The sequence below is a fragment of the Myroides phaeus genome, from assembly GCF_900099675.1.
GTDB classification, from domain to species: domain Bacteria; phylum Bacteroidota; class Bacteroidia; order Flavobacteriales; family Flavobacteriaceae; genus Flavobacterium; species Flavobacterium phaeum.
Map to the genome: position 1 here is coordinate 1 of NZ_FNDQ01000003.1, position 222,625 is coordinate 222,625.

179 protein-coding genes, 8 tRNA genes and 2 pseudogenes are annotated in these 222,625 nt (G+C 33.0%); 90 read left to right on the top strand and 99 right to left on the bottom strand.

Annotated elements, in window-relative coordinates; translation table 11 throughout:
- Nucleotides 1-225: ISAon1 family transposase N-terminal region protein (locus BLT46_RS01975; protein WP_449406504.1), on the bottom strand; the 225-nt coding region annotated here is incomplete at its 3' end.
- 493 nt (nucleotides 226-718) lie between these two features.
- Between BLT46_RS01975 and BLT46_RS01980 the strand changes: the two genes are divergently transcribed.
- The 4 genes from BLT46_RS01980 to BLT46_RS01995 all read left to right on the top strand — a co-directional run bounded on the left by BLT46_RS01980 (nucleotide 719) and on the right by BLT46_RS01995 (nucleotide 3,749).
- A tRNA-Leu gene (locus BLT46_RS01980) sits at nucleotides 719-804 on the top strand.
- 104 nt (nucleotides 805-908) lie between these two features.
- Nucleotides 909-2,648: a tetratricopeptide repeat-containing sensor histidine kinase gene (locus tag BLT46_RS01985; RefSeq protein WP_090405400.1), complete on the top strand. Its 1,740-nt coding sequence runs from the start codon at nucleotides 909-911 to the stop codon at nucleotides 2,646-2,648.
- Complete coding sequence (locus tag BLT46_RS01990) at nucleotides 2,641-3,312, top strand: response regulator (RefSeq protein WP_090405402.1); 672 nt, start codon at nucleotides 2,641-2,643, stop codon at nucleotides 3,310-3,312. The genes BLT46_RS01985 and BLT46_RS01990 overlap by 8 nt, the downstream gene beginning before the upstream one ends.
- A 98-nt stretch (nucleotides 3,313-3,410) precedes the next feature.
- On the top strand, nucleotides 3,411-3,749 hold the full coding sequence (locus BLT46_RS01995; protein WP_090405405.1) for a hypothetical protein: 339 nt from the start codon (nucleotides 3,411-3,413) through the stop codon (nucleotides 3,747-3,749).
- A 38-nt stretch (nucleotides 3,750-3,787) separates the two neighbouring features.
- Here the strand turns inward: BLT46_RS01995 and clpX are convergent, their stop codons facing one another.
- The 8 genes from clpX to BLT46_RS02035 form a co-directional block, all read right to left on the bottom strand.
- Nucleotides 3,788-5,029, bottom strand: a complete 1,242-nt coding sequence (gene clpX / locus BLT46_RS02000; protein ID WP_090405408.1) for an ATP-dependent Clp protease ATP-binding subunit ClpX — start codon at nucleotides 5,027-5,029, stop codon at nucleotides 3,788-3,790.
- 6 nt (nucleotides 5,030-5,035) lie between these two features.
- A complete protein-coding gene (gene clpP / locus BLT46_RS02005; RefSeq protein ID WP_090405413.1) occupies nucleotides 5,036-5,695 on the bottom strand; it encodes an ATP-dependent Clp endopeptidase proteolytic subunit ClpP in 660 nt (219 codons plus the stop codon).
- A 96-nt stretch (nucleotides 5,696-5,791) separates the two neighbouring features.
- Nucleotides 5,792-7,114 carry a trigger factor gene (tig, locus tag BLT46_RS02010; RefSeq protein ID WP_090405415.1) on the bottom strand — a complete coding sequence of 441 codons (1,323 nt, stop codon included), beginning with the start codon at nucleotides 7,112-7,114 and terminating at the stop codon, nucleotides 5,792-5,794.
- 96 nt (nucleotides 7,115-7,210) lie between these two features.
- Nucleotides 7,211-7,567, bottom strand: a complete 357-nt coding sequence (locus tag BLT46_RS02015; protein ID WP_090405901.1) for a phage holin family protein — start codon at nucleotides 7,565-7,567, stop codon at nucleotides 7,211-7,213.
- A 28-nt stretch (nucleotides 7,568-7,595) separates the two neighbouring features.
- Nucleotides 7,596-9,200 (bottom strand): SGNH/GDSL hydrolase family protein, encoded by a 1,605-nt coding sequence (locus tag BLT46_RS02020; RefSeq protein WP_090405418.1) that lies wholly within the window; start codon nucleotides 9,198-9,200, stop codon nucleotides 7,596-7,598.
- 18 nt (nucleotides 9,201-9,218) lie between these two features.
- On the bottom strand, nucleotides 9,219-10,469 hold the full coding sequence (locus BLT46_RS02025; RefSeq protein ID WP_090405421.1) for an OmpP1/FadL family transporter: 1,251 nt from the start codon (nucleotides 10,467-10,469) through the stop codon (nucleotides 9,219-9,221).
- A gap of 734 nt (nucleotides 10,470-11,203) precedes the next feature.
- Nucleotides 11,204-11,980: an alpha/beta fold hydrolase gene (locus tag BLT46_RS02030; protein WP_090405424.1), complete on the bottom strand. Its 777-nt coding sequence runs from the start codon at nucleotides 11,978-11,980 to the stop codon at nucleotides 11,204-11,206.
- Entirely contained in the window at nucleotides 11,980-12,693 is a 714-nt protein-coding gene (locus tag BLT46_RS02035) for a pyridoxine 5'-phosphate synthase (RefSeq protein WP_090405428.1), read from the bottom strand. The genes BLT46_RS02030 and BLT46_RS02035 overlap by 1 nt, the downstream gene beginning before the upstream one ends.
- 141 nt (nucleotides 12,694-12,834) lie before the next feature.
- Between BLT46_RS02035 and BLT46_RS02040 the strand changes: the two genes are divergently transcribed.
- The 8 genes from BLT46_RS02040 to murI all read left to right on the top strand — a co-directional run bounded on the left by BLT46_RS02040 (nucleotide 12,835) and on the right by murI (nucleotide 21,331).
- Nucleotides 12,835-13,455 (top strand): CBS domain-containing protein, encoded by a 621-nt coding sequence (locus BLT46_RS02040; RefSeq protein ID WP_245722921.1) that lies wholly within the window; start codon nucleotides 12,835-12,837, stop codon nucleotides 13,453-13,455.
- Nucleotide 13,456: 1 nt separating this feature from the next.
- On the top strand, nucleotides 13,457-14,344 hold the full coding sequence (locus tag BLT46_RS02045; protein ID WP_090405434.1) for an NAD kinase: 888 nt from the start codon (nucleotides 13,457-13,459) through the stop codon (nucleotides 14,342-14,344).
- A gap of 138 nt (nucleotides 14,345-14,482) precedes the next feature.
- Nucleotides 14,483-15,229, top strand: coding sequence for a type IX secretion system protein PorG (gene porG, locus BLT46_RS02050; protein WP_090405437.1), 747 nt, complete (start codon nucleotides 14,483-14,485; stop codon nucleotides 15,227-15,229).
- Nucleotides 15,230-15,970 (top strand): isoprenyl transferase, encoded by a 741-nt coding sequence (locus BLT46_RS02055; RefSeq protein ID WP_090405440.1) that lies wholly within the window; start codon nucleotides 15,230-15,232, stop codon nucleotides 15,968-15,970. It abuts the gene before it with no gap.
- Nucleotides 15,971-15,981: 11 nt separating this feature from the next.
- Nucleotides 15,982-18,648, top strand: coding sequence for a BamA/OMP85 family outer membrane protein (locus BLT46_RS02060; RefSeq protein ID WP_090405443.1), 2,667 nt, complete (start codon nucleotides 15,982-15,984; stop codon nucleotides 18,646-18,648).
- Nucleotides 18,649-18,676: 28 nt separating this feature from the next.
- Nucleotides 18,677-19,939, top strand: a complete 1,263-nt coding sequence (locus BLT46_RS02065; RefSeq protein ID WP_090405446.1) for an OmpH/Skp family outer membrane protein — start codon at nucleotides 18,677-18,679, stop codon at nucleotides 19,937-19,939.
- A 31-nt stretch (nucleotides 19,940-19,970) separates the two neighbouring features.
- On the top strand, nucleotides 19,971-20,486 hold the full coding sequence (locus BLT46_RS02070; RefSeq protein WP_090405449.1) for an OmpH/Skp family outer membrane protein: 516 nt from the start codon (nucleotides 19,971-19,973) through the stop codon (nucleotides 20,484-20,486).
- A gap of 65 nt (nucleotides 20,487-20,551) precedes the next feature.
- Nucleotides 20,552-21,331, top strand: coding sequence for a glutamate racemase (gene murI / locus BLT46_RS02075; RefSeq protein WP_090405452.1), 780 nt, complete (start codon nucleotides 20,552-20,554; stop codon nucleotides 21,329-21,331).
- Nucleotides 21,332-21,468: 137 nt separating this feature from the next.
- Here murI and BLT46_RS02080 read toward each other — a convergent pair whose 3' ends face one another.
- The 3 genes from BLT46_RS02080 to BLT46_RS02090 are packed head-to-tail and all read right to left on the bottom strand — an operon-like array spanning nucleotide 21,469 to nucleotide 25,622.
- Nucleotides 21,469-21,981, bottom strand: a complete 513-nt coding sequence (locus BLT46_RS02080; RefSeq protein WP_090405455.1) for a gamma carbonic anhydrase family protein — start codon at nucleotides 21,979-21,981, stop codon at nucleotides 21,469-21,471.
- A 46-nt stretch (nucleotides 21,982-22,027) separates the two neighbouring features.
- Complete coding sequence (locus tag BLT46_RS02085) at nucleotides 22,028-23,038, bottom strand: PorP/SprF family type IX secretion system membrane protein (protein WP_090405458.1); 1,011 nt, start codon at nucleotides 23,036-23,038, stop codon at nucleotides 22,028-22,030.
- A gap of 7 nt (nucleotides 23,039-23,045) precedes the next feature.
- Nucleotides 23,046-25,622, bottom strand: a complete 2,577-nt coding sequence (locus tag BLT46_RS02090; protein WP_090405460.1) for a T9SS type B sorting domain-containing protein — start codon at nucleotides 25,620-25,622, stop codon at nucleotides 23,046-23,048.
- A 113-nt stretch (nucleotides 25,623-25,735) separates the two neighbouring features.
- On the opposite strand from BLT46_RS02090, the gene BLT46_RS02095 reads away from it, so the two are divergent.
- Nucleotides 25,736-26,635 (top strand): NifU family protein, encoded by a 900-nt coding sequence (locus tag BLT46_RS02095; RefSeq protein ID WP_090405463.1) that lies wholly within the window; start codon nucleotides 25,736-25,738, stop codon nucleotides 26,633-26,635.
- A gap of 272 nt (nucleotides 26,636-26,907) precedes the next feature.
- Here BLT46_RS02095 and BLT46_RS02100 read toward each other — a convergent pair whose 3' ends face one another.
- Nucleotides 26,908-29,187: an inorganic phosphate transporter gene (locus BLT46_RS02100; protein WP_090405466.1), complete on the bottom strand. Its 2,280-nt coding sequence runs from the start codon at nucleotides 29,185-29,187 to the stop codon at nucleotides 26,908-26,910.
- Between the two features lie 150 nt (nucleotides 29,188-29,337).
- On the opposite strand from BLT46_RS02100, the gene BLT46_RS02105 reads away from it, so the two are divergent.
- Both BLT46_RS02105 and BLT46_RS02110 read left to right on the top strand, forming a co-directional pair.
- Entirely contained in the window at nucleotides 29,338-31,338 is a 2,001-nt protein-coding gene (locus tag BLT46_RS02105) for a thioredoxin domain-containing protein (protein ID WP_090405469.1), read from the top strand.
- 3 nt (nucleotides 31,339-31,341) lie between these two features.
- Nucleotides 31,342-32,109: a mechanosensitive ion channel family protein gene (locus tag BLT46_RS02110; protein WP_090405471.1), complete on the top strand. Its 768-nt coding sequence runs from the start codon at nucleotides 31,342-31,344 to the stop codon at nucleotides 32,107-32,109.
- A 388-nt stretch (nucleotides 32,110-32,497) separates the two neighbouring features.
- Here BLT46_RS02110 and tsaB read toward each other — a convergent pair whose 3' ends face one another.
- The 27 genes from tsaB to BLT46_RS02245 form a co-directional block, all read right to left on the bottom strand.
- The gene (tsaB, locus tag BLT46_RS02115; protein WP_090405474.1) at nucleotides 32,498-33,172 is read right to left on the bottom strand and encodes a tRNA (adenosine(37)-N6)-threonylcarbamoyltransferase complex dimerization subunit type 1 TsaB; all 675 of its coding nucleotides are present in this window, start codon (nucleotides 33,170-33,172) and stop codon (nucleotides 32,498-32,500) included.
- Complete coding sequence (locus BLT46_RS02120) at nucleotides 33,169-34,422, bottom strand: efflux RND transporter periplasmic adaptor subunit (protein ID WP_090405904.1); 1,254 nt, start codon at nucleotides 34,420-34,422, stop codon at nucleotides 33,169-33,171. Before BLT46_RS02120 ends, tsaB begins: the two co-directional genes overlap by 4 nt.
- A gap of 4 nt (nucleotides 34,423-34,426) precedes the next feature.
- A complete protein-coding gene (locus BLT46_RS02125) occupies nucleotides 34,427-35,863 on the bottom strand; it encodes a TolC family protein (protein ID WP_090405478.1) in 1,437 nt (478 codons plus the stop codon).
- A 95-nt stretch (nucleotides 35,864-35,958) separates the two neighbouring features.
- A complete protein-coding gene (locus BLT46_RS02130) occupies nucleotides 35,959-36,186 on the bottom strand; it encodes a hypothetical protein (protein WP_090405481.1) in 228 nt (75 codons plus the stop codon).
- 18 nt (nucleotides 36,187-36,204) lie between these two features.
- Complete coding sequence (locus tag BLT46_RS02135; RefSeq protein WP_090405484.1) at nucleotides 36,205-36,750, bottom strand: DUF420 domain-containing protein; 546 nt, start codon at nucleotides 36,748-36,750, stop codon at nucleotides 36,205-36,207.
- Between the two features lies 1 nt (nucleotide 36,751).
- Nucleotides 36,752-37,375 carry an SCO family protein gene (locus BLT46_RS02140; RefSeq protein WP_090405487.1) on the bottom strand — a complete coding sequence of 208 codons (624 nt, stop codon included), beginning with the start codon at nucleotides 37,373-37,375 and terminating at the stop codon, nucleotides 36,752-36,754.
- A 1-nt stretch (nucleotide 37,376) separates the two neighbouring features.
- Nucleotides 37,377-38,033, bottom strand: coding sequence for a hypothetical protein (locus BLT46_RS02145; RefSeq protein ID WP_245722922.1), 657 nt, complete (start codon nucleotides 38,031-38,033; stop codon nucleotides 37,377-37,379).
- A gap of 77 nt (nucleotides 38,034-38,110) precedes the next feature.
- Entirely contained in the window at nucleotides 38,111-38,467 is a 357-nt protein-coding gene (locus BLT46_RS02150) for a cytochrome C oxidase subunit IV family protein (RefSeq protein WP_090405490.1), read from the bottom strand.
- An 18-nt stretch (nucleotides 38,468-38,485) separates the two neighbouring features.
- On the bottom strand, nucleotides 38,486-39,466 hold the full coding sequence (locus BLT46_RS02155; RefSeq protein ID WP_090405493.1) for a cytochrome c oxidase subunit 3: 981 nt from the start codon (nucleotides 39,464-39,466) through the stop codon (nucleotides 38,486-38,488).
- 44 nt (nucleotides 39,467-39,510) lie between these two features.
- Nucleotides 39,511-40,092 (bottom strand): cytochrome c oxidase subunit 3, encoded by a 582-nt coding sequence (locus BLT46_RS02160; protein WP_090405496.1) that lies wholly within the window; start codon nucleotides 40,090-40,092, stop codon nucleotides 39,511-39,513.
- 8 nt (nucleotides 40,093-40,100) lie between these two features.
- Nucleotides 40,101-41,015 carry a heme o synthase gene (cyoE, locus tag BLT46_RS02165; protein ID WP_090405499.1) on the bottom strand — a complete coding sequence of 305 codons (915 nt, stop codon included), beginning with the start codon at nucleotides 41,013-41,015 and terminating at the stop codon, nucleotides 40,101-40,103.
- A gap of 92 nt (nucleotides 41,016-41,107) precedes the next feature.
- The gene (gene deoC, locus BLT46_RS02170) at nucleotides 41,108-41,854 is read right to left on the bottom strand and encodes a deoxyribose-phosphate aldolase (protein ID WP_090405500.1); all 747 of its coding nucleotides are present in this window, start codon (nucleotides 41,852-41,854) and stop codon (nucleotides 41,108-41,110) included.
- A gap of 52 nt (nucleotides 41,855-41,906) precedes the next feature.
- Nucleotides 41,907-42,188 (bottom strand): VanZ family protein, encoded by a 282-nt coding sequence (locus BLT46_RS02175; protein ID WP_245722923.1) that lies wholly within the window; start codon nucleotides 42,186-42,188, stop codon nucleotides 41,907-41,909.
- 88 nt (nucleotides 42,189-42,276) lie between these two features.
- Entirely contained in the window at nucleotides 42,277-42,657 is a 381-nt protein-coding gene (gene gcvH, locus BLT46_RS02180; protein WP_090405506.1) for a glycine cleavage system protein GcvH, read from the bottom strand.
- Between the two features lie 57 nt (nucleotides 42,658-42,714).
- Entirely contained in the window at nucleotides 42,715-50,136 is a 7,422-nt protein-coding gene (gene sov / locus BLT46_RS02185) for a T9SS outer membrane translocon Sov/SprA (RefSeq protein WP_090405509.1), read from the bottom strand.
- A gap of 3 nt (nucleotides 50,137-50,139) precedes the next feature.
- The gene (ruvA, locus tag BLT46_RS02190) at nucleotides 50,140-50,721 is read right to left on the bottom strand and encodes a Holliday junction branch migration protein RuvA (protein WP_090405512.1); all 582 of its coding nucleotides are present in this window, start codon (nucleotides 50,719-50,721) and stop codon (nucleotides 50,140-50,142) included.
- Between the two features lie 91 nt (nucleotides 50,722-50,812).
- Nucleotides 50,813-53,092: an NADP-dependent malic enzyme gene (locus BLT46_RS02195; RefSeq protein ID WP_090405518.1), complete on the bottom strand. Its 2,280-nt coding sequence runs from the start codon at nucleotides 53,090-53,092 to the stop codon at nucleotides 50,813-50,815.
- Nucleotides 53,093-53,155: 63 nt separating this feature from the next.
- Complete coding sequence (gene queG / locus BLT46_RS02200) at nucleotides 53,156-54,082, bottom strand: tRNA epoxyqueuosine(34) reductase QueG (RefSeq protein WP_090405521.1); 927 nt, start codon at nucleotides 54,080-54,082, stop codon at nucleotides 53,156-53,158.
- A gap of 9 nt (nucleotides 54,083-54,091) precedes the next feature.
- Nucleotides 54,092-55,120, bottom strand: a complete 1,029-nt coding sequence (gene ruvB, locus BLT46_RS02205; protein ID WP_090405524.1) for a Holliday junction branch migration DNA helicase RuvB — start codon at nucleotides 55,118-55,120, stop codon at nucleotides 54,092-54,094.
- Between the two features lie 93 nt (nucleotides 55,121-55,213).
- The gene (locus BLT46_RS02210) at nucleotides 55,214-57,013 is read right to left on the bottom strand and encodes a cytochrome c oxidase subunit I (RefSeq protein WP_090405527.1); all 1,800 of its coding nucleotides are present in this window, start codon (nucleotides 57,011-57,013) and stop codon (nucleotides 55,214-55,216) included.
- 27 nt (nucleotides 57,014-57,040) lie between these two features.
- Nucleotides 57,041-58,204, bottom strand: a complete 1,164-nt coding sequence (locus BLT46_RS02215; protein WP_090405531.1) for a cytochrome c oxidase subunit II — start codon at nucleotides 58,202-58,204, stop codon at nucleotides 57,041-57,043.
- A gap of 17 nt (nucleotides 58,205-58,221) precedes the next feature.
- On the bottom strand, nucleotides 58,222-59,535 hold the full coding sequence (locus tag BLT46_RS02220) for a quinol:cytochrome C oxidoreductase (RefSeq protein WP_090405534.1): 1,314 nt from the start codon (nucleotides 59,533-59,535) through the stop codon (nucleotides 58,222-58,224).
- Between the two features lie 31 nt (nucleotides 59,536-59,566).
- Nucleotides 59,567-60,115, bottom strand: a complete 549-nt coding sequence (locus tag BLT46_RS02225) for a c-type cytochrome (protein ID WP_090405537.1) — start codon at nucleotides 60,113-60,115, stop codon at nucleotides 59,567-59,569.
- Between the two features lie 7 nt (nucleotides 60,116-60,122).
- On the bottom strand, nucleotides 60,123-60,644 hold the full coding sequence (locus BLT46_RS02230) for a DUF3341 domain-containing protein (protein WP_090405540.1): 522 nt from the start codon (nucleotides 60,642-60,644) through the stop codon (nucleotides 60,123-60,125).
- A 5-nt stretch (nucleotides 60,645-60,649) separates the two neighbouring features.
- Nucleotides 60,650-62,059 (bottom strand): NrfD/PsrC family molybdoenzyme membrane anchor subunit, encoded by a 1,410-nt coding sequence (gene nrfD / locus BLT46_RS02235; protein ID WP_090405542.1) that lies wholly within the window; start codon nucleotides 62,057-62,059, stop codon nucleotides 60,650-60,652.
- Nucleotides 62,060-62,098: 39 nt separating this feature from the next.
- Nucleotides 62,099-65,149 (bottom strand): TAT-variant-translocated molybdopterin oxidoreductase, encoded by a 3,051-nt coding sequence (locus BLT46_RS02240; RefSeq protein ID WP_090405544.1) that lies wholly within the window; start codon nucleotides 65,147-65,149, stop codon nucleotides 62,099-62,101.
- Nucleotides 65,150-65,186: 37 nt separating this feature from the next.
- Complete coding sequence (locus BLT46_RS02245; protein ID WP_090405546.1) at nucleotides 65,187-66,470, bottom strand: cytochrome c3 family protein; 1,284 nt, start codon at nucleotides 66,468-66,470, stop codon at nucleotides 65,187-65,189.
- A gap of 217 nt (nucleotides 66,471-66,687) precedes the next feature.
- Between BLT46_RS02245 and BLT46_RS02250 the strand changes: the two genes are divergently transcribed.
- Entirely contained in the window at nucleotides 66,688-67,068 is a 381-nt protein-coding gene (locus BLT46_RS02250; protein WP_090405549.1) for an SPOR domain-containing protein, read from the top strand.
- Between the two features lie 428 nt (nucleotides 67,069-67,496).
- Here the strand turns inward: BLT46_RS02250 and leuS are convergent, their stop codons facing one another.
- Nucleotides 67,497-70,310, bottom strand: coding sequence for a leucine--tRNA ligase (leuS, locus tag BLT46_RS02255; protein ID WP_090405910.1), 2,814 nt, complete (start codon nucleotides 70,308-70,310; stop codon nucleotides 67,497-67,499).
- A 175-nt stretch (nucleotides 70,311-70,485) separates the two neighbouring features.
- Between leuS and BLT46_RS02260 the strand changes: the two genes are divergently transcribed.
- The 4 genes from BLT46_RS02260 to truB are packed head-to-tail and all read left to right on the top strand — an operon-like array spanning nucleotide 70,486 to nucleotide 73,150.
- Nucleotides 70,486-71,367 carry a cell division protein FtsX gene (locus BLT46_RS02260; protein WP_090405551.1) on the top strand — a complete coding sequence of 294 codons (882 nt, stop codon included), beginning with the start codon at nucleotides 70,486-70,488 and terminating at the stop codon, nucleotides 71,365-71,367.
- Nucleotides 71,368-71,369: 2 nt separating this feature from the next.
- The gene (locus tag BLT46_RS02265; RefSeq protein WP_090405554.1) at nucleotides 71,370-71,606 is read left to right on the top strand and encodes a DUF3098 domain-containing protein; all 237 of its coding nucleotides are present in this window, start codon (nucleotides 71,370-71,372) and stop codon (nucleotides 71,604-71,606) included.
- A gap of 15 nt (nucleotides 71,607-71,621) precedes the next feature.
- The gene (locus tag BLT46_RS02270) at nucleotides 71,622-72,431 is read left to right on the top strand and encodes an undecaprenyl-diphosphate phosphatase (protein ID WP_090405558.1); all 810 of its coding nucleotides are present in this window, start codon (nucleotides 71,622-71,624) and stop codon (nucleotides 72,429-72,431) included.
- A complete protein-coding gene (gene truB / locus BLT46_RS02275) occupies nucleotides 72,431-73,150 on the top strand; it encodes a tRNA pseudouridine(55) synthase TruB (RefSeq protein ID WP_090405561.1) in 720 nt (239 codons plus the stop codon). Before BLT46_RS02270 ends, truB begins: the two co-directional genes overlap by 1 nt.
- A gap of 50 nt (nucleotides 73,151-73,200) precedes the next feature.
- Here the strand turns inward: truB and BLT46_RS02280 are convergent, their stop codons facing one another.
- Nucleotides 73,201-73,512, bottom strand: a complete 312-nt coding sequence (locus BLT46_RS02280) for a hypothetical protein (RefSeq protein ID WP_090405565.1) — start codon at nucleotides 73,510-73,512, stop codon at nucleotides 73,201-73,203.
- A gap of 234 nt (nucleotides 73,513-73,746) precedes the next feature.
- On the opposite strand from BLT46_RS02280, the gene BLT46_RS02285 reads away from it, so the two are divergent.
- Nucleotides 73,747-74,370 (top strand): YiiX/YebB-like N1pC/P60 family cysteine hydrolase, encoded by a 624-nt coding sequence (locus tag BLT46_RS02285; RefSeq protein WP_090405913.1) that lies wholly within the window; start codon nucleotides 73,747-73,749, stop codon nucleotides 74,368-74,370.
- A 15-nt stretch (nucleotides 74,371-74,385) separates the two neighbouring features.
- Here the strand turns inward: BLT46_RS02285 and BLT46_RS02290 are convergent, their stop codons facing one another.
- The gene (locus BLT46_RS02290) at nucleotides 74,386-74,988 is read right to left on the bottom strand and encodes a thioredoxin family protein (protein WP_090405568.1); all 603 of its coding nucleotides are present in this window, start codon (nucleotides 74,986-74,988) and stop codon (nucleotides 74,386-74,388) included.
- 66 nt (nucleotides 74,989-75,054) lie between these two features.
- Between BLT46_RS02290 and BLT46_RS02295 the strand changes: the two genes are divergently transcribed.
- The 6 genes from BLT46_RS02295 (at nucleotide 75,055) to rpoN (ending at nucleotide 81,772) form a co-directional block, all read left to right on the top strand.
- Entirely contained in the window at nucleotides 75,055-75,849 is a 795-nt protein-coding gene (locus BLT46_RS02295; protein ID WP_090405571.1) for a patatin-like phospholipase family protein, read from the top strand.
- 47 nt (nucleotides 75,850-75,896) lie between these two features.
- Nucleotides 75,897-76,616: a UMP kinase gene (pyrH, locus tag BLT46_RS02300; RefSeq protein ID WP_090405574.1), complete on the top strand. Its 720-nt coding sequence runs from the start codon at nucleotides 75,897-75,899 to the stop codon at nucleotides 76,614-76,616.
- A 9-nt stretch (nucleotides 76,617-76,625) separates the two neighbouring features.
- Nucleotides 76,626-77,189 carry a ribosome recycling factor gene (frr, locus tag BLT46_RS02305; protein ID WP_090405577.1) on the top strand — a complete coding sequence of 188 codons (564 nt, stop codon included), beginning with the start codon at nucleotides 76,626-76,628 and terminating at the stop codon, nucleotides 77,187-77,189.
- A gap of 184 nt (nucleotides 77,190-77,373) precedes the next feature.
- A complete protein-coding gene (locus BLT46_RS02310; protein WP_090405580.1) occupies nucleotides 77,374-78,462 on the top strand; it encodes a Glu/Leu/Phe/Val dehydrogenase dimerization domain-containing protein in 1,089 nt (362 codons plus the stop codon).
- Nucleotides 78,463-78,775: 313 nt separating this feature from the next.
- A complete protein-coding gene (asnS, locus tag BLT46_RS02315; RefSeq protein WP_090405584.1) occupies nucleotides 78,776-80,209 on the top strand; it encodes an asparagine--tRNA ligase in 1,434 nt (477 codons plus the stop codon).
- A gap of 108 nt (nucleotides 80,210-80,317) precedes the next feature.
- Nucleotides 80,318-81,772, top strand: a complete 1,455-nt coding sequence (rpoN, locus tag BLT46_RS02320) for an RNA polymerase factor sigma-54 (RefSeq protein WP_090405587.1) — start codon at nucleotides 80,318-80,320, stop codon at nucleotides 81,770-81,772.
- A gap of 619 nt (nucleotides 81,773-82,391) precedes the next feature.
- Here rpoN and BLT46_RS02330 read toward each other — a convergent pair.
- The 3 genes from BLT46_RS02330 to BLT46_RS02340 are packed head-to-tail and all read right to left on the bottom strand — an operon-like array spanning nucleotide 82,392 to nucleotide 86,078.
- The gene (locus BLT46_RS02330) at nucleotides 82,392-83,087 is read right to left on the bottom strand and encodes a porin family protein (RefSeq protein WP_090405592.1); all 696 of its coding nucleotides are present in this window, start codon (nucleotides 83,085-83,087) and stop codon (nucleotides 82,392-82,394) included.
- Between the two features lie 15 nt (nucleotides 83,088-83,102).
- The gene (locus BLT46_RS02335) at nucleotides 83,103-84,308 is read right to left on the bottom strand and encodes a DUF3078 domain-containing protein (RefSeq protein WP_245722924.1); all 1,206 of its coding nucleotides are present in this window, start codon (nucleotides 84,306-84,308) and stop codon (nucleotides 83,103-83,105) included.
- A gap of 3 nt (nucleotides 84,309-84,311) precedes the next feature.
- Nucleotides 84,312-86,078, bottom strand: coding sequence for a 1-deoxy-D-xylulose-5-phosphate synthase (locus BLT46_RS02340; RefSeq protein WP_090405595.1), 1,767 nt, complete (start codon nucleotides 86,076-86,078; stop codon nucleotides 84,312-84,314).
- A gap of 72 nt (nucleotides 86,079-86,150) precedes the next feature.
- Between BLT46_RS02340 and BLT46_RS02345 the strand changes: the two genes are divergently transcribed.
- From BLT46_RS02345 to pbpC, 3 genes are read left to right on the top strand one after another with little or no spacing between them, the layout of a single operon-like run.
- The gene (locus tag BLT46_RS02345) at nucleotides 86,151-86,591 is read left to right on the top strand and encodes a nucleoside deaminase (RefSeq protein WP_090405918.1); all 441 of its coding nucleotides are present in this window, start codon (nucleotides 86,151-86,153) and stop codon (nucleotides 86,589-86,591) included.
- Nucleotides 86,592-86,602: 11 nt separating this feature from the next.
- Nucleotides 86,603-92,128: an alpha-2-macroglobulin family protein gene (locus tag BLT46_RS02350; protein WP_090405598.1), complete on the top strand. Its 5,526-nt coding sequence runs from the start codon at nucleotides 86,603-86,605 to the stop codon at nucleotides 92,126-92,128.
- Nucleotides 92,129-92,183: 55 nt separating this feature from the next.
- Nucleotides 92,184-94,562 carry a penicillin-binding protein 1C gene (gene pbpC / locus BLT46_RS02355; RefSeq protein WP_090405601.1) on the top strand — a complete coding sequence of 793 codons (2,379 nt, stop codon included), beginning with the start codon at nucleotides 92,184-92,186 and terminating at the stop codon, nucleotides 94,560-94,562.
- Between the two features lie 37 nt (nucleotides 94,563-94,599).
- On the opposite strand, the gene BLT46_RS02360 is transcribed toward pbpC, so the two are convergent.
- Together BLT46_RS02360 and BLT46_RS02365 are read right to left on the bottom strand one after the other, a co-directional pair.
- Nucleotides 94,600-96,156 (bottom strand): Rne/Rng family ribonuclease, encoded by a 1,557-nt coding sequence (locus BLT46_RS02360; RefSeq protein ID WP_090405921.1) that lies wholly within the window; start codon nucleotides 96,154-96,156, stop codon nucleotides 94,600-94,602.
- Nucleotides 96,157-96,449: 293 nt separating this feature from the next.
- The gene (locus BLT46_RS02365) at nucleotides 96,450-96,746 is read right to left on the bottom strand and encodes an HU family DNA-binding protein (protein ID WP_038986039.1); all 297 of its coding nucleotides are present in this window, start codon (nucleotides 96,744-96,746) and stop codon (nucleotides 96,450-96,452) included.
- A gap of 138 nt (nucleotides 96,747-96,884) precedes the next feature.
- On the opposite strand from BLT46_RS02365, the gene mutY reads away from it, so the two are divergent.
- The 3 genes from mutY to gldD are packed head-to-tail and all read left to right on the top strand — an operon-like array spanning nucleotide 96,885 to nucleotide 98,991.
- The gene (gene mutY, locus BLT46_RS02370) at nucleotides 96,885-97,937 is read left to right on the top strand and encodes an A/G-specific adenine glycosylase (RefSeq protein WP_090405603.1); all 1,053 of its coding nucleotides are present in this window, start codon (nucleotides 96,885-96,887) and stop codon (nucleotides 97,935-97,937) included.
- 1 nt (nucleotide 97,938) lies between these two features.
- A complete protein-coding gene (locus tag BLT46_RS02375) occupies nucleotides 97,939-98,382 on the top strand; it encodes a single-stranded DNA-binding protein (RefSeq protein WP_090405606.1) in 444 nt (147 codons plus the stop codon).
- 33 nt (nucleotides 98,383-98,415) lie between these two features.
- The gene (gene gldD / locus BLT46_RS02380; RefSeq protein WP_090405609.1) at nucleotides 98,416-98,991 is read left to right on the top strand and encodes a gliding motility lipoprotein GldD; all 576 of its coding nucleotides are present in this window, start codon (nucleotides 98,416-98,418) and stop codon (nucleotides 98,989-98,991) included.
- Nucleotides 98,992-99,343: 352 nt separating this feature from the next.
- Here the strand turns inward: gldD and BLT46_RS02385 are convergent, their stop codons facing one another.
- The 3 genes from BLT46_RS02385 to BLT46_RS02395 all read right to left on the bottom strand — a co-directional run bounded on the left by BLT46_RS02385 (nucleotide 99,344) and on the right by BLT46_RS02395 (nucleotide 103,217).
- Nucleotides 99,344-99,727 (bottom strand): heavy-metal-associated domain-containing protein, encoded by a 384-nt coding sequence (locus tag BLT46_RS02385; RefSeq protein WP_090405612.1) that lies wholly within the window; start codon nucleotides 99,725-99,727, stop codon nucleotides 99,344-99,346.
- A 100-nt stretch (nucleotides 99,728-99,827) separates the two neighbouring features.
- Complete coding sequence (locus BLT46_RS02390; protein ID WP_090405615.1) at nucleotides 99,828-101,879, bottom strand: M16 family metallopeptidase; 2,052 nt, start codon at nucleotides 101,877-101,879, stop codon at nucleotides 99,828-99,830.
- A gap of 18 nt (nucleotides 101,880-101,897) precedes the next feature.
- Nucleotides 101,898-103,217, bottom strand: coding sequence for a M16 family metallopeptidase (locus BLT46_RS02395; protein ID WP_090405617.1), 1,320 nt, complete (start codon nucleotides 103,215-103,217; stop codon nucleotides 101,898-101,900).
- Between the two features lie 354 nt (nucleotides 103,218-103,571).
- On the opposite strand from BLT46_RS02395, the pseudogene rplU reads away from it, so the two are divergent.
- The 3 genes and pseudogenes from rplU to BLT46_RS02410 form a co-directional block, all read left to right on the top strand.
- Nucleotides 103,572-103,928 (top strand): annotated as a pseudogene (gene rplU, locus BLT46_RS02400) (50S ribosomal protein L21); the annotation flags it as partial.
- 27 nt (nucleotides 103,929-103,955) lie between these two features.
- Nucleotides 103,956-104,216 (top strand): 50S ribosomal protein L27, encoded by a 261-nt coding sequence (rpmA, locus tag BLT46_RS02405; protein ID WP_090405633.1) that lies wholly within the window; start codon nucleotides 103,956-103,958, stop codon nucleotides 104,214-104,216.
- A gap of 842 nt (nucleotides 104,217-105,058) precedes the next feature.
- Nucleotides 105,059-106,381 (top strand): hypothetical protein, encoded by a 1,323-nt coding sequence (locus tag BLT46_RS02410; RefSeq protein WP_090405635.1) that lies wholly within the window; start codon nucleotides 105,059-105,061, stop codon nucleotides 106,379-106,381.
- A gap of 68 nt (nucleotides 106,382-106,449) precedes the next feature.
- Here BLT46_RS02410 and dgt read toward each other — a convergent pair whose 3' ends face one another.
- The 7 genes from dgt to BLT46_RS02445 form a co-directional block, all read right to left on the bottom strand.
- A complete protein-coding gene (gene dgt, locus BLT46_RS02415) occupies nucleotides 106,450-107,799 on the bottom strand; it encodes a dGTP triphosphohydrolase (RefSeq protein WP_090405638.1) in 1,350 nt (449 codons plus the stop codon).
- A gap of 17 nt (nucleotides 107,800-107,816) precedes the next feature.
- A complete protein-coding gene (locus BLT46_RS02420) occupies nucleotides 107,817-108,521 on the bottom strand; it encodes an AAA family ATPase (protein WP_090405641.1) in 705 nt (234 codons plus the stop codon).
- A 171-nt stretch (nucleotides 108,522-108,692) separates the two neighbouring features.
- A complete protein-coding gene (locus BLT46_RS02425; protein WP_090405644.1) occupies nucleotides 108,693-109,778 on the bottom strand; it encodes a hypothetical protein in 1,086 nt (361 codons plus the stop codon).
- Nucleotides 109,779-109,898: 120 nt separating this feature from the next.
- Nucleotides 109,899-112,292: a ribonucleoside-diphosphate reductase subunit alpha gene (locus BLT46_RS02430; protein ID WP_090405647.1), complete on the bottom strand. Its 2,394-nt coding sequence runs from the start codon at nucleotides 112,290-112,292 to the stop codon at nucleotides 109,899-109,901.
- A 27-nt stretch (nucleotides 112,293-112,319) separates the two neighbouring features.
- Nucleotides 112,320-113,297 (bottom strand): ribonucleotide-diphosphate reductase subunit beta, encoded by a 978-nt coding sequence (locus tag BLT46_RS02435; RefSeq protein ID WP_090405650.1) that lies wholly within the window; start codon nucleotides 113,295-113,297, stop codon nucleotides 112,320-112,322.
- A gap of 362 nt (nucleotides 113,298-113,659) precedes the next feature.
- On the bottom strand, nucleotides 113,660-114,880 hold the full coding sequence (odhB, locus tag BLT46_RS02440; RefSeq protein WP_090405653.1) for a 2-oxoglutarate dehydrogenase complex dihydrolipoyllysine-residue succinyltransferase: 1,221 nt from the start codon (nucleotides 114,878-114,880) through the stop codon (nucleotides 113,660-113,662).
- Nucleotides 114,881-114,927: 47 nt separating this feature from the next.
- Nucleotides 114,928-117,702 (bottom strand): 2-oxoglutarate dehydrogenase E1 component, encoded by a 2,775-nt coding sequence (locus BLT46_RS02445; protein ID WP_090405656.1) that lies wholly within the window; start codon nucleotides 117,700-117,702, stop codon nucleotides 114,928-114,930.
- A 115-nt stretch (nucleotides 117,703-117,817) separates the two neighbouring features.
- On the opposite strand from BLT46_RS02445, the gene BLT46_RS02450 reads away from it, so the two are divergent.
- Nucleotides 117,818-118,393: a hypothetical protein gene (locus BLT46_RS02450; RefSeq protein WP_090405660.1), complete on the top strand. Its 576-nt coding sequence runs from the start codon at nucleotides 117,818-117,820 to the stop codon at nucleotides 118,391-118,393.
- Here the strand turns inward: BLT46_RS02450 and BLT46_RS02455 are convergent.
- Both BLT46_RS02455 and BLT46_RS02460 read right to left on the bottom strand, forming a co-directional pair.
- A complete protein-coding gene (locus BLT46_RS02455) occupies nucleotides 118,377-118,721 on the bottom strand; it encodes a hypothetical protein (protein ID WP_245722925.1) in 345 nt (114 codons plus the stop codon). The two genes, BLT46_RS02450 and BLT46_RS02455, sit on opposite strands and share 17 nt — an antisense overlap.
- An 11-nt stretch (nucleotides 118,722-118,732) precedes the next feature.
- A complete protein-coding gene (locus tag BLT46_RS02460) occupies nucleotides 118,733-119,707 on the bottom strand; it encodes a polyprenyl synthetase family protein (RefSeq protein WP_090405666.1) in 975 nt (324 codons plus the stop codon).
- Between the two features lie 174 nt (nucleotides 119,708-119,881).
- Between BLT46_RS02460 and BLT46_RS02465 the strand changes: the two genes are divergently transcribed.
- From BLT46_RS02465 to BLT46_RS02490, 6 genes are all read left to right on the top strand, one after another.
- Complete coding sequence (locus tag BLT46_RS02465) at nucleotides 119,882-120,493, top strand: TetR/AcrR family transcriptional regulator (protein ID WP_090405669.1); 612 nt, start codon at nucleotides 119,882-119,884, stop codon at nucleotides 120,491-120,493.
- Nucleotides 120,486-121,808, top strand: coding sequence for a TolC family protein (locus BLT46_RS02470; protein ID WP_090405672.1), 1,323 nt, complete (start codon nucleotides 120,486-120,488; stop codon nucleotides 121,806-121,808). Before BLT46_RS02465 ends, BLT46_RS02470 begins: the two co-directional genes overlap by 8 nt.
- 11 nt (nucleotides 121,809-121,819) lie before the next feature.
- On the top strand, nucleotides 121,820-122,881 hold the full coding sequence (locus BLT46_RS02475) for an efflux RND transporter periplasmic adaptor subunit (RefSeq protein WP_090405675.1): 1,062 nt from the start codon (nucleotides 121,820-121,822) through the stop codon (nucleotides 122,879-122,881).
- 20 nt (nucleotides 122,882-122,901) lie between these two features.
- A complete protein-coding gene (locus tag BLT46_RS02480; protein ID WP_090405678.1) occupies nucleotides 122,902-126,087 on the top strand; it encodes an efflux RND transporter permease subunit in 3,186 nt (1,061 codons plus the stop codon).
- Between the two features lie 370 nt (nucleotides 126,088-126,457).
- Nucleotides 126,458-127,354: a helix-turn-helix domain-containing protein gene (locus BLT46_RS02485; RefSeq protein ID WP_090405681.1), complete on the top strand. Its 897-nt coding sequence runs from the start codon at nucleotides 126,458-126,460 to the stop codon at nucleotides 127,352-127,354.
- A 163-nt stretch (nucleotides 127,355-127,517) separates the two neighbouring features.
- A complete protein-coding gene (locus BLT46_RS02490; protein ID WP_090405684.1) occupies nucleotides 127,518-128,519 on the top strand; it encodes a beta-ketoacyl-ACP synthase III in 1,002 nt (333 codons plus the stop codon).
- 119 nt (nucleotides 128,520-128,638) lie between these two features.
- On the opposite strand, the gene BLT46_RS02495 is transcribed toward BLT46_RS02490, so the two are convergent.
- Nucleotides 128,639-128,923, bottom strand: a complete 285-nt coding sequence (locus tag BLT46_RS02495) for a helix-turn-helix domain-containing protein (protein ID WP_090405687.1) — start codon at nucleotides 128,921-128,923, stop codon at nucleotides 128,639-128,641.
- Nucleotides 128,924-129,327: 404 nt separating this feature from the next.
- On the opposite strand from BLT46_RS02495, the gene BLT46_RS02500 reads away from it, so the two are divergent.
- Complete coding sequence (locus BLT46_RS02500; RefSeq protein ID WP_090405690.1) at nucleotides 129,328-131,709, top strand: TonB-dependent receptor domain-containing protein; 2,382 nt, start codon at nucleotides 129,328-129,330, stop codon at nucleotides 131,707-131,709.
- 14 nt (nucleotides 131,710-131,723) lie between these two features.
- Nucleotides 131,724-134,096 carry a TonB-dependent receptor gene (locus BLT46_RS02505; RefSeq protein ID WP_090405693.1) on the top strand — a complete coding sequence of 791 codons (2,373 nt, stop codon included), beginning with the start codon at nucleotides 131,724-131,726 and terminating at the stop codon, nucleotides 134,094-134,096.
- A gap of 143 nt (nucleotides 134,097-134,239) precedes the next feature.
- On the opposite strand, the gene BLT46_RS02510 is transcribed toward BLT46_RS02505, so the two are convergent.
- Together BLT46_RS02510 and BLT46_RS02515 are read right to left on the bottom strand one after the other, a co-directional pair.
- Nucleotides 134,240-136,993: a DEAD/DEAH box helicase family protein gene (locus tag BLT46_RS02510; protein WP_090405696.1), complete on the bottom strand. Its 2,754-nt coding sequence runs from the start codon at nucleotides 136,991-136,993 to the stop codon at nucleotides 134,240-134,242.
- 285 nt (nucleotides 136,994-137,278) lie between these two features.
- Nucleotides 137,279-138,277 (bottom strand): 2-hydroxyacid dehydrogenase, encoded by a 999-nt coding sequence (locus BLT46_RS02515; RefSeq protein WP_090405699.1) that lies wholly within the window; start codon nucleotides 138,275-138,277, stop codon nucleotides 137,279-137,281.
- 368 nt (nucleotides 138,278-138,645) lie between these two features.
- Between BLT46_RS02515 and BLT46_RS02520 the strand changes: the two genes are divergently transcribed.
- Nucleotides 138,646-140,058 carry a hypothetical protein gene (locus BLT46_RS02520; RefSeq protein WP_090405703.1) on the top strand — a complete coding sequence of 471 codons (1,413 nt, stop codon included), beginning with the start codon at nucleotides 138,646-138,648 and terminating at the stop codon, nucleotides 140,056-140,058.
- A gap of 54 nt (nucleotides 140,059-140,112) precedes the next feature.
- Here the strand turns inward: BLT46_RS02520 and BLT46_RS02525 are convergent, their stop codons facing one another.
- The 7 genes from BLT46_RS02525 to rbfA all read right to left on the bottom strand — a co-directional run bounded on the left by BLT46_RS02525 (nucleotide 140,113) and on the right by rbfA (nucleotide 149,600).
- Nucleotides 140,113-141,198: a hypothetical protein gene (locus tag BLT46_RS02525; RefSeq protein WP_090405706.1), complete on the bottom strand. Its 1,086-nt coding sequence runs from the start codon at nucleotides 141,196-141,198 to the stop codon at nucleotides 140,113-140,115.
- A gap of 113 nt (nucleotides 141,199-141,311) precedes the next feature.
- Entirely contained in the window at nucleotides 141,312-142,373 is a 1,062-nt protein-coding gene (locus BLT46_RS02530) for a hypothetical protein (RefSeq protein WP_090405709.1), read from the bottom strand.
- A gap of 4 nt (nucleotides 142,374-142,377) precedes the next feature.
- Nucleotides 142,378-143,454 (bottom strand): hypothetical protein, encoded by a 1,077-nt coding sequence (locus tag BLT46_RS02535; protein WP_090405712.1) that lies wholly within the window; start codon nucleotides 143,452-143,454, stop codon nucleotides 142,378-142,380.
- Nucleotides 143,454-145,232 carry an HSP90 family protein gene (locus tag BLT46_RS02540; RefSeq protein WP_090405715.1) on the bottom strand — a complete coding sequence of 593 codons (1,779 nt, stop codon included), beginning with the start codon at nucleotides 145,230-145,232 and terminating at the stop codon, nucleotides 143,454-143,456. Before BLT46_RS02540 ends, BLT46_RS02535 begins: the two co-directional genes overlap by 1 nt.
- Complete coding sequence (locus tag BLT46_RS02545; protein ID WP_090405924.1) at nucleotides 145,232-147,754, bottom strand: tetratricopeptide repeat protein; 2,523 nt, start codon at nucleotides 147,752-147,754, stop codon at nucleotides 145,232-145,234. Before BLT46_RS02545 ends, BLT46_RS02540 begins: the two co-directional genes overlap by 1 nt.
- A 240-nt stretch (nucleotides 147,755-147,994) precedes the next feature.
- Nucleotides 147,995-149,206, bottom strand: coding sequence for an ABC transporter permease (locus tag BLT46_RS02550; RefSeq protein WP_090405718.1), 1,212 nt, complete (start codon nucleotides 149,204-149,206; stop codon nucleotides 147,995-147,997).
- 1 nt (nucleotide 149,207) lies between these two features.
- Nucleotides 149,208-149,600: a 30S ribosome-binding factor RbfA gene (gene rbfA, locus BLT46_RS02555; RefSeq protein ID WP_090405721.1), complete on the bottom strand. Its 393-nt coding sequence runs from the start codon at nucleotides 149,598-149,600 to the stop codon at nucleotides 149,208-149,210.
- Nucleotides 149,601-149,668: 68 nt separating this feature from the next.
- On the opposite strand from rbfA, the gene mce reads away from it, so the two are divergent.
- The 3 genes from mce to BLT46_RS02570 all read left to right on the top strand — a co-directional run bounded on the left by mce (nucleotide 149,669) and on the right by BLT46_RS02570 (nucleotide 150,320).
- Nucleotides 149,669-150,070, top strand: a complete 402-nt coding sequence (gene mce / locus BLT46_RS02560) for a methylmalonyl-CoA epimerase (RefSeq protein WP_090405724.1) — start codon at nucleotides 149,669-149,671, stop codon at nucleotides 150,068-150,070.
- Between the two features lie 70 nt (nucleotides 150,071-150,140).
- A tRNA-Ile gene (locus tag BLT46_RS02565) sits at nucleotides 150,141-150,214 on the top strand.
- A gap of 32 nt (nucleotides 150,215-150,246) precedes the next feature.
- A tRNA-Ile gene (locus BLT46_RS02570) sits at nucleotides 150,247-150,320 on the top strand.
- Between the two features lie 95 nt (nucleotides 150,321-150,415).
- Here the strand turns inward: BLT46_RS02570 and BLT46_RS02575 are convergent.
- Nucleotides 150,416-151,216, bottom strand: coding sequence for a hypothetical protein (locus tag BLT46_RS02575; RefSeq protein ID WP_090405727.1), 801 nt, complete (start codon nucleotides 151,214-151,216; stop codon nucleotides 150,416-150,418).
- A gap of 167 nt (nucleotides 151,217-151,383) precedes the next feature.
- On the opposite strand from BLT46_RS02575, the pseudogene BLT46_RS02580 reads away from it, so the two are divergent.
- Nucleotides 151,384-151,799: pseudogene (locus BLT46_RS02580) on the top strand (JAB domain-containing protein).
- Nucleotides 151,800-152,211: 412 nt separating this feature from the next.
- Here the strand turns inward: BLT46_RS02580 and BLT46_RS02585 are convergent.
- From BLT46_RS02585 to BLT46_RS02600, 4 genes are all read right to left on the bottom strand, one after another.
- Nucleotides 152,212-153,657, bottom strand: a complete 1,446-nt coding sequence (locus tag BLT46_RS02585; protein WP_090405730.1) for an RNA-binding domain-containing protein — start codon at nucleotides 153,655-153,657, stop codon at nucleotides 152,212-152,214.
- A gap of 463 nt (nucleotides 153,658-154,120) precedes the next feature.
- Nucleotides 154,121-154,498, bottom strand: a complete 378-nt coding sequence (locus BLT46_RS02590; protein ID WP_090405733.1) for a HEPN family nuclease — start codon at nucleotides 154,496-154,498, stop codon at nucleotides 154,121-154,123.
- A complete protein-coding gene (locus BLT46_RS02595; protein WP_143021849.1) occupies nucleotides 154,458-154,679 on the bottom strand; it encodes a hypothetical protein in 222 nt (73 codons plus the stop codon). Before BLT46_RS02595 ends, BLT46_RS02590 begins: the two co-directional genes overlap by 41 nt.
- 10 nt (nucleotides 154,680-154,689) lie before the next feature.
- The gene (locus BLT46_RS02600; protein WP_090405740.1) at nucleotides 154,690-155,457 is read right to left on the bottom strand and encodes a hypothetical protein; all 768 of its coding nucleotides are present in this window, start codon (nucleotides 155,455-155,457) and stop codon (nucleotides 154,690-154,692) included.
- A 1,486-nt stretch (nucleotides 155,458-156,943) separates the two neighbouring features.
- On the opposite strand from BLT46_RS02600, the gene BLT46_RS02605 reads away from it, so the two are divergent.
- The 3 genes from BLT46_RS02605 to BLT46_RS02615 all read left to right on the top strand — a co-directional run bounded on the left by BLT46_RS02605 (nucleotide 156,944) and on the right by BLT46_RS02615 (nucleotide 158,291).
- On the top strand, nucleotides 156,944-157,672 hold the full coding sequence (locus BLT46_RS02605; protein ID WP_090405743.1) for a hypothetical protein: 729 nt from the start codon (nucleotides 156,944-156,946) through the stop codon (nucleotides 157,670-157,672).
- 132 nt (nucleotides 157,673-157,804) lie between these two features.
- A complete protein-coding gene (locus BLT46_RS02610; protein ID WP_090405746.1) occupies nucleotides 157,805-158,173 on the top strand; it encodes a DUF983 domain-containing protein in 369 nt (122 codons plus the stop codon).
- 47 nt (nucleotides 158,174-158,220) lie between these two features.
- A tRNA-Trp gene (locus tag BLT46_RS02615) sits at nucleotides 158,221-158,291 on the top strand.
- A 42-nt stretch (nucleotides 158,292-158,333) separates the two neighbouring features.
- Here BLT46_RS02615 and BLT46_RS02620 read toward each other — a convergent pair.
- On the bottom strand, nucleotides 158,334-159,209 hold the full coding sequence (locus tag BLT46_RS02620; RefSeq protein WP_090405749.1) for an AraC family transcriptional regulator: 876 nt from the start codon (nucleotides 159,207-159,209) through the stop codon (nucleotides 158,334-158,336).
- Between the two features lie 183 nt (nucleotides 159,210-159,392).
- On the opposite strand from BLT46_RS02620, the gene BLT46_RS02625 reads away from it, so the two are divergent.
- The 7 genes from BLT46_RS02625 (at nucleotide 159,393) to BLT46_RS02655 (ending at nucleotide 165,666) form a co-directional block, all read left to right on the top strand.
- A complete protein-coding gene (locus tag BLT46_RS02625; protein WP_090405752.1) occupies nucleotides 159,393-159,680 on the top strand; it encodes a hypothetical protein in 288 nt (95 codons plus the stop codon).
- A gap of 6 nt (nucleotides 159,681-159,686) precedes the next feature.
- The gene (locus BLT46_RS02630) at nucleotides 159,687-160,064 is read left to right on the top strand and encodes a hypothetical protein (RefSeq protein WP_090405754.1); all 378 of its coding nucleotides are present in this window, start codon (nucleotides 159,687-159,689) and stop codon (nucleotides 160,062-160,064) included.
- Between the two features lie 8 nt (nucleotides 160,065-160,072).
- Nucleotides 160,073-161,215, top strand: coding sequence for a glutathionylspermidine synthase family protein (locus BLT46_RS02635; RefSeq protein ID WP_090405757.1), 1,143 nt, complete (start codon nucleotides 160,073-160,075; stop codon nucleotides 161,213-161,215).
- Between the two features lie 45 nt (nucleotides 161,216-161,260).
- Entirely contained in the window at nucleotides 161,261-161,833 is a 573-nt protein-coding gene (locus BLT46_RS02640; protein WP_090405760.1) for a pentapeptide repeat-containing protein, read from the top strand.
- 65 nt (nucleotides 161,834-161,898) lie between these two features.
- Nucleotides 161,899-164,178 carry a hypothetical protein gene (locus tag BLT46_RS02645; RefSeq protein WP_090405763.1) on the top strand — a complete coding sequence of 760 codons (2,280 nt, stop codon included), beginning with the start codon at nucleotides 161,899-161,901 and terminating at the stop codon, nucleotides 164,176-164,178.
- Nucleotides 164,179-164,202: 24 nt separating this feature from the next.
- The gene (locus BLT46_RS02650; protein WP_090405765.1) at nucleotides 164,203-164,952 is read left to right on the top strand and encodes an SDR family NAD(P)-dependent oxidoreductase; all 750 of its coding nucleotides are present in this window, start codon (nucleotides 164,203-164,205) and stop codon (nucleotides 164,950-164,952) included.
- A 63-nt stretch (nucleotides 164,953-165,015) separates the two neighbouring features.
- The gene (locus tag BLT46_RS02655) at nucleotides 165,016-165,666 is read left to right on the top strand and encodes a WG repeat-containing protein (RefSeq protein WP_090405768.1); all 651 of its coding nucleotides are present in this window, start codon (nucleotides 165,016-165,018) and stop codon (nucleotides 165,664-165,666) included.
- 200 nt (nucleotides 165,667-165,866) lie between these two features.
- Here the strand turns inward: BLT46_RS02655 and BLT46_RS02660 are convergent, their stop codons facing one another.
- The gene (locus tag BLT46_RS02660; RefSeq protein WP_090405771.1) at nucleotides 165,867-167,747 is read right to left on the bottom strand and encodes a TonB-dependent receptor plug domain-containing protein; all 1,881 of its coding nucleotides are present in this window, start codon (nucleotides 167,745-167,747) and stop codon (nucleotides 165,867-165,869) included.
- 217 nt (nucleotides 167,748-167,964) lie between these two features.
- Between BLT46_RS02660 and BLT46_RS02665 the strand changes: the two genes are divergently transcribed.
- Nucleotides 167,965-169,515, top strand: a complete 1,551-nt coding sequence (locus BLT46_RS02665) for a L,D-transpeptidase family protein (protein WP_245722926.1) — start codon at nucleotides 167,965-167,967, stop codon at nucleotides 169,513-169,515.
- A gap of 103 nt (nucleotides 169,516-169,618) precedes the next feature.
- Here BLT46_RS02665 and BLT46_RS02670 read toward each other — a convergent pair whose 3' ends face one another.
- Entirely contained in the window at nucleotides 169,619-170,353 is a 735-nt protein-coding gene (locus BLT46_RS02670; RefSeq protein WP_090405774.1) for a murein L,D-transpeptidase catalytic domain family protein, read from the bottom strand.
- Between the two features lie 190 nt (nucleotides 170,354-170,543).
- Here BLT46_RS02670 and gpmI point away from each other — a divergent pair, with 190 nt between their 5' ends.
- A complete protein-coding gene (gene gpmI / locus BLT46_RS02675; RefSeq protein WP_090405777.1) occupies nucleotides 170,544-172,061 on the top strand; it encodes a 2,3-bisphosphoglycerate-independent phosphoglycerate mutase in 1,518 nt (505 codons plus the stop codon).
- Nucleotides 172,062-172,121: 60 nt separating this feature from the next.
- On the opposite strand, the gene BLT46_RS02680 is transcribed toward gpmI, so the two are convergent.
- Entirely contained in the window at nucleotides 172,122-173,393 is a 1,272-nt protein-coding gene (locus BLT46_RS02680; protein ID WP_090405779.1) for an acetyl-CoA hydrolase/transferase family protein, read from the bottom strand.
- A 160-nt stretch (nucleotides 173,394-173,553) separates the two neighbouring features.
- Here BLT46_RS02680 and map point away from each other — a divergent pair, with 160 nt between their 5' ends.
- The 8 genes from map (at nucleotide 173,554) to BLT46_RS02720 (ending at nucleotide 182,475) form a co-directional block, all read left to right on the top strand.
- Nucleotides 173,554-174,372 carry a type I methionyl aminopeptidase gene (gene map / locus BLT46_RS02685; protein WP_090405782.1) on the top strand — a complete coding sequence of 273 codons (819 nt, stop codon included), beginning with the start codon at nucleotides 173,554-173,556 and terminating at the stop codon, nucleotides 174,370-174,372.
- Between the two features lie 14 nt (nucleotides 174,373-174,386).
- On the top strand, nucleotides 174,387-175,151 hold the full coding sequence (locus tag BLT46_RS02690; protein ID WP_090405785.1) for a class I SAM-dependent methyltransferase: 765 nt from the start codon (nucleotides 174,387-174,389) through the stop codon (nucleotides 175,149-175,151).
- A gap of 531 nt (nucleotides 175,152-175,682) precedes the next feature.
- Nucleotides 175,683-176,342, top strand: a complete 660-nt coding sequence (gene hxpB / locus BLT46_RS02695) for a hexitol phosphatase HxpB (RefSeq protein ID WP_090405788.1) — start codon at nucleotides 175,683-175,685, stop codon at nucleotides 176,340-176,342.
- Nucleotides 176,343-176,373: 31 nt separating this feature from the next.
- Nucleotides 176,374-177,624 (top strand): type IX secretion system plug protein, encoded by a 1,251-nt coding sequence (locus tag BLT46_RS02700; protein WP_090405790.1) that lies wholly within the window; start codon nucleotides 176,374-176,376, stop codon nucleotides 177,622-177,624.
- A 27-nt stretch (nucleotides 177,625-177,651) separates the two neighbouring features.
- Nucleotides 177,652-178,038, top strand: a complete 387-nt coding sequence (gene apaG / locus BLT46_RS02705) for a Co2+/Mg2+ efflux protein ApaG (RefSeq protein ID WP_090405793.1) — start codon at nucleotides 177,652-177,654, stop codon at nucleotides 178,036-178,038.
- Between the two features lie 104 nt (nucleotides 178,039-178,142).
- A complete protein-coding gene (pruA, locus tag BLT46_RS02710; RefSeq protein WP_090405797.1) occupies nucleotides 178,143-179,768 on the top strand; it encodes an L-glutamate gamma-semialdehyde dehydrogenase in 1,626 nt (541 codons plus the stop codon).
- A 241-nt stretch (nucleotides 179,769-180,009) separates the two neighbouring features.
- Complete coding sequence (locus BLT46_RS02715) at nucleotides 180,010-181,596, top strand: trimethylamine transporter TmaT (RefSeq protein WP_090405800.1); 1,587 nt, start codon at nucleotides 180,010-180,012, stop codon at nucleotides 181,594-181,596.
- 6 nt (nucleotides 181,597-181,602) lie between these two features.
- The gene (locus tag BLT46_RS02720) at nucleotides 181,603-182,475 is read left to right on the top strand and encodes a universal stress protein (protein ID WP_090405803.1); all 873 of its coding nucleotides are present in this window, start codon (nucleotides 181,603-181,605) and stop codon (nucleotides 182,473-182,475) included.
- A gap of 87 nt (nucleotides 182,476-182,562) precedes the next feature.
- On the opposite strand, the gene tyrS is transcribed toward BLT46_RS02720, so the two are convergent.
- Entirely contained in the window at nucleotides 182,563-183,855 is a 1,293-nt protein-coding gene (gene tyrS, locus BLT46_RS02725) for a tyrosine--tRNA ligase (protein WP_090405807.1), read from the bottom strand.
- A gap of 184 nt (nucleotides 183,856-184,039) precedes the next feature.
- On the opposite strand from tyrS, the gene BLT46_RS02730 reads away from it, so the two are divergent.
- Nucleotides 184,040-185,062 carry an NAD-dependent epimerase/dehydratase family protein gene (locus tag BLT46_RS02730; RefSeq protein WP_090405809.1) on the top strand — a complete coding sequence of 341 codons (1,023 nt, stop codon included), beginning with the start codon at nucleotides 184,040-184,042 and terminating at the stop codon, nucleotides 185,060-185,062.
- On the opposite strand, the gene BLT46_RS02735 is transcribed toward BLT46_RS02730, so the two are convergent.
- The 3 genes from BLT46_RS02735 to BLT46_RS02745 are packed head-to-tail and all read right to left on the bottom strand — an operon-like array spanning nucleotide 184,992 to nucleotide 187,559.
- Nucleotides 184,992-185,489 (bottom strand): DUF4296 domain-containing protein, encoded by a 498-nt coding sequence (locus tag BLT46_RS02735; protein ID WP_090405812.1) that lies wholly within the window; start codon nucleotides 185,487-185,489, stop codon nucleotides 184,992-184,994. The two genes, BLT46_RS02730 and BLT46_RS02735, sit on opposite strands and share 71 nt — an antisense overlap.
- A gap of 10 nt (nucleotides 185,490-185,499) precedes the next feature.
- The gene (locus BLT46_RS02740; RefSeq protein ID WP_090405815.1) at nucleotides 185,500-186,837 is read right to left on the bottom strand and encodes a dihydroorotase; all 1,338 of its coding nucleotides are present in this window, start codon (nucleotides 186,835-186,837) and stop codon (nucleotides 185,500-185,502) included.
- Nucleotides 186,837-187,559: a polyprenol monophosphomannose synthase gene (locus tag BLT46_RS02745; RefSeq protein ID WP_090405818.1), complete on the bottom strand. Its 723-nt coding sequence runs from the start codon at nucleotides 187,557-187,559 to the stop codon at nucleotides 186,837-186,839. The genes BLT46_RS02740 and BLT46_RS02745 overlap by 1 nt, the downstream gene beginning before the upstream one ends.
- Nucleotides 187,560-187,663: 104 nt before the next feature.
- Here BLT46_RS02745 and BLT46_RS02750 point away from each other — a divergent pair, with 104 nt between their 5' ends.
- Nucleotides 187,664-188,338 carry a DUF4271 domain-containing protein gene (locus BLT46_RS02750; protein WP_090405821.1) on the top strand — a complete coding sequence of 225 codons (675 nt, stop codon included), beginning with the start codon at nucleotides 187,664-187,666 and terminating at the stop codon, nucleotides 188,336-188,338.
- A 12-nt stretch (nucleotides 188,339-188,350) separates the two neighbouring features.
- On the top strand, nucleotides 188,351-189,094 hold the full coding sequence (locus BLT46_RS02755) for a uroporphyrinogen-III synthase (RefSeq protein ID WP_090405824.1): 744 nt from the start codon (nucleotides 188,351-188,353) through the stop codon (nucleotides 189,092-189,094).
- 102 nt (nucleotides 189,095-189,196) lie between these two features.
- Here the strand turns inward: BLT46_RS02755 and pckA are convergent, their stop codons facing one another.
- Nucleotides 189,197-190,810: a phosphoenolpyruvate carboxykinase (ATP) gene (gene pckA, locus BLT46_RS02760; protein WP_176770711.1), complete on the bottom strand. Its 1,614-nt coding sequence runs from the start codon at nucleotides 190,808-190,810 to the stop codon at nucleotides 189,197-189,199.
- Nucleotides 190,811-190,884: 74 nt separating this feature from the next.
- Nucleotides 190,885-191,280: a DUF423 domain-containing protein gene (locus tag BLT46_RS02765; RefSeq protein ID WP_090405830.1), complete on the bottom strand. Its 396-nt coding sequence runs from the start codon at nucleotides 191,278-191,280 to the stop codon at nucleotides 190,885-190,887.
- A gap of 119 nt (nucleotides 191,281-191,399) precedes the next feature.
- Between BLT46_RS02765 and BLT46_RS02770 the strand changes: the two genes are divergently transcribed.
- Together BLT46_RS02770 and BLT46_RS02775 are read left to right on the top strand one after the other, a co-directional pair.
- Entirely contained in the window at nucleotides 191,400-192,752 is a 1,353-nt protein-coding gene (locus BLT46_RS02770) for a saccharopine dehydrogenase family protein (RefSeq protein WP_090405833.1), read from the top strand.
- 49 nt (nucleotides 192,753-192,801) lie between these two features.
- A complete protein-coding gene (locus tag BLT46_RS02775; RefSeq protein WP_090405836.1) occupies nucleotides 192,802-193,449 on the top strand; it encodes a hypothetical protein in 648 nt (215 codons plus the stop codon).
- 4 nt (nucleotides 193,450-193,453) lie between these two features.
- Here BLT46_RS02775 and BLT46_RS02780 read toward each other — a convergent pair whose 3' ends face one another.
- The 4 genes from BLT46_RS02780 to BLT46_RS02795 form a co-directional block, all read right to left on the bottom strand.
- Nucleotides 193,454-195,139, bottom strand: coding sequence for an ABC transporter ATP-binding protein (locus BLT46_RS02780; protein WP_090405839.1), 1,686 nt, complete (start codon nucleotides 195,137-195,139; stop codon nucleotides 193,454-193,456).
- Between the two features lie 124 nt (nucleotides 195,140-195,263).
- Nucleotides 195,264-195,713, bottom strand: a complete 450-nt coding sequence (locus BLT46_RS02785; protein WP_090405842.1) for an OsmC family protein — start codon at nucleotides 195,711-195,713, stop codon at nucleotides 195,264-195,266.
- A gap of 461 nt (nucleotides 195,714-196,174) precedes the next feature.
- Entirely contained in the window at nucleotides 196,175-196,888 is a 714-nt protein-coding gene (locus tag BLT46_RS02790; protein WP_090405845.1) for a 3'-5' exonuclease, read from the bottom strand.
- A 3-nt stretch (nucleotides 196,889-196,891) separates the two neighbouring features.
- Entirely contained in the window at nucleotides 196,892-198,052 is a 1,161-nt protein-coding gene (locus BLT46_RS02795) for a serine hydrolase domain-containing protein (RefSeq protein ID WP_090405929.1), read from the bottom strand.
- Between the two features lie 132 nt (nucleotides 198,053-198,184).
- Between BLT46_RS02795 and BLT46_RS02800 the strand changes: the two genes are divergently transcribed.
- The gene (locus BLT46_RS02800) at nucleotides 198,185-198,826 is read left to right on the top strand and encodes an O-methyltransferase (RefSeq protein WP_090405848.1); all 642 of its coding nucleotides are present in this window, start codon (nucleotides 198,185-198,187) and stop codon (nucleotides 198,824-198,826) included.
- Nucleotides 198,827-198,871: 45 nt separating this feature from the next.
- On the opposite strand, the gene BLT46_RS02805 is transcribed toward BLT46_RS02800, so the two are convergent.
- The 3 genes from BLT46_RS02805 to BLT46_RS02815 all read right to left on the bottom strand — a co-directional run bounded on the left by BLT46_RS02805 (nucleotide 198,872) and on the right by BLT46_RS02815 (nucleotide 200,589).
- Complete coding sequence (locus BLT46_RS02805; RefSeq protein WP_090405852.1) at nucleotides 198,872-199,441, bottom strand: phosphatase PAP2 family protein; 570 nt, start codon at nucleotides 199,439-199,441, stop codon at nucleotides 198,872-198,874.
- Complete coding sequence (locus BLT46_RS02810; protein ID WP_090405855.1) at nucleotides 199,441-199,740, bottom strand: Sec-independent protein translocase subunit TatA/TatB; 300 nt, start codon at nucleotides 199,738-199,740, stop codon at nucleotides 199,441-199,443. The genes BLT46_RS02805 and BLT46_RS02810 overlap by 1 nt, the downstream gene beginning before the upstream one ends.
- An 87-nt stretch (nucleotides 199,741-199,827) precedes the next feature.
- Nucleotides 199,828-200,589, bottom strand: a complete 762-nt coding sequence (locus BLT46_RS02815; protein ID WP_245722927.1) for a hypothetical protein — start codon at nucleotides 200,587-200,589, stop codon at nucleotides 199,828-199,830.
- Nucleotides 200,590-200,840: 251 nt separating this feature from the next.
- Here BLT46_RS02815 and pepE point away from each other — a divergent pair, with 251 nt between their 5' ends.
- Nucleotides 200,841-201,548 carry a dipeptidase PepE gene (gene pepE / locus BLT46_RS02820; protein WP_090405858.1) on the top strand — a complete coding sequence of 236 codons (708 nt, stop codon included), beginning with the start codon at nucleotides 200,841-200,843 and terminating at the stop codon, nucleotides 201,546-201,548.
- 83 nt (nucleotides 201,549-201,631) lie between these two features.
- Here pepE and BLT46_RS02825 read toward each other — a convergent pair.
- The 4 genes from BLT46_RS02825 to BLT46_RS02840 all read right to left on the bottom strand — a co-directional run bounded on the left by BLT46_RS02825 (nucleotide 201,632) and on the right by BLT46_RS02840 (nucleotide 202,031).
- Nucleotides 201,632-201,704 (bottom strand) — tRNA-Gly (locus tag BLT46_RS02825).
- A gap of 33 nt (nucleotides 201,705-201,737) precedes the next feature.
- Nucleotides 201,738-201,813 (bottom strand) — tRNA-Gly (locus BLT46_RS02830).
- 33 nt (nucleotides 201,814-201,846) lie between these two features.
- Nucleotides 201,847-201,922, bottom strand: a tRNA-Gly gene (locus BLT46_RS02835).
- A gap of 33 nt (nucleotides 201,923-201,955) precedes the next feature.
- Nucleotides 201,956-202,031: transfer RNA gene (locus BLT46_RS02840), tRNA-Gly, on the bottom strand.
- 739 nt (nucleotides 202,032-202,770) lie between these two features.
- Here BLT46_RS02840 and BLT46_RS02845 point away from each other — a divergent pair.
- The 5 genes from BLT46_RS02845 to BLT46_RS02865 all read left to right on the top strand — a co-directional run bounded on the left by BLT46_RS02845 (nucleotide 202,771) and on the right by BLT46_RS02865 (nucleotide 209,659).
- Entirely contained in the window at nucleotides 202,771-203,244 is a 474-nt protein-coding gene (locus BLT46_RS02845; RefSeq protein WP_090405861.1) for a GbsR/MarR family transcriptional regulator, read from the top strand.
- A gap of 8 nt (nucleotides 203,245-203,252) precedes the next feature.
- Entirely contained in the window at nucleotides 203,253-204,407 is a 1,155-nt protein-coding gene (locus BLT46_RS02850; RefSeq protein ID WP_090405864.1) for an efflux RND transporter periplasmic adaptor subunit, read from the top strand.
- 3 nt (nucleotides 204,408-204,410) lie between these two features.
- Nucleotides 204,411-207,551 carry an efflux RND transporter permease subunit gene (locus tag BLT46_RS02855; RefSeq protein ID WP_090405867.1) on the top strand — a complete coding sequence of 1,047 codons (3,141 nt, stop codon included), beginning with the start codon at nucleotides 204,411-204,413 and terminating at the stop codon, nucleotides 207,549-207,551.
- Between the two features lies 1 nt (nucleotide 207,552).
- Nucleotides 207,553-208,962 (top strand): efflux transporter outer membrane subunit, encoded by a 1,410-nt coding sequence (locus tag BLT46_RS02860; RefSeq protein ID WP_090405933.1) that lies wholly within the window; start codon nucleotides 207,553-207,555, stop codon nucleotides 208,960-208,962.
- Nucleotides 208,963-209,035: 73 nt separating this feature from the next.
- Nucleotides 209,036-209,659 (top strand): polysaccharide deacetylase family protein, encoded by a 624-nt coding sequence (locus BLT46_RS02865; protein ID WP_090405870.1) that lies wholly within the window; start codon nucleotides 209,036-209,038, stop codon nucleotides 209,657-209,659.
- Here the strand turns inward: BLT46_RS02865 and BLT46_RS02870 are convergent.
- Nucleotides 209,654-209,947 (bottom strand): thioredoxin family protein, encoded by a 294-nt coding sequence (locus tag BLT46_RS02870; RefSeq protein ID WP_090405873.1) that lies wholly within the window; start codon nucleotides 209,945-209,947, stop codon nucleotides 209,654-209,656. The genes BLT46_RS02865 and BLT46_RS02870 overlap by 6 nt on opposite strands.
- Nucleotides 209,948-210,015: 68 nt before the next feature.
- Complete coding sequence (locus tag BLT46_RS02875) at nucleotides 210,016-211,251, bottom strand: metallophosphoesterase (protein ID WP_245722928.1); 1,236 nt, start codon at nucleotides 211,249-211,251, stop codon at nucleotides 210,016-210,018.
- Nucleotides 211,252-211,431: 180 nt separating this feature from the next.
- Here BLT46_RS02875 and polA point away from each other — a divergent pair, with 180 nt between their 5' ends.
- From polA to BLT46_RS02890, 3 genes are all read left to right on the top strand, one after another.
- Nucleotides 211,432-214,251, top strand: coding sequence for a DNA polymerase I (gene polA, locus BLT46_RS02880; protein WP_090405876.1), 2,820 nt, complete (start codon nucleotides 211,432-211,434; stop codon nucleotides 214,249-214,251).
- Between the two features lie 107 nt (nucleotides 214,252-214,358).
- On the top strand, nucleotides 214,359-216,596 hold the full coding sequence (locus BLT46_RS02885; RefSeq protein WP_090405881.1) for a TonB-dependent receptor: 2,238 nt from the start codon (nucleotides 214,359-214,361) through the stop codon (nucleotides 216,594-216,596).
- Nucleotides 216,597-216,870: 274 nt separating this feature from the next.
- Entirely contained in the window at nucleotides 216,871-217,434 is a 564-nt protein-coding gene (locus BLT46_RS02890; protein ID WP_090405882.1) for a 1-acyl-sn-glycerol-3-phosphate acyltransferase, read from the top strand.
- A 98-nt stretch (nucleotides 217,435-217,532) separates the two neighbouring features.
- Here BLT46_RS02890 and BLT46_RS02895 read toward each other — a convergent pair whose 3' ends face one another.
- Entirely contained in the window at nucleotides 217,533-218,006 is a 474-nt protein-coding gene (locus BLT46_RS02895) for an immunoglobulin-like domain-containing protein (RefSeq protein WP_090405885.1), read from the bottom strand.
- A gap of 413 nt (nucleotides 218,007-218,419) precedes the next feature.
- Between BLT46_RS02895 and rplM the strand changes: the two genes are divergently transcribed.
- The 5 genes from rplM (at nucleotide 218,420) to BLT46_RS02920 (ending at nucleotide 222,467) form a co-directional block, all read left to right on the top strand.
- Entirely contained in the window at nucleotides 218,420-218,875 is a 456-nt protein-coding gene (gene rplM, locus BLT46_RS02900; RefSeq protein WP_090405937.1) for a 50S ribosomal protein L13, read from the top strand.
- The gene (gene rpsI, locus BLT46_RS02905) at nucleotides 218,875-219,261 is read left to right on the top strand and encodes a 30S ribosomal protein S9 (protein ID WP_090405888.1); all 387 of its coding nucleotides are present in this window, start codon (nucleotides 218,875-218,877) and stop codon (nucleotides 219,259-219,261) included. The genes rplM and rpsI overlap by 1 nt, the downstream gene beginning before the upstream one ends.
- A 141-nt stretch (nucleotides 219,262-219,402) precedes the next feature.
- Nucleotides 219,403-220,143: a 30S ribosomal protein S2 gene (gene rpsB / locus BLT46_RS02910; RefSeq protein ID WP_090405891.1), complete on the top strand. Its 741-nt coding sequence runs from the start codon at nucleotides 219,403-219,405 to the stop codon at nucleotides 220,141-220,143.
- 103 nt (nucleotides 220,144-220,246) lie between these two features.
- Nucleotides 220,247-221,212 (top strand): translation elongation factor Ts, encoded by a 966-nt coding sequence (gene tsf, locus BLT46_RS02915; RefSeq protein WP_090405895.1) that lies wholly within the window; start codon nucleotides 220,247-220,249, stop codon nucleotides 221,210-221,212.
- A gap of 88 nt (nucleotides 221,213-221,300) precedes the next feature.
- Nucleotides 221,301-222,467, top strand: coding sequence for a dicarboxylate/amino acid:cation symporter (locus BLT46_RS02920; RefSeq protein ID WP_090405898.1), 1,167 nt, complete (start codon nucleotides 221,301-221,303; stop codon nucleotides 222,465-222,467).
- The last annotated feature ends 158 nt before the right edge of the window (nucleotides 222,468-222,625 follow it).

A 222,625-nucleotide genomic window follows, 5' to 3' on the forward strand; every position in this document is an offset into this window, starting at 1 on the left:
ATGCAGTTTTACTGATTTCCCACGTAATGGAAAATCTTCGATGGTAGTCATAGGATAAAATCCTTTGGAAACTAATTGTCTATCTGGAAGTTGATGACCATAATCGTTTTTTTCTTCGAAGTAAATATCTAAACGACTATTTAATTCTTCAACTTTTGTAATATTGAAATGCTCTACCAAGTACTCAGGTAGGATTAGTTTTAGTATTTCTTTGCTATCCATCATGATGCAAATATATTATTTTACAACTTCCTCCCCAACTTTTGTGCTTGATCCATAGTGATGAATATAGTGCAAAAAGCTCAGCCAATCTGTATCTGAAAAAATCACTATTTCCAACTCCTCTGAATCAGCTCTGAAAAAAGAACTAAAATAATATTTCCATAAATCAGACTACGCTCTTCATCAAAAAACTCACATTCCTTACCACCTTGTTAAACTAAATAATACAAGTTGAATACTCATATCTTAATGCCCCACCTATTCCCTTCTGTTGCAATAATATTTTATCCAATACACCATTGCAAAATAGATACTATACAGAATTAAAATAAAAAAACACTCTATTTACAAAACATAAAATACTCAATACCAGACACAAGAAATAAAATACAATAAAAACCCCAAATTTTATTGTATCTACCTATTGCAGAATACATATTTTACGCTATATTTGCACTCGCAATACGGAAGTAATTAGTGTTGCAAACCAAATGAAGCTCGGGTGGTGGAAGTGGTAGACACGCTGGACTTAAAATCCAGTGAGCAGTAATGTTCGTGCGGGTTCAAGTCCCGCTCCGAGTACAAAAGTTCTAAACTAACGTTTAGAACTTTTTTTTTGCACTATTATTAAGTTTCTTAGTCCCAAGATAAGTTAGCAATCAATAAAACTAACGTAAATTCGAAAAATGAAAAAGTCCCTATCTAATCTTCATTTTATAACATTATTACTGATAAGCATTAGTTTTATTGTACTCACCTCTTGCGCCAAAGAAAACAGCAATACACCTCCTTTTGAAGAGGATACAATTGCTAAAGATTTACAAATTAAAGCAGATTCCTTATACAACCTAAATCAACTAAAAAGCGCTTTTCATAGCTACCTGGATTCTAATCTTAGATTTAAAAAGCAAAAGGACTCCCCTAACATCACTTATAACAATTTAAAAATAGCCTCAATATACCTAATAATTGGCGATCCAAATAGTGCACAAGAAGTTGTAACCAACGAATTGAGGTACATCAGTGAAGGTCCAAATACATATCGCTTTTACGTTTATTCAATATTATCTATTTGTTATTCTGAATTAGAAGACTATGAAGCTTCCATTGCTTATAACAACCTCTCTCTTGAATTAGCTTCATCCGATTATGAAGTCAAAATGATTGAAAACAACAATGCTTTAAATTACATTAAACTACAACAATATGAGAAAGCTATCCTTTCTCTACAAGCCATTTTAGATAGTAAAGCTTTTGAAGGACATTCAGGAGAAGAAGCACGTGTATTAAACAATTTAGGACAAGCAAAGTTCCTATTAAATAACAATGAAGGACTTGAAGAACTTAAACGAGCTTTGGCTTTAAGACTACCTACAAATCTTCCAGATGACTTATTTTGGAGTTACGTCAACTTAAGTGAGTACTACCAAGCCCATGATAAAAATATAGGTAAACAATATGCTCAAAAAGCATTTGACATTGCACGTGATTTTGAAAACAAAAATCAGAAATTAATTGCTCTTGAATACCTGATCAAAAACGAAGACTATAATCCCTATAACAAATACACGAATATTGACTATATAAATCTATCAAAACAAATAACAACTGAAAATCAACAAGCAAAAAATCAATATGCTAAAGTTAGATATGACTTTGATAAACATTCACGTGAAAATGCAAAACTGAGATACGACTTACAACAAACTGAAATAACGGTTACGAAGCAATACAATGTTATCTTGCTTATTTTTCTTTTTATAATCATTAGTGCTTCTATATTTGGACTCATTTATAAACAATTAAAAAGAAGACACAAAAAAGAAAAATTAGAACAAGTTTATATCACTGAAACTACAATTGCTAAAAAAATACATGACGAACTTGCTAATGATGTGTTTAACGTACTTACACTTTCTCAAAACTTTAAACTTGATACTGAAAAAACAAAAAACCATTTAATTAATGACTTGGAACTTATCTATAAAAAAGCTCGTAATATCTCCTTACAGCATAGTTCTATTAGTACGGGTACAAAGTTTAAAGAGCATCTTACAAACCTATTTAACGAATACAATACAGCTGCTTGTAGAATTATAATTACAGGTTTAGATAAGTTTGATTTTGATCAATTAGACAAAACTCAAAAAATAACTTTGTATAGAGTTATTCAAGAACTACTTGTCAATATGAAGAAACACAGTATGGCAACCTTAGTTGTTTTCAAATTTGAAGATTTAAAAAACAAAATAACCCTCTTTTACTCTGACAACGGAATTGGCATCATTCAAAAAGAAATCATCTCTAAAAATGGTTTATCGAATATGGAAAACCGCATCAAAAATATAAACGGAACAATTACATTTGATAATGAGAATAAATTAGGTGTAAAATATTTCATACAATTACCCAAAAGTTATGATTAAAAAAATTCTTGTAGTTGAAGACTACGACAGTATAAATGTTGGAATTGTAACTGCTTTATCTGAACAAACAAATGCAGAAATTTACAGTACTAAATACTGTGATGATGCTTGGTTAAAAATACAGAGTGCAGAACACAACAATTCTCCTTTCGACTTAATTATCTCTGATTTGTCCTTTGAACAAGATCACAGAGAAACCAAACTACACGGAGGAATTGATTTAATTAGACAAGTAAAACAATGCTACCCTAAAATAAAAATTATCGTTTATTCAATTGAAAACAGATATATTGAAATCAACGACTTATTAGAACATTTACAAGTAAATGCTTTTATCAGTAAAGGAAGAAATAGTATCAAAGAATTAGTAGAAGCTATTAATTACATTCAAAAAGATACAAATGTACCTTATTTATCAGCAGAGATATTTGAAGTAAAAAACAACCCTACTTCTCTTATTTTACAAGATGAAGATTTAGCAATTCTAAAATTACTTTCAGAAGGATATTCTCAAAGTGAAATGGGCAATAAACTAAAAGAAGATGAACTCTGTATTTCCAGTAAGAGTAGTATAGAGAAACGCATAAGTAAATTGAGAATTTCTTTAAACGCTAAAAATGCAACTCACTTAGTTAGCATTGCAAAAGACATGGGAATTATTTGAAACAAAATGACATAAAGTATCAACTAATAAGGTTTCCCGTAAAGGACACTTAATGTCAATAGGTATCTTTGTAAACGGAAAAGTTACAAGTTTTTAATATGTTCAGAATGATTACCTCTCTAATCGTGTTATTAGGGATAAGTATTAGTTGTGGTAGGCATCATAACGATAAAGAATACGAAAAAACACATAATCTTGATATACCTAAAATCAATTTAGACGCCTGTTTAGAGACTTACAACGAATACGTGAACAAATACCCTGTTTTATTCCAAAAAGCCCTCTATGGTGATAAAAAAGCATTAAAAGAATACTCAGATTTAATGCTATCTATTGCTAAAATAGAAAACAAGATTAATGAGTTATCAAATGCTCACGAATTGCCTTATCGACAATTTAAAAAATATAAGGAGCTAAAAAGTAAATTAACTCCATAAAAAAAAGCAGAAGATAAATATCTTCTGCTTTTTTAGTATTAAGATGCAGCCTCAAGGCGTTGCAATAAATTCTTGTTTAAGGCGTGTTCTGTATATTCTTTATCAACATTCAGTTCTTTCACCTCATCTTTACTTGGCAACTCATACATTGCATCCGTTAAGATTGCTTCACAAAGAGATCTCAATCCACGAGCACCTAATTTATATTCTAAAGCTTTGTCTACAATATAATCTAAAGCATCTTCTGTAATAGTAAATTTAATACCATCCATTTCGAATAACTTCTCATACTGTTTAATCAAAGCATTCTTAGGCTCTGTCAGAATTGCTCTTAGCGTTTTACGATCCAATGGATCCATATGAGTCAACACAGGTAAACGTCCAATAATTTCAGGAATTAAACCATAGTCTTTAATATCTTTTGGAATAATGTACTGCATTAAATTGGTACGATCTACTTGATCAACTTCTTTAGCAGAACTATACCCTACTGCTTGGAAGTTTAAACGTTTTGAAATAATTCTCTCAATACCGTCAAATGCTCCACCTGCAACAAATAAGATATTCTTTGTATTTACTTCAATGAACTTTTGGTCAGGGTGCTTTCTTCCTCCTTTAGGCGGAACATTAACAACACTTCCTTCCAACAATTTCAATAAAGCTTGTTGCACCCCTTCACCAGACACATCACGTGTAATAGAAGGATTGTCGCTTTTACGTGCAATTTTATCGATCTCATCAATAAAAATAATACCACGTTCAGCTTTCTCAACATCGTAATCTGCAGCTTGTAAAAGTTTAGTCAAAATACCTTCAACGTCTTCTCCTACATACCCTGCTTCTGTAAGTACTGTTGCATCAACAATTGCCAATGGTACGTTCAACATACGTGCAATAGTTTTTGCCACTAATGTTTTACCTGTCCCCGTTTGACCAACCATTAAGATGTTACTCTTCTCTATTTCGATGTCTTGATCTTCGTTATTTAATTCCTGTAATAAACGTTTATAGTGATTATATACAGCAACAGCCATAACTTTTTTAGTTTGGTCTTGACCTATAACATATTCGTCTAAGAAAGCTCTAATTTCCATAGGCTTTTTCAACAATAGATCACTTGAAATAGCCTCAAGCTCTTTCGCATCATTCTCTTCTAAAATGATATCATAAGCTTGCTCTACACAACGATCACAAATATGAGCATCAATACCAGCTATAAGAATATTCGTTTCTGCTTTTGGACGACCGCAAAACGAACATCTCTTTTCATCCTTTGCCATAAATAATTATTCTCTTATTAATACCTCATCAATCATTCCGTACTCTTTAGCTTCTTGTGCTATCATCCAATAGTCACGGTCGCTATCATGGTGTACTTTTTCCATTGATTGACCAGAGTGCTTAGAAATAATTTGGTATAATTCGTCTTTCAACTTCATAATCTCTCTTGCTGTAATCTCGATATCTGAAGCTTGACCTTGCGCACCTCCAAGTGGTTGGTGAATCATAACTCTTGAGTGTGGTAATGCAGATCTTTTCCCTTCCGCACCAGCACATAACAATACAGCTCCCATAGAAGCAGCCATACCTGTACAAATAGTAGCTACATCAGGTTTAATAAACTGCATAGTATCATAAATACCTAAACCAGCGTAAACACCTCCTCCAGGAGAATTTACATAAATACTAATATCTTTTTCGTTATCAACACTTGCTAAGAATAACAACTGCGCTTGAATAATATTAGCAACATAATCATCAATCCCTGTTCCTAAAAAGATAATTCTATCCATCATCAAACGAGAAAAAACATCCATAGAAGCTACGTTCATTTGTCTCTCTTCAATGATATATGGAGTCATACTACTTACAATTTTATCGTAGTACATACTATTTATACCGTGATGCTTAGTAGCATACTTTTGAAACTCTTTACCTATATCCATATGATAATTCAATTTTTTTTGATTTCTAAATATAAAAAAAATAAGCGTCTTTCCTTAACAGAAAGACGCTCAAATATACTTATTTTTTTCCGGATATTATTCTCCGTACATTTCCTTAACGAAATCTTTGTAAGAAACTTCTTTAACCTCAGCTTTAACTTTTTCGTTGAATAAAGCTAACATTTTGTCGTTCATCAATTGCTCAGAAATACGTTTAACCTCTTCTTGGTTAGACATAACTCTTGCAACGATATCTTCAACCATTTTATCGTCTGGTTCAGCTTGTCCGAATTGAGCCATTTGATCTTTGATTAACTTAACAGTAAATGCTTTTACTTCATCAAAGTTTAATTGTAACTCATATTGAGACATTACTTTTCCTTCAACTAATTGGAAACGTAAACCTTGCTCAGACTTAGCGTACTCAGCAGCAGCTTCTTCAGCAGTCATTCTTGTTTCACCTGCAGTTTCTAACCATCTTGTTAAGAATTCAGCTGGTAAATCAAATTTAGTATTAGCTAATAAAGACTCATAAACATCGTTTACAAATTTTTGATCAGCTTGACCTGCGAATTGTTTCTCAGCGTCTTCTTTGATTTTTTCTTTTAATTGCTCAACAGATGTTACAACACCTTCTCCGAACAATTTGTCGAATAATTCTTGGTTTAATTCAGCTTTCTCAGTTTCGTTGATTTCTTGAATAGTAAATACTACGTCAATTTCTAAACCGTGAACAGCATCGTGGTCAACACCTAAGTGCTCCATAAGTTTGTGATCATCTTCAAATAATCCTTTAGTACTTACAGTAACTTGCTCACCAACTTTTTTATTTAAAAATTTCTTTTGGTTTGTTTTAGTTCTGAACGCTTCAACAGCTACTTTAGTTTCTTTGTTAATTCCAGCTTCTTCGTTAGTAAATGTACCTACTAATTCTGAAGTTTCTTCAACAGCTTCTTTAGAAACTAACTTTCCATATTGTTTTTGGATAAACTCAACTTGCTCGTCTAACATTGCGTCATCTGCAACAACTTTGAATTTAGTAACGTTTACACCTTCTAAGTCAACAGTGAACTCAGGAGCCAATCCTAATTCAAAATCAAATTTTAATACATCAGCATCCCAGTCAAAATTTTCATTGTCCACTGGTAATGGATTTCCTAAAATATCTAATTTTTCATCTACAAGATAGTTTCCTAATTTCTCTTGCAAAATTTTGTTCACTTCTTCGAACAATACTGCTTTACCGTATTGTTTAAGAATTAAACTCATTGGTACTGCACCTTTTCTAAATCCTGGAACGCTTGCGTTCTTTTTGTAGTTAGATAAAACATTATCTACATTACCTTGATAATCTTCTTTTGCAAGCTCAATAGTTACGATTGCATTAAGAGCATCTACATTATTTCTTGTAATATTCATTTTTGATGTATTTACATATAAAATTGGGTTGCAAAAATAAATTATTTTTACAACCCAACCAAGTTTTTAAGTAATTGTATTTCAACTATTAATTTTTTATCTTCTTTGCGGCTCGCCTTTTTGAAGGAAGCCATTTACTATTGATTGACAGAAAGTCAATACTACACTAAATAAAAGTGCGTACCAAAAATTATCAACAGTAAATTCTTTCACAAAATAAGCACTCAATTGAATAATCACTGCATTGATAACTAATAAAAATAATCCCATTGTTATTACTGTTGCTGGCAAGGTTAAGAAAACCAGAACTGGTCTTAAAAACATATTTAACAATCCCATAGCAACGGCTACCCATAGCGCTGTTGTCCAACCCGTAACTGCTACTCCTGGTAATAACCAGCACAAAAACATAACAATAGCAGTCGTTATTAATAATCTAACAATTAGTCCCATAATATTTTTTTTATAAAAATAAGGAAAATTATTTATTTGAAGCAACCAAAGTAGGCCCTGGATATACGGCAGGATTAACTAACGGAATAGTTGCATTATAATGCTTATTAATTACTCTTAAGATTTCAGCCGAAATAAACGCATATCCTCTTGCATTTAAATGCACCCCATCTAAAGAAAACATTACTGTATTTAAATTACCCATTCCCTTAAAGTAATCAGCTGTATAAATCTGACCATCTTCTACACGAAGACCAGCTACTGCTTTGTTTAAAACATCATTCATATCCGCTACTGCAAGTCCTTTTGTAGCCGCTACTGCTCTAATGATATTATTAAACTGTACTGTTGCTTCTTTTACTTTCTTTTGTTCAACAGGATTCAACACAAATGCATCACTTAAAGGAAAAGTTACTCCTACTTTAAGCATCTCATCCATTACTGCACTTCCTGTTGATTGCGGTAAAGAAGCTCCAATTTGAGGTTTACTTGTTAATAGTAACAAATCTTTATCTGTTGCGTGTCTCGCTTTTCCAAAAGCTTGTGCTACCAATTTAATTTGTGGATCACTTATTGGAAAAGGAAATTGTCCTGCAGCAACTACAGCTTTAATACCCCCTTCTAACAAAGCAGACATATCTGTCAGTGTTCTATCCTCAATTAACAATGGATTAGCGTGCTCTTTAGAAAACAATTGCAAACGATCTCCTTGTCCTCCTTTAGCTAATATTTGTTTCAACATACCAACCAACATATTTAATTGGTCTATTTTTTCAACACCTATTAATTCTGGTGTCAATGGGCTATATGGCACAGTTGTAAAAAACGGTATAGCTGTTACATCTGGAATTGTTGCTACAACTCCTTTTGCCCCACCTGAAACTAATGTATTTGTAATTGTTTCATAAACGTTTTTAAACACTCCTGCGTGTGTAATATCATTTGGTCCATATTGAGCAGGATCTAATCCTCCCTTTTCATTTTGATCAACACCTTCTCCACCAGAAGTTGCATAAGACAATACGTCATTTGCTCCAATCCAGTTTGTAAAGAAAGTAGGTTTTAAAGACATAGCATCTCCTAAAACAGTAGCATCATCACTTGTAGCTGTTCTTACGAAATACGGGTTAGCCTTTCCTGCTGCTAATCCAGCAATACTACCATATCCTTTAGCTAATAAATGATATGTTTTAGCTCCAGGAACTCCCGCATTATGATATGCTTTTTTCTGCTGTGCTGTAGCTTCAATCGTACTTGTACCTTTAATATTCTCAGGTCCTCCTGTAGACATATTAATCACCATTCTTGTTTTAAAGTTTGGATTTTCAACACCTCCAAACAAAAAACCACCTACATTATTAACGTCATCTGCAAAAGATGGTTGCGTAAATTCTCCTCCACCAACTGCTTTAAACTGATTAGCTAAAATATTAGGGAATGAATTTTCTTGTCCAGAACGGAAAACAGTTCCGTCCATATATCCAGCTGTCAATGAATTACCTATTGCAACATAAGAGCTAAAGTCTGCATCACCTGCAGAGTAAGTCCCACCATCAATTTTATCTTCAAAAGAAGGTTCACAAGAAGCCAATAAAGCAACTGCTGGTAATAATAATAAATATCTTTTTTTCATGTTCGTTCTTCTTTAAAATTAAAAACTATAGCTTAGACCAATACCTCCACTTGTTACAGCACTCTTATATGTTCCTCCAAAAGAAACATTTTGTCCATCTTCCATGTAGTAATCGTATGAACTATTTGTATCACTGAAATGTAAATAAGAGAATACTAAATCTACACCAATACCATTTTTAAATTTATATGTCAAACCACCTGTATAAGCTCTTGAATCGTTACGTGGTGTTTCTGGAGCAAAATAACCCTCTTGAACTGGTGTTTCGTCAAAATACCAACCTGCTCTTAATGATAATTGCTCTGTTGCCTTATACTGAACACCTAAACGGTATGTACTTGAATCTTTATAATTACGAGCATTCACTGATTTTCCAACTGCCGGATTATCTACGAAGTCAATTACTAAAGAATCATATAATTTCCAGAAAGTTCTGTTATAGTCAAAAGCAAAAAGCCATTTGTCCCATTCATAAGAAGCTCCAACTGTTAATTCAGCTGGCAAAGGCATTTGCGCTTTGATTTTTCCATCTTTAAACAATGACTGTCCAAAAGCAGGAACATCGTGGAAGTGTGCTTTTCCATCATTTGCCTTCATAATAACCTTAGATCGGTAGTTAAGACCAAATCTTAAATGATCATCAACATTAACCATATATCCTGCAGTCCACCCCCAAGCAGTTACACCTTTTGCCTCAACAGTAACATCTGTTCTGTTTCCTTGCTCATCCGTCATACTGCGAGATACGTTTCTATTAAAAGTTACCCCTCCATTTACAAAAACAGGTCCCCCTCCAAAACTGAAGTGCTTACTAACTTTCACTGCAATTGTTGGTTGAAAATAAATAGCCTTTAAATCAATATTATTTACCAAGTGAGAACCTTGCCAATCTTGATCCCAATCAACGGCACTTCCATAAGGAGAATACACAGCTAAACCAACTGTTAACCAATCTGTAGCCTTATAAGATCCATACGCATAAAAAGGAGTACCCGTATTTCTTGTCTTATTTTCCCAACCATAAGTTTTGTTTTGAAATTTTGTATCAGCTACTAAAACACTTGCTCCTGCAGAAAAGTTAAATCTATCTTCCAAATAAACAGATGCCGCGGGGTTAAAAAACATTGTTTCTGCTCCACCTACTACTGCAACCCCGGTATGTCCCATCGCAAGTTGCTTATTGCCTTGCATTGCTACTCTATACCCTCCAGCAAATGCAGAATAAGACACTAAAGTAACAAGAGACAATGATAATAATTTTCTTATCATAATTGACTGTTATTTAAAATTCGTTTATTCCAAATATATATAGTAAATAGAGTTTGACAAATTTTTAAGTCTTATTTTAACAATTAAATTTCCTTCTTTTAATTTTTATTCAGCAAAACAACAAAATAAAAGAGAAAACCAAAACAATATTAACCAAATTAAATGAAAAAATAAATTTTAAGCAACAAGCAAAATACTCCACAAAGCTCTTTTATATTAAAAAATATTCATTTCACATACACTTTCCTCTCTATGAAAGTTTTAGATCCTACAAAAAACGCTAATCAACTGATATTTATCTTAAATAAGTTATTATTCTTCAAAGTACTCAAAACGATCAAAAAAGAGAAACTTCTATTATAAAAGTCCTTGTTCTGTTTCTTTAATGACAATAAAATGCGCTATCTCCCATATTTTTCCCTACCATATTCGAAAGAAGTACCACACATATACCACACATATACCACACACTTTCGGTAAAAAGGTCGATTACCGAATGAATGTGGTACTTATCTCGAACTTGTCTCGAACAAGGTCTAACCAAACCCCTTACAGCCCCCGTATTTACAAGCACTCCAAGAATATCTAAAAAGTATTTGCAATGGTATTTAATAAGACCTGTAAAAAACACAACCGCCCTATCTACATTTTAAAATAGAGGCCAATAAAAAAAGGTAAGCAGATTACTCTACTTACCTTTTATATCTCATTTAATAATATCTAAAAAAGATTACTTATCTCTCTAGAAAATCTTTTACTATTTCATAAAACATTTGTGGATTTTCCGCATGTAACCAATGTCCTACATTTGGAATTGTTTGCACTTCAGAATTTGGAAAATGCTTTAAAATCACTTCTTCATCTGCTTGTTGAATATAATTAGATTTGCCCCCTCTTATAAACAATGTCGGATTTGAAAAATAGGCATCTTCCTCTAACGCTTCACCTACTACCTCTTCATTCGCTCTAAAAGCATCTAAATTAAAACGAAATGCCAATTGTCCTGGTTCTTTCCAATACAAACTCTTTGCAAGAAATAATCGAGTACCTTCATCTTTAATTTCATTGCGCAATAAATCATCTACATCTCCACGAGAAGGCTTTAAAGTAAAATCTACTTTACTTAAAGCATTCAAGATAATTTGATGATGTGGAGGATATTCTCTTGGTGCAATATCAGCAACAATCAATTTAGTAATGCGATCTGGATATCTATCTGCTAATTTCATTACTACTTTCCCTCCCATCGAGTGTCCTAAAGCAATTGCATTAGCTAAATTATGATTATCCATATAACGTATTACATCCTCCACCATTAAATCATACGACCAATCCATTGAATGAAAACTGCGCCCGTGATTTCTCAAGTCTAACAAATGCACTTCATATCCTTGGTCTGCCATTTGCTTTCCAAATGTCTTCCAATTGTCAGACATTCCAAAATAACCGTGAATTACAAGAAATGGAATTCCTCCTTCTCCTTCAATTTTTGAATAAAGAATTTCTGCCATTACGATAATTTTCTGATATACATATTTACTACATTCTCAATTCCTAAGTAGATAGACTCTGCGATTAAAGCATGTCCGATAGATACTTCTAAAAGATTTGGAATATTATTTTTAAAGAAAGCAATATTATCAAGACTTAAATCGTGTCCTGCATTAATACCTAAACCTAACTCTGTTGCTAATTCCGCAGCTTTCACGTAAGGTTCGATTGCCTTCTCGTTTCCTTTTCCATATTGGTAAGCAAACTCTTCTGTATAAAGTTCAATACGATCAGCGCCTACTATTTTAGCACCTTCAATCATATCTAAAACTGGATCTACAAAGATTGACGTACGAATACCTTTTAAACGGCATTCATCAATTACTTCTTTTAAAAAATCTTTATGCTTGATTGTGTTCCATCCAGCATTTGAAGTTAATGCATCAACTGCATCAGGAACAAGAGTAACCTGGGTTGGTTTACACTCATAAACTAACTTCAAGAAATTGTCCATTGGGTTACCCTCAATATTATATTCCGTATAAACAACGTCCACTAAATCTCTTGCATCTTGGTAACGAATATGTCTCTCATCCGGTCTTGGATGAACAGTCACACCTTGAGCACCAAATTTCTGAACGTCTCTTGCTACTTGTAATAAATTTGGAACGTCTCCTCCTCTTGAATTACGTAGAGTAGCAATTTTGTTGATATTAACAGATAGCTTAGTCATATTTTTAAATTTTAAACACAAAAATACAAACTATAATTAACGTCTATTGTTTTATTTTTGATTATTTTGCACTACTAAATTAGAGAGTGTATTATGTTGGCGTCAGAAAATTTACTTACCACAGATTTACCTATCTGCAAGATGAACACTTTAATCGAGGAAATACTCCCTCAGTTAGAAGATTGTTCGTTTACCCATTTTCCTATTGTTGACCAAAACAACAATTGGCTTGGTAATATTTTATTGGAAGATTTACAGAATGCTTCTCCTGCTCAGTCGGTAGAAGACATTATGTACGACATAGAAAAATTTTACTTAGTAAATCACAATGACCTCAACCCTTTTGATTTCTTTGATTTGTTTCATAAAAATGACACAAATATTATTCCTCTAATTGATGAAAACGGATTACTACTTGGTGTTTTTTCAAAAGAAACACTCTTAAATCAATGGAGTAAGACCTTGTTTTTTGAAGAGAAAGGCACATCTTTTGTTGTAGCAAAACACCTACAACACTATAGCTTTACTGAAATCACTCAAATTGTTGAAAGTAATAATGCCAAGATTTTAGGAATTCTATTACTTGAAGCGAGTAATGATATGTTCCATATTCTAATAAAAACAAATGGTATTAACACCCAAGTAATATTGGATGATTTACGCCGTTACAACTATGAAATACAGACAAATCTTTTAGATGATTCTCATTATAATGATTTAAAAGAAAGATCTGATTACTTAAATAAATATCTAAACATATAATATGAAGTTTGCGATTTATGGACAGACGTGTAAACCTATTGTACAAAATATTGTACGCAGGTTACTAAACCTATTTCAAAATTATGATAATACTGAAATTATCTTTGAAGAAGGATTTCACCGTCTATTGAAGGAACAAAATATTCTTGACAAAGAATATGAAACGTTTGGAAATTCAAATAACCTAACAAGTGATGTGAATTTTTTTATTGGAATTGGTGGAGATGGAACATTACTGAGAGCTGCTAATTTCATTAAAAACACAAATATTCCTGTTGTAGGAATTAACGCTGGGCGTCTTGGTTTCTTAGCCAATGTACAGCACGATAATTTAGAAGAACAAATTCCTTTGTTGTATAAAAATGAATTTAAAAAGTCTAAACGCTCTCTTTTAAGCTTACAATGTACTCCTGAAGAAAACAATAAATTTGATTTACAATTTGCTTTAAACGAAGTTACTGTTTCAAGAAAAAACACAACTTCAATGATTACGGTTGAAACTTATTTAGATGATGAATTTTTAGCTACTTATTGGGCAGATGGACTGATAATTTCAACACCTTCTGGATCTACAGGGTACTCTCTAAGCTGTGGTGGTCCTATTATTGAACCAGAAACAGGATGCTTTGTACTTACTCCTTTAGCACCACATAATCTAAATGTAAGACCTTTAGTAATTAGAGATAATTTGACAATTAAATTGCGTGTGAGTTCAAGAGAAAAACAGTTCTTAGTTTCTTTAGATACTACCACAGAAGCTGTGGATAATGACACGGAAATTACAATATCAAAAGCACCATTTACTATTGACCTTGTAGAATTCCCTAACCAAAGTTTTATTAAAACATTGAGAAACAAACTTCTTTGGGGAGAAGACAAAAGAAATTAATTCTAATACAACAAGCTATACTTTTTAAGTAGTTTTAGCGTTTTAAAAATCAGAAAGAACTATATATGTGAATATCCTACATAAAAAGTTACTCTTTTAAAATACGATATTACTATATTTGCAAATTATTTTAACAGAATGAACAAAATCCTAATATCTCTTTTAGTGTTATTTACAGCTACTATTGCTCAAGCACAAATCCACGAAGTTGGACTTGGAGTTGGTGGCTCTAATTATGTTGGAGATGTTGGGTCAACTAAATACATAGACCCTACAAATGTAGGTTTCAATGCTTTTTATCGTTGGAATAGAAGTCCCCGTCACTCTTATAAAGTGAGCATTTCGCAAAATAAAATATCAGGCAATGATGCCAAATCAGATATGCAAAGCCGAAAAGCAAGAGGATATAGTTTTACTAATACAATACAACAAGTTGCGGTAGGTATTGAATTCAATTTCTTTGAATTTGACTTACACGAAGAAAATTTTGGGTTAACACCTTATTTATACGTTGGAGTTGCTGGTATTCGTTATAATGATTTACACTATAGGACTTTCGAACCGATTGATTCATTTGATCCGACAGGAATTGATGATCTTGATAAATTGAATAAAAAATCTACTGATTTGGTTAGAGGTTCTAAAACAAATTCTGTTGCGATTCCTTTTGCTGGAGGTATAAAGCTTAGACTTACTTCACAATTGAATTTAAACGCAGAAGTAGCGGCGAACTATACATTTACGGATAACTTAGATGGTAGTCACCCTAAACAAGAAAATAGAAAATCCTACCGTTTTGGAAAAAATGGAAACGATTGGTTTTTCTACTCGAGCTTAACACTAAGCTACACTTTTGGTAAAAACCCTTGTTATTGTGCAGACTAAATGAATTTGAAAGAACAAATAGACGTAAACAACATCCCTCAACACATTGCTATAATTATGGATGGTAATGGTAGATGGGCAAAGAAAAAAGGATTCTTAAGAACTATAGGGCACGAAAATGGTGTGAAATCAGTACGTACTACAATTAGTGAATGTGCTGCTATGGGCATTAAATACTTAACGCTTTATGCTTTTTCTACGGAAAATTGGAATAGACCAAGATTTGAAGTACAAAAATTAATGGAGATCTTAATTAAGTCTTTAAAGAAAGAATTACCTACTTTCACTAAGAATAATATCAAATTAAATGCTATCGGTGATTTAACACTTTTACCTAAAAAAGTACAAGAAACTTTACAAGAGGTAATTGATAGTACGAAAGACAATACGCATATGACTTTGACCTTAGCATTGAGCTATGGTTCAAGAGCTGAATTAATTAATGCTGTAAAAGAAATTTCTTTTAAAGTTAAAAATAACTTAATTTCGGAAGCTGATATTGACGAATCAGTTATTAATAATCATCTTTACACTAATGACCTACCTGATGTAGATCTATTAGTTAGAACAAGTGGAGAGCAGCGTATTAGCAATTTTTTGCTTTGGCAAATAGCTTATGCTGAACTTTATTTTACTGAAGTTCTTTGGCCAGATTTTACTGAAGAAGAACTTTACAAAGCCATTCTTACCTATCAAAATAGGGAAAGAAGATTTGGAAAAACGAGTGAACAAATTAAATAAAAACGAATCTAATGTTTCAAAAAGGTACATCTCTTTTTGCACTGTTTATCGCAGGTTTAATATATACTAGTGCTCAAGCACAGGATAGTATAAACATCCCTTCTTTTGAAGCTCCTAAGCACTATGTATTAGGAGATATTGTAGTATCTGGAAAATTTAGCTTAAATCCTCAGACGATAGTTACTTTCACTGGTCTAAACAAAGGTCAGAAAATTGCAGTGCCAGGAGAAGAAATTTCTAATGCTCTAAAAAAGCTTTGGAACGTTGGTTCTTTTACTGACATTAATATTTACGAAACATCTGTAAAGAACGATACTATAAACATTGAGTTAACGCTTAATGAATTACCTCGTTTAAACAGTGTTAAAATTAAAGGTTTCAAAAAATCTAAGTCTGAAGCGCTTATCAAAGAAGCTAAATTGACTAAAGGTAAAATTGTAAACGACAACTTTTTATCTACAACAAAATATTTCTTGTTAAACAAATACAAGAAAGATGGTTTCTATAACACAAAAGTTACTTTAAATACTGTTCCTTCTGATTCTACTAATAGAAAAGTAGATTTATTAGTTGGTATTGATAGAGGTAAAAAAGTACGTATTTCAAAAATTACTTTTGATGGTAACCAACAGTTGACAGATAAGAAACTGAAAAAAGCAATGAAGGAAACAAAAGAACGTAGTCCTTTTAATCCATTGCGTATATTTAAATCTTCTAAATTTATCAAAAATAAATATGAAGAAGATTTAACTAAGATTGTAGATAAATATAAAGAAAGTGGGTACCGTGATGCTCGTATCATCGCTGATACTACAAGCTATGATCCTAAAACAAATCGCATAGCTATTAATATCGATGTTACTGAAGGAAATAAATACTACTTCGGTGATATTCGTTTTATTGGTAACACAGTTTATACAAATAGTCAGTTAAGAAATATCTTAGGTATTCAAAAAGGAGAGACTTATAATGGTATTCTTTTAGACAAACGTATTCAAGATAACACAAGACCTGATGGCTTTGATATTACTAACCAATATCAAAACAATGGTTATTTATTCTCTCGTATTACACCTGTTGAAGTAAAAACAGCAAATGATACTATTGACTTCGAAATTAGAATTGCTGAAGGACCAATTGCTAAGTTTAATAATGTAACTGTATCAGGAAACGAGCATACTCATGACCATGTAATATATAGAGATCTAAGTACTCGTCCAGGAGAAACTTGGAACAAAGCATTAGTTATGGAAACAATGCGTAAGCTTGGTTCTTTAAACATCTTTGATCCACAAGCAATTAATCCCGATATCCAAAATGCTGATCCATCTTCAGGTACTGTTGATGTTGAATGGCAAGTAGCTGAAAAAGGTTCAAGTCAAGTTGAGCTTCAAGGTGGTTACGGTGGAGGTGGTTTCATCGGTACGTTAGGTCTTTCGTTTAACAACTTCTCGTTGAGAAATATATTTAACAAAAAATCTTACCAACCTTTCCCAATGGGAGACGGACAAACAATGGCGTTGCGTTTACAAGGAAGTACATATTTCCAAACGTATAGTTTAAGTTTCTCTGAGCCTTGGTTTGGTGGACGTAAACCAATCAACTTCTTTGGTACTGTTGCTTATAGTAAACAAAACCTATATGACTACGTGAATAGACGTACAGACAGAAGTAGAGGTTTTAATATTACAACATTACAATTTGGTATTGCAAAACGTTTAAATATTCCTGATGATTATTTTGTATTATCTCATACATTGAGTTTCCAATATTATGATATGAACAATTACAACACAGGACTATTTACTTTTGGTGATGGTGCTTCGCGTAACTTGTCTTATCAAATTGAATTAAGAAGAGATAACCGTGGTATGGACCCTATCTTCCCTACTTTTGGATCTTTCTTCAGTGTTAGTGGTAAATTCACAGCTCCTTATTCTGTTTTCAACAATGTTGATTATAAAAACTTAGGAGATAAAGAGGAGTACAAAAGACGTGCTTTAGCGAATTCTATTGATCCTGTAACAGGAACATCTATTCCTGAAGGAACGTACTTAAATGAGCAAAACAGACCTGTTAATAACTGGGAAGATGCAGCAGCTGATATAGCTAAAGTTGACCAAAAAAGATTTAACTGGTTAGAATATTATAAATTGAAATTTAAAGGAGACTGGTACACTACAGTTTTTGATAAGTTAGTTCTTAGAACAACTGCTGATTTTGGTTTTATGGGAGCATATAACAATAATCGTGGGGTTGTGCCGTTTGAAAGATTCTATTTAGGTGGAGATGGTATGGCAAACTTCTCTTTGGATGGCCGTGAAGTTATCCAATTAAGAGGTTACCAAAACCAAACATTAACTCCATATAATGACAGAGGTGAACAAGTAGGTGGTACTATTTATAACAAATTCTCGTTAGAATTACGTTACCCAATTACATTGAAACCAAGTGCATCAGTTTATGTATTGTCATTTGCTGAAGCAGGAAATGCTTATGAGTCATTCAAACAATATAGTCCTTTTGAACTGAAAAGATCTGCAGGATTAGGTGTTAGAGTATTTATGCCAATGTTTGGATTGCTTGGTATTGACTTCGGATATGGATTTGATACAGTTCCTGGAACTACTCAAAAAAGTGGATGGCAAACGCACTTTATCCTTGGTCAATCGTTTTAATGTACTTGTTGCATAAAATTTGATTAAAATGAGAACGCTATTAGCCTTTATTTTTTGTATATTTAATATTACCTTTCTCCTTGCACAAGGAGGAAGTGCTCGTGTGGCTTATATTGATATGGAATACATATTAAGTCAGACACCTGAATATATAGAGGCAACAAGTCAATTAGACGAAAGAGCTGGTACTTGGAAAGCAGATATAGACAAGAAAAAAGCAGAAATTAAAAAGTTAAAAGATAATTTAGCTGCAGAAAGAATTCTACTAACTCGGGAATTAATTGAGGAAAAAGAGGAAGAAATCTCCATTTTGGAAGATGACCTTTTTCAATACCAACAAAAAAGATTCGGTACGAGTGGAGATTTAATTACACAGAAAGTTATGCTCGCTAAACCTATTCAAGACCAAGTGTTTTCAGTGGTTGAAGATATAGCTGAGGCAAGAAAATTTGACTACGTTCTTGATAAAAATAGTGAAGCTACAATGGTCTTAGCTACAAAAAGGCACGATATTAGTGACCTTGTTCTAAGAAGAATGGCTACTTCTCGTAGAAAACAGGGTATGAGCAAAAAGCAAGTACAGGCTGTAGAAGAAGAAGAAGAAATCGAAGATGCAATGTCATTAAGACAAAGTCGTCGTGAAGAACAAAAACGTAGAAAAGAAGAGGCTGAACGTATAATGCGCATTGAAGAAAAGAAACGTCAAGAAGAACTTTCTACTAATGCTGCGTATCAAAAACAACAAGAAGCTCTACGCTTAAGGGAAGAACAGATCAAAGCTCAGCAAGAAAAACAAGACAGACTTGCCAGAGAAAGACAAGAAAAAATAGACGCTCAGAAACAATTACAGCAAGAGAAAATTAAAGAAGCTGAGCAAAAAAGAGAACAGCAAGAAGAAAATAAACAGCAAGCAATCAAGGATCGTATAAAAGCCATTGAAGAACAAAAAGAAGAGGCAGACAGACGAAAAGCTGAAAGAGAGCGTTTATTAGCTGAAGAAAGAGAGCGTAGAAGATTACAAGCTCTTGAACAAGACTCTAAAAAATCAACAATTGATGTTGAAAAATTAAAAGAAGAACGTAGATTAGCTCAGGAGAAAAGAGAAGCTGAGCAAAAACGTAAAAAAGAAGAAGCTCTGAAGCGCAGACAAGAATTAATTGACGAAAATCAACGCAAACAAGAAGAAAGACGTCAACGAATTCTGAAAGATCAAGAAGAACGTAAAGAGCGAATTGAAAAACAAAAAGCGGAAGCTTTAAAACAAGCTGAAGAGGCTAAAACAAGTAAATAACGAGAAATTTATAAAATCAAAAATCGAGACAATGAGAAAAATGAAATCTTTATTAATCGCAGCTGTTATGTTCTTAGGTGTAAGTTCAACTGCTGTTATGGCTCAAACGAAAGTAGCACACGTTGATGTAAGAGCATTAATGACTGAGTTACCAGCAATGAAAAATGCAGAAGCTGAATTAAAGAAAATTGGTGAGGGATATCAGAAGAATTTTGAAACTATGATGAACGAATACCAAACTAAAATTCAAAAATACCAAGGTGAAGCTGCTACTGTAGGTGAAGCTAAAAATGAAGAAAGAGCTAAAGAAATTGATGAATTACAACAAAGAATTCAACAATTCCAAACTACTGCTCAACAAGACCTTCAAAAGAAAGAGTTAGAGTTAACTCAACCTATCTATGAAAAAGCTTTAGCTGCTATTCAAAAAGTTGGTCGTGCAAAAGGATTCCAATACATTATGGATTCTTCAATCGGACAAGGTGTTCTTTTAGCTGATGGTACAGATTTAATCACTGACGTTAAAAAAGAATTAGGAGTAAAATAATTCCTAAAAAAAGAATAAAATATTTAAACCACTCTTTATCAAGAGTGGTTTTTTTATATTTGTATATGAATAAAAACAATCCTATAGGTTTATTTGACTCCGGCATTGGCGGAACCACTATTTGGCAAGAAGTTAGTCTTTTAATGCCAAATGAAGATACTATCTTTATTGGCGATCAACGTAATGCGCCTTATGGGATAAGACCAAAACAAGAAATCGTAGATCTATCATTTAAAAACATTGATTATTTATTATCACTTGATTGTAAAATTATCGTTGTTGCGTGCAATACAGCTACTACTAACGCTGTTAAAGAAATGAGAGAGAAATACCAAGTTCCTATTATTGGAATCGAACCGGCTATCAAGCCTGCTACTATTCTAACAAAGACTTCTAAAATTGGTATTTTAGCCACAAAAGGAACCATTACAAGTGACTTTTATAGTGCTAAAGTAAAACAATACCCTCATATTGAAATAATCGAGCAAATCGGCTATAATTTAGTCAACCTCATCGAGTCTGGAAAAATACACTCTGACGAAATGAAAGAACTGTTAGCCTCTTATGTTACTCCAATGGTAGAGAAAGGAATTGATACCCTTGTTTTAGGATGTACACATTACCCCTATTTAAAGCCAATTATAGAAACTATAATACCGGAAGGAATACAAATTATTGACTCAGGTAAAGCTGTTGCTAAACAGACTAAAAAGGTATTAAGTGAGCTTGACTTACTTACTGATCGAACAACAAAAGGAACAAACTACTTTTTTACAAATCACGACTTGAATATCTTAAAAGAGTTTGCTCCATTTGATGGTATTATTGAACACAGAGAGTTTTAGTTTATAAACACCCCATATCCCCAATTAGATATAAAGTTAATTGAATTTTTTAAATAGTTGACTTTGCATATGATCTCAATAAAAAAGGTCAATACTCAATTGAGTATTGACCTTTTTGTTCTATATAATTTACTTCTTTATTCCTTGTACCAGCTTGAATACATAACATAATTATTAGCTATGCGTTCTACTTCTCCTCCAAAATCTGAAGCGTTGATATCTTTTACTTTCTTAGCAGGAACTCCTGCATAAATAGCACCTGATTCAACAACTGTGTTTTGTGTTACTACAGCACCCGCAGCAATAATTGTATTGCTATGTACCACACAATTATCCATCACTATTGCTCCCATACCAATTAATACATTGTCGTGAATAACACAACCGTGTACTAATGCATTATGTCCTATCGAAACATTATTACCAATTATTGTAGGGTGCTTTTCGTATGTACAATGAACCACTGCTCCATCTTGTACATTTACTTTATCTCCTAAAACAATTGAATTTACATCTCCTCTAATGACAGCATTAAACCAAACACTGCAATTCTTACCAAACTTTACATCTCCAACTATAGTAGCATTCTCTGCTACATAACAATCTTCTGGTATCTGAGGACTTTTGCCTCTTACTTCTTTTATAATCATAATATAGTGCAATAAAAAATCCCGATAAATATCGGGATTTTTTTAATTAGTCTTTTACTCCAGGACAATTACAATCTAAACTTATGCGCTTTGGAAATAAGTTAAACCCTACTGTAAACTGGTGGAAACCAGAATTACTAAAAGTTACATCTCCTGTTAGCTGTGAATAAGAATAAGAGAACATTACATTCTTATAATTTCCTCCTACTAATGGCGTAATATATTGTAATCTTTCTGTTTTTGTTTTACCATTTTCAATATGATCTGCACCATCAAGACTTGTTCTGTATGATACTCCAGCCCATATTCTACCAAAATCAAACTGTCTATAAACTTTCATATTTATATCCATTGTTTTCTCTTGTGTTTCTTCAGTATATTGGAACATAGCAGATGGTTCATATATCCAACCCGTACCATATTTAGTGTTTCCAAAGCTATACCCTGCTCCTAACAAATACTTGCGCAGATTGTTACTTTCTGCATCAGAATACATCTTCTGTGTACTTGATACTGCATTTTTAACTGTCAACATAGAAAAGAAGTTTCTATAGTGATAAGCAGCTCCAAAGTCTACTGAGAAATAAGAATCCTTAGCCTCTATTCCTCCTCCTATAGTTGGATCAAAACTACCTCCAAACTCAGACTCATCTAAAGTTGTACGAGCAAAACCAGCACTCATACCAAAAGACAATTGATTCAAATCATAACGAGATTCACTAAACGAAATATGGTAAGCATAAGTTGCTTTAAAACCTGTTTGTTTATGATAACCGTTTTTATCGTTAAAGGCAATAATACCAACACCTGAATTATCACTTAAACGACTACTCGCAGCTAAAGTCATCAACTTAGGAGCATCGTCTACATCATTCCATTGTTGTCTCATTGTCATCCTAACTTGAGTACTATTTTTTATACCCGCCATTGCAGGGTGTAAAAGATAATAGTTATCAGCCAAATATTCTGAGTACACAGATAAGCCTTCTTGTGCAAAACCAAATTGCGACAATAACAATGCTACAGCTAAATAACGTTTTCTAAATATCTTCTTCATAACTTAATTATCTTTTTAAAGAGAAGTGTCCTTTGTAACTTACTTTACGTCCATCTAATTCTTTATTGGCTACAAAATCAGTAGTAAACTCTACTGTAAACCAATAGTCTGTTGAAGGCAACTGTTTTCCATTAAATGTACCATCCCATCCTTCTCCTTGTGGACTCATTTGTTTTATCAATTTACCATAACGGTCATAAATATAAATTCTCGCTTCTGGGTGTCCTTGTAATCCAGGAATATTCCAAGTGTCATTATATCCATCTCCATTTGGAGTAAAGAACTTTGGATAACCAAAAACAGAGAACGTAGTAAATGCAGAACATCCTGATGCTATATCACGTACCCAAGCAGTGTGCTCTCCAATCGGAACATTGTAAAAATGACTTGACGGTTGGAATGCTCCTGTGTCAATTCTAAACTCGTACCCGCTTGTAGTACCACTTGCTAATCCTATAACAACAGCTGCTTGACCTTGTTCATTAACATCTAAAGAATTGATCATACCTGTAGAGTCTGTGTTTTCAACTTCTACAACTAATATATCTTTAACTGTCCACTCATTACTTTTTATACAAGCCTCCACAGCTGGATAAGGGTTATCTTTATACTTCACATTTACACGATATCTTCCAGGTTTAGAAATCTCCTCTTGCATTTTATCTTTTAAAGATTTTTCTAAAGGAAGCCACTTTTCACTACCGTTTTCATAATATCCTTCAAACTTATACCAAGTAGTAGAATACTCTTTTCCATCCTCTGATTTAACGCCTAAAACAACTGGAGTAATAGCACCATTATCATTCATACACAACTGAGGCTCATCTACATCTTGATCAGAGTAAAAAGAAACGTTCGGATAAATATTTGATGAAACTCTAAATTTACTAATATTATCATCTCTTTCTGCTTTACAAACAAAACCTTCTTCCATTATTACACGTGCATAAATTGTATCAGAAATTTGCCCAAGAGGTAGTTTATATTCCTGAACATCAGATTCATTCATTCTGATATCATTCTGTGCATCTGAAAATGTTTTATAATAAGCAACTGATAATTTTGCGTCTACAGGATTAATTGGAACATTCAAATTTTGTCCTTTGAAACTTGAATTAAGTCTTCTTAAATCAACAAAATCTTCTGTCTGGCAAAAATTTATAATTGAATTACCTAATTGAACTGTTTTTAGTTCACTATATCCAACAGAGACATAGAAATATGACCAATTGAAATTTGTTCCTTCTTTTTCTGATAAACGAACCCAGATTCTGTCTGCATTATTTTTTTTAATGACATATGTCTCCGGTAAAGGATTAACATTATTCTTAGCATCCTCTTCAGTAGCGTGGTAGCTCACAACATAATCATCTTTATCTTTACCCTCCTTGATTATCATTTCTAAAGCTTCGCTATTTTTTTCTGTTAAATCAACAAAGATCTCATCATCCTTATCCTTAGCAACACAAAAACCTTTATTGGTTAAAGGTATAGCAATAGAAGGTCGATTAGTGAATAGCATTTTAATATCTACATCTTTCCTTCCTTTAGGGTTTGTTTCCAATAATTTATCTGTAACCGACACATATACCTTTTCAACAACAGCTTCATCAAAAACATATTTAGTAATATCAGTAATAGCTTTTTTTACAAAATGTCCATTTGCGTCTTTAGCTACTTCAAAAAAATCAAGTCCTAAATAAATAGAGTCATCGCTAGCTCTTAACTGTTTTCTTACAACCGATAAATCAAAAGTTCCTTTATTTTTTCCATCAATATTAGTATCATCAATTTGTCCTTCCACAGTAGCAGAATACTGATCCAAAATCACTTCTTCTATATGTAAACGAAACTCACGACTTCCAAATACTTTCGCATCATCTTTACTATAAACCTTTATTTCAATAACTTCATTATTATAACCTACTATTGGAAAATCCACATCAGGTTTAGACGGTATTGCAATTTTTTCAGGGTTACTAGTTCCATTAATCCCTTTTCTATAAACTTCATATGAAGTAAATTGTCCATAATATATCATATTATACTGAGGTGCAATATTAAAAGTAGCACTGCTATCTGCTTTTCCACTTTCATACATATCGCGCAATGACACTAATTGATCATTGAAATCACAATCAGCACTATTTGATAAAGAAACACTAAAAGCAACAGGTTCTCCTCCCTTTTCATCTAGTACAGAGTAAACTCTAACCCAGAACATCTTAGGTTCTCCATCAATAGCAACATATTCAGAGGTCAAAGGCGAATTACTATTAGCTTTGTCATAAAACAAATACTTATATCCTCTAGGCAACCTATCATTTCCTTCTTCATCTTTTCCCTCTAATGCTTCACTCAACAGAATATTAAACTTCGTTGCTACATGTTTTGAAGGAACACACTTTATTAAATCTTGAGGCTTCCCAACTTTAACCTCTGGTTTTTGTTCATCTTGATCGTTATAAACCTCAGCTAATTCTGTCTTACCCAGATAATCAAAAGGGTTTGTACCTCCTACCACAGTTCCTACTGATAAGAAACTAAAAAGTACAAATAATAAAAGCCACTTTCTTTTGCCCATTTTACCGCTATATTAAATTGTTATTGCTTACTAATGTTAATTAAATGTTTAAAAATCTTATCTTCGTGACACTTAGAATTTTTCTTTGTTAATTTTGAAAAAACAAAAATAATATGTCAAAAATACAAATTCAAGATACGTCAAATCCAGCTATTATAAAATTTGTTTTACCAGATTTTATAACTAAAGGTGATAACTATGAGTTCAAAAACATTGACGAGACTGCAAACTCTCCTCTTGCGAAAGAACTTTTCTACCTTCCTTTTGTTAAAACGGTTTATATCTCAAATAATTTTATCGCCATCGAAAAATTTTCAATTGTTGAATGGGATGAAGTAAAAGAGACCGTTGCTGATCAGATTGAACTTTTCATCGCTAAAGGTAAGAAAATCCTAATAGATTCTAAAAAAGAAATAAAAAAGCAACCAATTACAATTTATGCTGAATCAACACCAAATCCTGCAGTATTAAAATTCGTTGCTAATAAATTATTAACAAAAAAAGGAGTAGAATTTAAAAATATTGATGAAGCAAGTTCATCTGCTCTTGCGAAAGAATTATTTAAATTATCTTTTGTTAAAGAAATCTTTATTGATGAGAACTACGTTTCTATTTCTAAATATGATGCTTACGACTGGAATGAATTCGTAAACTCTACAAGATCTTTTATCAAAGAGTTTTTAGAAAACGGAAACTTAGCTGTTGATGAATCATTAATTACAGATACAAAAGCAATTGAAGAGCACGAAGAACAACACTTCGATTCTTTAGATGAAAAGTCTCAACGCATCATCAATATCTTAGAAGAATATGTAAAACCTGCAGTACAAGCAGATGGTGGAAATATTGCTTTTCAAAACTATGACGAAGCTACAAATACAGTTCTTGTAATGTTACAGGGAGCTTGTAGCGGATGTCCTTCTTCTACTTTCACATTGAAAAATGGAATTGAAAATATGCTTAGACAAATGTTACACGACAATGCAATCATTGTTGAAGCATACAACGGATAATAATCCTAAACTTATAACATTAAATAGGCTATCTATATTTAGACAGCCTATTTTTTTATATCCTCTACATTGTAACCTACATCTACCTACATATAGATATCTATTCTAAGTAGTTAAAACTCACACACTCCTTTTCATTTAAAACAATACTCCTCAACTTTATTCCTTGCTTTCAAGAATAGAGAATGCAATTACATTAAGTATCATTTACTTATTGAATAAAAAAAGAGGCTACCGTATCCGATAGCCTCCCTACTTTAACTAAATATAGATTAGTTCATTCTCATGAATGACTTCCTCTTAACATCGATCTCAAAATCTTTAAACAGCTCTAATAAACCAATAGTTGATTTAATTAAATCATCTGTTTCAAATAATATTGAGAAATATAATTTACTATTCTTAGGACTCGTTTCCGTAGTTCTAATACGAATAATTTGTTTTTGAATCAATTTATCAACAGCAGATATTAACTCCTCTTTATCTTTCAAGATATCATCAATTTCACTAAACTTCTCTTCAGAGAATAAAACAACAATCTTGTCAAATAAATCTTGTAATTTTTTATCAATCAATTTTAAATCTCTAATTTGATTGAATTTTAATTTCTTGTGGTTATTATCAACGTGAGTAAAACTATGTTGCGCAATAAAGCTAATTGCTTTAATCATATCTTGAAGATACCCTAAGGTCAACACATAGAATTTACTTGCTCCAACGGATGTTTCATCTAAGTTCTTAATAAAGAAGTAAACATTACCTCTTAAATCATCTACTTCTTTTTCCAACTTCTTCAATTGCTTCTTGCTCTTCTTAAGTTGGTTAAGATCTTGAAGTGCTACACCATCAACTACAGTTGTATATAACTCATTCGCACGAGTCAATACATTAGCAATTTGTGAAGAACTCTCTGATGCTACTCCTTGAATAGTTACAATATCAACTTTATCAAGTTTTGCTTCTTTAGCTTCTTTTTCTTTTGTCTTCTTAATATGATTTTTATTACTTCTGTATAATAAAATACCTACTAAAATTAACATACCAACTACAGCATAAACCTCTCCAATTTTCAAAATATAAGCAGCGATAAAAGCAGCGATAAAAGCAACAATAGCAGTTACAAACCAACCACCAATTACATTAAACACACCTGCTACACGATATACTGCAGAATCTCTATCCCAAGCTCTATCTGCAAATGATGTACCCATTGCAACCATAAAAGTTACATAAGTAGTAGATAATGGCAACTTCATTGATGTACCAATTGAAATCAAAATACTTGCAACCATTAAGTTTACAGAAGCACGTACCATATCAAAAGCTGGCTCGTCTTTAGATGACGATTTCTTGTCTTTTTTAGGAAGCTCAAAACGACTATCCATTTTCAACTGAAGTGATTTAGGCAAGAAATAGTTAATTCCCATTCCGATTAGAACTGTAGTTCTAACAATGAATTTAGATAAACTATTTGGTGCAAACTTCTCTTCTGTTGATCCTGTATCTTGACGAGCTAAACTCATCTCTGTTTCAATTACATTCTTAGCTTTTTTAGAAGTCCACAAAGTATAAACCATGATTAATCCAGCTATTACTAAGAAGTAAAAAGGAGCAACTACATTTTCCTCTGCTAATTTACCCATCATATAAGTATCTGCTGACTGACCTGATAAGGCAAAGAATTGATAAGATTGGAAAGCTGCAATAGGCACCCCAATAAAGTTTACTAAGTCATTTCCTGCAAACGCTAATGCTAAAGCAAAAGTTCCAATTACAATAATAACTCGTAATATATTTACTTTTAAGAAACTCATTAATGCTTGTGAAAACAATGTCCAGAAAACAAAACTCACCAAAATAATTGTTAACTGATTGTTTGCAATCCACATATTAGTCTCTTTTGTCAAGAAACTTGCTCCTTTTAATCCTTTTATCAAAATGAAGAAAGTAATCGCTGTAATAGCAATCCCTCCAAATAAAGCACCAAAATATTTTAATTTCTTCTCTACTTGAAAAGTAAAAATCAAACGAGAGAAATACTGAACAATTGTACCAATTGAAAAAGATAATAATACCGATAATAAAATACCGACTACAATCTCTGTAGCTTTAGCAGTATTGATATACGCTGGTAATGTTGCCCAACTATCATCATTAGCTACAATTTTCATAATACTTAAACACACTGCAGCTCCTAATAATTCGAAAACAATAGAAACTGTTGTTGATGTTGGTAAACCTAATGAGTTAAAAACGTCTAATAATAAAACGTCAGTAATCATTACGGCGAGGAAGATAATCATCACATCGTTAAAGGTGAACATACTCGGCACAAAAATACCACTCCGAGCTATTTCCATCATTCCACTTGAAAATAACGCCCCGACTAAAATACCTAACGAGGCTACAATCATAATTGTACGGAAAGTAACAGCTTTTGAACCAATTGCAGAATTTAAAAAGTTTACTGCATCATTACTAACCCCAACAGTTAAATCTATAATTGCTAAAAGCCCTAAAGCAATAAGCATTACTATAAAAATCTGTTCCATCTAAAATCTATTTAATTAAAGTATGAAACAAATTTGACTATAATTATCCACTCCGATGTTAACTTAATGTTACCATTTCTCTTTTTTTTGTTACTAAATTTACATTCTCAAAAATCGTAACTTTCGATATTACTTATAAATAGAAAAAAAATGAACGAACTACATATTGAAAATAGTCCATACCTCTTACAGCACGCTAACAACCCTATTCATTGGAAAGCTTGGAATCAAAAGACATTAGAAACAGCTTTACAACAAGATAAACTGATTGTTGTTAGTATTGGTTACTCTACTTGTCACTGGTGCCACGTTATGGAACACGAAAGTTTTGAAAACACAGAAGTTGCCTCATTGATGAATGAGCATTATATCTCAATTAAAATAGACAGAGAAGAACATCCTGATATTGATAACTATTATATGAAAGCAGTTCAACTTATGACAAAACAAGGTGGCTGGCCTCTTAATGTTGTGTGCTTACCTGATGGTCGTCCTATTTGGGGCGGTACTTATTTTAAAAAAGATGCATGGACAGATTCTTTGGAGCAACTAAAAAATCTTTACCGCGATAGAAAAGATACTGTGATTGATTTTGCAGAAAAATTAAGTGAAGGTATTTCTATTTTAAGCTTAGCGCCACAATACAAAGAAGAAAGTAGATTTAATCTCGACATTGTACTTGACAAATGGAAAAAAAGCTTTGATCCTGAATATGGTGGATATAATAGAGCTCCTAAGTTTATGATGCCTACTAACTTGCTTTATCTTCAAAAATTAGGATTTTTAAAGAGTGATAATGATTTATTAGAACACATAGACCTAACGCTAACAAAGATGGCTTATGGAGGACTTTTTGATACGGTCGAAGGAGGGTTTTCAAGATATTCTGTTGATTTCAAATGGCACGTTCCTCATTTTGAAAAAATGCTATATGACAATGCACAATTATTAAGTGTTTATGCAGATGCTTACAAGCGAACTTCTAATCCACTATACACTGAAATAATTGATAAAACAATCAAGTTTATTTTTACAAATTGGGACAATAATCAAGGTGGTTTTTATTCTGCATTGGATGCCGATAGTTTAAATACAAATAGCAAACTTGTTGAAGGAGCATTTTACACTTGGACAAAAAAGGAATTACAAGAGCTTTTACAAGAAGACTTTGACCTATTTAGCATCGTATTTAATATCAACGAATTTGGTTATTGGGAAGAAGGACAATTTGTTTTAATACAAAACAAATCATTAGAAGAAATTGCACTCTCACAAAATATAGCGCTAACTGACTTGCACTCTAAAAAGTGTACGTGGGAAACGCTTCTTTTAGAAAAAAGAAATTTACGTGCAAAACCTCGATTAGATGATAAAACAATCACTTCTTGGAATGCTATGTTGATTACAGGATTACTTGATGCATATACTGCAACGCATAATCAAGAGTACCTAAATAGAGCAATCAAATTGGAAGATTTTATTCACACAAAATTATGGAGCGAAGACGGCGGTCTATTTAGAACTTTCAAAAATGACAAAGCTACAATTGAGGCATATTTAGATGATTACAGCTTCTATATTCAGGCACTAATCAATCTTTTTGAACACACAGCTGAGGAAAAATATATCAAACACGCTAAAAACGTAATAGACTTATCACTTGACAAGTTTTTAGACCACAAAAGCTCATTCTTTTTGTATAGTGCAAAATCAAATAAAAATATTACTCCTGCAGTAGAAATTGAAGACAATGTAATTCCTTCTTCAAATGCTATTATGGCAATGAATTTATTAAAGTTAGGCGTACTATTTGAAAACACTCATTATACTCAAATTGCAACAGATATGACTAAAGTAGTTTTGTCTCAGATTGACTATCCTTCTGCTTACTCGCATTGGCTGCTACTTGATCTATACTTCCAACACCCTATTGAATTATCATTTGTTGGAGAAAACGCACAAAAACAAGCTTTAAAAATAAGAGATAAAATGATTTCACGTGCTTTTATATTTTCTTCAACGACTGATTCTACTATTCCATACTTAGCAAAATACGGAAATAGCAATTCAACTTTACATTATATTTGTATGAATTCTTCTTGTTTAAAGCCAGAAGAAAACATTACAGCATTAGAAAAGTACACATTATAACCTATGAATAAATTAGATAATTTACTTACAAGATACATAGAGAACTTTATTGCTTTCATTCCAGAGGTAGTAACCTCTCTAATCATTTTAGGATTAGGAATGTGGGTAATCAAGTTTCTTCAAAAATTAGCACAAAAGATTTTTGTCAAAAATAAAATAGACCCGACTTTTTCGAGCTTTATTTTGGATGTATTGATTTGGGGATTGCGCATCTTACTTTTTGTAATTATTGCATCCAAACTTGGAATTCAAACAAGCTCTTTTGTTGCTATAATTGGTGCAATGAGTTTGGCTATTGGTCTTTCGTTACAAGGATCTCTTAGTAATTTTGCCGGAGGTGTTTTAATCATTTTATTTAAACCTTTTCGCATTGGAGATGTAATTGAAGCACAAGGAGAGACGGGTAAAGTTTTAGCTATTCATATTTTCTCAACACAAATTGTCAATTACCAAAATAATATTATTTATATCCCAAATGGTGTATTATCTAATGGAAAAATAAAAAATATAACTCAAAACAACTTAAGACGAGCAGAAATACTTGTACAAACAAATCTTATTAAGAGTACGAGTGATTTTATAGAACAACTAAAGGTTAAATTAGATAATCACGATATGATTATCTCTCAACCCAAACCACGTATTCTTATCAAAGAACTTTTAGATACTAAGATTACGTACAATGTGCAAGTCTGGGTAGAAAACGACAATTACAATACGGTGTGTTCTTTTGTTTTACTCAAAGCTAAAGAAATCACTGATTCCTTATAATACGTAAGAACTGCTGTCTTTGTTATGAAAGACAGCAGTTCTTATTTTACCTCACGTCTTACAAGAAAAAGTGATTAATTAGATTCTATTAATTACCCTAAAAACAGATTTATTTATAATAATCAACAAGGTTTTAAACATACATTAGTTGGAGATAACTCGTAGATAAGTCGTAGATACCTCGCATACAGGCCTTTTTTGCGAACAATCTACGATTTATCTGCAACTTATCTACGACTAACCACTGCACAAAGCCCTATAAACACAACGTTTCAAGAGTTTCAAAGTCGAAACAATTTATAAGATATTACACACGCCTTTTTAAAACAAACAAAAAAGACTCAAATATTTAAACTTGAGTCTTTCGTTATAGACCTATTAGGTTATGTTATTTCTTCTTTGTTATTAAAACAAAATCTTTCAAATAAAAAGGTTCAAAATAGGCTACATCTACAAAGTCTTTAGCTAAAAACTTACTATGAGCCATTGAACACATTTCTTTTGCGGAAGGGTAAATATTCTCAGGATAATAAATAAAGTTGCCTCCATTTAAAACCTCTTTACACTTCAATGCACCATCACCAATTAAGTGTAAAGTATTTGTTTGACTATAATCTGCAAACGAATTTTCATCAACAACAACTGCTTCAATCGGAGCAATTTTATTATATGTTGAATCAAATACAGCTGAGAAAACTTCCATTCTCCTTGCATCTAACATCGGAATAATTAATCCCTCTTCTACATTAATCTGACGCGCCAAAACTTCTAATGTGTCCAAAGCAATCATTGGGATTGACAAACCATAACAAAGTCCTTTTGCAGAAGATACACCAATACGTAATCCTGTATATGAACCTGGTCCTTGACTTATTGCAATAGCACTTAAATCTTTTAAACTTTTACCGTTATCTTTTAATACTTCTTCAACAAATACGTGTAGTTTTTCTGCGTGAGAAAAATTCTCTTCAGCTATTTCTCTACATTCAATCAATTGACCATCTACAGACAAAGAAACCGAGCAATTCTTAGTTGCTGTTTCAATACTTAAAATCGTTATCATTCTTTTTTACTTTCTACTTTAACTTTATCTCCATTTTGGAGCGTTCTACTAACAGTTGAATAAGGCCCTGTTATAATTTCATCATTCGCACTAACGCCATCTATAATTTGAATGTTAGCATCATCTTGAATACCTGTCTTTACAAACTTAAGTTTTGCTATGCCGTTGTCATTAACAAAAACTGCCTCTCGCATCAAGTCTTTAACTAACGCCTTTTTCCCTTCTTCTTTAGACAAAAGCGTATCTGTTGGACTACGCATTACTACTGCACTAATTGGCACAGCAAGAATATCTTTCTTCACATTTGTAATGATATCTACAGCAGCAGTCATTCCTGGTCTAAAAGGCGAATAGTTTTCAATACTATTATCTAACAAATCCTCATATGACTCTCTCAGTATTTTAATCTTTACCTTGAAAGTAGTTACTTGATCTGACGATAACGTTGCATTTGAAGCAGAATTTGAAATACTTGTTACTACTCCCCTAAACTCCTTTTTTAAATAAGCATCAACATTAATTCGTGTTTCATCTCCAAGCTTTACTTTTACAATATCATTTTCATTGATGTCAACTTCAACTTCCATACTATTCAAATTGGCAACACGCAATATTTCTGTCCCCGCCATTTGTTGTGTCCCTAAAACACGTTCTCCCAACTCTACATCGATTCGTGAAATTGTACCATAAGCAGGAGAATAAATTGTTGTTCTTAGCAAATTACTTTTAGATTCTGCTAAAGCTGCTTTAGCACTCTCTACATTGTAAAAAGCAGAGTTTTGTGTTGCTTTAGCCACTTCATAAGCACGAACTACCTTATCCCACTCTGAGCGAGAGATTACTCCTTTTTCAAATAATCGAGCGTTTCTATCATAATTTGACTTTGCTTCTTTCAGTTGGGCTACTGCCTGCTCTAATCCAGCTTTACTTGTAGCCAGCATAGCAACCATACGGTCTACTGCAGAAGTATATAAATCAGGATTAATCTCTACAAGTAAATCACCTCTTTTTACAACTTGACCTTCTTTCACTGGCAAATTTATGATTTCTCCAGATACTTCAGAAGAAATCTTTATCTCTATTTCAGGTTGAATCTTTCCTGTACCTGATACGGTTTCAACGATATTAGATTTTTCAAGCGTTACCACCTCTATCGTAGTTAATTCTTCTTTCTTTCCGAAAACAAAAACAGATAACAGAATAGCTATAATAACTAAAAGTATAAAAACAACAATGTATTTCTTTTTCATAATCTTAATTTTTAAATAATGGTATTCCAAAGTAATACTCTAATATCTTCGTCTTAAAAATATAATCATACTTGGATTTTAATAAATTCGATTGAGCTGTAACTAATAAGTTTTGATTTTGATTGAGTTCAAAAACATTGATTAACCCCACAGCATATCTCTCTTTTGCATACTCTAAAGATTGCGTTCTTGCTTTTAAACTTACAACACTTGCTTCATAGGTTTTCAATGCACTTTGAGTATCTGTATAAGCCTTAAATACCAATTGCTCTAAATTCAATATCACAACCTCTCTTTCATTCTCAATCTGTTTCAATCTCAACTTGCTCAACTTTACATTATTTCTAACTGAGAACCCCTGAAAAACAGGAACGGCAAGGCTTAGTCCAAAACTTGAGGTTTTATTTTTATCAAACTGACTAAAAAAGGAATTAGGTCCTCCAAACACCCCCATTGTGTTTTGTTGTAAAACACGTTGGTTTGTTCCTTCTACATATCCTATTGTACTACTTGTTCCAGTACTTTCTATACCTACTAATCTATCTTGATAATTAATATTTGTCCCTAAATTGTAAAAAGCACTTAATCGAGGTAAATAAGCTCCTCTGCTAATTTTTACATTTCGTTCAGCAATATCTACTTCAGCTTCTGCATTCTTTACAATTGTTAAAACCTCAAATGCTCTTGACTTTATTTCTTCAGGTGTATAAATCAATACAGCACTTTCTCCTACTTCATAATCTGAATCAATAACATCGAAAGCTTCGTAATCATTTATCTGTAATAACTGAGCTAAATTTAACCGAGCCATTACTAATTCATTCTGAGAAACAATTAACCTTTGTGTAGCCACAGCTACTGTTGCATTAGCCTCTAATAAATCACCTGCAGGAACGACACCTGCTTCTACAAGCTCTTCTGTTCTATTAGACTGACTTTCGTCATATTCAAGTTGTACTTTATTTGTACGTACTAACTCCTTATTAAAAATAATCTGCAAGTAAGAATTAATCACATTTAAAGCGATATCCTCCTTCATTTTTTGAAGCTTATATTGTGAGGCTAAATGTGCTAAACGCGATTTGACTAACAAATTTTGATTCTGAAGTCCATTGTATATATCCACATTTACACCAACACCAAAACTACTACTTTGTATTGTTTGACTTTCTACAACTTTTGTAACCTGATTAGGTTGATCTGCAATAGTCCACGAATGATTACCATTCATAGTAATTCCAGGCAAGAAATTACCAAAAGCGATAGCCTTATTAATTAGAGCACTTTCTTCATCAAGTTTTGACTGTTTAATCCGAATATTATTATCGATAGCATATTCAATACACTTTTCTAAGGACCAATAATTATCTTGTGCTAAAATATATTGAGGCAATAAATAAATAAAAAAACTAATTGCAATTACTCTATATTGGTTAATCATAAATCTAATTATTTTTCAGAATTGACAAAAAAACAAACATTATGTTACTGTTGTATAAAGTAATAAAAAAAACCGCTACTTATAGCGGTTTTATATTACTGTTTTATAACTTTTTTGCTTTTATAGACTTTATAACTGAAAAATAAAGCTAATCCTACCAAAAGATAAGGAAACAACATCAAGTAGACGATTCCATCATTTACTGCTTCAGCCTTTACTCCACCCTCTTCTGTTTCAAGAGATGCTCTACACATTGCACATTGTGCTTGCATATTTTGTATAGACAAAAAGCAAATAAAAAGAATCCAACCAATTTTTTTCATTGCTTATCGCTTTAGAAATTAATGTATATAGTATGGAGAAATCATTAAATAAACAATTACTCCTGTAACTGCAACGTATAACCACATAGGGTATGTAATACGTGCTAATTTTTTATGTCTTTGATATGAACCTGAAATACCTCTTACAAAAGTAAATAGTACAAAAGGAATGATAATGATAGACAGCATTATGTGCGTTATCAAAATAAAGAAATAAACATAACGAATTACTCCTTCTCCACCATAACTTGTTTCAATCGAAGTCATATGATAAGCTACATACATTGCTAAGAAAGCTAAAGAACATCCCATACAGATTTTAATCAATAGCTCGTGTAACTTCATATTACCTTTTTTAATAGCACGAACTGCTAACACAAGTAATACAGCTGTTATACCATTAATAGTTGCATAAATTGGAGGCAAAAAGGTTAATGGCTTAACATCGTACCCTAACTTCTGCAGATTTACACCAAATAATATTGCCACTACTACCGGTATTGCCACAGACAACACCCAAATCCATTTACTAAACTTTTGTTCTACGTTTGTATTATTTTCCATTTTATTCTTCTAACAATAATTTAATATCTTGTTTTAACCATTCTACCCCTTCATCAGTAGTTCCATCGTAATAAATGATTGGGTTACCGTGTTCATCAATTCTACAACGTATTTGCCCATTTTTATCTACAAGAGCAAACAAACCTGAATGTTCAAATCCACCTGGAGCATCTGGATTAACTCCTGTGTACAGATTAAACTTTTTAGCTAAATCATAAATATAAGTAGCATCTCCAGTCATCATATGCCAATAAGGATTTTTAACTCCTAATTCATCTGCGTGAACTTTCAAAGCTTCTACTGTATCACGAGTTGGGTCAATAGTGATTGATGCTATACCAAATTTCATATTCCCATAAAAAGTATCTTGAAGTTTTAGCATATTCATATTCATAATAGGACAGATAGTAGGACAATTAGCAAAGAAAAACTCAACTAAGTAAACTTTCCCTTCATAACTCACGTTATTAATTGTCTTATTATTTTGGTCTACTAATTCAAACTTAGGTGCTGTACCTACAACGTGTAAATCAGATTTTTCAAACTTTTTAATAATTTTAGGCACTGCCCATATACCAAATATTAATACAATAAATGATATCCAGATGTACGATTTATCTTTCATATTATTCACCTTTGTTTATGCGTTTATACTGTTTCAATGCTAATCTGTATTCTGCTAATACAACTTTCACATCATCCATCATATCATTATTTAACTCCGCAGCTGAAATAGTAGAATAACCTTCTTTATACTCGAAATCACCCATTTTATTAGGTCCCTTTCTACCTCTAAGATTTTTATCTTTATCTATGATATAAACATTCGAGCTTGCTAAGTCATCATCAAGTTTACCAACTAATCCAAGCGAATTATAAAACTCTTGGATTTCTTCTGGTTTTAAAAATAAGTAATTCCAATTTGACATATCTGAAATTGGGCTTAACTCATTAACTACTTTTTCCGCTTCAGCTTCACTTCCTAATGGCAATACCATTACTAATTGAAAGTCTTCAAAGTCTAAATATCTTTTATAAATTTTTTGATTAAGATTAAAAGCGTCTCCGCGATCTCTAAATAGATGTCCTCCTGGAAAACCAAGAACTGTTATCTTTCCTTCTAATTTTGGTTGTTTATTCAATGAGGTTTTTCCTATTGGTAACTCATTTACACCTTCAGTTATAACGGGAAGTCGTACAAACTGATTTACACCTGTTGCAAAAAATAAATAAGCGCAAATAGGCATAACAAATAACAGAACTAAGATAAGGTATTTTTTCATTTTAAAATGCTATTATGTAACTCACAAAAATAAAAAAAGGCGGTCAATAAACCGCCTTTTTCATATATAATATGATATTAAAATATCCACTTGTACTGTGAATTATGGAATACGTCAAAAATATAGTTTCCTTCTGTCAAAACTAAAGTAATTAAGTAAACACATAAGAAAGATAATATCCCCGCTACTGACCATCTAAAAGCTGCTTTTTCTTGCTCTAAGTGCATGAATGCCCACATAATGTAGTAAGCTTTAACAATAGTTAAAATAATGAAGATATAGTTTAATAAACTTAATCCAAAGATATGAACGTGGTGTAATGATTCAGGTTTAAAAATACCTAATACTACCTCAACTAAAGTAATCACAGACATAATTGCGAAAACTACCCAAATTCTCTTTGTATTTGAATGATGTGCTGCTTCTGCTGCCATTTTTTTCGAATTTTAAAGTTAAACCAAATAAAAGAATGTAAATACAAATACCCACACTAAGTCAACAAAGTGCCAGTATAATCCACCTTTCTCAACCATTTCATAGCTACCTCTCTTTTGGTAAGTACCCATTAAAACGTTGAAGAAAATAACCACATTAATTAAAATACCTGTGAATACGTGGAATCCGTGGAATCCTGTAATAAAGAAGAAGAAATCAGCAAATGTTTTGTGTCCGTACTCATTGCGAATTAAACTTGCTCCTTCAACCACTAAAACTGCATCATTCAAACGCTTAACAGACTCTTCTCTTGTAAGAATCTCTTTGTGTTTTTCATCTGTCGTTTTTTGTGTTCTAATTCTCACATTTGGATTTGCTTCAAATCCCGCTTTAACTTCTTCAATTGAATAAGTTGTTGCTTCAGGACCTTTCACGAACCATGTAGCGTCCGCTCTTGTCAATGTAGCTTCATTTCTGTTTGCATCTACTAATGCAAAGTCAGATAGAGCAATCTGTTTTCCGTCTTCTCCAACGAATTGTAAAATAGATCCTCCTCTTGTTTCAACAGCTCCATAAGAACCATTAATAAAATTTTTCCACTCCCAAGCTTGTGATCCTAAGAATACTAATCCTCCTACAATTGTCAAGAACATGTAAGTAGCCACTTTATTCTTTTTCATTTGATGTCCAGCATCTACGGCTAAAACCATAGTAACTGAAGAGAAAATCAAAATAAAAGTCATCAATGCCACATAATACATTGGTGCATCTACACCATGTAAAAATGGAAAGTGATTAAATACTTCGTCTGCAATAGGCCAAGTATCTTGAAATTTGTAACGAGTAAACCCGTATCCTACCAGGAATCCACAAAATGTTAATGAATCTGATAATATGAAATACCACATCATCATTTTACCATAGCTTACCTTTAGAGGCTCATTTCCTCCGCCCCATGTAGTTTCTTTAGTAGCTGCTGTAGTAACTGTCGCTCCCATAAAAAGTTGTTAGTTATAAAGTTCTCAAATTTAGTTATATTTTTCTATTTATAGAATGTAAAAAATAAAAACAAATAAATCCACAACAAATCCAAGAAATGCCAAAACCATGCACATAACTCAATTCCAATGTTTTGCTGAGAATTATACTTTTGTTTAAAATGATTATAAATTACATACAATAATGCTAATAGTCCTCCTGATAGATGGGCTATGTGTACAATTACAATTACGTATAAAAACGAAGTTGTAATTGTACTTTCACTTCCAGTAAAGAAATATCCTGCGGAAATAACTTCACCAAAACCTTTGAACTGCAAAAAAACGAATAACAATCCTAATATCAAAGTAGAAATTAGATAAGTAGTAGTTTTATTTCTATCGTCTCTCTTTATTGCCTTATATCCAAGGTGAAAAGTGATACTACTTAAGAAAATTGCTATTGTACTATATAAAAAGGCTGATGGCAACACAAAATCTGTTAACCAATCTGGACGAGACTTACTAACAACGTACGCACTTGTCAATCCTGCGAATACCATTGCTATACTTCCAATTCCAAAAAGCATCATTACTTTTAATGCTTTCCCCTTTTTTTCATACTGCTCTTGTGCTGTAATATCCATGTTTTTAATTATCTTAAAAATTTATCTAAAACATATATTATTTGAATCAACGAAATATATGTAACACTTACTAACATTAATGAACGTGCAGCTTTATCTGTACGCTTTTTGTACAATTTTACTCCTGCTGACAACATCCATAAACCTGCAATAAAAACTAATACTGCTGATACTGGAGTAAGATATAAACGTCCTGTCATTCCAAATGCTGGGAAAACTGAGGCAATCATTAGCCATATTGTGTACAAGATAATCTGTACAGATGTCTTTGTGTCTCTCTTTCCTGTTGGTAACATTGAAAAACCTCCTTTTTTATAATCGTCATATAAAAACCATCCGATTGCCCAAAAGTGAGGAAATTGCCAAAAGAACTGAATCATAAATAGTGTTCCTGCTTCTATTCCAAAGTTATCCGTCGCTGCAACCCAACCTAACATAAAAGGTATTGCACCAGGAAAAGCTCCAACAAACACAGAAAGTGGTGTTACAGTCTTTAATGGTGTATAAATACTTGTATATAAAAAGATTGAAATAGCCCCAAACATCGCTGTTTTAGGATTGATTGCATATAGAATACCAATTCCTAAAATAGTCAAAACTGTAGCTAACACAAATGCTGATGAAGGCTTTACACGTCCTGAAGCTATCGGACGATTCATTGTACGCTTCATTTTTGCATCAAGTTCCTTCTCAATTATTTGATTGTAAACATTGGAAGCACCAACCATACAATAACCACCTACCGCAAGTGCAATAAGGGTAATAAAATTAATGCTGCTTAAATCAGGAACTGCAATTAGATAACCCGCTATTGTAGAAAAGACAACACTAAAGGCTAACCCCATTTTTGTCATTTCTTTAAACTCCTTCAATAACGAATTAGAAATATTTTTTTCAGAAGATAAATTCAAAGCTGTTTTCATTTACTTTTAATGATTTGCAAATATAGTCCAATTTTTAAAACAAATCCTAAAAACAAAGAGAACAGCTTTGATTATAATATTTTTTTAAGGTTTTAGTAACTATCTACAGTTCCTGATCCCTCTACAATAGTTTTAGCCGATGATGTACCAAGTCTTTTAACACCTAATTTAATCATTTCTATTGCCGCTTCTCTATCGCGAATTCCTCCAGATGCTTTTACTGGTAGTGGTCCTGCGTTTTCAAGCATTAAAACTATCGCTGGAACAGTTGCTCCATTTGGTTTACCTCCCTCTGTTTTATAAAATCCTGTAGATGACTTTACGAATACTTTGTCATAGTCTTTCTCTGAAAATTTTGACATAACTACATTCTTGATTAATGCTGTTAACTGTACAATCTCTACATCTGTTAAAGCGGCTGTTTCAATAATCCATTTTACAAGTTTACCAGCGTTAAGTCCTAATGCAGTACATTCAGCTACTTCATTTTTAACTTTTTCTACTTCTCCTTTTTTGAAAGCTGTATAATCAACTACATAGTCTAATTCATCTACACCATCTTTCACTGCTTGATTTGCTTCAGCTAATTTAGCCTCAAGTCCACGATTACCTTCTGGAAAATCGATTACAGTACCTATTGCTACTTTTGAATTAGCTTCATCAACCATTTTACGACCTAACTTAACGTGGTCTGGTCTAATCATCGCTAATTTAAATTTCTCATCAATAGCTTCTTGAATCAATTCAGCCACTACTTTACTATTTTCTACTTCACTTAAACCAGCTTGTGTCGCAGTTTTTAAATAAGTAGAATCCATAAACTCTCTTAAATCTTGCATAATCTATTTATATTTAAAAAAAATGGCCCCTAATTGGGGCCATTTTGAAATTCTATTTCTTCTTAGTGATAAGAGTTAAACAAAGTAACAACCCAAATAAACTTCCTAAACAATTTGCAAATACATCTCCCCATTCAGCACTTCTTGTTGGAGAAAAGAAATACTGTAATATTTCTACAACTCCTCCTGTTGTACTTGCTATAGTAAAGATATAAATTGTCAACTTAATTTTCGAGTAATTTGGCTTACTTTTCACAATATAATTAAACCATACTATGGAAAATACAAAGTAAAAGGTAAAATGTGCTATTTTATCCTTATTAGGTATTTCCATACTTGGCACTTTGGATACGGTATTACCGTCTAATAAACAGCCCATAAATATTAAAACTGTCCAGATAATTCCTATCCAAAAAAATATCTTACGCTCCAATCAATTCTTTATATTGTGCATCAGATAATAATGAATCAACTTCACTCATATCTGAAATTTTTACCTTAATCATCCATCCTGCTCCGTATGCGTCAGTATTTACTAACTCTGGCTCAGTTTCTAATTCTTCATTGAACTCGATAATCTCTCCTGTCAATGGTAAAAACAAGTCTGAAACTGTTTTTACTGCTTCTACAGTTCCGAATACTTCATCTCTGTCTAAAGTTTGATCTAATGTCTCAACTTCAACATAAACGATGTCTCCTAACTCTTTTTGAGCGAAATCAGTAATTCCGATTGTAGCTACATCTCCTTCGATTGCTACCCACTCGTGATCTTTTGTGTACTTTAAATTAGCTGGTAAATTCATTTTATTTAGTTTTTAGCAAATGTATAATATTATTACATAATTAGGAACCAATCCTCATTAATTTCCGAAATTATATCTCATTGTAAATCCTGCCCTGATATTTGTTATAGGATACATAGTTGAGATTACTGCTTTTGAGAATGAGTGATCGTAGAAAAAGATTGCTGTTAAGTTTTTACTCAACATATAATCTGCCGCTACTCTTAATGACCACATATTTTGTCCTCCTCCCATTTGACTATTATTATAGTCTAAATAGCGAACAATTGTTTCTCGCTTAGTCAATGTTAAGTCTGCCTTGATATTAATATCACTTGATATTCTTCCTCCAGCGCCATTGTTTGCATACATAGAATTAAACCCTACATCTTTTACGCGATAACCTAACCCAAGTACAAAATCGTTACCTCTTGTTTCTGTCAGTAAATTGTTGTCAAAACTTAAAGACAACATACGATCTTTTCTCATTTCTAACAAAACTTTTACGGCTGATTTTGTTTCTAAATCAAAACGAACAAGTGGATTAAACTGTTCATATAACGTTGCACTATTTACTACATTTTTAGTTGGATAGTTACCATACTGATTTAAGGCATTGGAATCTTTGTAATACTCGTGATTGAAGCTATATGAGCCTAAAGTATAAGAAGCGCGATAACCGTGGTGAACAGAAAAACGTCTAAAATTATCTTTAAACCATTTCATCTTCATAAAACCAGTATACTTAATATTCCAGTTTGGCAAAGGCATATCTCTAAACAAACTTGTTGATACCTTCTCTGCATTCCCTCCTGTATAAGCTGCTAAAAACGCAGGTAAAAGAACGGCTTGACTTCCTTTTCCATATCCTATAGGAAAACCATCTTGATCTACTGCTGTTGCATTTGGATCTCTTTCTGCTGCTAAACGATTTGCAACTATCAATCTATTCTCTAACATACGATCAAATGTTGGTGACTGCATTAAATCACTTTTAGAGAATGAAGTTCCAATCATAATTGTTGAAATACTGAAATTCCCATAACTATAAGGAGCTTGTCCGTGATAAATTCCATCTTCTACTACAAACTGTTCAGAGTAATTGTCAGACTTCATACGCTCTGCAAATAAATCAATTGTTAAATCAGGCAACAAGCTTACTGATGCAGTAAGGTTTAATGATTTATTACTAATTGTTGTGTAAGGCTGATTCATCTCAGGGAATTCAGTCAAATATCCATTCTTTGCAGCCTCATATCTAATATCAGCCTGACTACCAAAAACATACCCTAAGCTTGGTTTTGATGTTCCAAAAAATCCAACGCTTGGCATAAAACCAGGCAACATAGTTCCACTATTTTCAGAGTAATTTATCTGAATATTTTTTATAGAAGTAACCACACCAATTAACGCATCAGTTATTGCCGTACCTACTCCTGGCTCATCATTGATATTCTTTTTTGCATTTTCCTTTGTTTGCACCACTTTTTGACCTGGAACAATCGCTACTTTTTTAGCTTTTGAAGGAGTAGCTTTTTTACGTTGACCGCTCTTTACCAAACCTAAATAACGATATAATGTTTCCATTCCTAAAGTTGTATTTAGTCTTTGTGTTCTTGAGTTTTGAATTGTATTCCCTATACTGTAAAACACATCGCTGTCATCGAGTTGAATATTGGAGTAAGCATCTGATGCACGTTGCCAATTAAAATTTCCTGTATAAGCATAGTTTGACCTAATAAAAGATAGCAATGGAATCTTATTTAACGGTATTTCATAGTTTAATGTAAACTGCTGAGAAAACTGATTAGGCTCTCCAATATTAAAATAATCATCCCAAATCCCATTATCGTTGTCTATTTGACCAGTCGTTACATCATAGTAATTTCTTACAATATTATTACTCCCTCCTATATAAGTTAAACGTAAAGATTTTGTCAAATCAAAATTGAAACCAAAATTATAGTTAAAGAAATAATTACGTCTGTACAATGGATCTAAACCTATTCCTTCTACATCAAGCAATCTAAATTCTTGTCTATTATACTGACGCATTACATTACTCGTAAATGAAATATTACTTGGCATATAATTGAAATTAAAATCTCTAATTAATTGCCAATAATTACCGCTTAAAAAACTTACCTTTTTAAACGGTTCTACACTTTTTGTTTCAAATGAATAAGTATAATCTAATGATGTACGTGCTTGTTGTTCTAACATTGACTCTATCTCAAAATCGTGATGTTTCACCTCATTGTATGAATGAGATAATGTTAGGTTTTCAACATCGTAAATATGTCTCTTTTTCTCTGGATTTTTTTCCTTGCTTATACCTATAAAGTTAATACTTTTTCTCTTCGTATAATCAATTGCTCTTTTCTCTGCTTCTTCTGCTTCTGCCGATGATTTAGCTCCTGATTTAATATAGCTCAATTTCAAATCTGGATTATTAGGGTCATATTCAGGAGTAATAAACTCTTCACTGATAGCGTAGTTAAATGGCAAGTTTACTCCCCAAGTTTTAGGTAGTAATTGTCCTAAATTAACATTCGTTACAACGCTATATGACTTTCTATCTTCTCTACTTCTTTGTTGTGGTCCTTGTTCTAATCCTCCAAAACCAATTGTAGATTTCATACCTGTCATTGACACAGTTGCAAAGTCAGCTAAATTAGCATCAAGAGTTGCTGTTGCTGCCCATCCTCCTTTGTTATCCATATCAGACATACGCAACTCGTCAAACCAAAACTCTCCTGAAAACTCTTTACCTGTTACAACACCTACTGCGCCATTCATCACATTTCTAACACCAAGCATCATCACCCTAACTTTTCCAAAGTTTGGATTACCTTTAATTCCTAACTTAAGCTTATTAGGTTTATCTACGACTAATCCGTGTAATTCAGACTCATCTACATAAAAAATCTTTGATGCATCATAACCAGGCTTCCCTGATTCTGCCATTTTCAGCAACTTTAATTTTGCTAATAAATCGATTTCAACTTCTAACTCATTCTCTTTTGGCCAAATCGCCTCAGGATCTGTTTCTCCTCCATTAGTAACTTTTAACGGTATTTCTATTTCATAGAAATTCTCCATCAAATCAGTACCAATACGGATAAAAGCAGCCATATCATAGTCGCCAAGTTTAGCTGATTCTTTTAAAGACTCAGCGTGTATAAACATACGCAGTTTTTTATATTGACGCATATCAACATTAAAGTTTTTATACACCCCTCTTGCGTCTCTATGTGTTAAGTTTTCAACTTTTAAAAGTAACGATTGTTCATTCTGATTTATTAATGTATTATTCATATACACCTGTTCTCTGCGCACACCAGGAGGGGACACATAAGGAATAGGCTTTTTATCGTAGTTATCTGTCAAGTTAACTGATGCAACATCAATTTTTGTGTTTTTACCCCCGCTTACATTAGTTTCTTCAATTAAACTTCTATCAAATTTTTTCCAATCTGAACGCACCAAATTTAATGTTCCAAAACGCAAGGTTACATCTTTCTCAAAATCGGTTAAGTACATACGCATAAAACGTATTGAACGCATATCGCTTATTGCTCCTATTTCTTTTTTCTTATCAGAATCTATAGGTATCTTAAATTGTAACCATCTTACTTCTGTTTCTTGTCCATCAGGCAAAGGAACAATCGTAGTCCTAACATCTGTAACATAACCTTCTCCTGGCTGTAAGTTTGGTTTTACATTAACAGTATATTCGTAATACGCATCTATTGTATTCATCGTATTATCTCCGTCAACATCTTCTGCATCTGGTTGATTATTCCCTCCTCTTCCTCCTGAAGACGGACTATTTCCTTCTAAACCATTATAATCTCTATAACGTTGTAAAATGCCTCCTGAAGCGTCTAAATAGTGTACAAAATTATCTGCAGCTGGGTCTGCAAAACTTGCAAACTCAGCAAACTTTATTCTCTCTTCTTCATCACTTAGTCCATCTAAACCTACATCTTGAAGTTTTCTATTTTCTGCGCTCGTATCAAAAGCATAAATTAATGAAGGTGCAGCTGGAACTTTCCCCCAAATAGTTTCTATGGTATGCACTAAATTTACTCCCGTGTCAGGAAGCCCATTTTCATACTGTTTGTAACCATCTCTTAAAATATCTTCAGAGATAAACCCTAAGTTCAATCGCAATTGTCCTGTATTTGTAGCTGCTACTGCTCCAGATCTACCAACATAAGGATCCATTACCCAAAATTCAACAAATTCAATATTCGCTTGTTCAAAGTTTGTAGTACTTAAGCCACGCATAATCCCTCCCCAGTTGTTTTTAGGAGTTGGAGATTTTGCATTTTTAGTATATCCGTTATAAAAGTTATATGGCCCTCTTTCTTCTGGATAATACGTTAAATCTAACGTGTTAATAACTCTACTTTCTCCGTAGGCAATATCTTTATTTGGAAATAACTCTTCACTATAAATTCTTCTTGTACGAATTGAAGACAAATCATACTCAGTTACGCCATCTGGTTTTGAACCCACGAAAAACACAGGGTCAATCATATACCAAGACAGCTTTGATCGTCTGTAACCATCTTCTAAGGAATATGCTGTAGGTGCAAACTTATCTGCATTGGTGAAATCAGTAAATCTATGAAAACCTATAGGAGTACTTGATAGCTTCCAAGCACTTGGAGCTTTTATATCAATTGTTGATTGCGTAGCTTCGAAATCATCTATATAAGATGTCGCTTCTCCATTCATTTGGTCAAGCTTTGAATTCCCAGGTTGTAAATAAGCAAACTCTCCTCTGAAAGATACACGAGATTCTACATCCGTATCAATATTAGGCAACTTGTTTACTAACCTTGTTAAAAAGGGAACTTCTGTCGAATATTGCGCATTAAAACCCCAAATAGTATTGTTTACTGCTTCTTCACCATAATTTGACTTATGTGTAAAAGGCCTTTCTGATAAACGTAAAAACGTACCTCCTACAATAAAGTCTTTATTAAATTTATGCTCAACATTTAATCCAAAGAAACGTTTGGTTTGCTGTCCAAACATTGTATTGTTTTCAACAGAAACATCAATAGGTGTATTTGACGCTAATAACCCTTGATCTAAAATCATTACGCGTCCTCTGCTGTAATCAACTGTATAATCAACCCCTTCAACAAGTACACGCCCTGCTGCTTGCACAACTACAGATCCTGGTGCAACATTCATCGCTCCAATTGGGATTCCTTCTCCCATTTGACTTGAGTACTTTCCTTTTAGTTGGAATTTATTTTTCTCACTTTGACGTCTTTCTGCATCTATTTTACTTGTGCGGTACATTTCTCTAAAAACATACTTTTTCTGGTTTTTATTGTAAGAATCAGAATTATCATAATCCGCATTGGCAACATTATCTTCAAGCTGCTTAAATAAGTGCTCTCCAAATGGCTCTACTGTTGTAAATATCAATCGCCCATTAGTAGGGTCAATGGTTATCCCCTCAAAGACATTACCACTGTACTGGTTGTTATTATTCCCATACCCATTATTGCCGTAATTATTATTATTTCCGTAGTTATTGTTATTTCCATAACCTCCACTTCCATAATTACTATTATTGGTATTACCTCCTGGATTATTTGGATCAAAAACTTCTTGCATTCCTTTATTGGGTACAAAGTCAAAGAAACCATCTCCTCCTGCTTGAGGGTCATTGGTGCTATTCAATCTATCTAAGTGAAAGACTTTCAAAAGTGGTGTACGCTCAACTCCTTCTGGTAACGGTTGATCTGTTACTGAACTAATGTAGTTTAATGGACTTGGGTCTGTATATAAAATATTGAAGCGGAACTTATCTTGAGACAAATACATCGCATTTGGAATCTGATAAATATTTTTCATCATCAACTTCCACACTGGCTGTCCTACTAACGTCAAATTACTTTTAAGCATTTTTAGAATTAATGCTTGTGATCTTGGAACATCTTCATTTCCTGGAAAATAATTAGGGTCCCCTGGTTTTAAATTACCTTCCGTTGCTGTAGTCATTCCTGAGTCTGTACCAAATTCCCCTACTTGATATACTTGATCTCCAATAGAATATTGGTAAGCAACGGCTAATACTTCATCATTTGACAAACGTTGTTGCAAAGAAATATATCCCAATTGAGGGTGAAAAGTAAACTCACTTGGATTTAATTTTCTTGCACTCTCTAAACGTACAAAGTCTTTTCCTTCTTGAACTGGAATAGTAAATGCTGAACTTCCTGAAGTATTTGTACGAATTGCAGGTGTTAAATAGTTACTTCCTATTTTACCTGGATCAAACTGGTTATTTGCGTTATTCGGAAAAGCGTTATTTTGTAAATTAACAAAGAACCCATTTTCAGGATTAGCTATACCAATTACATCCTTATCATCTTTGCCTATTTTATTACGTCCTTCCCCTAAATCTTGTAAGGCTACAATATTTCGAGAATTATTATTATTTTGATTTACACTATTATAGCGATTTGTAATCCAAACTTCTACACGTGTAATTCTTACCCTACTTCTAACGTAAGGATAATTTTGTAATGCTTCATCGTAATTATTTCGGAAGTATTGTGATAGGAAAAAGTGTTTGTCCTCATCATAATCTAATGCGTATAGTTCGAAATCTTCCAGTGTTCCACCTCCTTCTGCACGCATAGAGGTTGTCTCTGATTTTTGTTCTGAGAATACCCCAGTAATTGTTGTTCTTCCAAATTGAAGTTGTGTTTTAACTCCAAATAAACTTTGCGCACCACGTATTAATGATCCGCTAATTGGCATACTAACATTTCCAACTTCTACTGACCTAACAATATCATCTTCATCTGGCTCAAATGCCAGTTTCATCATATTTTGAAAGTCAAATGTAGCTTGTGTATCGTAATTTATATTAACTGCTAAACGAGTACCTACCATTCCTTGTAACCCCATACTTATCCTTTGATCAAAGTCAAAAGTCATATTCTTACGGTTACGTGGTGACAATATTGGATTGTCTTGTTTACTAAAACGAACTCCCATATCAAATTCTACCGAACCAGAAGGTTTAACATCAATAGTATTTGATCCAAAAATTCCTGCAAACAACTTAGAGTTCACATAATAACGTGGCAACATATCGCGTAAGGCAGGATCATCATCATCTAAACGACCGTGCATCGCATTAAAGCGTTGCTGAAAATACTTACGCATTTCAGCTCGCATAATCATCTCTTCAAATTCTTTACGCGTTAATATCAACGGATAATTCACATTAAACCCATCAAATGTTTTCGTAAAATAATACATATCTGTATAAGGATCATAGGTATATCCTTCCTTGATCATCTGAGGATCAGGAATTACTATTTTACCAACATCGTATTTTGTTTGTAGTGAATCTACAACCTGTTCAGGTAATTCTTGTCCATAGCTACTCTGCAAACCACAAAGTAGTAAGAATACCCAAAATAGGTATAGTTTAATATTAGGAATTATCCCCTTCAAGATTTATAAGTTTTTTAAAGCTTGCTTAATGATAGACTCTACTGAAGCATCTGGTGTTTGCTTAATAATTTTATCCACCACTTTTTCTGCTGACTTACGTATAAAGCCAAGTACTTCTAAAGCAGATAACGCTTCATCCTTATTTGTATTGTTAATAACCGGTAAAACTTCATCAATATTATATAATTTTAGAACTTTTTCTTGAAGATCTAAAATTACACGTTGCGCTGTTTTGGCACCAATTCCTTTTACAGATTGAATTGTCTTAACATCTGCAGATGCAATAGCTTGTAATAATTCCTTTGGGGAAACTGAAGATAGCATATTTCGAGCTGTATTACCTCCAATACCTGAAACAGATATTAAAAGCTTAAATAACTCTCTTTCAATTTTATCGCTAAAACCAAAAAGAGTGTGTCCATCTTCTTTAATTTGTAGAAAAGTATATAATTTTAAGTTTTCAGAGGAACCTATTTGTGAAAAAGTATGCAGGGAAATATGGATAAGATATCCAACTCCCCCGCAATCTATCACCACTTCTGTGGGTGTCTTTTCAACTAATCTTCCTTGAATATGTGCAATCATCTCGTCTAATTTTACTTCAAAAATAGCAAATAATTATTAACTATTCAGTAACATTCCACACGAGTGTTAAACTAATCGTAAAGACCGTTTCTTATTTCTTTTTTCTATTGTCGCGAACTTGTGCATCTACTACTGCTACAGCAGTCATATTCACCATTTCATCAACACTTGCTCCTAATTGGAATACGTGAGCTGCTTTGTCTAACCCCAAAATAATTGGTCCAATTGAAGTTGATTTATTTAGTTCTTTCAACATTTTATAAGTAATGTTTGCTGAATCTAAATTAGGGAACACAAGTGTGTTTACTGTTTTATCAACTAATTTTGAGAATGGGAATTTCGCTTTCAACATTTCTTTGTTCAATGCAAAGTCCATTTGAATTTCTCCATCAACTACCATATCAGGATGCTGTTCGTGTAAGATGCGTACTGCTTCTTTCATTTTTGCTGGTGATGCATTTGCTGCTGATCCAAAGTTAGCGTGTGATAACATTGCAATTACAGGTTCCATACCAAACATACGAACTGTCTTCTCTGTCATTACAGCAATTTTAGCTAAATCTTCTGCTGAAGGGTCTGGATTAATAGCTGTATCAGCTAAGAACATCGGTCCTCTTTTTGTCATCATCAAGTTTGTAGTAGCTACTTTAGTAACTCCTGCTGCTTTTGGTATCAACTCTAAAATTGGTTTTACAACCGTAGGGTAATTTCGTGAGAAACCTGTTAATAAAGCGTCTGCTTCTCCTTGGTTAACTAACATTGCTGCAAAGTAATTACGCTCAATCATCAACTTAGTTGCGTCATACAATGTAATCCCTTTGCGTTGTCTTGTTGACCAATAAGCTTTAGCAAATGCTTCACGTCTTTCTTTTTGTTCTTCTGATTTTGGATCAATAATTTCTAAATCAGCAGTAAACTCAATACTTTTCTTTAAATCAAGAATTGTCTCTTTATCTCCTAAAAGGATTGGAATTGCAATTCCTTCTTCATAAGCAATTTGAGCTGCTTTTAAAACATCTAAATGATCTGCTTCAGCATAAACTACGCGTTTTGGCTCTACTTTTGCACGGTTAATAAGCATTCTCACAAGCTTATTATCGCTACCCATACGAACTTCTAACTCTGATTTATACTTGTCCCAATCAGTAATAACTGCATCTGCTACACCTGTTTCGATAGCTGCTTTTGCTACTGCTGGTGGAACTACAGAAATTAAACGTGGATCAAATGGTTTTGGAATAATATACTCTCGACCGAAAGTAAACTTTGTTTCACCGTATGCTATATTAACTTGTTCTGGAACTGGCTCTTTAGCTAATTTAGCTAATGCTACTACAGCTGCCATTTTCATTTCTTCGTTAATTTTCGTTGCTCTAACATCTAAAGCACCACGGAAAATATAAGGGAACCCTAAAACGTTATTAACTTGGTTAGGATAATCAGATCTACCCGTTGCCATAATAACGTCTTTACGTGTTGCCACTGCAAGATTATAATCTATTTCAGGTTTCGGATTAGCCATTGCAAATACAATTGGATTCTCACTCATTCCTAAAAGCATCTCTGGTTTTAAAACATCAGCTGTAGATAATCCAATAAATACATCTGCTCCTTTTAAAGCATCTGTTAATGATATATCACCATCGATTGCAAACTCGCGTTGCAAATCAGAAATACGCTCATCATTTTTCTTTAATACACCTTTACTATTAAACATTTTGATGTTCTCTTGCTTAACACCAAATGCTACATAAAGTTTAGCACAAGCGATTGCTGCAGATCCAGCACCCGATACAACCATTTTTACATCTTCAAGCTTCTTACCTGCTAACTCTGCCGCATTGATTAATGCTGCAGCTGAAATAATAGCTGTACCGTGTTGGTCATCGTGCATCACAGGAATATTTAATTCCTCCTTTAAACGTCTTTCAATCTCGAAAGACTCAGGCGCTTTAATATCTTCTAAATTAATTCCTCCAAAAGTTGGAGCAATATTTTTAACTGTTTCAATAAACTTTTCAACATCAGTTGTATCAACTTCAATATCGAAAACATCTATATCTGCAAAAATTTTAAATAATAAACCTTTCCCCTCCATTACTGGTTTTGAAGCTTCAGGCCCAATATCACCAAGTCCTAATACTGCAGTCCCGTTTGAGATAACTGCTACTAAATTTCCTTTAGCAGTATATTTGTAAACATTATTTACATCTTTGGCAATTTCTAAACATGGCTCAGCAACTCCAGGTGAATATGCTAATGCTAAATCTCTCTGAGAAGAGTACTTTTTAGTCGGAACTACCTGAATCTTACCAGGTACAGGTTCCGCATGGTACTTTAATGCTTCTTTGCGTAAACTATCTTTGTTCATAAATTTTCATTTAACATGATAAACAAAGGTAGCATTTTTGCCTAATAATCAAAATTAAGTAATTCAGTCGGCTAAAAATTTCATATTTCGCAATAATCCATCATATTTAGTCCTCTTTATTGCAGATTTCTTAAATATTTCACTGAATGTCTCTTTTGTCAATTCACGCCATTCCCTTTTTTCTAAGCGCATTAACTCATTATTGGGAATAAAACGAGGCTCATTATGTGGCTTTGCAAAACGATTCCAAGGACAAATGTCTTGACAAACATCACAACCAAACATCCAATCATCCAATTTGTTAGCAAATTCTGTTGGAATATCATCGCGTAATTCTATGGTTAAATATGAAATACACTTACTACCATTTACAATATACGGACTCTCTATTGCACCTGTCGGACAAGCATCAATGCATTTAGTACAAGTCCCACAATGATCTGTTGTTGGCCCATCAGTTTCTAAATCTAAATCGATTATTAACTCTGCTATAAAAAAGAAAGATCCATTCTTACGATTAATCAAGTTGTTGTTTTTTCCTACCCAACCTAAACCACTTTTTGCCGCCCAAGCTTTGTCTAAAACAGGAGCAGAATCAACAAAAACACGTCCATCTACATCTCCTATTTCACTTTGAATAAAATAAAGTAGCTCTTTTAACTTGTCTTTTATTACATAATGGTAATCTTCTCCATAAGCATATTTAGAAATCTTATAAGAATCTTCTATCTGCGTTTCTTCTGGATAATAGTTTAAAGTAAGTGAAACAACACTTTTTGCCCCCTCTACAAGTAAACGGGGGTCCAAACGCTTGTCAAAATGATTTTCCATATAACTCATTTGACCATGCATTTGTTTATTTAACCAACGCTCTAAACGAGGAGCTTCTACTTCCAAAAAATCAGCTTTGGAAATTCCACAAGACATAAAACCTAAACGGAGAGCTTCAGCTTTAATCAATGCAGCGTGTTTGCTCTTATTTTCTATCATAGTTTATAACTATTCGTCAAAAAGTCCTCCTTGACGAGTAACTCGCTTTCTTCCTAAATGCTCAAAAGCCTTATCAGTAACTTCCCTACCTCTTGGTGTACGTACAATAAAACCTTCTTGAATTAAATATGGTTCATATACTTCCTCAATTGTTTCTCCATTTTCAGATACAGCAGTTGCTAAAGTTGACAAGCCAACCGGTCCTCCTTTAAACTTATCAATAATAGTCAAAAGAATTTTGTTGTCCATCTCATCTAAACCGAATGAATCTACATTTAACGCATTCAAAGCATATTGCGATATAGCAATATCTATTCTACCATTACCTTTAATTTGCGCGAAATCACGTACACGTCTCAATAATGCATTTGCAATACGAGGTGTACCTCTACTTCTTCCGGCAATTTCAATAGCTGCTTCTAAATCAATTGGTACTCCAAGAATTGAGGCACTTCTTTCTATAATTGTAGCCAGTAATTCTTTGTTGTAATATTGCAGCCTACTTTGAATACCAAAACGAGCACGCATTGGTGCTGTCAGTAAACCTGAACGAGTTGTAGCTCCTACTAATGTAAACGGATTTAAATGAATTTGCACTGACCTTGCATTAGGCCCTGATTCAATCATTATATCAATTTTAAAATCTTCCATTGCTGAATATAAATACTCCTCTACAATAGGACTTAATCGATGGATTTCATCAATAAACAATACATCTCTTTCTTCAAGATTAGTAAGTAATCCAGCTAAATCACCAGGTTTATCCAATACAGGACCCGATGTAATCTTAATACCTACATCTAACTCATTAGCTAAAATATTAGCCAAAGTTGTTTTTCCTAAACCGGGAGGTCCGTGAAACAAAGTATGATCCAAGGCTTCGCCACGTTGATTAGCTGCTTCAACAAAAATCTTTAAATTTTCCAAAACAGAAGCTTGACCAGCAAAATCATCAAATGATAGTGGTCTTAACTTTTTTTCTATATCATTCTCTTCTGGAGAAAAATGTTTATTAGTAGGGTTCAAATTCTCATTCATATCGCAAAGATAAATTAAAATATCAATCTCTTAAAAACAAAAAAGGTCATCCAGATGGATGACCTTTTTTATATATAATAGACAAGCTATTTCTTAGTGATGTAATTGCTCTTCACCTTCAATAAAAGGCATATTTTGAGGAGCAAAGTCTTCAGGTAAACCTGGTTTACTGTAGTCATAAGGCCATCTGTAAACAACTGGTAATTCACCTGGCCAGTTACCGTGAATATGTTCTACTGGTGTAGTCCATTCTAAAGAGTTACTTCTCCAAGGGTTCTGAGTAGCTTTCTTACCATAGAAAATACTATAGAAGAAGTTCCATAAGAACACTAATTGGAAAGCAGCCCCTACTAAAGCGAACACAGTAATTAACACGTTCACATCGTAGAACTCATCAAACAATGGGAAAGCAGTGTTTGAATAGTAACGACGAGGTAATCCAGCTAATCCGATGAAGTGCATTGGGAAGAAAACTCCGTAAGCACAAACTGCAGTTACCCAGAAGTGGATATAACCTAAGTTCTTGTTCATCATTCTTCCAAATAATTTAGGGAACCAGTGGTAGATACCAGCAAACATTCCGTAAAGAGCAGAAATACCCATTACTAAGTGGAAGTGAGCAATAACGAAATAAGTATCGTGAACGTTGATATCTAATGTTGAGTCTCCTAAAATGATCCCTGTTAAACCTCCAGTAATGAAAGTTGAAACGAAACCTATACAGAAAAGCATAGATGGGTTCATTTGGATATTACCACTCCAAATTGTAGTGATATAGTTAAACGCTTTTACAGCTGATGGAATTGCAATTAACAATGTTGTGAAAGTAAACACAGATCCTAAGAATGGATTCATTCCCGATACGAACATGTGGTGACCCCAAACGATTGTTGATAAGAAAGCAATACCTAAAATTGAAGCAATCATCGCACGATAACCGAAAATTGGTTTACGAGCGTTACATGCAATAACTTCTGAAGTAATACCCATTGCTGGTAAGATTACGATGTAAACCTCAGGGTGACCTAAGAACCAGAATAAGTGCTCATACAATACTGGAGAACCTCCTTGGTAATGTAATACTTCTCCTGCTAAATAAATATCAGATAAGAAGAATGATGTTCCAAAGCTTCTATCAAATAATAATAATAAAGCAGCTGATAATAATACAGGGAAAGAAACGATACCGATGATAGCTGTAGTAAATAAAGCCCAAACTGTCAATGGTAATCTTGTCATAGACATTCCTTTTGTTCTTAAGTTAATTACAGTAGCAACGTAGTTTAAAGATCCCATTAAAGAAGATGCGATAAAGATTGCCATTGAGATTAACCATAAAGTCATCCCCATACCTGATCCAGGAATTGCTTTTGGTAAAGCACTTAATGGAGGATAAACTGTCCATCCAGAAGATGCTGGTCCTCCTTCTACGAATAATGATAAAATCATAATTACTGCAGAAATAAAGAATAACCAATAAGAAAGCATATTCAAGAATCCTGAAGCCATATCACGTGCTCCAATTTGCAATGGAATAAGTAAGTTCGAAAACGTACCACTTAAACCTGCTGTTAATACGAAGAATACCATAATCGTACCGTGCATTGTTACTAATGCTAAGTACGCGTCATTCTTCATTACTCCATCAGGAGCCATTTTATCACCTAATAACCATTTGAATACTGTAAAAGATTCTTCTGGCCAAGCGATTTGCATTCTAAATAAAAGAGACATCACAATCCCTATGATTCCCATAACAATACCTGTAATAAGGTATTGTTTGGCAATCATTTTATGGTCTAAACTAAATACATATTTAGTAAAGAAGTTTCCTTTATCATGATGATCATGAAGATCGTGATCATTAATAATTTCGTGTCCTTCTGCTGACATAGTTAAATTGATTTTAATACGTGAGTTTTATTTTACTACTTGAGCGATAGCTTCAGAATCAACTTCTACTTCAGCTTCCTCTACTGCTGGTACAGCTGGAGCCTCTTTAGATTTTTTCTCTTCAGCAACTTGATTTCCTAATGTAGGAAGTTCTTTTAACCAAGATTCAAATTCTTCAGGAGTTTCAACAACTACCTTCATTTGCATATTATAGTGAGATGCGCCACAAATTTTATTACATAATAATAAGTAATCAAATGAATATGGATCTAAAGCCTCTTCACCTTTAGCGATTAAATCTTGACTTCTATCAGCTCTAATATTGTTAATATTATTTACTTTCTTAACAATTTCCTCACGAGTTCTCATCTCTTCTGTTGTCACAGTTGGAGTAAATGCGAACTGAGTTACCATCCCAGGAACACAGTTCATCTGTGCTCTAAAGTGAGGGAAGTAAGCAGAGTGAAGAACGTCTTGTGAACGGAATTTCAATACAACTTTCTTTCCTAATGGTAAGTGTAATTCTTTTGCCATTTTATCGTCATTAGCATTTGGATCTGACATATCAACTCCAACTACATTGATTCCCTCGATAAAACGAACGTTTGCTTTTCCTAACGTATTGTCTTGTCCTGAGTAACGAACATCCCATCCGAATTGTTTAGCATAAACTTCAACAATTAAAACGTCTTCTTCCTCATCAACAAACATAATGTCATTCCAAGCAAATAATCCGTAAAGGATTAAACCTGATAATGTAATAACAGGGATAATTGTCCAAATAGCCTCTAATTTATCATTATCTGAAAAATACTTAGCTTTTCTACCTTTCACTCCACGACCTTGGAATGCAAAGTAGTGTAATAAAAATTGTGTAAAAATTTGAACGATGAAGATTAATCCCATTGAAATCCACATCAAGTTGTCAACTTGTGTACCGTGCTCTGAAGCAGGGTTACTCATCAAAGGAAAGCTACCATACTCTACTAAACAAAAAATAGTAAAAATGTAGATAAATCCTAAGAAAGCGAAAGTTAAATAACCGTTGATGTTATTATCTTTCTCATTTGCGATTTCCGCATTTGTGTCATTAGGACCAGAACCAACTTGAGTTAAATCAAAGATCTTAGTCAATTGCCAAATAGCAATACCCAATAACACAACTACAGCTAATATTAATAAACTTGTCATTTGTTTATTTTTAGATATTAATAGTGAAAATGTTTACTCTCTTCAATCAAAGGATTGTTCTTAGCTAACAACGGTGCTTTTGCAAGAGCTGTAAATCCAACATAGATAAATAATCCAATGAAGAACATTAATGCAGCAATTTCAGGAACACCGATAAACCAAGATCCTCCTACTGTACCTGGAGAAATCATCATAAAGAAGTCAATATAGTGACCTATGATGATACATACACCAGCCATAACTACAATCCAAGTTAAACGTTTGAAATCTGTATTGATTAATAACACTAATGGCAATACAAAGTTCAATAACAACATTCCGAAGAATGGTAAGTTATACTCTTGAATTCTAAAGATGAAGTAAGTTACTTCCTCAGGAATATTAGAGTACCATTGTAACATAAATTGAGAGAACCAAAGATAAGTCCAGAAAATACTTAATCCAAACATAAATTTAGCTAAATCGTGAATGTGAGAAGTATTAACAAATTCTAAATATCCTTTGTTTTTTAAGTATAAAGTTACAAATGCGATAGTTGTAATAGCAGTTACAAAGAAACTTGCGAATACATACCATCCGAATAATGTACTATACCAGTGTGTATCGATTGACATAATCCAATCCCAAGATGCCATAGACTCAGTTACGATGAAGAAAGCTAAGAATCCAGCAGATGCTTTAAACATCTTTTTGTGGAATACTAAGTCTCCAGTTGCGTCTAAAGCTAATGATTGTTTACGAGCATAAATTCTATAAATATTCCATCCTGCTAAGTAAACAACAGCTCTAATAATAAAGAAAGGAACGTTTAAATATCCTGTTTTACCTTGGATAACTGTATCGTGCGCTACAACGTTAGGATCTGCCCAAATAAATAAATGGTTGAAATTAAATACAGATAATAACAAAATAACGAAGAAGATTATAGAACCAGGTAATACATAAGCTGATAAACCTTCCATTACTCTGAAAAGAACAGGAGACCATCCTGCACTTGCAGCGTAATTAATAGCGTGGAACGCTAAAATACCTACAGACACCAACATAACAAAAATACATGCTACGTACAAAGCTGTCCAAGGTTTGTTTTGCATTTGAGTCAAAACGTGCTCTAAATGCTGTTGATGAGCTTCGTGATCTGCATCTGAAACCGAAGAATCGTGTCCAGAAACGTGACTCGCACCACCATCATGATGCGCTTGCTCAGTTAAGATCTGCTCTACTTCAGCAGTAGTCTTTGGTGCACTGAAGAATCCATATGCAATCCCTACAAGTCCTAAGACCATAAGAACCATTGCAAAAGTCTTCAAGTTTTTTGAAAATGTGTACATATCTAAACTTTCAAATAAGTTTTACAATTTATTATTCTGATTTCAATTTTAAAACGTAATCTGTAACTAACCAACGCTCGTGTTGATTTAATTGATTAGCATGAGATCCCATTGAATTCAAACCATAAGTAATTACATGGTAAATACCTCCTTCTGTTAGCTCTCTATCTTTATAGTTAGGAACTCCCAAGAATTTCTCTCTTTTTACCAAATTACCTTTTCCATCTCCTTTTGCACCGTGACAAACAGAGCAGTAAATTGTATACAATTCTTTACCTTTCTCTAAGTCTTTCTCCTCAGCAGATAATGGTGATTTCAAGTTAGCTTTTGCACTTGCTAAACCTTCTGGAGTATTTGCATACTCCTCAGGTTGAAATCCGCGAGGTACAGATCCTTCTGCAGGAATCTGTCCTTCTTTACCGTTTTTAAATACTGTAGTTGGAACTTCAGAATATGTCTCATATGCAACTGATTCGTACATATTAGGCATAAATTGATAGTTAGGACGCTCTTTATTAAAACAAGAAGTAGTCAAAACTGATACTCCTACTAAAGCTACAATTTTATATATCGTTTTCATTCTACAATTACTTTTCAATTACTTTTACTTCAACTGCACCAGTTTTTTTGAAGAACTCAATAGCTGACTCTTCGTCGCCATTTAAAGCTACCTCCATTAAAAAGTGATCATCTGTAGTTCTAACATCTGGATTCTCAGCTTTTTTGAAAGGCCATAATTTACTTCTCATGAAGAAAGTAAGAACCATTAAGTGAGCTGCAAATAAAACTGTCATCTCGAACATAATTGGAACGAAAGCTGGCATATTTTGAATGAAGCTAAAACTTGGTTTACCTCCAATATCTTGAGGCCAGTCAACAATCATAATAAAATACATCATGAAAGTACCAAAAGACAAACCTACCAAACCATATAAGAATGCACAAATTGCAAGTCTTGTTGGTTTTAATCCCATTGCCTTATCAAGACCGTGTACTGGGAATGGAGTGTATATTTCCTCAATATGATGATGAGCAGATCTTGTTTCTTTTACTGCATCTAACAATACATCATCATCATTGTATAATACGTGAATTACTTTGTTACTCATAATGATTAATGATTTAAAGATTGATGATTCTCTTTAGAGTCTCTTGCTTTCTTGTAATATTCACCAGAAGATTTTAAGATAGTTTTCACCTCTGCCTGTGCAATTACAGGGAAACTTCTTGAATACAATAAGAACAATACAAAGAAGAAACCGATAGTTCCAATATAAATACCAGCATCTACGAAAGTAGGTTGGAACATTGTCCATGAAGATGGTAAGTAATCTCTATGTAATGATGTAACGATAATTACGAAACGCTCAAACCACATACCGATATTTACAATAATCGAAATAATGAATGAGAACATAATGTTTGTTCTAATTTTCTTGAACCACATAACCTGTGGAGAAATTACGTTACAAGTCATCATTAACCAATATGACCACCAGTAAGGTCCTGTAGCACGGTTTAAGAATGCGTATTGTTCATACTCTACTCCTGAATACCAAGCTACCCATAACTCTGTAATATAAGCAACACCTACGATAGATCCTGTAATCATTACAATGATGTTCATCAACTCGATGTGTTGAACTGTAATGTAAGCTTCTAAGTTAGAAACTTTTCTCATAATGATTAACAACGTGTTTACCATTGCGAATCCAGAGAAAATAGCTCCAGCTACGAAGTAAGGAGGTAAGATTGTAGTGTGCCATCCAGGGATAACTGAAGTAGCAAAGTCAAAAGATACAATCGTGTGTACAGAAAGTACCAATGGAGTAGCTAAACCAGCTAATACTAAAGATACCTCTTCGAAACGTTGCCAGTCTTTTGCTCTACCTGACCAACCAAATGATAAAATTGAATATACTCTTTTTGTGAATGGCGTAATTGCTCTATCACGTAACATAGCGAAGTCAGGAAGTAAACCAGTCCACCAGAAAACTAATGATACTGATAAGTACGTTGAAATCGCGAAAACGTCCCATAATAATGGTGAGTTAAAGTTTACCCATAATGAACCAAATTGGTTTGGAATAGGTAATACCCAGTAAGCTAACCATGGACGTCCCATGTGAATGATAGGGAATAAACCTGCCTGAACTACAGAGAAAATTGTCATTGCCTCTGCAGAACGGTTAATAGCCATTCTCCATTTTTGTCTAAATAATAATAATACGGCTGAGATAAGTGTACCAGCGTGACCGATACCTACCCACCAAACGAAGTTGGTAATATCCCATGCCCAACCTACAGTTTTATTTAATCCCCAAGTACCAATACCTGTACCAACAGTGTAAGCCATTGAACCTACACCCCATAAAAAAGCTACTAAAGCTATAGAGAACACTGTCCACCATAATTTATTAGCTCTTCCTTCTACAGGTCTAGCCACATCTACAGTTATATCGTGATATGATTTTTCACCAATAACTAAAGGTTTTCTAATGGGTGCTTCGTAATGTGACGACATAATCCTTTATATGTTTCTTTAATTAATAATTCTTTTAACTTAGATATTTCTAACTTTTACGTGGTAGAAAACATTTGGTTTAGTACCAATGTGCTCTAACAAGTGGTAAGATCTATCAGACTCAGCTAATTTAGTAATTTCTGATTCTTTATCGTTCACGTCTCCAAATACCATAGCTCCGCTTGAACAAGCTGCTGAACACGCAGTTTCAAATTCGTTTGCACGAACTGCTCTACCTTCATTCTTAGCTTTTAATACAGTTGCTTGTGTCATTTGAATACACATTGAACATTTTTCCATTACCCCTCTTGAACGAACTACTACGTCTGGGTTTAAAACCATACGTCCTAAATCATCATTCATGTGGTAATCAAACTCACTATTTTGAGCGTATAAGAACCAGTTGAAACGTCTTACTTTGTAAGGACAGTTATTAGCACAGTATCTCGTACCAACACAACGGTTATATGCCATATGGTTTTGACCTTGACGACCGTGTGATGTAGCAGCTACTGGACATACAGTCTCACAAGGAGCGTGGTTACAGTGCTGACACATAATTGGTTGGAAAGCTACTTGTGGATTATCAGCTGGGTGCTCCAAGCTTTGGAATGCCTCACGGTATTCTCCAAATCCTTGCGTATTTTCTTTCAACTCAACATCTCCAGCGAATGTATCTTCAGATGAATAGTATCTATCAATACGCAACCAGTGCATATCTCTACTTCTTCTAACTTCAGATTTACCAACTACAGGTACGTTGTTTTCTGCATGACAAGAAATTACACAAGCACCACATCCAGTACAAGCATTCAAGTCAATCGATAAGTTAAAGTGGTGTCCTACTGATCTATCAAATGATTCCCAGATATCAATGCTTGAAGCATTTACCTCTTGGTGGTCATAAGATACTTTTGGAAGAATATTCCACTCTTCTACATCCTTCGTATTGAAGATCTCTAAAGTTGTATCTTTAACGATATCTCCTCTACTCATTAATGTATTTTGTAACTGAACACAAGCAAACTCGTGATCTCCACTTGCCTTAGCAATTGTTACATTTTGTACATTATTAAAGTTAGCATATAATTGGTATGCGTTTACACCAACTTGCATCTCTTCTTTTAATGCTGCTTTTTTACCATATCCAAAAGCTAAACCTAACGTTTTAGGCGCTTGCCCTGGTTGGATTAAAGCAGGAACGTTTTCAAGCTTAACTCCGTTAACTTCTAAAGTAACATAGCTACCATTTAAACCTCCGTTTGCAACGTGGTAATTTTTGATACCTAATTCTTCAGCGTCAACTCTTGCAATAGTTACGTAGTTATCCCAAGATACACGTGTAATTGGATCAGGGAACTCTTGTAACCAAGGGTTATTAGCTTGTTGTCCATCTCCCATTCCAGTTTTAGTGTATAACACTAATTCGAAATCTCCAGCTTTCTTAGCTTTAGCTAAATTAGCAGCAGCAGATGATAACTCGATGTTAGATGAAACTTTACCATTAGTACCAACAACAGCAAAACCATCGTGAACTAATTGGTTCCATGTTTTATCAGAAACTACAGATTTACCAACAGCTTTTACATAATCGTAGTAAGCTTCGTTGTTTCCACTCCACAATAATAAAGCGTCTTGGAACTGTCTTGTTTCAAATAAAGGACGGATTGTAGGTTGCATAACTGAATAATGACCTTTTTTGATCATTACATCTCCCCAAGACTCTAAGTAGTGAGGTGCAGCAGCAGCGATAGTAGTAACTAAAGCAGTTTCGTCTTCTTTCAAAGAGAAAGTAACTGAAGTTTTTACTTTACCTAATCCAGCTACGAATGCAGCGCTATCAGCCATTGTGTAAACTGGGTTTACTCCTGACATGATTAATGTATGAACATTACCAGCATTCATATCTTTAACAAGTTGTGCTACTTTAGCAGCATTACCTTGTCTAACGTATTTTGTTTGCTCTGGTAAGAAAGCTTCTGATTGTAATTTTTCATTGATAGCAAATACTACTAATTGAGCATCAACGTCATCAAGACCAGTTACAACAACACCTCTTGTACCAGCAGCTTTAAGTTGCTTAGCAGCTTTAGCGATTTCAGCATCATAAGCAGTAGCACTACTTGAAACTGAACCACCAACGATTTCATTATATAACTTAACTAAAGCAGCTTTTTGTTCAGCTACAGTTAAAGGAATTCTAACGTCAGCATTAGCTCCAGCTAAAGACATATTTGCCTCCATTTGGATATGCTTAGACATTTTTCCGTTTTTAGGAATACGATTATTAGCGTAAGCTGCATCATATCCTCCTCCTTGCCAATCTCCTAAGAAATCTGCACCAACAGAAACAATTACATCAGCATTAGCGAAATCGTAATCAGCTAATCCACGCGTTCCGTAAGCTTTTTCGTAAGCATCTGCAGCAGCAGAAGAAGAAACAGCGTCATAAACAACGTGTTTAGCAGTTGGGTTAGCAGCGATAAACTCTGCAATTAATTTATCAGTTGATGGACTTGCCATTGTATTTGTTAACAATACAACGTTTCCTCCACTTGATTTAGCATCTTGTAAACTTGCTTTTACTTTTAAATCAACCTCGTCCCAAGAAGCGTTCTTCCCTTCGATTTTTGGTTGCTTCAAACGTAAGCTATCATACATTGATAAAACTGATGCATTCACACGAGCATTAGCCCCTGAATATGCATTAGCAAGTTTATTGTTTTCAACTTTAATAGGACGTCCTTCTCTTGTTTTGATCAAAACGTTCACAAAGTCAAATCCGTCTGCTACAGTCGTTGCATAATAATCTGCAACACCAGGAATGATTTCTTCTGGCTGAACTACATACGGAATAGATTTTACAACAGGTCCTTCACAAGCTGCTAATGTTGCCGCAGCAGTAGAGAAACCTACATATTTCAAAAAGTCTCGACGAGTTGTAGATGAAGAAGACAATGTTTCTTTGTCTCCAAGAAATTCGTTAGTAGGAATTTCGTCAACAAATTCATTGTTTCTTAGCGTCTCAACAATAGAACTATTTTCATTCAGCTCCTCAACACTTTTCCAGTATTTTTTGTTTGATGCCATTGTATATATATATTAGCTTCTTATTCTTAAATAATTATTAATAGTGACATTTACCACACTCTAATCCACCCATTTGAGCTACTGTCAATTTCTCAACACCGTATTTCTCAGATAATTCTTTGTGAATTTTTGCGTAATACTCGTTGTCAGCTAACTTAACGTCAGTTTTTCTGTGACAGTCAATACACCATCCCATTGTTAATGGAGAGTGTTGTCTCATAATTTCCATTTCTTCAACTGGACCGTGACAAGTTTGACATTCTAAACCTGCAACATTCACGTGTTGAGAGTGGTTGTAGTATACAAAGTCAGGTAAATTGTGAATTCTAACCCATTTAACTGGTTTTTCTTTTCCAGTATATTTCTGAGCTGAAGCATCCCAACCTACTGCGTCATACAATTTTTGAATTTCACCTGAGTAAAATTCTGGTGTGTACTTACCGTAATCTACACCCTCATCTCCTGTAAATTCATTAATGTTTTTATGACAGTTCATACAAACATTCAAAGATGGAATTCCTGATGTTTTACTAGATCTCGCTGAAGAGTGACAGTATTTACAATCAATACCATTATCACCAGCGTGAATTTTGTGAGAGAAATGGATAGGCTGTACTGGCTCATACCCTTTATCAACACCAATCTGCATCATAAATCCATAAGCGAACCATGAACCTATTAATACAAAAACAATAGTAGAAACAATTACTAAGAATTGATTCTTAACGAATGCTTTACACAATGGAACTGTTTGACGTACTTCTTCAGTCAATCCATTAGCTTCAACAACCTTGTTTAATACCTTCTTAACGAAGAACAACATTGTTACTAATAGCATCAACACAACAACTAAAGCACCTAAAACAACAACGTTAGAAACATTATCACTGCTTCCTCCTCCTTGTTGTCCTGCAGCAGCACCTGCTACAGCAGCTTTAGGCTCTGCTTTTTGCTCTGACGTATAAGCTAAAATGTCATCAATATCCCCATCAGATAAACCTGGGAAGTCATTCATGACAATCTTATTCCAGTCATTAAAAAGCTTTACAGCCGTTGCATCTCCTGACTTAATAAGAGACGAACTACTTTTAATCCACTTGTGAAGCCATTCAACATCACCATCGTGACGTTCAACTACTCCTCGAAGAGCTGGACCAGTAGCATTTCCATCTAACTTATGACAAGCCGCACAGTTAGAATTAAACAATTCCTTACCTTTTGCTGCATCTTGAGCAAACGAAATTGTAGTAAACGATAGCATTAACGCTAAACAAAAGAATAAAATCTTTGAAAACGAATTATGGTTACCCACTTTTTTCATAGTTATAAAATGATTTTCAACTAAACTTGGTCTTATTTAACAGCCAATTAGACCGCTATCTTATACACCTTATTTACAAACTCCGACAAAAATACAATTTATGACTTACTCTTAAAACCTTTACAGTCGTTAATACATAATTTATACACGTTCTAAATAGGTAAAAATAAGGGCATTTTCAAGAATATTTGTAATTTTGTCCAAATCACTATTCATTATGAGAATTTTAAGAATTTTTATCGCCTTAACTCTTATACTAATTACTAATAACACAATTAGTGCTCAAAGTAAAAATACAGTAATAAATGAGCCTGTGGCTATAAAAGAGTTAGTTAACAAGAAAAAACAGGTTAATACTTCTACAATTGTCAATGACAAATACAAAATTCAGATTTTTTATGGAAAAAACTCTGATGCAAATGCCGCTATTTCAAGATTTAAAAGAAGCTTCCCTTCAACTAATGCAACTATAATTTACACTAACCCTTCTTATAAAGTTTTGGTCGGAAATTATAAAACAAGATTGGACGCAGAGAGAAACTTGAAAATAATTCAAAAAGAATTTGACAACGCTTTACTTATATACCCTGGTAAATAAGTAATAACTACATTTTAATAGAAAAGGCGACAAACGTATGTTTGTCGCCTTTTTCATTTTACTTTCTCTACTTCTCTATTTCCTAATGACCCGTACTGAAATAACTGTACAGTATAAAACAGGATTATCAACTATAACTGTATAGCTATAGTAGGACGAGGCATAATTTTTACATATCATTTAAATAGTGCTTGTATAGTGTATGTATACTCTATGTATAGTGGTTGTATACTTTTTATGTAAAAATATACAATGACTGTAGAAGCACTAAACATAAAATATACAAACACCAAAAATAACATTCGCAAAAAATGTTTTATCGATCAAGATAACTTCTACTATACAATCAAAGTGTATAAAATAAAAAGACAAAAAAAGAGCCCTTGGCAAAACACCAAGGGCTCTTCTGATATAATAGTTGATTAATACTATCCTACTAAATTGATAATCTTACCTGGAACAATAATAATCTTTTTAGGTTCTCTTCCTCCTAATTGTGCAATAGTTCTTTCGTCTGCTAATACAGCTTCTTGAATTTGCTCTTGTGTTAAGTCTAAAGGCAACTCTATTTTGAAACGCATTTTCCCGTTAAACGAAACTGGGTATTCTTTAGAACTCTCAACTAAAAATTCTGGTTTAAATATTGGGAACTCAGCTTCTGAAACAGAAGTTGTATTTCCTAACATTGACCATAACTCTTCTGCAATATGTGGTGCATACGGAGCAACTAATATCGCTAATGGTTCAAGAATAGCTTTGTGGTGACATTTTTGTTGAGATAATTCATTCACACAAATCATAAATTGAGAAACAGATGTATTAAATGAGAAGTTCTCAATATCTTCTGTTACTTTCTTAATTGTCTTGTGTAATGATTTAAGCATATCTGCACTTGGTGCTTCATCTACTACCACAACTCCATTGTCATCTGCATATAATCTCCACAATTTTTTCAAGAATCCAGCAACTCCAGAAATACCTGCAGTATTCCACGGCTTAGCTTGTTCTAATGGTCCTAAGAACATTTCATATAAACGCAACGTATCTGCTCCATATTCGTTACAAATATCATCTGGATTTACAACATTGAAGTAAGACTTTGACATCTTTTCTACTTCGTGCCCTACAATATACTTACCGTTTGCATTTAAGATAAATTCAGCATTTGCGTAGTCTGGACGCCATTGTTTAAAAGCTTCTGTATCTAATTCAGATGAAGAGTTCACTAATCCTACGTATGCGTATAATTGTTGTACTTTTTCATCTTTAATCATATCCTTAGAGATAAAAGTATTTGTTCCATCAATGCGGTAAACAAAGGCAGAAGTACCTAAAATCATCCCTTGGTTAATCATTTTCTTAAACGGTTCTTCTGTTGGCGCAACACCAATATCTTTTAAGAACTTATTCCAAAAACGACTATATAACAAGTGTCCTGTTGCGTGTTCGCTACCCCCAATATACAAGTCAACATTTTGCCAGTATTTCAATGCTTCTTCTGATGCAATATCTTCTGTATTTGAAGGATCCATATAACGCATCCAATACCACGAAGAACCTGCCCAACCTGGCATTGTATTTAATTCTAATGGAAAAATTGTTTTCTCATCAATTAAAGCGTTATCTACTACTTTATTATTTACAGTATCCCACGCCCATACATTTGCATTTCCTAATGGCGGTTGACCATCTTCTGTTGGCAAATACTTTTCAACTTCAGGTAAAACGATTGGCAAATGTTTGTTGTCAATCATCTTAGGCAACCCATTTACATAGTAAACTGGGAATGGCTCTCCCCAATAACGTTGACGAGAGAAAACAGCATCGCGTAAACGATAATTCGTTTTTCCTGCTCCTTTTCCTAATTCTTCTAAAGCAGCAATAACTTTTGCTGTAGCTTCTTTATATCCTAATCCATTTAAGAAATCAGAATTTTCAAGTACAAATCCTTCTTTTTCAGCAAATGCTTCTTCTGAAATGTCTTGATTAAATATGTTTTTAATTGGAATATTAAAGTGTTTTGCAAATGCATAATCACGACTATCTCCTGCAGGAACTGCCATAACCGCACCTGTACCATAACCAGCTAATACGTAATCCCCAATCCAAATTTCAATTGGTTCTTTTGTAAAAGGGTGTTCTGCATATGCCCCTGTAAATACACCTGAAATTGTTTTAACATCAGCCATACGATCGCGCTCACTTCTTTTAGAAGTTGCTTCTATATAAGCCTCAACTTGAGCTTTTTGCTCTGGTGTAGTAATTTTCATCACTAAGTCGTGCTCTGGAGCTAAAGTCATAAAACTTACACCAAATACAGTGTCAGGACGAGTTGTAAACACTTCTATTGTGTCTTCTCCTTCTTTTAAGTTAAAAGTAATTGAAGCTCCAACAGATTTACCAATCCAGTTACGTTGACTTTCTTTAATACTTTCTGTCCAATCTAACGTGTCTAATCCTTGTAATAAACGTTCAGCATAAGCAGAAATACGCATACTCCATTGCTTCATTTTTTTACGCACAACAGGATGTCCTCCACGCTCAGATAAACCATCTTTTATTTCGTCATTAGCTAAAACAGTTCCTAAAGCTGGACACCAGTTTACTTCTGTTTCTGCTAAATATGTTAATCTATATTGTAAAAGCACCGTTTCTTTTTTGTCTGCAGTAAGCGCATTCCACTCATCTGCTGAGAACACAGCGATATTATCTGCACATACTGCCTCTACATTTGCATTACCTTCTTTCTCAAAAACAGCAACTAAAGACGCAATAGATTCAGCCTTATCAGTAGCTTTATTGTACCAAGAGTTAAACAATTGGATAAAAATCCATTGTGTATGCTTGTAATAGTCAGCATTTGATGTACGTACTTCACGACTCCAATCAAAAGAAAAACCAATCTTATCAAGCTGTTCTCTATAACGAGTAATGTTAACATCTGTTGTCACTGCAGGATGTTGTCCAGTTTGAATAGCATACTGCTCAGCAGGTAAACCAAAACTATCATAACCTTGTGGGTGTAGTACATTAAACCCTTTATGACGTTTGTAACGAGCAAAAATATCCGATGCAATGTACCCAAGAGGGTGACCTACGTGTAGTCCTGCTCCAGATGGATAAGGAAACATATCTAACACATAATACTTTGGCTTGTCTGATTCATTTTCAGTTTTGAAAGTTTGATTTTCTCTCCAAATTTTTTGCCACTTAGCTTCAATTTCGTTTGGATTATATTTCATACTATTTAAATATATAATTCTATTCAACAATCTCATTTAGTGCTCCGATTATACGAAAAACCACGTCAATTCACGCAAAAATAAACTATATTTATAACAATTAGAAAACTTTAATCGTTATTGTCTTAATAAAAACATTTTTGTTTGCTATTTTTACGCACTTAAATTCTAATCTATGGCTAGTTCGTACGAAAAATACCAAAAACGAAAATTACTTTCGTCTTATTTTTCAGTCATTCTCAGTATTTTCTTGGTTCTCTTTTTGTTAGGGAGCCTAAGTTTATTCGTTATTAACTCTAAAAAAATCTCCGATAATTTTAGAGAAAACATTCCTATGACAATATTTTTTGAGTCAAATACAGCTAAAGCTGACTTAGATAAGTTTGACAACAAACTTTCTACAGTGGAATACGTAAAAGATTACACATTTGTTTCTAAAGAAGAAGCAGCTATTAGTCACAAAGAAACTCTTGGTGAAGATTTTGTTGAGTTCTTAGGGTTTAACCCTTTACAAGACTCTTTCGACTTACACCTTAAAGGTGATTATGTTGTAAAAGACAGCATTGATAACATTATCAAAGAATTACAGACTATAAAATCTGTAAGCGATATTACTTATGACAAACAATTAGTTGATCTTGTTAACGATAATATTAAAAAAATAACTAATTGGGTTTTAATTGCTGCTGGGATATTGACTATTATCTCGATGTTATTAATTAACAGTTCATTGCGATTATTAATTTTCTCAAGTAGATTTACTATCAAAACTATGCAGATGGTGGGCGCAACAAAACGCTTTATCAGAAGACCTTTTATTTGGCATAGTATGAAACTTGGTTTTATTGGTTCTTTTTTAGCTATCGGAGCTATTGTAGGACTAACTTTTTATATTGACAATAAATTCCCAGATTTAAATATTAATCCTACTGAAGATTATATTCCTCTTGTAGTAGTTGGTCTTGGTATTTTTATCTTAGGTACTATTATCACAAGTATTAGCACATTTTTTGCGACTCAGAGATTTTTAAACCTTAAATCAGATGAACTTTATTAATTATGAAAGATCAAAATAATAACATTCTCCTTTTTACTAAAAAGAATTACACTATGCTAATTATTAGCCTAATTGTGATTGCTTTAAGTTTTGTATTGATGGCAGGTGCTGCAAATGATGACCCAACTCAATTTAATGAAGACATCTACAGCTTTAGACGTATTCACCTTGCTCCAACCGTTTTTTTCATAGGAATTGGACTTGCTGTTTACTCAATTTTCAAAAAAGAAAACAAATAATTATAATAACTTTAAATGGATTTATTACAAGCCATCCTCCTTGCAATTGTAGAGGGGTTAACAGAGTACTTACCAGTTTCTTCAACAGCTCATATGATTTTCGTAAGTTCTTACTACGAAATTCAAAATGACGATTTTGTTAAACTATTTCAAACAGCTATCCAATTCGGGGCTATTCTTGCAGTTGTAGTACTTTATTGGAAGAAGTTTTTCGATTTCACTAAGCTAAATTTCTATGTAAAATTAGTATGCGCTGTAATACCAGCACTTGTTTTAGGAAAGCTATTAGATGAAAAAATTGATGCCGTTTTAGGAGAGACTATTTACATTGCATATATGCTAATCTTTGGGGGATTTGTCTTGTTATTTATCGACAAATATTTCAAAAATCCGAAAACAGTTAAAGAAGAGGATATCTCTATAAAACAAGCTATTGCAATTGGTTTTTGGCAATGTTTAGCTATGATGCCAGGAACAAGTAGATCAGCTGCTTCAATTATTGGAGGTATGCAACAAGGGCTTTCACGTCAGGTTGCAGCAGAGTTTTCTTTCTTTTTAGCAGTACCAACAATGCTTGCTGTAACGGTTTATTCAATTGTTCTAAAAAAATATGAATCAGGTAAAATTGGATATGAACTATTATTAGAACATCCTGACAATATGAAATTGTTTTTACTTGGAAATGTAATCGCTTTTGTTGTTTCTATATTTGCCATTAAATTCTTCATTGGAATTATTAAAAAATATGGATTTAAACCTTGGGGATACTACCGTATTGTAGCAGGAGTTATTTTATTAATCTATTTCGGTTATTTAAAGCAATAATGATAAACTATACCGCAGAAGCATTTCAAAACGGACAAATTTTATTGGTTGATAAACCCTTAAATTGGTCTTCTTTTCAAGCAGTTAACAAAATAAAATGGTTGCTTAAAAAGAACTATGGATTAAAAAAGATTAAAGTAGGTCATGCTGGTACTTTAGATCCTTTAGCAACAGGCTTATTGATTGTTTGTACAGGAAAAGCAACTAAGCAAATCTCTGAATTACAAGGACAAATTAAAGAATACACAGGTACAATCACTCTTGGAGGAACAACACCTTCTTATGATCTTGAAACAGAGATAGATCAACATTTTCCAACTGAACATATTACACCTGAACTTTTAGAAGAAGCAAGGGTGTCTTTTTTAGGTGAAATACAACAAAGACCTCCTATTTTTTCTGCTTTGAAAAAAGATGGTAAAAGATTATATGAACACGCAAGAAAAGGGGAAGAAGTAGAAATTCCTACAAGGCCAATTACTATTGAAGAGTTTGAACTTACTGGTCAAACAATACCTAATATTGATTTTAGAGTAGTTTGTTCTAAAGGAACATATATTCGTTCTCTTGCTTATGATTTTGGTTTAAAACTAAATTCAGGTGCCCACTTAACTGCGTTAAGAAGAACAAAAATTGGAGATTATAACATCGTTAATTCTGTTAGTTTAGAAGAATTTGAAGCAGAAGCGGAAAAGAATTCTATCGAACAAAACCAATAATTAAAAAGGCTATTTCTACGTGAGAAATAGCCTTTTTAACTTTGTATCATCTACTCTTCTTTACTTATAAATAACAATTGATAAACATTACCATTATTGTCAATTCCTTCAACTCCTCCTTCTAAAGAGCGTTTTACATCTATATAAATTTCTTTTTTATTATCGCTACATATCCTACCAGCTCCAACATCTCCTTTTAAAGCTATTTTACCTCTATAGGTATTCCCTTCATTATCTACACCTTCTACTGTATAAATTTTTCTTTGCCTAACTATATCATTATCGACACCTTTGGTTTTCTGCTCTTGTTCTGTCAAAGAAACCTCCTTCTCATCTGTGTTAGAATGTTCTTTGCAACTCATTAAAAAAAACACAGAGGTACAAAAAAGACACCTAAAAAGTTGAAACACTTTGTTCTCCATATAAATTTCCTTCTTGTTTTACTTTTTTTGACTAAACTAAGTATAAAAAACAGGAAAAAAACAAAATAAAAAGTGAACTACCTTAAATTTTGAGTAAACTCTAAATTATTCCAATGTAAATCACTTGACTATAAATGTTGTTACCCCTATCTTCGCAATGATAAAATGTTTATTATGAAAAAAATAATAGTATTAATCTTACTTATTTCAAACTGTGTTTGGGCACAAAAAACGACTTTTAAAGAAGGTGATTTTATTTTTCAAAATATAGCTTGTGGCCCTCTATGCGATGCCATTAATGAAGTTACTTTCGGTTATAATGACATTAACTTCAATCACATAGGTATGGTGATTAATTATGAAAACAAATTACAAGTAATAGAGGCAACTTGGCCTAAAGTAGCTATTACGCCTTTAGAGGATTTCTTATCAAAAACATCTAACACAATGTATTTAGGAAGACTATTACCTGAATACACAAACCTTATAACAGATGCTAAAAATTTTGCAATCAAACAGGTAGGTATTCCTTATGACGTTAATTATTTAATGAACAATGAAAAATACTATTGTTCTGAATTAATCTATGATGCATTCAAGTATGCTAATGAAGATAAAGAGTTTTTCAAACTTTACCCGATGACTTACAAATCAAAAACAACAGGAGAATTTTTCCCAGAGTGGTTAAGCTATTTTGAAAAACTTGGACAAGAAGTGCCTGAAAATTTATTAGGTTGCAATCCGGCAGGATTATCTTTATCAAAAAAAATCACTATTGTAGGCGCAATCGTACAATAGTGATTTTTTAAAATATTATTTATCAAGGGACAACATTAGTTCAAGAACCTCATTCTGAACTTCTTGTCCTTTGTTCTTTGTATACCATTTTTGAAGCTCAACAGCACCTGTTTGATCAAAACTACCGTGTTCTGCTTTGTAATCAGCAACTAATTTTGTAGCTCCTGCAGGGCGTGGTCCCCAATCTCCTAAAACTTTTAATGTCTCTGCTTCAACGATAACTAACTTAGGAATTGATCTCCCCCCATTTGTTAAAAACTGATCCATTAATTCTAAGTTCTGATCGCGGAAAACAATCTTCATCTCAACTTTATCTGTTATTTCTGCCATTTTATTTAACATAGGTACTGACTGAGCTGCATCACCACACCAACTTTCAGAAATAACAATCCAAAGATACTTTTTAGTTAAATTTTTCAGACTCGTTGTCGCTTCCTCTGAAACCTTTAATGTCTTATCTAATCGATGTAATCTTGCCTCATTTAACTCAGCATAAGCAATATAATCATCTTTTATATTTAGTGCAGCCTTGTCATTTTGTAATGCTTTCGTTACAAACTCACGAAAAGCAGAATAAGTTAAACTATTATCTAACGTTTTTTGTTCGATATGTCCCATTTTATGTAAATTTATTGTTCGTTTCTATCAAAGATACTATTTTAAAACCAAAATACCATTTACACAATGAATACAAAATCTATAGGCTTATCTTTATCTGGAGGAGGATTTAAAGGAATTGCTCATGCAGGGGTATTACAGTATTTAAAAGAAAAAAACATTACACCAACTGCAATCTCCGGAACGAGTGCTGGATCCATTGTAGCAACCTTATATGCCTCTGGTATTAGTCCAGAAGAAATATTACATTTATTCAAATCAGTCAACATATTTAACTGGCAACATTTTACCTTAAAAAAAGCAGGTATAATGGATGTAAATACTTTCGATAAATACATTAAAAAAGCTTTTGAAGACAAAACATTACAAGACTTAAATATTCCCGTTTATATCAACGCTACCAATATAGCTACTGGAAAAATCCACTTCTTTGAACCCAATACAAGAATTGTCGATGCTGTATTAGCATCAAGTGCTTTTCCTGGAGTTTTTTCACCTTACTTAATTGGCGATAATTTATATAGTGATGGTGGTATTTTGAACAACTTTCCTACTAAAATTTTAAAAGACCAATGTGATTTTGTGATCGGTAGTAACGTATGTCCTATACAAACCGTTCCACAATCTGATCTAACAACCATTCGCTCAATAACCTTTAGAGCTTACGATCTAATGACAGCAATGAGCAATATTGTACACGGTCGCATTTGTGATGTCTTAATCGAACCAGAAGAGTTAACATTATATTCCACATTTGAAAGAAATAAGAAAAAAATGGATGAGATGTTTGCTATTGGTTATCAAGAAGCTAAAAAATCATTTGAGAAGAATTCAGATATTTTCAAAAAAGCTATTTTATAGAAGTATATAATCTTTATATTTGCAAAACTTTAAAAAATTATCTTTCAATGAAGTACAAAAGAATTCTACTAAAATTAAGTGGAGAAGCATTAATGGGAGATCAACAGTATGGTATTGATCCTAAAAAATTAGCAGAATATGCTGCTGAAGTAAAAAAAGTTCACGATTTAGGTGTTGAAATTGCAATTGTAATTGGTGGAGGGAATATTTTTAGAGGTGTTGCTGGAGCAAATGTCGGAATGGACAGAGTACAAGGTGATTACATGGGAATGCTTGCAACAATTATCAATGGTATGGCATTACAAGGAGCTTTAGAAGCAGCAGGAATGTTAACAAGACTGCAAACAGCTTTAAAAATTGAAGCAGTAGCAGAACCTTATATCAAAAGAAGAGCAGTTCGTCACTTAGAAAAAGGTAGAATTGTTATTTTTGGAGCTGGAACAGGAAATCCTTATTTCACAACTGATACAGCTGCAGTTTTAAGAGGTGTAGAAATCAATGCTGATGTTATCTTAAAAGGAACACGTGTTGATGGAGTTTACACTGCAGACCCAGAAAAAGATCCTACAGCAATTAAATTTGAAGAAATTACTTTCTCAGATGTATTAACAAAAGGATTAAACGTTATGGATACAACAGCATTTACATTGAGTAGAGAAAATGAACTACCAATTGTTGTATTTGACATGAACAAACAAGATAATTTATTAAAAGTTTGCAAAGGAGATGATTCAGTAGGAACTACTGTATCTGTAAACATTAAGTAATTTTATATTATGACTGAAGAATTAGAACTAATTATTGCATCTGCAAAAGAGTCAATGGATAATACTATTGCTCACTTAGAAAAATCTCTTTTAAACATTCGTGCTGGAAAAGCTTCACCACAAATGTTGGGATCTGTTTTTGTTGATTACTATGGATCACAAACTCCTCTTTCTCAAGTAGCAAATGTTAGTACTCCTGATGCCAGAACACTTTCAATTACTCCTTGGGAAAAAAATATGTTACAACCTATTGAAAAAGCAATTATGATTGCTAATTTAGGGTTGAACCCAATGAATAATGGTGATAATATCATCATTAACGTTCCTGCATTAACGGAAGAAAGACGTAAAGATTTAGCTAAACAAGCAAAATCTGAATGTGAAGATGCAAAAATCGGTATTAGAAATGCTCGTAAAGAAGCTAATAACGACATCAAAAAAGAAGAAAAAAATGGAACTTCTGAAGACATCTGTAAAGGTGCTGAAGAAAGAATTCAAAAATTAACTGATAACTTCGTTAAAAAGATAGAAGATATTCTGTCTGCTAAAGAAGTAGAAATCATGACAGTTTAAAAAATATCCGCAAGTATGCGGATTTTTTTTTTTAATTTATTCAATATCTTTTTGTTTGCTTTCTTTAAGCTTTAACATTCCCACAACAAACTTATCACACTCATAATCAATAGTTTTTCACTACCTTTATAATCGTACCGTTTAATTAAACACGGTTATTTAATAACAAAAAAAAGCTATAATTATGACCACAAAAATTTACTCCCCTGAAGAACTTCAAAAAATAGCCCCCGTTTTTGGACAACTTTCTTTTGACAATCACGAACAGATTGTTTTTTGTCACGACAAAGATTCAGGATTAAAAGCAATTATTGGAATTCACAATACAACCCTTGGCCCTGCACTTGGAGGAACAAGAATGTGGAACTATGCTTCTGAATGGGAAGCTTTAAATGATGTTTTAAGACTCTCACGAGGAATGACCTATAAATCTGCTATTTCTGGTCTTGATTTAGGAGGAGGAAAAGCTGTTATCATCGGAGATTCTAAAAAAGATAAAAGTCCAGAATTAATCAAAGCATTTGCTAAATATGTAAACTCTTTAGGAGGAAGATACATTACAGCAGAAGATGTTGGTACTACTACAGATGATATGGACTTAATACATAGTATTACTCCCCACGTGACGGGTATTTCTCAAAGCCTTGGAGGATCTGGTAATCCGTCTCCCGTAACAGCATATGGGGTTTTTATGGGCTTAAAAGCAGCAACACAATTCCAATTTGGCTCAGACGATTTAAATGGAAAAAAAATACTTGTTCAAGGTATTGGAAATGTTGGAGAGACTTTAGTGAAGCATCTTGTTGAACACGGAGCATTAGTACAAATTACAGACATCAATCAGGACCGCGTAACCCAGATAGCAGAAAAATATAATGTGCAAAAATTCACTGGTGACGATATTTATAGTGCAGACGTAGATATATATTCACCTTGTGCACTTGGCGCAACTATCAATGACGATACTATAGAAAAAATAAAAGCCAAAGTTATAGCTGGTGCTGCTAACAATCAATTAGCTGTCGAAGCCAAACACGGAAAAAGATTACAAGAAAGAGGTATTGTTTACGCTCCTGACTTTTTAATCAACGCAGGTGGAATTATAAATGTATTTGGAGAGATCGTTAAATACGATTTAAATGAAGCTCTTAGAAGAACAGAAAACATTTACAATACGACATTAGAAGTACTAAACTATGCAAAACAGCACGGATTAACTTCGCAACAAGCAGCTATGAAAAAGGCTGAGGAAAGATTAAATTCAAAAAAATAACATACAATGAAGGCTAACATATATTGATAAAATGTTAGCCTTTTATTTATTAACCACAAGTTACTTTGTTTGCTTTTAAAACCTGAAGCTACTTTATAAGCAAAAGACCTTAAAGGCTTATTTTTAAATAAGCACAAAATATAAGTTACTTTTATTCAATTCTGTTTATTTCTTTCCCAATTCTTCCAATTTTGAACCTAATATCGACTGAATTACAAAAATCTCTATTCCATAATAGACAATATTTTACTAAATTTGCAGGTATTTTATAATATCCAAATCAAGACACTGATTACTAAAAATATAAATCACGATGAAACATACGAAAATTATCGATCTTTTAGGTGGTAAAGGCCTTCTACACGAAGTAAAAGCAAAGGGATGGGTAAAAACGTTTAGAAACAGCCAGTTTATAGCGTTAAATGATGGATCCACTATTAACAATATTCAATGTGTTGTTGATTTAGATAAGTTTCCTGCAGAACAATTAAAAAGAATTCACACAGGAGCAGCAATCTCAGTTAGAGGTACACTTGTAGAAAGTAGAGGAGCAGGACAAAACGTAGAAATTCAAGTTGAAAAACTTAAAATATACGGAGAAGCAAATCCTGAAGAATATCCAATTCAACCTAAAAAACACTCTTTAGAGTTTTTACGTGAGAATGCTCACTTAAGAATTAGAACGAATATGTTTGGTGCTATTATGCGTGTACGTAGTACTATTGCATATGCAGTACATAAATACTTCCAAGAAAATGGTTTCTTCTATTTCAACGCACCTATTATCACAGGTTCTGATGCTGAAGGAGCAGGAGAAATGTTTCGTGTAACTTCTTTAGACTTAAACAATCTTCCACGTACAGAGCAAGGAGAAATTGACTACAAAGAAGATTTCTTTGGAAAAACAACAAACCTAACAGTATCTGGACAATTAGAAGCAGAAACTTATGCAATGGCATTAGGATCTGTATATACATTTGGACCTACTTTCCGCGCTGAAAATTCGAATACATCAAGACACCTTGCTGAATTCTGGATGATTGAACCAGAAGTAGCCTTTAATACTTTAGATGACAATATGGATCTTGCAGAAGACTTCATTAAAAATGTTATCAAGTACACTTTAGAAAAATGTGAAGACGACTTAAAGTTCTTAGAAAAACGCTTATTAGAGGAAGAGAAATCTAAACCACAAGCTGAGCGTAGTGAAATGTCATTAATTGAAAAGTTACGTTTTGTAGTTGAAAACAACTTCAAACGCGTAAGCTATACAGAAGCAATTGACATTTTAAGAAACTGTAAGCCAAATAAAAATAAAAAATTCAACTATATCATTAACGAATGGGGAGCTGACTTACAAAGTGAGCACGAACGTTACTTAGTTGAGAAACACTTCAAATGTCCTGTAATCTTATTTGATTATCCAGCAGATATCAAAGCATTCTATATGAGAATGAACGAAGATGGAAAAACAGTTCGTGCAATGGACATTCTTTTCCCTGGAATTGGAGAAATTGTTGGTGGTTCTGAAAGAGAAGAACGCTACGACGTATTAATGGACAAAATTGCTAAAATGGGAATTGATGCAAAAGAATTATGGTGGTACTTAGATACACGTAAATTCGGAACTGCACCTCATAGTGGTTTTGGACTTGGATTCGAACGTTTAGTGTTATTTATGACAGGAATGACAAACATTAGAGATGTAATTCCTTTCCCAAGAACACCGCAAAACGCTGAGTTCTAATTTATTTAACAACATATAAAAATGTTTACTTTAATCGCATTTTTTTCTTAAATTTGAAAAAGAGGTGTTTAGAGTAAACATTTTTTATTTCTATTAAATTTCTTAAAAATGCTAAAACAAAGTTTACAACTTAAATTATCACAAAAATTATCTCCTCAACAAATTCAGTTGATGAAGTTAATTCAATTACCTACGTTAGCATTCGAACAAAGACTTAAAGAAGAACTTATAGAAAATCCAGCTCTTGAAGTAGGAAAAGAAAATGAATTAGCAGAAGTTGAAGATTATACAGAAGATTTTGAAGATTATGATAGTGAACGCATTGAGGCAGAAGATATCAATATCGATGAATATTTAAGTAATGATGAGACTCCTGATTATAAACTTCAAGCGAATAACTATAGTAAAGACGATGAAGACTATGAAGCGCCAATTATTGCTCACGAAAGTTTTCACCAAGACTTACTCAACCAATTAAACACTTTTATTCTTTCAGATTCAGATAGAGTAATCGCAGAATTTCTTGTAGGTAGCATTGACGATATGGGATATATCCGTCGTGAAACACAAGACATCGTTGATGACTTAGCCTTTACACAAGGTGTCTACACAGACGAAGAAACAGTGGAAAGAATATTACTTTTAGTGCAAGAACTTGATCCAGCAGGAGTTGGAGCACGTGATCTAAAAGAGTGTCTATTACTACAATTAAAACACAAAACTCCAACTGAATCTATCGATTTAGCTAAAGATATTATCGAAAATCAATTTGATGCTTTTACTAAAAAGCATTACGATAAACTATTGCAAAAATATAATGCTACAAAAGAGCAATTGAGAAATGCAATTGATGAAATTGAAAAATTAAATCCTAAACCAGGAGGGGCATATATCGGCAATGATCGTGCAGTAGAGCACGTAGTTCCAGATTTTACAATTAAAATTACTGAAGGAGAGCTTGAATTAGTTTTAAATGGAAGAAATGCACCTGAACTACACGTTTCTAAAGATTACCAAGAAATGTTACAGTCTTATAAAGACTCTGCTAAAATTAGCAATGCTCAAAAAGATGCCGTACAATTCATCAAACAAAAATTAGATGGTGCTAAATGGTTTATTGATGCAATTAAACAACGACAAGAAACTTTAATTGTTACGATGAGTGCTATTCTTGAATATCAAGAAGAATACTTTTTAACAGGAGATGAAACAAAACTAAAACCAATGATTTTAAAAGACATTGCAGATTTAGTTGGTTTGGATATTTCAACCGTTTCACGTGTTGCTAACAGCAAATATGTAGATACACCTTATGGAACAAAACTGATCAAAAACTTCTTTTCTGAAGCTATGATAAATGATCAAGGAGAAGAAGTATCTACTATTGAAATTAAAAAAATACTTCAAAACATCATTAGAGATGAGGATAAAAAGAAACCTTATCCTGATGATAAATTAGCAGAGTTATTAAAAGAGAAAGGATATCCAATTGCAAGAAGAACGGTTGCAAAATATAGAGAACAACTTGACATTCCAGTAGCAAGAATGCGCAAGCGTATTTAATTTTATACTATCGTCAAATGAAAAAATTATTATCTCTTTTTTCATATATATTTCATCCGATATTTGTTCCTTTTTATACGGTATTGCTATACTTTAGTATTACTTACTTTTATTTTTCAAAACTTGAGATTTCAATAATACTCGGGCAAGTACTCATTTTGACTTGCTTAATTCCAATTAGTATCTACTTCTTATTAAAATCATTGGGAATTATTAAATCTTCTGTAATGGTAAGTAAACCAAGCGAAAGAATAATACCTTATGTTATAAATATATTTCTACTTATAACATTAAAGTATTATGTTCTTTACAACAATAGCGCTTATGCGATAAATTTTTATATATGGGGATTAATTTACAGTTATATCGCTTTATTAATTTTTATCTTTTTCAGACTTAAATGTAGTGCCCATATAGCACTTTTGGGAAGTTGCTTTTTGTTCTTTATTACACAATTAATAGAATACCAAAACGCAAACTTAATAGGAATTATAGCCTTAATATTTATTATTGGATTTACTGCAACGTCACGCTTGTACTTTAAAGCTCACACATCTACAGAAATGATATTAGGCTTTCTTATAGGGGTAATTCCACAAATATTTTTCTTTTCACTTACCTATAATATGTAAAACATCACCCCTACATTAAGTAAACGCAACTTGTTTTTATCATCTTGGATAACATCCTTTTTATAAACATTATTTAAACCATAATACATATAAAAATTCCACGTATTAAATCCTGCGGACATATACACGCCGTATAACCACTTATTAATATCCTCATCTCCTTTCATTGTTGTTGAATACTCTGTTGTAGTAGTTTTACTTCGATCACTAAAAACATAACTCGCCTTAAAACCTAAGTGAACTCTCCAAAACTTATGTGAAAAAGGTGTAGAAGTACGCCATCTAAATTCAACCGGAAAATCAACTGCGTGTAATGAAACACTACTTTTCTTGTAAGAATCAAGAATTATATGGTCGTGTTCAGGAGTTAATCCAAGATTTCCTCTTAGGTTTAAATAAGAATACCCCACACCAGGAGCAATCGCCATTGTCCTTTTTTTATTAATCGGAAAATCACGTAGAAATCCACCATTTATACCAATCGAAACAGAATTAGGTGAAAAATGTGCTGGTTTATCTTGAAGCAACGTATGAGTAATACCAAAATAAAATTGATCCTCTCTATATTTTAAATCAACATTTTGAATACTATCACTCTTATGCTGAGTAATACTTTCAAGTTCTTGAGCACTTACACATATATTTCCAACAAAAAATAAAACAAAAACAATAAACTTTTTCATTTGATAACCTACTAATTAAAATGAATATACTAAACCTACTCCAAGAGTTTGTTTAAACTGAACCTTAGGCCCTTCTAAAACTTGAACACCATCACGTTCAACCTTGTTTTTAACATTGTCATCGTAAATCATATAAGCACCAACATTGGCTCTCACATAATTATTCACTTTCAAGTCTAACTTGAACTCCCAGCTTACATCAATATTTCCAAAATGATCAACATAATCACTGTAAAAAGTCAATTTATGTTCAATAAAAATATTCTTAAATATTTCTTTTTTCCACTCATTACTCAAAAGGAAACCAATCTCAGCTTTATACTTTTTACCCCTTCTAATTATGTTACCCAAATCATCTTTCTCTGCTTTTTCAACACCAAATGCCCCTTGATCAGCTAAACGTTGATCATTCACAAACGTTGCTTTATAAGTAACAGGTGAAATATAAAACTTCATACCAGTTTTAGGAGTAACATATTCCGCCCCCGAACCAACAAATAAATAAGCTGGAGCAAACCATCTTGACACTGGATCATCTGTATTTGGATAATTGTATCCATCTGTAAACTGAGACTTAAAATTTAGCTTAGCAACATAATACCAATCTGAAATTGCTGTTGATTTATAACCAAATGTAGAATTATACTCCAATACGTCATCAGACTTACGAAGTTCACGATCAGACTGCTTATTTACTCCATAACGGACATTTAAAACATTATCCCAACTCAAACGTCCTTTTATATATTTACGTGCAAATTCTCCTTTAAAAAGGCCTGCAATTGAGTTTTCCCCTCCAGCACTCCAATTGACAAAAGCTATCTGATTGAAATCAAGTCCTAACTTATTTTTCTTCTCCCAATATCCAATGATTTCATTGTTTATAGGTAAAACATTCAGATTAATTAATGGATTAAATGTTGCTTTAATAGGATTGACCTTCGGTTTTGCTCGCTCTACAAATATCTCTGGTTTAAAGAAAGGTACGTCTCCATAAACATTATTATTCCCGTAAGAAATAATATTTTCATTATAATTCTTTGCAGGCAAAAACCCCATCAATGGGTTAAAAGGATTTTCTTGCAAACTGATTGTATCGCTTTTTATGCTTTGTATATCTCTTTTTGTTTCTGTTCCTTGCACAGGTATATTCTGCCCATAAGAAGACAAAAAGCCTCCTAAGAAAACAGTTATAAATAAACGCGTATTATACTTTCCCAAAACTTAATTATTAATAATTTTCACAATACTTTCAACATCAATTTCACATTCTTGTTGCTGTTGTTCAACAGTTGCCTGTTCAACAAACGAGTCTTTTACCCCCCTAACATCAACCGATATACCTGGATAATTAAAACTAACAAATTGTGCAATACTACTTCCAAATCCACCAATTGTAGTTCCATCTTCAAAAGTGACAATTCTTGAATACTCTTGACATATTTGATGTAACATCTGCTCATTTAATGGCTTTACAAAAAGAAAATGATAATGAGACCAAGCATCACTGTTAGTTCTCTTACAAGCCTCTATAACATTATTTCCTATTGTACCTGTTGTAATAAAAACAAATTTATTCCCTTTTTGCAACTTTCTGACAAAAAGGTCCGTAATTTTTTCAAAGGGTAATTTCCACGAATAATTGATAAATCCTTTACCTCTTGGATAGCGAATTGCCCAAGGTGAATTAACTCCCAATTGTGTTGTGTATAATAAATTTCTCAATTCAAGCTCATTCAAAGGAGCAGCTATAACCAAACCTGGAATACAATTTAAATAGGCAATATCATATACCCCTTGATGAGTTGCCCCATCCTCTCCTACTAATCCTGCTCTATCTAAACAAAATACAACGGGCAAATTTTGTAGCACGACATCGTGAATAACCTGATCATATGCACGTTGGAGAAAAGTTGAGTAAATTGCACAATAAGGTATAAATCCTTGTGTAGCCATACCAGCAGCTAAAGTCACTGCGTGTTGTTCAGCAATTCCAACATCTATTGCTCTTTCTGGTATTTCGTCCATCATATATTTTAAAGAACTACCAGTAGGCATTGCAGGAGTAATACCAATAATATTTTTATTCTCTCTTGCTAACTCTAAAAGCGTCAACCCAAAAACATCTTGAAACTTAGATGGAAACTCATCTTCTATTTTTTTTATCAGTTCCCCTGTAACTTTATCAAACTTTCCAGGAGCGTGATATTTTACCTGATCTTCTTCTGCCTGTTTAAGCCCCTTACCTTTCGTAGTTATAACGTGTAAAAACTTAGGTCCCTTTACTTTTTTCAAGCGTTTCAACTCTTTAATAAGACGAGGTAAATCATGTCCATCTATTGGTCCTTTATAATCAAAATTCAAAGACTTTATCATATTGTTCTCACGAGGGTTAGTACCAGACTTGACAGAAGTCAGATAATCTTTCAAAGCACCAACACTTGGGTCAATTCCAATAGCATTATCATTCAGAATTACAAGCATATTAGCATCAGTAGCCCCCGCGTGATTCAGGCCCTCAAAGGCCATACCTGAAGCAATTGAAGCGTCCCCAATAATAGCAATATGTTGTTTTTTATAATCTCCTTTTAAGTTAGAGGCTAATGCCATTCCTAAAATTGCTGAAATTGAAGTAGAGGAATGCCCTACGCCAAAGTCGTCGTATTCACTTTCTGTTCTTTTTGGGAAACCACTTATACCGTTTTTTTGTCTATTGGTATAAAAAACATTTTGTCTTCCTGTAAGAATTTTATGACCATAAGCTTGATGTCCAACATCCCAAACCATAAGATCTTCAGGCGTATTGAACACATAATGCAAAGCAATTGTCAGTTCAACAACTCCTAAACTTGCCCCTAAATGTCCTTCTTTTGTAGAAACAATATCAATTATAAAACTTCTAAGTTCAACCGCTAATTGCATAAGCTCATCCATAGATAGCTTTTTCAAATCTTGCGGGTTATTTATTTGCGGTAGTAACTTTTTGATCATTATAAAGATAAATAAAAACAAATTTACAATTTTGTTTCTATTTTTGACTTTACAATTATGTTAACACACAAAATGAGTACATTTTTTACAAATGAATATTTTATGCGAATAGCCTTAAATGAAGCTAAATTAGCATATGAAAAAGGAGAAATACCAGTAGGAGCGATAGTAGTTGCCAATAATCAAATTATTGCAAAAAGTCATAATCTAACAGAATTATTACACGATGTAACAGCACACGCAGAAATACAAGCAATCTCTTCTGCAGCTAATTATTTAAACGCTAAATATTTGAAAAACTGCACTTTATTCGTTACTTTAGAACCATGTCAAATGTGTGCTGGAGCTCTTTATTGGAGCCAAATAAGCAATATTGTTTGTGGTGCTGAAGACCCTAAAAGAGGGTATCGTGCTATTGGGGGACAAATACACCCTAAAACAAAAATAACCTTTGGTATTCTTGAAGAAGAATGCGCTAACCTTATGAAATCATTTTTTGAGAGTAAAAGATAAATTATACTAATATGAGAATTAGAAAATTATTATTGGTTTTCTGCTGTATGCTTTTTGTACTACAGTCGTGTAAAAAAGATAAGGGAGAACATTTGAATCTTTCTAATCCAAAACTATTTAGTGAATACATTCTTGGATTTACTTCTGGAATTATTTCAACAAAATCACCAATTGATATTAACATTCCAACTAATTGGAAAAATTGGACACCTAATGAAGAATTAGACAATAGCTTGTTTACAATTACACCTGCCATTAAAGGAAACGTCTATTACCTTGCAAATGATGTAATTCGCTTTCAACCGAGTGAAAGACTTAAACAAGATGAAAAATACCATATCACTTTTCACCTAAATAAAGTTGTTGATACTGAAGAAGCTTTAAAAGATTTTACTTTTATGCTTATGACTGTACCTCAAATTTTCTCTACTGAATTAACAGACCTACAATCTATTAATGATGATGAATACACATTAAATGGAACAATTAATTCAAGTGATTTTATCACTACGGAGGATATTAAAAAGGTGGTTTCTGCAACTCAGGAAAAACAAAAATTAGACATTAACTTTACATCTGACGACAAAACAGAAGCTAAAGAATTTCCTTTTACTATCAATAAAATAAAAAGAAACACAGAAGAAAGCACTGTATCTGTTGAGATAAATGGTAAAGCTGTTAAAGCAAATCAAAAAACAACTGAAAACTACATAATTCCAAAGAAGGATAAATTCTATTCATTTAAAGCTACTCCGGTTCCAAATGATTCTCAATCATTTTGGTTAAACTTTTCAAACCCTCTTAAAAAAAATCAAGATTTTGAAGGGCTAATTGACTTAGATAATAGTGATGCTAAACTAACTTTTTCAACCGACGGAAATGTCCTAAAAGTATATAGTGATAAACCATTCCTTGAAACTGTTAACTTACGTGTTTTTGCTGGAATTGAAGATAACAAAGGGAACAAAACAGAGAAAACAGAGAAGTATGAATTAAAATTTGGCATACTAAAGCCTGATGTACAGCTGCTTAAAAACGGAACCATTTTACCAAGTTCAGAAAACTTAAAAGTGAACTTTCAGGCTACTACTCTAAATGCTGTTGACGTAAAAGTGTACAAAATATATGAAAACAATATTTTACAGTTTTTACAAGAAAACAATATTGATGGTAAATATAGCTTGTATAAAGTAGCTGATCCTATAGCAAAAACAACCATTAAACTTACTAATGCTGATCCAAAAGCATTGTTGAGATACAATTCGTATGCGTTAGATTTATCTACTCTTATCACTCCTGATCCGGGAGCAATATATCGCGTGGAGTTTTCTTTTAAAAAATCTTATTCACTTTATAATTGCCCAGCAAATGAACTTGAAAATACACAAGATAACGATGAGGAAGAAGATATTTTTACGCAAGATTTAGAAGATGACGACGAAGATTATTACTATTACTACTTCGATTGGAATGAAAAAGATAATCCTTGTTCAGACTCATATTATTACTATCACGAAAAACCTGCTACCAATATTTTAGCAAGTGATCTTGGAGTTATTATCAAAGGAGGAAACAATAATGTTTATACAACAATTGTTACAAACTTATTAACTACTGATCCTGTAGGAGCAGCAACAGTAGAGTTTTATACTTTTAAACAACAGTTAATCACTTCTTCTAAAACTGATAATACTGGTATATTAACTGTTAATCTTCAAAATAAAAAACCTGCTTTTGCAATTGTACGAAGTGATAAAAATACAACGTATGTGAAAATTGATGGAGCTAATGCTTTATCTATGAGTAATTACGATGTTGACGGATCTTCACTTCAAAAAGGCATCAATGGTTACATCTATGGAGAACGTGGTGTTTGGCGTCCTGGTGATAATATTTATCTTGATTTTATTTTAGATGATTTAGCTAATCCTATTCCATCTAACCACCCAATCAAGCTAACTTTTTCAGACCCATTTGGAAAAGTAGTGGACCAAATTGTCTTAAAAAAGAACAAGACAAATCACTATTCATTCAACTTAAAAACCAATACTGAATCTCCAACAGGAAATTGGCAAGCAGTTATAAATATTGGTGGTGCTAAATTTTACAAACAAGTTAAAATTGAAACTATTAAGCCTAACCGCTTAAAAATTAAAAACAATATTGAAGGCAAAACAATTAAGAACAATAATAACCAAGTTATAGTTGACTATAACGTACAATGGTTACAAGGAAGTATTGCTCGTAATTTAAAAGCTGATGTTGTTCTAAAATTAATTCCACAAACAACTACGTTTAAAGATTATAAAAATTACCGCTTTGACAATAGTTTAAGTTCTTCTGGCTCACAAGAAATTAATGCATTTGCAGGATCGACGAATAATGAAGGTGATTTTGCATTTCCAGTGAACTTAAATAATGTTCCTCAAAATGCAGGAATGCTGAAAGCTATTTTTACAACAAAAGTTTATGAAAATGGAGGAGATATGTCAACAGATGTTTCTACTGCTACGATATCACCTTACCATACTTATGTTGGAATAAAAGCTCCTGAGGCTAATAAATACGGGTACTATGAAACAGATAAACCTTTAAACTTTAACCTAATTACAGTTAACGACTCTGGAATACCAACTTCTGGTGAAATTGACGTAACTGTATACAGACGTAAAGGTTATTGGTGGTGGGGATCAAATAATGAAGGAGCGTCAAGCTATAGCAGTTCAAATTACTATTCTGTGTACAAAGCTACATCAACAATTTCAACCAAAAATAAAGGACAAGCAAATTATTCTATTACAGTACCTGAACAAGATTGGGGCACATATGAAATTGTTGCTACGGACAAACATGGTAAACATATTGCATCGTCAACATTTTATGTAGATTGGCCTTATTGGTCAGCTAAAACAAAGCACTCTCAAGGAAAAGAAGCAATTTCTTTAGCTATTGCAACGGATAAAAAAGATTATAACACAGGAGAGAAAGTAAAAATATCATTCCCATCAAGTGAAGATGGTAGAGCACTAATTTCTGTTGAAAATGGTTCAAGTGTTTTAGAAACGCATTGGGTAAAAACTCAGAAAGGAGAAACTACTTTTGAGTTAACTACTACTGACGCTATGTCTCCAAATATCTATTTGAATATAACGGCAATTCAGCCTCACGCCTCTACATTAAACAACTCTCCTATTCGTATGTATGGTATTTCGGCTATTAATGTCTTCAATAAAAAGACAAAGTTAGAACCGGAAATAATTATGCCTGACAAATTAAAACCTGAAGAAGAATTTACTTTAAAAGTAAAAGAAAAGAATGGTAAAAACATGTCATATACAATTGCGATTGTAGAAGATGGACTATTAGATTTAACACGTTTTAAAACTCCTACACCTTGGAATACATTTTACAGCAAAGCAGCTTTAGGTGTACGCACTTGGGATGTTTTTGACGATGTAATTGGTGCTTATGGCGGAGCGATAAACCAAGTATTCAGTATTGGTGGAGATGAAGATTTAGGAGCAGGACAAGTAAAAAAAGCTAACCGATTCAAACCAGTGGTTATTCACTTAGGTCCTTTTGAACTTGGAACAGGAAAAACAGCAAACCACAAAGTTAAACTACCAAAATATATTGGCTCTGTAAGAACAATGGTTGTTGCTTCTGATATAAATAACAAGGCATACGGAAGTACGGATAAAACAGTTAAAGTTAATAATCCTTTAATGATATTAGGTTCTTTACCTCGAAGAGCTGTTCCTGGAGAGAAAATAACACTTCCTGTAACTGTATTTGCCATGGAGAACCATGTCAAAAATGTAACTGTAAAAGTAAAAGTAGACGACAAGTTTCGCTTAGAAACAAGTGCTATTCAAGAATTATCTTTTACTGAACCAGATGAAAAAATAGCGTATTTTGACTTAGAAGTCTTACAGAAAACAGGTGTATCTAAAATTGAAATAGAAGCTGCTTCTGGAAAAGAAAAAGCAACTTATGTAGTTGAGTTAGATGTGATAAATCCTAACCCTATAACTGTAAATAGTAAATCTGTTATAATAGAACCAAATTCATCTGCATCGTTAGATTGGGAGAAATTTGGTATCACTGGTAGTAATAAAGCTACTTTGGAGCTTTCTACTTTCCCAGGTATTAATCTTACATCAAGGCTTAATTACTTAATTGGTTATCCACATGGTTGTAGTGAACAAATCACCTCTGGTGTTTTCCCGCAATTATTCTTATCAGATTTTGTTAACTTAAGTAAAACGAAAAAAGAAAATGTACAGCGCAATATTAATGAGGGGTTAAAACAATTAGCTCAACGTCAATTATCAGATGGTAGTTTCCGCTATTGGAGCAGTGATTCATATTCTGATGATTGGACAACTTCCTATATTCTTCATTTCTTCCTTGCAGCAGAGAAAAAAGGATATGCGCTTCCTGTTGGAAGCAAAACTAATGCTATTACATATCAACAAAAAGCTACTCGCCAGTGGTCTTTTAATAGTAGAAGTGCTAATGATTTTGCTCAAGCTTATCGATTGTATACACTTGCCTTAGCTGGTAATGCTGATTTAGCTTCTATGAACCGTTTAAGAGAAACAAATGGAATTTCTACAAATGCTAAATTGCGTTTAGCTGCTGCTTATGCATTAGCTGGACAAAAAGATGCAGCTAACAAGCTTATCGCTAATGCTAAAATCAGCGAGAATGCAAATACGAACTATTATTACTATGGCTCATTTGAAAGAAACCTCGCTATGGCTTTAGAAACTTATGTTTTAACGAAGTCAAATAAAAATACCGCAAATGAATACGCTATTGAATTAGCTAATCGCCTTGGTTCAAATAGTTGGATGAGTACCCAAACTACTGCATTTAGTTTACTTGCTATTTCTTCTTATGTTTATGTACAAGGAAACAAATCGAAAGAAGGAATTGCAGTAGACTATACATTCAACAATAGTGCTAGTAACATCAATACAAAAACAGATTTCTATGAAAAAGAATTGTCACCTATTAATCAAACAAATGCTATAAATATTAAGAACAACAATAGTTCGACTGTTTATGCACGAGTTGCTTACAGTGGTATTCTTCCTGTCGGAAAAGAAAATGTTGAAGAAAGTAAATTGAGTATTAAGTCATTGTACCAAACGACATCTGGCCAGCCAATAAATCCGACTCAACTACAACAAGGTACAGAATTCGTTGCTTATATTACCATCACAAATACAAGTGCAATGAATGTAAACAACGTTGCGTTAACGCAAATTGTTCCTTCTGGTTGGGAAATAGTAAACTTACGTTATACTGATGCTGGTGGTAACAACAATAGTGTGCAACATACAGATATTAGAGATGATCGATCTCAGTTTTACTTTAGTCTACCAAGTAGAAGTTCTAAAACACTAAAAGTCGTTCTTAATGCTTCTTATTTAGGAAACTATTATATGCCAGGTATTTTTGCAGAAGCTATGTATGACAATACCTACAGAAGCAGAACAGCAGGTCAATGGATTCAAGTCGTTAAATAACTAAAATAAATATCAAATAAATACAGGGATTAGCTTCCCTGTATTTTTTCTTTATATGAAAATTACACAATATTTTAATTGGAAAAAGTGGAGTTTGAAAAAGAAAGTATCAATAGTTTTTCTGTCCATACTTGCGATTATTTACTACTTCTCTATTCCTGACAAACTTTTTGACAAACCTTATTCTACTGTTATTGAAAGTAATAATGGTCAACTTTTAGGTGCTCAAATTGCAACTGATGGGCAATGGCGTTTTCCAGAAATTGATAGTGTTCCTTATAAATTTAAACAATGTATAATTAACTTTGAAGATGAGTACTTTCGTTATCATTGGGGATTAAACCCTGTATCTATTACAAAGGCACTTATTTCAAATACGAAAGCAAAACAAATCAAACGAGGAGGAAGTACTTTAACCCAACAAACTATTCGCTTAGCTCGTGATGGTAAAAAAAGAAGTTATGCTGAAAAACTAATTGAAGCCATTCAAGCAACGCGCCTTGAATTCAAATATAGTAAAGACAAAATTCTAAGTCTATACACATCACATGCTCCTTTTGGAGGAAATGTCGTTGGTCTTGATGTAGCAGCGTGGAGATATTTTGGAACTACACCAGAACAATTATCGTGGGCAGAATGTGCTACTTTAGCTGTCCTTCCTAATGCTCCGAGATTAATATATCCTGGAAAAAATCAAGAAATATTACTAAAAAAGAGAAATGCTCTCTTAAAAAAACTATACGATAAGAATATCATTGATGAGAATACTTATCAACTTGCCCTAATAGAACCATTGCCTCAAAAACCCCATGAACTACCCCAGTTAGCTCCTCATTTATTACAATTAGTCGCTAAAAAAAATAAGGAGCAATGCATTACTACAACGCTTGACTATAATATTCAATCGCGATTAAACGATATTATTAAAAACTACTATAACAATTATAAGCAATCCGAGATTTACAATATCGCAGCAATTGTTATAGATGTAGAAACAAGAAATATAATTAGTTATGTGGGTAATTCTCCTACAACAATTGACCATCAAAAAGATGTAGATATAATTCAGGCGCAAAGAAGCACAGGGAGTATTATAAAACCATTTTTATATGCAGCTATGTTAGATGAAGCAGAAATACTTCCTACAACATTAGTAGCCGATATTCCTGTCGTAATATCAGGTTATAAGCCCGAAAACTTCAATAACTCATATGAGGGAGCTGTTCCTGCTAATGAAGCTTTATTTAGATCTTTAAATATTCCTTTTGTACTAATGTTACAAAAATATGGCATTTACAGATTTTACAATCAGTTACAAAATTTACAATTTAAAAGCATTAACAAGCATCCAAATCACTATGGGCTATCATTAATTTTAGGGGGAGCAGAAAGTAGTTTGTGGGAAATTACACGTGCTTACGCAGGTTTAGCTGCAACATTAAATTATTATAATACTTCTCAAGGAAAATATAGAGTAAATGAAATTCAAAACCTAAATTGGAATAAACAACTCACTAATAGCTTTGGAAAAGATACATCGGAAAAAAGCACCTTAGGAGCTGGAGCTATTTACAACACATTTAAGGCCTTAACTTTAGTAAATCGACCAGAAGGAGACGAAGCGTGGAGACATTACGAATCAGCGGTTAAAATAGCTTGGAAAACAGGAACAAGCTTTGGAGGCAGAGATGCTTGGGCAGTAGGAGTTAATAAAAAATATGTTGTAGGTATATGGGTTGGAAATGCTACAGGAGAAGGGCGCCCCTCTATAAGTGGTGTTAGAATGGCGGGGCCTATTCTTTTTGACACATTCAATCTACTACCTAAATCCAATTGGTTTACAGCTCCTCTAAACGACTTAGAGGAAATTGATATCTGTATACTATCAGGCCATTTAGCTGGACCAAATTGTTTATCTAAAAAGGAAATTATTCCTTATAGAGCTAAAAAGACAATGCTTTGCCCCTATCATCAATTAATACATTTAGATAATAGTAAAACATTTCAAGTTAATAGCCAATGTGAACCTATAGAGAACATTGTCAATACCTCTTGGTTTGTATTACCTCCTACAATGGCCCATTTCTACAAAAAGTTCCATAGTGAATATAAAGAGGTTCCTCCGTTTAGAGAAGATTGTTTACAAATAAATGAATTGAATACTATTGAATTCATATATCCTAAACACGGAGATATAATCTACCTTACAAAAGATTTCTATTCTCAATTACAACCATTCATTGCTAAAGCTGCAACGAATAATTCAGAAAAAACATTATATTGGTACTTAGACAATCAGTTTTTAGGGCAAACGGATCTGTTTCACGAACAATCAATACAAGCAGAACCTGGAGAACACTATATCACTATTGTTGATACAAAAGGCAATAGTAAAACAATACAAATTACTTTAAAGAAAAGTAATAATCAATAAACAAAAAACCCGCATTCAAAAGATTGCGGGTTTTTCGTTATTCTGAAAGTTCATTTCCTTTATCATCAAAGAAATGGTATTCTAGGTACGTGTAAGCGTCACGCGGTATTATTTTTACCCACTTCTTAAATTCTAAGAACCATTTAGCTCTTATAGAAGGGAATCCTTTAGTTAAATATGCAGCAACGAATGGATGCGTATTAAGGAATATTTTTTTCGAGTTATCTTTCGAAATAATGCTTTCTAAGTCAGCCTTGATTTTGTCAATTACAAGAATTGGAGCTGCGATTTCCCCATGTTCATTAGGGTCCTCTTCTCTTGTTTCAATATTAACTTCAGGTCTAACACGTTGTCTAGTAATTTGAATTAATCCAAACTTACTAGGAGGCAAGATTTTGTGCTTTGCTTTGTCATCACTCATTTCTTCTTTTAAGAAATCGTAAAGAGTTTTTCTATTCTCTGGATTACCCATATCAATAAAATCCACTACGATAATACCTCCCATATCCCTAAGTCTTAACTGTCTTGCAATTTCTGCAGCGGCAATAAGATTAACTTCAAGGGCTGTATCTTCTTGAGATTGAGCTTTGTTTGAGCGATTTCCACTGTTCACATCAATCACGTGAAGTGCTTCTGTGTGTTCTATGATTAAATAAGCTCCCTTACTCATAGAAACTGTCTTACCAAAAGAAGTTTTTATTTGACGTTCGATATTGTATTTCTCAAAAATCGGAACTTCTAAAGATTGGTAATGTTTAACAATAGAAACTTTTGAAGGAGCTATCTCTTGCAAATAATCCTTCGTATGATAAAACATATCTTCATCATCAGTAATAATACCCGTAAAAGTATCATTAAAAACATCCCTTAATATAGACGAAGCTTTATTAACTTCCCCTAATACTTTAGAAGGATGATGAGCGACAGTTAATTTTTTGCACATATTGTTCCATCGAGTCATCAAGTTTTGTAAATCTCTATCGATATCTTCAACTTTCATACCTTCAGCAACCGTACGTACAATTACTCCGAATCCTTTAGGCTTAATAGACTGTAATAGTTTCTTTAGCCTTTCCTTTTCTTCTTTAGATTCAATCTTTTGAGAAATTGAAATTCTATTTGAAAAAGGAACCAAAACCACATAACGCCCAGCTATTGAAAGCTCAGAGCTAATACGTGGCCCTTTTGTAGAAATAGGTTCTTTTACAATTTGAACCAATAAAGACTGATTAGCACTTAAAACATCAGTAATAACACCATCTTTATCAATTTCTTCTTCAAAAGGAAAATTCTTTAAGGAGTAATCTTTTAATTTACCTCCGCTTACAAGTTTAGTGAACTTTAAAAGAGTTCGAAGATTAGGACCCAAATCGTGATAATGCAAAAAAGCATCCTTTTCAAATCCCACGTGAACAAATGCAGCATTTAATCCTGCAACTGGTTTTCTTATTTTAGCAATAAATATATCGCCTACTTGAAAGCCATCATCTTCACTCTCTTCTCTTTCTCTATGAAGTTCAATTAGTTTTCCATCTTTTAATAAGGCAAAATCTACTGTATCAGAATTCGACCTAATAACTAGCTCTTTATTCAAACTGTACATTTTTATCCATACTCATTCATTACATTCTTATTATTCTATAAACAACAAGAAATGAGTTTGTATAGATGGATTAAACATTAATTGTAGGAATTACCTAAATACTCACCTTAAGGCGCGTATATAACAATAACCTTTTTCTAATAAAAGAAAAAAGTAGTTTTAAACTACTTTTTCTTTTTGTGACGGTTAGCTCTCGCTCTTTTTTTACGTTTGTGCGTTGCTACCTTATGTCTTTTTCTTTTTTTACCACTTGGCATAATGTGTGTAATTTAGAGATTAATAAATTATTTTACTTTTACTTCTGTGTTTGACTTAACGCCTTCTACAAACACCTTAGCTGGTTTGAAAGCTGGGATGTTGTGCGCTGGAATTCTAATTGTTGTATTCTTAGAAATGTTTCTTCCTGTTTTTTCAGCTCTTGTTTTAATAATAAAACTACCGAATCCTCTTAAGTAAACATTTTCACCAGCTTCTAACGACACTTTTACTTCATCCATAAAAGATTCTACTGTCGCTTGTACTTCACCCTTTTCAAGCCCTAATTTTTCTGAAATTTTAGCTACAATGTCTGCTTTCGTCATTTTAGATATAAATTATTTTGTTGTTGTCTGATATTTTTAGAGTGTGCAAATATATTAATTTATATCCCAATAATTCAACCTTAATTGATTAAAATTTAATTATATAAAGTTTTATGTTTGTACCCAATACTTTTAATAATGCTTTTTCATAATAAACTCATTGCTTGGTACTTACAAAACAAACGTTATTTACCATGGCGCGAAACTAAAAATCCATATGCTATTTGGCTGTCAGAAATTATTCTCCAACAAACGCGAGTAGCACAAGGTTTGCCCTATTTTGAGGCTTTTTTAACAACATATCCTACAGTTTTTGACTTAGCTGATGCAAAGGAAGATGATATTATGCGTTTATGGCAAGGCTTAGGATATTACAGCAGAGCTAGAAACCTACACGCAACCGCTAAAAAAATAGCTTATGAACGCAATGGTGTATTCCCAGACAACTATAAAGACCTCCTTACATTAAAAGGTGTAGGTGAATATACGGCAGCAGCTATCGCTTCTATCGCTTTTGACCAAATTGTACCCGTAGTAGATGGAAACGTTTTTAGAGTGCTTGCAAGAATATATGGTATTACCTCAGATATTTCTGCTTCTTCAACTAAAAAAGAATTTCAACTACTAGCAAGTGAATTAATTTCTCCTAATGAGCCTGCTACATTTAATCAAGCTATTATGGATTTTGGAGCAATTCAATGTACTCCTAAATCTCCCCTCTGCCATAACTGCCCTTTTACAAATGACTGTGTAGCGTTTCAAACTAATCAGATTGAAAACCTTCCCGTAAAGTTAGGAAAAGTTAAAGTAAAAAAACGTTATTTAGACTTTTTTATATTTTTAGACAACAACAAAAAAACTCTAATTGAACAAAGGACTCAAAAAGATATTTGGCAACAATTATACCAGTTTCCTATTGTTGACCGATTTGTTGATAATAAAATAGATGTTCACTCTATATTACAAGACAAGTATCCTTCTATAAAGTATGAAAATATTACATTATTAAATACAGAACACATTATTCATATATTATCTCATCAAAAACTGCACATTCATTTTTGGTTAATAAACACCTCTGAAAATATAGATAAGGGAACGTATTGGAAGGACTTAAATAACTTTGGTTTTCCAATTGTAATTCATAACTTTATTAATTCATTAAATCTTAAACACTTAACTAAACAATAGTATGAACGGCACATTAAATAAAGTAACTCTAATAGGACATTTAGGCGATAATGTAAAAATGCACTATTTTGAAAATGGAAATTGTATTGGTCGATTTCCAATTGCTACTAATGAAGTTTATTTAAATAAAACAACAAATGAAAAATATACTTCTACGGAATGGCATAATCTTGTAGTAAAAAATAAAGCTGCCGAAATGTGTGAAAAATACTTAAGTAAAGGAGATCGTATTTATGTTGAAGGTCGTATTCGTACACGTCAATGGCAAGCCGAGGATGGGACTCAAAGACAAACAGTAGAAATAATGGTTACTGAATTTATGTTTTTAGATACTAAAAAAGATAACGACAACAAAAATAAAACTGCTTTTGACGCTGAGAAAAAAGCAAATATTGATAACTTTAACATCCCTAAAGAATCAAATAACGATGATTTACCTTTTTAGGGTAGTGCCTTAATTTTTAAAATTTAAAATTTAATGAAGTTATATTTTATAGGTTGTTTATTTCTATTGACTCTTTTTGCATCTTGTAAAGAAGAAACAACCCCTAAACCAAATGCTTTCTTAGCTTTAGAATACCCAACACAAGAGTATTCAACATATGTTAGTAATTCGAATTATCAATTCGATCAAAATAAATGGGCTCAAATAAAAGAAGGAAAAAAGAATTCTTTAGAAATTCATTATCCACAAATGAAAGCTACAATCTTTTTAAATTATAAACCTGTTGAAAACAACTTGAATCTATTATTGAAAGATGCACAAAAATTGACTTATGAACACTTTGTAAAGGCTGATGAGATTGTAGAACAACCTTTTGTAAATCCAAATGCTAAAGCTTATGGTATTTTTTATGACGTAAAAGGAAATGCTGCTACCAATGTACAGTTTTACGCAACTGATAGTGTAAAAAACTTTTTAGTAGCTTCTCTATATTTCTACGCAAAGCCTAATTATGATTCGATCTTACCAGCTACTGACTATGTTAAAAAAGATATGAGGAGAATTATGGAGTCTTTAGAATGGGTAAACAATACACCTTTATCCAAATAGAATAAATAATTCTTTTACCAATATTATACAAGCCCTCTGAAAAAGCAGGGCTTTTTATATGTTTTATCATTACAAATTGAAGTCTATACAGTTAAAAATATGTTTTTATATATAGTAAAATCTCTCAATAACAATTCCAATCATCTTTTATATGGCTTTTGCACTAATATAAATTACTAAACACTAATTTATATTGAGATAATTCAATCTCAACTAAAAACAATCTATAACGATCAAATAACTTATAACTATTATTGACAACAATAGTACAAATTAGATTATCGACCGATATAAAAAAAGTAACCAATAAAAAAACTATTTTATTGGTTACTAAATATATTACACTCTCATACTATTTACTCTCTTCAACTTGCATATTCTCTACTTTGTAGATTCCGTTTGCAATTTTCTCTACTGTCTTTGTTAATGACTCTGAGTTTTGCTTAGCATCATCAAATTCAACAATAGCCGTTTTAGAATCAAAATCAACTTTTGCTTCTTTTACACCATCTAAACCTGCTAATTTTCCTTCAATTAATTTAGCACATCCTATTTCGCAAGTCATTCCTTCAATCTGAAATGTAGCATTCTCTACTTTTCCAGCAATTTCTTTAGAATCTGTAGCAGTTGTTGTTTGCTCTACTATTTCTCCTTCTTGTACTTTAGTTTCACTCTTACAACTAACCAATGCAGTTGCTCCAAGAATTGCTACTAAAACTGATTTTGTTACTTTCATTTGAACACTTTTTTTAAATTCTACTAATATAAAGGTACAAAAATAAAAAAAAGCAACTGAAATTCAGTTGCTTTTTTATTCTTATGATTTAGATTATCAATTATTTAAAATCTGCGTCTGTTACTCCTTCGTTAATTTTAACATCAGAAACATTCACTTCTAAATCAAATCCAACATTCATAGTTTGTTTGAACGGAAACTTTATTCCTTTTACTTCTTTATAGTCTCCCATATAAATAGCTTGAGTCATAGTTTGTCCTCCTTGTTCTACAGTTGTAATCGTAGCTACTTTAAGTCCAGAATCGACATCGTAATAATGCACTGATTTACCAACTTTTAATCCTATTGCATCTTTACCGTTAATTGCTTCAACTCCTGTTAAAGTAACAGTAGTATCTTTTTTCCAGTTCAACTCTGCAAAAGGTACTGCTCCCTGTTGTGCTTCAATTAAGTCTGCTCCTTCTAATGGTATTTTTTGTCCTTGTGCAAGAACAAAACCTTCCTTAGGAGTAACTATTTGTTTTGACATTACATTCCCCATCATCTTCTGTTCAGACATAGCATATCCTTTCTTAACTTTAGATACAATTTCTAATGTCATCCCCTGTACTGATGCTGAACTTACAGATGCAATACTCTTTACATCTAACAATTTCTTTTCTCCACCAATTGCAGTGATGTATTTATCTAACAAAGTAGCTACTGTAACTCCTGCTGGAATTTCTTTCTTAAAAACAGGTTTTTCAACAGCGTCTGCCTCTTTACTATAGAAATATACTGGTAATCCTAATTTTTCTAATCCGTCAATTACTTCTGCACCTTTTCCTACAATAATAATACGCATATTATCTTTCAAGAAATATTTTTGAGCTGCTTTTTGAACATCTTGTGCTGTTACAGCATTAATGTTTTTAATATAGTTCTCATAAAAGTCTACAGGTAGCTTGTGTAATTCTTTATTTAATGCATAACGAGCAACGGTAGCTGGTTTCTGAATTTCCATAACGAAGTTACCTACATACTTTGCTTTAGCCATTTTCAGCTCTTCGTCTTTAACTAAAGTCGTACGCATCAAGTCAATTTCTTTAATAAATTCAGTTACGGCACTATCTGTAACAACATTACGTACAGACGCACCCGCTCTAAATTTACCTGGATATTTACGAGCTGAACTGATTGACGAATATGCTCCATACGTCCATCTGTGTGCTTCACGTAAGTTTAAAAACAAACGTCCTTCTCCTCCTCCTCCAAGAATTTGATTTGCTAAAATTGCAGCAAAGAAATCCTTGTCTGTCATTTTTAATTCCACTTCATTTACCAATGCAATCTCTGATTGAACAGCATTTGGCATATCTACGAAGTTAATTTGCGTTTTTGCAACATTTCCTTGCATAGTATATTTCTCGTACTGAGTTTTATTACTTTTCCACCCTTCAAATAATGAACGAACCAATTTCTCAGTTTTCTTATAGTCAATATCTCCAACTACTACCAAATAAGCATTCTCTGGAGAGAAATACTTTTTATAATAATCTTGAACATCTGCTAAAGTAATATTTTGAATGCTTTGTTCTGTTTCGAACTCACCTGCTGGAGAATTTTTTCCATACAATAAAGCATCTTCTACACGACTTGCGATTGCAGACACACTCTTTTCTCCTGATTTAATCCCTTCAATAGCCTGAGCTTTTACTTTTTCAAATTCCTCTTCTGTCAAAATAGAATTTAAAGCCCCATCAGCTAATAATGAAAGAATTTTTTCATTGTATTTTGACAACCCACTTGCAAAAGCACCATTTGAACTAAATCTAATATTTGCCCCTAAGAAATCAATCTCTTCAGTGAATTGCTCCTTCTTCATTTTCTTAGTTCCATTTCCTAACATTTGAGAAAACACAGATGATACACCTGCTTTATCTCCTTCAAAAGTTAATGGATTATCTATCGTCAACGAATAAGACACTCTCGGTAATTTGCTATTTTGAACAACCAAAACTTTCATTCCATTTTTTAATACAAATGAAGTTGGTTGATTAACGTGAACAATTGGCGCTGGTCCTGGAGCTGGCTGTTTTCTTTCTTGTGCTTGAGCTTGCATAGCAACGAATGCAAAAGCTAAACTCGCTGCATAAATATGTATTTTTTTCATTTTACAGTTTCTATTTAATTAGTTATTAGCTTTTTTCTCTGGAACGTAATCTAAAAGTAATCTTTGATTTTTGTTCAAGTATTTTTTAGCTACTTCACGGATCTCCTCTCTTGTTACACTTCTATAAATATCTATATTAGTATTAATCAAGTTCACATCTCCATATAATAAATAGTAAGTTGCCAAATTGTGTGCTAAACCTTCTACATTGTCATTTTGATCAACATATTGTTTCTCAAAAATGTTTTGTAATTTTTGAAAATCGCGTTCAGAAATCAACTCTGTTTGTAGCTTTTCAATCTCTTCATCAATCTCCTTTACTAAGTCAGCTGATGTAAAACCTTGCATTGGAATTCCATAAATAAAATAAATTCCATAATCTTCTTGACTAAAGCTAAATGAAGACATTTCCAAAGCCATTTTCTTTTCATCAACTACCTTTTTGTAAAGTCTTGAACTTTTACCCCCAGATAAAACAGCAGAAATCATATCTAAAACTCTTGCTTCACGTGTTTTCATTGATGGAGTTCTATACGCTTCAACAACCATTGGTAATTGAATATTTGGATCTTCAAATTCAGCTCTTATCTCCTTTGTAATTGCATCTTCTTCTACTTTTGTACGAGTCACAGATTCACCTTTAGCAATCGGTCCAAAGTATTTTTTAATCCAATTCTTTGCTTGGTCTTTTTCAAAATCACCTGCAACAACTAAAACCGCATTGTTTGGGATGTAGAACTTTTTATTAAACGCTAAAAACTCTTCTAAAGTTGCAGCATCTAAATGTTCCATTGACCCAATAGGAGCCCAACGATAAGGATGTTTTTTAAATAAATTCTTTTTAACTTCCGTAAATAATTGTCCATAAGGTTGGTTATCTACACGTAGTCTCTTTTCTTCTTTAACTACTTCATTTTGTGTATCTACACCAATTTGATTAATTACTGGATGCATTAATCTTTCAGATTCCATCCATAAAGCTAATTCTAAATTATTCGAAGGAAATACTTCATAATAATAAGTTCTATCATCTGACGTATTTGCATTATTTTGTCCTCCGTTTGCAGTTACTAATTTAAACCACTCTCCGCGTTCAATATTTTTTGTTCCTTCAAATAATAAATGCTCAAAAAAGTGTGCAAACCCAGTTCTTTCTGGATTCTCGTCTTTTGCACCTACGTGGTACATAACTGAGGTAATAACTACTGGTGCAGACTTATCTTGATGTAAGATAACGTGTAGACCGTTGTCTAAAGTGTACTGATCGAATTCCACTTTTTGAGCTGAAGCCGATATTCCAAAGAATAAAGCACTTAAAATCAACAAAGATTTTTTCATTCTACAAATATTTTGAAATTAGGTTATAATCGTATTAGTATACCTTATAACAAATATGTTACACTTTTTATAAAATATTTTTCATATTATCTCATGAAAACATAAAAACTCAATCATCCAGTGTGATTTATAAAAAAACACATACGACATAACACAAACAAAATACGCTATTTATAGACTTGATATTTCTACAATCAATAGATATAATTTACAATTGTTTGCGCTTTTAACGTTGACTAACTGAAAATCATTCATTTACAAACAAAAAATACTAAAGGTTGTCTTCTACTTTCTTTTGTATATAAAAAAATAAGTTTATATTTGCACCCTTAATTAACATCTTAATTTATTGTTATGTACGCAATCGTAGAGATAGCAGGGCAACAATTCAAAGTTAGCAAAGACCAAAAAGTGTATGTACACCGTCTTGCATCAGAAGAAGGAACTCAAGTTACTTTTGACAAAGTTCTTTTAATTGATGACAACAACAACATCACTTTAGGCGCCCCAGCTATAGAAGGTGCTTCTGTAGAAGCTAAAGTTTTACAACACCTTAAAGGTGATAAAGTAATCGTTTTCAAAAAGAAAAGAAGAAAAGGTTACAAAAAGAAAAACGGTCACAGACAATCTTTAACTCAAATTGTTATTGAAGGAATCAATGCAAGTGGAGCTACAAAGAAAGCAACCAAAAAAGAGGCTGTAGCAGCTGAGTAATTAACATCTAAATTTTAAAACGTCATGGCACATAAAAAAGGTGTAGGTAGTTCTAAGAACGGTAGAGAATCAGAATCGAAACGTTTAGGCGTTAAGATTTACGGTGGTCAAGCAGCTATCGCTGGAAACATCATCGTTAGACAAAGAGGTTCTAAGCACAATCCTGGTGAAAACGTTTACATGGGTAAAGATCATACTTTACATGCAAAAGTTGACGGAGTGGTTAAATTCCAAAAGAAAAGAGACAACAAGTCTTACGTTTCTATTTTACCATTTGAAGCTTAAGAATCATTATTTGTTCTTTTAGAACAAATATTAAACATAAGAAAAGGCGCCTAATTAATTAGGCGCCTTTTTTTGTACATATATAGAATGAAATTAAAATTCATAATTAAGAAATAGTTGTATAGCTTAACTTCTTTATTCTACCCCAAAATCTAAAACAGATCACCTACAAAAGTTAGGGATTCATAAAAAAAGATTAACTTATCCTACTTTCCTTTCCTATCGAAGAGTTTTATAAAAACATTCGTATGCCTACAATTAAAGTTATCAATACTTTTATAAGAACGTTATTTCAAAAGTGCTTAAAACAGAATTAACGCAATCTTATTATAAACTTCTTTGATACTTATTTCACACAAGTACCACTCAAGTACCACACACTTTCGGAAAAAAGACTTTTTTCCGAAAGTGTGTGGTACTTGAGTGGGAGATGTATCGAACAAAGTACGTCTAATACCATACTTAATTATAGTCTTTATCATAATAACAATTCAATATATAACATTTTAAGGCTACGCTTAATTTATTTCTTATTGCAAAAAGATATTTATACTTACTTTCCAAATTTTGAGCTTAATCATCGAAAACAGTATTCAATTTCTATTTCGCTCAATAATATTTATAATCATTCTAAAATAAACTCTTTTAGTAATTTATTTTTCTTTACTCACACTACTTTATACACTATAATTCCCCTAAAAAACAATACAAATAAAATCATAAACAACTAAACAACAGCAATTTATAATTATTATTTAGAAATAATACAAATAATTATTGTTTATTGATTATTATTATTTATTTTTGGTCTAAATAATTATAACATAATAACACTATTAAATATGAAATTAACCAAACTATTTTCAGCATTTGCAATTTGTGCCTTTTTACTGACAAGTTGTTCTAATGACGACAGTAATGAACCTATTAGAGTTGATCAAAAAGACCAACAAGAAATAGGAAAAGAACTATCTTTTAAAGGTGAATTCATTTATGCACATTCAGGAATGCCTATCCCTTTTACATTTGAAAAAAATTCTATTACAATGAATATGTCACAAATGGCTGGAAGCGGACAAGGTGATTACAAATACAACATTCTAACCGTATACAAAAACAAAGAGGGAGTATTAAAAGTTGTAACTAAACACGAAAAAGAGTCACAATACAAAGCTTTTTTCCTAAGAAATATAAAAGACGAATCATTAGATATTAATATTGATTACACTTTTAAATCCGAAATAGAAGCTATTAAAACAAATTACCCTTCAAAAGCAGGAGGAGCTTTAGACCACGCTAATAACCAATTTGGATGGTTATTACTAACTAAAAAAGGTAGTCAATCTACTGCTATCAACTTACCCGTAAATGGTAAATATGTTTTCACACAAGGACAACATTCTTATTATTACAACTTCACTAATGAAACTGTAAACTTTAATGGAAGCTACGATATGAAAGTTTTAGCTCACAATACATCAACAAATAAAATTTTACTTCAAGGTGTTGATACAGAAAGAAAAGATTTCTTCTATGTTATACAATTAAAAAACATCAAAGAAAATAATGTAGATATAGCAAGAGCTACTTTTAATGAAGGAGAAACTAAAAAGTTAGCTGAAAAAGAATTTGCTGGAATCGAAGAGTTAAAAAACAACTTTACAACTTATACTAAAGAGGATAAATCAGGTACTGTTATTAATTTAAAAGGAACTTATGGTTCAGAAATAATAAAAGATAAAACAACTGGTAAACCACAAGCACAGTATGTATTTAAAGTTGGTGAAGGTACAGAAGCATTCTTATTTAGAGCTGATATGGGATCAGGCTTCGGTGATTCTGCTTCTTTTACTCTTAAAAAAGTAGCTACTGATGAGAAAAAAGGTCAATTAATTTACGAAATCACAGGTTCAACAGGATACTATTCAGGAAGAACAGGGCAATTTCTGACAATTTACTTCAAAGATATTTCTGCTGATGGAAACAAAGCAACCTTCGCTATTGCAACTAAAAATGGTAAAAACTCTGTATCATCAAGTCAAGGTGATGTAATCGGTAAGACTATCGAAGAAGCTAAGGCTATCAAGGCTCCTGAAACTAATCTAGTTTGGGAAAATGATATGATGAAATATGCACATTTGTGGATACCTACAACTAAAGAGTAATCTTTTCATAATTTTTAAGCTTCAATAAAAAGTGCACTACATTATAAATAATGTAGTGCACTTTTCTATTAATTATGATCTACTCCCTTTATCATATGATACAGCTCTAAGGCTTTACCATCTGTTAGCATAGATATAAAATGACAAATACTCATTAAGCGAACATATAAACTATCACTTTCCACTATATACTTATCTGGTAATAAAGTTAATATCAACGAATCGTAGTGTGTCTCTTCACCGTAAAAACTATTATTTGTTGCTGTTGTAAAACTATCCAGCAACGTATTAATAACACGATACCCTACAATTTCTTTTTCAATTACCTCTTTACTTTGATAAACCTTATTAATACTAACTGCTAAAATATCTTTCATCTGAGCAATATAGCTACACTTTTCAGTTAATGCATGTGGAAACTCCCCTGCCATAATCTTATCTTCATTTTCTAAGAAAACACGACTTACATCTTGAATAAGACTCCCTACAGCTAACGCTCTTAAATAACTAACCCTATCTTCTTTTGAAGTTAATTGAGAATAGGTTTGTGGATTAATGCTATTCTGTACAATCTTGATTAAAAACTCTAAAGCATGTTCTTCAGGAATCCATCCTAAATTAATTCCATCTTCAAAGTCGGTGATAGTATAACAAATATCATCTGCTGCTTCTACTAAGTATGCTAAAGGATGACGGAAGAAAGCAACCTCCGTACGATCAGCTTTCATTAACAATCCTAACTCACTTGCAACATCAATAAAAGCCTCTTTATCTCCTTGAAAGAAACCAAACTTCTTATCAGACACATCACGAGTTGGTTTCTTAGGCAAACTCTCTTTTGGATATTTCATAAATGCACCTAATGTTGCATAAGAAATGCGTAATCCTCCAGAAATACCTGACCGACTTTTCGTAAGAATACTAAAACCATTGGCATTCCCCTCAAAGTCAATCAAATCTTGCCATTCTTTATCTGATAAGTGTTGCTTATACTTCTCTCCTTTACCTTTTTTAAAAAAATCACCAATAGCTCTTTCCCCTGAATGTCCAAAAGGCGGATTACCAATATCGTGTGCTAAAGATGCAGCTGCTACAATTGCACCAAAGTCATTAACTGTATAACCAAATTCTTCCGCTAAGTAAGTATATTTATTTAAAATACTTGATCCTACTATTCTACCTAATGAACGACCTACAACAGATACTTCTAAACTATGTGTTAGGCGCGTGTGCACGAAATTAGTTTTTGAAAGCGGTATAACTTGTGTCTTATCTTGTAAACTACGAAAAGGTGATGAAAAGATAATTCTATCATAATCGACTTCAAAACCAATTCTTGTCTCACTCTCATCTAATCTATGTCTTACAAAAGTGTCGCCATGTTTTTTCAACGAAAGCAACTTTTCCCATTTCATCATAAGCTTTTTTATTCTTTTTAATTACCTAAAGCTATCTGCTTTGTGATAATGTTATCTTTAACTGTCTTGTGTATATGATTTTTTGCTTCTGCATACGATATATTATAAATACGCTCTATTTGACAATACTCCTCTGGATATTGACTTAACATTTTATCATAATACTTATCTAATGCAACTATTGAGGGAGCTTTATACTCCAAATGGATTTCAAAACGTCTTATTAATGCCTCATCAATCATATGAATTTGATTTGTAGCTGCCATTAAAATAGACTTTTGTGGTAAATTATCTATCAATTGTAAAATAGCATTAACCACACGTTTCATTTCACTATTATCCTTATTGTCATAATCACGAATCTGTCCTAAAGAATCAAACTCGTCAAAAAAGAGTACAGAACTTTCATACTGAATCTCTTTAAAAAGACTTTCAATATTTTTAGCTGTTTCCCCTAATTTAGAAGAAACTATAGTTGCTAAATTGACGATAATAAGTTTTTTATCTAATGTTTTAGCAATAGCTTTTGCAGTCATGGTTTTCCCACATCCAGTCTTACCATAAAGTAATATTTTATTGCTAACGGGCAAATTATACTTAGTTAGTATTTCCCTATACTTATATTCTTTTAAAAATTGCTCTATTTGCGAAGCCACATTTTCATCAAACATTACGTCATCCAAAGACACTTTGGTTCGATCTATATAATACAAAGAACTCATAAACTTAATAATAAGATTAGAACATTAATGCAAACAAATATACCGCTTAAAATCCGCAGATTATAATTGTAAAAAAGATAATAGAATTAAATATGAACAATTTGTTCATATCTCAAATAGAAAAGCTTCTAAACTCTGTGTATTAATGAAAACATACTAAGAGAAGTCTTATTATAAGAAATTTCCCCGAAGTGTAATTTTATATAAGACCATTTCACCTTTTTTATCTCTAAAAAAATCAAAATGATTATTGCGGTATTTTCCTTGATTTTCCTCTTTAACAATTAGTTCAAACATTGGAAACAATTCCCTCCTCCACACATTTGTGGTGTTATAATAATAAACAAAATCTTCAATGTCTATCTGTCCATCATCGACATATCCTCCCCAATTATCAACTCCATAACTCAATTTAATACTTTCCTCTCCTACTTGATCTACTAACTTAAAAAGCCTTTTCAACTCCCTACCATATTTACTCAATAAAGCTCCACCTTTGCCTACTTCATAATCCCCAATACTTCCATTGTCAATCTCTATATTAACTATTGTATTCTCATTGGTAAAATCAAGCCACTCTTTCCCTTTACTTTTTGGTAAAAACTCCTCTTCAATAAATTTCTTGAAATATCCTTCTAAATTTAAAAAGTTATAATATTTACTGTTTACACCTAACAAACTCGAATAACATTCGTCTTGAATAGGTTGATCTGTAATTGATAAACTATACATATCTAAAACTTTATTTGGCTCCAACATCTCATCAACCAAGACTGTACCATCAGGCTTTATCAACCTCGTTTTGCCTCCTTCAAAAACAATATGATCATCTCCACTACGTCCTATATTTCTAACTTTTACATCACTTAATGCATAAAGTACTCCATTGTGAACTCGAGATAGACTGCTGTAAATCGGTAAAAGAACAATCTCTCCTTTGTCGTTATACAACCCTACTAAATTCGTTTGCTTATCTCTAAAGCGAATATACCCCTCACTTTCAAAATCAGGGGCTCCTACATCATAATAAAAAACTTGTTCTTGATTAATCACTAAATCACTGCCATCATCTTTTTGAATCAAATAATAAGTCGATATCCCTTCTTCATTATCATCCATAATTGTTCGAATACGATTAGATGAAGCGATACAACTTGATATATCAACTACTTTTCCGGTACTGTATATAATCTTTTGCCCAAAAACAGATAAACTTCCTAATAGAAACAAATAAGCTCCAATAATCTTTTTAAACATATTATTTGCCTTTTAAAACAATAAAAATACACTAAATAAAATATGTTTTAGTGAAACTCTTATAAACAACAAAGCCCAAGTGTATATACTTGGGCTTTGTAAATATTTTAAACGCTGAAATTATGCACCGCACATTTCACAATCATCTTCTTCATTAGATGCCATCTTTGCTCTTTCAACCATTACTCGATACTCTTCAGCTGAAATTGCAGAAGGTTCTACTACATTAATTGAATTTGCTTTCTTTTCATTATTCAACGTAAACTTAATTGCATCAACCGCAGACTTTGTTCTCAAATAATACATACCTGTTTTAAGTCCAGACTTCCACGCATAGAAATGCATTGATGTCAACTTAGCATAATTTGCTCCTTCCATAAACAAGTTCAACGATTGAGATTGATCGACAAAATAACCACGTTGACGAGACATATCAATAATGTCTTTCATACTCAATTCCCAAACTGTTTTATACAATTCTCGAATATCAGCAGGAATATAATCAATGTGTTGAATTGAACCATTTGCTCTCATAATTTCTTGCTTCAAGTCTTCATTCCACAAACCTAAATCAACTAAATCTCTCAATAAATGTTTGTTTACAACGATAAACTCTCCTGATAATACACGTCTTGTATAAATATTAGACGTATAGGGTTCAAATGCCTCATTGTTTCCAAGTATCTGAGATGTTGACGCTGTTGGCATAGGTGCTAACAACAAAGAGTTTCTAACCCCATTTTTAACAACTTCCTGACGTAAAACATCCCAATTCCATCTACCACTCAATTCTTCGTCTTTAATACCCCAAAGGTTAAATTGAAATTCTCCTTGTGAAATCGGAGATCCTTCAAATGTGGAATATGGTCCTTCTTCTTTCGCCATCTCCATCGATGCAGTTACTGCCGCAAAATAAATAGTTTCAAATATCTCTTGGTTTAATTGCTTTGCTTTTGGACTTGTAAACGGTAAACGCATTAAAATAAACGCATCTGCCAATCCTTGTACTCCTAAACCAACTGGTCTATGACGCATATTCGAATTATAAGCCTCTTCTACAGGATAATAATTACGATCAATAACTTTATTCAGATTACGCGTAATTCTCTTTGTAACGTCAAATAAATAAGCGTGGTTAAATTCTCCATTCTCAACAAACATTGGAAGTGAAACTGACGCTAAATTACAAACTGCTACTTCATCAGGAGAAGTGTACTCCATAATTTCTGTACACAAGTTTGACGAACGGATTACACCTAAATTCTTTTGATTTGACTTACTATTCGCAGCATCTTTATAAAGCATATAGGGTGTTCCTGTCTCAATCTGGGCATCTAAAATAGCTTCCCAAAGTTCGCGTGCTTTTATTGTACGGCGTCCTTTTCCTGCTTGTTCATAAGACAAGTATAATTGTTCAAACTCTTCTCCATAAACATCACAAAGACCAGGGCATTCATTAGGACACATCAATGTCCAAGTACCGTCAGTCTCAACGCGCTTCATAAATAAGTCGTTAATCCACAATGCCAAGAATAAATCACGAGCACGCATTTCTTCTTTACCGTGATTTTTACGTAATTCGATAAAGTCAAATACATCTGCGTGCCAAGGTTCAATATAAATAGCGAAACTACCTTTTCTCTTTCCTCCTCCTTGATCTACATAACGTGCTGTATCATTAAATACACGCAACATCGGCACAATACCATTTGATGTACCATTAGTTCCTCTAATATAAGAACCTGTTGCTCTAATATTGTGAATTGATAATCCAATTCCTCCAGCTGATTGAGAAATCTTCGCTGTTTGTTTTAAAGTATCATAAATTCCCTCAATACTATCATCTTGCATTGTTAACAAGAAACAAGAAGACATCTGTGGTTTTGGCGTACCAGAATTAAATAAAGTTGGTGTAGCGTGTGTAAAATACTTTTTAGACATCAACTCATATGTTTCTAAAACTGAATCAATATCATCTAAGTGAATACCTACGGCAACACGCATTAACATATGTTGGGGTCTTTCAACAATTTGACCATTTAAACGCAATAAGTAAGAACGTTCTAATGTTTTAAAACCAAAGTAATCGTAATTAAAATCCCGTTGATAGATAATCGATGAATCTAATCTATCTGCATTATCCATAATTACACGATAAACGTCGTCAGCAATTAATGGTGCCTCTTGACTCGTTCTTGGATTAACATAGCGATATAAGTCCTCTACAGTTTCAGAGAAAACTTTTTTCGTATTTTTATGTAAATTAGAAACTGCAATTCTCGCGGCTAATAAAGCATAGTCAGGATGAGATACTGTCATAGACGCTGCAGTTTCAGCTGCTAAACTATCTAATTCAGACGTACTAACTCCATCATATAATCCTTCAATTACGCGCATAGCAACCTTTACAGGATCAACCAACTCATTTAATTCGTAACATAATATTCTGATTCGATCTGTAATTTTATCAAACATCACAGGCTCTCTTCTACCGTCTCTTTTTACTACAAACATCTCTTTCTTTTAGCTATTTATTATTAATTAAAAATCAGCGTCGAAGCTAATTTTATTACCACCTTCTTCTTTACTGATAACTCCCGCTTTTTGATATTCTGAAACTCGTTTTTCAAAAAAGTTAGTTTTACCTTGTAGAGAAATCATATCCATAAAATCAAAAGGGTTACTTACGTTATATTCTTTCTCGCATCCTAGTTCCACTAATAATCGGTCTGTAACAAACTCTAAGTACTGTGTCATTAAAACAGCATTCATTCCTATTAAACTTACTGGTAACGATTCAGTGATAAACTCACGCTCAATATCTAAAGCATCAACTAAAATCTCTCTAATACGCGCTTTTGGTACTTTATTAATCAAGTGGTGGTTGTGTAAGTGAACTGCAAAATCACAGTGTAATCCCTCATCTCTTGAAATCAACTCATTTGAAAAAGTTAATCCAGGCATTAATCCACGTTTTTTTAACCAGAAAATTGAACAAAAAGATCCTGAAAAGAAAATTCCTTCTACAGCTGCAAAAGCAATTAAGCGCTCTGCAAATGAATCTGATTCAATCCATTTCAATGCCCACTCTGCCTTTTTCATAATAGCAGGAAACACTTCTATTGCACGAAATAATTTATCTTTTTCTTCTTCGTTTTTAACGTAGGTATCAATTAGTAAAGAATATGTTTCACTATGGATGTTTTCCATCATAATTTGGAATCCGTAAAAAAACTTTGCTTCTGGATACTGTACTTCATTTACAAAGTTCTCTGCTAAATTTTCATTTACAATACCATCAGACGCAGCAAAGAATGCAAGAATATGTTTAATAAAATAACGTTCATCTTCATTCAATTTATTATTCCAATCTGATAAGTCTTGATGTAAGTCAATCTCTTCGGCAGTCCAAAAACTTGCTTCCATTTTTTTATACCAATCCCAAATATCATGGTGTTTAATTGGAAAAATAACAAAACGATTTTTATTCTCTGTTAAAATAGGTTCTTGAATACTCATAGGATTTTCATTATAAAGATTTAGACAATTTTCAACATATGAAATGTTTACTTAACGATGTTAAGTAAACAAAGATTGACATTTTTTATATGATACAAAATTGAACACCGAATAACTTATCCACAAAAAAACAAAGTTATTAACAATACCTATAAGTCAAGTAGTTACACAAACCACTCATTTACAATAACTTATTGTGATCAAAAAAACACAAACTCAACAAACATCAAGGATACAAGCTATCTAATTGCACATTGCGTCAATAAGTAGCATATTGCCATTTTCAACTTAACACAAAAGAAAAAGGCTAATCTCAACAAGAGATTAGCCTTTTTCTATATAGTACGTAAAACTTAATTCTACTAAAGTTCTAATGCTTTTTTAGGATTGTTGTCCATTAACAATTCAACCGGATTTTCTAAAGCTTCTTTAATAGCCACTAAGAAACCAACTGACTCACGTCCGTCAATAATTCTGTGATCATAAGAAAGAGCTAAATACATCATTGGGTGAATTTCAACTTGTCCATTTACTGCGATAGGACGCTCAATAATATTGTGCATACCTAAAATAGCAGATTGTGGAGGGTTGATAATTGGAGTAGATAACATAGATCCGAATACACCACCATTAGTAATTGTAAATGTACCTCCAGTCATTTCATCAACTGTGATTTGTCCATCACGAGCTCTAATAGCTAAACGTTTGATTTCAGCTTCAACTCCACGGAAAGATAATAACTCAGCATTTCTTACTACTGGTACCATTAATCCTTTTGGTCCTGATACAGCGATAGAAACATCACAGAAATCGTATTTGATTTGCTCTTGACCATCAATCATAGAGTTTACATCTGGATACATTTCTAAAGCACGAGTTACAGCCTTAGTAAAGAAAGACATAAATCCTAAACCTACACCGTGTTTAGCTTTAAACACTTCTTTATACTCGCTTCTTAATTTGTTTACATTAGTCAAGTTAACTTCATTGAAAGTAGTTAACATAGCTGTTGTGTTTTTAGCCTCAACTAAACGTTCAGCAACTTTACGACGTAACATAGACATTTTTTTACGCTCTTCTCCTCTTGATCCTCCTGTTGGAGTACCCATTGAATGTTTAGCGTTTAAAGCGTCTTCTTTAGTTATTCTTCCATCTTTTCCTGTTCCTGAAACAGTTGCAGGGTTGATGTTTTTCTCATCTAAAATTTTCTTAGCAGCTGGTGAAGCACTTCCTGTTGCATAAGTTGTAGCTGGAGCTTGCACTGGTGCAGCTTTTGGAGCTTCTGCTTTTGGAGCCTCAGCAGCTGGTTTAGCCTCTGTAGAAGCACCTCCTGCAGGTTTAGCAGCACTCATATCAATTAGACATACTACTTGACCAACAGCTACAGCGTCACCTTCTTCTGCTTTCAAAGTGATAATACCACTCTCTTCTGCAGGTAACTCTAAAGTTGCTTTATCTGAATCTACTTCAGCAATCGCTTGGTCTTTTTCAACGTAATCTCCATCTTTAACTAACCAAGTAGCGATTTCAACTTCTGTAATTGATTCACCTGGCGAAGGAACTTTCATTTCTAAGATGCTCATCTGTATATTCTTTTATTAAATATTGTTTTGTAAAAATACTGTTTTTCTTATAAATTCTTATCGAATACTTTTGCTATCGCATAAGCATAACGTTTTTTAGAACGTGTAGAACTTCCAGAAGCTGGAGCACTATATGCTTTTGTACCTGCATAACGTAAAGGTTTCTCGTGGAAATTCATTAACATATGTCCATATGCCCCCATGTTTTTAGGTTCTTCTTGAGCCCAAACATAATCGTCTGCATTTGAATATTTAGCAATAACTTCTTTCATTTGTTCGATAGGTAATGGGAACAATTGCTCGATACGAACAAATGCAATATCTTTTCTACCTAACTCCTCACGTTTAGCTACTAAGTCATAATAGAATTTACCACTACAGAATACTAATGATTTCACATCTTTAGCTTCAACTCCATTATCATCGATAACAAATTGGAATTTACCGTCAGTAAACTCACTGATTGAAGAAACTGCTGATGGATGTCTTAATAAACTCTTAGGAGACATTACGATTAATGGTTTTCTAAAATTAGTAACCATTTGACGTCTCATTAAGTGGAAGAAGTTTGCAGGAGTCGTACAGTTTGCTACAAACATATTGTGCTCAGCACACAATTGTAAATAACGTTCTAAACGTGCTGATGAGTGTTCTGCTCCTTGGTTTTCATACCCGTGAGGCAATAACATCACAATACCATTTTGACTTGTCCACTTATCTTCCGCAGCAGAAATATATTGGTCCATCATAATTTGCGCACCATTAGAGAAATCTCCAAACTGTGCTTCCCAAATTGTTAATGTATTTGGATTTGTCAATGCATAACCATATTCAAAACCTAAAACAGCGTATTCAGCTAGCAATGAGTTAAAAATTCTCATTTGTCCTTTTTGGTTTTTCAATTGGTTTAACAAGATGATTGACTCTTCTGTATCTTCTGTTTTAACTACTGCATGACGGTGAGAGAAAGTACCACGTTCTACATCTTGTCCTGACATACGAACATCATATCCTTCAGTCAATAAAGAACCATAAGCTAATAATTCACCCATTGCCCAGTCTAACTTATCCTTTTCGAAGAACATCGCTTGTCTGTCTCCAATTAGACGTTTAACTTTATTGATGAATTTTTTATCTCCTGGTAATTCAGTAATTACATTTGCGATATCAGTTAAAACTTCTTTTGATACTTTTGTATCATAATCAGCTAACATTTCTTGAGCTCCAGCAAGTTTAAATCCTTCCCAGTTCTCTTCCATAAATGTTCTAATTTTAGCAAATTCGTTTTTACGTGAAATCTCTAAATCTTCCTCTAAAGCTCCTTTATATTGTTGTTCTAAAGAAGTAACGAAATTATCGTCAACGACTTTATCTTCTAACAATCTTGCATTGTAAATATTACGTGCATTAGGGTGCTTAGCAATTAATTTATATAAAATTGGTTGAGTGAACTTAGGCTCATCACCTTCGTTGTGTCCATATTTACGGTAACCTACCATATCAATAAATACGTCACGACCAAATTCCATACGATAGTCTAACGCAAATAAAAATGCTCTTACTGCAGCTTCAGTATCATCTGCATTTACGTGAAGTACAGGACATCCTGTTACTTTTGAAATATCAGTAGAGTAAGTAGAAGAACGACCATCTGTATAGTTTGTAGTAAATCCTACTTGATTATTCAATACAATATGAATTGTTCCTTCCGTTTTGTATCCTCTTAATTGTGCCATTTGCACAATTTCATAAACAATACCTTGTCCAGAAATAGCAGCATCTCCGTGTAAAGCAATTGGCAATACTTTAGCTGGATTAGCAGCGAAAACTGTATCTTGTTTTGCTCTTGAAATACCTTCAATAACTGCACCCACAGTCTCTAAGTGAGAAGGGTTAGGTGTTAAGTTTACTTGAATTTCTTTCCCTGTTCTTGTTTTACGAGTTGATGTAAGACCTAAGTGGTATTTAACATCTCCATCAAATCCTTCCTCTGTATCGTAATCTTTTCCGTCAAACTCAGAGAAAATCTCTCTTGCTGGTTTCTTGAAAACATTCGCTAAAACGTTAAGACGCCCTCTGTGTGCCATACCCACTACGATTTCCTCTACTCCCTTTGTAGCAGCAGAATCCATCAAGAAATCCATTGCTGGTATTGCAGCTTCAAGACCCTCTAATGAGAAACGTTTTTGTCCAACATATTTTGTGTTTAGGAAGTTTTCAAATGATACAGCTTCAATCAACTTATGAAGAATCTCTTTTTTCTCCTCACTATTAAATCTCGCTTCTGGTGCTTCGTAATGATTTTGAATCCAATTTACTGCTTTTTCATCAGTAATATATTTGTATTCAATACCTAACGTTGAACAGTAAACTTTTTCTAACTGTGCAAGAATTTGTGATAAAGTTGAAGTTGGAAGTTGTATTGTTTTAGCAGCTTCAAAGCTAACATTCATATCAGCTTGAGAAAGACCAAACTTCTCTAAACTCAAATCGGGATGTTCAACTTTTCTATCTCTTACTGGGTTTGTTTTAGTTAACAAGTGCCCGTAAGTTCTATATGCGTCAATCAAGCGTAGTACAGCAAACTCTTTTTGAACTTGCTCTAACTGACCTGAATTATTTACACTAGCATTGCTTGTCGGTGAAGTATATGCTTGTGACAACCGTTCTACAGGCCCATCACTGAATTCATTTGCGAAGTCAAAACCCTGAAAAAATGCTCTCCAACTTGGCTCAACACTATCAGGACTTTCTAAATATTGATCATATAACTCAGCAAAAAATGCAGTGTGCGCCGCATTTAAAAAGGAATATCTATCCATAATTTCGTCTAAAGACCTTTTGTTTAAATATTATACATACAAAAATACAAACTCTTTATGAGAATACTCTAAGTTTTTACTTATTTTTATCTCATAATTAATCTACAAAACAGAAATGAAAATATTTAATGTCAACTCTTTATTGCTTTTTTTGTCAATATCGTTTTTTTTAAATACCTCTACTTCTATTCTTGCACAAGAATCCAAAAATAATACCAAAAATCACGATTTTAATAAAAATTGGAAATTTGGGGGTGGTTTAGGTATAGGGTTTGGAAGCGGGTATACTGATATTATGATTGCTCCAAGTGCTATTTACCAAGTAAATGAGTATTTTAGCGCTGGTGTAGGTCTACAAGGTAGTTACATACAAAGTAAAGATAGGGGGTACTATTATTCTTCTATAAAAGAATATGATTCGTGGTTATATGGAGGAAGTTTAATCGCTTTGTCTAACCCTATTCCTCAATTACAGCTTTCTGCTGAACTGGAACAGTTAAGAGTTAATAATAATTACACTTATTACGATAGAGAAAAAGCAAGCGATAACTTCTGGAATACTGCCCTATTTTTAGGGATAGGTTATAGCAGTGGCCCTGTTACAATAGGTATCCGTTATAATGTTCTTTACAAAGAAAAAGATATGGTTTACGGCGGGGCTTATATGCCGTTTGTTAGAATGTATTTCTAATAACCACCTTTTGAAATTCTCGTTTTAACAACAAGAATGCAATGCGTTCAAGATATTCTTCTATATCTTGACTTTTAATAGCTTTGACATCTGCTTCTGCTACATCAACCCTATATAAAAGGTTGGAAAACTTTGAAACAGATGTCGAAGTTATTACTCTATGTAACTCATTGACTACCTGAACAACTAATTCTGCAGGAGTCTGTGCTGTAAATTCAATATCTAAATCAACGGCCATCTGAAAGTCTTTCTGAACTTGTTTAACCAAGTCATCAAAAAAATGGGTTTCGCTAATTTGTTGCTCTAAGTATTCTACAGCTTGTAACATAATTATCTTATTTAAACTCTTCTATTCATTAATTCATTACTGAATACTTGTAGTAATTCTTTCTTTTCTGCTGGAATATCCATTCCATCTAAAATACTAAGAGCTTTTTCAGTATAGTCTTTAATCAACGTTTGTGAATCTGTTGCTGAGGTAGTCTCTACAAATAATTCTTTTACGCGTTTAATTTTTGCAGCTTCATCTCCTTCTGTTGTAGAGAAATATTTCGTTAACTCTTGTTTCTGCTCAGCAGTCCCATTAATTAATGCTTTCAAGTATAAATACGTTTTCTTGTTTTCAAGAATATCGCCTCCTATCGTTTTTCCAAATGTTGCTTCGTCTCCAAAGGCATCTAAATAATCGTCTTGTAATTGGAAAGCTAACCCTAAGTTTAATCCAAAATCATAAATGTCATTCGCATTTTTCTCACTTGTCTTAGCTACTATTGCTCCCATTTTTAAAGCAGCTCCTACTAAAACAGCTGTTTTATACTCAATCATTTTTAAGTACTCCGGAATCTGAACATCATTTCTTTTTTCGAAACAAATATCCCACTGCTGACCTTCACATACTTCTATCGCTGTTTTGCTAAACAATTTTGCTAAATCTCTGAATGTCTCTGGCTCATACTCTTCAAAATATTGATAAGCCAAGATTAACATTGCGTCTCCTGATAAAATAGCTGTATTTACATCCCATTTCTCATGTACTGTTGCATTCCCTCTTCTCAATGAGGCATCATCCATAATATCGTCGTGCATCAATGAGAAATTGTGAAACAATTCGATGGCAGTAGCCGCATGAATCGCTTTATTAGCTTCTATTCCAAAAACTTCAGCTGACATTAATGTCAATACCGGACGAATTTGTTTCCCTCCAAGGGATAAAATATATGAGATAGGATCGTATAAATCCTTAGGGGATCTATCTAAAGAAATAGACTCTATAAAAGCAGATATCTGCTCTTTGTATTTAACGATTGATTGCATTTCACTAAAAATTTTGTGTAAAAATACGCGTTTTTTTTAAGTATAACGACTATCCTAACATTAATACTTCTAAACACGGAAACTTTTTAACAAGTTAAAGTTTTCTTAACACCAAGGAAACTATAAAACTTAATTAGTTTCCATAGTATATTTGCCTCCACAAAACAAGAACTTATGGAATCTGAAATTTTATTAAAGGCAACAGAAATGTTTTTAGCTCAAGGGTATAAGACTGTTACAATGGATGATATCGCATCTGAATTGTCTATCTCTAAAAAAACAATCTATCAATATTATAGTTCAAAACCTGAATTGATTGAAAAGAGTTTAGCTTATTTAAATCAAAAGTTCATTGAACAATTAGAAATCACTATTGCTAAAAACCACGGAGCTATTGAAGAAATAGTTATGTCTCACGAAGACATTGATAAGATTTTTGCCATTGATACTTCTGCTTCTTTGTACCAACTGAATAAATACTATCCTAAAGTTTGTGAAAAACAAAAAGCTTTTCACCGTAAAAAGTATTTACATATCATCCAAAGAAACTTAGAGAAAGGAATCAAAGAAGGAGTTTATAGAAATAATATAGACATCGAATATGTATCAAGATTCCACTTGGCTTCGGTTTGTGCTATTGATGATATTGAATACTTTCCAATAGAAGAGTTTGATCAAAAAGAAATACACAGCCAACATTTAGAATACCATATCAGAAGTATCGCTACAGAAAAAGGGGTACAATTATTTGAAAAATTAATTAAAGATAAAAATACGAATGAATAGATACACGCTAACGTCTGTACTATTGCTCTTCAGTTTTTTTGCTATTGCACAAAATAGAGAGCTTTCACTTAAAGATGCTTTACTGCACGCTTTAGAATTTAAAGCTGAAGCTAAAATTGCTGATTTAGATATCACAAATAGTCAATATCAAATCGAAGAGGTCCGAGCAAATGCTTTGCCTCATTTGAATATTGAAGCTAATGTAGTTAACAACCCTCTTATTCAAAAAATGCCACTGACTTTAGGAGATCAAACTCAAATGATTCCGGTTAACTTAAAGTGGAACTCTCAAGCTACTGCTACGGTTTCACAGGTATTGTTCAACCAAGCTGTTTTTATGGGCTTGAAGGCAGCAAGAACGGCTAAAGATTTTTATATCATCAATAAAGAGCTGACTGATGAATTAATCATTGAGAAGGTTTCTACTACTTATTACCAAGTTTTTCAAGCGAAAGAAATGTTGTCTACAATTGAAACTACTATCGCCAGTACAACGAAAATAATGAAGATTATTGAGGACTTACATAAAAACGGTTTGGCAACTCAGATTGACTTAGATCGTACTAAAGTGAGCTTAAGTAACCTACAAGCACAAAGACAGCAAATCGTTAATGCGGTTGACTTACAACAAAACGCTTTGAAGTTTTTAATTGGAATGGACTTAAATGAGGAAATTACCTTAGCTAACAACTCTTTCGAGATTGATGAGTCTATTGTACTATTAGACAATAAAATAGACAATAGAACCGAAATTCACTTGCTTGAAAAACAAAAGGATTTACTGAATTACAAGAAAAAAGCAAGCCAAGCAGACTACTACCCTTCTCTTGCTGCTTTTGGTACGATGAATTACCAAGGAACAGGAAGTGAGTTTGTATGGGGTAAGAAACCAAGTGAAGGTGTATTTTGGACTAATAATGCAATGGTTGGATTAAGCTTAAAGGTTCCGGTGTTTAACGGTTTTGAAACAAGGGCTAAAGTAAGACAAGTTAAAATTGAATTAGACAAAATAGATGTGCAATTACAAGATACGAAAAACGCCTTGACATTAGCATTTAAAAATGCACAGAAATCGCTTGAAAACTCTCTAATTTCAATCAACATTCAAAAAGATAATGTCGAATTGGCTAAAAGTATTTTAAGCAATATCCAAAACAATTATAAACACGGATTAGCTACTTTAACTGACTTGCTTAATGCAGAAAATGCTTTTACGCAAGCAGAAAACAATTACACTACATCTATACTTGATTATAAATTATCTGAAATACAATTGATAAAAGCTCAAGGAGAATTAAAATCTTTACTTGACTAACACCTAATACTATGAAAAAAATAATTACAGCTCTTGTAGTGATCGCACTACTTGGTGGTACTACCTATATCTTGACAAGCAATAAATCTAAAAATGAAGCGGAAACTACAATTGTAGCAGAAAAAAGTACTATTATTTCTGTTCGTGCAGAACAAGCTAAAATTCAAAACATAAATGCTAATTATAAAGCTAATGGAAACTTTATGCCTTTTCAAGAGGTAATTATCTCTGCTGAAACTCCTGGACGCGTTATCAAATTATTGGTTGACGAAGGTACTTCTGTGCGAAAAGGACAAGCTTTAGCCTTGATAAATGTTGACCAAATAAATGTGCAATTACAAAATGCAGAAGCTGCTTATGCTACTGCTAAAGCTGATTTGGCTCGCTTTGAAAGCGCTTTCAATACAGGTGGGGTAACTAAACAGCAATTAGACCAAGTGAAATTATTAGTGAAAAATGCGGAGGCTAATCTTAACTCTGCACGAATCACAGCTAATGATACACATATCAAGGCTCCTATAGACGGGATCATCAATAAAAAACACGTTGAGTTAGGAACTTTCGTTGCTCCAGGTGCTCCTCTTTTTGAATTAGTAAACGTAAATCAATTGAAATTGAGAGTTAATGTTGACGAACAACACGTTGCTAACTTAAAAGAAGGTGATGTAATCAAGGTTAAAGCAAGTGTATTGTCAAATGAAGAGTTTCAAGGTAAAGTTACTTTTATCGCTCCTAAGGCTGATGCTGCTTTAAACTTTCCAGTGGACTTACTAATTACAAATAATGCCAATGCTAAGTTAAGAGCTGGTATGTATGGTTCTGCTTATTTTGACTCCGAAGAAAACCAAGCTACTCCTATTTTAATGGTTCCAAGAAATGCCTTTGTAGGTAGTGTTAGCTCAAATCTAATTTACACTGTTGTTAATGATAAAGCGATTGCCAAAACAGTTGTTTCAGGTAGAAACTTTGGGGACTTCGTAGAAATTTTAGACGGACTTAAAGAAGGGGATACAGTTATCACTTCAGGACAAATTAACTTAACAGATAACGCATCTGTTACAATCATTAAATAACATCCCTAAAGGATTTACTTATGAAAATAGCAGAAATATCAATAAAACGACCAAGTATTATTATCGTTTTATTTATCGCTTTAATTTTAGGAGGTATTTATAGTTACAAAAACTTGAGCTATGAATTAATCCCCAAATTTGAAGTTAACGTAATTACAGTAGCTACTGTTTATCCGGGGGCTTCGCCTTCTGAAATAGAAAATACTGTAACCAAAAAAATAGAAGATGCAGTGGCTTCTTTAGAAAATGTAAAAAAGGTAGAGGCTATGTCTTTTGAAAGCTTATCTACTGTAATGATTGCATTAACTTCTGAGGCTGATGTGGATTTATCTTTAAATGATGCGCAACGTAAAATTAATGCCATCTTAAAAGATTTACCAAAAGACGTTGACCCTCCTTCTCTTCAAAAATATTCCCTAAGTGACTTGCCAATTATGACATTGAGTGTTACGAGTAATTCAAATGAAAAGGAGTTATATGATTTATTAGACAAGAAAATCCAACCTATCTTCTCTCGTGTAAACGGAGTGGCTAAAGTTGAATTAATTGGTGGTGAGGAAAGACAAATCCAAGTATTACTTGATCCAAAGAAAATTGAAGCCTATGGTTTAAACGTACCTGCGGTTCAACAAATGATATTGGCATCTAACCTTGACTTCCCAACTGGAAACGTAAAATCAAACGACAAACAAACATTAATCCGTTTAGCAGGTAAATACAAGAACGTAGAGGAAATGCGAGAACTTGTTATTGCTTCTAAAGGAGGAATTGACATTCGTCTAAGTGATATTGCTGATGTACAAGATGGTATTAAAGAGATTGAGAAAATCGCGAGATTAAATCAAAAGTCAACTATTTTAATGCAAATCATCAAACAATCAGATGCGAATGCTGTGACAATTAGTGAGCTTGTACACCAAACTATTGCTGAAGTAGAAAATAACAATAGTGATATTGATTTAAAAATACACATTGCTAACGATACGTCTCAATTTACATTGAAGGCGGCAAACTCAGTTATTTTTGACCTTTTCTTAGCAGTTGTTTTAGTGGCTTTTGTAATGCTTTTCTTCTTACATAGTTTCAGAAATGCCTTAATTGTAATGGTAGCAATTCCATTATCATTAATCGCAACATTCCTTGGACTATATTTATTTGGATACTCATTAAACTTATTGAGTTTACTAGCACTATCGTTAGTAGTTGGTATTCTTGTGGATGATGCCATCGTGGTAATTGAAAATATTCACCGCCACATGGAGATGGGGAAAAACAAAGTACGTGCTTCTTATGATGGTGCAAAAGAAATTGGGTTTACTGTAACTGCAATTACCTTAGTAATTGTTGTTGTATTCTTACCTATTGCAATGTCATCAGGATTGGTTCCGAACATTATTAAACAATTCTGTGTTACGGTAATTATTGCTACAATGCTTTCTTTATTGGTATCATTTACAATTGTTCCTTGGTTGTCATCGCGTTATGGAAAAATTGAAGTAATTAAACCAAGTTCTTTCTTTGGAAAAATCTTGCACAACTTTGAAAAAGGATTAAGCCGTTTTACGCACGCTATTTCTGACTTATTAGTGTGGTCATTAAACTCTACACGTAACACAATTATTGTATTGATCGTAGTAGGTATCACTTTCTTTGCATCAATTGCTTTAGCGCCAATGGGATATATCGGTTTCGAGTTTTTCCCTAAAACAGATAAAGGAGAGTTCCTTGTTCAATTAGAATTGCCAAAAGATGCATCTGTTGAACAAACAAATAAGGTAACTCAAAAAGTAGAAGAATACCTACAAACAAAACCTGAGATTCAGGATTTAATTACCACAGTTGGACAATCTTCTGAAGGGTATGGAGGAATTCAAGGGACAAAATATAAATCGGAAATTCAAGTTGTATTAGTTGATAAAAAACAACGTAAAGACAACTCATTCGTTTATGCTGCAAAGTTGAAAAACGAATTAGCACCACTTGTTGTTGATGCTAAAATCAAAACCGTTCCTGTAGGATTAATTGGTGCTGAAGAGGCTCCTCTTTCCCTTACAGTAACAGGTTCTTCTTTAGACGATGCTATGGATTTTGCTATTCAAGCTAAAGATATTTTAGAACAGATTCCAGGTGCTATGGAGGTTAAACTAACTTCTGAAACTGGTAGTCCAGAGATTAATGTACAAGTTGACCGTGATAAAATGGCTGCTTTAGGGTTAGATATGTATACGGTTGGTATGACTATGCAAACGGCATTCAATGGAAATACAGATAGTAAGTTTAGAGCTGGTGAATATGAATATGATATCAACATCCGTTTTCAAGAATACGCCAGAGGAACAATTGACGATGTAAAAGATATTTCGTTTATGAACAACATAGGACAAAATATCAAATTACAACAATTCGCAACTGTTGCTTATAGCTCAGGACCATCTGTATTGGAAAGAAGAGATAAAACGCCATCTGTAACCATTAAATCACAAACGATAGGACGGGATCCTGGCCAAATCGGAAACGAATGGTTAGCGCAATTTGATCAACTAGAGAAAAAAGCTGGGGTAAACTACCAGTGGTCTGGAACAATGGAAGATCAAGAAGAAGGTTTCGGTACATTAGGAGTTGCTTTATTAGCTGCAATTATCTTTGTTTACTTGGTGATGGTAGCTTTATACGATAGTTTCTCAAAACCATTTATCGTAATTTTTGCTGTTCCTCTTTCATTTATTGGAGCTTTATTAGCCTTAGCAATTGCCAATATATCGTTGAATATCTTTACCATTTTAGGTATCATTATGTTGATTGGTTTGGTATGTAAGAATGCTATTTTATTAGTGGATTTTGCCAACCATAGAGTTGAAGCTGGAGACAGCGTACACGATGCATTAATCGCTGCCAATCACGCGCGTTTACGTCCAATTTTAATGACTACAATTGCAATGGTAATCGGAATGGTGCCTATTGCATTAGCAAGTGGGGCTGGTTCTGAAATGAATAACGGATTAGCTGTAGTAATTATTGGGGGACTACTTTCTTCTCTATTTTTAACCTTGGTGATTGTACCTATTATCTATTCTATTTTTGATAAAATTGGAAATCGCTTTGGAAAGAAAGAAAAGGTAGACTTCGCTGCATTGATGGTCAAAGATTATACAGTAAATGACAACTTCGTAGATGAGTTTGCTTCAAAAACAGATTCTTCTAAATAAAAGTATTTATGTATTAGATTAAGGGAGCTTTTTAAAAACTCCCTTTTTTTGGACTTACCCTTTTAGGCTAAACACATAAAACATTAGCAAACAAAGTAACTAACAAAGGTTTCACTCAATTTTTTTACCGGGTGCTTCCATAGTGTGCCATAATGCTCCCATAAGAATTATGGTAATCGTTTCTATTCATTATGTATACACTGTGTTTTCAGTAAGAGAGTATGCTTTACACCCCCTATCTCCTTGCTATTAAATTGCTACGTACACAAAGGTTCAACTTTCACTTTACTCCTAATTTATTATTACTTATTAATGATTAATCCCTAACTATTCGTTACTTTTATTTTTCTTAAAAATCCTTTATATTATAGTGAATTCAGACTTCGTACAGGTCTATTCTTTAGACAATATTACAGACAGATACAAGCATATCTTAACAGATAAACGCCTTGCTATTTTTGAAATTGGTCCAAAACACAATCAATATTTTGTTGTAGATAGACCCTATCAGTTCAATGTTTTTGGACTTATTTTAGTTACGCGTGGAAAATGTGAGATTACTATTAATTTCGAACCTACTATGGTAAAAAAAGACGATTTACTTGTAGTTCTTTCTAATCAGTTGTTTGAAATAAAAAAATGTACTGATGATTTCACAGTCAAGACTCTTTTTGTTGATGCTGATATATTTTTAGAGGCAGGTTTCCACATTAAATCAAATAATCTTATTCAATTTCTATCATCACAATATCCAAAGATTATTTCTTTAGATAAAACAGTTATTAGTAAGATTAGAAATAATCTAAAAGAACTTTCTAAACTTTGTTTTAGAAATGAACATACTTTTGGCAAAGACCTAATTCTAAACTATTTCTCTATTCTTATGTATGAATTAGGGCATTTTTACAATAAAACTATTTTAATACAAAATAACGGTAAACAACTTCGCAAAGAAGAAACAACAAAAACATTCCTTTATTTAGTAGCAACGCATTTTAAAAAAGAGCATAGCGTACAATTTTATGCTGACCAAATGTATATCAGTCGAAAACACTTAACAAAAACAATTGTAGATGTTTTCAAAAAGACTCCTAAACAAATTATATCAGAGACTATTATATTGGAAGCTAAAGTTTTATTGAAAAACCCTCGTTTATCTATTTCTGATGTGATAAATGAATTAAACTTTCAAGACCTTTCGGTATTTAGTAAATTCTTTAAAACCCATACTGGTATTTCTCCGACAGAATTTAAAAATAACAATTAACTTTTCTTTAGTAGTTCTCCGTATAATTGCGTCTTTTTAACAACTTAATCCGTTTAATTATCTACTTAAAAAAACAAGAAATATAAGAAATTTGGGATGTTTTAAGTCAGTATATAGTCAAACAGAACTTAACAACTTTATTTGATATAAAGACGCGTGAAAAATGAAAGAAATTAATAGTAAAAAACAACTATTTGCATCCATTACAGCTATTGGAGGATATGTCCCAGAAGAAAAAAGAACTAATGCTGACTTAGCTTTAGTAACTGAAACTTCTGATGAATGGATCACTAAAAGAACAGGTATTAAAGAAAGAAGAATTTTGAATTCCGGGCTTGCTACTTCTGATATGGCAGTTGCTGCAATCAAAAACTTACTTGCTACTTATCAAAAAGATATCAAAATGGTTGATGCTATTATTGTAGCAACTTCTACTCCTGATATGCCTATGCCCGCTACTGCAAATATCATTTGCGAAAAATTAGGCTTAGACAATGTATGGGGATTTGACGTTAATGCTGCTTGTTCTGGTTTTTTATATGCTCTTGACCTTGGGTCTTCTTTAGTAGAAACACGTCGTTATAAAAATGTACTTGTTGTTGGGGCTGATAAAATCAGTGCTTATGTAAATATTAAAGATCGTTCTACTAATATTCTGTTTGGAGACGGAGCTGGTGTAGTATGGTTAGAACCTTCTATGGAAGAAGGAATTTTAGATGCAGTTATGCACAGTAACGGACAAGGGAGAGAGTTCTTAAATATTGAAGGTGGTGGTTCTTTATATCCTACTTCTGAAAATAAAAATATAGAAGACAAAAAATATATTAAACAAGATGGTAAGGTTGTATTTAAACACGCTATACAATCTATGAGTGATGCTTGTTTAGATGTACTACAAAAAAATGATTTAACTATTGAAGATGTAAATTGGTTAGTACCTCATCAAGCTAACAAAAGAATCATTGATGCAGTAGGTAAAGAAATTAAAATTCAACCTGAAAAAACATTGGTTAATATTGCAAATTATGGAAATACGATTGCTGCAACTATTCCATTGTGTATTTGGGAAAATACAAATCAAATAAAGAAAAATGATTTAATCTTACTAACGGCTTTTGGAGCAGGTTTCTCTTGGGGAGCAAGTATCCTAAGATGGTCTATATAAACAAGAAAAGAGATGTATATACATCTCTTTTCTTGTTTATACCTATACCCCTTTCTACTCAACTATCCTCTACTTAAAGAAATAATAGAAAAATAAGGTATGCTATTGTCTGTATTGTCTTAAATAAACTTCTCTGGAAAATCAATTCCTCTTTCCATTAAATAAGCTATCAACCCTTTGTGTTTTGCATCAATATCAAAATGACAATCGCACGCAATTGGACAAATAGTAGCAGGAGAAATTTCCAATATTTTAGCAATTTCATTCAACACTTCGCTTTTTAGCTTTGTTTTCCCACTCTCAATATCAGAATAAGCTTTTTGAGAAAGTCCTAACTTACTCGCTACAAATTCTTGAGAATACCCCAATAATTTTCTTCTACTTTTAATTTTATCAATTTCCATAAACTTAACATTAGCACATTGTTCTGTTTAATATTTAAACACGAACAGCCGTATTTTTAAAACAAAAATAACAATTATAAATTCATAAAGTAAAAGATATGAAAAATATCATTACTTTTGTACTAACAAATTTTCATAAACAACAAAGCCGGTCAAGCTCAAAAAGTGATTATCTTTTAGTCAGAAATAATTTAATCATATAGCTTAGCCAAGAAAACTGCTTTCCCCAAGCAGTTTTCTTTTTTTATATACTTACCTATTCTGTTCACTTTCAAAAAAAAACTGTTCATATCTGAACATGCTTGTCTTAAAATAATAAAACAAAACACTACAAATCAACTGGTTACAAATTTATTTTTCATTGGCATATTTATAGACTTTTAGTCATCAAAAAAAAATATACTATGAAACATTTTATACTAACTACTTCACTATTTTTAATTACACTTATCGCTAATGCTCAAAACAGTATTAAAGGAACTGTTATTAATACAGCAAAAACACCCGTAGATTTTGCTGAAATATATTTATTGGATAGGAATGGAAAGTTAATTCAACAGACATTTTCCAATGAAAAGGGGGAATTCAATTTAGATAACGTAGAAAATAATGCTTACTTATTTCAAATCCATAGCTTCGGTATTCAATATCTCGAAAAAACAATTGAAGTAACTACTCCGGTAGATTTAGGTGAAATAATAATTGATACTAATAATAACTTAGACGAAATTATTGTTAAAACACAAGCGAAAGTTTTTGAACGAAAAGTAGATCGAACGGTTTTCAACATTGAAAATTCTGTTCACGCTACTAATAACAATGTAACTGACCTACTTAAATTAACTCCTGGAGTAAAAGTAGACGACCAATCAATTGATTTAATTGGAAAAGGCGCTGTTAGAGTAATGATTGATGATAAAATTGTTCATCTGTCAGGGGAACAATTACTAAACTATTTAAAAACAATTCCTTCTGATAATATTAAAAAGATTGAGGTAATTACTGCACCTCCTGCTAAATATGAAGCAGAGGGACAAAGTGGACTTATCAATATTGTTCTAAAAGAACCTAAACAAGATGCGTGGAGCAATCAAATATCTACTGGCTTAATGGCCTCGCAGAAAGCTATATGGAGAATTGGTGATGTATTCAATTACAATAAAAATAAAGTATCTATTAATGCAGGTATTAATGGAACAATAGGTTATGCTGCTGGAAAAGATAAGTCTATTCTCTCTTATCCTACTCAAACTTGGTATTCAACTAATAATAGTAATTCAAATAATGGTAGTATTTCTGGCAACTTTTTAATTGATTATAAAGCTTCTGACAAAACTTCTTTTGGAGTACAATACAGAGGTGGTAAAAACACACCAAGTGAAGATGATTACACAACTACACTTGTTAATAACCCTGTTGATAACTTAATAAAAACAATAACAACAGACGGGAAAACTAAAAATATTACTAACAATCATTCTGTTAATGCACACCTTACTCAAAAGTTTGATACACTGGGAACTAAATTAAATTTAGACTTTGATTACTTTTCTTTTAATAATGATAAAAGTAGACTTTTCAACACAAATGAATATAGTGTTGATAACTTTGTTAACAAAGCAATTATTGCTGAGAGTACTGGAGAACAAAATATTGATAATTACAGTGTTAAAGTTGACGTTGAACAACCGTTTAAAGACTTCAAACTTTCTTATGGAGCAAAGGCAAGTTTCACAACTACTAAAAACAAAACAAACTTCTTTGATCTAACTTCTGGTAGTCCTGTTCAAGATGATAAACAGAAAGATAATTTTGAATACAAAGAGAATACACAAGCTCTTTATGTTAGTGGAAACAAATCTTTTGGAGAAAAATGGCAAGCACAAGCTGGTTTAAGATTAGAAAGCACACAAACAGAAGGTTTTTCTAAGATTTACAACACAACGGATAAGAATGATTACACTAAACTATTTCCGAGTTTATATGTGTCATACGAGATGAATGACGATAATATATTCTCTGTGAATTACAGCCGTCGCATTATGCGTCCAAGTTTTTGGCAGTTAAATCCTTTTCGTTGGTATGTTAACGAATATAGTTTTGTAGAAGGTAATCCTAAATTACAACCTATTTTCTCTAATAGTGTAGAGCTTACACATACGTTTAAAGGGAAGTTGATAACTTCTCTGCGTTATGCTAAATCAAAAGACTCTTTTTCTCAATACCCGCTTGCAGATCCAGAGACAAATACACAGATGTATTTAAACGATAATATTTTCGATATGTATTCTTTTAACGGATCTATCACTTATGCATTTAATACATTGCCTTGGTTACAATCACAAAACTCATTCAGTGCATTTCACAATAAAACAAAACTTATCAAAGATCTGGATTTTGAAACTTTGAATGGTTGGGGAACTCATTTTTCAACTAACAATACGATTACTCTAAATACAGAAAAAACATTACAAGCTCAAGTTGATTACTGGATACAACCTAAATTTAATGTTTTGATGTATAATCTTAGTACTATGTCCTCATTAAATCTTGGTTTAAAATACGCTATGGTAAATAAAAAGCTAAATATGTCGTTATATGTAAATGACATATTGCGAAGAAGTGCACAAGTTGCTGTAACAGAAACTAACGGAGTGCGACAAACATATAAAGCAAATACACTAACTCGCTATGTTAATGTTGGACTTTCTTACTCTTTTGGAAACTCGAAAATTAGAGTAACGGAACATCAGGGGGGAAATAAAGACGAAATCAACCGAAAATAACCTACTAACTAATTATGAAACATTTATTGACAACTACTATTCTTTTTTCTTTGTTTTGCACAACTACTTGGGCACAGCATTGGGTTAAAGGTAAAGTAACCAATGAGAACAACACACCTATTGACTTTGCTGAAATTTTATTAACACAACCGAAAGACGTCTTGATTAAACAAGTATTTTCTGATGAGAATGGAACTTTTGTAATAGAAGATATACCTTCTGGTGATTATGACTTTAAAATTGTGTACTTCGGCAAAAACCTCAACAACCAAAAATTATCATTGACAGAGAGTATTGATTTAGGAGTAATTCAAATTAAAGATAATAACCAATTAGACGAAATTGTTGTACAAGCAGAAAAAAAGCTAATCGAACGTAAAGTGGATCGCCTTGTATTCAATACAGCTAATAGTATTTCATCTCAAGGTATGAATGCGATTGAAGCATTGACCAATACTCCTCTTGTAAAAGTAGTAGATGATAAAGTGAGCATTGTTGGTAAAAGTGGTGTTACTATTATGGTAGATGATAGACCTCTTTATTTATCAGGTGATGCATTAACTAACTATTTAAAAACATTGCGCTCTGATGATATCGAGCGTATTGAAGTGATAACTTCTCCCCCTGCCAGGTATGAAGCTTCTGGTAATAGTGGAATGATAAATATTGTGTTGAAAAAAAATAAGACAATGGGATTATATGGTACTGCAAGTGGTTCGTATTCCTATAATAACAATCCAAGCTATAACGCAAATGGGAGTGTAAACTTTCAAAATAAAAAGTGGAGTATAATGTTGAAAGCTAATGGTAATGACGGCCACTACCAATCTGAAAACAATTACACTTATACTGAAGCGACAAAAGGAATGGCTTCTAACTCAGATTGGAATTCGAAATACAAATCTGTTGGCGGAAACTTAACTACAAATTACCAAATTACAGACAATGCATTAGTTGGTATAACGTACGACATCACACGTATGACAAACGACTCTAAACGCCATAACAAGACTATTTATAGCACATATCCTCAAGCTGTCATTGATTCAACAATAACATCTTTAAGCAATGGTGATTCGAAAAACTATTATCATACATTAAATACCTTCTTTGACCACAAGTTAGATACCTTAGGTAGTAAGTTGTCTTTAGGAATAAATTATTTTGCTAATATTCCAGACAACACAAACACAATTGTGGACTATAACGCTATAAGTGCTATTAGCAATCAAATGTATTACACGAATAAACTTGATTATAATGTGTGGAGCGCAACTGCTGATTTGTCTTACAAACTAAAATGGGCTGATGTTGAAATAGGTGGTAAATATACCAATTACGACAACAAAGCAACTGTAAACTATTACAACTGGAAGAACGATGATTATGTTTTAGACAACAAAAAGAGTAATCGCTTTAACTATGCAGAAGATAATTATGCTGCTTATTTCAGCTTAAGCAAAAAATTAAGTGACAAATGGCAAGTAAAAGGAGGGCTGCGCTATGAACAAACAGAAGTAAAAGGTCATTTGTTAGATACAGATGAAAAGTTTACCAAGTCTTATGGTAAATGGTTCCCTACTGCTTATATATCATTTGACCCTAATGACAATCACTCGTTTAGCTTTAATTACGCAAAACGCATCAATAGACCTTATTCTAACATTCTAAATCCGTTTAGATATTATGAGAACAAATATTCATACAACAGTGGTAACCCTGAATTAAGTCCTGCTATTACAAACAATTTTGAATTAAATTATGTATTCAATAGCACACTGTCATTCACACTAAACTATAACAAATTGACGGATTCATTTGATCAATTAGCAACATTTGAAAATGGAATAATGGCGTCAACATATTACAATATGCTTAACCAAGAAAGTTATGGTATTGATGTGTCTTATAGTAATAAGATATTGCCTTGGTGGGAAACTAATACAGGTGCAAACTATTACTATGCTATTGCGTACTATAGAGCACAAGAAGCATCACAAGTACCTCAGAATGGACCAACTTTTAGCTATTACTCACAGAATACATTTAATGTGAATAACGCTAAAACAGTAAAACTGTTCTTAAACTGGTATCACCAACTGCCTAATAAAGAAGACAACACAAAATATAATAGTTACAAAACATTATCAACAGGAGCTAAGTTTGCTCTATTAGATAAGAAGCTTAATATAAACGTAACCCTTTCTGATATATTCAACACAGGAAAATCAAGTGGAACAATGTATTATGAAAACAATACACAGACATTTGCTAACAAATGGAATTCAAGAAGACTAAACCTTAGTGCTTCGTATTCTTTTGGAAATAGCAGCAATAAAAAACAAATAAAAGAAGCCAACTTCGAAGATAAAAATAGAAGTAATTAGTTAGTCTTGATTACAGAAAAAACGCCCATTAAAGCACTTGCTTAATGGGCGTTTAAATTTATATACAAACTTTTATAAGCTTTTTTATGTACTTGTATAAGCTAATTATATTCTATTTACTCATCTACTTTTTATTTTTGTTTTTACACCCAAACATTCTCTTCTCGTATTCCGTTATCTGCTAACTGGTTTGACAAAGCATCAACTCGACAACTAAGTAACTCACTTCTTCCTTCAGGTGTTCGCGTGTAAACAATGCGCGTTGGACCTACATATTTTGCCCATCTTCCGGCGAAGTAATCTACCATCTTTCTATTCATTCCTAAACATTCTGGTACTGCGTGAAAATCAGAGTAACTATCTGCATGGGCTAAAAAAGAACGCCTTTCAATTACATAACGTGGATTATCTATTGGAGCTAATATCTCATTTAAACAGCTAACGAATAAATTACCTTCCAAAACAGTTGTTCCTTTTACAACACAATATATGCTGCCAAATACATCAATTCTACTGATAATCTCTATTTCTTCTTTAGGTGTTGCTATCAATTCAAACTTACACAGTGTATCCAATAAAGCTGTTGCGATATCAAGTACATCTAAGCTAATATCTCTATACTTTCTGGCAATCTTATAATTTCTATAAGCTTTCTTGCCAAACTTTAAAAACACTCCCATAAAGAATGTGTTGAATAGCCAAAACAAGAATCCTTCTTTATTCATATCACCCCAAATAACCACATTTAACATTAAAAAATAAAACTGGTTAATCAAGAAAGTACCAATTAATACACCTAAAGAGAATAGTGCATTCGCAATTGTTTTACGAGTATAAAAAGCTTTCACACTCTCTAAAGTACGATTGTCTTGAGTTGGGATAAAAGGAATTTTAATCGTATGTACTAAATCCGTTCCCTTTGCTATTCCTTCATTCCATCGGCTGTATAGCGCTTCCCTATTCTTTGCTTGTTCAAAGGTTCTTTTATTTTGTTCCGCTATCTCTTCATATGTTTGTAATGAATAAGGTAATAACAATCGCTGTGTACCATTGCTAATAACAACTTGTTCTTCTTCCTCGTGATTTGATATTCCAACAAAGCCACGAAAACGGCGTGACAATACATTTCTATCATTCCCTCCGTGTTCTACATCTGGGTCTAAACAGACTAAATGCCAAATATTTGCTGTCTTTGTTGGATTATTACGCTCCGTACGAATAGCACGTCCCCTCATTTGATTAGAGGAAACATATGAGCCTACGGCACTGGCAAGGATAAGCGCATTAATAGCAGGAGCATCCCATCCTTCTCCTAAAAGAGCTTTGGTTCCAACTAATACTTTTATTTCCCCTTCTTCAAAAAGCCGAGTAATAAGATGAATCACGTCATTTTTGAAATGTTCTCTAATACTTATTTCAATATAAGAACTATCATAAGCTACAGGAAGAATGGCTACTTCCCTTATATTTCTCTCTTGCATTAACGTCACAAGTCGCTCTTTCGCTGAAACAGGGATAATCACTAATGCTCCTGTTAATACTCCTAATTTAGTAGTATAAGACGTGTTCCTTCTCAAATGTTCAAAAATCGATACAACGCCAACTTTACTCAAGGTACTATCATTTATTTCTTTCTGAACGTGGTATTCCTTGCGTATATAATCCGCTAAGATGACTAAACGCAATTGGTCTTGCAAACATTGCTCTTCAAAATTAACTATATCTAAAATACTACTTAGCTTATTGACACTTGCATTAAGTAGTCCATTCTCTTTTTTGCTATTCCCAAAACGTATTTGACGGTGCTCCATCGCTCCATAACGACGAAGTCTGTTAATTATCTTCTCAACTCTTTCTTCATACCCTTCAATGTCTTCAAAAAAGATCTTTCCCCTAAAACAATAAAAGTTTAAAGCCTTTTCCATCCATTCATATGTCAGAATTGGAACTGTCGCTTCTTCATCTCCTAAAACCTCTAAATGTACAGATGGCAACGTTCCCCTAAAGTCGTTTATCAATACCAAACACGCCATATAATTAGCAAGGTTTTCATATATCCAATCAAGGTACTCCATTGGATTTTGATAAACGGGGGTTTGTTCTAAATCAGCTATTAGCTCTCCATTCTGACGCAACTTAGTATAAATCTCGTGGACATTATTCCGTATTTCAAGTATAGCCTCTCTTTCGTGTAGCTCAGGCATACTAAAATAAATATAGTCTTGATGAGGGCACAAATCTCCTTCTCCAATTAATTCAGGAACAAAAATCTCCTCATCAATTGGTCCGTTTAATGAGATGTAACGATTCCACTCAAAACCAGTAACATCATAAGGAGGAGTAGCCGTAAGTCCAACAACGGTTGGCGATAACTTCTGTTCTAAAAAATCTAATGACTTCCACCATTCCTTTTTTAAATGATGTGCTTCATCTACAATGATAGTTGAAATACCTACTTCTTGTAGCAATTGAATAATATTATCTCCATTCCTGTTACCATAAGAAACGGTTCTCTCTACCTCTTCTTCTTCTAATACTTCCTCCTCTTCTTTTAGATTATTAAAAGCAGCGTGAAGTCCTTGATAAGTTGATACCGTTAGAAATTGTGATTTGTATAAATCTCGAGATATCCAATTAGGAACCTCATCTACTTGTAAAAATAATTCACAAAAGCGTTCTACCCATTGATTGCGAACAGCCAATGTAGGAGCTAAAATTAAGGTTGGTTTATTTAATCGCAACATTACTTCAAGACCAAGTACTGTTTTCCCAGAACCAGGAGGTGCGACGATATGAAGTTTGTCATCACTTAAATGCTGGTCTAACTGGTCTAATACCTTTTGTTGGTAACTACGCCAGGTATATTTAAAACAAATATGGGAGGGGAATTCTTTCACTGTTATGAATTAAAAGGAAAAGATACAAAAAAAATCAACTATACTAAATTACATAATGCGAGTTTTAAAAGTACTAATCTTCTTTATGTTATAAGCTACATTACAAAACGACATTAACTTTGTCATATTAACAAGGTCTTAGTTCTTACATCAAACACAACAATTATTCTAAATAGATAAACTAACTGTCTTAGAAGTAATTTATTTTTAGAATATAATCATAAAAAAAGCAAGCAGAAACTTTTGTGTTTCTGCTTGCCGAATTCAAGAATTACAATAATATTTTTATAGCTCAGCTACTCTACCTTCTATTGCTCCTTTGGTAGATAACTGTTTTAAGTTATCTAAGGTAATATAAGATATTTGTGACAATGCTTCATCTGTAAAGAAAGCTTGATGAGCTGTTACAATTACATTCGGGAATGATGTTAACAACTGCAATCTCTCATCTTCTAAGATAGTTTCGGACAAGTCGCGGAAAAATACTTTCTCTTCTTGTTCATATACATCAATAGCTAATGCACCTATTTTCTTTGCACGCAAAGCTTGAATAGCTGCGTGTGATTCAATAAGCTTTCCTCTACTTGTATTTATCAAGAACACACCGTCTTTCATCTTAGCAATAGTGGTTTCATTAATCAAGTGCAATGTATCAGGCGTCAAAGGACAGTGTAAAGAAATAATATCAGACTTAGCATAAATATCCTCTAAACTTACATATTTGATACCTTCGTTTTTCAATTCTTCGTTTTCATAAATATCATAAGCTAATACTTCTGTACCTAAAGCTTTCATCATTCTGCAAAATACTGCTCCAATATTACCAGTACCAATAATACCTACGGTCTTTTTGTAAATATTTGTTCCTAATAACCCATTCAATGAATAGTTTTGCTCGCGTACACGGTTATATGCTTTATGAATTTTTCTATTTAATGTAAACAATAAAGCTAATGTATGCTCAGCTACTGCTTCAGGAGAATATGCTGGTACTCTACAAACTTTAATATTGTGCTTATGTGCCTCTTCAAGGTCAACATTATTAAAACCAGCACAACGCAAAGCAATGTACTTCACATTCTTCTTTGCTAATTTTTTAATAACCTCAGCATCTACTTTATCATTAACGAATACACATACAGTATCCGTTCCTTCTGTAATAAGATTTACTGTTTGTTCTTCTAATCCTGTATCAAAATATTCTAACTCAAAACCGAAACTTTTGTTCTCTTTATTGAAGAAAGTAATATCATAAGGCTGCGCTGAAAAGAAAGCAATTTTCATAATTTTATTTTTTTTGTTATAACACAATTAACATACCATAAGAACCTATATTCTTACCAAGAATTAAAGTTACTCATTAAATTTAACAATCCTCCTCTTTCTTGCCAAATAATCTCATTTTGCCTCTTTTATAAAATATATTTTCTTCTTCTTACAGTAAATTATATCTCTTTGAACAAGGAAATAATTAATTAAAAAAACTTTATGCCTAAACCAAAATGTCATTTTATACTTTTATACTAATTCTTATCAGATAAGCCCGCTTCTTATAATAATATTTTCAGCTTATTTCTTATTACTTACAATATTTTTTCATTATTTTGTGTACTTTCTTAGAAACTTATAAAACAGCTTTTTCCAAACACAAAATGATCGCAAAAATTCAACTTAAATTAAATAATGATGTTCTTCTTACAGTTATAAAAATGGTTCAACAAACTGATGATTACGCTGTAAAAAACATAACAGATGCTTTGCTTATAAGCACTAAAGAAGATCTAATTACTAAGTTGGAAGAGAAAGCAAAAAACATTCAAAAACAGGTTTCTATTCTTGACCATAATAAAAAGCATTCTTTAGTTCTAAAGTACCACGAAGCTTATTCTTTATATAAATTATTGGATGCTGTTTTTAATAAACAATTATTTAATGATAGCCCACATATCAAAAGGATAAAAAGACTTATCAATGAGTTGCATACCAAGGTGGATATTTTTGCTAAAGAAGAAGATTTTGCAGTAGTTGATGTTGAGCATAATGATGAGGTTACTACTCCCGTTATTGCTACTAATCTTGTTGAAACTGAACTTTTCGTAAATGAAACTACTGACCAGCAGGTGGAAATAACATTAGAGCCAGCTGCTTTTGAATCGTTAAACTTTAATAATGGAGTAACGGATGAAACTCATTTGAATTTATTCACTGAAGCTACTCAAGAAAACATCTTTTCTGTAAACAACAAAAGTTGTTCTCAAGCAGATATTGATATGGAAGAAGAAAAAGAAACTATTGCTTGGGAGGAAACGCTTGAACTTGATAATCTACCTGTTCAGGAAGAAATAGACAGAGATTTGTTTTCTATTGAATTCACAAATGAAAATACAATCCCTAAAATGGACTGGGAGATTATTAAAGCAGAAGATTCTATTCCTTCTGATTGTCCTCCAAGTGCGGCGGCATTAGAACAACAATCATTAAACGATTCTAAGTTTAGCGAATTTTTTAATATTGCTAAAAAAGGTATCAATGCTGAGGAAAATGATTTAGCTCAAAAAGAGACTAAACCTTCTTTTCAGAATAAAACAACGTTGTTTGAAATACCTGCAATGGAGCTACCTTTAGTAGATAACAAACCTCAACAGGATATAACAACAAGAGAGCAGCCGTCAGTAGTAGAAGACGACGCAACTATAGAAAGTGAAGCTACCTTGTTTGAAATACCTGCAACGGAGCTATCTTTAGTAGATAACAAACCTCAACAGGATATAACAACAAGAGAGCAACCGTCAGTAATAGAAGACGACGCAACTATAGAAAGTGAAGCTACCTTGTTTGAAATACCTGCAACGGAGCTACCTTTAGTAGATAACAAACCTCAACAGGATATAAATTCAGAAGTAGAAAAGCAAAACACTACTAATACGAAAGATGTTATGCAAATTGAAATCTTTGACGTAGAGACAATTGTTACAGAACCAATTGAAAACAAACCTAAGAAAGAAAGAAAAAGAGAGAAGAAAATCTCTTCTTTTGACCAAGAAGGACAAATCAGTTTATTTTAAATAATAAAGGGCTATTTCATGTAGAAATAGCCCTTTATAACTATATATTTTTACCTATTTTTCTAAATGAGGTATAGCAAAAAGATGCCTTGCTTCTTTTGTAAAATTATTATTACCATTTCTATTATCAAAGCGAGTAACTAAATCAAAAGCGCAGTCTTTAAAATAATCACACAATACTTCTAAATTATACTCTCCACTTTCTTGATAATAAGGTAACGACACTGGAAAATTAAACTTCTTTGTTCCTCCCTCTTTTAACAGACACATAGCGTGTTTAGTAAATATTAATGAATAATGACTATCTGCTTCATTCTCCCAGATACAAAACTTTTCAAAGACATCCCAACAATCTTCTTCTCCAAACTGCCACGACAAGTACATATAGAAAATACGTGATCTAAAATGTGTTATTGGGTCATTCTCATCATAGATTGGCATCTTACGCTTAGCAAGCTCAAAATATTCACGCGCCTCATTCACATTTCCACGAATAAAATATTCATAAGCAAATACTATATAAGTTTCAAAAGCCGTCTCTATAAACTCAAAGCGATTTGCAAACAAATCTCGTGCTACTATTTTAGCCTCGTCAAACTTCCCTTGAGCTAAAAGATTATAAGTTTTCACAGCATGTTCAAAAGGAGGGTTATCACTTAGTTCATCTACCAATTCCTCTCCCATTAATTTCACTATTTCCATAGCTTTATCATACTCACGCAAATGCTGGTGCCAAATAGCTAAAATGTGGTAATATCCACGAATACTATATCCATTTTTCAGCAAACGTTTATGAAAATCTGTTGATATCTGTTCTAACTGTTCCTTCGTAATAGCTGGATTACCAGAAGAAATTGCATACATCCATTTATACTCATATAAAAAGTCTTTCTCTTCAAAATACCCTTCATTGCTATCACTTGTATTTAATATCCAAGTAAAAGCAGGATAACTTAAAACTGTACGTGGCGTATGATTCTCTGTGTTGATTAACAATAACCTTAGATCAAATCCCCAATCAATATCATTGTGTTTATCTGCAATAGCAATAGCCTCTTTAATCAATACTAATTGATCGGCTATAACCTTTGTTTCATTAATCTTTAAAACTATTTTCTGTATATCCAGTGTATAACTCATGTATTTTCTATTATCACTTTTAACATATTCTTGTTCAAAGTTACTATATTAATCCGCGTTAATCCTATAAAAAAAGGCAAGTAGAAAAAACCACTCACCTTTGCAATATTGTATTAAGCTAACATTTCGTCAACTTCTGTTTTAAAATTGTCATTACCATTGCGCTGATCAAAACGATTAGCATAGTCATAAGCTATATCTTTAAAATAAACATATAACTCACCTAAATCATACTCACCGCTTTCTTGGTAATATGGAAGTAGTGACGACAACTCCAGTCTTTGTTTACCACCTTTTTTCATAAGTGGTGCCATATATTTAGCAAAATTAAAAATATGTAGATCCTCTGCTCCTAATTGCCAATCTGCAATCTTTTCAAAAAATGTCCAAGTATCAGGGTGATTTTTTTTGTGCATATAAGCAACTAATAATCCCATTGAATACCCAACAGAACTATCATATTGATCGTGTGCGTGATACTCCTCCATTGCTTTGTCAAAATAGATACTCGCTCTATCATCTCCTGCTTGTTCTAACCAATAAGCAAAACAGCAAAATGTTTGAAAAGGCATTGAATAACACGTCAGTTTTTTATTAATCAAATCTTGCGCTTTGATTAGAGACTCTTCAATAAATCCTTGATACAATAGCGTTTCTACCTTTGTATCTAATTCACAAGCCGGACAATTAGTCATATCATCTATGATTTCAGCATCAGCTAAATCAATGTACTCTTGTGCCTTTTTATAATCTCTAAGGTGTAATGACAAACCAGTCATAACATTATAATAAGCGCGAAGACTAAAACCATTCTTAACTAAACGGCGTTTTAAATCTTCTCCTATCTCTAAAACCTGCTCCATTGGAATAGCTGAACTGCGATAAGCAGAACAAAACATCCATTTATATTCCCATAAAAAATCAGCCTCATCGAAGTAGTCGTCATTTTCATCACTTGCATTTAAAATCCAAGCAAAAGCAGGAAAACTCTCCTCACATTTAGAAGTATTGCGCTCTTGTCTAATTAAGTCCAAACGCAAGTCAAACCCCCAATCTATATCATTATGTTTATCCGCAATTGCAATTGCCTCTTTTAAAGCCTTTACTCTATCTGAAAAATTCTGCAAATCATCCAGCTTTAATAAAATCTTTTGAATCTCTAAATTATAACTCATCCTTTTATTTTTTTGGTTGGTTTTCTTCTTGTAATTGCTTCAGCTCAGTACAGCAATGATTATTGCCATTTCTTTGATCGAATTTAGTAGAAAACGACTCTGCTATAGAATAATAATAAGCCGCTAACACTGCTAAATCATAAATTCCTTCTTGTTTATAATAAGGCTGTTTAGGTGATATTTTTAATTCTCTTACACCTCCTTTTAAAAACACCGCAGCAATATGTTGACTAAAAGCCATTTGTAAAAAATCCTCTGCCCCCACTTGCCAATCTACTACTAATTCAAACATACTATAAAGAAGTTCGTCTTCTAACAAGTGTAATGTGTAAATAAACCTTGTCATACTAAACAACATCGAACTATTTACCCCCTCTACCTTATAAAATGCTTCCTTTGCTTTCTCTAAATAAATAGAAGCACGACTATCACCTTTTCTTGCCATAAAATAGGCCATTGCACAATAGCTTTCAAAAGGTAATGAAAATGCAGAAAGCTTCTTTAGTTCCATTTGATTAGCTAAATATATAGCCTCATCAAAGTCTCCTATAATAGATGCTCTTTCTACAGAATAATCATACTCTACCACCTCATCTTCGTCATCTTCTTTAGGTTCAAGTTTTGCTAAATCTATATACTCACATCCTTTTGCAACATCTCCTCTATTCTGAGCAAATTCAGCCAAACAAAAGTATAGCCCTCGCTTACTCATTCCGTTTTTCTCTAAACGCCTTTCTAAGTCAAGCGCTACAGTATGGGTGTGTTCTAAAGGAATATTTGTATTACAATTCACTGCTCCAAGCATCCACTCATATAAACCTAAAAACTCAGCATCTGAAAACTCCTCAGGATATTCATCACACACATTCAAGATCCAAGCAAAAGCAGCCGGACTATGAATACACATAGACGTTGCACTTTCTTTTCTTATTAAATAACTGCGCAAATCAACTCCCCAATCCAGATCATTGTGTTTATCTGCAATTTGAATTGCTTGCTGTAACAAAGCAATACAACGATCGTAATCGCTGTAATGCTCTTCTATTTCTAAAGCTAACTTTTGTATTTGTAATCGATACATTAAAACTTAGGTAAAAAATTAGACATACCTAAGATCATAAACTGATACAAAGCATCATTAAACGTATCCATCTCTTTTTTATTGATTGTATATCCACCCAACATTAATGCTTGAACGTACAACACATTGATTAATGCTTCAAACAACTCTTGATCGTCAATATGCATAACTTTCGTTACCAAATCACTTTGTTGATTAAAACACAACGTCGGCATTACTTCCTCTTTTTTCTTAAAATGATGTAAAGTCGACGCAAAAGGATTTGACGTTTGAGAAAGACTCTGAATATTCTTAGAAGCTATTGCATCTTCATTAGCTATATAGATAGCTGTTGTATCTTTTGGTTCAAAGCGCTTAACTTCAGCTCTACAAAAATGCTTCTTCAAGATTTTATTAGCCGCTAATACAAACTTTTCAATCAACTCTTCAGATTCAACTGCATCTTCAAACTCCTCCAGAATATCATTTGGATTAATTTTCTCTATGCTTAACTCAGGATGACTGCGCTTAATTTTTTCAATTAAATCTGTTTCATAACTATAAGCAGCATTAATCACTAATTTCTTTTGAGAACCAGCAATACGTCTTATCTGTCTAAAATCATCTAAAGAAGGCGTAAAGTATATTTTATCTACAGACTCTTTGATATCCCCAAAAGCAAGCATCCCTTGATTGGTTTCAAAAGGTAAATAATCCTCAAATAAGTTCATTATCTCAGAATCAGATGCCGCCAATGCCTTAATAAACATATGGTGAATATTGATTATCTTTTCTAAGGTATCAATGTCTGTTAGAGATAATGACTTCAAATAGTCTTTAAAACAAACACTCAACTCTTTCTTCGTTTCTTGAAGAACCGTATTATTCATTAACGACTCTCTTGACGCTGTTGGTTGTAAAGCATTGGCATTAATTACACAACGTACAAAAGAAGTCCACTCTGGCAATAAATTACTTGCTTGATCACACAAATACATTCTTTTCAAGAATATTTTATGCTCTTTTGTAGCAGTTGTGTTTACTTTATTAGGAATAATAAAAGCAACTCCTTGTAGTTCTCCAGCATCAGACTGTAATCGGAAAACATCTAAAAACTTTGTTTTAAATACTTCCTTTCCGTAAACTAAAAGTTCTTCTTTTGTACTTTCTGGATCTAACCAAACAGGATTACCATTTAATATTTGATCTACTTCACCGTTCTCAATTAAATTTACTTCAATTGGTAAAGCACTTCCGTAAAACAATATATTTTGTTTAACCTCATCTTTTTTAAACAAGGACATCCAAGCCTTCTTTGCATCCAAGATTACTTTTGTTCCAACCTCTGGAAGTAAGTCAATCATTTCAACATTATAAGTACCATCTGCTCTTCCTGTCCAACGAACAGACTCCTCTCTATAAAGAGAACGAGATTCAACAACAATAGCTTCACTTACTACTAAACAAGATAACAGACCAATACCAAACTTTCCTATTAAGTCTTTATCTGCTAATTCACCTCTTTTAGAACTCTGTCCAATCACAGATAAAAATTGGTGAACATCCTCTTGTGTTAGTCCAACACCATTGTCTTGGAATATTAATCGATCACCTTCAAAAGTAACATTAATAGCCCCTTTAAACTGTTCATCTATACCTTTGCGTACAGTAACAGCATCCATTCCATTTTGCAATAATTCCCTGATAAAAACTGTTGGCGAGCTATAAATATGCTCTGACAACAGTTCTATCATTCCTTTCATATTTACTTGAAACTGATATTGTTTCTTATCTTCCATTATCTTCTTCTTTTACGAGGTCCTCCTACAATTTTTTGAGCATCTTCATTTCCATTTTCAGCTGCTTGCTGATACCATTGCATTGCTTGCTCATCACTTTGAGGAACACCCTCTCCTTTTAAATAACAATTTGCTAATTCATACTGTGCACTGTCAATACCTGCTTCTGCAGCTTGAATTAAATAACTTACCCCATATTCAGGATCTTTATCTGTCCCTTCTCCTTTGATAAGCATTGTTCCAACATAACTTACTGCATCCATATAACTATTGTCAGCAACTGTTTTTAAATAGTAAAATGCCTCTACTAAATCCTTATCTACACCATTACCATAGTAGTAACATAATCCTAATCTAAACATTGCTGCATCATAATGACGCTCAGCCGCTGCTTTATAAGCTTGGAAAGCTTTTTTATCATCTTTTTCAACTCCAAAACCAAACTGATAACAAATACCTATTCCCTCTGAAATATAATCTCTCTCCTCAGCCATTTTGTAATATTCAAAAGACTTTTCATATTCTTGATCCGGTCCATAACCATATAAATAATAGTCTCCTAAAGCTAACATTCCTAAAGGCGAACCATTTTCTACCGCTTTTTCAAACCACTTCTTTCCTTCTTCACTATTTCTATCTTCTAAATAACCATATGAATAGTAAACACCAACTTTATATTGTGCATAACTAAAACCTGCTTCAGCTCCTTCTAACATATATTCAAATGCTTTAGCGTAATTTGGCTCACCTCCATTTACACCTTCTTCATAGAACAAAGCGATATCAACATTAGCATCTACAAAACCAAGATCTAATGCTTTCTCAAATAATTCAAAAGCCATTTCTTCATTTTTCTCACCTCCTATTCCATAACGATAGAAACGTGCTAAATGATAAACTCCCTCTGCAATATCATTATCTGCAGCAATCTGGAAATACTTACGAGCTTCCTCTAAGTTTGGTTCTCCTGCAGCACCATCTTCACTCATAAAACCTAAACGCAAGGCTGCAAAGAAATACTCATTGTTTAAAGCATCAATATACAAAGCTTGTGCCTCCTCTGCATTAGCATCCACACCTTCCCCTCTCTCCAACATCATCGCCAACTCAACTTTACAGTAGTTAGATCCGTGCTGTTCTATTCCTTGTTGATAATAAGCAATTGCTTTTTCTGTATTAGGTTCTCCTGCATATCCATAACGATTATACTTACCTGCATATTCCAAGCCCATTCCGTTATTTCTTTCAGCAGATAATTCAAAATACTCAAGTGCCTTCTCATAATTTGGTTCATCTTCAAACTCTGCATTTTGATAAGCAATACCTAAGCGATAAGGCGCATAATCACTACCTAATTTAGTAGCCTCTTCTAACAAAGCTTTCGCTTCCACTACATTGCTTTCAATCTCATCTGAATCTAACAAAACATAAGCCTTTTCAGACATTGCTCTTTCAAAACCGTTCTCAATTGCTCTATCTAAATATCCCAGTCCTTTTTCAATATCTTTATATTCCTCATTGTATAGACGAATGGTTGCTAATTCTAACAAAGCTTCATTTGAATCATAAGCAACTGTTTTCTCTAATAGAGCAACTGCAGTTTTAAAGTCTCTTTCTCCTCCATTAAGAGGGTACAAATAACTATACGCAAGTACAAAACCACTATATACAATTCCGTAATCGAAAGCATAATCAAGTAAATCACGTCCTCTTTCAACAGTATATCCCAAACTTTCAAATCGTCCATTACAGCACATCATTCCTAATAAATAAGCGGAGTAAGCACTTTTATTGGCAATCCCTTCTTCTAATACCTCTGCAGCTTTAGCATCTTGCTCTTCTCTTAAGTAATAATCAGCTAAAACATATAATCCTTTCTTTTGATTGTGTAATAAGTCTGAATATTTTTCAATAACCTGCCATCCTTCCTCTGGAGAATTACAGCTACGAAACTCTATATTCAATAAAAACAACTCCCCTGCAGCAATCTTTGTATTTGCTACAACGTGCTGTAACAATTGCAAACCTTCATCTTGATTCTGTTCATATCCTAAGTTGCCATAATATTTACTATACCCTACATGACAAGTACATAAGTCATCTCCTAATTCATATCCTTTTTGTAAATATCCTTTTGCAATCTCGTCATCTTTATAGCTAAAACGCGCATTTAAAAACAACTCATATTGAAACCCATAAGCTCTTGTAAAACCTTGGTTTATAAATAAATTATTTAACTCTCTAACATCTGTAAACCAAGTAGCATAGTCCTCTGCATTTAAAGACATACTACTATGAACACAATTAGAATCTTCATTTAATTGAATATATAATTCTTCTATTACTTCATTACTTTTTGCTTCTTTAACCGCTAACAGACATATTCCATAAGCTTTATACCATTGATTAGGATCATTATAATCATTTACTTCTATAAATGATTTTGCTTGCTCTGTAAGTGATACACTATCAACCGCAAAGTCATTTACGTAGCTTTTATATTCATTAAAAGAATTTCTCATAATTGTCTGTTTTATTGTTTTTTGTAAACTAAATATCATTCTCAACTAACACAAATGTAAGAAAATGACATTCAATAAAAGTCATCATTATGACTAAGCATAATTTCTATAATTGTGGATTACTAAAATATTTACAATATTTCAATATGACACTACAAAATCAATAAAAAACAGAAGTGATGAATAAATTACACCAAGAAAAGAATAACCAAGAAGATCTAAACCGATAAAAATTAACGATTATTTGTTTGCTTGCAAATAGTTATGATTCACACGAGACGACGCTATTAACGACGCTATCAATCCTAAGAAAATGATTGACACAAACACTAAAACTAAGTTCATTAAATTGAACTCAACAGGATAAGCCATTCCCTCTCTAATTGAGATAAACTGAAAATGTGCTTGAAGTAAAACAAAAACAACTCCTAAAAAAACACCTATAAAACTTCCTAAACCACAAATAATCATTCCCTGAAATAAGAATATTTTTCTTAAATCAGTTAGTGGTGTCCCAAGTTCGTTTAAGGTTTTAATATTAGATTGTTTCTCTAAAATAATCATAATCATTGCTCCCACTAAAGTAAAAAGAGCCATTATAACTACTAACACAAAAATAAGATAAACAACAAGGTTCTCTGTATTCAACATACGATACAAACCATCATTTTGTTGTGCTCTATTCTTGATAATAAAATTTTCTCCCAATACTTCTTGTACCTTACTTATCGCTTTACTTTCAGATACATTATCCGCTATAGCAAGCTCAAGATTAGTAACCTCATTGGCAGGAATAAACAATAAGTCTCTCGCAACATCAATGTCTACGAATACATACTTATCATCTATGTCATCGTTTTGTAAAATATAAACACCGGTAGGGTTTAAAGTCTTTTTAATAAACGCATCTTCTGGATTATTAATCACCCCTTTACCTGGTTTCATTGCTAAAGCTTCAAAAGCATTTTCAGTGTCAAAAAGCCCCATTGAAAGCACAGCACTAATGCCGATACCTACAACAGTTTCATCTGAATCTGCTTCAAGCCAATTACCATATTCTACTTTACTCTCGAAATCGCTAACATTTGAATAGTCAGAATCTACGCCTTTTATTGTAGAAACTGTTTGTTTTTCTTTAAAAGAAAATAAAAGGCGGTCTTCTACTACTTTAGCAACTCCTTTAAAATAACCTGAATCTTCTAAGTCTAAAATCTGTTTGTCTTCCACTACAAAGCTTTTGCCTTTTTCGCTATACACTTTTAAGTCTGGATCAAGATCATTGACAAACGAAAGACTAAAACTCCTTAACCCACTAAACACAGACAAAACAATAAACATAGCCATAGCACTGACAACAATTCCAATGGAAGCTATTGCAGTAATAACGTTTATCGCTTTGCTCTTGCTTTTACTAAAAGCATATCGTTTAGCTATGTAAAGAGAAAACTTCAAATTATTTTTTCTTTCTTTTTACTAATAAATCACGGTCAGTGATTGGATTTTCTTCACCTTTTAAAGCCTTATCGATTTGGTCAATATACTCTAAACTATCGTCGATATAGAAAACTAAATCTGGAACTTTTCTCAATTGGTGTTTTACTCTTTGTGCTAACTCGTGTTTAATTAACGGAGCATTTGATTGAATTGCTTTCAATAATTCAGGACCTTTCTCTGAAGGAAAGATGCTTAAGTATACTCTTGAAATTGATAAGTCAGTTGTAATACTAACTTTAGAAACCGAAATTATCAAGTTTGATAATCCGTTCTTACGTACCTCTCCTTGCAAGATATCAACGATATCCTTTTGCAACAAGGTCCCCATCTTCTTTTGTCTATTTGTTTCCATAGTGCAAAAATACAATTTTTTGCATATCAAAGTTTTTTATCTTTGTTTATCAACCCAAAAAAACTGAAATGAAAAAAATTGAACATATTGGTATTGCTGTAAAAGACTTACAAGCTTCTAATGCATTGTTTGAAAAACTATTTGGAGCTCCAGCTTACAAAGAAGAGAGTGTAGAAAGTGAAGGTGTAAAAACTTCTTTTTTTATGAATGGTCCAAACAAAATAGAGCTATTAGAAGCTATAAATCCAGATAGTCCAATTGCTAAATTTCTTGAGAAAAAAGGAGAAGGAATTCATCACATCGCTTTTGATGTTGAAGATATTGAGGCAGAAATGAAAAGACTTTCCGATGAAGGCTTTATCGTTTTAAACGAAAAACCTAAAAAAGGTGCTGATAATAAATTAGTTGCATTCTTACACCCTAAAACCACAAACGGAGTATTGATTGAACTATGTCAAGAAATCAAATAAATGCTAAAAATTTCTTGCATAAACCAATAAAACGGAGTAATATTGCACTCGTCAAATTATGTTTGACACTGGTCCTATAACTCAGCTGGTTAGAGTAGCTGACTCATAATCAGCAAGTCCCTGGTTCGAGCCCAGGTGGGACCACGATTACAATTTACAGGTCAATTCAATAGACCGGTCCTATAACTCAGCTGGTTAGAGTAGCTGACTCATAATCAGCAAGTCCCTGGTTCGAGCCCAGGTGGGACCACAAAAGAACCCCTCATTACCTTGGTAGTGAGGGGTTTATTTTTTTTAGGGGTTATATAGGGGCAACGATATACTTTTACTATCCTATTTTATCTTCTAAATATTAGGTTCTGGCGCATTTGCACCTAACGTTTTCTTTAAATCATTTAAGATTTCTTGTAATTTATAGGCATCTGAATTACTAACAAACTTACCTTTTTGGTAATAAAACAACTCTGGAAATCCTTCTCCTATTTCAAACTCTTTGCGTTTGCCTTTATACATTTGCTTAATCTCTTGAATGATATTTTGTTCTTTATTAAACTGAATCCAATGCTCATCAAGAATTCCAAATCTCTTAAAACTACTTCCCTTGCGGTAATTCTCCATACGAATTGCAGGGTCAGCATATAAAGCAATAAACTGAAAATCTTTATTTTCAGGATTTGACGCTATCTTATTTGCCTCTTCAAAAAACGTGACACAAGGTCCGCAATTAACAGAAGTAATCAAGTAAATTGTATTCTTCTTAGTGAAATCAGCTATATTTACATCCTTCCCATCAATCGTGGTATAAGTCACTAACTCTGGCCCCATCACTGTTTCTATTCCTAAAGAATCAACTGATATTACATTACCATAAAATCCAATCATATCTGAGCTAATTCTATAGTCAATACTATCATGTTTATCACCAGTCCCTTTTTTTAATAACTCAAAGTTTCGTCTTTCTAAATTACCATTTTTATCAAAGGCCATACTTTCTACAAACTCTTTATATTCACTCTCACTTAAATTCTCCTTTAACATAGGAATACGCTTTTCTAAATAAGCTTCTTTTGTTTTCAAAGAGTTATTGCAACCTGTTAGCATAACTAAAACTGCAATAGTTCCTGCTATATAATTAATTCTTTTCATATAAGTACGGTAATCATTTCAATTATTCTATTTAAGAAAGATATAAATAATATTCTTTTTAAGTAAGGTATAATTAAAAAGGAAAGTTAAACATTAATTTGATTCAACGATATAGATATCATTTTATCTTCAGCCTTAAGCTCAAATAGCATTCAGAAGTAGAATTAATTTACAAATCAAAAGTAAAAGCTTCACAGAGACCTCAGATTAGATCTTCTTACAGTGTCTATCAAATAGCATTAAAAGCTTGGAATAGTAATAAGATTGAATTATTAAAACAGTTTAAAGCACTTATGCTTTCAAACAACATAAAGTACTTGGAGTATTAGAAGTTTCCACAGGAGGAATAACAGGTACAATAGTAGATTTAAGAATTATTTTCTCCGCTCTTTTAAAAGCGCATGCTACAGCATTCTTGATTGTACATAATCATCCGTCAAGAAAATTAGCTCCAAGTGATGCTGATAGACAAATCACAAGAAAGATTAAAGAAGCAAGTAAGATACTTGATATTAATCTTTTAGATCATTTAATTATAACAGCAGAGAGTTACTACTCTTTTGCAGATGAAGGCATCTTATAAGGTGCCTTTGTTATTTTAAAGAAGTAAAACTGTAAAGATGCTTTTACAGTTTTACTTCTTTAAAAATTATTTACTTTATATACCAATGTATATCTAAGTTTAAACCAATCATGAAATTAGTTACATTAAGTAAATTACTCAGTTTTATATACTCTTATTTTGCACCTTCGTATCTAACTAAAAGTATAACTCAATTAATTTTTCTTAGAAGCTGTATATCCCCTTTATCAAATAAAAAAAGTCTGATTTTAAGCAGTTTAAATTTTTAAACTATGTTCCTATCAAATAACCATCAAATAAGATTTATACAGAACACAGAAATCAATCAAATAACTATCAAATAAAAAAAGCTTGATTTTAAGCAGTTTAAATTTTTAAACTATGTTTCTATCAAATAACCATCAAATAAGATTTATGCCCAATATGGAATATATTTTGCGTATTTACGAGATTTGCTTTCTGGATCTTCTAACTTTATAACTCCCTCTTCTAAAGCATCTTTAATAATTCGAGATGCGGTAGCCGCATTTTGGTCCTCTATCTTAAAACGATCACGTAAAGATTGATTTGTCATTTTATCATTAGACACATATTTTAAACAAGCATGCTGATAACATGCACGAATTTTTTCTTTTTTATCTAATTCGTTTAAGCTTTTATAAGCATAAATCGTTACTCTTGTTTTGTTTTCAACAACAATAACATTAATTGGTGGTAACTGATATAGCTCATTGTAGAAAAAAACTTTATCCATACCTGAACCTTTTTCTTCACAAAAGCCCATTCTTCTCATTAAATCAGCTAATTTATCATTACGAGAATTATAAGCATCAATAAAACGATCTGGGTTAACAATAGGTTCTCCTGGATTAGTAAATTCTATACGATCTGTAAAAATTTCAATCATTGGAAAACCTTTACTATTTAAATCCTGATGAATTAATAAATTTCCAACTAATTCACGTATAGCTATCTCAGGATACATTCTTGATTCAGTTCTAAGTACTTTACCTATCTCTTCATTAGCTGGTAATTGACCATTTATCCAATTGACCATTCCTGCAAACCCTAACGCATATCCCTTAGCTCCAATCTGTTCACGAATTGTTTCAACTTTATTCGTTCCTTTATAAACAATTACTCTCACAGATTTACGCTCTACCGTTTCGAAATCTTTCAATTCCTTCGCAAATAAAAGAGCTCCAAGATTGGTGATTGCATATTTTGAATGAATTTTTACAACAATATTATCCTCTATCAACTTCTCAATTACTCCTTTTTGATCAGATGGATATGGTATCTTCATTAAATCAAAATATGTTTCTGTACTTAAATATCTTACCACATCAGGAATACTTAACCCTTCTTTAGCAATTTCTAATTCGTAAGGTTTTCCAGTATTACGCCAGATTTTCGCTTGCTTTTCAGGGAATTCATTCAATAATTTAGTATAACTACCTATTCGAATATAAGACTTGTGAATAAATTCAATTGGTTGAGTCTTTGCGGCAGGAATTATAAAAATAGAAATATGTTTATCATTATAATCAAACTCATAAATTTGAAAATCGATACGTGGTTTTAATCTTGTAACTAACCACATTTCTAATTCTTCGCCACCCTTTTTATGCGACTTCGCTTTGAAAGAAGTACCAACAACATTATGAGTTCCGTCCTCTATACCAAAAACTAAATAACCAAATTCTTTATTTAAAATACATGCACTATTTGATAATGCAGAAATACGCTCACCTATTTCTTCTGGTGAGTGAAAGTTTTGTTTAAACTCCACCCATTCCGATTCATGAGGCTGTTGAATCAAATCTTCTACAAGCTTTTTTAAATCAGTTTCATTCATATCAAATAATAACTATTATTTTTAAATTAAATAATCTTAAGGAATATTTTTTTGTTTTTAGCTGTCAAATCTATTATTTCATAAGTTTTTATAACTAAGTCCTAAGCAAAAATGTTTACATAATTATGAAAAGTCTATTAAACCGCAAAATCCGGTATGCATCAAGACATATCGGATTTTGAAATTCTTTTCTCCTATAATGGTAGAATGAACATATGCAAATATAAACGTTTTTTATGCAAAAACAGGAATTCAATCTAATAAAAATGAATGCACCTAAAACTATGATTATCAATTTTATGATAAGGGAAAAAACGTAAATTCATAAACCTCTTCAGCACAATAGAACAGATTTGTTAATTCATAAAAAAAACTCGTTTTAATCATTTTAAACAAGGCTATATATCTACGTTTTTACGTCAAAAAGAAGTTGTGCAACAGTTACTGATGTTATGCGCTCGTGCTATCTCCAATTTTGAGAGATATAACATTCCCTAAATTTCACCGTAAATTGTTGTAATCCAGAAACGTTGAAACATATCTTAGAACCATCTTCGTCATTAAACTCATAGTCCATATTCTCATAGATTACGACTCTTGCATGTCCCAGAGAATTTCTAATTTTTCTTATTAAGAACTCAAGAGTCATATTCGCTTCATTCACTACAGTCTCAACACCAAAAACCACTTTGTCCTTTCTCGACAGAGTTGAAGGAAATGATTTGAATTTATAATCTCCCCAGTCTTTTTTATTTATTTCGTCAAGTTTAATTGTCGGTATCTCTTCTTTGAAAACTTCTTTAGGATAAATAATAAGTCCATAAAGATGGGTAAGAATCAACCCCTTGGTTGATAATTGAATAATTTTCAGCTTTGTCCCAACGAATTGATTTTTGCCAATCTTCAACAAAGTTAATAAGTGTTTTTTGAGGGTTATTTCTCAATTGAATCACTAAATTTCCAAGCAAATCCATATTAATACTGGTTTGAATGGCGATAATTTTTTCGTCTATTTTATCCATAACTGTTTTTTTAGCATGACGCATAACGTCTGGAAGATTTGCGAAGTGATTTGCATTTTGCAAATCGCTTGTTGTTGGACAGTCCCGAAGGGCTGTTCAGACGCAAATCTCCCAGACGTTGTAGGGATCTCAACTTGTCTTTTTTATCCACGTTATAAGAAACTAATGATGAAATAACTGATACTCCAGCACCTGCTAATAAAGCTTGCGGTAATGATAAACCCAATAATGTCATTGGAATTGCTGTTGCACTTGTCGAGAAGAAAGAAACTTTCATAAAATTGTCAGCTGTCCATTTAACTCCAGCACCGTCCAATGATTTCTTAAAGTTGTTATAAGCTGGTAAAAATTCATCATTATAAACATCTTCGATTTGTTGTTTAAATGCTTCAATGGAAGTATTTTTAGGTATGTCCTTCGTGAGTTTTGAAATGTTTGTTCTGAACAGACCTAATTCGTCACGGTGGCGTTTCTTAAAATTCACAACGTCTTCTAAGGATAATGTCTTTGAAATTTTTATCCCCTGAATAATTAAGTTAATCAACAATCCTTGGGCAAGTTGAAGATGTCTTTGATTTCTATGATGATTGTAGAAGTCGTAATCCCCTCCCTTGATAGCGATTTGATTGTCAAGTCTAACTAAATCTGAAAGGTTTGAGGTTAAAGAGTTGTCTGTTAAAAGGGCAATTGACTTTTGTTCACAAATTTTATTTGCAAGAAGTGTCATATAGAAAATGGCAAAATTACTGTCTACACGAAACCAGCCTTCTTCGGTCATACTTCGGCGAAGTTGATGTTGAATTTCATAAGGGAGTTTTTCAGGGTGAATATCAAAAAACAGAGCTGATGAATTACTTCAACAATACTTAAATAAAGGTGATGAAATAACACAAATCATAACGACAAAGATTAATTATATAGCACCTAAATAGAACGTATATATTTCGTTTTTTTGTAAAAAACAATAGTAATCTATTGTATAGTAGCGTATATTATCGTACTTTTGCATAACAAAATAGTGTCCCGTTATTCTGAAACATGCTTTAACGCTGCACTTAAAAAAAAGAAATCACAACCTCGGACTCGCTCCGAGGTTTTTTTATAACTTAACTTTTATATTCTTTTCGATTTTTAATATCGAAAATGAAACATTCTCCTCTCCATAGCAGGATAACAACTCCCATAAATCTTTTACTTTCTCTAAAAACAAGAGATCAATAGAAAACAACCTCATTGGAATAACACGATAAGTAAACATCTTTCTCATACTTCAGGAACTAATGCAATAAACTGCTTACAAGTAAGCCGGTTGTCATCACAAACTTCTTCAGCCTTGTCGCTAAAAAATACAAGTATAAACCAACCAAAAAATACCCAATACAAAAAACACTTTTAATCAAAGATACTCCGACAATAATCTGACTATTGTCCGACTATATCCTTATAAAGCCAGTATTCTCGGAACATTGTCGGAGTATTGTCGGAGAAATGCCCTTTAAGCCTAACAAATGCGTATATTAAGTAATGGGATACAATATACTAATTACCAGGCAAAATAAAAATAAAACACTAATAACCAATTACTTATAAGATAAAAAACAACATACTAATAACAATAAAAAATCACTCATTTTTATATATTTGGGGAATAAAATCATAAAAACACAACTCTTTTTACTCCAAAAACATTCTTTTTCTAATAAATAATGAGTAAGAATATTACAATCCACCTATAAGTAATCGCCTTTCACATAACTATTCATTAATTAACTTTTAAAGAAAAAGTCTATTCTTAAATGAATTTATTGAGACAACAAAAAATAATCAGTAGTATTCACTTAACTTTTAAAAACAATCCTATAATACCAGTTCACTCACCAATGATAGATCATTAATAATCGCAATATTTACCAATACAATTAACTATAGTAATACACAAAAAAACAACTTGTGTTAATAAACACAAACATTTACACAGATAAAGACAAAAAGAATAAATCTAAATCAAAAAATTAATAATTTACTTTAATATACTACAACAATGTAGTAAATTGCAATAAACTAAATAAAGTGCCGTTATCATTCAACAGCTATAATTTGCTTAATAAGAAATTATTTCTTCAAGTCTATATATCTTATAAGAATTGGACTATTGATAACCAATTATATAGGTTTAAAAATATTTGAAATAAAATCATATTTTTTATATTAAATTTGCGAGAGGTTAAAACAAAATTGTTATTTGAATTAATAAAATAAAGAAAATGAAAAAGGTTATATTCTTATTTTTAATATTAACATCACTGAGCTCAGTGTATGGACAACGTAAATCGAAAAAGGTTGAAACCAAGCCAAAAATCGAATACTTAGATATCAGAGAAATTCTTGAAAACACTTCTGAATTAGGATTGACATCTAAACAAACTGCTGCTTTTACAATCAAAAATGAATTCATTAAAAGAGATTTACAAAATCTTAATTCAAAAACAGATCTTGATCCAGCTGAATTAAAAATGAATCGTCGTGACCTTGTTATTGGATATACTCAATTCATTGAGCGTACATTAACAGAGGACCAACTTGAGAATTGGACAAAAATCAAAAAAGAAATTGAGGAAGCTAAAGCTGGTGAAACAGATTATAAAACTGAATTAAGAGAGTTAGAAACTGAATATAAAGCTAACGTTAAAGAAATTTACAGAAGATATAGTAAAGACCGCAAGATTTACTACGCTCAAAGAGATATAGCAAGAAAACAACTTGAAGGTAAAAAACTAAAACTTCAAAAGAAATATGAAGTTGCTAATTTAGAAGAAGGAGCTGAAGATGAAAAAGTGCTTTCTTTAGAAGAAATTGCAAACTTAACTAAAGAGTTTGATGATTATTATAACGAACCTACTCAAAGAAGTCCTCTTGAATACTTAGAAATAAGAGAAGAGAATTCAAATGGAAATGGGGAAGTACAGTATAACGAAGAAGAAGGAGATTATTAATCTCCTTTTTTTTTGTCCTTTTTTATCTATAATCCTTATCTAACCAAATAATGTCCGAATTTTACAAAAATACAAGTGTATTAAACGGATTGAATTCATATTTTTTCACGAAATTTGCACAAAAATTAGATTATGTCTTATATCAGTAGAGTTGTTAGCGGTAAGTGTCCAAACTGTGGAAAAGAGAAGATTTTTCACGATAATGGAAATCCTGTTACGTTCAGAATGCCGAAAATGACTAAAGATTGTACTTCTTGTGGATATAATTTTCACAGAGAAACAGGTTTTTATTTCGGTGCTATGTATATGAGTTATGCTCTTACAGTAGCTGAAATGGTAGCAGTAATGGTAATTCGCTATATTTTAAATGCAGGTTTTGGCCTGAATATCAATTTACTACAAACTTTCATTGCAATTGTCTTCGTAGTCTTTATTTTATGGACGTTCAACTATAGATTATCAAGAATTATGTGGTTGAATATGTTTTATAAAAAAGAGTAGGATTATTAAATAAAAGTTCTTTATATTTGCACCACTGAAAAACACAAACGGGTGTAGTTCAAGGGTAGAATAGCGGTCTCCAAAACCGTTGATGGGGGTTCGAATCCCTCCACCCGTGCAGATCAACAAAAAACTCCTTAAGAAATTAAGGAGTTTTTTTTTATTCATATTTCTTCATAAAATCTTTCGGAGTATAGCCTGTTTTCTTTTTGAATACTTTTGAAAAATAAGAGTAATCTTCATAGCCTAAAATCACTGCTATATCACTAAAACTTTTGCCTGTATATAAAAGCATACGTTTTGCCTCAAGCACTACTCTATCCAATATTATATCTGTTGTCGTTTTATCAACAAGTGTCTTACAAATTCTATTTAAATGCTTTTGCGTCATATTCATCCACTCTCCATATACCGCAGCAGACTTCTCTGTTCTAAAGTTCTTTTCTAATAAGTCTTCAAAATGTTGAAAATGGTTATTGTAATGCATATTTGCAACTACCTTAAATGATTCTCCGTGTAACAACATTCTGTTTGCTTGTACATAAAACAAAGAAGCTAAACTTACCAATACATTATTTTTCTTCCATTTTGCACTTTTAACCTCAGCAACCATCTGCTTCATTAAATAAACAATAGAATCAATCTCCTTTTCTTCTACAACAAAACCATTTGGATAAATTGCAGATTTGAAAACAGGATATTCGCGTACTGTCTCTCTTACAAAAAACAAGTCGAAAAACTCCTGTGTATGAAAAAAGATATAACCATCTATATCAGCTGACAATTCCCAACTATGTGTTTGCCCTGGTGCAAGCATAAAAACAGCACCTCTTTTTACCTCAAAACTATTAAAGTCTATCTCGTGTGTCCCTGATCCATTGGTAAATATCATACAGGTATAAAAATTATGTTTATGAGGTTTCTCAATATGTGTATGATTTGAGATTAGATGCTTAGGAATTGTATTTGCATAAAAATCAGCACGAAGTACATTCTTCGTCAAATCACGCATTTGTAAGATAGTTATTTCATCCATTCTCAAAAATTAAAGGTCAAAAGTAACAAATAAAACAATAATCGCTTACTCACCCCTATTCTCCATACGTGAAATACATACAAAATATTCGCAATTACAAAATAAGTCAAAAAGGGGCAGCTACTATTTTACCTCCTTTTCTTAGCAAACTTTATTATCTTTAAGCCTTTAATTGAATTTCTTATGAAATATATATTACCTCTTTTATTCGTTTTTACATTAGTTTCTTGTTCTGAACAAAAACAAAACAACTTAGAACCTATTGACAAACAATCTGCCAGAGAAGTTACACTGAAAGCTGTGGTTGTTGGTGATAGCATCTTGCATATTACAAGCCAAAAAATATGGGCTAACGGACAATTAGTTGCACAAAAAGTTGATACTGTAAAAACACCTAAAGAAATTACTGTGTGGGGAGAAAAAACACCTACTACATTAGTGAAAACACCTATTTATGTAACTGTTGAATAATTGAATATGAGAAGGAAAAGTAGTAAAGCAGTTTCTCTTGTACTGATTACGGCGACTTTAGCCGCGTGTTCTAAGCCACAAGAAAACCAAGAACAAAAGCAACGTGTCTATATGCGTGCTGATAGTAGCGCTCCTTATACAGAGGTAACAGACCAATACCAACAACAAAGAAGTGGTGGTATGGGAATGGGTAGTGCTTTTTTATGGTATATGGCTTTCCGCCCTATGATGGGTGGTGGTATGGGCTATACAAGCCAAGGAATTGCTCCTCAATCAAATGTTGGTAATAATACGCACAAAGCAAATGCTTATGCCAAAACTCAATCTGCAAGAGGTGGTTTTGGAAAAACGGCGACTGCTAAAAATAGTAGTGCTTCTTCTTAACGATTGAAATGAAAATAAAATATTTAACTGTTGATGTTAATTGGCAACATCGCTTAGAACAAAATGGTTTTGGTTATCATACGGATGATGAAAACACTCCGTATTGGGTAGAAAACTACTATTATAGTATTAACGAAGCTTTTGCTGATGAAGTGTATACTGCAACAGCGGATTTATGGACAATGTGCTTAGAAGCTGTTGACCACGTTATTTCAAACAAATTATACGATCAGTTTCAAATTCCTGTCTATATTCATCAATACATAGAAGATTCTTGGGAAAATGACGTGCCGAGTATCTATGGCCGCTTTGACTTTGTCTTTGATGAACAAAAAAAACAATTAAAGGTGTTAGAATTTAATGCTGACACGCCTACTTCATTGTATGAAACTGGTGTTGTACAATGGCAGTGGATGCAAAACTACTTTAAAGATAGCGTTGACCAATTTAACTCTGTTCACGATAGATTAATTGAGTCGTGGCAAGAAATTAAACCTTATTTAAAAGGAGATACCCTACATTTTAGCTGCGTTAGAGAGTCGCTTGAAGACTTAACTAACTTAGAGTACTTAAGAGACTGCGCTATGCAGGCAGGTATAAATACAAAGCTTATTTACATCGATGATATTGGTTGGAATGGTGATACATTCACTGATTTAGAGGAAGAAGTTATCACTGATATCTTTAAGCTTTATCCTTGGGAATGGTTAATCTACGAACCGTTTGCTCTGCATATTCCAAATGATACTGCAAAAGCAAATTGGATTGAACCAGCTTGGAAGATGATTCTTTCTAATAAGGCGATTATGGCTGTGTTGTGGAAATTATATCCTAACCATCCTCTTTTATTGGAAACGTACTTTGACGAACCTAAGGGAATGTCTGATTACGTAAAGAAACCTTTACTTTCAAGAGAGGGTGCTAATGTTACAATGTATAAAAACAACCAAATTATCGAGGCTTCTGCTGGTGAATATGGTGAAGAAGGATACATCTGTCAAGAATTAGCGCATCTTCACAAAGAAGAAACCGGGTACTCTATTATTGGTAGCTGGGTAATTGGTCAAGAACCTTGTGGTATCACTTTTAGAGAAAGTGATAAGCTAATTACAACGGATAAAAGTAGATTTATACCTCATATTATTGAATAAGTCTTGGGTATTATTTATAATTCTCAAACATAAAAACAAACTTAGATGACCCCAGAATTTATATACGACAAGACATACGAAAACACTGTTTTCAACTTTAACGACATTTCTTTTAGAGAGTTTGAGAACTGTAAGTTTATCAACTGTGACTTGAGTGCTTGTTCTTTTTTAGCAACCTTGTTTATTGATTGCGACTTTACTGAATGTAATTTTAAAGATGCTGAAGTGAACTATGTTGGTATTAGAAACTGTAATTTCAACAAGTGTAACTTTACAAGAGTAAACTTTGCAATGATAGATCAAACTATTTTTGAGTTTACTTTTACGGATTGTAATCTTGAATTTACACAGTTCTATGGATTAAAACTGAAACGTCAACTGTTTTCAAATTGTAGTTTAGTTAGTGCTGACTTTATGGAGGCCGATTTGACAATGGCTATGTTTGACAATTGTAACTTATATCGCGCTGTATTTACTAAGGCTAACGCAGAAAAAGCAGACTTTTATACAAGTTATAATTACGAAATTGACCCACAATCTACTAAGCTTAAAAAGGCTATTTTCTCTGCTCAAGGATTAGCAGGATTACTAACGCAACATCAATTAGTTTTAAAATAATTTAAGTTTACTTCATTTTTTTGTAACAAAAACGTACCTTTATTACGTTTTAATATAGAAAATATATGAAATTAACTTTCGGTAAAAGAATATTCCTTTACGGAGGAATATTCTTCTTAATTGTTTACTTCTTCGGGCAAACTTTCTTAAACAAATTTGTCAATACGAAATTACCCGAAATTATAGCAGACAAAAACGATACTCCTTATAACTTTTCCTACAAAGACGTAGATTATTCTTTGGCGCTACGCAAACTTACTGTGTCTGGAATTGAGTTAACCCCTAAAGAATCTCTGAAACAAGAAAACAAAACTTATATCTCTGGTACGGTTAAAAAAATCGTAGTTCAAGGTGTTGGTTTTAAAGAGTTGTTTAGAAACCATAACTTAATTGCTAATAAAATTAGATTAGTTGAACCTGACTTTACAGTGATGCAGAGCGATAGTGTTCCTCCTCCTGCCAAAAAGTTTGACCTTACTAATAGTATTGATATCAGCAAAATATTTGTTGAGAATGCACACGTAAAAATCAAAGCAATTAAAGACAATCACCTCATCAATGAAGTGTTTAATTTTAATGCTGATATATTAGGGGTGCACTTTGGAATGGAAACTAAAAACAAGCCTATTCCTTTTACATACGAAAAATACACAATGTCTTGTGATTCTGTTTACAATAGGTTGAACGATTTGCACAGATTAAAAATTGGTAGCATTCAGATAGACCCTGATAAGTTTATCGCAAACAAAATTACTATTCGTCCTATTCGACAACAAATTGACTCGCTCGAAAAAGACAACTTATTATTGCTAAACATTCCTAAACTTGAATTATTAGGAACTGACTGGGGATATAGAGACAACCGTGATTTTTATGTTGAAATAAGTACGATACAAACAGACTCTACTTCGTTTAAAGTTTTACAGAAAAAACAAAAAACACAAAAAGAGCTAAAAAAAACAACTCAAAAAGTACTCCCTCCTCTTATTCCGTTTGACTTAAAGATTGGGGATATTAAAATTACTAATTTTCACTTCAACTCTCTTGATGTATGGAATACAAACAGAGCTAATCTGTGGATCCACAATATCAAAAACAGTGTATATGACACACTCCGCATTGATAAAATAAAGTTAGAGAATGCACTTGTTACACATACACCTAAAGAGAAGTTTAATGCGCCAAAAGCTAAATTAAAACAAATTGACGACCGTATTTTTATCGACTCTCTTGTTCTTAAAAATGCTAATTACGTTTTAAAGGAAGAGAAATACGAGAAAAACACTTTAGAACTTAACAATATTAATGCAACTATTCAAGACATTAATATCAATGAACAAACAACCTTAGAAAAGGTTCCGTTTACTTATAAGAACACTCTTCTACAGGTAGATAAAATCTATTATAATACACAGAAGTTTTACGACATACACGCTGATAATCTAAATATTACTGACAACAAGTTGGTAATGAAGAACTTTGCAATGAAACCTAAATACTCTCGTAAAAAAACGGTGAGTATGTTTAGATATGCTGACGATATTTTTAATTTATCTGCCAATGAAATAGCCTTAACTGACTACAAATGGGGATTTGATAAAAATGGCGTGTTCGATTTTTACACTAAAAACATCCACATCGAAAATATTGATGCTAACATTTTTAGAGATAAAGCGCCTGAATTTAATATGAGTATTAAACCGATGTTTAGTAAAAAACTAAGGGACTTAAAATTCGGAATGCAAGTAGATCAAGTTACCATTCGCCGTTCTAAATTAGTATATGAGGAAACAGATGAAAAAGCCATAGCCCCTGGTAAGATCTTATTTACCAATTTTAGTGCTACAATCAACAATGTTTACAGTGGCTTCAATAGAACGAAAGTTCCACGTACTACAATTGCCGTAGATGCGCGATTTATGAATGCAGCACCAATTCGCGTTGATTGGTCTTTCAATATATTAAACAGACGTGATCAGTTTAATATTCAAGGAGTAATTACTAACTTTCCGGCAACGGCAATGCACCAGTTTTTACAACCTTACGTCAAAGCTTCAACAGAAGGTACATTAGATATTGTCAAATTCAATTTCAACGGAAACAATACCTCTGCGACAGGAACTTTTGGAATGGAATACAAAGATTTAAAAGTTACCCTTTATCGCAAAGATGGTAAAGCGAAGAGACGTGTTCTTTCAGCTTTGGGTAATCTTTTTATTCGCAAAAACACAAAAGGAGATGTGAAAACAGTAGACATTAAAAAGGTAGATCGTATTCAAGAGAAATCTTTTTTCAACTACTTATGGCTTTGTGTAATGCAAGGATTAAAACAAACAATATTATAAATCAACAAAACACGATATAAACAAATGAAAACAGCCTTAATAACAGGAGCTACATCCGGAATTGGAAAAGCAACTGCTGAAACGTTAGCTCCTAATCACCGCTTAATTTTATGTGGTCGTAGAGCAGAGAAACTAAATGAAATTGCCCAAGAACTTTCTAAAGTAACTGAAGTAACCACACTAACTTTTGATGTTAGTCACAAAGAAGAAACGTTTGCAGCAATTAACTCACTACCGCAACAATGGCAACACGTTGATGTTTTAGTAAACAATGCTGGAAACGCACACGGTTTAGCAAGCTTTCAAGAGGCAGATATTAACGATTTAGAAGCGATGATAGATATCAATGTTAAAGGAGTTATCTATGTTACAAAAGCAGTCTTACCATTGATGATGCCAAATCAATCTGGGCATATTGTAAACCTATCTTCTATTGCAGGAAAAGAAACGTACCAAAACGGAACTGTTTACTGTGCTTCAAAAGCGGCAGTCGAAGCTTTATCTAAGGGAATGCGCTTAGATTTATTAACAAGTGGTATCAAAGTAACCAATATTGCACCAGGAGCAGTTGAAACAGAATTCTCTGTTGTTCGCTTTAAAGGAGACAAAGAAAAAGCTGATCAGGTTTACAAAGGATACACACCACTTGCAGCACAAGATATCGCTAATGCAATTGCTTATGCTGTAAACCAACCTGAGCACGTACAAATAGCTGATATGACGGTATTTCCAAAGGCGCAAGCAGGACCTTCTGCCTTCAATAAAAAAGTATAATTTTTTTCTTTTTAGTCTCACTTTAAAGAATACATTTGTGGCACTATTAGCGCACTTTGTCCTATGAAAAAAACAATAGCAATTAGCCTATTTTTGGCATTATATTGCACCAATAGTTGGGCTGTTAAAAAGTCTTCTATTAACTATGAATATCTTGTTGAAAGTACTTTCAAAACAGATACTATCTTTATTGACTTAAAGAATGATCCAGACTTTAAGTTTAAAAAAGGATTGCGTTGGTATCAGGATCCTGAATTGGAATTATTCGGTATCAAAAACGCGCAAGATGAAATCTATATTGAACCGTTGTTTTATCAAATCGAATCTTTTATAGATGGCGTTTCTATTGTTACCACAGACGACTTTCAAGGAGCTATAAACGACAAAGGAGAGGTTATCATTCCTTTTTCTTATGAAGAACTACAAACAAGTAGTGAATTTAAAATAGCCTATGTAGATGCTGATAAATGGGGGTTCTTTAATACGAAAGGAGAAAAAGTGATTGATGCAGAATATGACTTTGTAGGAAGTTTCTCAGACGGATTAGCGCTTGCTTCAAAAAACAACTTATTTGGGTATATCAATCACCAAGGAAAGACAGTAATCCCTTTTCAATACGATTATGCAAGTAACTTTGAAGATGGTGAAGCACGTGTTGAAATAAAGTTCCGCTCTTTTGTTATCAATAAAAAAGGAATAAAAATAGCAGACTAAAAATAAATATTGCGTGTCAATACTATTTGCTACTGCAACAAAAAAAAGAAAGGTCATAAAAGCTAAAAACTTTTATGACCTTTTTTATTGACTTCTAAAGCAAACCTCATCTTCCTTCTAAATAGTGTATAACAAAAAAGCAACCTTACACTCTGTAAGATTGCTTTTCATAGCTAACTATAATCAATAATTCCGAAGAACTATAATCCATTAAATTTAACACCTAATGTAAACCATCTGCCAGGCATTGGTACTACCCCAGCCTCGTTGTATGTTGTATTGAAGATATTTTGAGCATCTACATAGAAATTAAACTTTTCTAAAGTATAACTCACTCTAATATCATTCACCCAATAACTCTTATAGCTTAATCGGTCGTTAAAACGATTGACAAACGCTGTACTAAAGTTTTTATACTTATAATTAATTGTACCAACTACTTGATGTTTTAAAGCCTCTGAAGAATATTTAGAAATTTTATTCTCTGCTCTATTCTCAAGTTTTGGTGATAAATAAGTATAAGCTAAACCAAGATTCCATTGAGATACATCATTTCCGAACGCATATTTGAATGTTGTATTAACTCCTGTTGTTTTATTCTTAGCAGCATTTACAGGCTCAAAAGGTTGAGACACATCTGAGCGTACCCAGTGAATAAACTCATCTATATCGCGGTAAAACACAAATGCTTCAGCAGAGAATCCGTCTTTAATATATTTTGCTCCCCCTTCTACTTGGTAAGCTTTTTCTGGATCTAAATCAGGATTACCAACATTCCCAGGTCTTTGATTTAAATATAAATCAGTAAACGATGGTAAACGCTGACTTGTTCCTGCACTAAATACAGCCTTCCAATTAGAATTGAATGCATAACTCATATCAATCCCTGGAAACACTTGCCAACCATATTGTGTATTATAATTCACATAAGCTCCAAGATTAATATCTAAGCTATTGAAAAACTCACGTTGAAACTCTGCAAAGAATCCATAATTACTCTTGCTGTGATCTCCAATATTAGTAGAATTAATCTCCTCATATCTCATTTCAGCACCTACGTTAAACTTTCCAAAGTCAACTTCATACTGTCCTTTTACATCTGCTGTAATAGCGTGTGTATAGTGTCTACTACGTGCAACATCAAGTTTATGTCTAAAATATTGATAATCGTCAAAGTTGTAGCGGTAAGCTACACTTGGCGATAATAAAAACTTATCACTTAAGCGATGTTTAGAACTAAAGTTAGCAAATGTAGTACTAACAATTTCTTTTGAGTTTTTATCCCCTGGAGCAGCATAGAAACCATTTGCACCAAATGAACTTCTTGCATATCCCCCTAACACCATAATAGAGTTGTTTTCATTTGGAACAATATTCCCTTGATAGAAAACCTTGTTATTATGAAATGCCGTATTATATCTATAACCATTACCCGAATCGTGTGTTCCAAAAAGCATGTGGTTATGCTTTTTCTTAAGCACAGTTCCACCTACTTGTACTCCACGTCCGTTAAACATATCTCCGTGGTCATCTTCTTTATCCTTCTTAAAACTTGTCCCTCCATAAACGTGTGCAAACACACCATCTTTAGAAGGGTTTTTAGTAACGATATTAACTACACCAGTCAAACTATTCACTCCATATAAACGGGCAGATGGTCCGCGTAGAATCTCTACTCTTTCAATTGCCTCTAAAGGAACTGGAATATTTAACGCATTGTGGCCTGTTTGTGGGTCTGTTAACTTTTGTCCATTTAACAACAATAAGTTTTGTTCAAAACTACCTCCATCAATACTCAAATCTGCTTGTGTTCCAAAAGGACCACGTTGGCGTAAATCCACACCAGCTGCATAACTAAGCAATTCATTCACAGAAGAAACAGGTAATTGCTTTATCTGTTCTTTGCTTAGAATAGTGATGTTTCTATTTTTCAACGAACTTGCAAGTTGTAAACGTTGATTATAGATAACAATCTCTTCAATATTATTAGTAATTTCTTGTTCACTTGTTGTTTTCTCTTGTGCATAAACACCAGAAATAGCAGAAAGCATCAGTGATAAAATAACACTTCTCTTAACCATTTTAATATAATTTTCAGCAAAATTATCCTTATATCACACGACAAAGGTAGTCCGGTTTTAAAATAGAAAGTAGTCCGGAAATAACAATCACAAATTGGCTCTTTTTAGCAAAAAAAAATCAAATTATAGCACATCACTGAAAAAACAAGTAAATTTGCCGGATATATCCTTTGCTATGAGAGAAATATTATTAAGTTTTTTAGCAACATTTTTATTAATGTCTTGCAAAAAATTTGATGCGATGGCCACACAAGTGGTGTACAGCGATTCTATACACGCTAATCCACTTGACGATGACACATCCATCAACATTGATTCCCTAAAACTGGCGAATCTTCCTAAAGACCTGCAACAATTTTACCACGACAACGAGTATAAAATTGCCTGGTCTGAAAAAGATAACAGAGAGCAATTATTAAGAGCTTTAAACGAATCTTACTTAGATGGTATTAAAGTAAAAACGAAAGAAATCGACAAACTAACTTCGCTAAATAACAGCTATGTTGATTTACCTGATAGTTTAAAAATTGAAGCTGACTTTCTTTATTCTAAAGCATATAATAGTGCAATAAACAATTTGTTCAACGGTGTATTAAATCCTCGCAGATTATACAACGATTGGGATATTGATAAAAAAGAAATCAACATTCCTACTACAATGCTGATTGCATTAGAGAACCAAGAAGTTTACACAAGCTTTGACAGCATTAGGTCTCCTTCAAGTATGTACAAAAACTTAAGAGGAAAACTTGTTCGTTTTTATGAGTTAAAGAAAGACACTATTCAAATTACTGCTACACCTGCTCCAAAAGTAAACGATACTGTAATCGGTTTAAACAAGCTAAAAAAACACTTAGCTTTTCTTAATTACTATGCAGATACTTTAGACATCAATGATATCAATACGAAAGAAGTTATTGCTGGTTTAAAAAAGTTCCAAAAGAACAACAAGCTAATTGAAACAGGTACTGTCAACAAGAAAACAATAGATGCTATTACTATCGAAGAAGAAGCAGTTAAAAAACTATTAGTTACCAACCTTGAACGTTGGAGATGGTTTCCAAGGGATTTAGGTAAAAACTATATTCTAATTAACATTGCTGACTTTAGCCTTGTAGCTGTAACACAGGGTGACACCATCAAAAAACACAAAGTAATTGTTGGTACAACTGCCAGAAAAACGCCTATTCTTTCTTCAGTATTAAAAACAGTAGTACTTAATCCAACATGGACAGTACCTCCTACCATATTGAAGAATGATTTAGTACCTAAAGCAGTTAATAATCTCAGCTACTTTAGCAGTAGAAATTTCACTATTTACGACAAAAAAACGGGAAAAGCTGTTGACCCTGCTAATTGGGATTCATCAAGAGCAAGCTCATACAGATATGTTCAAAAAGGTGGTCCAGGGAATACGTTAGGTAGAGTTAAATTTATGTTTGACAACAACCACGCAGTTTATCTTCACGACACACCAAACAAAGCAAACTTTAACAGAGCTTCTCGTAACTTGAGTTCAGGGTGTGTACGCGTTCAAGATCCGTTTGATTTAGCGCAGTTTATTTTTGATGTACAAGAAAATGAAATTTCTAAAGATGAAATAACGTCTATTTTAGACTCTGAAAAAACGAAAAATATATCTACTAATAAAACAGGAATTACTATTCACCAATTATATTGGACAATTCAAGTAGATAATCACGGACAAATAAAGAGATTTAATGATGTTTATGGTTTTGATAATGACTTATATCAAAAACTAAATTAATTACAAACTAACGTAACTTCTGATAGAGAAGATACAACAAACAAAGAAGCCCATTGTCCTATGAGAACAATGGGCTTCTTTATTGTTTATAAACAACTATTAACTAAACAAGTTTAGAGCGATTTGTATAATCTTTACTTGGATAATAGATGAATAAACAAGACTTATCTTTGATTAATTCAATCAATTCTTTATTTACCTCTTGTGGCACTGCAGGACAGCCATAGCTACGACCTAAACGCCCTTGTGCATCAATAAGCTTGCGAGAAGCGTAATCCGCACCGTGAATAACAATTGCGCGTTTACGTGCATTGTCATTAATTCCAGATTCTAAACCATCTAAGCGAAGTGAAAAACCATTTCTACCACTATATGTTTCTCCGGTCGTATAAAAACCAAGACTACTCATATGTGAATTCTCTCTATTTGAAAATGTAGTAGCAAACTCATCTCCAGTCTTTCTACCGTGCGCAACATAAGATTGCAACACAACTGCATTTTCTTTTAAATCAATAACCCATAAACGAGGAACAGAAGACGAAAGACTAAAATCTACAATTGTCAACTTCTCATTCTGTATTTTTCCTGATTCTGCTAACTTATAATATCCTTTCAGCGCTTTTGTAAAAACGTTTTGAGAAGGAGCTTCAAATCCTTTTAAATCTAACTTTGAAAACAAAGAACTCGCCTTCGTTTCAAAACTCGCTTCTTTCGTTTCTTCAATCTTATATGTTAAATTATCACTTTTACTTTTTGCGGCATTTAAAGTACTATTTCCTACAAAATTTCCACATAGCATAATTGCAATCAAACTGCAATAAAACGTCTTATTTTTCATTTAACCTGTTCATTAATAGTATTTCACATTCATTTTTAAGATTTGTAAAAATAGAAAAAATAATTATCTATCCATACTTTCTTTTAAACAATTATCGTGCAATTCGTCTTTTTTAAAAGTTAATTTTTAAGATTTAGCAGAACTATGCGTAAATTTGTCTTACACAACTCAAATATTAAATATTTTTATCATGAATAAAAAAGTTATTTTAATGATTTTAGATGGTTGGGGACAAACGCAAGACCCTAAAGTTTCTGCCATCGAACACGCACAGACTCCTTTTATAGACAGCTTATATACACAATATCCTAATACTTATGTTTTAACTGACGGACTTAACGTTGGACTTCCTGAAGGTCAAATGGGAAATTCTGAAGTTGGACATATGAACTTAGGTGCGGGTAGAATTGTTTACCAAGATTTAGTGAAAATTAATATGGCTGTTGAAAGTGGTACTATTGCTAATGAAGCCGCTTTAAAAAATGCGTTTGACTACGCGAAACAAAACAACAAGAAAGTTCACTTCTTAGGATTACTTTCTGATGGTGGAGTTCACTCGCACGAAAAGCATTTATATGGTTTAGTAGATGCTGCTAACAATGCAGGAGTAAAAGACATTTTTGTACACGCATTTACTGACGGACGTGATGTTGACCCTAAGTCTGGTATCAAACACGTACAACAATTAGAAAACCACTTACAAACTTCTAATGCTAAATTAGCTTCTCTCGTTGGACGTTATTACGCTATGGACAGAGATAAAAGATGGGAACGCGTTGCTAAAGCATACCACTTATTAGTAAACGGAACTGGTGTTCATTCTACGAATGCTGTAAAAAGTTTAGAAGAAAGCTACGCTAATAATATTACGGATGAGTTTATTGAACCAATCATTATGGTAGATCAAAATGATAAACCATTGGCTACAATTCAGGCTGATGATGTGGTTGTCTTCTTCAACTTCCGTACTGATAGAGGTCGCGAATTAACTCACGTTCTTTCACAAGAAGACAATGCTGAATACAATATGAAGAAACTACCATTGTACTTTGTTACCTTGACAAATTATGATGATACGTTTAACAATATCCACGTTGTTTACGACAAAGATAATATCACAAATACTTTAGGAGAGGTTCTTGAAAAACACGGTAAAAAACAAATCCGTATTGCAGAGACAGAAAAATATCCACACGTTACTTTCTTCTTCTCAGGAGGGCGTGAAGTACCTTTTGAAGGAGAAACAAGATTGCTTTGCCCTTCTCCAAAAGTAGCAACTTACGACCTTAAACCAGAAATGAGTGCTTATGATTTAAAAGACGCTCTTGTTCCTGAATTGAAAAAAGGTGAGGTTGATTTTGTTTGTTTAAACTTTGCTAATGGTGATATGGTAGGACATACAGGTGTGATGTCTGCTGCTATCAAAGCGTGTGAGGCTGTAGACGAATGTGTAAAAGAAGTGGTTACAACTGCTTTAGAAAACAATTACACAACTATTATCTTAGCTGACCACGGTAACTGTGAAACAATGATTAACCCTGATGGTACGCCAAACACAGCGCATACTACTAATCCGGTGCCAATTATTATTGTTGATAAAGACATTAAAGAAGTTAACCACGGTGTGCTTGGTGACTTAGCTCCAACTATCTTAAAGTTGATGGGAGTACCTCAACCAGAAGAAATGACAAGACATTCATTAGTATAATGAATTACTCATAAACAAAAATAGCCACAATACTGTGGCTATTTTTATTTTATAAACTTTCTATTTACTTAACGTTCGGTTGTAATACTCACGTACAATTTCTTCTCTAAAGTTTGGATGTGCAATATTAGCTAATGCCTCAACGCGTTGGTCAATTGACTTCCCTCGTAAATCAGCAACTCCAAATTCAGTTACTATATATTGTGCGTGCGCTCTTGAAGTAACCACTCCTGCCCCTTCTTTTAGGAACGGAACAATTTTATTTGCCCCTTTTTTAGTTGTTGCAGACATCGCAATAATAGCTTTTCCTCCCGGACTCATAGTAGCACCACGCATAAAATCAACCTGACCTCCTACTCCTGAATACAAACTATGTCCGATTGAATCAGCACAAATTTGTCCTGTTAAGTCAATCTCTACCGCAGAATTAATAGCCACAACATTTGGGTTTTGTCTGATAATAAAAGGATCATTTGTATAAGAACAATCCTTCATTATAAAGAAAGGATTATTATCCATATATTTATAAATACGCTCAGTTCCCACAAAGAAAGTAGACACTGCTCTACCTTTATTAGCTACCGTTTGCGTACAATCTAAAGCGCCTGCTTCAATCAAATCAATAACCCCATCTGCAAACATCTCTGTATGTAAACCTAAGTGTTTGTGATTTTTCAATTTTTGCAATACTGCTTCAGGAATATTACCTATCCCCATTTGCAACGTACTACCGTCTTCAATTAACTCAGCAATATACTTTCCAATCTTATCCTCTTCTTCACTAATATTCACTGAATACTCAGTCAAAATTGGCGTATTATGTTCTACTAAAACATCAATATTAGAAATGTGAATTGTACTATCACCAAATGTTCTTGGCATAAAACTATTCACTTGAGCAATAACAATTTTGGCATTTTCAATAGCAGCCGGTGTAGCTTCTACTGACGCCCCAAGCGAACAAAAACCGTGTTCATCTGGTGCTGAAACTTGAATTAAAACAATATCTAACGGTACTAATCCCTTTCTAAATAAACCAGGTAGTTCACTTAAAAAAACAGGAGTATATGTTCCATTTCCTGCTTTAATCGTATGGCGAACATTTCCACCAATAAAAAAAGAATTCACGCGAAAACTTTCTTTTAAACTTGGATCAGCATAAGGAGCCTTCCCTAACGTGTGAATATGACAAAACTCTACATTTCTAAGTTCTGACGCTCGTGCTACAATAGCATCGATCAAATGGTTAGGAGTACAAGCTACTGAGTGTACATAAATTCTATCTCCTGATTTGACAAGCTTAGCAGCCTCAAGAGCCGACGAATATTTCATAATAAATTACTGTGTATTAAAAATCAAATTTTTACAATTAAAAACATCTAATAGGCTAAGTTAAAGTATTTCTATTTGATTGTCCAAGAAAAAACAAATTCTATTAATTTTTTTCATTCGTTCCAATAGCGTAATTTTGTACCACTTAAAAATTTAAAGTATGATCATTCCAAAAACTCCAGAAGAAATTGAGTTGATGAGACAAAGTGCCCTTCTTGTTTCCAAAACATTGGGTATGCTTACAACAGAACTAAAGCCAGGAGTAACGACTTTAGAATTAGATAAAAAAGCAGAAGAATATATTAGAGATCACGGTGCTGTACCAGGATTTAAAGGTCTTTACGGATGTCCTTCTTCTATTTTAACAAGTGTAAACGAACAAATCGTTCACGGTTTACCAACAAACAGACCTTTAGAAGACGGTGATATCGTGTCTATTGACTGTGGTACTGTAATGAATGGTTTCTACGGTGACCACGCTTATACTTTTGAAGTAGGTGAAGTTGCTGCTGAGACTAAAAAGTTATTACAAATTACAAAAGAATCGCTATATGTAGGTATTCGTGAGTTCCGCATTGGAAATCGCGTAGAAGATGTTGGTAGCGCTATTCAACGTTTTTGTGAGGCTGAAGGATATACTGTTGTTCGCGAATTAGTAGGACACGGTGTTGGACGCAAAATGCACGAAGATCCTGAAATGCCAAACTACGGTAAACCAGGAAGAGGTAAGAAATTTGTAGAAGGAATGGTGGTAGCTATTGAGCCTATGATCAACTTAGGTACAAGAAACATCAAACAATTAAATGATGGATGGACAATCGTTACTCGTGACGGAAAACCATCTGCTCACTTTGAACACGATGTAGCTCTTGTTAATGGTAAACCAGAATTACTTTCTACTTTCAAATACATCTACCAAGCTTTAGGTATCGAAAGTAATGAAGAAGATGAATTTAGAGCTAATCCTTTAGTTTTATAATTCGTTTTTCTTTTATGAAAAAACTTTTCAAAACAATATTGAACACTGTACCTCGACCGATTTTAATTCGGTTGAGCTACCTTGTTCGCCCTATTATTGCCTTTTATTTAAAGGGTGATACGTATACGGACCCTATTGACGGAAAGAGTTTTAAAAGTTTTTTACCTTATGGGTACGCTAAACAGCGAAACAATGTTTTATCACCAAGTACCTTGTCTTTAGAAAGACATCGCCTGCTTTGGCTTTATTTAAAAAATGAAACAGACTTCTTTAGTACCCCTAAAAAAGTACTGCACTTTGCTCCTGAACAAGCTTTCTACAAAAGGTTCAGAAAGCAAGCTAATTTAACCTATACTACAACCGATTTAGAATCGCCTTTAGCTGATGTAAAGGCTGATATATGTAACTTGCCTTTTGAAGACAATAGCTTTGATATAATTTTGTGTAATCACGTATTGGAACATATCCCTGACGACACAAAAGCAATGCAAGAGCTATACCGCATTCTTAAGCCAGGTGGAATGGGTATTTTCCAAATTCCACAAGATTTAAATCGCCAAGAGACATTCCAAGACGACTCTATCACCGACCCTAAAGAACGTACATTAATCTTTGGACAATATGACCACGTTCGTATTTATGGTAGAGATTACTTTGATAAATTGCGAAAAATAGGATTTAATGTCAAAGAGGTTGATTATACCAAAACACTATCTAAACAAGAAATTGAAAAATATTGCTTAGCAGAAGGAGAAATAATTCCCGTTTGCTTTAAATAACCTTTTATTTATAATTGAGTAAAATCTGTTATTAATCAAAATAACAAACTTTTTACTTCAGACATCAAAAGGCTAAATCAACTCTATTTTGACTTTCTTCTTCAGGTGTAAAACCACAATTTAATACTTATCAATATTCATTTATCAGCTATATTCTTCTAAGGATATAACACTCTTTGTGTTGTTTTATTTTGAGTGTATGTATAGTGTATGTATACTCCTTGTATAGTCAATGTATAAAAACTATGTGAAACTTTACAAGCACTTTACATAGAATACACAAAAGATATACAATCACCTAAGCTATGATTAATTAAAAACAACCTTAATAGTTTATCACCATTCATTTTCACAGGCAATTCTCTGTGTATTACTTTCCTTTGGCTGTTTACTAAAGCTATTGCTACACATTAGCCCTTACAATTTCATTTAGAACAGCTACTCTATATGATTAACCACACATTCTCCTTCGCTATCCACATTGATTTACTTATCTTCGTCAATACTTAAATATTACTATTACACGCATTTATGATTAATACCGTTTTATTCGATATGGATGGAGTCTTAATTGACTCAGAGCATTTTTGGCAACAAGCAGAAAAAGAAGTTTTTACTTCAGTTGGAGCTATTTGGGATGAAAAGATTGCACAACAAACAACTGGTCAAACAACCAGAGCTGTTACTGAATTGTGGTATAAAATGTTTCCTTGGGAAGGAAAGTCAATTGAAGAAGTTGAACAAGCTGTTATTGATCGCGTTGATTCGTTAATTCGTGAAAAAGGACAAATTAAAGCTGGCGTTCTTGATACGTTAAACTATTTGTCAGACAATAACTTTAAAATTGGTTTAGCTACTAACTCACCTGATTCATTAATACACACTGTTTTAGACAGATTGGAAATTAAAGAATACTTTCAAACCATCGTTTCTGCTCTTCACGTAAAAGAAGGTAAACCTGCACCTGATGTTTATTTAACAGCAGCAAAAAACTTAGGAAGTAATCCTGAAAACTGTTTGGTTGTAGAAGATTCTTTTACTGGGGCTACTGCTGGAAAAAGAGCTGGTATGACTGTTGTTTCTGTTCCTGACCCTAAAGAATTTAACGACCCGAAATTTGATATTGCTGACATAAAAATCAAAAGTTTAGACTTATTTCAAGAAAAAATCGTACCTTTTTTCTCTAATTAACTTTTTTTATATAAAACGAAACTTTATAGCAATGCAGAAAAACTTTTTCTTTACTTGCTTTGCTATTTTACTTTGTTTAATAGTACAAGCACAAACTCCGCAAAACATAACAGCTGACTATATTAAGTCCGCTGCTTTTATGGAAAATAATAGAGCTGTTAATCCTTTTTTTAAATTAGGAAACTCATTTACTATTGCTTTTGATGATTTATATGGAGATGAAAGTAACTATTACTACAGAGTAAAAGCATATGATTACGATTGGAAACCGTCTAAGTTGAAACAAATTGATTACATAGACGGAATGGACAACCAACGTATTCTAAACTATGAAAACTCATATAATACTTTACAACCCTACACACATTACAGGCTAACCTTACCTAATTCAATGTACAGAATTACTAAAAGTGGAAATTACGTTTTAGAAATTTACAATGCAGATGATGAGGTAGTAATTAGACGAAAATTTGTGTTGTATGAGAATGCTGTTTCGGTTCCTATTCAAGTGAAAAGAACGCGAAATTTAGATGTTTACGATACAAAACAAAACTTAGACTTTACGATTCAACTGGGCGAAGTATTATATAATAATCCTACTAACAATATAAAGGTAGCTATCTTTCAGAATGGCAGATGGGACTCGTTTTTAAACAATGTTAAACCACAATATACAATTGGCACAGATTTAGTATATAAATATGATGAACAGACGCAGTTTTGGGCTGGTAATCAGTACTTAAACTTTGACAATAGCGATATAAAGCAGGTTAACAATATGATTGGTTCTACCTACGTTAATAATGGTATATACAATACGTTTTTATATACTAATGAAAGTAGAGCCACAAAAGGATATACCTTTTTTCCTGATATCAATGGAAGTTTTTATCCAAGAAATATCAATGGAAAAAATCCGAATAGCGAGGCAGAATATAGCTGGGTTTACTTTTCGTTTAAACCAACAGCAGAAGCTCGAATTGGATTAGATTATTATGTTACGGGGATGTTTAACGACTATGAACTTACTCCAAACAACAAATTAAAATACAACGAGGAAAAAGATTTGTACGAACAAGCAATCCTTATCAAACAAGGTTTTACAAATTTTAGTTATACTGCAGTACATAAAAATAGAGTTTCACCAGAAAATGCGGCAGATGGAAATTATGCATTGACGACCAATAAGTATCAAGTAATTGTATATTACAGAAACAATATCGACCTATATGATAGAGCAATTGGTTTTGGGGAGGCAAGCGCAGAAAATATTATTTATTAAACATAGAAACAACTTAATATACTACCTATGATTTCACAAACCACCAAAGGAATCAAGATTTCTGTCGAAACACAGTATGAAGGCAGCTTTTTTAAGTCAAAAGACACTTGTTATGTTTTCAATTATAAAATTACAATTGAAAACACAACTGATGATACTGTACAAATATTATCAAGACATTGGGAAATTTATGATTCTTTAAAAAATACGGAAATAATAGAAGGTGAAGGAATTATTGGCGAGACACCAATTATTGCTCCTGGAGAAAAACACACTTATAGAAGTGGTTGTATTTTAAAATCGTCATTAGGCTCAATGCAAGGCTATTACAACGTATTAAACCACACGCACGCACGCCTATTTAAAGTTACTATTCCTAACTTTAAATTATCTGCAGACTTTGTGTTAAACTAAGCAAAACATAAGTTTTTCTGAGGGAGAGGCAAAATCGCTTTAATTTTTTTTAATTATATTTGTAATTATTCAATTCATTAAACTACTTAAATACGAAACATAATATGTCAAACGGATTCTACAAAGTTCCTGCTGCCGTTAATGAGCCAGTTAAGTCTTATGCGCCAGGATCAAAAGAAAGAGAATTAACTTTGAATTCTTTCAAAGAACAATACAACACTCAAGTTGATATTCCATTATTTATCGGTGGAGAAGAGATTAGAACAGGTGATACAAAAGATTTGTTCCCTCCATTTGATCATAAACATAAATTAGGTGTTTACCACCAAGCAGACAAAGCATTAGTAGAGAAAGCTATTTCTACTGCTTTAGAAGCTAAAAAGAAATGGGCTAATATGCCTTGGGAGCACAGAGCTTCTATTTTCTTAAAAGCTGCTGAGTTATTAGCTGGTCCTTACCGTGCTAAAATCAATGCTGCTACAATGATCGCTCAAGCAAAAACGCTACACCAAGCAGAAATTGATTCAGCTTGTGAGTTTATTGACTTCTTGAGATTTAACGTACAATTTATGACTCAAATTTATTCAGAACAACCAGCTTCAAGCGAAGGTGTTTGGAATAGAATTGAGCACAGACCTTTAGAAGGTTTCGTTTACGCAATTACTCCATTTAACTTTACTGCAATTTCTGGTAACTTACCTGCTTCTGCAGCTTTAATGGGTAACGTAGTAGTATGGAAACCATCTGCAACTCAAATTTACTCTGCAAGAGTAATTGTTGAAGTATTCAAATTAGCTGGATTACCTGACGGTGTTATCAACGTTGTTTACGGAAACTCTGCTATGATTACTGATACATTATTAGCAAGCCCTGATTTCGCTGGTATCCACTTTACAGGATCTACTGGTGTTTTCAACAGTATGTGGACTAAGATTGGTCAAAACATCAACAACTACAAAACTTACCCAAGAATTGTAGGTGAAACAGGTGGTAAAGACTTCGTTATTGCTCACCCATCTTCTTGTGCTAAAGAAGTTGCTGTAGCTTTAACAAGAGGCGCTTTCGAATACCAAGGACAAAAATGTTCTGCAGCTTCAAGAGCATACATCCCTGCTTCTATGTGGCCTAAAGTAAAAGAATATATGGGAGCTGACTTAGCAACAATTAAAATGGGAACTCCTGAGGATCCATCTAACTTTGTTTCTTCTGTTATCTCTGAAAGTTCTTTTGACAAATTAGCTAAATACATTGATCAAGCACAAGCTGATAGCGATGCTGAAGTAGTATTTGGTGGTAAATATGACAAATCAGTAGGATACTTCATTGAGCCAACTGTAATTGTTACTACAAACCCTCAATACGAAACAATCAAAACTGAATTATTCGGTCCTGTATTAACTATCTACGTTTACGAAGATGCTAAATGGTCTGAAACATTAAAATTAGTTGACGAAACATCTGTTTACGCATTAACAGGTGCTATCTTCTCTAAATGTCGTTACGCTGCAATTGAGGCTACTGATGCTTTAGTAAATGCTGCTGGTAACTTCTACATTAATGACAAACCAACTGGTGCTGTTGTTGGTCAACAACCATTTGGTGGTGCAAGAGCTTCTGGTACTAATGATAAAGCAGGTTCTGTATTGAACTTACTTCGTTGGGTTTCTCCAAGAACAATCAAGGAAACTTTTGTTCCAGCTACTGATTATAAATATCCGTTTTTAGGATAATCTAAAATATTTAAAAACGGTTACTCTCAAAAAGACGTAACCGTTTTTTTATTCAATTCAGTGCTTTTTATTAGGATCGTTTTTAAGTGAAAGATTTCTTTATGCTACCCTAACTTATAAAACGTCTAAGTAAAAAATACACTATTATATTTTGCTTTATCATTTTTTCACATTTGAAATAAATGATCCTTATTACCTTCAAAGTACTGGGTTATAATTATTAATTTAAATAGTATAACTCATGTTAAAAAAATTAATTGACAACAAACAATTAGTTATTAATCCTCCTGTATTCATTACTTCAATTTTGCTTATTATCGCTTTAATTGCAGTATGTGTCTTATTCCCTACAAAAGTAGGTTCTTGGTTTGCAATTGCTCAAAATTCTGTAACTACTAATTTTGGTTGGTTCTTTGTGCTAACTGTAAACGTTATTTTAATCTTTGCTATTTATCTTGCTTTTAGCAAGTTTGGTAAAATACGCTTGGGTGGCGAAGATGCCGAACCTGAGTTTAGCAAAGGATCTTGGTTTGCCATGTTATTTAGTACAGGAATGGGAATCGGTATTATGTTCTTTAGTATCGCAGAGCCTGTTTCTCACTTTGGTACTCCTCCCCGTCCGGTGGACAATGAAATTCAAGGAGCTATACAAGCAATGGAATTTACAAGTTTACACTGGGGACTACACGCTTGGGCCATTTATGCAATGGTAGGTTTAGCCCTTGCCTTTTTTGGTTTCAATAGAAAACTTCCTATGACCTTCCGATCTCTTTTTTACCCTTTCTGGGGAGAGAAAATTCACGGTTGGTGGGGACACGTTATTGACATCTTATCAACATTAGCCACTGTTTTTGGTCTTTCTACTTCTTTAGGTTTAGGAGTTACCCAAATTACTGCCGGACTTAATTATTTATATGGATGGGAAATCTCTCCATTAATGCAAGCCGGAATTATTCTTGTGGTTATTTCAATTGCAACCGTTTCTGTATTCTCAGGTTTAGATAAGGGTGTCAAAATATTAAGTACCGCTAACATGTATATCGCTTCGGTATTTATGTTAATGATATTTTTCTTAGGACCAACCTTATTTATCTTAAAAGGTTATGTACAAAATACGGGGTCTTATTTAGCTAACTTTATTGATATTAGTACGTGGAACGAAACGTATTTAGGCAATGGTTGGCAAAATGTATGGACTATATTCTACTGGGCTTGGTGGATCGCATGGTCTCCTTTCGTAGGTAGTTTTATTGCACGTATTTCTAAAGGAAGAACAGTTAAAGAGTTTATCTTAGGTGTTTTAATCGTACCTGGACTAATTACTTTACTTTGGATGAATGTTTTCGGTGGTAGTGCGTTGGAAATGATTTTATCGGGTGATTTATCAATGGTAACAGCAGTAAAAGAAGATATATCAACTGCGTTATTTGTGTTCTTAGAACACTTCCCATTGGCTAAATTTCTTTCTATTATAGCAATTATTCTTATTTTCTCTTTCTTTATTACCTCATCTGACTCAGGGTCTTTGGTTGTAGATAATATTACCTCTGGTAGTTTTGGAGAATCTCCTGTATGGCAAAGAGTTTTCTGGTCATTTACACAAGGATTTATCGCAATCGTATTACTTTGGGGAGGAGGTCTTGATGCACTGCAAACAGCTGTTATTATAACAGGACTGCCTTTTGCCGTAATTCTATTAGTTATGTGTTATAGCTTGCAAAAAGGGTTACAAGAAGAATTAAATAAACAGCATAAGAAACAAAAGTCGAAACAAGAAAAAAGTTATAAAGACATTATTTCTGAATTAATCGACGAACAACAAAAATAAAAAGAGATGACAATTAATAAACCTTTAAATGTAATCGTAGGTATTGACTTGTCTGAAATGGACCATTACCTTATTGAATACACACAGGTGTTAGACCATATTTTAAATATTGACAAAGTAACTTTTCTGCATAATTTAAAACTTGGTGAACTACCAAAAGAACTATTACTTCCTGAACGCATTGAGTTAATTCAATCGAAAATAGTACAACGTATTACCAAACAAATAGAAGAGTCTGGAGCAACGTATGGTTTTGAGGTTTTAGTGAAATTAGAAAGTTACTCTGAAATTGCTTTTATCAATATTTCTAAAAAACAGCAATTTGATATGCTTATCTTAGGTAACAAACAAGAGCTTGAAGGAAATGGGGCTTTAGCACAGAAGTTAATCCGTATTTTGCCTTCTGCGACCTTATTAGTACCAGAAACATATCACATACCTATAACTAATATTATTGACGCTATCGACTTCTCTAAGTACACCACGCCTATTATGACGTGGGCTGATCGATTCAAAAACAACTCAAAAGGACAAAAGATTCAACATTCGGCTATTCATATTTCTAAATTGTATTGGGGATTTTACTCAAGTATGACAAATAAAGAAATTGAGAAAATATCAAGAGAGGATATTGCTGAGAAGAAACAAAAATGGGATAAAAAATATGCCAACTACTCAGATATTGAAATAGTACCTGCTGAGGACAAGAGTATTTCGACGGCTTTATTGCAATATGCAAGAAGACAAAAAGCTGACTTAATGATTTTAGGAGTTAAGGGATCTACAGGAATAAAAGAAATCTTTATGGGAAGTGTGGCAAACCACCTTTTCCACAAAGCAACAAGCACTTGTTTACTCTTTGTAAAAGAAACTAAATAATAGCTAAAAAAAGGGCTGCTCAATGAGCAACCCTTTTTGTTTAGTAAGACACTTGCCTAACTATACTATTTGAATCCAAACTATTGCTTATTTTACGTGTAAAATAAAGTAGTTTTTCTTTCCTTTTTGTAATAATACGAATTGATTATTAATCAAATCATTTGTGTTGATAACGTAATCTTCAGCAACCTTTTCTCTGTTTACAGAAATAGAGTTTGCTTGTAAAGAACGACGTGCTTCTCCATTAGAAGGTAAGAAGTTAGATTTTCCAGCTAATGCGTCAACAATTGTTAACCCAGCTTCAATATCAGCTCTCTCAACCTCTGCTTGTGGTACACCATCAAATACTTCTAAGAAAGTTTGAGCATCTAATTGCTTCAAATCATCAGAAGTAGAGTTTCCAAACAAAATATTTGATGCTTTAATAGCATTCTCTAAATTCTCAGCTCCGTGAACCATTGTAGTAACTTCAGCAGCTAAACGTTTTTGTAAAACGCGTAAATGAGGTGCTTCTGTATGTTCTTTTATTAAAGCTTCAATCTCTTCACGAGAAATGAATGTAAATATTTTGATGTATTTCTCAGCATCTGTATCAGATACGTTAACCCAGTATTGGTAAAATTTGTAAGGAGAAGTATATTCTGCAGATAACCAAATGTTACCACCTTCTGATTTACCAAACTTAGTACCGTCAGCTTTTGTAATTAATGGACAAGTTAAAGCATACGCTTTCTCACCAATTGTTCTACGGATTAACTCAGTACCTGTTGTAATGTTCCCCCATTGATCAGACCCCCCCATTTGAAGCGTAATCTTCTCGTTTTGGAACAAATGTAAAAAGTCATATCCCTGTAATAATTGGTAACAGAACTCTGTAAAAGACATACCATCTTGGAACTCTCCATTCAGACGTTTTTTCACAGAATCTTTTGCCATCATATAGTTAACAGTGATGTGTTTACCGATAGTTCTAATAAACTCTAAGAATGAAAATTCTTTCATCCAGTCGTAGTTATTTACTAAAACAGCAGCATTTTCAGCACCTGAGTTAAAATCTAAGAAGCGGCTTAACTGATTCTTAATTGCATTTTGATTATGACGAAGCGTTTCTTCATCTAACAAGTTTCTCTCATTAGACTTTCCAGAAGGGTCACCAACCATACCTGTAGCACCACCTACCAAAGCATAAGGCTTGTGCCCTGCTAATTGAAAGTGCTTCAAAAGCATAACACTCACTAAATGTCCAATATGCAATGAATCCGCTGTTGGGTCAATTCCCACATACGCTACACGCATCTGCTCCATCAAATGTTCTTCAGTGCCTGGCATAACGTCGTGGAGCATTCCTCTCCAAGTCACTTCTTCAATAAAATTTTTCATTTAATTATATTTTCCACAAAGATAGCCCAAAACCCTACAGTATGGAATAAAATTCCTCAAACCTTGCTCTTTTATTCGTTTTTTATTTTTATTCATTAGATATTGATAATACGGGCGTTGATTTTTAAGTTTCTCCTATAATTTTTCATATTGTAAAACATATCACTTATTTTTGTCTAAGGATATGATACTAATAACAGGAGCAACAGGTTTAGTCGGTACGCATTTATTGCTACATCTTCTTCAAACAGAAGGTGCGGTTCGTGCTATCTATAGAGATGAAGACAGTATTAAAAAAACGAAATCTTTTTTCTCTTTAAAAAAAGCAGACCATTTATTTCTAAAAATTGAGTGGGTAAAAGCAGATATTACAGATATTCCTGCTTTAGAAGAAGCTTTTCAAAATATTGAGTATGTATATCATTGTGCTGCGCTTGTTTCTTTTGACCCAAGGGATGAAAAAAAACTGCGTAAAACAAATATTGAAGGTACAGCAAACTTAGTAAACCTATCGATTGACTTTAAAATTAAGAAATTCTGCTTTGTTAGTTCTATCGCCGCATTAGGAGAAACCTTAAACAAAGACAATATCATTACAGAAAAAACAGATTGGAATCCTGAACTTTACCACAGTGACTATGCTATAACGAAGTATGGGGCTGAAATGGAGGTTTGGCGTGGTACACAAGAAGGTTTAAATGTAGTAATTGTTAACCCAGGTATAATCTTTGGCGTTGGTTTTAATAATGAAGGAAGCAATGAGTTCTTTCACAAGGTATCTAAAGACTTCCCTTTTTATACGAAAGGAATGGCAGCTATCGTTAGCGCAACAGATGTAGTGAAAGCAATGACGTTACTAATGCAAAGTGATATCGTAAACGAGCGTTTTACATTGGTTTCAAATAATATCAGCTACCAAGACCTTATCAATGATATTGCAGACTTAATGGGAAAGAAAAGACCAACTATCAACGCAACAGTTACACATTGTAATTTAGCTTGGAGACTGGATCATTTTGTTTCTATGGTAACCAGAAAAAAAAGAAGCTTTACACGATCAATCGCGCAAGCTTCTCATTCTAAATATATTTATGATAACTCAAAAGTAATTCAAGCTATTTCTTTTCAGTTTGAACCTATTCAAGTTTATTTGCCTCAAGTAGCAGCATATCATCTTCAGAAATTAAACGATCCTTCTTCTCTTTAAGTTCAGAAGAATTTTTCTCGTTTAATTGCTTTTCTAATTGCTTTCTGACAATATCATTCTCCTTATCTTTTTCCTCTTCTTCTTTGGCAATTAATGAGTCTGTTTTTACTTTTAAAGCTTCAAGTTTTCTATTAATATTCTCTTGCATATTGTGATAAACACCTTCTTTTAATTCGATGTAATACTTATTGTTTTCAACAAAAGTTAAGCTATCAATATCATATTTTTTCAACACAGAATTCATATTCAATTGAGGCATACTATCTTCTCTTGAATAAGCACTAACACTTTCAATAGAATACAACAAAGACATATCAAATAGAATATCTTCCATTTTCTGTTCTTCAATAAAAGGGGTTGGCTTCTTAGACTCATTACCACACGAACCTAAAACTAATGCTGCTAATATTACTAAAAACTTATTCATTTATATCTTTTTATCTAACAAACAATAAACGTTGTCCCTTATGTTCTTCTTTCACTTGACCATTTTCGTAAGCTAAAAACCCATTGACAAATGTATGTGTAATTTTAGAACTAAATTGCTCTCCTTCAAATGGAGACCATCCACATTTATATAAAATATTTTCTTTATTTACTTCCCAAGATTGCTCTGTATCAACAATAGCAATATCTGCGTGATAACCTTCTTTAATAAACCCTCTTTTTTCAACTTGGAATAATATAGCAGGATTATGTGCTGTTTTTTCAACAATTGTTTCAATCGACAATCTACCTTGTTTATGAGCTTCAAACAAAGAAACCAAAGCGTGTTGAACTAACGGTCCTCCTGAGGGAGCAGAAGTATATGCTTTGCTTTTTTCTTCAAGTGTATGAGGAGCGTGATCAGTAGCAATTACATCAATACGTCCATCATTCAATGCTTTCCATAAACCTTCTTTATCTTGCTCTGTCTTTACAGCTGGATTCCACTTAATAAAATTTCCTTTTTTATCATAATCTTTATCAGTAAACCAAAGGTGGTGAACACAAACCTCTGCAGTAATTTTTTTATCTTTTAAAGGAATATCATTTCTGAATAACTCGGTCTCTTTAGCAGTAGAAACGTGAAATACGTGTAATCTTGCTCCTGTTTTCTTAGCTAACTCAATTGCCTTAGAAGACGAAATATAACAAGCCTCTTCACTTCTAATAATTGGGTGATACTTAACAGGAATATCATCACCATATTGCGCTTTATATTCTGCTAAATTTCGTTGAATAGTTCCTTCATCTTCTGCGTGAACAGCGATAAGCATTGATGTACTTGAAAAGATTTTCTCTAAAACATCTTGGTTATCAACTAACATATTCCCCGTAGAAGACCCTAAGAACAATTTAATCCCTGCAACGTTTCTTGGGTTTGTTTTTAAAACCTCTTCCAAATTATCATTTGTTCCCCCCATCATAAAAGAGTAGTTAGCAAATGACTTTGTTGATGCGATTTGATATTTATCTTCTAAAATCTCTTGCGTAACAGCATTAGGAACTGTATTTGGTTGTTCAATAAAAGACGTAATTCCCCCCGCAATAGCAGCACGAGATTCCGACTCGATATCACCTTTATGTGTTAAACCAGGCTCTCTAAAGTGAACTTGGTCATCAATCATACCAGGAATTACATAACTTCCTTTAGCATCAATAACCTGCACATCATTAGATACCTCAATTGAAGAACCAATTTTAGCAATTACCCCATCTTTAATTAAAATGTCAGCATTAAAAATCTGACCTTCATTAACAATTTTTCCGTTGGTAATTAAATAGTTTGTCATTATAGTGTGTTTAGTAATTTGCGTAATCGTAGATTAATAACGCCAAAAATAGCTTCCTTTATAATTCCCCCAGACATTTTTGACTCTCCCCTTGTACGGTCAGTAAAAATGATAGGTACTTCAGTTATCGGGAAGTTTTTAACGAAAGTTCTATATTTCATCTCAATCTGAAAAGCATAACCCACAAAGCGTATTTGATTAAAATCAAAACTTTCGAGAACTTGACGAGAGAAACAAACAAAACCAGCAGTTGTATCTTTTATCTTCATTCCTGTTATCATTCTAACATAAATAGAAGCTCCATAAGATAGTAATACACGGTTTAAAGGCCAATTAACCACATTAACTCCCGTAACATAGCGAGAACCTATTGAGAGCCCTTTATTAAGCTTACAAGCCTCTAAAAGCTTTCCTAAATCATTTGGGTTATGAGAAAAATCTGCATCCATTTCAAAAATATATTGGTACTCTCTATTTAGAGCCCAACGAAATCCGTATACATAGGCAGTTCCTAACCCATTTTTTCCCTCTCTCTTTTCAAGAAACAAACGGTTCGCATATTTATTTTGCAATTTTAGTACAGCGTCAGCCGTACCGTCCGGTGAGTTATCATCTACAATCAGAATATGAAATTGCTGAGGCTGAGCCATTACAGCATCAATAATCAACTCAATATTTTCAATTTCATTATACGTGGGTATAATGACTAATCCTGATTCCATTTTATAATTGGTTTGCCACAAAAATAACCTTTTTCTATAAAGTTAGCACTTAAATAAAATACAAAGTGAACTCAATCTTTTTTTTTGCTAATTTTGTAGCCATTATGGAGAATATAATTTTATTAGACCGCATAATTCCAAATAAAGATTGGGCTACAGCTTTATTCTTTATAGGGTTTTCTATTATTGCATTTAATAAAACAATCTTCGGTGTACGTTTTGCTGAATTTACAAGACTTGCTGTATCAGATAAATATTTAAAAATATACAAAGACAATACTAACTTACGAAATAGTTTTACATTATCTTTTTTATTAGTACAATTATTATCTGTTACCTTCTTTATTCAAATAGTTTTAAAATCATTTGAAGTAATTCCTTTTTATACATTTACTTCCTTTTTACAAATTCTAAACTTTGCTGCAACTTTTATTATAGGAAAATATCTAATAGATAAAATTATTTCTATAACATTTGGCATAGAAGAATTTGCAGATGCATTAAACCTCCAAAAAGCAACATATAGAAATTATATTGGAATGTTACTCTTAGGAGTTGATGTTTTACTTTTCTATAACAATATTAGCAATAAGATTATTATTGCAACTATTCTTTTTGCATTAATAGCAACAAATACCCTTTTATACATAGTTTTTATAAAAAACAATCAAAAATCAATATTAAATAAGTTGTTCTATTTTATTTTGTATCTTTGCACCCTTGAAATAGCCCCTTATTTTTTATTGTATTTCTGGTTTAAAAATATGGGAGCAATATAAGAAAGTACAATTATGAAAGTGAAAACAATTTTGGTTTCTCAACCAGAGCCTAAAGTAGAAAACTCACCTTACTTTGAATTAGAACAAAAATACAAGGTAAAAATTGACTTTAGACCCTTCATCCACGTGGAAGGTGTTTCAGCCAAAGAGGTAAGACACCAAAAAATTGATCTAACCAATTTTACCGCGATTATTTTAACAAGTAAAAATTCTGTAGATCACTTCTTTCGGGTTGCTGAAGAAATGCGTTTCAAAATACCTGAAACACTTAAGTATTTTTGTCAATCAGAAGCAGTAGCATATTACTTACAAAAGTATGTTGTTTACCGTAAAAGAAAGATTTATGTTGGTCAAAAAGATTTTACTGAATTGGCACCATTGATCAAAAAGTATAAGGATGAAAAATTCTTATTACCTGCATCTGATCAATTAAACAGTGATGTACCAGCGACATTAAATGAATTAAAAGTAAATTGGACACCAGGAACTTTTTACAGAACAGTAATGAGTGATTTATCTGATTTAGCTGATGTTAAATACGACGTATTAGCATTCTTTAGTCCAACTGGAATTAAGTCTTTATTTAAGAACTTCCCAGACTTTACACAAGACAATACTCGTATTGCTGTATTCGGAACTTCTACGCAGAAAGAAGCACTTGATAACAACTTAAGAGTTGATATTATGGCTCCTGCACCTGAGACTCCATCTATGACAATGGCTCTTGAAAAGTATATTCAAAAAGTGAATAAATAACAATAAAAAAACCTCTATAGATATCTATAGAGGTTTTTTTTATTATTAAAATTAGAGCCAAAAAAAGCTTGCAAGAAATTGCAAGCTTTTTTATGGTATATATTATAACTGTGGACCAGCAGCAACTAATGCTTTCCCTTCTGCATTGTTTGAATACAATTCGAAGTTCTTAACAAATAATGCAGCTAAATCTCTAGCTTTTTCTTCCCATTCAGAAGCATTCGCATAAGTATTACGTGGATCTAAAATATTAGTATCTACCTCTTCTAAAGCTGTTGGAACAGCAAAATTGTAAATAGGTACAATTGTAGTTTCAGCTTTCTCAATAGAACCATCTAAGATACGGTCAATGATAGCTCTTGTATCCTTGATAGAAATACGTTTTCCAGTACCATTCCATCCTGTGTTTACCATATATGCAGTAGCATTGTGCTCCTCCATTTTCTTCACTAATTCTTCACCGTATTGTGTTGGGTGTAAAGATAAGAAAGCTTTACCGAAACAAGCAGAGAACGTAGGCTCTGGTTTAGTCACTCCACGCTCAGTACCAGCTAACTTAGCAGTAAAACCTGATAAGAAGTAGTATTTAGTTTGTTCTGGAGTTAACTTAGACACTGGAGGCATTACACCAAAAGCATCAGCAGTTAAAAAGATAACTTTAGTTGCATGTCCTGCTTTAGAAACAGGCTTAACAATGTTATCAATATGATTAATTGGGTAAGATACACGTGTATTTTGTGTAACAGAACCATCATTAAAGTCAATTTTTCCGTTAGCGTCAACAGTAACGTTCTCTAACAAAGCATCACGACGAATAGCCCCAAAAATATCTGGTTCATTCTCTTGGCTTAAGTTAATTGTTTTTGCATAACATCCACCTTCGAAGTTAAATACACCTTCGTCATCCCATCCGTGCTCATCATCACCGATTAATTCACGTTTTGGGTCAGTAGATAAAGTTGTTTTACCTGTACCAGAAAGACCAAAGAAAACAGCAACATCACCATCTTGTCCTTTATTAGCTGAACAGTGCATAGCAGCCATTCCTTTTAAAGGTAAGTAATAGTTCATCATTGCGAACATTCCTTTTTTCATCTCTCCACCGTACCAAGTACCACCAATAACTTGTACTTTCTCAGTCAAATTAAATGCAACATAAACTTCAGAGTTTAATCCAAAATCTTTGTACTCTTTGAAAGTAGTTTTTGATCCGTTCATTACTACGAAGTCAGGCTCACCAAAGTTAGCTAACTCCTCTTTCGTTGGGCGAATAAACATATTCGTAACGAAATGAGCTTGCCAAGCCACTTCCATAATAAATCTAACTTTTAAACGAGTGTTTTCGTTAGCACCACAAAAAGCGTCAACTACATACAATTTCTTTCCAGATAATTGTTTTACAGTGTTTGCTTTTAAAGCATCCCACGTTTTGTTATCAATCGGCTTGTTGTCATTTGGAGACTCAGGAGAATTCCACCAAATTGTGTTTTCTGTTACTGAATCTTTAACAATGTACTTGTCTTTAGGTGAACGTCCTGTAAACTCTCCTGTCATAACATTAACAGCACCAAGCTCAGTTACTACACCTTTGTCATACCCTGTAAGATTTGGGTTTGTTTCTTCATTATATAAAACGTCGTAAGAAGGATTATAAATTACTTCTACAACATCTTTAATACCATATTTTTCCAGTGAAATTGATTCAGAATTATCCATTTTCATTATTTATGTTGTGTATTAATTTGTTTGCAAACTTAGAAATAAATTTAAAATATAAATATACAAAAGAATTATTTAATAGCATCTTTCGATTTAAGTACCTGAATACCAATATATATCCATGCTGCTATAAATAAAACTCCGCCGATAGGTGTTATTGGACCGATTAATCTTAAGTCAATAGAAATCAGGTCTTTAAAGGTAAGTAGATAGATAGAACCTGAAAAAAACAATATCCCCAACAAAACCAAGTACATAGCTGTTTTTTTAGCCTTGTCTGAAATAAAATTACATAGTCCTATAAAAAGTAAGAATATTGCGTGATACATTTGGTAGCGCACACCTACTTCAAAGGTAGCAACCTGCGTTTCTGTAACCACTTTTCGTAATCCATGAGCTCCAAACGCTCCTAAAATGATACCTATAGCCCCTATAAAGGCTGCTATAGCAATAACTTTACGTCCCATCGATTTTTCTTTCAAATATACAACTTATCATACAAACTGTTAAAGTTTTTTTCACTAAAGAATTTTGACAGCTTTAAGAAATCATTATTTTCGTATATTCATAAACTAACCAACATATTATGACAAAAGAAATTCTAATTATTGGAGCTGGTAGATCGAGTTCCTCTTTAATTAAGTATTTACTTGAAAAATCAACAATAGAAAACCTCCACTTAACCATTGGAGATCTTTCTTTAGAATTGGCTAAACAAAAAGCTATGGACCACCCTAATGCAACGCCTATTCAATTTGATTTATTCAACGAACAAGAAAGACAAGCTCTTGTAAATAAAGCAGACATTGTCATTTCAATGCTTCCTGCCGCTTTACACATCGAACTGGCAAAAGACTGTATCAAGTTTAAAAAACACATGGTAACTGCTTCGTATATAAGTGAGGCAATGCAAGAATTAGACCAACAAGTGAAGGAAAACAACCTTGTTTTTATGAATGAAGTTGGTCTTGATCCTGGTATTGACCATATGAGTGCTATGAAAATCATCCACGAAATCAAAAAACAAGGAGGTAAAATACTTTCTTTTGAGTCGTTTTGTGGAGGACTTATTGCTCCTGAATCCGACAACAACTTGTGGAATTACAAATTTACCTGGAATCCAAGAAATGTTGTCTTAGCCGGACAAGGTGGTGCAGCAAAATTCCTACAAGAAGGACAATACAAATACATCCCTTACAATAAAGTGTTTAGAAGAACAGAATTTCTAAACATTGAAGGATACGGCAAATTTGAAGCCTACGCCAATCGAGATTCCTTAAAATATCAACAAGCATATGGACTTGATGATGCTAAAACAATTTTTAGAGGTACAATTAGAAGAGTTGGCTACTCACGGGCTTGGAATCTTTTTGTAGAACTTGGAGTTACTGATGACACATATAAAATTGATAATTCCGAAAATATGACGTACCGAGAATTTATCAATCTTTATTTGCCATACCACCCAACAGATACAGTTGAAACAAAATTACGTCTTGCTTTAGGTATTGACCAAGATGATATTGTTTGGGAAAAACTCTTAGAACTTGATTTATTCAACGCTACTAAAAAAATTGGTTTAAAAAATGCTTCACCTGCTCAAATTTTAGAGAAAATTCTAAACGACTCGTGGACTTTGGATAAACAAGACAAAGATATGATTGTGATGTATCACAAAATAGGCTATTTACTGAATACTGAAAAAAAACAAATTGACTCTACAATGATCTGCATCGGTGATAACCAAGTCTATACTGCAATGGCAAAAACTGTGGGATTACCTGTTGCCATCGCTGCTTTAAAAATTTTAAAAGGAATTATAAATACTCATGGAGTACAAATGCCAATTAAAGAAGAGGTTTACCTTCCAATCTTAAAAGAGTTACAAGAAAATGGTATAATCTTTAACGAATATGAAGTACCTTACGAAGGTTATTAATTGATCTTTTTCCCCTTTACACAAGGGGAAAATATCTTAAATATTATATATGAAGTTACTATTTACATTTATTTGTTCCGCTATTATCTCTGTAGTAAGCTTTGGTCAAAACATCAATTACGCTTACTTTGAATTAACACAAGATTCAAAAAACGTACAAACCATTGTATTAGAAATAGATGATCTAATTTTTAATATCTATCAAAATGGAACAGATTTTACTTTTAATCAAAAACGTCCTCAGTTTAAAAGAGACGACTATTACGACTACTTTGACCCTGAACTTGACTACATTTCAAGAAACAACTCTGTAGAATATTACACCAATACATTTGATGAGTACTTAAAAAACCGAATCAAAAGAATAAACAATCTAAACATCACTTACATTGATCGCTTTAGTATGTATAACAATGGTAAAATAAAAAACATCGGTTCTATTTCTTTTGAATACTATGACCGATTTGATTGGAGTGAATTAGAAGGTAAAATAAAGAAAATAGGTCCTTATAAAATAACTTACTACGATCGTTTTGATCGTAAAGAATTAGAAGGAAAAGTAAAATCTATTGGCGATGTAACATTAGAATACTATACAGTATTCGACAATAAAGGAATACCTGGCAAGCTTAAAAGAACTAAAGGCAACACGAAAACTATGCACGTAATGCCTGCTCCATCATATATTCCGTATTAATATATTATTTCGGAATAGCCTGAATTAACTTTTTAGTATAATCTTTTTTAGGGGAACGATACAAGACATCTGCTTCAGCAATTTCTTCTATCTCCCCTTTATTCATTACCAGAATATTGTCCGACATATATTTAACAACAGCTAAATCGTGAGAAATGAATATATAAGTAAATCCAAAGTTTTCTTTCAGTTCATTTAACAAATTCAACACTTGTGCTTGAACAGAAATATCCAATGCAGATACAGACTCGTCACAGATAATCAGCTTTGGTTGTACAGCTACCGTTCTTGCAATACCGATACGCTGTCTTTGTCCTCCCGAAAATTCGTGTGGATACCTATTATATACACTTTCATCTAACCCTACTCGTTCCAAAATATCAATCACTTTCGCCTTTCTCTCTTTATCAGAAGCATATAATTTATGAACAATCATTGGTTCTAAAATAGCCTCACCCACTGTTTTACGTGGGTTTAATGAAGAATACGGGTCTTGAAAAATAATTTGAATATCTTTTCTAAGCCCACGAAACTCGCTACTACTCAATTTAACAATATCTTTTCCTTTGTAGAATATTTCTCCTTTTGTAGCTTTATCCAACTGCAAAATCACGTTTCCAAGAGTTGATTTCCCACAGCCACTTTCTCCTACCAAACCAAGCGTTTCACCCTCGTAAATATCGAAGTTAATATCTTTTAAAGCGTGAAAAACTCCTTTCTTAAATAAGCTACCTGCTGTAATATAATCTTTATAGATATTCCTTACGCGCAACAATGGCTCACCACTGTAAAGCTGTTGATGCATTTGCTGTCTTTCCTCATCAGAAATAACATCATTAACAACCTTATTATCTAAAAAATCTTGAATAGTAGGCAACCTCTTTAATCGTTCATCCATAGAAGGACGAGAAGCTACCAACGCCTTAGTATATAATTCTTTTGGTTGATTGAAGACTACTGAAGACACTCCTTGTTCAACAATATCCCCTTTATACATCACTAATAACCGATCACTGATAGCAGAAACAAGATTTAAATCGTGAGAAATAAACAAAATACTCATCTGTGTTTCCTGCTGTAATTCCTTCAATAAACTAATAATTTCATTCTGAACAGTAACATCTAACGCAGTAGTTGGTTCATCCGCTATAAGCAAAGAAGGCTTACAAGCAATAGCCATAGCAATGATAACACGTTGCTTTTGACCACCTGATATTTGATGAGGATATTTATTATAAACTTCTTTAGGATAAGGCAATTTTACTTTTTCAAATAAACTTACCACCTCTTTCTTAAGTTCAGAACCACGTAAACCGGTATGTTCTATTAAAATTTCAGACACTTGCTCACCACAAGTAATAGAAGGATTTAGAGCACTCATCGGCTCTTGAAATATCATAGCAATTTCCTTTCCTCTTAAAGAGCGAAATTCACTATCCGATAAATGAGTAATATTTTGGTTTTTATAAAAAACATCTCCTTTAGAAATGCGAGAATTTTCTTTTGGTAATAAGCCCATTAAGGCTAATGAAGTAACGGATTTACCAGATCCTGATTCCCCTACTACACCCAATATTTCATTAGGCATTATATCAAAAGTACTCCCCTTAATAATGGTATTCCATACTTTTTCTTTTAAGAAATCGATTTGTAAATTACTTACAGATAAAATAGGGGTTACATTGTCCATTATTACTTTTGATAAAACGTGATTAACAAAAATAATATAATAATTGTGATATAGATATCTATTGATACGAAAGCTTGTAAACAATAAAACCTATACCACAATTTTCATATAGACAGTCACCATATTAAGCTACTTTTACTTGATCATATTCTTTAACCAAAGTAACTACTGTTGGTGTTTTTTCTTTAAAATTACTAAATACAGGACACGCCAATTTCACAGCATCCATCCATTCTTTAAGCACTACAATAGAAGCCTCTGTAGTCGGCTTAACCATTACATCAATTCTTTTAAACTGTTGGATATCCTCTTCTGCCAAATCCTTTAGATTTACTTCACCAGAAACCTCAATTTGAATAGATTTCAAATCTAACCCTAAAGTTTTACCAATTAAATTACCAATTGCGTGAATACTTCCTGCTAATTTAGCAAGTAACAATTCTCCTGAATTAGCATTTTCATCTCTTACTAATTCTCTACCATCCTTTACTGTAAAAGAAAAATTAGCCGTTTTTACTGCAAACTGCTGTTCTCTTACTGAAAATCCCAAAACTTTTAAAACTTGTTTTCCCATCTCTTTTTTAATTAATTCAATTACTAAATATTATATATAAAAAAAGGTTCTTTTAGCACACATACCAAAAGAACCTTCTATCAATTCATAGCTTTACAGCTTACTTACAAATAAATCAAGATATCACATTTGGCAACACACGCACAGACGAGGTATGTACTAGACACATCCACTTATACGACGGCATAAACGATAAATAATTAATAATTGATTTCATTTGTAATTCTTATTAGTTCAAAAAAAAAGCCCCTGTTATATACAGAGGCTACCATTTATATTTTTAAATATTCAAAATATTATAATACAGATAGCCTAAGCTGAAATGGAAGTACCATCAACTTAATCGAAGACCATGAATATGTTTGAATATTTTTCACTTTTATATCTTTATTTGTTTCAAAAATAGTAAAAATATATTTTAGCACCTACTACTAAACTAAAAAAATTAATATTTTTTTAACTTATACAGATAAAATCTCATCTTCAGTCAACAATTCCTCTTGTCTAAACTTAAGCAAAACTTGTGCCACAGCAACAACATCTTTTTCACAATAAATGATAATTCTATCTAAATTTTTCTCTTTATAGTACACTCTTGCCACCTCACTACCGTCTATATCGTCTTTTGGCGAAGGAATACCTAAAATCTTAGTCAAAAGTCGCAAAGATGTATAATTTTTAAAATCTCCTAACTTCCACAATTCCATTGTATCTAAGTGTTGAACCTCCCACGGTTTTTTCCCAAAAACACGCAACTTATTGGGGATTTTAACCCCATTTATCAACATACGTCTAACCAAAAAAGGCACATCAAATTCCTTGATATTATGCCCACATAACAACTTTTCTACTCCTCCAAAATACCCCTCTAATAAATTCGCGAAATTTACCAGTAAATCCTTTTCTTCACCAGCATAACTGGTTGTTCTAAATTGCCGCTCTCCATTCTTGTAAACAAAATATCCAACCGAAATACAAATGATCTTTCCGAACTCTGCCCATATACCTGCTTTATTATAAAACTCTTCTGCTGTAAATTCGTCCTTGCGTTGATATGCAGTCTTTGCTTCATACAGCATTTTCATTTCATCATCTAATTCAGAAAAATCAGCACATTCAGGTACTGTTTCAATATCTAAAAACAAAAGGTTTTCAAGAGATAATCTATCAATCATACGTTATTTTTTAGTCTGTTCCATCATATTATATGCCTCATCAATATACAAGTAAAGATCATTGCTATGCGGGTCTTCTTCTGTTTGTAAACCTTTTATATGACCAAGGCGAACAATAACAACATTGTCTTTCGGAGAAACAATTACAAATTGTCCTAAATGCCCCCTCATATAGAAGAAATCTTGCCCCCTATGCTTTACCAACCACCAACCATAACCATACTCTGGTCCATTAGCAAACTGTTGTGTAATTGACTTTGCTACAAAAGTACTATCTAAAATCTGCTCACCATTCCACTTTCCATAATCTTTGTACAATTTTCCAAATCTTGCAAAATCACGTGCATTACTTGTAAAACAACAATACGATTTTTCAACCCCGTCTCCTTCGTGATCTATTTGCCACAAAGCAGGCAACTCAGCTCCCATTGGTTTCCAGAAATATTCTGATACATAATCTGACAAGTACCTACCTGTTGCCTTCTCTAAAACCATTGTCAACAATTCCGTATCACCACTTTTATAAATAAACTCCTGTCCTGGCTTGTCCTTTATCTCGATCCCCAACATTACATCTCGCAAGTTTTTATCAAAATAAACTCTTGTCATAATAGAAAATGCACTATAATATGATTCATCCCAATCCATTCCAGAAGACATCGTAGACAAATCTCCTACCGTCAGTTCATCTTTATACTTCCCTTTAATTTCGGGTAAATAATTAACCACAGGTTCGTCCAAACTCTTAATCTCTCCTCGTTGCAAAGCCTTCCCTAAAGCAGCAGAAACAACACTTTTCGCCATTGAAAACGAATTCGTATAAGAATTTTTTCCGTAACCATCATAATAACTCTCGTGCCATATACTATCATTTTTAATAATCACATAAGCTATTGTCTCCAACTCCTTGTGTGTTTGCTCCAGTTTTTCACTTGGCTTAACCGTATTATACTCTTTAGAAATTGGCCAAGGTTGTCCCACTGCATTCTCTATCTTTCGAGTAGGAAAATACTTGTAATCGTCTAAAAAAGCCGTTTTATACCCATTAAAATAGATAGTACGAACGGCGGTAAACAAATAATCAACTTTAAAAATATAAGCAAGGGCTATAATTGCTACCACTATAACAGCAAACCACTTTAAAAACTTTGCAAAGAACTTCATAATAATCATAATTGGTTGAATTATATAAATTTAGACAAATAAAACTTCCTCAACGATACTATCTGAAAATATTCCCAACATTATCGAAAAGAATTATCTTTGCACCCACGACAATAACATTATCGGATTAATATGCATTTTATATCACCTCAATTAGAAAAATACGCAGCAGATCATACAGAAAACGAACCTGTATTATTAGCTAACTTAGATAAAGAAACACACCGTAAAGTATTACAGCCAAGAATGCTTAGCGGGCATTTTCAAGGCCGTTTTTTAAGCATTGTAACAAAACTTATCAATCCTAAACACATTTTAGAGATTGGAACTTTTACAGGATATGCAACATTGTGTTTAGCGGAAGGATTGCAAGAAGGAGGTACAATTGATACAATTGACATCAAAGAAGAGTTAATCGACTTTCAACGCAAGCATTTTGACGCCTCTCCATACGGAGCTCAAATACATCAACACTTAGGTAGTGCGTTAGACATTATTCCAACTTTAGACAAGAAGTTTGACTTAGTTTTTATAGACGCTGATAAACCTAACTATTCTAATTACTTTCATCTTATTATTGACAAGATGAATAAAGGAGGAGTTATTCTTTCTGACAATGTTTTATGGTCAGGGAAAGTTTTAGAAGAAATTCAAGAAAACGATAAAAGTACAGTTGAAATTGATAAATACAACAAACTTTTAAAAGACGATCCGAGAATAGAAACAATACTATTACCTATCAGAGATGGTTTAACAATCTCAAGAGTAAAATAAACAAAGAGGGCTTGATTTTCATCAAGCCCTCTTTCGTTATATATCTTACACTAATTTGTCTTTATATTTCACTTCTATCCATTTAAACAACTGATAGAATAATGTTCCGAATACTACACCAGCACACATTCCTACGAAAATATCTCCAGGGAAGTGCATTGACAAATAGATTCTACTAAATGAAAACACCAAAGGAAAGATAAAAACTAAAAATGCGTATTTATAATATCTTCTCAAAATTAAAAACAAGAACAACATTGTTGCTGTTGAGTTAGAAGCGTGTCCTGAGAAGAAACTCAGTGTTGGACTACACTTAACAATACGCAACATATCTTTTATATCCTCCGTATTACAAGGTCTTGGTCTTGCAACCGTATACTTAACTAAATTTGTCATTTGATCTGTAAACGCAATCAAACAAGCTAAGCAAAGTAAAATAACACCTAACTTTTTAATCGAAACCTTTTTGTAAACCGTATATAAAAGGAGAAGAAAAAAAGGCAACCAGTTAATTTGTTTTGTGATAAACAACCAAAACGGATCATAAGTTGGCGATCCAATATTGTTTAACGCAATCATTAACTCTTTGTCAAATTGTACTAATGTTTCTAACATTAATTTTGTCTTTTAATTGGTCCTGTAATGCTTTCTAAGTCCTCTTTTTGCTTTTCAATCTCTTGTTGAATATCTTTCATTGGATTGATATCTACATCAAAAGTTTCCTTTATATCTTTTGTAATACCTGATTGATCAGCTGTTTTATTAATTTCTTGTTTGATGTCATTAGTAGCGTTTTTCAACTGCGCCATAAACTTACCAAATGCACGTGCCATCTCAGGGACTTTATCAGAACCAAAAAACATAAGTATTATTAATATGATGAAAAATAATTCACCACCACCGATTCCGAACATATCACTCTATTTTACAAGTTTATAAGGCTACAAATCTACAAAGTTTATTAATTTATAGCACAATAATTTAGAAAAGCATTTGTTAAACTATTGAATAAAATTACTCTTTTTATCCTCTTCTAATTTTTCTCGTATTAATTCCAAAAACTCTAAAGCTAATTCACCTGTTCGCGTTTCCACCGCATTTTTATTTGGAACAGAAGCGTTTAACACAGACGACATCAATTCATCTGTCGCTACATAGTAGGCAAAACCAACCAAATAGTCTTTCGGAATACTATAATCCTCATTTAATTTCTCTTCAGGAATCATCATTAAAAACTTCTCTTTACGCATTTCCTGTTTCTCGTAAACCAACGCTTTCTTCAACATCTTTGTTCTACCAGAAATCCAGTTAACAACAGCATCAATTGGAATTAAACCACTTCCCGATGTTGCAGTGTAAAGTCGTCTCTCTGCTGGCGTATATTTCTTTATGCCTTTTGGTACAATGCCAAGAGATTCTGAGGTAATCTTTGTAATTACAATTTCATCTAATTCCGTATAAAGCTCATTAGCCTCTAAGGGAAATAAAACAATATCACGTTTCAAATCTACATCATCTATTGCGTGTCTGTAACCAATAAAGAAAGCACCCGAAAACATAATAGTATCCGCCTCTCTCACCATCATATTAAAATATCCCCCTTTTTCAGTAGTTAGTGATTCTCCTGTGTTTATATTGGAAACATAAATACCTTCTAATCTTTTTGAGCGAGAAACAACTTTCCCACTTATCATTTTACGCTCTTGTGCTTCTACGTAAGAAAAGCTAAGTACAAATAAAAGCGCTAAAAATATTCTCATCATACATTTATATACTTAATAGTAAAAATATCCTATTCCGCAAGACTTTAAAACTTTCACAAAGCAAACTTATGTTAAATCTACAACCACCCCTGTTTATAGATATTTTGAAAACAGAATGTTAACAATAGTCAGCTTTTTCTATTGTAATAAACTAAAACATAATTATATTGTCTCCACAAATTTTTTAAAAGAAGAATTAGAAATCCTTAATTACAATTAAACGAACTATTTTTGTAAAAATTACTATCATTATGAAAAATATTATCATTGCAAGTACTTCTACAGTTTACAATAGTGACTATTTAGCTTACTTATTACCTACATTAGAAGAACACTTCAAACATACAGATACAATCTTATTTATTCCTTATGCACGTCCAAGTGGCATTTCTCACGACGATTATACAGCAAAAGCAAAAGAGGCTTTTAAAAAAATAGGGAAAGACGTTAAAGGAATTCACGAATTTGAAGACCCAATTCAAGCTGTAAAAGAAGCTAAAGGTATTTTTACAGGTGGTGGAAACACTTTCTTACTTGTTAAACAATTATACAGAACGGAAACAATTACTGCTATTCAAAATGCAGTAAATAACGGAACTCCTTACTTAGGTTGTAGTGCCGGTAGTAATATCTGTGGGCTAACAATGGAAACAACTAACGACATGCCTATCACTTATCCCCCTTCATTTAAAACATTTGGGTTTGTGCCTTTCAATATCAACCCACATTACTTAGATCCAATTGAAGGTTCTACACACATGGGAGAAACAAGAGAAACGAGAATTAATGAATTTCACACCTTAAACACCCAACCAGTTGTAGGCCTTAGAGAAGGAAGTTGGATTGAAGTAAAAGGAGATTCATTTATTTTAAAAGGAACACTTACAGCGCGTATCTTCGAACAAGGAAAAGAAGCCGTTGAAATTGCCCCAGAAACAGAATTAAATTACTTAAAATAAAAAAGAGTCCTTGAGTTAATACTCAAGGACTCTTTTTGCATATTATTGTTTACAAAAAAAGCCTAAGAAAACTTAGGCTTTAGAGCGGAAGACGAGGCTCGAACTCGCGACAACCAGCTTGGAAGGCTGGAGCTCTACCAACTGAGCTACTTCCGCAGGTGATGATATTTGAAAACTTTCATCAAGTTTTGGAGCGGAAGACGAGGCTCGAACTCGCGACAACCAGCTTGGAAGGCTGGAGCTCTACCAACTGAGCTACTTCCGCAGGTGATGATATTTGAAAACTTTCATCAAGTTTTGGAGCGGAAGACGAGGCTCGAACTCGCGACAACCAGCTTGGAAGGCTGGAGCTCTACCAACTGAGCTACTTCCGCAGGTGATGATATTTGAAAACTTTCATCAAGTTTTGGAGCGGAAGACGAGGCTCGAACTCGCGACAACCAGCTTGGAAGGCTGGAGCTCTACCAACTGAGCTACTTCCGCTTTTGTGGATGCAAATATAAGGCTATTTTCAAACTTCTTGCAAGCATTTTTTAATATTTTTTTTCTAACAAATCATAATTTCATTCCAAGGAAGAAACCTACACCTCTTTCTAAGTTCTACTTTATATACTGAATTGTAGAAGCTAATAAAAATTAAAAAAAACCAAGCCTCCCTTAAAAACCTAATTAACAATATAATAGATAATAAATTAAAAAATATATCATTATCTTTACACAATGCTTTCTTCAAGCAGTTAATGCCTTCATAAAAGGTAATTATTTTTAAAACTGTCCAATATTCTATTAAATTGGATTTCCAAAAAGACTCTTTCTTTCTTCATTTATTAATAGGCAAGTCTACTTTTAGCAAACTCTTAATTAGGCTTTCTTCGGAAAAGGGGCCTTTTTTCCGAACCTCTCTCGAACCATTCCCGAACAAGTCCCGAACAAAGACACAAAGAAACCTTCATTTTTCTACTTTTATCGTCCTTACTAATACTTCTTCTCTTTTATTTTAAAAGAAACAAGACACAGTTATCTTAAAATTTTAACATTAACTTATAAGTCAACCTCATATTAATCAGTCCATTATAATTACTTTTACAGTATAAGACTTATAAACACTATAAAAACGGACCAAACTCTGTTTGCATATATTTTAATATAACTTTTTAGTTTGTTTAGTTCGGTAATTACAAAACTAACACTATATTTGCAACTTAATTATGTAATATATAAGATGCAATACGATCAAAGATTAGTTGATTTATTTCAAGATTACTGTGCCCATCACGAGTTAGTTTACCACTTTTCTCCTTTAACAGCACAGATTTACACTTATATTATGTTTAACAATAATAGAGATGGTGTGACTTTTGATGAATTAGTTGAAAAACTAAACGCAAGTAAAAGTTCTGTTTCTACAAGTTTGAACCTATTAATTTCAAACAATCAAATTGAACATTTTAATAAGATTGACGAACGTAAACGTTTTTTTAGGTTAAACCCTAATTATATAACGATTAGACTACAATTAATTAAAGACTTACTGGACAGAGAACAAATTCTGAGTTTGAAAATGAAAAACTACTTAGAAGAAGGAATAATTAATTCTAACAACTGTCAAGGGAAGATGAATTTATACATTGAACACTTAGAAGAAAGTATATCACAACTCACAAAAACAATTGAAAAACTAAAAAGTACAAATTAAGTAATTATATGAAACGTTATTTCTATACTACAGTTCTTGCAGCGCTTGCAATAAGCGTTACATCTTGTGGAAAAAAAGATCAGCAAGCTCCTGCACATGGCCCAATGCCATACAAAGTAATTGAAGTACCTACACAGAATGTTATAGGTTACAATACTTTTCCAACAACAATTCAAGGTAAAACGACAAGTAGTGTTAGAGCTAAAATTGCTGGATATATTCAGGAATTATATGTTGACGAAGGTTCTATCGTGAAAAAAGGACAACCTCTTTTCAGACTTGAAACAAATATGCTTAATGAAAGTGCTGATGCTGCTAAAGCTTCTATCAGAACTGCGGAAGCTCAAGTAAGCGTTGCTCAAGTTAATGTTGATAAACTAACACCTCTTGTGCAAAAGGGAATTATCAGTGCTATTGAATTAAAAACTGCTGAGGCAAACTTAGCAAGTGCTAAAAGCCAATTAGCTGCTGCTAAAGCACAATACCAAAGCATTGTTGCTAATATTGATTACTCTATCATTAAAAGTCCTATTGACGGAATTGTTGGAGCTATCAATTACCGTGTTGGTTCTCTTGTTAGTCCAAGTGATCCTAATCCCCTAACTATTGTTTCTGACGATAGCGAAATGTTTGCCTACTTCTCAATGAATGAAAAAGATTATTTCAACTTCTTGGAAAATATTCCTGGAAAATCTTTGAAAGAGAAAGTAGCTAATTTACCTGAAGTAAAACTTGTACTTGCAAACGGACAAACGTATGAAACACCTGGTAAAATTGAAACAATTACAGGGCAAATAAACACTGCTACTGGTACTGTTCAAGTACGTGCTCTTTTCCCAAATAGCGGACATATTTTAAGCAACGGAAACAGTGGTAAATTATTAGTTCCTCAAGAACATAAAGATGTTGTGGTTGTTCCTGAGTCTGCTACATTCGAGCAACAAGGACAAGTATATGTGTTTGCAGTGGTTAACGATACAGCTAAAGCAGCTAAAATCGAAGTTATTGATCGTGTAAACAAACTTGCTGTTGTAAAAGAAGGACTAAAACAAGGAGACAAAATTGTTGGTGCTGGTTTAGGTACATTAAGACCTGGAACTGCTATCACACCACAACCAGTGAAATTTGAGTCTATTAATGAAAACATTCACACAACGTTTTAAACTATGTTAAAAACTTTTATTGAAAGACCTGTATTATCTACAGTAATTTCTATCTTAATAGTAATCTTAGGGGTGCTGGGACTATCAGCACTTCCTGTGACGCAATATCCTGATATTGCTCCACCGACAGTTCAGATTGCTGCAGCTTATCCTGGAGCGAATGCTGAAACGGTGATGCAATCTGTGATTATCCCAATCGAAGAACAAGTGAATGGGGTTGAAAACATGGACTATATCACATCTACTGCAAGTAATGATGGTAGTGCAAGTATTCAAGTTGTATTTAAACAAGGGGTTGATCCTGATATCGCTGCGGTAAACGTACAAAACCGTGTAGCTCGTGCTACACCTTTATTACCGGCAGAGGTAACTCGTTCTGGGGTAACTACTCAGAAACAGCAAACCAGTGCTTTAATGTTCTTGTCTTTCTACTCTACAAGTCCAAATTACGATGCTATCTACATTCAAAACTACATGAATATTAACGTTATTCCTGAGTTGAAACGTGTTAGTGGTGTTGGAGATGCACAAGCATTTGGATCGAGAAACTACTCGATGCGTATTTGGATTGACCCTGTAAAAATGAAGGCTTATAACTTAGTTCCTTCTGATGTTGTACGTGTATTAAACGAACAAAGTTTGGAGGCTACGGCTGGACAATTAGGTGAAAATAACGGAGAGGCTTTCCAATATGTTATCAAATATAGCGGTAGATATAAAACACAAGAACAATATGAAAATATTGTTGTTAAGTCATTAAACAACGGACAAATTTTAAGATTAAAAGATGTTGCTAATATTGAATTAGGAGCTCAATCTTATGTAGGTAGTTCTGCACTTGATGGGCATCCTGCTGTTGCTATGGCGATTTACCAAACGCCTGGTTCTAACGCACAGGAAATTATTCAAGACTTACACGTACAATTAGAGCGATTAGGTAAAAACTTACCTGACGGTTTAGAGTACAAAGTGTTGATGGATACAAACGAATTCTTAGATGCATCGATTAGCAAAGTGGTTCACACCTTAATTGAAGCTTTTATCTTAGTATTCGTAGTAGTTTACATCTTCTTACAAGATATTAGATCTACGTTAATTCCTCTTATTGCGGTTCCTGTAGCAATTGTAGGTACATTCTTCTTCTTGAATGTATTTGGATTCTCATTGAACTTACTTACGCTTTTCGCACTTGTACTGGCCATTGGTATTGTGGTGGATGACGCCATTGTTGTTGTCGAGGCCGTTCACGCAAAAATGGAAGAAACAGGCCAAGAAGCTTTAGACGCAAGTATCAATACAATGGGTGAGATTTCTGGAGCAATTATCTCGATCACTTTAGTAATGTCGGCGGTATTCATTCCTGTAACATTTATCTCAGGTCCTACAGGAGTATTCTACAAACAATTTGGTATTACCTTAATTGTGGCTATTATTATTTCTGCAGTAAATGCCTTGACATTGAGTCCTGCTTTATGTGCGGTTTTCTTAAAACAACACGGAAGTAAAGAAGGTAGAAAGAGAAATTTTATTCAACGTTTCTTCGATGCATTCAACGTAGGATTTAACCGTCTAACACAAAAATATGGTAACTCATTCAAGTTCTTATTAAAACATAAATGGGTAACTTTCTTAATTCTTTTTGCTTGTATTGGAATTACATTCTATGCTTCTAAAACAATGCCTTCAGGATTCGTTCCTAATGAGGATAGAGGGTTTATTATGGGAAACATTGAACTACCTGCAGGTGCATCTCAAGACCGTGTAGTAAGTTTACAAAAAGAGTTCTCTAAAATCGTTGAAAATATTCCAGGAGTTGATGGGGTAACCGTTGTATCTGGATTCTCTTTCATTAACGGACAAGGTTCTAACTACGGTATGGCGATGATTAAACTATTGCCTTTCGAAAAAAGAACTACACCAGAATTAGCTACTGATGTTGTAATTGGTAAGTTATTTGGTATTGCTGCTACGCAATTCCAAGATGCGAGAATGATTTTCTTCCAACCACCAAGTATCCCTGGTTTTGGTATGTCTTCTGGTTTTGAAATGAAATTATTAGATAAATCTGGAGGTGATTTAACGCATTTTGATCAAAAATCTAAAGAGTATTTAGGTGCTTTAATGCAACGTCCTGAGATTTTATATGCACAATCTTCTTTCAATACGAACTATGCACAGTATGAATTAGATCTTAATATTCCGAGAGCAAAAGAATCTGGTGTATTAGTAAATGATATCTTCTCTGCTTTACAAGGATATATTGGAGGTATTTATGCGGCTGACTTTACCCGTTTTGGTAAACAATACCGTGTAATGGTTCAATCATTACCAGAATACCGTTCAGATGTAAATAGCTTAAATGATATTTATGTAAGAACAGCAACAGGAGAAATGACACCGATTACACAGTTCGTTAATTTGAAAAAAGTGTACGGACCACAGTCAATTAACCGTTACAACTTATTTACATCTTCAAACGTAGCTGGGGCTCCAAAACCTGGTTATAGTTCAGGAGATGCTATTAAAGCAATCCAAGAAGTTGCTGAACAAACTTTATCGTCAAACTACAGTATTGACTTTACAGGTCTTACTCGTGAAGAGATTAACGCTGGTTCACAAACTATCATTATTTTCTTCTTATGTGTGGTATTTGTTTACTTCTTATTGGCTGCTCAATACGAAAGTTACTTATTGCCTTTTGCTGTAATTTTCTCTTTACCTACAGGTATTATGGGAGCTTTCTTTGCTCAGAAATTAGCAGGATTAGAAAATAATATTTACTTCCAAATTGCCCTGGTCATGCTGGTTGGTCTTCTTGCGAAGAACGCCATTCTTATTGTTGAGTTTGCGGTTCAAAGACGTAAACATGGTGAGTCAATTGCTGAGTCAGCTATCAACGGTGCGAAAGCGCGTTTAAGACCAATTTTAATGACTTCATTTGCCTTCATCTTAGGATTAATGCCATTGGTGTTTGCAAAAGGTGTTGGTGATGTAGGAAACAGATCTATTGGTACTGGAGCAGCATTTGGTTTATTAATTGGTACTATCATTGGGGTATTCGTTATTCCTGTTTTATATGCAATATTCCAATATCTTCAAGAGAAAATTAAACCAATCAAATTTGAAGAGATTAAGCAAGGATAATATGAAAAAACAAACATTATATAGAGTATTACCGGTTGCGCTTTTAGCACTTACTATGCAGTCTTGTTTCGTTGCAAAAACGTACGATAGACCTGAAGTAATTGATGAGCAATATTACCGTTCTGATAAAATATCTCAAGACACTCTTTCTATGGCAAATATGTCATGGAAAGAGTTATTCTCTGACCCTATTTTAGTTGACTATATTGAGAAAGGATTAGAGAACAACTTAGATATTAGGATAGCATTACAAAATATTAATGCTGCTCAAGCTTATATGCAACAAGGGAAATGGGGATATGCTCCTACATTAAACCTTGGTGCTAACTATACACACTCAAACCAATCTAAAAATTCTATTACAGGACAAATGATTGGTTACACAAGAGTAAAAAACGACTTGTATGATGTTACAGGCTCATTCTCTTGGGAACTTGATGTATGGGGAAAAATTCGTAGTAATAAAAGAGCTTTTGCTGCTGGGTACTTACAAACTGTATCTGCTCATCAAGCTGTGAAAACTCAGCTTATTGCTACTATTTCTACAACTTATTTCCAATTGTTAGCTTTAGACCAACAAAAGAAAGTAACTGAACAAACTATTATCAATAGAACAAACAGTTTAGAAACTATAGAGGCACTAAAAGAAGCTGGAAAGGTGAATGAAGTTGCGGTTAAACAAACACAAGCACAGTTATTCAACGCTAAGGCTTTGCTAATTGACCTTGAAACTAATATCAAACTAACCGAGAATGCTTTTAGTATTTTATTAGGGGGAACTCCTGATAAGGTTGAAAGAGGTAGCTTACTTGATCAAAAACTGAATACAGATCTTTCTGTTGGGGTACCAATGCAATTATTAAGCAATAGACCTGATGTAAGAGCTGCTGAATATGGTTTAGTAAACGCGTTTGAATTAACTAATGTAGCTCGTAGTAACTTCTACCCTTCTGTTCGTTTAACAGCAAATGGTGGATTACAGAGTGTTGATTTCTCTAAATTGTTTGATACAAACTCATTCTTTGCTAATATCATTGGTGGGCTTACACAACCATTATTTAATGGTAGACAGATTAGAACGCAACATCAAGTTGCACAAGCAAAACAAGAAACAGCGTATTTAACGTATAGAAAAGCAATATTAAATGCTTCTAAAGAAGTTTCTGACGCATTGTATTCTTTTGAAAATTCAACTAACAAGTTGACACTGAAAAAACAAGAGTACGAGGCTTATGAAAAAGCAACTGAATACTCTGAAGAGTTGTTAGTGAATGGTATGGCTACTTATCTTGATGTTCTTACAGCAAGAGAAAGTGCACTTGCCGCTCAACTTGCTTACATTAATACAGAATTATCTCAACTTACCTCAATTGTACAATTGTACAGAGCTGTGGGTGGTGGTATAAAATAATTTAATTGTTAATTGTTTTTCATTAAAAAAGAGTAGTTATTTGGTTAACTACTCTTTTTTTTATCTTTGAATTATGAATCTATCAAGACATATTTTTCCGTATCTCTTTCCTAAATATACTTGGAAGCGTATTACTGATCAAAAAGTTGTTTACTTAACTTTTGACGATGGACCTATTCCTGATATTACAGAATGGGTATTACACCTATTGGAAAAATACAATATAAAAGCTACTTTCTTTTGTATTGGAGATAATGTTCGAAAACATCCTGAAGTATTTAGACAAATAGTAGCACATAAACATCGTATAGGAAACCATACATTTAATCATTTGAATGGATGGAAGAATGAAAAAATCACTTATGAAGAAAACATTCTACTTGCAAACGAAGAGATGACAAAACACACTATTTTACCTAAATTATTATTCAGACCTCCTTATGGTAAAATAAAACAAAATCAAGGGAAAGAACTTTTAAAACGAGGGTATGAAATAATTATGTGGTCACATATTTCAAAAGATTACGACAAGAATATCTCTTCTGAAGAATGTTACCAAAACGCTATTTCGGCTATTCAACCTGGTAGTATCATTGTTTTTCACGACAGCATAAAAGCGGAGAAAAATATGAAATATGCACTACCAAAAACAATAGAATACCTTATCGAAGAAGGTTATTCTTTTGGAATATTATAAAGTCTTAGTAACACTGATTAAAGAATTTACATCCATTACACCGCTTTGGCGCCAAATCATTGTACCTCTTTTATACAACATCATTGTTGGAACTTGTTTAATTCTAAGTGCTTCAACTAATTCATTATTTTTCTCTACATCAATCTTAACAATCTTAAGTTTGTCCCCCATTATTGCAGCTACATCGTGTAGGATTGGATTCATTGTTGTACAGGCTTCATTCCACTTTGCAAAAAAGTGAATTAACACCGGTACTTCTGCCGTTACTAAATCTCCAAATTTTGACATATAACTTTAATTTATTTTACTCTAAACTCTTTTTACTCTACAAAAATATTATTTTTCGCAGAATTACCTTACTTTTTTCTCTTTAATTCAATTACGGTTATTTCAGGCCAAATCCCCGTTCTACCTTGGTAGGCGTGGTAACCAAAACCACGATTAACATAGATGTATTTTCCTAAGTTTTCATATAGTCCAGCCCACTGTTTATAAACATATTGTATTGGACTCCACTTAATAAAACCAGGGATCTCTATTCCAAACTGACTTCCGTGTGTATGTCCAGCTAATGTCAATTGAAAGTTTTTCTTGTGTCCGCGTATTTGTGCATCCCAATGTGATGGATCGTGACTCATTAAAATTTTAAAATCTTTCGCCTCTACGCCTTCTGACGCTTTGTCTAAATCTCCATACTGCATAAACTTCACTCCCCAATCTTCTACTCCAACTAAAGCAATGCGCTGTCCGTCTTTCTCAAACCATACATTTTCATTTCGCAATAGCTTAAATCCTAACGCAGGACTAATATCACAAATTGCCTTGAAATTTGCATCTCGTTCTTCTTTAGTATCCCAATTAACATAATCTCCATAATCGTGATTTCCTAAAATTGAATACTTTCCATATCTATAGGATTTTATCTTTTTGAAAACATCAAGCCAAGGTGTCATTTCATCTGCTACACTGTTTACAATATCTCCTGTAAACAATAAAGCATCTGATTCTTGTTGATTAATCAAATCAATTGCATATTCTATTTTCTCCTTGTTGTCAAAACTTCCACAGTGAATATCTGACAAATGTGTAATTTTAAAACCGTCAAAAGCCTCTGGTAAATCGTCAAATTCTATAATGTGTTTATACACTTGAAACTTATAACGCCCTATTGTTATTCCGTGCAATACAGACAAAAAAGGAATTGCAGCAACACCTAAAGCGATATTTGCAACAAACTTTCTTCTTCCTGGTAAAAAACTTTCTTGCTCGCTTCTCTCTTCTTTAGTCCTTTTGAAAAAAGAAAATATTCCTCTAACGACGCGTGTTAAATCTTCAAAAATCAGTAATAGTGCAATTAACAATTTAGGTAAATAAACCAATACCACTAAAGCCATAGCAACCATCGACTGGTGATTTTTAGCGTGATGACGGTCAAATTGTGATAAACCGTAAGCTATATATGCTATTACCAATACAGAAATAATCACATATAGCCTTTTCATTAACTTGCTTTTTGTTATTTGTCTTACCGCTTGAAACGTATAAAACTCACACAAAACAAGAACTAATCCTAAAATAGGAATTGTCTCCATATCAATAATCTATAAATAACAAATTTACCTTTTTGTTTAAAGTATAAAAAAATCTTTAACAACTTTTAATATTCCTAAGAAATTATTAAAAAAGAAACTCATTGTACGCTCTTTTGTCCTTATACAAAATCACTATCTTTGAAAACATTATAATTTAATTCAATAAAAACCATATTCAAAATGGCTAATAAAAACCGCCTTTTCTTATTAGATGCTTATGCCTTGATCTTTCGTGGCTATTACGCATTTATCAAAAATCCAAGAATCAACTCGAAAGGACTTGATACTTCAGCAATATTAGGTTTCATGAATTCCCTTTTAGATGTTATCAAAAGAGAATCTCCTGACCACTTAGCTGTTGCCTTTGACAATGGAGGAAGTAGAGATCGCGTGGCTTTATTTCCAGAATATAAAGCAAACAGAGATGCAACTCCTGAAGCTATTAAAATAGCAATTCCTTATATCAAGGAAATACTGACGGCTATGCATATTCCAATTGTAGAGGAAAAAGGATATGAAGCAGATGACTTAATTGGAACTCTCTCTAAACAAGCAGAAAAAGAAGGTTACGAAGTTTTTATGGTAACCCCTGATAAAGATTATGCCCAACTTGTTTCTGAAAATATCTTTATGTACAAACCTGCTCGTATGGGGAATGGCATCGAGATATGGGGTATTGATAAAGTAAAAGAGAAATTTGAAGTAGAACATCCTTTACAAGTAATTGACTACTTAGGAATGATGGGAGATGCTGTTGATAATATTCCTGGATTACCAGGGGTTGGTGATAAAACAGCAAAGAAATTTATTAAAGAATACGGGTCGATGGAAAATCTTTTAGCTAATACAAATCAGCTGAAAGGTAAAATGAAGGAAAATATTGAGGCTAATATTGATAAAGGACTATTGTCTAAAAAGTTAGCTACAATTATGCTTGATTGTCCAGTGCAATTTAACGCTGATAATTATATTCTTGAAAAACCAGATCTTGAGAAATCTGAAGCTCTATTCAATGAATTAGAGTTTAGACGAATGAAAGAACAGTTTGACAAAATTTTCAATGAAGGTAGAGAGGTTATACCTACTCCAGTTACTGAAGTAAAACCAGTTGCTCAACAAGACGAACAATTCTCTTTATTCGGAACACCAAATGATAGTGATGACACGTCATCAAATAGCTACTTTGCGACACTTGAAACAACGAAACACGTGTATCAAGTTTGTAATAGTCCTATGGCTATTCGCTTGTTAATTCAAAATTTAATGCAACAAAAGAGTGTTTGTTTTGACACGGAAACAACGGGACTTGATGCTTTAAATGCAGAGTTAGTTGGTATTGCTTTTTCTTTTGAAAAGGGAACTGCTTTTTATGTTCCCGTTCCTGAGAATCAAGAAGAGGCGAAAATCCTTGTACAACAATTTAACCCTTTCTTTGAGTCAGAAGAAATCGAGAAAGTGGGACAAAATCTAAAATACGACATCAAAGTATTAAAACAATATGGCGTTTCTATAAAAGGACCTTTGTTTGATACAATGATTGCTCATTATTTAATTAACCCTGATATGCGCCACAATATGGATGTTTTGGCAGAAACGTACTTAAAGTACACGCCACAACCAATTGTTGATCTTATCGGTAAAAAGGGTAAAAATCAAAAAACAATGCGCGATATTGACGTTGAACTGGTAAAAGAATATGCTGGAGAAGACGCTGATATTACAATGCAATTAAAGGAGACTTTCCAACCTAAATTAGTTGAAACATTAACAGCCGATTTATTTAAAAATATTGAGGTTCCATTGGTTAAAGTTTTAGCGGATATGGAAGCAGAAGGAATTCGCTTAGATATTGACTTTTTACAATCTTTATCTGGTACGTTAGATAGTGATATTAAAGAATTAGAGCAACGCATTTATAGTGAGGCTGAAGAAGAGTTCAACTTGGCTTCTCCAAAACAATTAGGAGATATCTTATTTGAAAAATTAAAAATTGGAGGACCAAAACCTAAAAAGACGAAAACAGGTCAATATGCAACAGGTGAAGAAATATTAAGCGACCTGGCTCCAAAACACGAAATTATTCGTGATATTTTAGAGTGGAGACAGCTTATTAAATTGCAAAATACTTATGTAGATGCATTGCCAAAAGTTGTTGACCCAAAAACCAATAGAGTACATACAGAATATATGCAAGCAGTTGCTGCAACAGGTCGTTTAAGCTCAAACAACCCTAACTTGCAAAATATTCCTGTAAGAACAGAAAGAGGTAGATTAGTAAGAAAAGCTTTTGTAGCACGTGATGAAAACTATGTGTTACTGGCTGCCGATTATTCTCAGATTGAATTGAGAATTATTGCTGCGTTGAGTCAAGAGCCAAATATGATTGAATCTTTCAAAAATGGAGAGGATATTCACCGTTCTACTGCTGCTCGTGTATTCAACGTGCCTTTAGAAGAAGTAACTAAAGAACAGAGAAGTCACGCAAAAACAGTAAACTTTGGAATTATCTATGGTGTTTCTGCTTTTGGATTGAGTAATCAAACAAATCTGTCTCGTGCTGAAAGTAAAGAATTAATCGATACATATTATGCTACTTATCCTAAGTTAAAAGACTATATCGCTTCTCAAATTGACTTTGCACGTGAAAACGGATATGTACAAACAATATTAGGTAGAAGACGTTACTTAAAAGATATTAATTCACACAATGCTGTGGTTAGAGGTGCTGCTGAACGAAATGCAGTGAATGCTCCTATACAAGGTAGTGCTGCTGATATCATCAAAATAGCAATGATTAATATCCACAACCGATTGACAAATGAAAACTGGCAATCTAAAATGCTATTACAGGTACACGATGAGCTTGTCTTTGATGCGCACAAAGACGAACTTGACAAATTAAAAGAAATGGTAAAATCAGAAATGGAAAAAGCATTTCAATTAGAAGTTCCTTTAGTGGTAGACTTAGGAACTGGACTTAATTGGCTTGAAGCTCATTAATTGATTGCTAAATATTTTTTTGAAATGCTACTCATTTTTATGGGTAGCATTTTTTATTTAGACTTATTCTTTATTACTTTTGCCGTCAGATTCAAAACTAATATGATATGAAGTCTAAAATTACAACCCTTATTTGCCTATTCTCTGCTTCCTTATCAGTAGCACAAGAGTTACCTAAATACAACCAAACAACTCTTGATTCTATTGCAAACTCCTTAGATGATATTGTTATTGTAGCTTCGCGAAAGCCAACTAATATCTCTGAAATCCCTGGTACGGTATGGGTAATTCCCACACAACAAATTCAACAACAATATAAAAATGGTGTTTCTTTAAAAGAAATGCTTGCCATTCTTGTTCCTGGATTAGATATTGGTAGCCAAGGGCGCTCTAACTATGGCCAAAATATGAGAGGTCGTTCGATGTTGGTAATGATAGATGGTGTTTCTCTAAACAGTTTGAGAAACATTAGCAGACAATTAGATGCTATTGACCCTTTTAACATTGCAAAAATTGAAGTATTATCTGGTGCAAGCTCTATTTATGGAGGAAATGCAACGGGGGGGATTGTAAATATCATCACTAAAAAAGCAAACAACTTTGGTTGGGGAGGAGATTCTGAAGTTTCTGCTCGTTCTGGCCTTGCTGGAAGTACAGACCGCGATTTACGAGTAGCTCAATCGTTGACTTACAAAAACGATAAATTCTCAACGCGTATTTCTGCTGCCTTTCAAGATAATGGTGCTACTTATGATGCGAATGACAAGCAAATTATGGCCGATATAGCGCAAACAGATTTACAATACAACCGTTCTTTTGATTTAATAGGTACGGCAAGTTATAACTTTAATGACGCTCATAAAATTAGTGCTTTGGTTCAATATTACAACTCAAGCTTTCAAGGAGATAAAAGTGCTTTCTTAGGAGACAACTTAGGAGCATTTACAAATGCTGATCCAAGCCAGATTAGTATGAGAAAAGGCTTTAAAACTGACCATAAACCAGGAACAGAGCGCTTTATGACAAATCTTAGTTACAACGGAAATAATATTTTAGGAGGACAAGATTTGTATGTTCAAGTAGCTCATCGTTCCGAGAAACTTACTTTCTACCCTTTTCCTGGCACAGTAAAACTACCTACTGAAAAACGTACATATATGTCTGCTTCCCAACAAAACACGCACTATACAGGGATTAAAGCAGTTATGACTAAAGACATTAACTTTTTAAAATTCACATACGGAGTAGATTTAGACTTTGAAAAATTTGAAGGAAATCAAAATGTGTTTGACCACGATAAGTCACTTCAAAGCGGTGGTCTTGTAAACCAAACTGTTTTTACGATTCCACGTTACCCTACAAACAACTCTTTCAGCTTTGCGGCTTATGCTCAAGCTGTGTATAATATCACAAACCAGTTTCAACTTTCTGGAGGTATACGTTTCCAAAACACAAATATCAAGATTGATGATATAATTGGATCTGTTCAAAACACACAAGTTAATATGGGATACGGGCAATCTGCTGACATTATTCCAGGTGGAAAAAGTTCGTATAATACAACAGCTACAAATTTTGGATTCTTATATAAACCAACTCAAAATCAACAAGCTTGGGCTACATTCTCACAGGGAGTAAGTCTTGCTGATCCCTCAAAATACTATGGGTATGGAACATACAACTTGAACACTACTACCCAAAATTGGGACTTACAGTCGAGCTTAAATGTAAAAGACCAACCTCTTAATGGTATTAAAACAAACCAATTTGAACTAGGATACAGATTTAAAACTGAGAGTGGATTTAAAGGTCAAATTTCTGGTTTTATTAGCCACTCAAACAAAAACTTATCTGTTGATAAAAAGAACTTCCAAGTATTATTATTAGATCAAAAATTGAGAAATATGGGTATTGAAGCGGAAGTTTCATATACCAAAAATGGTTTCTTAGTTGGTGCAAATACATTAATCATTACTTCAGAAGTTGAAAAAAATGACGAATGGAATAAACAAGACATCACTACAGCGAGTCCCTCTAAAGTAATTGGTTATGCAGGCTATGCTTATAACAATTGGTCTTTTAGAGTACAGTCTACTCAAAATATGAAATTGACTGATGAAACTAAAAATACCATCAAAGCATACAATACAACCGATTTAATGGTAGAATACAAATTACCTGTTGGTAAGTTAAACTTAGGTGTACAAAATATTTTAAATACAGACTATCAAAGTATTTGGAGTAAAAGAGCACAAACATTTTACTCTGTTTACAACTTACCGGCATTATTTAACTATAACGGAAGAGGGAGAACTTTTACTCTTACATACTCGTACTCTTTTTAATAAAAGGGCATCATAAAAGTACTTTACTCAAAAAAAGTAGGGTTTCACAAGTTTTATAAAGAAAGTAAATATTCTACGTATTATGTTTGTAGCCAATATAACCTAAATCATTGACTGCAAATAGTGTCATAATACATATTGATATAAATTGCTATCAAAAGGATTAATCCTAACTTTTCCCAAAAAAGAAGTCTTTTTACTAAGACTTCTTTTTTTATAGATATAATTATCCTCCAAATTCATACATTTACCCTTTAAATAAATACTTTACAGAATGAAAAAACTGCTTGGCAAAATAATGCTTGGTATTACAGGGTGGAAATTACAGATGAATGATGTATCTATAAAAGGTGCTAAAAAGTCTATTCTAATTTGTGTACCTCATACATCAAATTGGGATTTCTACTATAGTTTGGCTTGTTTCTGGATTATTGGAGTACCGTTCAAAATGTTTATAAAAGACTATTATACTAAATCGTGGTTTGGCTTCTTCTTTAAAGCACTTGGTTGTATTGGTGTTGATAGAACAAAAAGGCAAAATCTTGTCGAATATGCCGTGACATTAATTAATGAAGCGGATGAAATAGCAATGATTAATACTCCTGAAGGAACAAGAGGTTATTCTGACAGATGGAAACAAGGATTTTATCAAATAGCGAAACAAGCTGATATTCCAATTGCATTGTGTTATGCTGATTACAAAAAGAAAGAATGCGGAATTATGAAGCTAATAAAAGTAGAAGATAAAACATTTGAACAAGTATTAGATGAAATTGCACCATACTACAGCAAAGAAATGGCAAAGTATCCGGAAAACTTTAATCCTAAGTTTTACTAAATTATAATCTTCTATAAGTCATAGAAGACTCATATAAAGAAATCCCCTTGACCTTATTAATAAGGTCAAGGGGATTTTTATTTTATACATAGAATTAACTATTCAATTGTAAACTCAACTGATTTCTGAAAGCTGTGCTCTCCTCCGTTTATAGTTTTTGTAAAGCGATAAGTTCCTTTATCGTAAGTAAAAATATCTTTAAATAAAGACATTTCAAAACTAACTTCTTCATCAACTGGTACAATTTGTAACATCAATGTAAAAGCAGTACCCGTCATATCAAAATCAGTCCATTCCTCATTTTTTAAAACCGCAATTGAATAATCCGTCCCCATATTCAATGTGTAAGTAGAATTATTCTTCATTTTTACTTTCAACATATCTGGTGCTTCAGCATAAACCTCCTTTACAGCTTTAAACTCAACTTGATCTGCTAACTCTTTACTTGTCATCTCTGAATTTGACGTTTCAACTTTTTCTTCTACTTGTTCAGCTTTGCTCTCTTTCGATTGACAACTTGTAAGTAATACACCGCCAAAAGCTAATGCACTAACCAAAATATACTTCTTCATTTTATATTTAATTATCCTACTAAAGTATATAAAAAGGATAAAATAGACCACAGATTTATACATCATTTAAAATAAAAGACTAAAATCTATTTATTGAACCACCAGAAAAACAAAGTGCTTTACCTTATTCATATCTATAACAGACCACTACAATAATTCCTTTCTAATTAACTATACCGAAGTGTCAGTAAATGAGCTTAAAAACAAATTACCCACCCCTAACATTCTAATTTTCAAAACATCAACAAAAAAACATATCTTCGCAATGTAAAAAACAATTTTAATTCCTATACAAACATTTGAATACCAATTAATTCAAAAAATACGGCTATGTATTTGTATAGTAAATAAATAATTGTAATTTTGCACTCCCTTAATTGGGAATGGAATGTTTAATTAAATACAAATTTATTGTGGAAAGTTTAAGCTACAAGACAGTATCAGCTAACAAAGCAACTGCTCAAAAAGAGTGGTTAATTGTAGACGCTGAAGGTCAAAATTTGGGACGTCTTGCTTCAAAAGTTGCAGTACTTTTAAGAGGTAAACACAAACCAAGTTATACACCGCACGTAGACTGTGGAGACAACGTAATCGTTATCAATGCAGAGAAAATCAACCTTACAGGTAACAAATTGGATGACAAAACTTACATCCGTCACACTGGTTACCCAGGAGGTCAAAGATCATTAACTGCTAAAGTAATGCAACAAAAAAATCCTGCATTATTAATTGAGAAAGCAGTAAAAGGAATGTTGCCTAAAAACAAATTAGGAGCACAATTATTCCGTAATTTAAATGTTAATGTAGGTGTAGAGCACAAGCATGAGGCTCAACAACCTAAAGCCGTTAATTTAAACGAAATTAAGTAATGGGAGTTATTCACAAAATCGGTAGAAGAAAAACCGCTGTTGCTCGTGTTTATGTTTCAGAAGGAACAGGAAACATTACAGTAAACAAAAAAGATTTTAAAACTTATTTCCCAACTGGTACATTACAGTACAAAGTTTTACAACCACTTTCATTAACTGAAAATGCTGAGAACTTTGATATTAAAGTAAATGTATACGGTGGAGGAACAACTGGACAAGCTGAAGCAGTGCGTATGGCAATTGCAAGAGCTATGTGTGAAGTTGATGTTGAAAACAGAGCTGTATTGAAACCAGAAGGTTTACTTACACGTGACCCTCGTATGGTTGAGCGTAAGAAATTCGGTCAGAAGAAAGCTCGCAAGAGATTCCAATTCTCTAAACGTTAATATTTATTTATTATTAAAAAATCTAGGTTTTTGTTGCCCCACTTACAATTGCTGTAAGAGGTAGTTTAGCATCTAAATGATTAAGACCGAGAAATCGCTACTTATTCATTGCTAAAGTAACAGAACGTAAACTATTAGAAAATGGCAAACAAAGTAGAAGTTAAAGATTTACTAGAAGCAGGTGTTCATTTCGGACACATGACTAGAAAATGGGATCCAAACATGGCTCCTTATATCTATATGGAGCGTAATGGTATTCACATTATCAATCTATATAAAACTGCAGCTAAAATTGAAGAAGCTAATGAAGCTTTAAAAAAAATCGCTGCATCAGGAAGAAAAGTTCTTTTCGTTGCTACTAAAAAGCAAGCAAAAGACATCGTAGCTGAAAAAGCAGCTGCGGCTAACATGCCTTACATCACTGAAAGATGGCCTGGTGGTATGTTAACAAACTTCGTTACTATTCGTAAAGCTGTTAAAAAAATGGCTTCAATCGATAGAATGAAAAAAGACGGTACATTTATGACTCTTTCTAAAAAAGAGCGTTTACAAGTAGAACGTCTTCGTGCTAAATTAGAGAAGAACTTAGGTTCTATTGCTGACATGACTCGTCTACCAGCAGCTCTATTTGTAGTAGATATTAAAGCTGAACACATTGCGATAAAAGAAGCTCAAAAATTAAACATTCCGATCTTCGCTATGGTAGATACTAACTCTGACCCACGTCAAGTTGATTTCGTTATACCAGCAAACGATGATGCTTCTAAATCAATCGATAAAATTTTATCTTTAGTTACTTCTGCTATTATTGAAGGTAATGCAGAAAGAAAATCTGAAAAAGAAGAAGCTGCTGCTAAAGTAGAAGCTCCTGCTAAAGCATAATTTTTTAACAATATCATAAAGTCGTTATGCTGATAGATGTTTACCTTTGTATTCAACTGTCACTAACGACTTTTTTTAATTATTAACTTTAAATACGACTAAAATGGCGAATATTACTGCTGCAGAAGTAAATAAACTAAGACAACAAACAGGTGCCGGAATGATGGACTGTAAAAAAGCTTTAGTTGAAGCTGAAGGAGATTTCGATAAAGCAATCGAAGTTTTACGTAAAAAAGGACAAAAAGTTGCTGCTAACCGTTCTGACCGTGAGTCAAGCGAAGGTGCTGCTGTAGCTTTAGTTAATGCTGACAAAACTAGAGGTGTTGTTATTACATTAAACTGTGAAACTGACTTCGTAGGTAAAAACGAAGCTTTCCAAGCTTTAGCTAAAGAATTAGCTGAAAAAGCAATCAACTTCAATACTAAAGAAGAATTCTTAGCTTCTCCATACGATGCTTCAATGACTGTTGCTGAAAAATGTATCGAGCAAACTGGAGTTATCGGTGAAAAAATCGAAATCGGTTCTTTCGAAGTATTAGATGGTGCTTTCATCGGTTCTTATGTACACGGAAACAAAATTGCTGCTATCGTTGCTTTATCTGAAGCTGTTGCTAAAGCTGAAGAAATTGGTAAAGATATCTCTATGCAAGTTGCTTCTATGGGAGCTGAAACTTTATCTTACAAAGATTTTGATGCAGAATTCATCGCTAAAGAAACTGAAGCTCGTATTGCTGTTATCGTAAAAGAAAATGAAGAATTAGTACGTTTAGGAAAAACTCTTAAAAATGTACCTCAATATATTTCTTACGCTCAAATTACTCCTGAAGTATTAAAACAAGCGGAAGAAGATGCTAAAGCTGAATTAAAAGCTGAAGGTAAACCAGAAGCTATCTGGGATAGAATTATTCCTGGAAAAATTCAACGTTTTATCAGCGATAACACAACTTTAGACCAAGAGAAAGCTTTATTAGACCAAAACTTTATTAAAGATGAGGCTAAAAAAGTAGGAGACTACGTTAACGCTTTCGGTGTTTCAATCACTGGATTCAAAAGAGCATCTTTAGGATAATCTTTTATTATAATTTAAAAAAGCCTCAGAAATTCTGAGGCTTTTTGTTTTTTTGCGTACATTTACTTCTACGCAATTGATTTAAAATATGAAATTCTTAAAAAAACATCTGCTTTTGCAGATAATCATTGCTATTTTCTTAGGTAGCATATTAGGTAACGTTCTCCCTGAACAAATAGGTAGAATATTCAGCACGTTTAATAGTGTATTCGGAAGTTTCCTTAGTTTCTCCATTCCTTTAATTATTATCGGTCTTATTGTTCCTGCTATTGGAAATATTGGAAAAAACGCAGGTAAACTACTGCTTATAACAACTGCAATTGCTTATGGATCCACTCTTTTTGCAGGATTCATTTCTTATGGAGTAAGTTACTCTATTTTTCCAAGTATCCTTTCTACTGAATCTTTTGAAAACATCAGTGAGAATACAAGAAACTTAGTTCCATTCTTTGAAATTGGTATGCCTCCACTATTTGATGTGATGAGTGCTCTTATACTTTCTTTCTTATTAGGAATAACTATATCAAAAAACGATTTCCCGTATTTAGAAGGGGTTTTTAACGAGTTTCAGAAAATAGTAATGTCTTTAATCAATAAAGCTATTATTCCTTTCTTACCGCTCTTTATTTTTGGTATATTCTTAAACATGACTTATAACGGACAAGTATTTGCTGTTCTTGACACTTTTGTTAAGATCATCGGAGTAATTTTCGTTCTACATATTTTTGTTTTGCTATTCCAATACACGATTGCTGGAGTAGTTAGTAAAAAAAATCCGCTTACTTTAATGAGAAATATGTTACCTGCTTACTTTACAGCTTTAGGTACACAGTCTTCTGCTGCGGCAATTCCAATTACTTTAAAACAAACTTTAAAAAATGACGTAAATCCAACTATTGCTGGTTTTACAATCCCTTTGTGTGCTACTATTCACCTTGGGGGGAGTACACTTAAAATAGTAGCTTGTGCTATTGCTTTAATGCTAGTACAAGGTACTACAATAGACCCTCTTCAAATCGTAGGATTTATATTTATGTTGGGAATTGCAATGGTAGCTGCTCCTGGTGTGCCTGGCGGGGCTATTATGGCTTCTTTAGGTGTATTACATTCTATCTTAGGTTTTGATACTGAACAACAAAGTTTAATGATTGCCCTTTATATTGCAATGGACAGTTTTGGTACTGCTTGTAACGTAATGGGAGATGGTGCAATCGCCGTAATTGTAAACAAAATATCAAGTAAATCGATTGCATAATTTATTTACTTAAGCAAATATACTTCAAGGCAAGAATTTATTTCTTGCCTTTTTTTATACCCTTGTCCCGTCCTAAAATAGGTTTACACAAAATAGACTTATTTATGAAAGAGACAGAAAACACAAGGGAAAAGCGTAGTCAACGAGATTATACTTTA

What these genes read in the sequence shown, in the direction of transcription:
- BLT46_RS01985 (WP_090405400.1), top strand. Translation starts at nt 909, where the DNA reads ATGAAAAAGTCCCTATCTAATCTTCATTTTATAACATTATTACTGATA.
- BLT46_RS01990 (WP_090405402.1), top strand. Translation starts at nt 2,641, where the DNA reads ATGATTAAAAAAATTCTTGTAGTTGAAGACTACGACAGTATAAATGTT.
- BLT46_RS01995 (WP_090405405.1), top strand. Translation starts at nt 3,411, where the DNA reads ATGTTCAGAATGATTACCTCTCTAATCGTGTTATTAGGGATAAGTATT.
- clpX (WP_090405408.1), bottom strand. Translation starts at nt 5,029, where the DNA reads ATGGCAAAGGATGAAAAGAGATGTTCGTTTTGCGGTCGTCCAAAAGCA.
- clpP (WP_090405413.1), bottom strand. Translation starts at nt 5,695, where the DNA reads ATGGATATAGGTAAAGAGTTTCAAAAGTATGCTACTAAGCATCACGGT.
- tig (WP_090405415.1), bottom strand. Translation starts at nt 7,114, where the DNA reads ATGAATATTACAAGAAATAATGTAGATGCTCTTAATGCAATCGTAACT.
- BLT46_RS02015 (WP_090405901.1), bottom strand. Translation starts at nt 7,567, where the DNA reads ATGGGACTAATTGTTAGATTATTAATAACGACTGCTATTGTTATGTTT.
- BLT46_RS02020 (WP_090405418.1), bottom strand. Translation starts at nt 9,200, where the DNA reads ATGAAAAAAAGATATTTATTATTATTACCAGCAGTTGCTTTATTGGCT.
- BLT46_RS02025 (WP_090405421.1), bottom strand. Translation starts at nt 10,469, where the DNA reads ATGATAAGAAAATTATTATCATTGTCTCTTGTTACTTTAGTGTCTTAT.
- BLT46_RS02030 (WP_090405424.1), bottom strand. Translation starts at nt 11,980, where the DNA reads ATGGCAGAAATTCTTTATTCAAAAATTGAAGGAGAAGGAGGAATTCCA.
- BLT46_RS02035 (WP_090405428.1), bottom strand. Translation starts at nt 12,693, where the DNA reads ATGACTAAGCTATCTGTTAATATCAACAAAATTGCTACTCTACGTAAT.
- BLT46_RS02040 (WP_245722921.1), top strand. Translation starts at nt 12,835, where the DNA reads ATGAACACTTTAATCGAGGAAATACTCCCTCAGTTAGAAGATTGTTCG.
- BLT46_RS02045 (WP_090405434.1), top strand. Translation starts at nt 13,457, where the DNA reads ATGAAGTTTGCGATTTATGGACAGACGTGTAAACCTATTGTACAAAAT.
- porG (WP_090405437.1), top strand. Translation starts at nt 14,483, where the DNA reads ATGAACAAAATCCTAATATCTCTTTTAGTGTTATTTACAGCTACTATT.
- BLT46_RS02055 (WP_090405440.1), top strand. Translation starts at nt 15,230, where the DNA reads ATGAATTTGAAAGAACAAATAGACGTAAACAACATCCCTCAACACATT.
- BLT46_RS02060 (WP_090405443.1), top strand. Translation starts at nt 15,982, where the DNA reads ATGTTTCAAAAAGGTACATCTCTTTTTGCACTGTTTATCGCAGGTTTA.
- BLT46_RS02065 (WP_090405446.1), top strand. Translation starts at nt 18,677, where the DNA reads ATGAGAACGCTATTAGCCTTTATTTTTTGTATATTTAATATTACCTTT.
- BLT46_RS02070 (WP_090405449.1), top strand. Translation starts at nt 19,971, where the DNA reads ATGAGAAAAATGAAATCTTTATTAATCGCAGCTGTTATGTTCTTAGGT.
- murI (WP_090405452.1), top strand. Translation starts at nt 20,552, where the DNA reads ATGAATAAAAACAATCCTATAGGTTTATTTGACTCCGGCATTGGCGGA.
- BLT46_RS02080 (WP_090405455.1), bottom strand. Translation starts at nt 21,981, where the DNA reads ATGATTATAAAAGAAGTAAGAGGCAAAAGTCCTCAGATACCAGAAGAT.
- BLT46_RS02085 (WP_090405458.1), bottom strand. Translation starts at nt 23,038, where the DNA reads ATGAAGAAGATATTTAGAAAACGTTATTTAGCTGTAGCATTGTTATTG.
- BLT46_RS02090 (WP_090405460.1), bottom strand. Translation starts at nt 25,622, where the DNA reads ATGGGCAAAAGAAAGTGGCTTTTATTATTTGTACTTTTTAGTTTCTTA.
- BLT46_RS02095 (WP_090405463.1), top strand. Translation starts at nt 25,736, where the DNA reads ATGTCAAAAATACAAATTCAAGATACGTCAAATCCAGCTATTATAAAA.
- BLT46_RS02100 (WP_090405466.1), bottom strand. Translation starts at nt 29,187, where the DNA reads ATGGAACAGATTTTTATAGTAATGCTTATTGCTTTAGGGCTTTTAGCA.
- BLT46_RS02105 (WP_090405469.1), top strand. Translation starts at nt 29,338, where the DNA reads ATGAACGAACTACATATTGAAAATAGTCCATACCTCTTACAGCACGCT.
- BLT46_RS02110 (WP_090405471.1), top strand. Translation starts at nt 31,342, where the DNA reads ATGAATAAATTAGATAATTTACTTACAAGATACATAGAGAACTTTATT.
- tsaB (WP_090405474.1), bottom strand. Translation starts at nt 33,172, where the DNA reads ATGATAACGATTTTAAGTATTGAAACAGCAACTAAGAATTGCTCGGTT.
- BLT46_RS02120 (WP_090405904.1), bottom strand. Translation starts at nt 34,422, where the DNA reads ATGAAAAAGAAATACATTGTTGTTTTTATACTTTTAGTTATTATAGCT.
- BLT46_RS02125 (WP_090405478.1), bottom strand. Translation starts at nt 35,863, where the DNA reads ATGATTAACCAATATAGAGTAATTGCAATTAGTTTTTTTATTTATTTA.
- BLT46_RS02130 (WP_090405481.1), bottom strand. Translation starts at nt 36,186, where the DNA reads ATGAAAAAAATTGGTTGGATTCTTTTTATTTGCTTTTTGTCTATACAA.
- BLT46_RS02135 (WP_090405484.1), bottom strand. Translation starts at nt 36,750, where the DNA reads ATGGAAAATAATACAAACGTAGAACAAAAGTTTAGTAAATGGATTTGG.
- BLT46_RS02140 (WP_090405487.1), bottom strand. Translation starts at nt 37,375, where the DNA reads ATGAAAGATAAATCGTACATCTGGATATCATTTATTGTATTAATATTT.
- BLT46_RS02145 (WP_245722922.1), bottom strand. Translation starts at nt 38,033, where the DNA reads ATGAAAAAATACCTTATCTTAGTTCTGTTATTTGTTATGCCTATTTGC.
- BLT46_RS02150 (WP_090405490.1), bottom strand. Translation starts at nt 38,467, where the DNA reads ATGGCAGCAGAAGCAGCACATCATTCAAATACAAAGAGAATTTGGGTA.
- BLT46_RS02155 (WP_090405493.1), bottom strand. Translation starts at nt 39,466, where the DNA reads ATGGGAGCGACAGTTACTACAGCAGCTACTAAAGAAACTACATGGGGC.
- BLT46_RS02160 (WP_090405496.1), bottom strand. Translation starts at nt 40,092, where the DNA reads ATGGATATTACAGCACAAGAGCAGTATGAAAAAAAGGGGAAAGCATTA.
- cyoE (WP_090405499.1), bottom strand. Translation starts at nt 41,015, where the DNA reads ATGAAAACAGCTTTGAATTTATCTTCTGAAAAAAATATTTCTAATTCG.
- deoC (WP_090405500.1), bottom strand. Translation starts at nt 41,854, where the DNA reads ATGCAAGATTTAAGAGAGTTTATGGATTCTACTTATTTAAAAACTGCG.
- BLT46_RS02175 (WP_245722923.1), bottom strand. Translation starts at nt 42,188, where the DNA reads ATGGAAATACCTAATAAGGATAAAATAGCACATTTTACCTTTTACTTT.
- gcvH (WP_090405506.1), bottom strand. Translation starts at nt 42,657, where the DNA reads ATGAATTTACCAGCTAATTTAAAGTACACAAAAGATCACGAGTGGGTA.
- ruvA (WP_090405512.1), bottom strand. Translation starts at nt 50,721, where the DNA reads ATGATTGCACATATTCAAGGAAGATTAGTTGAAAAGACACCCACAGAA.
- BLT46_RS02195 (WP_090405518.1), bottom strand. Translation starts at nt 53,092, where the DNA reads ATGAACAAAGATAGTTTACGCAAAGAAGCATTAAAGTACCATGCGGAA.
- queG (WP_090405521.1), bottom strand. Translation starts at nt 54,082, where the DNA reads ATGATAGAAAATAAGAGCAAACACGCTGCATTGATTAAAGCTGAAGCT.
- ruvB (WP_090405524.1), bottom strand. Translation starts at nt 55,120, where the DNA reads ATGAATGAGAATTTGAACCCTACTAATAAACATTTTTCTCCAGAAGAG.
- BLT46_RS02210 (WP_090405527.1), bottom strand. Translation starts at nt 57,013, where the DNA reads ATGTCAGCAGAAGGACACGAAATTATTAATGATCACGATCTTCATGAT.
- BLT46_RS02215 (WP_090405531.1), bottom strand. Translation starts at nt 58,204, where the DNA reads ATGACAAGTTTATTAATATTAGCTGTAGTTGTGTTATTGGGTATTGCT.
- BLT46_RS02220 (WP_090405534.1), bottom strand. Translation starts at nt 59,535, where the DNA reads ATGTACACATTTTCAAAAAACTTGAAGACTTTTGCAATGGTTCTTATG.
- BLT46_RS02225 (WP_090405537.1), bottom strand. Translation starts at nt 60,115, where the DNA reads ATGAAAACGATATATAAAATTGTAGCTTTAGTAGGAGTATCAGTTTTG.
- BLT46_RS02230 (WP_090405540.1), bottom strand. Translation starts at nt 60,644, where the DNA reads ATGAGTAACAAAGTAATTCACGTATTATACAATGATGATGATGTATTG.
- nrfD (WP_090405542.1), bottom strand. Translation starts at nt 62,059, where the DNA reads ATGTCGTCACATTACGAAGCACCCATTAGAAAACCTTTAGTTATTGGT.
- BLT46_RS02240 (WP_090405544.1), bottom strand. Translation starts at nt 65,149, where the DNA reads ATGGCATCAAACAAAAAATACTGGAAAAGTGTTGAGGAGCTGAATGAA.
- BLT46_RS02245 (WP_090405546.1), bottom strand. Translation starts at nt 66,470, where the DNA reads ATGAAAAAAGTGGGTAACCATAATTCGTTTTCAAAGATTTTATTCTTT.
- BLT46_RS02250 (WP_090405549.1), top strand. Translation starts at nt 66,688, where the DNA reads ATGAGAATTTTAAGAATTTTTATCGCCTTAACTCTTATACTAATTACT.
- leuS (WP_090405910.1), bottom strand. Translation starts at nt 70,310, where the DNA reads ATGAAATATAATCCAAACGAAATTGAAGCTAAGTGGCAAAAAATTTGG.
- BLT46_RS02260 (WP_090405551.1), top strand. Translation starts at nt 70,486, where the DNA reads ATGGCTAGTTCGTACGAAAAATACCAAAAACGAAAATTACTTTCGTCT.
- BLT46_RS02265 (WP_090405554.1), top strand. Translation starts at nt 71,370, where the DNA reads ATGAAAGATCAAAATAATAACATTCTCCTTTTTACTAAAAAGAATTAC.
- BLT46_RS02270 (WP_090405558.1), top strand. Translation starts at nt 71,622, where the DNA reads ATGGATTTATTACAAGCCATCCTCCTTGCAATTGTAGAGGGGTTAACA.
- truB (WP_090405561.1), top strand. Translation starts at nt 72,431, where the DNA reads ATGATAAACTATACCGCAGAAGCATTTCAAAACGGACAAATTTTATTG.
- BLT46_RS02280 (WP_090405565.1), bottom strand. Translation starts at nt 73,512, where the DNA reads ATGAGTTGCAAAGAACATTCTAACACAGATGAGAAGGAGGTTTCTTTG.
- BLT46_RS02285 (WP_090405913.1), top strand. Translation starts at nt 73,747, where the DNA reads ATGAAAAAAATAATAGTATTAATCTTACTTATTTCAAACTGTGTTTGG.
- BLT46_RS02290 (WP_090405568.1), bottom strand. Translation starts at nt 74,988, where the DNA reads ATGGGACATATCGAACAAAAAACGTTAGATAATAGTTTAACTTATTCT.
- BLT46_RS02295 (WP_090405571.1), top strand. Translation starts at nt 75,055, where the DNA reads ATGAATACAAAATCTATAGGCTTATCTTTATCTGGAGGAGGATTTAAA.
- pyrH (WP_090405574.1), top strand. Translation starts at nt 75,897, where the DNA reads ATGAAGTACAAAAGAATTCTACTAAAATTAAGTGGAGAAGCATTAATG.
- frr (WP_090405577.1), top strand. Translation starts at nt 76,626, where the DNA reads ATGACTGAAGAATTAGAACTAATTATTGCATCTGCAAAAGAGTCAATG.
- BLT46_RS02310 (WP_090405580.1), top strand. Translation starts at nt 77,374, where the DNA reads ATGACCACAAAAATTTACTCCCCTGAAGAACTTCAAAAAATAGCCCCC.
- asnS (WP_090405584.1), top strand. Translation starts at nt 78,776, where the DNA reads ATGAAACATACGAAAATTATCGATCTTTTAGGTGGTAAAGGCCTTCTA.
- rpoN (WP_090405587.1), top strand. Translation starts at nt 80,318, where the DNA reads ATGCTAAAACAAAGTTTACAACTTAAATTATCACAAAAATTATCTCCT.
- BLT46_RS02330 (WP_090405592.1), bottom strand. Translation starts at nt 83,087, where the DNA reads ATGAAAAAGTTTATTGTTTTTGTTTTATTTTTTGTTGGAAATATATGT.
- BLT46_RS02340 (WP_090405595.1), bottom strand. Translation starts at nt 86,078, where the DNA reads ATGATCAAAAAGTTACTACCGCAAATAAATAACCCGCAAGATTTGAAA.
- BLT46_RS02345 (WP_090405918.1), top strand. Translation starts at nt 86,151, where the DNA reads ATGAGTACATTTTTTACAAATGAATATTTTATGCGAATAGCCTTAAAT.
- BLT46_RS02350 (WP_090405598.1), top strand. Translation starts at nt 86,603, where the DNA reads ATGAGAATTAGAAAATTATTATTGGTTTTCTGCTGTATGCTTTTTGTA.
- pbpC (WP_090405601.1), top strand. Translation starts at nt 92,184, where the DNA reads ATGAAAATTACACAATATTTTAATTGGAAAAAGTGGAGTTTGAAAAAG.
- BLT46_RS02365 (WP_038986039.1), bottom strand. Translation starts at nt 96,746, where the DNA reads ATGACGAAAGCAGACATTGTAGCTAAAATTTCAGAAAAATTAGGGCTT.
- mutY (WP_090405603.1), top strand. Translation starts at nt 96,885, where the DNA reads ATGCTTTTTCATAATAAACTCATTGCTTGGTACTTACAAAACAAACGT.
- BLT46_RS02375 (WP_090405606.1), top strand. Translation starts at nt 97,939, where the DNA reads ATGAACGGCACATTAAATAAAGTAACTCTAATAGGACATTTAGGCGAT.
- gldD (WP_090405609.1), top strand. Translation starts at nt 98,416, where the DNA reads ATGAAGTTATATTTTATAGGTTGTTTATTTCTATTGACTCTTTTTGCA.
- BLT46_RS02385 (WP_090405612.1), bottom strand. Translation starts at nt 99,727, where the DNA reads ATGAAAGTAACAAAATCAGTTTTAGTAGCAATTCTTGGAGCAACTGCA.
- BLT46_RS02390 (WP_090405615.1), bottom strand. Translation starts at nt 101,879, where the DNA reads ATGAAAAAAATACATATTTATGCAGCGAGTTTAGCTTTTGCATTCGTT.
- BLT46_RS02395 (WP_090405617.1), bottom strand. Translation starts at nt 103,217, where the DNA reads ATGAAAAAATCTTTGTTGATTTTAAGTGCTTTATTCTTTGGAATATCG.
- rpmA (WP_090405633.1), top strand. Translation starts at nt 103,956, where the DNA reads ATGGCACATAAAAAAGGTGTAGGTAGTTCTAAGAACGGTAGAGAATCA.
- BLT46_RS02410 (WP_090405635.1), top strand. Translation starts at nt 105,059, where the DNA reads ATGAAATTAACCAAACTATTTTCAGCATTTGCAATTTGTGCCTTTTTA.
- dgt (WP_090405638.1), bottom strand. Translation starts at nt 107,799, where the DNA reads ATGATGAAATGGGAAAAGTTGCTTTCGTTGAAAAAACATGGCGACACT.
- BLT46_RS02420 (WP_090405641.1), bottom strand. Translation starts at nt 108,521, where the DNA reads ATGAGTTCTTTGTATTATATAGATCGAACCAAAGTGTCTTTGGATGAC.
- BLT46_RS02425 (WP_090405644.1), bottom strand. Translation starts at nt 109,778, where the DNA reads ATGTTTAAAAAGATTATTGGAGCTTATTTGTTTCTATTAGGAAGTTTA.
- BLT46_RS02430 (WP_090405647.1), bottom strand. Translation starts at nt 112,292, where the DNA reads ATGTTTGTAGTAAAAAGAGACGGTAGAAGAGAGCCTGTGATGTTTGAT.
- BLT46_RS02435 (WP_090405650.1), bottom strand. Translation starts at nt 113,297, where the DNA reads ATGAGTATTCAAGAACCTATTTTAACAGAGAATAAAAATCGTTTTGTT.
- odhB (WP_090405653.1), bottom strand. Translation starts at nt 114,880, where the DNA reads ATGAGCATCTTAGAAATGAAAGTTCCTTCGCCAGGTGAATCAATTACA.
- BLT46_RS02445 (WP_090405656.1), bottom strand. Translation starts at nt 117,702, where the DNA reads ATGGATAGATATTCCTTTTTAAATGCGGCGCACACTGCATTTTTTGCT.
- BLT46_RS02450 (WP_090405660.1), top strand. Translation starts at nt 117,818, where the DNA reads ATGAAAATATTTAATGTCAACTCTTTATTGCTTTTTTTGTCAATATCG.
- BLT46_RS02455 (WP_245722925.1), bottom strand. Translation starts at nt 118,721, where the DNA reads ATGTTACAAGCTGTAGAATACTTAGAGCAACAAATTAGCGAAACCCAT.
- BLT46_RS02460 (WP_090405666.1), bottom strand. Translation starts at nt 119,707, where the DNA reads ATGCAATCAATCGTTAAATACAAAGAGCAGATATCTGCTTTTATAGAG.
- BLT46_RS02465 (WP_090405669.1), top strand. Translation starts at nt 119,882, where the DNA reads ATGGAATCTGAAATTTTATTAAAGGCAACAGAAATGTTTTTAGCTCAA.
- BLT46_RS02470 (WP_090405672.1), top strand. Translation starts at nt 120,486, where the DNA reads ATGAATAGATACACGCTAACGTCTGTACTATTGCTCTTCAGTTTTTTT.
- BLT46_RS02475 (WP_090405675.1), top strand. Translation starts at nt 121,820, where the DNA reads ATGAAAAAAATAATTACAGCTCTTGTAGTGATCGCACTACTTGGTGGT.
- BLT46_RS02480 (WP_090405678.1), top strand. Translation starts at nt 122,902, where the DNA reads ATGAAAATAGCAGAAATATCAATAAAACGACCAAGTATTATTATCGTT.
- BLT46_RS02490 (WP_090405684.1), top strand. Translation starts at nt 127,518, where the DNA reads ATGAAAGAAATTAATAGTAAAAAACAACTATTTGCATCCATTACAGCT.
- BLT46_RS02495 (WP_090405687.1), bottom strand. Translation starts at nt 128,923, where the DNA reads ATGGAAATTGATAAAATTAAAAGTAGAAGAAAATTATTGGGGTATTCT.
- BLT46_RS02500 (WP_090405690.1), top strand. Translation starts at nt 129,328, where the DNA reads ATGAAACATTTTATACTAACTACTTCACTATTTTTAATTACACTTATC.
- BLT46_RS02505 (WP_090405693.1), top strand. Translation starts at nt 131,724, where the DNA reads ATGAAACATTTATTGACAACTACTATTCTTTTTTCTTTGTTTTGCACA.
- BLT46_RS02515 (WP_090405699.1), bottom strand. Translation starts at nt 138,277, where the DNA reads ATGAAAATTGCTTTCTTTTCAGCGCAGCCTTATGATATTACTTTCTTC.
- BLT46_RS02520 (WP_090405703.1), top strand. Translation starts at nt 138,646, where the DNA reads ATGATCGCAAAAATTCAACTTAAATTAAATAATGATGTTCTTCTTACA.
- BLT46_RS02525 (WP_090405706.1), bottom strand. Translation starts at nt 141,198, where the DNA reads ATGAGTTATACACTGGATATACAGAAAATAGTTTTAAAGATTAATGAA.
- BLT46_RS02530 (WP_090405709.1), bottom strand. Translation starts at nt 142,373, where the DNA reads ATGAGTTATAATTTAGAGATTCAAAAGATTTTATTAAAGCTGGATGAT.
- BLT46_RS02535 (WP_090405712.1), bottom strand. Translation starts at nt 143,454, where the DNA reads ATGTATCGATTACAAATACAAAAGTTAGCTTTAGAAATAGAAGAGCAT.
- BLT46_RS02540 (WP_090405715.1), bottom strand. Translation starts at nt 145,232, where the DNA reads ATGGAAGATAAGAAACAATATCAGTTTCAAGTAAATATGAAAGGAATG.
- BLT46_RS02545 (WP_090405924.1), bottom strand. Translation starts at nt 147,754, where the DNA reads ATGAGAAATTCTTTTAATGAATATAAAAGCTACGTAAATGACTTTGCG.
- rbfA (WP_090405721.1), bottom strand. Translation starts at nt 149,600, where the DNA reads ATGGAAACAAATAGACAAAAGAAGATGGGGACCTTGTTGCAAAAGGAT.
- mce (WP_090405724.1), top strand. Translation starts at nt 149,669, where the DNA reads ATGAAAAAAATTGAACATATTGGTATTGCTGTAAAAGACTTACAAGCT.
- BLT46_RS02575 (WP_090405727.1), bottom strand. Translation starts at nt 151,216, where the DNA reads ATGAAAAGAATTAATTATATAGCAGGAACTATTGCAGTTTTAGTTATG.
- BLT46_RS02585 (WP_090405730.1), bottom strand. Translation starts at nt 153,657, where the DNA reads ATGAATGAAACTGATTTAAAAAAGCTTGTAGAAGATTTGATTCAACAG.
- BLT46_RS02595 (WP_143021849.1), bottom strand. Translation starts at nt 154,679, where the DNA reads ATGGATAAAATAGACGAAAAAATTATCGCCATTCAAACCAGTATTAAT.
- BLT46_RS02600 (WP_090405740.1), bottom strand. Translation starts at nt 155,457, where the DNA reads ATGACCGAAGAAGGCTGGTTTCGTGTAGACAGTAATTTTGCCATTTTC.
- BLT46_RS02605 (WP_090405743.1), top strand. Translation starts at nt 156,944, where the DNA reads ATGAAAAAGGTTATATTCTTATTTTTAATATTAACATCACTGAGCTCA.
- BLT46_RS02610 (WP_090405746.1), top strand. Translation starts at nt 157,805, where the DNA reads ATGTCTTATATCAGTAGAGTTGTTAGCGGTAAGTGTCCAAACTGTGGA.
- BLT46_RS02620 (WP_090405749.1), bottom strand. Translation starts at nt 159,209, where the DNA reads ATGGATGAAATAACTATCTTACAAATGCGTGATTTGACGAAGAATGTA.
- BLT46_RS02625 (WP_090405752.1), top strand. Translation starts at nt 159,393, where the DNA reads ATGAAATATATATTACCTCTTTTATTCGTTTTTACATTAGTTTCTTGT.
- BLT46_RS02630 (WP_090405754.1), top strand. Translation starts at nt 159,687, where the DNA reads ATGAGAAGGAAAAGTAGTAAAGCAGTTTCTCTTGTACTGATTACGGCG.
- BLT46_RS02635 (WP_090405757.1), top strand. Translation starts at nt 160,073, where the DNA reads ATGAAAATAAAATATTTAACTGTTGATGTTAATTGGCAACATCGCTTA.
- BLT46_RS02640 (WP_090405760.1), top strand. Translation starts at nt 161,261, where the DNA reads ATGACCCCAGAATTTATATACGACAAGACATACGAAAACACTGTTTTC.
- BLT46_RS02645 (WP_090405763.1), top strand. Translation starts at nt 161,899, where the DNA reads ATGAAATTAACTTTCGGTAAAAGAATATTCCTTTACGGAGGAATATTC.
- BLT46_RS02650 (WP_090405765.1), top strand. Translation starts at nt 164,203, where the DNA reads ATGAAAACAGCCTTAATAACAGGAGCTACATCCGGAATTGGAAAAGCA.
- BLT46_RS02655 (WP_090405768.1), top strand. Translation starts at nt 165,016, where the DNA reads ATGAAAAAAACAATAGCAATTAGCCTATTTTTGGCATTATATTGCACC.
- BLT46_RS02660 (WP_090405771.1), bottom strand. Translation starts at nt 167,747, where the DNA reads ATGGTTAAGAGAAGTGTTATTTTATCACTGATGCTTTCTGCTATTTCT.
- BLT46_RS02665 (WP_245722926.1), top strand. Translation starts at nt 167,965, where the DNA reads ATGTCTTGCAAAAAATTTGATGCGATGGCCACACAAGTGGTGTACAGC.
- BLT46_RS02670 (WP_090405774.1), bottom strand. Translation starts at nt 170,353, where the DNA reads ATGAAAAATAAGACGTTTTATTGCAGTTTGATTGCAATTATGCTATGT.
- gpmI (WP_090405777.1), top strand. Translation starts at nt 170,544, where the DNA reads ATGAATAAAAAAGTTATTTTAATGATTTTAGATGGTTGGGGACAAACG.
- BLT46_RS02680 (WP_090405779.1), bottom strand. Translation starts at nt 173,393, where the DNA reads ATGAAATATTCGTCGGCTCTTGAGGCTGCTAAGCTTGTCAAATCAGGA.
- map (WP_090405782.1), top strand. Translation starts at nt 173,554, where the DNA reads ATGATCATTCCAAAAACTCCAGAAGAAATTGAGTTGATGAGACAAAGT.
- BLT46_RS02690 (WP_090405785.1), top strand. Translation starts at nt 174,387, where the DNA reads ATGAAAAAACTTTTCAAAACAATATTGAACACTGTACCTCGACCGATT.
- hxpB (WP_090405788.1), top strand. Translation starts at nt 175,683, where the DNA reads ATGATTAATACCGTTTTATTCGATATGGATGGAGTCTTAATTGACTCA.
- BLT46_RS02700 (WP_090405790.1), top strand. Translation starts at nt 176,374, where the DNA reads ATGCAGAAAAACTTTTTCTTTACTTGCTTTGCTATTTTACTTTGTTTA.
- apaG (WP_090405793.1), top strand. Translation starts at nt 177,652, where the DNA reads ATGATTTCACAAACCACCAAAGGAATCAAGATTTCTGTCGAAACACAG.
- pruA (WP_090405797.1), top strand. Translation starts at nt 178,143, where the DNA reads ATGTCAAACGGATTCTACAAAGTTCCTGCTGCCGTTAATGAGCCAGTT.
- BLT46_RS02715 (WP_090405800.1), top strand. Translation starts at nt 180,010, where the DNA reads ATGTTAAAAAAATTAATTGACAACAAACAATTAGTTATTAATCCTCCT.
- BLT46_RS02720 (WP_090405803.1), top strand. Translation starts at nt 181,603, where the DNA reads ATGACAATTAATAAACCTTTAAATGTAATCGTAGGTATTGACTTGTCT.
- tyrS (WP_090405807.1), bottom strand. Translation starts at nt 183,855, where the DNA reads ATGAAAAATTTTATTGAAGAAGTGACTTGGAGAGGAATGCTCCACGAC.
- BLT46_RS02730 (WP_090405809.1), top strand. Translation starts at nt 184,040, where the DNA reads ATGATACTAATAACAGGAGCAACAGGTTTAGTCGGTACGCATTTATTG.
- BLT46_RS02735 (WP_090405812.1), bottom strand. Translation starts at nt 185,489, where the DNA reads ATGAATAAGTTTTTAGTAATATTAGCAGCATTAGTTTTAGGTTCGTGT.
- BLT46_RS02740 (WP_090405815.1), bottom strand. Translation starts at nt 186,837, where the DNA reads ATGACAAACTATTTAATTACCAACGGAAAAATTGTTAATGAAGGTCAG.
- BLT46_RS02745 (WP_090405818.1), bottom strand. Translation starts at nt 187,559, where the DNA reads ATGGAATCAGGATTAGTCATTATACCCACGTATAATGAAATTGAAAAT.
- BLT46_RS02750 (WP_090405821.1), top strand. Translation starts at nt 187,664, where the DNA reads ATGGAGAATATAATTTTATTAGACCGCATAATTCCAAATAAAGATTGG.
- BLT46_RS02755 (WP_090405824.1), top strand. Translation starts at nt 188,351, where the DNA reads ATGAAAGTGAAAACAATTTTGGTTTCTCAACCAGAGCCTAAAGTAGAA.
- pckA (WP_176770711.1), bottom strand. Translation starts at nt 190,810, where the DNA reads ATGGATAATTCTGAATCAATTTCACTGGAAAAATATGGTATTAAAGAT.
- BLT46_RS02765 (WP_090405830.1), bottom strand. Translation starts at nt 191,280, where the DNA reads ATGGGACGTAAAGTTATTGCTATAGCAGCCTTTATAGGGGCTATAGGT.
- BLT46_RS02770 (WP_090405833.1), top strand. Translation starts at nt 191,400, where the DNA reads ATGACAAAAGAAATTCTAATTATTGGAGCTGGTAGATCGAGTTCCTCT.
- BLT46_RS02775 (WP_090405836.1), top strand. Translation starts at nt 192,802, where the DNA reads ATGAAGTTACTATTTACATTTATTTGTTCCGCTATTATCTCTGTAGTA.
- BLT46_RS02780 (WP_090405839.1), bottom strand. Translation starts at nt 195,139, where the DNA reads ATGGACAATGTAACCCCTATTTTATCTGTAAGTAATTTACAAATCGAT.
- BLT46_RS02785 (WP_090405842.1), bottom strand. Translation starts at nt 195,713, where the DNA reads ATGGGAAAACAAGTTTTAAAAGTTTTGGGATTTTCAGTAAGAGAACAG.
- BLT46_RS02790 (WP_090405845.1), bottom strand. Translation starts at nt 196,888, where the DNA reads ATGATTGATAGATTATCTCTTGAAAACCTTTTGTTTTTAGATATTGAA.
- BLT46_RS02795 (WP_090405929.1), bottom strand. Translation starts at nt 198,052, where the DNA reads ATGAAGTTCTTTGCAAAGTTTTTAAAGTGGTTTGCTGTTATAGTGGTA.
- BLT46_RS02800 (WP_090405848.1), top strand. Translation starts at nt 198,185, where the DNA reads ATGCATTTTATATCACCTCAATTAGAAAAATACGCAGCAGATCATACA.
- BLT46_RS02805 (WP_090405852.1), bottom strand. Translation starts at nt 199,441, where the DNA reads ATGTTAGAAACATTAGTACAATTTGACAAAGAGTTAATGATTGCGTTA.
- BLT46_RS02810 (WP_090405855.1), bottom strand. Translation starts at nt 199,740, where the DNA reads ATGTTCGGAATCGGTGGTGGTGAATTATTTTTCATCATATTAATAATA.
- BLT46_RS02815 (WP_245722927.1), bottom strand. Translation starts at nt 200,589, where the DNA reads ATGATGAGAATATTTTTAGCGCTTTTATTTGTACTTAGCTTTTCTTAC.
- pepE (WP_090405858.1), top strand. Translation starts at nt 200,841, where the DNA reads ATGAAAAATATTATCATTGCAAGTACTTCTACAGTTTACAATAGTGAC.
- BLT46_RS02845 (WP_090405861.1), top strand. Translation starts at nt 202,771, where the DNA reads ATGCAATACGATCAAAGATTAGTTGATTTATTTCAAGATTACTGTGCC.
- BLT46_RS02850 (WP_090405864.1), top strand. Translation starts at nt 203,253, where the DNA reads ATGAAACGTTATTTCTATACTACAGTTCTTGCAGCGCTTGCAATAAGC.
- BLT46_RS02855 (WP_090405867.1), top strand. Translation starts at nt 204,411, where the DNA reads ATGTTAAAAACTTTTATTGAAAGACCTGTATTATCTACAGTAATTTCT.
- BLT46_RS02860 (WP_090405933.1), top strand. Translation starts at nt 207,553, where the DNA reads ATGAAAAAACAAACATTATATAGAGTATTACCGGTTGCGCTTTTAGCA.
- BLT46_RS02865 (WP_090405870.1), top strand. Translation starts at nt 209,036, where the DNA reads ATGAATCTATCAAGACATATTTTTCCGTATCTCTTTCCTAAATATACT.
- BLT46_RS02870 (WP_090405873.1), bottom strand. Translation starts at nt 209,947, where the DNA reads ATGTCAAAATTTGGAGATTTAGTAACGGCAGAAGTACCGGTGTTAATT.
- BLT46_RS02875 (WP_245722928.1), bottom strand. Translation starts at nt 211,251, where the DNA reads ATGGAGACAATTCCTATTTTAGGATTAGTTCTTGTTTTGTGTGAGTTT.
- polA (WP_090405876.1), top strand. Translation starts at nt 211,432, where the DNA reads ATGGCTAATAAAAACCGCCTTTTCTTATTAGATGCTTATGCCTTGATC.
- BLT46_RS02885 (WP_090405881.1), top strand. Translation starts at nt 214,359, where the DNA reads ATGAAGTCTAAAATTACAACCCTTATTTGCCTATTCTCTGCTTCCTTA.
- BLT46_RS02890 (WP_090405882.1), top strand. Translation starts at nt 216,871, where the DNA reads ATGAAAAAACTGCTTGGCAAAATAATGCTTGGTATTACAGGGTGGAAA.
- BLT46_RS02895 (WP_090405885.1), bottom strand. Translation starts at nt 218,006, where the DNA reads ATGAAGAAGTATATTTTGGTTAGTGCATTAGCTTTTGGCGGTGTATTA.
- rpsI (WP_090405888.1), top strand. Translation starts at nt 218,875, where the DNA reads ATGGGAGTTATTCACAAAATCGGTAGAAGAAAAACCGCTGTTGCTCGT.
- rpsB (WP_090405891.1), top strand. Translation starts at nt 219,403, where the DNA reads ATGGCAAACAAAGTAGAAGTTAAAGATTTACTAGAAGCAGGTGTTCAT.
- tsf (WP_090405895.1), top strand. Translation starts at nt 220,247, where the DNA reads ATGGCGAATATTACTGCTGCAGAAGTAAATAAACTAAGACAACAAACA.
- BLT46_RS02920 (WP_090405898.1), top strand. Translation starts at nt 221,301, where the DNA reads ATGAAATTCTTAAAAAAACATCTGCTTTTGCAGATAATCATTGCTATT.